Raw genomic sequence first — 230686 nt, 5'->3', positions numbered from 1 at the left:
CGATCCCGCCCGCTTCGCCGGGCGCCTCGTTGATGCGGCGCAGGCAGTCGACGACGTCGGCCGTCATCGCGTCGGAGACGTAGTACGGGTGGGGCTTGACGTACAGCACGATCCGCTCGGCATGCCGTTCCCCCAGGAGGTGATCGATGAGGATCAGGTCCGGGATCAGCTCCCTTCCGGTGTTGTCCGCCACCACGGCGACCGTGGAGCCGCCTCCGGCAGGCAGCAGCCTCCAGAGCAGCGCGCTGTCGTCGGCGACCAGGGCACTGGCAGTGTCACCGGGCGCCGTCCCGCCCTCCGTGACCCGGAAGCCGAGGTCCGCCCGGTTCCCCCACAGCGAGGCGTGGAGCAGGGCGGCTGCCCGCTCGTCGGCCGGTGCGTCGGCGAGCGTGTCCAAGGCCCCGAGTTCCTCGTCCACCGCCGGGCCGCGCAGCTCGGCCCTCTTGAAGGGGGCGAAGGGATCGACGCCCCGCCACGGCCCGGTGCCGAAGTACCCCACGGCGCCGAGGAGTCTGCGGTAGAAGTAGCTCTCCGACCAGAGGAACGGGGCGTCGAACCACGAACGCCCGAAGTACGGACGCCCCCAGACCGCCCACTGTTCGTGATCGGGGTCCGAGGGACCGAGCGGTTCGATCACGCCGTTGGTGATCTCGTCCAGCAGGGCGTCGAGCGCCTCGTGCCGGCCGGGTCCGTACGGGAAGGCGTCCCGTACCTGCCGGATCAGTGCCGGGTGGCGCTCCGCCAGAACACTCCGGGCGAAGGAGCCGGGCTCGTTGCCCAGGATGACCGGTGCGTGCCGTGCGGTGGGGCGGCCGGCACCGTCGGCACCGTCGTCCGGGCGAGGGGAGGTCTTCGCTGTCATGCCCCTAGCCTCGCGTACGCCGCGCCCTAGTTCCTGGCCCTCGGGTACGCCGACCGCGCCGCGCTGCCGGCGGGTGCCTGCCCCAGGCCGATCAGGGCCTCGAGCACGGGGAGGTGTCCACTCCGCCCCTGGCAATTCGGCTTCGTCAGCTGGGTTTCCGAAGCCGAAGAAGCAGTTTCCTCCGTTGTGGTGAGACCCTGGTCATCACCTCTGGAACAGCCCGGGAACGAGAAGGCGCCAAGCGTTCTTCTTCTCACCGGGAGCGCTGATCGGGTGGAACACACCGCTCTGCGTTTGCGGGTCTGCTGCATCAACCGAGATACGGCACTGCCGCCTCCTGTTCGCACCAGTCGCACCGGCGTCCGTATGGTTCCCGTACCCTCGGCAACCGCCCGGACAGGACACGGCAAGGGTGTTGCGGGCGCTCCGGTGAGATCGCGCTCCGTCGCGTTAGATCCGTAGTCCAGGCCCAGTTGGTCCCTGCACACGCGGGGGTGGTCCCCGAGAACGTTTACAGCAAATGCATGACGGTCTCCTGCTCCCCGCGAACGCGGGGTTTCACCTTCTTGCCGCCATGCGGCGAAAGCCTGAACCGAGAACGTTCATCAGCAGATGCAGGGCTGAGATCAAGAGAACAGGGGAATGGCTCGATCGCGCCTCTCCACAGCCACTGCGCACCTAGGCTCACGCCTGGAAAAAAAGGGTCGGGCTCCATACCCGCATCCGTTCGCCCGGATGCCTGGAGCCCGACCCCGCCCCCGCGTTCGGCACGAACCCAGAGACACGAAAAGAGTACAGATGCATGCCTTACCAACCGCGGCGCAGCCCCTGACGGGCCCCTCTGGATCCTCATCGCGGCGATGATTTCCGCTTCCCCGCAACAGCCCTGGGTCTGGGCCGCGCTCATCACCACCGGGATGGCTCTGTCCCGGCAGCGCAGACGCTGACGACGAGGGACCCCGGCAGAACGCCGGGGCCCTCTCCGTCACGGAACATCCGTACCCGGTAGCTCTGGCATCGAAGGACACACATGTCCGTACCCCCTCAAGAAGCCCGCACCGGCCGTGCCGTGCCGATCTCGGACGGGCTGTCGGATGCCGCACGGTCCGCGTGGGCCAAGCACGACCGGAAGACGGAGGGGTGGCTTCCCCTCTGGCGGCACATGGCCGACAGCGGGGCGGTGGCCGGGAGGCTGTGGGACGCGTGGCTGCCCGTGTCCGTGCGCCGGCTGCTGGCCGAGCCGTTCGGCGGGGACGAGGAGGTGGCGCGGAGGCTGGTGGTGTTCCTGGCCGCCGGACACGACGCCGGCAAGGCCAGCCCGGCCTTCGCCTGCCAGGTCGAGGAGCTGACCGGGCCGATGCGCGAGCACGGGCTGGACATGCTCACCCTCAAGCAGTACGGCCGGGACCGCAGGCTCGCCCCTCACGGGCTCGCCGGTCAACTGGTGATACAGGAGTGGATGAGGGGGCGGTTCGGGTTCGGGGCGCGCGTGGCCGGGCAGTTCGCGGTGGTGGCAGGAGGACACCACGGAGTGCCGCCCGAGAGCGGACAGATACACGACCTGCGGTTGCGGCCCCATCTCCTGCGCCATCACGGCCCGGCCGAGCGGGTCTGGCGGAGCACCCAGTACGAGCTGCTCGACTGGTGTGCCGAACTCACAGGCGTCACAGGTCTGTTGCCGACATGGGGGAGCGTGCGGCTGCCGCAGCCGGTGCAGGTGCTGCTGACCGCCGTGGTGATCCTCTCGGACTGGATCGCCAGCTCTCCCGACCTCTTCCCCTACGCTCCCCAGTCCTGGCAGGGGCCCGGGGGCGAGTCGCGGCGGCTCAGGGCGGCCTGGGAGGGGCTGGACCTGCCCGCGCCCTGGCGGCCGGAGGTCCCCGCCGCACCGGCCGCCGACTTGTTCGCGGCCCGCTTCCCCCGGCTCGGGGGCGCCGCACCTCGTCCCGTCCAGGAGGAGGCCGTACGGATAGCCCTGGACATGGAGCCCGGCGGGCTGCTCATCGTCGAGGCGCCGATGGGCGAGGGCAAGACGGAGGCCGCCCTGGCGGCGGCGGAGATCCTCGCGGCCCGGTCCGGGGCCGGCGGACTGCTGCTCGCGCTGCCCACCAGGGCCACCGGGGACGCGATGTTCGGACGGTTGCTCTCCTGGATGGAGGCCCTGCCCGGGGACGGGAACGCCGGCACGGGTCCGTGGTCCGTGGTGCTGGCGCACGCCAAGGCCGCGCTGCAGCGGGAATGGGCCGGTCTGCTGCGCCGGGGCAGCAGACCCGTCACGGCGGTCGATCCGGACGCCGACGAGGAGGTCCGGCGCCCCGGGGACCGCGCCGACGACTCGGCGGTGGACCCGTCCCGGTCCGTCGACGGGCCGTCCGGGAAGGGACGTCGGCGTCCCGCCGGGTTGCAGGCGCACCAGTGGCTGCGCGGGCGGAAGAAGCAACTGCTGGCGTCGTTCGCCGTCGGCACCGTGGATCAAGTGCTGTTCGCCGCGCTCAAGAGCAGGCACCTGGCGCTGCGGCACCTCGCGGTCGCGGGGAAGGTGGTGGTCATCGACGAAGTGCACGCCTACGACGCGTATATGAACCGCTATCTCGACCGGACTCTGGAGTGGCTGGCCGCCTACCGGGTGCCGGTGGTGCTGCTGTCCGCCACGCTGCCCGCCGGACGCCGGAGGGCGCTGGCCGCCGCCTACGCCGGTGCCGAGGCCGCGGCCGGAGTGGAGGGGGACGCCGACGCGTACCCCCTGATCACCGCCGTGGCGCCGGGCCACGGTGCACGCGGTGCCCGGCCCCCGGCGGCGGCGGGCAGGGGCACGGACGTGTCCGTGGAGCCCCTCGACGACGATCCCGCCGTGCTCGCCGACCGTCTGGAGGCCGAACTCGCCGACGGCGGCTGCGCACTCGTCGTACGGAACACCGTGGCCCGCGTTCTGGAGGCCGCCGGCGTGCTGCGCGAACGGTTCGGGGACGCCGACGTCACCGTCGCGCACTCCCGCTTCCTGGCCGCCGACCGGGCGGCCAACGACGCCCGTCTCGTCGCTCGGTTCGGCCGGGGCAGAGACCGGCCGAAGAGACATGTGGTGGTGGCCAGCCAGGTGGTGGAGCAGTCGCTGGACGTGGACTTCGACCTCCTGGTGACCGACCTGGCCCCGGTCGACCTCGTGCTCCAGCGCATGGGACGCCTCCACCGGCACCCCCTGCCCCGGCCCGCCCGCCTGGCCACCCCCCGATGCCTGATGACCGGGGTGCAGGACTGGTCCGTCTCGCTCCCGGTACCGGTGCGGGGTTCGCGCGCGGTGTACGAGGGCGACTGGACCCTGCTGCGGGCGCTGGCGGCGTTCCGCCCCCATCTCGCGGGCGCGCCGCTGCGGCTGCCGCGGGACATCGGCCCGCTGGTGCAGAGCGCCTACGGCGACGGACCGCTCGGGCCGGCAGAGTGGGCGGACGCCATGACGGCGGCCCGGGAGCGGCACGACGCCCTTCTCCAAGCCAAGCGGCTCCGTGCGGACGGCTTCCTCCTGGGCCCGGTGCAGCGGGCGGGACGTCCGGTGTTCGGGTGGCTGGAGGCCCATGCCGGGGACGCGGACGACGGCCGGGCCGGACGGGCCCAGGTGCGGGACGCGAAGGAGTCACTGGAGGTCCTGGTCGTCCAACGCACCGGCGACGGACGGCTGATCACCGTGCCGTGGCTGGACGGTGGAGCCGGTGGCGTCGAACTGCCGACGGACTTCCCGCCGTCCCGCAGAGCGGCGGAGGCGGTGGCGGCGAGCGCGCTCTCCCTGCCGGGCCGCTTCCTCCATCCCGGGATCATCGACCGCACCATCGCCGAGCTGGAGGGATTCCTGGTCCCGGCCTGGCAGGTGAAGGAGTGCCCCTGGCTGGCGGGGGAGCTTCTGCTGGTTCTGGACCCCGATTGTCAGACCCTCCTGGCAGGCTACGAACTGGGCTACAGCCGCGAGGACGGGCTGCGGCTCGCCGGTCCCGGCATGCCCGCGACCGGGGTTCGTGCACCAGGCAAGGGGAACAGCGATGGGGCTGCTACCGGAGAAGGGCCCGTGGAGGCGCCGCCCGTCGGCGTGTCCGCGGGGGAAGCGGGCGGCGGGGACCGTCTTACCGGGTCGGACGGCGGTGAGGGCGGCGCCGTGAGGACGGAACGGACCTGCGGGCCCCCCGCGTTCAATCTCGTGCGGCAGCCGTGGCTGCCGGTGCGGCGGCTGTCCGACGGCGGTGGGGAGGAGTTGTCCCTCCGGGACCTGTTCCTGCGCGCCGGTGAGCTGCGCGGGATGGGCGGTGACGTCCCCACCCAGGAACTCGCCCTGCTGCGCCTGGCGCTGGCCGTGCTCTACGACGCCCTGGAGGGGCCTGGGGACATCGACGCGTGGGTGGAGCTGTGGGAGGCTCCGGAGCCCTTCGCGGAGGCGGTCGCCTATCTGGACCGGCACGCGGACCGGTTCGAACTCTTCGACTCCAAGCGGCCGTTCTTCCAGGTGGCGGGGTTACGGACGGAGAAGGACGAGATCGCGCCGCTGAGCCGGATCGTGGCCGATGTGCCCACCGGATCGCCGCTGTTCTCGATGCGCAGGCCCGGTGTCGAGCGGCTGTCCCCCGGGGAGGCCGCCCGCTGGCTGGTGCACACGCACGCCTTCGACACCTCGGGCATCAAGCCCGCGCTGCACGGCGACGACAGGGCCAGGGCGGGCAAGGTGTATCCGCTCGGCGTGGGGTCCCTCGGCCACCTCGGAGGGGTGTTCGCGGAGGGGGACACCCTGCGCGAGACCCTGCTCCTCAACCTCGTCCCGTTCGAGAACGCCTACCGCAACGGGAGCCACGCCGAGCGGACCGAGGCCGACCTTCCGGTCTGGCGGCGCGAGGCCCCCTACGACGCCCGCCGCCGCTCCGTCGAGGCGGGCGGCCCCGAACCGGCCGGGCTTCGCGATCTGTACACCTGGCAGACGCGCCGCATCCGGCTGGCCACCGACCACACCGGCGAGGTCACGGGCGTCGTCCTCGGATACGGCGACCCCCTCGCGCAGCAGTCGCCCTGGACACTGGAGCCGATGAGCGCGTGGCGCCGCAGCGCCGCGCAGGAGAAGAAGCAGCGCAGGGACGTCGTCTACACGCCGCTGCGGCACCATCCCCGCCGGGCCGCCTGGCGGGGCATCGAGGCCCTGCTCCCCGCGCGCGGAGTCCCGGAGGAGACGGGGCAGGGCGGTGAGGCGCCCCTGCGCATCCGTTCCCGGATCGCGAAGTGGCTCACCGAGGTGAGCGGGGACTACGACCTGGACGCCGCCAGGCTGCTTCGGTTGCGGACCGTGGGCATCGTCTACGGCACCCAGCAGTCCGTCATCGACGAGATCGTCGACGACGCGGTGGTGCTCCCCCTGGTGACGTTCCTCGCCGCCAGGGAGCAGTACCGGGCGGCTGCGGAGGACGCCGTTCACGACGCGGACAACGCGGTCCTGGCGCTCGGCCGGCTCGCCTCGCACCTGGTGCTCGCCTCGGGGGGCGAAGGCACGGAAGCGGCCGTGGAATCGGTCCAGGACCGCGCCTACGGTGCGCTGGACGGGCCGTTCCGCCGCTGGCTGCGGTCGCTGGCCCGGCAGCCGGACCTCGTGGCGGCGCGTCAGAAGTGGCGTGAGGAAGTCCGCCGGCGCGTACGCCGACTGGCCCGGGAGGAGATCCGCTCGGCCGGTCCGGCCGCCACCGACGGACGACTGGTCGACCTGCCGGGGCGTCCCGGAACACTCATGGACGCCGGACGGGCCGAACTGTGGTTCGGCGCCCGGCTGAACAAGCATCTGGGACCGCCGCCGAGGCCCGGGCCCGTCCGATAGTCCGGCCCGGCGGCCGGGCGGTCCGCGAATGGTCCGCCCGCCCGGACCATCCGCTCGTTCCCCGGCGCCGTGGTCCTGCCGGCCGCTCCTCCCCGTCCGCTCCCCTCACCGCCGTCGCCCTCCGGTGTCCGCCGGAAGACGGCACGGCCGTTCCCTTCCCGTCGTCAGGAGATGAACTTCATGGCCCCCTCCACCCCGTCCCCCTCGGGCAGCGCGCCACCCGGCGGCCACCCGGGCACGGATTCGGACCCGGGACCGGGACCGGGACCGGACCGGGGTCTGCCCCGCCGGGCCGTCTCCCGGGTGGTCCCCCGCCTCCAGTCCGGCTACCAGCGTGACGACGCCTGGGCCGTGGCCACCGTGGCCCGGCTGCGCCGCGAGGCCGGGCGGGAGGCGCACACATCCGCCGGTGCCTGGGGTCTCGTCCACATGGAGACCCTGGCGGAGCTGCGCGAGCAGCGCAGGGAGGAGGAACACGAGGCGCGGGGGGCGAGGGCCGACCCGGCCGACCTCTCGTCCGCCGGCTGGGCCGACCGCGAGGCACGGGAACTGCGGGAGGACACGGCCGTCCACCTGGCGGTGACCCTGTGGGCCCTGCACCAGCAGTCGCTGCGGGACGAGCCCATGCATGGGCCCGGCTGGACGCTCGGCCGCGCGGTGCGCCGCCTGGCCCACGGGAGGACCGGCACCCGGGACGAGCCGCGACCGCGAGCGGCGGAGGACGGCGCCCCGGACAGCACGGCGGAGCCGAAGGACCACCCGCCGGTGGAGGAGGTCAGCGAGAGCGTGCGGCGCCGGTTCGTCCGGGTCGGTGGCTCCTCCGACACCGAGATGCTGGCCGCCCGGCTGCGCGACCTGGTGCTGCTGTTGCGCGCCGCCCGCATCCCCCTGGACTACGCGCTCCTCGCCGACCAGCTGGCCCGCTGGCAGCAGGAGGACCGGCGGGACGGCGTCCGCCGGACCTGGGGGCGGGACTTCCACCGCCACTACCCGTCCGCCGAGGGCGGATCCCGCGGCGGCGGAACCGGCGGGGAGCCGGGATCCGGAGCACCACCGCCGACCGACGACACCGTGATCCCGGAGGACGAGGACGCCGACGCCTGACCGCTCCCCCTCCGCCGACCGCCCCTCCCGCATCGATACGCCCGATGCACCAGATACCGAACGGAACGCCATGCCCCGCACGATCATCGACATCCACGTCCTCCAGACCGTCCCGCCCAGCAACATGAACCGGGACGACACCGGAACTCCGAAGTCCGCCTTCTACGGAGGCGTCCGCCGGGCGAGGGTCTCCAGCCAGGCGTGGAAGCGCGCCACCCGGCGGCGGTTCGAGACGCTGCTCCCGCCGGAGGAGCTCGGGGTACGGACGAAGAAGGTGGCGGAGGCGCTCGCGGAGCGCGTCATCGCCCTGGACGGCACCCTCGGGGACAACGCCCTGAAGCTGGCGGAGGCGGCCCTGCCGGTCGCCACCGGGAGCACCCTGGAGGTGCCGAAGCGCAGGAAGAAGGAGGACACCGACGACGAGGCGGCGGCAGCGGCCCAGTCGAAGTACCTGATGTTCCTCAGCAGGCGCCAGTTGGACGCCCTGGCGAAGCTGGTGGTGGAGTACAGCGAAGGCGGGGACGTCGGGACGCTGACGAAGGCGCTGAAGGAGAAGGAGAAGAAGGCCCTGGCACGCGCCGCCGTCGACACCCGGCACTCGGTGGACATCGCGCTCTTCGGACGGATGGTCGCGAACGCCGCCGACCTCAACGTGGACGCCGCGGCACAGGTCGCCCACGCGCTCGGCGTCCACCGCTCCGACATCGAGTCGGACTACTACACGGCCGTCGACGACCGCAGCGAGGACTCGGAGCCCGGCGCCGGGATGATCGGCACGGTCGACTTCAACTCCGCCACGCTGTACCGGTACGCGGCCGTCGACGCCGACGAGCTCCAGCGGAACCTGGGCACGGGACTCAGGAAGGACGAGCCGCCGACGACTCCGGCGGCCAGGGCCGTGGGGGCCTTCCTGGAGGCGTTCATCACCTCGCTGCCGACCGGGAAGATCAACACCTTCGCCAACCACACCCTCCCGTCCGCCGTCGTCGTCACGATCCGCGACCGCCGGCCGCTGAGCTTCGTCGGGGCCTTCGAGGAGCCGGTGCCGAAGACCACGCGGGGCGGCTTCCTCCGGGAGAGCTGCCGCCGGCTCACCCCCTACGTGCGGAACCTGGAGAAGCAGTACGGGATCGACGAGGACCGCACCTGGGTCTTCCGGGTCGGCGAGGAGACGGACGACCTGGCGCCCCTGGGCGCCGGGGTCACCCTCGCGGAACTGCTGGCGCAGGTCGAAGGAGCGGTCGCGGAACGGCTGGGGTCCGACGGATGACGGTGCTGCTGCTCTGTCTCGCCGGGCCGCTGCAGGCCTGGGGCTCGTCCGCGCGGTTCGTGCAGCGGACCACCGAGAACGCCCCGACCAAGAGCGGTGTGCTGGGGCTGCTGGCGGCGGCCGAGGGGCGGCCGCGCGATGCCGGCCTCTCCGACCTGGCCGGGCTGCGCTTCGGCGTACGCGTCGACCAACCGGGTTCGCGCATCAAGGACTTCCACAAGGCGGAGAACAGCGACACCGGCCGCGTCATGCCGCTGTCCGACCGCTACTACCTCGCCGACGCGGTCTTCGTCGCGGGTGTGGAGGGCGAGGAGGGGCTGATCGGGCGACTGCACACCGCCGTCGGCGCGCCGCACTTCCTGCCCTATCTGGGACGGCGCTCGTGTCCTCCCTCCCGGCCCCTGCTGTTCGACGGCACTCCTGACGGCCCGTCGCTCAGCGACCAGCCCCTGGAGGAGGCGCTGCGCGGCTTCCCCTGGCAGGCTTCGCCCTGGTACCGGCGGCAGTCGGAGCGGGCCGCGGAGGGCAAGGAACCGCGGGGCCCGGAGGAACTGGACCTGCTGCTCGACTGCCCTCCCGGCGAGGCGCCCGACTACTCCCTGCGCGACACACCGCTCACCTTCGACCCCCGCCACCGCCAGTACGCCGTGCGCGGAGTGCGGACCGGCCACACCGGGGCACCACCGGGGCACGACCCCACCGCACATCTGCGCCCGGTTCCGCCGCGAGGCGACGCAGGGCCCTCCGGCCGTGGCAGCGCCCGCCCGGCGGACCGAGCCCCGGACGGGCCACCCCCGACAGCCACGCCACGGACGCCCCCTAGGAACCCGACGATGTACCTGACCCGCTTCCGCATCAACACCGGCCGGTCCGAGGCCCGACGGCTCCTCGGCTCGCCGCACCGACTGCACGGCGCCGTGAACATGGCCTTCCCCGATCCTCCGGCCAGGGACGGCACGGGGCCCCGTGTGCTGTGGCGGCTCGACAGCGCCCCGGGCGGCAGGGTCGACCTGCTCATCTCCAGCCCCGACCGCCCCGATCTCACCCACCTCACGGAGCAGGCCGGGTGGCCGAGCCTCGGGCAGGACGGCTGGACGACCTTCGCCTACGGGGAGTTCCTGGCCGCGTTGGCCGAGGGCGACACCTGGGCCTTCCGGCTCACCGCCAACCCGGTCCACCACATCCGCCGTGCCCAGGACCCCGTCGGGGCACCGACCAAGCGAGCGGCCCATGCCACCCCGCGCCACCAGGCCCGCTGGCTGCTGCGGCAGCAGGAACGGTGCGGGTTCGCCGTACTGCGCGAGCCCGCCGCCGACTTCTTCCCGACGCCGCCCGGGAGCGGGGCGGCGGACCGCTCCCCGGTTCCCCCGGCCGAGGACCGCGACGCGTTCGACACCTGGGTCTACGAATTGGTGGTGCACGACCGCGCGCCGGTGCGGTTCGGAAGAGGACCGGGCGGGGACAGGGGGACACCCGGCACCTCCGGCCGCCGCTCGCCGCAGGTGAACGGCTCCACCGGTTCCGATGTGCGCTTCACCCGGGCCACGTTCGACGGCAGGCTGCGGATCACCGACCTCACGGCGTTCCGCCGCACCCTGACCCAGGGTGTGGGCAAGGCCAAGGCGTACGGCTGCGGTCTCATGACCCTCGCACCGGGGCGGTGAGCCGACGATGAGCACGGTCGGCAGGCGGAGCCTGTCCTCACCCCGCGAACTCACCCGGGTCGGCGACCGCGTCTCGTTCCTCTACCTGGAGCGCTGCACCGTCCACCGCGACGACAACGCGATCACCGCCACGGACGCCGACGGCGTCACCCACATCCCCTCCGCCACCATCGGCACCCTGCTGCTCGGGCCGGGCACGAGCGTCACCCACCAGGCCATGGCCCTTCTCGGGGAGAGCGGCGCGGGGGTCGCCTGGGTCGGGGAACACGGCGTGCGCTACTACGCCGGAGGGCGCGGCCTCACCCGTTCCTCCGGCCTGCTGGAGGCGCAGGCCGCGGCCTGGGCCAACCGCCGCTCACGGGTCGAGGTGGCGCGGGCGATGTACCGCATGCGGTTCCCCGGTGAGGACACCGCCGGACGCAGCCGTGACGACCTGCTGCGGATGGAGGGGCGCCGGGTGAAGGAGTGCTATCGCCGGGAGGCCGCCCGGACCGGGGTGCCATGGGTCCGGCGGGAGTTCCACCGCGACGACTTCTCGGCGGGCGACGCCCCCAACCAGGGCGTCACGGCGGCGGCCCAGTGCATGTACGGCGTGGCCCACGCCGTCGTCGCTGCGCTCGGCTGCTCGCCCGGACTCGGTTTCGTCCACTCCGGGCACGAGCGGTCGTTCGTCCTGGACATCGCCGACCTCTACAAGACCGAGATCGGCATCCCCGCCGCCTTCGACGCCGCGGCGGCCGGCGAGGACGACGTCGCGACCCGCACCCGCCGGGCGCTGCGGGACCGCATCAACGCGACGGGGCTGCTCGACCGCTGTGCGCGGGACATCAAGAGCCTCTTCTCCTACGCCTCCCCCGCCACCGGGACGGGGGAGGACGACGGGGACCGGGTGGGCCTCCTCACGGACAGCGGCCGGCTGATCGCCTCCGGCCGCAACCACGGGGACGAGCCGATCTGGTGACGGTCATCGTTCTCACCAACTGCCCTGCCGGACTGCGTGGTTTCCTCACCCGCTGGCTGCTGGAGATCTCCCCCGGCGTGTTCATCGGCTCGCCGTCCGCCCGCGTCCGGGACATCCTCTGGGACGAGGTGCGCACGTACTCGGGGCAGGGCCGGGCCCTACTCGCCCACCACACCGACACCGAACAGGGCTTCGCCTTCCGCACCCACGACCACGCGTGGCACCCCACCGACCACGAGGGCCTCACCCTCCTCCACCGCCCGTCCGCCCAACCCCCGGCCCCCGCCGCGAGCCCGCCCCGGCAGGGCTGGAGCAAGGCGGCCAAACGCCGAAAGTTCGGCCGATGAAGCACACCCGGATACCGGCGCCCGGGGACCACCACTTTGGCAAAGTGAGTAAAATCCACGGTCCCACGCGATAAACCCGCAGGTCGCGCCCTGCGGTCCCCGCGCATGCGGGGGTGGTCCCGGCGTCCGCGCTCTGCTCGGGATGAAGACCGAGCGGTCCCCGCGCATGCGGGGGTGGTCCCCATCCGGCGATCTGGCCGGGGTGGCCGGTCAGGCGGTCCCCGCGCATGCGGGGGTGGTCCCTCCCCCAGCGCGGCGGACACGGCCTGCGCCCCGCGGTCCCCGCGCATGCGGGGGTGGTCCCGGGCCCTGACCGAACTCGGTGTGGACTGGGACGCGGTCCCCGCGCATGCGGGGGTGGTCCCTTGATCGGGGGCCCGTTGAAGGGTCTCTTCGAGCGGTCCCCGCGCATGCGGGGGTGGTCCCCTGCGCGCCGGGCTCGCGTCCTGGGTGACCGGGCGGTCCCCGCGCATGCGGGGGTGGTCCCGGACCCGCCGAGCAGACCGACTGCCCCCAGAGGCGGTCCCCGCGCATGCGGGGGTGGTCCCAGCCGGCCGGGCCCGGAAGTCCAGGCGCGTCTGCGGTCCCCGCGCATGCGGGGGTGGTCCCTCGGCGGACCACCGGTGCCGGGGCGCACGGTGGCGGTCCCCGCGCATGCGGGGGTGGTCCCCGACCCAGCCCCTGTCACGGCGGCTGGGCGCCGCGGTCCCCGCGCATGCGGGGGTGGTCCCGGGCACGTGAGCCGCCGGCGCCTCCTCACCACGCGGTCCCCGCGCATGCGGGGGTGGTCCCGCCGCGCTGCCCACCATCAGGGTGCTCCGCATGCGGTCCCCGCGCATGCGGGGGTGGTCCCCCGGGCGCAACTCGGGGTGCAACCACCAAACACAAGCGGGCCGGACCCCCGCGGCGGTCCCCGCGCATGCGGGGGTGGTCCACGTCCTCACCGCGCGGCACCATCTGCTCGCGCGCGGTCCCCGCGCATGCGGGGGTGCCCGGTACGTGGCCGCGCTGGACCCGAGCGTCGGGCGGTCCCCGCGCATGCGGGGGTGGTCCCGCTCGCCGCGTCCTCGATCAGGCGCTGGACCTGCGGTCCCCGCGTATGCGGGGCTGCCGCCGCCCGAGTGGCATGACCCGGGCGCCGGTCAGCGGGCCAGCGCCCGGGGAAACATCGGCCCCGTAACCCCGGTGCCCCGGGCGTTGCGCGCCGGTGTCGGGAAGCGGCCCCCGGCCCCGGGCCCGGCTTCCGACGCCTGGGGCGGACGCCCGGCACTCGGCACCCAACACCCGGCGCACGGCGCCCGCCCCGGGCGTATCCGGGTCGCGTCAGGCGTCCAGGCCGTGGGACGCCACGAGGTTCACCGTGCCCTCGGCCAGGCGGTAGGAGAGGCCGACCACCGCGCAGCGGCCCTCGGCGACCTCGTTGGCGAGGAGGACGGAGCGGCCGACCAGGCCGTCGACCGTGCGGTGGATGTGCTCGTCGACGAACTCGCCGATCCCCGTGTGGCCCTTGGCGCGGGCCGCCAGGACGCTCGGGACCACGCGCTCCACCACGTCGCCGAGGTATCCGGGCGGTGCCGTGCCGCCGTGGGCCGCCTCGGACGCCGCCGTCACCGCGCCGCAGGAGTCGTGGCCCAGCACCACCACCAGCGGTGCGCTCAGCACCTCGATGCCGTACTCGATGCTGCCGACCACCTCCGCGCCCGCCACGTGGCCGGCCGTGCGGACCACGAACAGGTCGCCCAGCCCCCGGTCGAAGATGATCTCCGCCGCGAGCCGTGAGTCCGAGCACCCGAAGAGCACGGCGAACGGCTTCTGCCGCGGTGCCAGTTCCGAGCGCCGGTCGGCGTCCTGGTTGGGGTGGAGGCGGCCGCCGCTGACGAAGCGGGCGTTGCCCTGAAGCAGCGCGGCGTAGGCGTCGGCGGGTGAGGACGGGGCGACATCAGGCATACCGGAAACCTAGCGGACGGGGTCGCCCCGTCGGCGCTCTCCCCGGCGGAGGACGCCCCGCACGAGGGTAGACTTGAAGAGTTCTTCATTTTGTCAGTTGCTGTGCTTCACAGATGCCCTGGTGCGGAGGTGTGCGGAATGCCGGTTCCGCTGTACGAGGCCAAAGCCGAGTTCTTCCGGATGCTGGGTCACCCCGTGCGCATCCGGGTGCTGGAGCTGCTGCAGGACGGTCCGCGACCCGTCCGCGAACTGCTCGCCGCGATCGAGGTCGAGCCGTCCAACCTGTCGCAGCAGCTCGCGGTCCTGCGCCGGTCCGGCATCGTCACCGCGACCCGGACCGGCTCGACCGTGGTCTACGAGATGGCCTGCGGCGACGTGGCCGATCTGCTGGCCGCCGCCCGGAGCATCCTGTCCGGTCTGATCTCGGGGCAGCAGCGGCTGCTGGAGGAGCTGCGGACCGCGGAGGCGCCCCGTCCGGCGGGGACGGCCGGTCCGGCGGATTCCGCGGGGGCGCGGCAGTGACGGGGGACGCCCGGGCCGGGGCCGACGGGGGCCGGGGCGAGCGCTCCGAGCGGCGCCGGGACCCGCAGCGGCGCATCGAACGGGGCGTCGCCCTGCGCGCGGGCTTCTACATCTTCGGCACGCATCTCTTCGCCGGATTCGTCTGGCTGCTGTTCTACCTGGGCCGGCACGCCAAGTAGGGGGCCGCGCCCGCGTCGGGCCGCGCCCGGTGACGGGCCGTGCCGGTAGCGGTGCGACCCGCGGTGATCCGTGCCCGCCGATGCCATCGGGCCGTGCCGCCGGTGGGACCGGGCCGAGCCCGCCGACGCCGCGGGCGGCGGGCCGCGGGCCGCGTTACCCGCCCCGCCCGCTCCGCCCCGCGCGCTACTCCGGCGGCCGGGTCGGGGCGGGTCCGGCCTGGAGGTCCGCCAGGAGTTCCGCCTGCCCGGCGAGCACACCTGAGAGGATGCCGCGCGCGACCCTGAGCAGTTCGGCGATCTGCGGACTGGTCAGCGAGTAGTACACGGACGAGCCCTCCTTGCGGGAGACCACCAGATTGGCCCGGCGCAGCACCGCGAGCTGCTGGGACAGGTGGGCCGGTTCGATGGCCACCTCGGGCAGCATCTCCGCCACCGCGTGCTCCCGTTGGCTCAGCAGCTCCAGCACGCGGATGCGCGCGGGGTGGCCGAGCGTCTTGAAGAACTCGGCCTTCAGCTGGTACAGGGGCGTGCTCATCGTGCCCTCGTCTCCCCGGTTCCGTGGCGGCCCGGCCCCTCGGCCGGTACGGGGCGCGTCGCGCCTCCGCCCCGCGTCGTCGCCGTACGTCCGTCCCGGCGCCGCCCGCCGGGACGTTTCCGCCCGGGACGCACACCGCGACGGTGAGGCGTTACGCCGACCGGCTGCGGGCGGGCGGCACACGGCCGTCCGCCGGGCGATGGTGGGCGGAAGGCAAATCGTACGGCAGGGCGGCCGGCGGCGGGGGTTGCGCCCGCGGGACGGACGGGCCGCCGCCCGGGGCGCACGGCACGAGTGAGGCGGGATCGATGGCGGAGGAGCGGCGGCGGCCGGGCGAGGAGCCCCGGGACGGCGGGGGCGCCCCGGGCGGCGCCCGCACGCCCCCCGGCGGTCCCTCCGGCGGCGACGCCCCCGACGCGTCCCTCCGGCCGGACGGCGGAAACCACCTCCCCCGTGAGGGGGAGAGCCCGGGAGCGGGCACCGGCGGGAACCCGCACCCCGATCGCGCCCGGGACCCACAGGCCGGTGACCCCGCGAAACCACGCCCCGGCGACACCCATGACCTGCCGCCCGGCGACCCCCGTGACCTACGGCCCGAAGCCACCGGAGGCCATCTCCCCCGTAGCGGGGAGAGCCCGGGAGCGGGCAGCGGCGGAATCCGGCGCCCCGCTCACGCCCGGGACCCATGGACCCGTGACGCCGGGAACCCACGGGCCGATGACGCCGGGAGCCCTCGGCCCAGCAGCACCCGTGGCCTGCGGCCCGAAGCCACCGGCGGCCCGCTCCCCCGCGAAGGTGAGGACTCGGGGACCGCTGACGGCCGGGACCCGTACCCCCCTCACGCCCGGGACCGACGGGCCGGTGACGCCGGGAACCCGCACCCCGGCATCCCCCACGCCCCGCACCCCGATGGCCCCGAAGTCCCCCCGGTCACCGGCGCCGGGACCCCCCGTCCGCGCGGCCCCTCGCCCGAACCCGGCGGCGCAGGGAACCCCCGCCCCCCTGGCAACGGGGCCGCCGCACCCGACCCAGAAAGGGCCCCGGGACCCCGCACGGGCACGGACCCGGGACCCGACGCGAGAACGGACCCCCACCCCCTCGACGACGACACCGCCTACGGTGGCGGCCGGGCCGACCCGCACCCGCCGTACGGGGGCGGCGGCGGCCGCGACACCACGGGGGCCGAGGAGTCGTACACCTCCCTCCTCGGCCTCCCGCTCAGCTCCGACCTCGACCGGATCGGGGAGCAGCTGCACGCCCTGGCCCGTGCCCAGAGCACCCTCCAGGAACTCCTCCAGGCGGTCGTCAGCATCACCGGCGAGCTGGAGCTGCCCACCGTGCTCCGCCGCATCGTGCGCACCGCGATGGATCTGGTGGGCGCCCGCTACGGGGCCCTCGGGGTGCTCGACCCGGAGGGCAGGGCGCTGGAGGAGTTCGTGCCGCTGGGGCTCACCGCCCGAGAGCTGGCCGATCTGGACGGCGTGGAGCTGCCGCGCGGCCGGGGACTGCTGGGGCATCTGATCCACCACCCCGAGCCGCTGCGGGTCGAGGACATCGCGAGCCACCCCCAGTCGGCGGGCTTCCCGCCCGGGCACCCGCCCATGCGTTCCCTGCTCGGGGTGGCCATCAGCGTGCGCGGGCACGTCTACGGCAACCTGTACCTCTCCGAACGCACCGACGGGAGGCCCTTCGACCGGCACGACGAGGGCGTGATCCGGGCGCTGGCGGGCACGGCGGGCGTGGCGATCGAGAACGCCCGCCTCTACCAGCGGGTCCGGCGCAGCGGCGAGCAGTTCCAGCGGCTCCTGCTGCCCCGCCTGCCGGATCTCGGCCCGTTCGCCGCCGGGGCCGCCTACCGCCCGGCGAGCGCGCCCGCGGCCGTCGGCGGCGACTGGTACGACGCGATGCTGCTGCCCGACGGGGCGTGCGCGGCGGTGATCGGTGACGTCGCGGGGCACGATCTGCGGGCGGCGGCCGACATGGCGCAGATCCGCAACATTCTGCGCGGCCTGTACTACGACTGGACGACCCCGCCCAGCGCCTCCCTCGCCCGGCTCGACCGCATCATGGGCGCCGCCCTGGACGCGGCCCCGATCGCCACGGCGCTGCTCGCCCGGCTGGAGCCCTCCGCCGGGGGGTGGCGGCTGCGCTGGTCCACCGCCGGGCATCCGCCGCCGCTCCTGCTGCTGCCCGACGGGCGGGCCCGCTACCTGGAGGCGGAGCCCGGCGTGCCGCTGGGCGTGGCGCCCGAGCTGCCCCGGCCCGAGCACTGCCGGACGGTGCCGGCGCACAGCACCGTCGTCCTGTACACCGACGGTCTGGTGGAGGCTCCCGGGCGGCCCATCGACCAGGGGCTGGACACCCTGGCGGTCACCGCCTCGCGGCTCGCCGGGCTGCCGCCGGGCGAACTCTGCCGGGCGCTGATCTCCCACCCGCCGGACGACGGCCACGACGACCGGGCCGTGCTCGCGCTGCGCACCCCGTCCCGGCCGTCGGTCCCGCGCTGCTGACCGGGGCCCGGCGCCGGCCCCGTCCACCGCGCGGCCGAGGGGGCGGTCACAGCGCGGCCAAGGGGGCGGGTCACAGCGGCAGGGTGATCCAGATGCTCTTGCCCCGCCCGTCGCGGTCGCCGCGCACCACCGCCGTGCCGCCGAGCCCGGTGGTCAGCTCCATGACCGTCGCGAGGCCGCCGGTCCCCGCGCCCCCGCCGGTCCCCGTCCGCGCCGCGTGCAGCGGCGGCCGGTGCGGGTGGCGGTCGTGCACGGCGAAGGCCAGGCAGTCCGGTCCGGCGGCGTAGGTGACGGTCACCTGGCGGGTCGGCGGGACGGCGTGCCGGACGCTGTTGGCGACCAGTTCGCTGAGGATCAGCAGGGCGGGTCCGACGGCCGGGTGGTCCGCGCTGACGCCCCATTCGGCGAGCGCCGCCTCCGCGGTCTCCCGGGCCACCCGGACCGCCGGGGGCTGCGCGGGCAGGGTGAGCACGTGCCGGTGCGGCAGGGCTTCGAGCGGCGTGCTCATCGCGTCTCCAGGCGAGCGAGCGGGCGGCGTCCGGCCACGGCGCGGAGCGGGGCGCGGCGGTGTGCCGTCCGGCGCGTGCCGGGGGCGGCACCCGTATCCGCCCGGGACACGGAGACCTGGGTCCGCGGCTACCTGCGGACCCGGGCGTCACAGCATCTAATGAATTGCAGACTTTCGCAATTCAACAGCTCCGGCGCGCGGCGTCCTGCCGGGGACCACCCCCCTTGCCCACGGCGGCCCCGCGCCGCCCGCGGCCAGGCCCCGCCCCCGCGCCGTGTCCCCGCCGCCGCTCACCACGTCGGGCGCGCGCTCACCCCGCCGTCGACGACCAGATCGTGGCCGGTGATCCAGGAGGCCAGCCGGGAGGCGAGGAAGACGCAGGCGTCGCCCACGTCCTCGGGGCGCCCCAGCCGTCCGGCGGGCGCGGCGCCGAGCCAGCGCCGCACACCGTCGGGCCAGTCCTCGGCCAGGCCCTCGCGGTCGATCAGGCCGGGCGAGACGGTGTTGACCCGCACGCCCCAGGGCCCGTACTCCTGGGCCGCCGCGCGGGCGTGGGCCACCACCGCCGCCTTGGAGGCGCCGTAGTGGGCGTGGCCGGGGGCGGGGGCACCGGCCTCGATGGAGGCGATGTGGGTGACCGTGCCGCCGCCGTCCTGTCCCCGCATGAGCGCGGCGGCCGTACGGGTGCAGGCGAGAACGCCGGTCAGGTTGGCGTCCAGCACCTCCCGCCACGCGGCCGCCGTCATGCCGGGCAGTTCCCGCACCGGCTGGACCGCGGCGTTGTTGACCAGTGCCGTCAGGCGCCCGCCGCCCCAGTCGGCGGCCTCCTCGACCAGCCGCCGGCAGGCGTCCTCGTCGGTCAGGTCGGCGCGCAGCACCACCGCCGCGCCGCCCGCGTCCCGGATGCGCCCGGCCGTCTCCCGGGCGGCCTCGACCGAGGTGCGGCAGTGCAGGGCGACGGCCGCGCCCTCCTGGGCGAACCGCCGCGCGATGCCCCGGCCGACGCCGCCGCCCGCGCCCGTGACCAGGGCCACCTGTCCGTCCAGCAGGGTCATGGGCGGCACAGTCGCAGAATCCGCGCGGCCTCGGCGGGATAGCGCGCGGCGAGGCGGTCCGGGTCGCCGTGTTCGTAGTCCCCGTAGGTGAATCCGGGGACCGCCGTGCAGCCGAACAGGGTCCAGGCGCCGCCCTCGGCCACCCGGGCGCCCATCCAGGTCCCGGCGGGGACGGTGTGCTGCACGTGCTGCCCGCGCAGGACGTCCGGGCCGAGGACGACGGTGCGGGAGGTGCCGTCGGGGGCGAGGAGCAGCAGCCCGAGCGGGTCCCCGAGGTAGAAGTGCCAGGTCTCGTCGGCGGTCAGGCGGTGCAGGGCGGAGAAGTCGTCCGGGCCGCCGGTGAGCAGGGCGACGATGGCGGAGCCCGTCGGGCGGCCGTCGGGGCGCGCGGGCCCGGCCCAGGTCCGCCGGAAGAGGCCGCCCTCGCGGGGGATCGGCTCCAGTCCGTAGTGCGCGACGAGTTCCTCGGGTGTCACGGGCGCGGGCGTCACCCGGGTGAGGCTACCGCCCGGTGGCGCGCCGCCCGGGGGTTTCGGGCCACGCCCGCCGGGGGACCGGCCGGTCCCGCTGGTCGCCGCGGCGCACCCGTACGTCCGGATCGCCCGCGACAACGGCGACCACCCGGGCGCCGGGCGGATCCGTCCGGGGGGGGGCCGGGCGTCCCCCGGCAGCGGGTGAACGCGCCGGGCTGCCGACGGCCCTCCCGAGGACGTCCCGGGACGCCGTCGTGCGTCGGCGGGCGTCCCGGGCGCGCACGCGCGACCATCGGGGCATGGACGTCACCCTGCACCTCGCCCAGGACCCCGAGGCCGACGAACTGCTCGGCCGCAGCCCGCTCGCCGCGCTGATCGGCATGCTGCTGGACCAGCAGGTGCCCATGGAGTGGGCGTTCAAGGGGCCGTCGACCATCGCCCGGCGCATGGACGCGGAGGACCTGGACGCCCACGACATCGCCGCCCACGATCCCGCGGCCTTCGCCGCGCTGCTGTCCGAGAAGCCCGCCGTACACCGTTATCCGGGCGCGATGGCCGGGCGCGTCCAGCAGTTGTGCGCCCACCTGGCCGAGACGTACGACGGTGACGCCGAGGCCGTCTGGCGGGGCGTCGGCACCGGCCCGGAGCTGCTGAAACGGCTTCAGGACCTCCCGGGCTTCGGGCGGCAGAAGGCGCAGATCTTCCTCGCCCTGCTGGGCAAGCAGCTCGGCGTGCGCCCGGAGGGCTGGCGCGAGGCCGCCGGGGAGTACGGGGAGCCGGACTCCTTCCGCTCGGTGGCCGACATCACCGGGCCGGAGTCCCTCACCAAGGTGCGGGCGCACAAACAGGAGATGAAGGCGGCGGCCAGAGCCGCGAAGGCCGCGCGGGGGCCGGGGGGCAGGGCCCGGGACTGAGGACGGCGGCCTCCGGGGCCGGGAGCGGCCCGACGGGCCGGGGCTGCGGGCCGGGCGGCACGGCGGCGGACGGGACGGCACGGCTCACGGGCGCGGTGCGGGGGACTCGGGCAACGGCGACCGGGCCCGCGCGGACGGAGCGGCACGGCGGCGGACGGGGCCGACGGGACACGGGTACGGGGACGGGCCGACGCGGCGACGGACCGGGCCGACGGGACTGGGCACGCCGGACGGGGGCGGCACGACTCGCGGGCAGGGCCGCCGAAGGGCGGGTACGGGGGGACGGGGCGACGCGGACGGGGCGGCACGGCGACGGGCGAGGCCGGCGGGACGCGGCTACGGCGACCGGGCCGACGCCGACGGGACGGGGCGGCCAGGGACCGGGCCGGCGGGACACGCGTACGGCGGGCCGGGGCGGCGCGGGCGGGGCGGGGAACCGGTGCGAAGGGCACGGGTCCGCGCTCCCTGCCGCCGCTTCGCCCCTCGCGCCGCCCGGCGCGGAACGCGCCCCTGACGGGCGCGGGACGTACCGCCGGCGCGGGCCTCACCCCTGGGCGGGGCCGTGCCACACCGCTCCGTGACCGTGCGGCGCGCCGGGCGCGGCCCCGGATTTCGCTCCGGTGGCGGAGTCCGGGTGGCGGCGCCGACCAGAGCGTTCCCAGCATGGACCATGACCGAGCCACCGAGCGGCTCCCCCGGGGGCCCGCACTACGACGACCGGGGCGTCCACGCCCGCGGCGGCCCGCACGGAGCACCCCCGGCCGGCGGACCGCACGAGCCCGAGCCGCCCTTCGAGGGGCCCCTGCACCTGCTCGCCCGCGCGGCCTGGCAGACCGTCCTGTTCACCGGGATCGCCTCCCTGGTACTCGGGGTGCTGGTGCTGGTCTGGCCGGGGGCCTCGCTGCGTGTCGCCGGGGTGCTCTTCGGCCTCTACCTCGTGGTCAGCGGCGTACTGCAACTGGCCGCCGCGTTCGGCACGCACAGCCGGACCTCGCTGCGCGTCCTCGCCTTCATCAGCGGCGCCGTCTCCATCCTGCTGGGCCTGTTCTGCTTCCGCGGCACCCTCCAGTCGGTGCTGCTGCTCGCGCTGTGGATCGGCATCGGCTGGCTGTTCCGCGGCGTCACCCAGACCGTCGCCGCCGCGCACGACCCGGCGATGCCGGCCCGCGGCTGGCACGTCTTCCTCGGGATCGTCACGATCCTGGCCGGGATCGTGCTCATCGACTCGCCGGTCGAGTCCGTCGCCGTGCTCACGGTGGTGGGCGGCTGGTGGCTGGTGGTCGTCGGCCTCGTGGAGATCGTCACCGCCGTGCGCATCCGGGGCCGCGCCCGCCAGGTACCCCACACCGTATGAGGGGAACGCCCCGTCACGGGGCGGGACCTTCCCCTGTTTGCCCCCGTTGCGACCGATTGCGGCGGCTTTCCCGGCGCCGCGCTCGGTCACCATGGCTGCACCCGCGACGACTTGGCCGGTAGGCTTTCCGTGTGATCTTCAAGCGCATCGGAAACGGCCGGCCGTACCCCGACCACGGCCGGGAAAGCACCCGGCAGTGGGCGGACGTCGCGCCGCGCCCGGTCCGCCTCGATCAGCTCGTGACGACCAAGGGCCAGCTCGACCTGGAAACCCTGCTCGCCGAGGACTCCACCTTCTACGGCGACCTCTTCGCCCACGTGGTCAAGTGGCAGGGCGACCTGTACCTGGAGGACGGGCTGCACCGCGCGGTCCGCGCCGCCCTGCAGCAACGCCAGGTGCTGCACGCGCGCGTCCTCGAACTCGACTGACCGCCCGGCCGCACCCGCCCCCGGGGACGCCCCGACGCGCACCGGGTCCGCTCCGCCGACCGCCGGGGACGCCCGTCCGGCCGTCCGGGGCGCCCGTTCCCCATCGGCTCCCCACCGGTCCCCCGGGCCGTCCCCCCTCGCGCCTTTGACCCTTTCGGGTGGGTTTAGGGCGAAGTACGGAACACCCGCTGATCATCTAATAGGCATCGCCGTCCGGGCGCATTACGCTGCGCCCATGAGCATGCTGACTCCCCCCGGCATGGGCGGCAAGTACCGGATCACGGGGGGCAAGTACCCCCGGATGCGCCCGGCCCGAAAGCGCGGCAGGCTCGCGGTCGTCCTCGTCGCGTGCGCCACCGTCCTCGGTGTCCTCGGCTGGGGCACCCTGCAGCTCATCGACGCCTTCACCGGCGGCGACAAGGCGTCGGCGGCCGGGGCGGACTGCGCGGCGACCCCGTCCCCGTCGAGCGCGTCACCCTCCCCGGCGGTGGCCCTGCCGAAGCCCGGCCAGGTCACCGTCAACGTACTCAACGCCACCACCCGTTCGGGACTGGCCCAGAAGACCGCCGACGAGCTGAAGAAGCGCGGTTTCCGCATCGGCGAGGTGGGCAACGCGCCCGAGGAGCTGGACAAGAAGATCGACGGCGCCGGGGTGCTGCTCGGCCCCGCCGCCGCCCTGAAGACCGCGCTCCCGGTGCTCGGCACCCAGATCCCCGCCGCCGAGCGACGCACCGACGCGGCCCGCAGGGGCACCACCGTCGACCTCGTCATCGGCAAGGCCTTCAAGGGGCTGGCGCTGCGGCCGGAGGCCGACGCCGCCCTGGCCGGGCTGACCGCGCCGCAGCCGGCGCCGGTGACCGGCAAGGGCTGCTGAGGCCCGGCCCCCGCCGCGCCGTCTACTCGGCGGCGCCGTACATGCGGTCCCCCGCGTCCCCGAGGCCCGGCACGATGTAGCCGTGCTCGTTGAGGCGCTGGTCGACCGAGGCCGTCACCACCGTCACCGGGGTGCCCGCCAGCTCGCGCTCCATCAGCTCGACGCCCTCGGGCGCGGCCAGCAGCACCACCGCCGTCACGTCGTCGGCACCGCGCCCGATCAGCTCGCGGATGGAGGCGACCAGGGTGCCGCCGGTGGCCAGCATCGGGTCCAGGACGTACACCTGGCGGCCCGACAGGTCCTCCGGCATGCGCGTGGCGTAGGTGGACGCCTGGAGCGTCTCCTCGTTGCGGATCATGCCCAGGAAGCCCACCTCGGCGGTCGGCAGCAGCCGGACCATGCCGTCCAGCATGCCGAGCCCGGCCCGCAGGATCGGCACCACCAGCGGGCGCGGGTGGGAGAGCTTGACGCCGGTGGTCCGCTCGACCGGCGTGTGGAGGTCGACCTGCTCGGTCCGCACGTCCCGGGTGGCCTCGTAGGCGAGCAGGGTGACCAGCTCGTCGGCGAGGCGGCGGAAGGTCGCGGAGTCGGTGCGCCGGTCGCGCAGCGTGGTGAGCTTGTGGGCGACCAGGGGGTGGTCGACGACGTGGAGACGCATGGGCCCCACATTAACCGGACCCCCGCATACCGGCGTCCCCCGGCGCTTCACTCACTCGCTGGCGTCAAACCACTCGTCCGGGGGAAGGTGGGAGGAACGGACGCGGGGTGATGACACGGTGCCGGACGACACCTTCCACAGCGCCACGCCCCGGGAGACACCCCCGGGGACACGGCGTCCGCCCGGCCTGTCCGCCGCGCGCACCCCGCCCCGCGACGGCGCCCGGCCCCCGGGCGGGGGCGGCCCGCCGCGCCCGCCCGGCCGGGACGCCACGGCGGCGCCCGCGGACCGGGACCCGTCCCGTTCCCCGGCCCGGCCCGGCCCCCGCCCCGACGGCCGGACCGACGGTCCCCGGACCCCCCGGACGGCCACCCGGAACACCGCGGAGCCCTCCGGGAGCGGGGGCACCGGGACCCCGAGCGGCGGGACCGGGCCCGCGGGCCGGTCGGGAACGCCCACCGCCCGACGGCGCGGCGCGGGCCGCGCGGCACCGGACGACGCCCCGGCGGCGGCAGGGACCCCGGACCGCACGGACACACCCCGGGCCGAGGGCACCCCGACGGCACGGCAGGACGGCGAGGTGACCCGACGACGGGACGGCACCAACCCCGCGGCATCCGCCGGCACTCCGGCACCCGACCGGGCCCCGGCAACGGCACCGACCACGCACGACACGGACACCGCCCGGACCCGGGGCACCCCGACCCCACGGCGGAACGGCGCGGCGACCCGACGCCGGGGCGGCACGGGCGCCACCGCGCCGGGCCCGGCCCCGGACGAGGACCCGGACGAGGACCCGGACGGCCCGCGCGGCGGCGTGCCCGAGGTGCCCGGAGCCTCCGGTACTCCCGCCGGGGCTCCCGGCGTACCCGATGCCCTCGGGGCGTCCGGCGCTCCCCCCGTTCCCGGCACCCCCGGGACGTCCCCCCTTCCCGGCACCCTCGGCGCTCCCGGGGCTCCCGGGGCTCCCACGGAAGCCGGTGCCTCCGGGGCGTCCCGTCAGGACGGGGCGAACGGGGCGGACGACGCGGCGGGGGCCGACGCCGAGCGCCGTCGGCGGCGCGCCCAGTTCCTCCGCGAACTCGCCGAGGCCCGCGCCCTGCGCGACCGCGTCCAGCCCCGCCGCGCCAAGGCGGCCCGGCTGCGCCACGCCATGCGCATGCGCACGTTCCGCTGGTAGCGGGCGGTCCAGGTCCGGTCCCGGTCCGGCCCTGCCGCACGGCACGCCGCCCGGAGGCGCGCCCCGGCCTCTCCCGTACCGCCGCGGATCCCGCGCCGGGTCCACGGGCGAGCGGCTCGGCCCTGCGGGCCCTTCCTTCCGGGCCCGGGCCCTCCCCCAGGCCCCGGGCCTGCCCCGGGCTCCCGGAGGGCATCCGGGCACCCCGGCATTCCCTCGCGCCCCACGGGTCCGGCGCCCGTGACCCCCGGCAGTACCGGGCAGCCCCGCCCGCCCCGCGCCCCGCGCGCTTCACGGCTCGGTGCCCCCGGCGGCACCGGGCGCGCCTCACGCCCGCCCCGCGTCCCGCACCCCGCACTCCCGCACGCGCGCCCCCCAGGCCCCGCCCGTCGCCCCGGAGAGCGGCCCGCCGCGCCCCGCCCGGCCTCCCGGGGAGCGGGCCGGTGAACGGGCCCGGGCGTCAGACCGTCTCCCGGGGGAAGTACGGGCGGCGCGCCGGGCGCGGGGGAACGGTGTGCGCGGGGGCGGAAGGGAATCCGCGTACGATCCGGTTCGTGGTGGTGGCGATGGTGCCGGGGGCATGTTCACCCGGCGCGTTTCCCGATCCACCGGCCGAAACTGCCGGACACAGGGCGCCGAAGACGTCCCCTGTGGGCGCTGTTTCTGCCACGATTCCCCGTGGGTGGGGCTCAAGCACCGTCTCCCCGCCCGCACACCACCGCCGGGGGAACCCCCAGCCGGCACGCCTATGACCAGTGGGAGAGTCACGGTGTACTTCGCCGCACTGCTCGCGCGCACCGAAGACGGGTGGGAAGCGAGCGACACGGAGCTCGACGATGTGGAGAGCCTGTCGGATCTGGCCGATCTGGCCCGGGAAGCGTCCCCCGACGAGGACACGGTGCTCGTGCTGATCGAGCAGGAGGACGCGTGGTTCGGAGTCGTCCGGGTGGACGGCGAGGACGACCCGCGCATCTACGTGTCGGACGCCGCCGCCGCTGCCCGCAGCAGCTACGGCGAGATCCTGCTCACCGACGAACTGCTCGGCCGCGAGCCGGGTGACGGCGCCGACGACCTCGACGCCCTCGACCTCGACGGCACCGAGGACGGTGAACCCGACGACGACGGCGAGGACGCCGACGGCGGCGCGTCCGGCGCCGCCGCCGACTCCGCCGTGCCGCACGGGCCCGTCGGCGACATCGAGATCCTCGACGACCTCGGGGTCAGCGAGAAGGAACTGCGCGTCATGTCCGGGGACGCCGTCGGCGAGATCGCCGAGGCCCTGGGCGCCCTGGAAGTCCTGGAGACCGTCCGCTGAGCACACCGAACGACATGGCGGGACCCGCCGACCCGGTGCGCGGCCCCTGGCGGTCCGCGATGCGGCTCGCCCTGGCCGAGGCCGGGGCGGCCGCTCAGGGCGGCGACGTCCCCGTGGGCGCCGTCGTCCTGGCCCCCGACCGCCGCACCGTCCTGGCGGCCGGGCACAACGAGCGTGAGGCCACCGGCGATCCCACGGCCCACGCCGAGGTCCTGGCGATCCGCCGGGCCGCCGCCGCCCTGGGCGGCTGGCGGCTGACCGACTGCACCCTCGTCGTCACCCTGGAACCCTGCACGATGTGCGCGGGCGCCCTCGTCCAGTCCCGGGTGGACCGGGTCGTCTACGGCGCCCGGGACGAGAAGGCGGGCGCGGCCGGCTCCCTGTGGGACGTCGTCCGCGACCGCCGCCTCAACCACCGCCCCGAGGTGATCGAGGGCGTGCTCGCTGCGGAGTGCGCCGCCCTGCTCACGGACTTCTTCCGGACCCGCTGACCGGCCGGCCGCCCTGCCCGCCGCCCGGCCCCGGACCGGCCCGCCGAACAGCCCGCCGGAACCCGCGCCCGGGCACCCGCGGGTCCTGGTCCCGAACCCCCTCGGACCCGGCTCCCCGGCACCCCCGGACCCGCCGTCGGAGCACCCCCGGACCCGCCTCCGGAGCACCCGCGGACGTCGCCCCGGAACACCCGCGGATCTCACCCCGGAACGATTTCTGACCATGCCCCGCCGTGCTGTAAGGTCTCTCTCGGTAGCGTGTCCGAGCGGCCGAAGGAGCTCGCCTCGAAAGCGAGTGTGGCGCAAGTCACCGAGGGTTCAAATCCCTCCGCTACCGCAGGTAGAAGAGGCGCCCGGTTCGATGAACCGGGCGCCTCTCTTCACTTCCGTCTCAGTTCCCGTCTCAGTTCGTCTCCTCCCTGACTCGGGAGTGAGCGACGACCAGTCGGTGTCCGGCCCCTCGGAGGGGCCGGACACCGCGACCGCCCTACCCTCCCAGGGAGATATTCCGCAGGAGATCCCGATCTTCGATGGGGTAGCAGCGGTTCGCTCGTTCTCCGGGCTTGAAGGACCTTAGCGCCTTGAGCTGTCGAAGTTCGGCGACTGCCTTCTCGACGGTTGCCCTGCCCAAACAGAGCGCATCAGCGATGTCAGCCTGACTCGGACCCGAGACAACTAGTTCCTCAGTGGTCGTCATCACCATGACACCGTCCTCCCGGGTTTTGATCGCACTCCGCCGGGTGGGCTCGATGAGGTAGTGCAACAGCGCGGCGACCCGACTGACGGGAGCTGCCCGGCTCGCGGTGTACAGCCGTTCCGTCAGCATGTGCCGCTTAGTTGACATGCGCGCGAGCATCAGAGCAACCGCAGGATCGCTCATCGCCAGGGAGGTGAGCTTCGGGTTGGGGACCTCAACGAAGACACACCGTGACAACGTCGTCCCCGCGATCAGCTCTTTCGGGTTCCGATTCGACGTCTCCTCCTTGTACCCACCGGAGAAGGAGGCAGCGTTCGTGACGCCTTCGAAGAGCATCACTTCACGCCACAGACGGACCTTGCCGGGCTGCACGAGTTCCGCTACACGGCCGTCGACGAGGAAGTAGGCGGCCCTGGCTATCCCGAGCACCATGGACCGCCCGCGCCCCCTCCTACGCAGACGGGAGACGTAGGCAAGGGCCTCCACGGAGTCGGGTGACAGGCCATGCAGAGCGAAGAAGTCGGAGATCGTCCTGAACTCGTTCTGCCTCCGGGGGACGACTGCTGTGGAAACGGCCATCGTCACCTACCCTCAGCGAAGGAGGTATCGGGGATCGCACTCGGATCAGGGGACATGCTGGGGGAGACGATCACCGCCGGTGCCGTAGGCGCGACGACTTCGACGGGCAGGGCGGCAGCCTCCGTCAGAAGCCGTACGACAGGCACCAGCGCCCCGATAAGGAGGGCGAGTGCCGTGAGGACGGATGCGATCCGGGCGGGTCTGCCCTCCAGGCGCCGCACGGCATAGCAGGCCGCGGTCAATACGATCCCAAAGATCAGGATGACCGTGACGTAGACGTCATTGAACACACTTGTCTCTTTCGAGAGGCGGTCGAGCTTCGACCAATCGCTCGAAGCTCGACCGCGGGTTTCTTGGGAACCTCGCTCACCCAGTGACACCTGCGACCGCGGCTAACGGCCCGTCACCAGTTAGCCGTGAATGTTACGCCATGGGTGTGACCGGAGAACAATTCCTGCTCACGAGAGGGATACCCATGCGATAGGGCCCGATGGCGTGTCAGGATCCAACCGTCTAGCGGACCCAGACGGGCATTAAGCGGAATCCGACATACCGCACTGAAGGGCGCCACGGTCACGACCTGGAGCGTCCTCGGAGCCCGAACGACCCACCCCAACGTGGGGCAGAGCCATCCAGCAGAAGCCGCCAGCGAGGCGTCGCCCCGTAACCCCAGGCAGAGATCCGCGGGTCACCACAGATAGACCTGCTTGTCCGGTTATGCCACGCCTCGCGGCCCTCAGCCAAATCCTGACCAAGCCCGGCCGACCAGGCATCGGCAAGCGGTGTCTGGGGTTACAGGACATCCCTTGGGCCGTGCAAAGAGGTTGGGCCGGGGCCCTATCAGGGGAGCCACCCCCGATGGGCCACCGGCCAGCACTGAGCGAGGGCTCCCAAAAAGCCGTGTGTTCAGCGCCACCAAGCAAACACCAAGCGCGGTTGTGAAAATCCCTACTGGCAGGGATCCTCTGCCACGACAGGGCACAAACCCATACCCGTAGGGGTTTGTGCACCCTATTTTAGGGTGCACGTAGCCCTCAGAAGTCTGGGTCCCATCTTTCGACTCTCTGGTGCGCTCTGGCTTTGAAGTGGATCACTCGAATAGGTGATGGGGGCTGTTTAGCGGTGGCGCATGCACTTGGCCACCTCACTTTGGGGTGCAAGTGAGAAGCTCCACCATCGGAACAACCCAGACGGGATGCGCTCGCGAGCACGCCCAGTCCTTCCCCCCCCCCCCCCCCGGCCTACCCACTCCCTCCAGCACCCCGGTCACCGCCGTCCGATCCCTCCCCAGGTGACTTCCAGATCAGCCCGTCGACTTGCCGAGCGACATCGCTGCGGACGGAGTCGACCATGTGCTGATATCGCGCAGCCATGGCCGTGGTGGACCAACCCATAAGACCCATGACGGCCCGCTCCGAGACACCGAGGATCAGTAGCACCGTGGCAGCGGTGTGCCGGGCGTCGTGCAACCGGCCGTCCCTCACCTGGGCGTCAGTCAGCAGTTCCTTCCAGTCGTCATAGTCGGTGCGGGGTGGAGTACCGCGCCCGTCCGGAGTAGCGAACAGCCAGCCCTCATTCGTCCACTTCTCCCCCGCCGCCGCCCGCTCGGCATCCTGCTTCACCCGATGGACCCGGAGCAGGTCGACGAGCTGTGCGGGCAGACCGACCGTCCGTCGGCCCGCCCGGGACTTCGTATCGGCCGTCTCCGGGTTGGTGCGCTGCCGCTGCGGGCAGTGTCCGGCCTTCCGGCCGCAGGGGTCGCCGCACCCGTGGGCGTATCGCGGACGGCGGCGACTACGGCGGACCATCAAGACGCCACGTTCCATATCAACGTCGGCCCACTTGAGGCCCAACGCCTCGCCCTGTCGCAGGCCAAGAGCGAGCGCAACGGCCCAGCGAGCGGAGTTCCGCCGAAGCAGCCGCTTGACCTCTTCGACGGTGTACGGCTTGATCTCCTCCTCGCTGACGCGGGGCGCCTTGGCGAGCTGCACCGGGTTGCGGGTGATGTGGCCACGCCGGACGGCCTCGTTGAGCGCCGTTCGGAAAGTGCGGTGGATCTGATGGATCGTGCCCGCCCGACGGCCATCCGCCTGCATCCGCCCGTAGAAGCGCTCGATGTGCTCGGGCCCCAGCTTGTCGAGGCGGTGGGCCCCAAGCGCGGGGATGAGGTGCTTCCGGACAGCAACGCCGTACCCGACCATCGTGTTCTCGTTAACCGCCAGCGGGGCGATGGTCTTCACCCAGTGGGTCAGCCACGCCTCTACCGTCCAGGCCCGACCCGCCTTGCGTACCAACCCGCTGTCGCGCTGCTTCTCCAGTTCACGGACGGCCGCCGTGACCTCGGCTCGGGTCTTGCGTTCCACGTGGCGGCGGTCGGGCCTGCCGTCGTCGCGGATACCGACGGTGACACGCCCGTGCCACTTGCCGTCTTTGCCCTGGTAGATGGATGAGCGTCCGTTGGGCTGTCGGGTGCGCTTCTGGTCTTCCGCCACAGGCGGGACTCCTTCGGGATTGCGGTGGGTCAACAGGGAGGCCGCCTCACGATGAGGCGGCCTCCGGTGCACAGCAAGATCAAGCGGCGCGCTGCTCGGCGCGGCGGCGGGCGAGGTAGGCGGCCGGGGCGTCGGCCGGGACGCGTCGGAGTCCGCCGATGGTCAGGGACTCCAGCTCACCCGTGCGGATGAGGGCGAAGCAGGTGGTGCGGCCGACGCGCAGGCAGCGAGTGGCCTCTTCGACGGTCAGGAAGACGGGGTCCGGGTTCGCGGTGGCGATGCTCACAGAAGGCTCCTTCAGAGCTGTCCTGCCGGGGGTCCCTGAGGGCCGCTACTTCCGCTACCGCCGCTACCTCGCAGGTCAGGGGCCTGTCGGAGGTAGCGGATGAGGTAGCGGTAGCGGATGAGGTAGCGGCTGCCGGAATGGGCTGCCGCTACCGCGTTATTGCTGGTCAGGCGAGGTTTTCGGTGCCGGGTAGCGGAGGTAGCGGACTTTCCGGGGGCGGGGGGCAGTAGCGGGCCCACGCGTCGTGGAGGTCGGCGGCGTAGTAGCCCTTGAGGACGCTTCCGGCAGTCTTGATGTTGCGGGAGGCAATGGGCTCGTTGCCGGTCGTCATGTATTCCGCGAGCATCCGGGACAGGCGCCGGTTGTCGAGCGGTTTGCCGTGCAGGTCGGCCCATGGGACGTCGTCCAGGGCGTTGAGCCGGTCCAGGATGGCGACGGTGGGCAGTCGGTCGATGCCGACCATGACGTGGTCGCGCAGGTCGGTCAGCAGCCGGACTCCCAGGCTGCCTTTGTCGTTGGCCTTGGACGCGGTGACCAGGGTGACGCAGGCTTCGCGGGCCCGCTCGGGCCAGTCGCCGCCGGCGGCGTCCGCGATGGCGAGGAGGGGTTCCCATACGTCGGCGGGGCGGTCGGTGACGCCCTCGGGCATCTGCGGCCATGCCCCCATCACGGTGTCCCGGGCCTGCTCGGTCCACTGTGCGAGCCGGTCGCGGAGCTTGTGTCCCTCGGCTTCGTGGATGCGGGCGCGGAAGGCTTCCGCCTTCTCGTTGCGGGCCCGGCGGCGCATGCGGATGACGACCGAGCGGGTCATGATTGTGTCGGGGAGGTTGCCGAGTCCGGCGACCGCGACCGCGCAGTACGAGGGGAACGCCTGGACGGTCTGGTTGCCGCCGTCCCCGATGCACCGGTAGGTCACACCGGTGCGGCGGTGTCCGGCGTTGAGGAAGCCGCGCAGTTCCTCGTTGTCCCCGGCCTTGGGGCCGAAGACCGTGTCGATCTCGTCGAACAGGATCGTGGGACGGCCGTTGGGGTTGGACACGGACCGGAACAGGGCGGCGGCGGACGCGTTCACGGCGGTCATGGGGTGCGGCACGAGGGTTTCCACGACCTCCAGCGCCCGGGACTTGCCCGATCCCGCTGTCCAGGGCGGGGGTGACGGGGTCGCTGGGGCCCCAGACGGGCAGTTCCCAGCGGGCTGTGACGCTGGGTGTGACGGGGGCCGTCACGCTGGTCAGGGCCCTGCCGGTCTCCTCCCCGGAACGGGTCTCCTCCAGCGTCACCCAGGCCCGTGAGAGGGCCTGGGCGGTGGTGGCCTGGACGCGGGCGACGCGTGCGCCGGCCGCCGTCACGGCCGTCAGCGGCGTCTACGGCGTCGACTTCCCCCGCGGCGTCTTCCCCACCCTTGAGCGACCGGTCCTGGAAGACGTGGCCGTCGAGCTGCGAGCGCTCCTCAAGGCCGGACGCGATGTCGTCGTTGACCACGGCTTCTGGACACCGGAAGACCGGACGAAGTGGCGTGCCATCGCTACCGACGCCGACGCGACTCCCGTACTCGTCTATCTCTCGGCCACTCACGACGAACTATGGGCGAGGATCAGCAAGCGCAACGAGTTCCACGCCGACGACCCCAACGCGATCTTCTTCTCCGAAAGCGACCTCCAGCGGTACCGCACACGGTTCATCCCGCCCACGGCGGAGGAACCGCACGTCTTGTACGACGGCGATCCGGCGACGGTGCTCACGGCCCTGAACGCCTCCCGCCCCTGAACGCCAGGCACAAGACGCGCAGGTCAGCAGGTTCACGCCCCGTCTCAGTTTCCGTCTCATTCACCTCCGTCCAGTGCCGTTCACACCGGTTCGGGAGCGGGGCCGGAGTACGGCAATGAACGGGACTGAACATCCCCGAATGACGCCCTGATCCGCCCGTTCAGACCTCGAAAGCGAGTGTGGCGCAAGTCACCGAGGGTTCAAATCCCTCCGCTACCGCTTCCGAAGGGCCCCGTCGAAAGACGGGGCCCTTCGTGCGATCATGTCCCGCAGTCGCGTATCGACGGTACGACGGGGACAGGGGAGGCCGCGGTGACGGTGCACGCGAAGAAGATCGCCGTCTATGTGCTCGTGGTCTTCGTGCTGTACATCATCATCACGGACCCCGCCAAGGCGGCCGACTACGTCCAGATAGGTTTCCAGGGCATCTCCGACGCCGCCGGCGCCATCGGTGACTTCATGACCTGGGCCGCCAACGGAGGAAAGTGATGATCCGTCATCTCGTGCTGTTCAAGCTCAACGACGGCGTCGGGCGGGACGACCCGCGCGTCGTGGAGGGCGCCGAGGCCTTCCGGGCCCTGGGCGGCCGGATCGAGGAGCTGCGCGCCTGGGAGTGCGCCTGGAACATCAGCGACCGCCCCATCGCCTACGACTTCGCCATCAACTCCGCCGTGGACGACGCCGACGCGCTGCGGCGCTACGCCGAGCACCCGGCGCACCAGGCCTGTGTCGCCCTCTGGCGCGAGTTCTCCACCTGGGTGATCGCCGACTACGAGGTCTGACCGGCCGGGCGCCCTTCCGCGCCCCCGTCGCCGCGCCCCCTCCCGGGCCTCCGGACCCCTCCGCCACCCCTCCACGGCCTCCCCGCGCCGCCCGCGGGGCCATGCGCCCTCCCCGCGCCCCGGCGCGCCCGAGGCGCCCCTTCCGCGCGCTCCGGACGCGCCCCGCGCACCATGACGCCGCGCACCGGACGCACCCCCGTGTCGCGCCCCGCGCACGCCGTTCCGCACCCCGCCCCGCACCTCCAGTGCGGGGCATTTTCCCGTTTGAGGATTATTCGCCCCACAACACGGAGCTATACGGTGCTTGCACACAGTGCACATGTCTTGTGATGCTATGACCGCTTTTGACGGATGAGTTGACGGACAAGTCGACGGATCACGAGGTGGAGTTGACCGTGCCGGCCAGTACTGCGCCTCAAGCACCGCCCCAGGGGACGCCGTTCCGTGACGCGCCGGGCCGCGAGGCCGCGCCGCGGCGGAGCCGGGGAGCGGACACCAGGGCCCTGACCCAGGTGCTCTTCGGCCAGCTCAAGGGGCTGGAGCCGGGCTCCCGGGAGCACACCCGGGTGCGCGCGGCCCTCATCGAGGCCAACCTCCCCCTGGTGCGCTACGCCGCCGCCCGCTTCCGCTCCCGCAACGAGCCGATGGAGGACGTCGTCCAGGTCGGCACCATCGGCCTGATCAACGCCATCGACCGCTTCGACCCCGACCGGGGCGTGCAGTTCCCGACCTTCGCGATGCCGACGGTCGTCGGGGAGATCAAGCGGTACTTCCGCGACAACGTCCGCACCGTGCACGTGCCGCGGCGGCTGCACGAGCTGTGGGTGCAGGTCAACAGCGCCACCGAGGACCTGACCACCGCCTTCGGGCGCACCCCGACCACGGCCGAGATCGCGGAGCGGCTGCGGATCGGCGAGGACGAGGTGCTGTCCTGCATCGAGGCGGGCCGGTCGTACCACGCCACCTCGCTGGAGGCCGCGCAGGAGGGCGACGGGCTGCCCGGACTGCTGGACCGGCTCGGCTACGAGGACCCCGCGCTGGACGGCGTCGAACACCGCGACCTGGTGCGCCATCTGCTCGTCCAGCTCCCGGAGCGCGAGCAGCGCATCCTCCTGCTGCGCTACTACAGCAACCTCACCCAGTCGCAGATCAGCGCCGAGCTGGGCGTCTCCCAGATGCACGTCTCCCGGCTGCTGGCGCGCAGCTTCCAGCGGCTGCGGTCGGCGAACCGCATCGAGGCGTAATCGAAAGCCCGCGCCATCCCTCACCGGTGGGGGCGAATCACCGCACCCCGCCGCCACCCGCATAATTCAGCCGAAACACCGTCAGACCCCTTCATTCCAGGGCCTTTTCATGTCTCACATGTCGACATGTCGCTACAGCGCGTTGCCGACATGTGACATTCTGCCGGAAGCGCGTTTGCCGGGGCCGCGGTTCCGGTATTCAGGTGAAGGCTGCGTTCCCACCGTGGGACCGTACGCCGTGACCGTCCCGCGACCCAAAGGGGGTGGCATGTCCGCAGAACAGGGCAGCTCGAAGGTGCTCGCGCTCGCGGAGAGCGAGACCGCGCCCGACGCGCTCGACGCGCTCGGAGCCATCGACGACGTCCCGGCCCTCGATGCCGTGCCGACCCAGGCCCTCCCGGCGGAGCAGACCGCCCCGCCGACGGGCGCCATCGACACCCGCACCCTGTCCCGCTCCCTGTTCCTGCGGCTCGCCGCGCTCGACGCGGACAGCCCCGAGCGCGCCTACGTCCGGGACACCCTGATCGAGCTGAACCTCCCGCTGGTGCGCTACGCCGCCGCCCGCTTCCGCTCGCGCAACGAGCCGATGGAGGACATCGTCCAGGTCGGCACCATCGGCCTGATCAAGGCGATCGACCGCTTCGACTGCGAGCGGGGCGTGGAGTTCCCGACCTTCGCGATGCCGACGGTCGTCGGGGAGATCAAGCGGTTCTTCCGGGACACCTCCTGGTCGGTGCGGGTGCCGCGCCGGCTCCAGGAGCTGCGCCTCGCGCTGACCAAGGCCAGCGACGAGCTGTCGCAGCGGCTGGACCGCTCGCCGACCGTCGCCGAACTGGCCGTCGCGCTGGGCGTGTCCGAGGACGACGTGGTCGACGGCCTCGCGGTCGGCAACGCCTACACGGCCTCCTCGCTCGACTCCCCCGCCCCGGAGGACGACGGCGGCGAGGGCTCGCTCGCGGACCGCCTCGGCTACGAGGACACGGCGCTGGAGGGCGTGGAGTACCGCGAGTCCCTCAAGCCCCTGCTGGCCAAGCTGCCGCCCCGGGAGCGTCGGATCATCATGCTGCGCTTCTTCGCCAACATGACCCAGTCGCAGATCGGCGAGGAGGTCGGCATCTCCCAGATGCACGTCTCCCGTCTGCTCACCCGCACCCTCTCGCAGCTCCGCGAGGGGCTCATCTCCGACTGACCCCGGCCGCCGGGCCCCGCCGCACCGCGCCGGGGCCCGCACCCGTGCGCCGCGCACCGGCGCGCGGCCGGACACGTCGCCGCACCCCGCCGGTCCGCACCCCGCCGGTCCGCGCTCCGCCGGTCCGCGCTCCGCCGGTCCGCGCTCCGCCGGTCCGCGCTCCGCCGGTCCGCGCTCCGCGCCCGGCGCTGTGCCGTCAGCCGCGCCCCGGCCCGCCCCGCCGGGCAGCACGACGGCCGCCGCGGCCCCGTGGGGCACGCGGCGGTCGCCGGAAGGGTTCCGTCTACTTCAGCGCCAGCCAGGCCACCGCCGCCACGACGACCACCGCGGCCACGATGCCGAGGATCACGCCGACACGGGGGCCGGAGGAGCCGGTCTGCGCCTGCTGGGGGGTCCGCGGACCGCCCTCGTCGACGAACGCGCGGAACATCTGGGTGCTGCCTGCGGGGTCGTAATTGCCCTGGGGGCCCTGGTTGTTCGCCATGGCCCGAGACACTAGCGAATCCGCCGGGAGGGCCCAAGCTCGGGCCCCGGCCCCGGCCACCCCCGGCACACCATCTCCCACCAGGGCGTTTACATCGGCAATACCCGCCTTTGCCGACTTTTGACGACAGAAACCCCCTCTTTTGTTTGCCTGTAGCAACCATCGGCTCCTATGGTTGCCCTAAGCAACAAACGCGGGAGGTGCGCGCCATGGCCGGCCGGGCGCGGTACGAGGAACTGATCCGTCAGCTCAGCGCCTTCGGCGCCGTGAAGCGCGAGATGAGCCGGGTGATGCCGGCCGAGTGCCCCAGCGGCTCCGGCGCCGTGCTGGCCCTGCTCGGCCGCCACGGCGACATGCGGATGAGCAGGCTGGCGGAGCTGCTCGCCGTGGACATGTCGGTGACCAGCCGCCATGTCGCCCACAGCGCCGAGCGGGGGTGGGTCGAACGGTCCCCCGACCCGGCCGACAAGCGCTCGCGCATCCTGCGCCTGACCCCGGCGGGCCGGGCCCAGCTCGACGAGCTGTCCGAACGGACGACCCGGCTGCTGGCCGACCGCCTGAGCGACTGGACCGACGACGAGGTCGGCCAGCTCACCCGCCTGATGACCAGGCTCCGGGCGAGCTTCGACGACTGCCGTCCCGCGCAGTCCCGGCCCCCCGCACCACCCGCGGACGACCGGGCCACCCGTACACCGATCACCACGAAGTAAAGGAAGTCCATGGCAACGACCACACCGACCGGTGTGCGGGCTCATGCCGAACACGGGGGAGGCTCCGCCGGAGACACTCCGATGTCGCACCGGCAGATCATGGAGGCGCTGTCCGGGCTGCTGCTCGGCATGTTCTGCGCCATCCTGTCCTCGACCATCGTCACCAACGCCCTGCCCGAGATCGTCTCGGACCTCGGCGGCGGCCAGAGCGCCTACACCTGGGTCGTCACCGCCTCGCTGCTGACGATGACCGCCTCCACCCCGCTCTGGGGCAAGCTCGCCGACCTGGTCAGCAAGAAGGCCCTGGTCCAGATAGCCCTCTGCGTCTTCGTCCTCGGCTCCGTCGTGGCCGGTCTGTCGCAGAACTCCGGCATGCTGATCGGCGCCCGCGCCATCCAGGGCCTCGGCGCCGGCGGTCTGGCCGCCCTGGCGCAGATCATCATGGCCGCGATGATCTCCCCGCGCGAGCGCGGCCGCTACTCCGGCTACCTCGGCGCGACCTTCGCCGTCGCCACCGTCGGCGGCCCGCTGCTCGGCGGCGTCATCACCGACACGAGCTGGCTCGGCTGGCGCTGGTGCCTCTACGTCGGCGTGCCCTTCGCGATCATCGCCCTCGTCGTGCTGCAGAAGACCCTGCACCTGCCGGTCACCCGGCGCGCGGTCAAGGTCGACTGGGCGGGCGCCTTCTTCATCACCGCCGCGGTCTCGCTGCTGCTGGTCTGGGTGACCTTCGCCGACGACAAGTACGCCTGGATGTCCTGGCAGACCGGTGCGATGGTCGGCGGCTCGCTCCTGCTCACCCTGGTCTTCCTGCTGGTCGAGACCCGCGCCGCGGAGCCGATCATCCCGCTGCGGCTGTTCCGCAACCGCACCATCACCCTGGCCTCGCTCGCCTCGCTGTTCGTCGGCATCGCGATGTTCGCCGGGACCGTCTACTTCAGCCAGTACTTCCAGCTCGCCCGGGACAAGTCGCCGACCATGTCGGGCGTCATGACCATCCCGATGATCGGCGGCCTCTTCGTCTCCTCCACCGTCTCCGGTGTGATCATCACCCGGACCGGCCGGTGGAAGGGCTGGCTGATGGCCGGCGGCGTCCTGCTCACCGCGGGCCTCGGTCTGCTGAGCGGCATGCGCTACGACACCCCGTACTGGCACATCGGCGTCTTCATGGCGCTGATGGGCCTCGGCGTCGGCATGATGATGCAGAACCTCGTGCTCTGCACCCAGAACCAGGTGGCCCCGGAGGACCTGGGCGCCGCCTCCTCCGTGGTGACCTTCTTCCGGTCGCTCGGCGGCGCGGTCGGCGTCTCCGTGCTCGGCTCGGTCATGGCCGGCCGGATCAGCGGCTACGCCAAGGACACCATCGGACAGCTCGGCCCCGAGGACCGGGCCGCCGCCGCCCGGGCCGCGGGCAGCGGCACCATCCCCGACATGGACCTGCTGCCCCCGGCCATCCGCACCTGGCTGGAGAGCGCCTACGGGCACGGCATCGCCGACATCTTCCTGTACGTGGCGCCCGTCGCCGCCCTCGGCTTCGTCGTGACGCTGTTCATCAAGGAGGTCCCGCTGCGTACCACGGGCGCCCTCGCCCAGGCCGCCCAGGCCGCGGCGGAGGGCTCCGCCCCCGGGGCGCCGGTCCCGGCCGGGGCCGTGCGGACCGCCGGGGGCGCGCCCTCGGCCACCGCCGAGGGGTCCTCGGACAGCGGCGACACGTCGGACGCGCACTCGGTCGCGGACTCCCACTCGGCCTCGGGCGACGACGGGGCGTCCGACTAGGGTCTTTCGTTTGGATCGGGCCGGATCAGGAAGCGGGGTCCGGCGCCGTGCACCGCGAGGCGGAGGAGGGAGTCGGGGCCGAGCCCCGGCGACCGACGACAACGCGACGAGGTGCGGCGCCGGACCCCGCGAGCCCGGCATGATCCAAACGAGAGGCCCTAACGGCCTCCCCGCGGGACACCCGCCGCCGCTGCCCCCGAGCGCGGCGGCGGATCCGTGCCGTCCGGAGGCCCCGGCCCCTGCGGGACGGAACATCCGGAGGCCCCGGCCCCTGCGGGACGGACCGTCCGGGAAGCCCGGCCCCTGCGGGGCGGGCCGCCGGAGTCAGTCCCGGCGGTGCGGGCCGGCGGAGGAGGTCCGGGCCACCAGCTCGCCGCACAGGTCGCGCAGCTTGGTGTTGGAGTGCTGCGAGGCCCGGCGCAGCCGCTCCATGGCCCGGTCGGCGTCGACCCGTTCCCGGGCCATGACGATGCCCACCGCCTGGTCGATCACGCTGCGGGAGAGCAGCGCGGTGCGGGCGTCCGCCGCGGAGGAGCCGCGGCCCTCGATGCGCAGGGTCTCGTTGACCGCGTGGGCGGCCCGGGCCGCGAAGACCCGGGCCGCCTCCTGCCCGCCGCCGAGCGAACCGGGGGCGGTGCCGTAGAAGTTGAGCGCCGCGCCCGCGCCGCCCTCCACCGGCAGCGGCAGCGCCAGCACGCAGCGCACCCCGGTGCCCAGCGCGTAGCGCGTGTAGTCCGGCCAGCGCGTCTCGGTCCTCAGGTCGGGGGCGTACTGGGCGTGTCCGGTCAGGGCGGCGTCCACGCAGGGCCCCGAGCCGTTCTCGTACTGCCGCAGGTCCAGGCCGGCGGGGAGGCCGGAGCTGCCCGCGAGGGTCAGCAGCCGGTCGGCGCGGCGCACGGTGACCGAGCAGGCGGCGGCGCCGGGCACCTCCCGCACCGCGCGGTCGGTCAGGTCCCGCAGCAGGGGGTCGAGGCCCTGACCGCGCGCCAACGCCTGGTCGAGCGTCTCCGGGTTCTCAGGGGTCGAAGTGGTCATGGCCCTACGGATATCCGCTCAGCGCTCGTTGACGCCCCGGCCCCCGGCGGCGGGAGCGGGCGGGCCGACGATCCGCCGGGCCAGGTCGCGGAGTTTGACGTTCTCCCGCTGGGACGCCTTCACCAGGGACTCGAAGGCACCGGCCGCGTCGATGTCCAGGCGCTCCATGAGGATGCCGGTGGCCTGGCCGATCAGGTCCCGGGTGCGCATGGCCTCGGTGAGCTGCTCGCGCACCGTCGCGGAGTCCAGGGCGAGGCTGACGTGCGCGGTGAACAGCCGCCCGATCCGGGTGGCGTCGTCGTCGAAGGCGCGCGGCTTGCGGGCGTACGCGGTCAGGACGGTCAGGCGGCGCTTGTCGGCGCGCAGCCGCAGGGCGAGGACCGAGCGCAGCCCGAGACCCGCCAGGGCCCCGCCGTCGCCGTCGGCCGCGCTGTCCTCGATCCGCACCACGGGCGCGGTCCACAGCCGGTCCCAGTCGGCGGGGTGCCAGTCGGCGGGGTGCCGTTCGGCGCCGGGCCGGGACTCGCCCGTGAACCGCACGAGATCGTCGGACCAGGCGAGGGTGCGCAACCGTCTCCCGTGGTCGATCTCCAGGATGCCGGCGTGGTCCGCCCCGGGCATCAGCCGGACGGCCAACTCGACGGCCGTGCGCAGGGTGTTGTCCGCCGTACCGGTCTCGTGGAGCCGCCGGGCGGCGGCCGTCAGCGCCTCCGCCAGCTCGAAACCCACCGGAAAACGCGACAAATCATTGAATTCGGACGCAGCCACCACGAACCTCTTCGGCATGCGCGACCGCTCGGCCGCACGCAGGAGAGCTCCGCAGCACATTCCCGACTGCGAGCACAGGACGAACAGCACTCTAACTGCTCGGTTGCGCCGGGGTGACGCCCGGCCGACGTCCCCCGCGGGCCGCTCCCCGCGCACCCGGGCGACCCGCCGCAGGCGCCGCGCCCGCGGAGCGGCACGGCCGCCCCACGCCGACGGCACGGCACCGGACACGGCGACCAACACCCGTGTCCGGCTCGACGAGTTGCCGGACCTCGTCCGGCCCCGGCGCCGCGCGGTCCCGCTCACCCGGCGCTCCGGCGGCGGCCCCCGGGGGCTCGCCGCCGACCCCGAGCGGGCCACGACGCGCAACGCCCGCCGGGACGAGCGGGTCACGCCGATCGTCCTCAGCGACGGTTGGAACGGCCCCGGATCCGGATCGACGGCACGGCGGAGGTCGCCGACGCGCCCGACTCGGTCGAGCCGCGGGTGGGGCACTACCGCGCCATCGCCCGGGACGGTTCCTCGCCGGGGCGGCCGGTGCCGTGCGTCAGGCGGGGTCGGCCAGCGCCTCGACGCCCGCGATGAGCGGGTCGAGGGCGTACTCGAAGTCGCGGTCCAGGCGGTCCGCGCCGGTGCCGTCGGAATCGCCGGGGAGCCCCCGAGCGGGACGCGTACCGGCGGGCGATGGTGGGGCGGGGCAAGTCCCTCGTCCGGATCGCCCCCGAGCGACGGGGCCCGGGTCGCGACGGGGCTTCCCGGCGCGGACGGCGGAGCGGGACTGACCGGGCGGGACTGACCGGGCGGGACTGACGGGGCAGGGCTGACGGGGCAGGGCTGACGGGGCAGGGCTGACGGGGCAGGGCTGACGGGGCGGGACCGGGCGGTTCCTCGCCGGGTACGGTTCCTCGCCCGGGACGGTTCCTCGCCCCGGACGGCCGGTGCCGTGCGTCAGGCGGGGTCGGCCAGCGCCTCGATGCCGGCGATGAGCAGGTCGAGGGCGTACTCGAAGTCGCGGTCCAGGCGGTCCGCACCGGTGCCGTCGGAACCGTCGGTGCTGACGGTGACGTCGGAGCCGCCGAGGCGGTCGGAGCCGTCGGCCCCGGCGCCCTCGTCGTCCTCCGGAGCGTCCCCGGGGGCGTCGCCGGTGCCGCGGGCCCGCCCCGATGCCGCGCCCGGGGCGCCCCGGAGGCGCGCGCCGGGGGCGGCACCGACGCCCGCCGGGGGGTCCGTCGCGGGGTCCGCCCCGACGTCCGCCGCGCGGACGCGGCCCTCGAAGGCGCCGTACCCGTGGACGAACCGCAGGACGGCCGCCGTCGCCCCGCTCACCCCCCGCTCGGGCAGCCCGGCGCGGCGCACCACCCGCCGGACCGCGCGGGAGAACGCCCGGGCGTGGGGACCGGGGGCGGGGTGGGCGCCGATCAGGCCGGGCAGCCAGGGGTGGCGGACCAGCATCGCGCGGTTCTCCCGGGCCAGCAGGCGCAGTTGGTCCCGCCAGTCCCCCTCGGTGTCCCCGTCGTCGGCGGGAAGGCGCGGTTCCCCGTGGACCGCGTCCAGGGCGAGGGCCAGGAGGTCGTCCTTGGTGTCGACGTACCAGTAGACGGACATCGCCGTGACGTCCAGCTCGGCCGCGAGGCGGCGCATGGAGAACCCGGCCGGGCCCTCGGCGTCCAGCAGCCGTACGGCGGCGGCCGTGATCCGCTCCCGGTCCAGCCCGGCCGGGCGTCCGGCACCACGACCGGACCCCCGCGTTCCGCCGCCGGTCCCACCGGCCCGGGGTCCTTCCCGGTCCGCCCTCGCCATGCGCACCACTCCTCGGCCGATCGACCCGGGGAACAGTCTCCTCCCCGCCCCCGCGTCCCGGCCACGGGGCACCCGGTGACCGGGACGCGGGCGGGAGGCGGGCCGCGAGGGGGCCGCCGTCAGGAGGAGCCGGTGGGCCGGGTCAGGTCGTAGAAGGTGGCGGAACCGGCCGTCACCTCCTCGAAGTTGGCCTCCACCCAGGCGGTGATCCCGGAGGCGGTGCCGTCGCCGCCGCGCATGCCGCCGCCCGCGCCCCCGGCGATGAAGTAGTGCACGCGGCCGTCGGCCACGTACCGCCGGAACTGCTCCAGGGTGGGTGAGGGATCGGTGCCGTTGAAGCCTCCGACGGCCATGACCGGTGCGCCGGAGCCGAGTTGGTAGCTCGCCGCGTTCTGGGCGCCGACGGCCGCCGCGGCCCAGGTGTACCGGTCGGCGTCGGCCCGCAGCAGCTCCACGGCCTTCTCACCGACCCGGGCACCGTCCAGCAGGCCGCCCATGCCGCCACCGCCGCCCCGGGCGGAGTCCGCGCCGGAGCCGCCGATGGGCGGGGCCGCGCCGCCGGGGGCCGTTCCGCCGCCGGGGGGTGCCTGCCCGGGGCCGGTTCCCCCGGTGGGCGGTGCCTGCCCGGCGCCGGGGGCGGTGCCGCCGCCCGGCGCGGTGCCGCCGCCTGTTCCGCCGCCGCCCGTGCCGTCCCCGGGGCCGGTGCCGACGCCGCCCGGTGCGCCCCCTCCCGGGAACCCCCCGCCCCGGCCGGCCGCGCCCGGGCCACCGCCGCCCCCGGGGAAGCCGCCCCGCGCGCCGCCGGGCCCCCCGCCGCGCGGACCCGCCGTGACGATGGAGCCGGTGTGCGCCTGCCGCACGGTGCTGAGGGTGTACGCCGCCGGTCCCGCCAGCGCGGCCGCCACGGCCAGCCCCGCCACCGCCGCCGTGAGCCGCCGCCCCAGCCGCCCGGCGAACACGCACCCGAGGGCGGCCGCCAGCCCCCCGGCCAGGACCGCCCAGCGCAGCCAGGGCAGGTGGTCCGGGGTGCGGTGCAGCAGGACGTACCCCCAGACCGCGGTCGCCGTGAGGGCCGCGGCGAGGGTGACGGCGGCCCGGGTCCGCCCGCGCCGCTCCCACAGCGCCGCCGCCCCCGTGCCGACGACGGCCGCGACGTACGGGGCGAGGGCGACGGTGTAGTACTCGTGGAAGATGCCGGCCATCCAGCTGAAGACGGCCGCGGTCACCAGCAGCGAACCGCCCCAGACCAGCAGGGAGGAGCGTGTCGGGTCGGTCCGGCCCGCCCTGCGGGTCGCCACCAGGGCGCCCGCGAGCAGGATCAGCGCGGCCGGGAGCAGCCAGGAGATCTGGCCGCCGACCGCGGTGTCGAACATCCGGTACCAGCCGGTCCCGCCCCACCGCCCGCCGCCGGGGCCGCCGCCCCCGCCGACACTGCCGGTCTCCTCTCCGTTGAGACGGCCGATCCCGTTGTAGCCGAAGGTCAGTTCCAAGAAGCTGTTGTGCCGCGAGCCGCCCACGTACGGCCGGGAGGCGGCGGGCCACAGCTCCACCACCGCGACCCACCAGCCCCCGGAGACCACCAGCGCGGCCGTGGCCAGAGCCAGTTGGGCCAGCCGCCGCCGCGGCCGCACCGGGGCGCGGACGCCGTACACCAGGGCCAGGACGGGCAGGATCAGGAACGCCTGGAGGGTCTTGGTCAGGAAGGCGAGGCCGATCACGGCCCCCGCCCACACCAGCCACCGGGTCCGGCCGTCCTCCAGCGCGCGCACGACGAGGTAGCAGGCCAGGGACATCAGCAGCGCCAGCAGCGCGTCCGGGTTGTTGAAGCGGAACATCAGCGCCGCGACCGGTGTCAGCGCCAGCACCGCGCCCGCGAGCAGCCCGGCGGCGGGTCCGGACCGGCGGCGCACGGCCGCGTGCACGACGGCCACGGTGCCGACGCCCATCAGCGCCTCGGGGACGAGGATCTGCCAGGAGCCCAGCCCGAACAGCCGCACCGACAGGGCCATCGGCCAGAGCGCGGCCGGGGGCTTGTCCACGGTGATGGCGTTGCCCGCGTCGAGCGAGCCGAAGAAGAACGCCTTCCAGGACTGGCCGCCCGCCTGCGCCGCCGCCGAGTAGAAGGAGTTGGCGTAGCCGGAGGCGCTCAGCCCGTGGAGGTAGAGCAGGGCGGTGGCCAGCAGCAGCCCGGCCAGGGCGGGGCGCGCCCAGCGGGGCGGCCGGGCCTCGGGCGGTGGGGGCGGTACGGGGGGCGCGGCGGGAGCGCGGGTCCCCGACGGGGGCCGGGGGTCGGACGGGGACTGGGCGGACGGGGTCTCCCGCCCGGGTGGGGCCTGCGGGGGCCCGGTCCGCGGCCGGGGTGGGACGGGGGGGCCGGGGAGGGACGCGCGGTCGTCGCCGGGGCGGGTCGTCATCGGCCCTCCCCCGGGAGCGCGGTGCCGGGGGCCGCGGACGCGTCGGGTCCGGCCGGCGGGTCCGGGAAGACCCAGGCCCGCAGCAGCAGGAAGCGCAGCACGGTGGCCGCGAGGTTGGCGGCGACCAGCACCGCCAGCTCGGTGGAGTGCGCGGGGTGGGCCGCCGCCGTGTCCAGGGCGGCCAGCGAACCGCTGGTCAGGGCCAGGCCGATGGCGAACACCACCAGCCCCCGCGCCTGGTGCCGCACCGCACCTCCCCGGCCGCGCACCCCGAAGGTCAGCCGACGGTTGGCGGCGGTGTTGGCGACGGCGGAGACCAGCAGCGCCAGCGCGTTGGCGGTCTGCGCCCCGGCGAACGGCCGGAAGCCGCTGTAGAGCAGCAGGTAGAAGAGGGTGGACAGGACGCCCACCGCGCAGAATCCGAGGAACTGCCGGGCGAGCCCCCGGGGCACCCCGGCCAGCTCGCGGTCGCGCGGGTCGTCGCCGAAGGGCCGGGCCAGCCGGTCCAGCGGCAGCGCGCCGGTGGCCAGCGCCCGGCCGACCCGGCACACCCCCCTGAGGTCGTCGGCGGCGGTGCGCACCACGCGCACGCTGGAGTCGGGATCGTCGACCCAGTCGACCGGCACCTCGTGGATGCGGCATCCGGCGCGCTCCGCGAGCACCAGCATCTCCGTGTCGAAGAACCAGCCGGTGTCCTCCACCAGCGGCAGCAGCGCGCGGGCCACGTCCCGGCGGATCGCCTTGAAGCCGCACTGGGCGTCGGAGAAGCGGGCGCGCAGCGAGCCCCGCAGGATCAGGTTGTACGCCCGGGAGACGAACTCCCGCCGGGCACCGCGCACCACCCGGGCGCCCCGGGTCAGCCGGGAGCCGATCGCCAGGTCGGAATGGCCGGAGATCAGCGGCGCGACCAGCGGCAGCAGGGCGTTGAGGTCCGTGGACAGGTCCACGTCCATGTAGGCGAGGACGGGGGCGTCGGAGGCCGACCAGACGGCGTGCAGCGCCCGGCCTCGCCCCTTGCGCTCCAGCCGTACGGAGCGGACCTCGGCGAGGCGCTCCGCGAGACCGGCGGCGACGCGCGGGGTGGAATCGGTGGAGGCGTTGTCCGCGACGGTGATCCGGAAGGCATAGGGGAAGGTGCGGGTGAGGTGCTCGTGCAGCCGCAGGACGCACGGTGCCAGGTCCCGCTCCTCGTTGTGCACGGGGACCACCACGTCCAGGACCGGGGTGCCGGCCCCGGCGGCGGGAAGGTGCTCCCGCGCCGCCAGGGTGCCGGGGGAAGAGTCGGTTCGCATGCCCGGAGCCTTCTCAACTCCCCTGTACCGGGGGTGTGGTGAGGCTGTGGGCGGGCTGTGAGTCCGGGGACGGAACCGGCAGGGGGCGGAGGAGCCGGAGCAGCCGCTCGGCCGACGCTCCCGCCCGCCGTGCCCGCGACGGACCGCTGTCCCCTCCCCGCGCCGGGCCCCGCAACCCCGCGGCGCCGCTGCCCCGCGCCCGGCGCCCGGCGAGCGGCGAGCGGCGAGCGGCGAGCGGCGGGGCAGCGGGTGGCGGGCGGCGGACGGCAGGCGCCTCCCGGCGGGCGACAGCCGGCAGGCGGCAGGCGGCAGGCGGGGCACGGAACGGCCCTGCGGCCGGGGCCGGTTGCGACGGGCCGCCGTGCACCCCCGGATCTGCCGTGCACCCCCGCATCGCCCTACGCCCTCACCCCACCGTCCGTCCTCACCCCACCGTCCGCCCGCACTCCGCCCCCTGACCGCCGGTGCCGTACGACGCCGGAGCGGCGCCCTGCCCCGCATCCGCCTCCTCGCCCGCGCCGGCGTCGCCGTCCGCGTCCGCCTCTCTGTCCGCGTCCGCCGCCTCCGGCAGCCGTACGGTGAAGACCGTGCGCCCGGGTGCCCCCGTGACCGTGACGGCACCGCCGTGGGCGGCCGTCACCGCCCGCACGATGGCGAGCCCCAGCCCGGTCGAGCCGGTGGCGCGGGAGCGGGCGCCGTCACCGCGGGCGAACCGTTCGAAGACGTGCGGCAGCAGCGCGGGCGGGATGCCGGGCCCGTCGTCCTCCACGTCCACGCACCACGCCGTCCCGTCGCGCCGCACCCGCGCGGTGACGGTCGTGCCGGGCGGGGTGTGGGTGCGGGCGTTGGCGAGCAGGTTGACCAGCACCTGCTGGAGCCGGGCGGCGTCGGCCGCGACATGGGCGGGCCCGTCGGGCAGGCCGAGCCGCCAGACGTGGCCGGGACCGGCCGCGCGGACGTCGCCGACGGTGTCGACGAGGAGCGGCACGAGGTCGGTGCGGGCGAACCGCAGCGGCCGTCCGGCGTCCAGCCGCGCGAGCAGCAGCAGGTCCTCGACGAGCAGGGTCATCCGCGCGGCCTCGGACTCGATCCGGCCCAGCGCGTGCCGGGTGTCGGGGCCGACCGGCTCCCCGCCCCGGCGGGTCAGCTCGGCGTAGCCGCGGACCGACGCCAGGGGGGTGCGCAGTTCGTGACTGGCGTCCGCGACGAACTGCCGGACCCGGGTCTCGCTCTCCTGCCGGGCGCGCAGGGCGCCGTGGACGTGGTCGAGCATCCGGTTGAGCGCGGCGCCGACCCGGCCGACCTCGCTGTGCGGGTCGCACTCGGGACCGGGGACGCGCTCGTCGAGGTTGACCTCGCCGGTGTGCAGCGGGAGTTCGGCGACGCGGGTGGCGGTCTCGGCGACCCGGCGCAGCGGGCGGGTGGCGGCGGAGACGACGACGGTGCCCGCGAGGGAGGCGGCGATCAGACCGGCGGCGGTGACGCTGGCCTCGACCAGGACCAGGGTGGTGACGACGCCGTCGGTGTCCGCGGTCGGGAGGCCGACGTAGAAGTCCCCGGCCCGGCCGCTCTGGAACAGCACCCGGTGGCCGCCCAGTCCGGGGAGGTCGGCGGTGTGCGGGCGGCCGTCCCGGGGGACGGCGGCGAGGGCCGCGAGCCGCCGGGCGTCGAGCGCGACGGGCTCGGCGGTGCGGTACCCGTCCGCCTCCCGGGGGCGGCTGACGATGCCCTCGGTGACCTCGCCGTCCACGACGGCCGCGGCGACCGTGCCCACCGCTCGGGGGCCCTTGGCGGCGAAGGCGAGCGGGTCGCGGCCGTCCGGCGGGGCGGGCGGCGGCCCGGGGGCGTCCCGCGCCGGACCGCCCGCCACCCGCATCGCCACCTCCCGGACCTGGCCGTCCAGTTGCTCGTAGAGGTGCGAGCGCAGGGCGAGGGTGGTGACCGTGCCGATCACCGCGCAGACGACGGCGACCAGCGCCACCGACACGACGACGAGGCGGGTCCGCAGGCTCGGCGGACGCCGTCGCCGTCGCGGGATCACGAGACGGCGGGCTTGATCAGGTAGCCGGCGCCGCGCCGGGTGTGGATCATCGGCTCGCGGCCGGCGTCGATCTTCCGGCGCAGATAGGAGATGTACAGCTCCACGATGTTGGCCTGGCCCCCGAAGTCGTAGGACCAGACGCGGTCGAGGATCTGGGCCTTGCTCAGCACCCGCCGGGGGTTGCGCATCAGATACCGCAGCAGCTCGAACTCGGTCGCGGTCAGATGGATGCCGGTGCCCCCTCGGGTGACCTCGTGGCTGTCCTCGTCGAGGGTGAGGTCGCCGACGACCAGGACGGACGCGGGGCGCCGCGGGTCGGCGGCGCCGGAGCGGCGGATCAGCCCGCGCAGCCTGGCGACGACCTCCTCCAGGCTGAACGGCTTGGTGACGTAGTCGTCGCCGCCCGCGGTGAGCCCCGCGATCCGGTCCTCGACCGCGTCCTTGGCGGTCAGGAACAGCACCGGCACGTGCGGCAGTTCGCGGCGCAGTCGCCCGAGGACGCCGAGGCCGTCCATGTCCGGCAGCATCATGTCCAGGACGACGACGTCGGGACGGAACTCGCGGGCCGCGCGCAGCGCGCCGTGACCGTCGCCGGCGCTGCGGATCTGGCAGCCCTCGTAGCGCAGGGCCATGGACAGCAGTTCGGTGATGGACTGTTCGTCGTCCACCACCAGCACCCGGACGGGGCTCCCGTCCGTCCTCAGCAGCAGCTCGGTGCGCCCCTGGGGCGAGGTCGTGGTCATACCGGAACGATGTCGGCGGGCTCTGAGAGCACTCTTTCCCCAACCTGTGAATTCTCTGAGAAACGGGGGCCCGGGGCCCGGCGGGCGACCCCGCCCGTCCCAAACACCCCGACCGCCCCGGCCGCCCCTGCTGCCCCTGCTGCCCCGCCGGCCTCGGTGGCTACGCCGGCCTCGGTGGCTACGCCGCCCGCTCCGGCCCGGCCAGTCCGAACAGCCGGGCGCCGTTGTCGTGGCAGACGGCGCGCAGCCAGTCCGCGCCCAGCTCCAGCCTTTCCAGCGCGTGCAGTTGGTGGAGGTAGGGATACGGGATGCTGGGGAAGTCGGTGCCGAGCAGGACGCGGTCGCCGAGGGCCGCCAGCCGGGGCAGGGCGCGCCGGGGGAAGGGGGCGAGGCGCTCGGTGAAGTCGGTGAAGGCCATGGTGGTGTCCAGCCGCACCTCGCCGTGGCGCTCCGCGAGGTCCAGGAAGTCCTCGTACTCGGACATCCCGAGGTGGGCGACGACCAGCCGCAGCCGGGGGTGCCGGGCCAGCACCCGGGCGACGGGGCCGGGGCCGGTGTGCCTGCCGGGGGTGGGACCCGAGCCGCAGTGGATCACCACCGGGACGCCCGCCTCCGCGAGCAGCCCCCAGACGGGGTCGAGCAGCGGATCGGCCGGGTCGTACGCGCCGACCTGCACATGTGCCTTGAACACCCGGGCACCGTCCTCGACGGCCTCGCGGACGTACGCCTCGACGCCGGGTTCCGGGAAGAGGGTGGCGGTGTGCAGGCAGTCGGGGGTGCGGCGGGCGAAGTCCGCGGCCCAGCCGTTCAGCCAGGGGGCCATGCCCGGCTTGTGCGGGTAGAGCATCGACGTGAAGGCCCGCACGCCGAACCCGCGCAGCAGCGCGGTCCGTTCGGCCTCCTCGGCGCGGTAGGTGATCGGCCAGGCGACACCGCCGGTCAGGGGGCCGAGGGCGTCGAAGTAGGCCCAGACCTTGCGCAGGACGCGGTCGGGCATGAAGTGCGTGTGCACGTCGACGAGTCCGGGCAGCCCGAGCCCCTGCCAGAACCGACGGACACGGGCGGCCTCATCGGGACCGGGGTCGGGGACGGGGGTGGCGCCGGGGACGGTGTTGGCGTCGGGGCCGGGGCCGGCGCCCTCGCGGGGTGCTGGCGGAGGGGTCGGGGGCGGCGGCTGCCGGGCCGCGGGGTCCTCACGGTGATCACTCATGCCGCCCACCCTCACCCCGGCCCCCGCGCCGGGTCCACCCCGCACGGCGACACGCCCCCGATCACACGGAACCGGAGGCCCGGGACCGGGAGGCCGGAACCGGGGGCCGGAACCGGCGGGCCGAATCGGTGGACGGACCGGGCACCTGGGCCGTTGGGCGCGACCCCGATGGACGGACCCGGCACAGGCACCCGGTGGAGACGGCCCCGACGGCAGGGAGACGAAGGCGACACCACCGAATCGGCGGCCCGGACCGTCGGCGCACCCGGCCGACACGAACGCGGTCCCGAGCACGGCGGGACGACGGCACCGCACCGGCGTCGCGAACCCCACGGCTCCCACCCGACGGACGTGGCCCCGTCGTCGCGGGGACGGCGAGCGGACCAGGCGTCACGGGACCAGGGTCACGGGACCGGTGACAGGCCCGGTAGCAGGCACGGGCAGCGCGGACCGGTGACAGGCTCATGCCGCGCGGCCCCCGTACCGGGAGATCGGCGTTGCGTCATGACCCCGGTGTCAGGGAACCCCAGGGCCACCCGCTCGACCGGCCACCGCCCGGCGGGGCGGTCCGGCGGGGCGGTCCGGACCGGCCGACGCGACGTCGGACACGATCCGTCCGTCCGGCCGTCGCACTCCCCGGCGCTCCCCGGCGCTCCCCGCCCCCCATCGCCTCTCAGAACAGCCCGTCCTGCACACCGCCCGCCGCCGTCCCCAACTCCCGTACCGGGAACCCCCGGCGCGCCCCCTCGTCCCCGGCGGGCACCAGCTCCCACCCCCGCAGGAGGCGGGTGTCGAGTACCACGACCCCGCGTCCGGTCCGCAGATGCAGGTCCGGCCCGGCGACGGCCACCAGCTCACCGGCGAGCGTGCCCCCGGGCACCAGCTCGACGACGTCCGCGCCGGCGGGCTCCGCGCCGCCCAGCCCGAAGACCTCCCAGTGGTCCACCGGGCGGAACGGCTCCGGCGCGAGCGACTCGGGCCAGCCGTCCAGCGCCAGCGCCCGCGCGTGCAGCTCCGCGATCCCGGCCGCCCGCCCGGCGGCGTCGCGCGGCAGGGCCGCCCGTACGGCGCGCTTGCGCGCGTAGGGGACGCGGTCCGGTACGCCGAGCGCGGCGCGCAGCAGTTCCTCGGCACGGCGCGCGGACATCAGCGGGCCGGTGCCGAGCCAGGTGAAGCACACCGCCCCCTGCTCCAGCAGCCGGACCGCGCCCCGCTCCCGCGCGGTGATCCCGGCCTTGACCAGGCCGGGCCCGAACCAGGCCAGGTAGACCCGGTACGGGCGGGGGTCGTCGGCGAGGGTGTCGGCGGCCACGGAGTGCGCCCGGTCGAGCCGGGCGCACTCCTCGCACCGGGCCCCCGTGGCACGCCCCGGCACGGGGACCCGCCCCGGGCACGCGTGCCCCCGGGCCCCGACGCAGACGCGCGCTCCCCCGTCCGGAACCGCGAAGGCCACCCGCTTCCCCCGGGGCAGCGCCGTCACGCGCCCACCCCACCAGGCCAGCACCGGCCCATCGGCCGACCACCGCAGTCCCGAGCACTTCCACACCCGCGCCATCACTCAAGAGCGTACGAGGCACCACTGACAACGGACCGCGCCCGCGCCACGCCCGCCCGTCCGGCACCCCGCCCACCCGCGCCTCCGCGACGCGGCACCCCGGCTGGCCCGCCCCGCGCACCGAGGGCCCGGCCGCCCGACGGCCGCCGCTCCCGCCCGGAGGACCACCGCCCCCGCCCGGAGGACCACCGCCGTCGACCGGGTGCCCACCCCCGTCGACCGGGTGCCCACCCCCGTCGTACCGGCCGCACTCACCCGCGCCCGGGACGTCCACGCCCCGTGTCCCCGTCAACCCGCGGGGAGACGTCCCCCCGCGCGGCCGTACGCCGGGCCGGTCGCTTCGGCGACGGGCCGGGGCACGGCCGCGGAACCCGGGGGCATCCCACGACGGCGGCGGAGGCCGGCGCGCGGTGGTCAGAAGTCGCGCAGCGGGCCGTCCGCGGCAACACCGCCGCCGGTGCCACCGGCGCCCGGATCGAGGAGATAGGCACCCGTCGCGATGCCCCGCAGGACGCTTCCGGCGGTCTCCTCGGCGGTCAGACCGCCGGAGTCCAGGACATGGGCCTCATGGGCGCCCAGGTCGCTGAACTGCTCGTGCAGCGAGCGGACCGGCTCGGGGTCGGTCAACGCGTCCCCGCCCCGGCCCGTCGCCCGTTCCAGGGTGGTGCGCCAATCCGGCCGGAGGACGACGTAACTCAGCGGCAGGGCCCGCTCCCGGGCCCTCGCACGGAACAGGTCGAGGAACCAGGGCCCGACGATGCCGTCGCAGATCACCTGGTAGCCCCCGGCGGCGTACCCGAACGCCGCGGAGACCAGCACCTCCAGGACGACCTCGTTCTGCTGGTGCGCCTCGGGCAGGTGGGGCGCGATCCACCCCCGCTCGATGAAGTGCCAGAAGTCGTCACCGTGCAGGTGGACACCGGGACTCAGGCGATCCGCCAGCAGCCGCGCCACGGTGCTCTTCCCGGCTCCGGGCGGCCCGGTCAGAATGATCACGCGGCCGGGGTGGGGGGACGGCCGGGAGAGGATCGACGGGTTCATGCCCGCCACCGTGCCACGTCCGACCGGCGCACCGCTCCCGTACGAGTCGCCCCGGCGACCGCGGTACGCGGTGTGCCAAGGGGAACACCGGCGCGGCGGGGCGGAGTGGCCGAAGGCGGAAGCGGCGCCCCGTCCGACCGGAACCCCGTCGTGGCTGCACCTGACAGGGGCTCCATCGGCTCCTTCATCGCCTCGACCCGTTCCAAAGGGTTGATCGCGCGGCACGGCGGCCGGACAGTGGCGCTGTACGGAGCGCTGGCCTCCGCGGCGGGCAGCGCCCTCATGATCACGCCGGTGCTGGTGGTCCACGACCGGACGCTGTCACTGTGGATCATCCCCCCGATGTTCCTCACCGGTTGCGGCCTGGGACTCGTCCTGGCCCCGCTCCTGTCCACGGTGCTGGCCGGGATACGTTCGTCGGACGTCGGCGTCGCCTCGGGGCTGCTCTCCACGGGCCAGCAGGCCGGCGGGGCCGTGGGCATCGCGGTCATCGGCATGGCGGTGCTCGGCGCGATCCCCGGCGACGGCTTGCGGGAAGCGACCGCCGGACAGCTCGGCAACGGGTTCTCAGTGGGCCTGGCCGTCATGGTCGCCGTCTTCCTGCTGTCCGCGGCACTGATCGCCAGACTGCCCGGACCCCACCGGAGCACGGCCGACTGACGGGTTGGCCGCACTGGCCACCGGCGTGCCCGCGGACCGTCCGTGCGGGCGCGCCGGACGACTCGGCGATCCGCCGCGCCGTCACCATGCCGACTACTGCGATCCCGGGGCAGGCGGGAGTCCCGGCCCCCGAGCGGCGCGAGGCCGAGCCGGACGGCGGTTTGCCGCCTCCACCGTAACGGGACAATCTACGACAAGTCCTCGGGTGCGATCAGCCGAGATAGGGCCGCTCTCGGTGCTCCAGGAAGTGATGGATCCGAAGCCGCTGCGTGTGGTGCATCGGCAGCTGATCGATCTCCTCCGGCTGGACGAACCGCAGCTCCGTCGACTCGTCCGAGATCGCGAGCCAGCCCCCGACCACGCGGGCGGTGAAGCAGACGTTGAACTGCCTGCGCACCTCACCGTCCGAGTAGGCGATGACGTGGCGAGGGTCGGTGTACGTGCCCACGAGCCCAGTGATCTCTACATCCAGGCCGGTTTCTTCCTTCACCTCGCGGACGGCCGTTCCCGGGAGTGAGTCGGTCATCTCCATGCCGCCACCTGGCAGCGCCCAGAGATCGTTGTCTCGTCGGCGCTGAAGGAGAATGCGCCCGTCATCGTCGGTGACCACCGCGGACGCGGCGACCACCAGGCTGTTCGGCTCTGGTGCCGCCGGGTCGTCGTAGTACTCGGTCCGTGCCATGGTCATCCTTCTCGTACCGGCGTCGCGGTTTCCCACACCGCGTCGAAGCTGCTGGCGTAGGTGTCGAACATGCCGCCCTTCCCGCTGCGCCGGAGGTGCCACACGGGAGCACCGTAGGCGTTCACGCCCCAGACATGGGCATTGACCAGTGCCTGGTCATCCGCGCGATAGATCGAGTTGTAGAGCGTGGTGGCATGGGTTCGAACCTCGATGCCAGGTACCCCGGCAAGCGGGCGGTAGTGCATGAGGGCGAGTCGGCAACGGGACTCGATCCCGTGGCCGAACCTCTCTTCCGCGCCGCGCTGTTGGACATTCGTACTGTCCGGGTCACCGATCGCGATACGGACCGCACACCCGTCGTCCGCTCGCTCTCGCAACAAGTCGTTGAGCCGCGGGTACGCCTCGTGCAGGAAGACGGCGGCGTACACCAGCACGTCGATGTGCTCGCGCGCCTGGGTCAGCATGTCCACGAATGTGGACACGGGGATGTCCGCCCGCTGGTCGTAGAGAGCCACAAGTTCCGGACTGACAGCGCGGGCAGGGCGTGCCTGCCGGAGCGCGGGCCATAGAGCGTGCACGTCTTCTCCTAGCAATTCCGCTGCCAGCATGGCCGTGGCCCGGCGCGGCGTACGCCCCAGATTGACCCATCGTTCAACGGACTTGGGGTCGACTTCGGCCTTGTCCGCAAAGGCGGCGTAAGTCCAGCCGCCAGCCGCCATGGCAGCACGTAACCTCTCGTTCGGCATCCCAATCTCTCCTAACAGCCGGGGACGGCACCAGGGACGTTCTACCCGACGCGGGACGTCCCGAAGTGGGGTTTGTCGGAGGTTCCGACATCCTGATGGGTGGCAGGATCCTCGTCCGCATGGCGAGCAACCAGCAGACCAGACCAGGCATCGGTGAATTGGCGAAGGACACCGCCAGGGGACGTGTCGGCGTCGTCATGGGCAAGGTCGGCGGTCGTGTGCAGATACGGCCGATCCGCGGCGGCATGGAGTGGGATGCCATGCCGGACAACGTCGTGACGCCGAGTGCCCGGGAGGAACTGAGCGCACCTCTGGCCATCCGGAACGCCAACACTCGGGACGGGCTGCGATGCGCGCCATCGGCCGGTATGCGGGAATCCTGTTCATCGTCATGATCAGCGAGTCGTGCGGCCTGGTGATCGGCATGGCTCTCGCCGTCGGCCAGCAGACCGGCCGCCCCGAACGGGTGCCAGTTCCCCGGCCCCCCGTCCCCGTTCGGGGCCGGCCTTCCAAGCCCGCCTTCTGGCCGTCCTTGAGCCGTGGCTCAGCGACCGATGCGGGAGGTAAGTGCCACGCACCGCCACACACAAGGAGTAGTCACATGACGACAACGGCGAACGATCAGAGGACCGGTCGCGCGGTGGCCGGCGAGGAGTTGTCCGAAAGCCTCGCCCACTTCGTACTCGTCCACAACGGGCAGTCGCCCGAGCGTGCCCAGCGGATCGCGGACCAGGCAGTGGCCTTCTTGGTCACCGCCGCCACCGCCACCGTTCCCATGGTCCCTTCGGACGACGTGGACCTCGGGCTGCACGCGCTCATCCTGCACACAAAGGAGTACGCGGCCCTGTGCGAGCGGTACGCGGGTCGCTTCCTGCACCACAACCCGGCGCCGGGCGGCGGGGCCCGTGACCCGGAGAAGGTCGCCTCCTCCGCGCGTGCCATGAAGGCGGCCGGGTTCATGGTCCTCGACGAGCTGTGGACCGTGGACGGCACCAACCTCGCGCAGTGCGACTCGGACTGCGGCCGACCGTACGGCCAGGCGTAGCACACGACGGCAACGACGCGGCCGTCCACGAGTCGTGGCCGGCCGCGTCCGCCGGAACAGGAAGGAGAAGAGACGTTGTCCGGGTCATCCCCTGAACTGCCGATCGTGGTGCTCGACGCCCTCATGCCTACGGCTCAGCGCTTGGTGGTGAACCGCCGGGGCTCCACGGTCTGGGACGTGGAGAGCCACCGGGGTCACTACGCCGTGAAGCTCGGCCATCCGATCGAGGCCACGGCCGACCGGCCCGCCCAGCCCTGGACCGCGCTCGCACCCGCGCGCGAGGGGGCCGTGCTGCATCGCCTGGGCTTGGACGACTTGGCGTACGGCGAGTGGGAGCGCGGAACGTGGAACCTCCAGCCGTGGCACGAGGGGCCGGACCTCTACCGCCTGTCGGAACCCTGCCGCGAGAAGGACTCACCCGTCGAACCTCACACAAGCGTCGCCTTGGGCTGTGTCGAGGCGCTGGCCGAACTACACGCCAAGGGCTGGGCACACGGTGACGTACAGCCCGCCCACTTCATCATCGGGCCGGAGCGGACGCACCTCATCGACCTCGCTCTTGCCCGGGGCGGGCACGTACCCGAGGCGTACGACTTCCCGTTCCGCGGCTGCCTCGTCCACTACGAGGCTCCAGAGATCGCGCGCAGCGTGCTCGCGACCGGAGAGGCCGAACCCACACCGGAAGCCGACATCTACGGACTCGGCGCGTCTCTCCTCATCTCCGCCACTGGGTGGCGAGCCGCGGAGTATCCGGACGACGCTCCGCGCACCGTCCAGAGAGAGGCCGTGGCGAACGGCAAGCGCCGTCCGGTGAAGGCTCCCGGTCCGCTGGGCGAGCTGATCGACGCGATGCTCAGCCATGCCCCGGAGGATCGGCCAACCATCTACGAAGTGGGCAAAGCCCTGAGTTGACTCCCAACAGCCAAAGACCGGACCACCCCTCAGCCTGGACAGCATTCCGGGTGGTCCGGTCGTGGAGTTCCAGTCAGGAACCCGGTGCCGATGGCAGCGGGGTAGTTGGCGTGCTCGAATGCGGGTGCTACGTCAACCCCGCATCCACGTTGCCGAGTTGGAGAGAGGTCCGGACCTGATCCACCGAAAGTCAGCCACGACGGCGGGCTTGTCGAACGAGCACCCGTCACGTGTGCTTCCAGCAACCACATGCCGGTCTCATGAACCAATAGGCACACCACAACATCTAGTGTTCGCGACGGAGCACAACACCAGATTAACGGCACTCACTGACACCTCAGAGGGCTCAAGGAGAACAACGAGCCGGGCAGCCTCACCAACCTCCGCCTCAGCGTCGCCATCGGGCGCAGGCGCCGGCCGCGCAGTGCTTGCGCGTCGGTTCGTGGCCCGCGGCTCGCATCGCCAGACGCCCCCGCCGATCGAGAGCAGGAGCGGTTGCCGTCAGACACTGCCGTCAAGACAAAGGCCAGGGGCCCTATGGATCTCTCCACAGGGCCCCTGGCCTACTGTGCACTCGGCAGGATTCGAACCTGCAACCTTCTGATCCGTAGTCAGATGCTCTATCCGTTAAGCTACGAGTGCTTGCGTTATTCGGTTTTCCTGCCGCTTCCCGGCCCTTTCGGCCCGTTCCGGCGACAGGAAGAACATTACATGACTGCCGCCGTCATGTGAAATCCATTGGCCACACCCCTTGTGACCTGCGAAAACGCCATGTTCGAGGGGAACGGCGAAGCCCCGGCTGGGGGCCGGGGCTTCGGTGGTGCGGAGGCGGAGGGATTTGAACCCTCGATGGGGGGTAAACCCCAAACCGCATTAGCAGTGCGGCGCCATAGACCGGACTAGGCGACGCCTCCTCACACGCACCCCCGCGTGCGAGCGCGAGCGGTGTGTGCAGATGATGTCACAGACGAGCGCCGTGTCACCAATCGGCCCCCACGGTACTAGGCAGGCGGCCCGCAGGGCAAAGCCCTTCGCTCTCGGCACCGCAACGTCCCGGGGGCCGGCGCGTTAGGCAGGGCATGAAGCAGGTCACCCGCATCCTCGGCGCCGCCGCCGCGTCCGCCGCCGGACTCGCCGCGCTGTGCGCCGCGCCCCCGGCCGCCGCCGCGCCCTCGTCCGCCACCGCGCCCCCGGCCGCCGTCGCGCCCCCCGGCGGTCGCTCCGCCGCGCTCACCGCCCCCGCGGCACCCGCCGTCCTCACCGCACCCGCCCGCGTCCCCGCCCGCGCGGGCGACCGGCTCACCGTCACCGTCCGGCACGCCGGTGCCGGGGCCGACGGGACGTACGTGCTGTTCTGCCACCCCGCCCGGGGGACCCACCCGGACCCGGCGGGGGCCTGCGACGCGCTGGACCGGGGCACCCGGTGGGGGCGGGACGCCTTCGCCCCGGTCCCGGAAGGCGCCATGTGCACCATGCAGTACGGCGGACCGGCCACCGCGCGGGTCACCGGCACCTGGGCCGGGCGGCCCGTCGACGCGGTCTTCCGGCGCGGCGACGGCTGCGAGATCGATCGCTGGGACCGGATGGTGCCGCTGCTGCCCCAACCCGGTTCACCCGTACGGCCGTAGGGGGATCCGGTCACACGTTCTGCGTCATCTCCTCGTGCGACCTCCCTCTCATCGCGCACCGTCTCCCGACCCTCAGCGCTTAGACTCCCTCGCGTGACAGGCCGGGGGCCCCTTGGCAAGATGGCCGGGCGGTCGGCCGGCGCGGTAACAGGAGGGAAGCGTCTCGTGAGCAGCAGGCCATCCCGAGGCGCTGCTCGCCTCGCAGCCATACTGGACGCTCTGCCGGACGCGTTGGTCCTGGTCAACGCGAACGGCACCGTCGTCAACGCCAACAGCATCGCGCTGGAGGCGTTCGAGACGCCCGGTACGGCACTCGTCGGGCGCGGGCTGCTGGATCTGCTGCCGCAGTTCGACTCGCGGCTGATCCCCGGGTCGATGCGGCTCCCCGGCCACGCCGACCCCCGGGCGCGGACCAAGCCCACGCGGATGACGGCCCGGCGCACCGACGGCACCGAGTTCCCCGTCGAGGTGGCCAGCGCCAGCCTGGAGAACGCCCAGCAGGCCTACGACGCCCACGGCTACACCGGCGACGAGCTGCTGATGCTCGTCGTGCGGGACCTGACCGGAACCGTCGACACCGAGGCCGAGCTGGCGCGCTCGCAGCGGCAGACGGAGATGATTCTGCGGGCCGCCGCCGAGGGCGTCGTCGGCACCGACACCGACGGGCGGATCGTCCTGGTCAACCCGGCCGCCGCGCAGATCCTCGGCTACCGGGCCAGCGACCTCGGCGGCCGGGAGCTGCACACCCTCGTACTGCACTCCCGCGCCGACGGCTCCCCCTTCCCGTACGACGAGTCGCCGCTCGCCGACACCCTGCGCTCCGGGCGCAAGCACCGGGTGCGCGGGCAGGTGCTGTTCGCCAAGAACGGCGACCAGGTGTCCGTCGACCTGACCACCGCGCCCGTCCGCGACGGCGACCAGCTCGTCGGCGCCGTGATGACCTTCACCGACCGGCGGCCCTACGAGTCGCTGATCGAGGAGCGGGAGAGCGCCGAGGAGGCCCACGCCGAGGACCGGGAGCGGCTCGCGGAGGAACACGCCTCCGAGCTGACCGCCCTGCGGCAGCGGCACGTGCGCGAGCTGGAGGAGCTGGAGGAGCAGCAGGCCGAGCGGCTCGCCGCCGGCGAGGAGCGGTACGCCGCCCTCGGTGAGCGCGAGAAGGACCGCTACGAGGCGCTCGCGGCCCGGCACGAGCAGTTGCTGACGCTGCTGGGGACCTCCCTGCGCGGTCCGCTGGAGGAGCTGCGCCGCGAGCTGGCCGCGCTCGCCTCGGACGACGCCGGGCAGCTCTGGCCCGAGGCCAACCAGGTGCTCCACCATCTGACGGCCGGCTACTCGCGCATCACCACCCTCATCGACAACGTCCTCGGCTACCAGCGGCTCGACACCGGCGCGGAGGGCGTCAGCCGGACCAAGGCGATGCTCGACGCGGTCGTCACCGCCGGGGTCGACGGGGCCGTCGAGCTGATCGGGCCCGGCCGGGTGCAGTTCGCGGTGCACGCGCCGCCCATCGAGGCCGAGGTCGACCCCCGGCTGCTGGCCACCGCCCTGGCGCACCTCGTCGCGGACGTCGCGGGCGTCGACGCGACCGGCAACACGCCGCTGTCCGCGGCCGGCGGCTACCTCGACAACACGGTCGTGGTGGCGGCGGCGCAGCGCGGCGAGGTCGTGCGGATCGAGGTCCGCGGGCCGTACGCGGGCGGGGACCCGGTGCACGAGCCGATCGTGCGCGGGATCGTCCGGGCGCACGGCGGCGTGCTGCAGACGCACGAGGTGCCGGGGATGAGCGGCAGCGCGTACGTGCTGGAGGTGCCCATCGGGGGCGGGGCCGGGGCGGTTCCCGCCGCGGCCGTGGTCCCGAGTGCGGTCCCGGTCCTGGACGCTCCCGCCGGGGACGCGCCGGGCCCGGAGGCGGCTCCCGGGGACGCGGAGGACACCGGGGCCGCCGGTCCCGCCGACGCCCTCGCCGGTCACGAGGCGGACGCCGACGTCGCGGGCACCGCCCCGGACACCGTGCCGACCGCCGGGGGCGGGCGGCGGCGGGCCCGGCGCGGCTCCACCGACGCCTTCCTGGAGAGCGGCGCCGCGCCGCACCCCGGCGACGACGGCGAGGGAACCGACGGGGCCGGCGACACCGCGCCGACCGGACGCCGCAGGCGGCGCGCGGCAGCGGCGCCGGAGCCGGTCGCGCCGGTCCCCGCGCAGACCGCGCAGCCCACGCCGGCCGATCCCAGCGGCGGCACCGGGCGCAGGCGCGGCCGTCCCGCCGAGATCCCGGGCGCCGGGGAGGGCACCGCGCCGCGGGGCGCGCCCACCGGGGTGTCCGAGGGCGCCGTCGTCACGGCCGCCGAGCACGCCGCGGGGGCCGCGGCCGCCCGCACCGGCCTGGGCGCGGCCGTACCGCCGCACGGGGTGCCGGTGGCACCGCAGGGCGTCCCGGTGGCGCCGCAGGGGCTGCCCGCCGCGTCGGCGCAGCCGAGCCTTCCCCCCGCGTCACCGCAGGGCGTGTCACCGCAGGGCGCGTCCGTGCCCGGCGGGCGGCGTGCCCGGCGGGCCGACGGGGAGCAGCACGCCCTGCCCCCGGCGCTGCCCGCGCAGCCCACCGGTGAGGTCGTTCCGGACGGGTCCGGGCAGCCCACCGGGCGGCGGCGCCGCGCGCTGGCCTCCGCGAACGAGCGGGCGGCGGCGCAGGAGGCGGCGCCGCGCCAGGTGTTCGCGCTGCCGCCCGCCGAGGCGGACCGTCCGGCCGACCCGGCCGGGGCCGGGGCACCGGACGCCGGAGCGGTGGCGGCCGACGCGACCGCCGGGGCTCCCGGAGCCGCCGGTGTTGCCGGTGTTGCCGGTGTTGCCGGTGTTGCCGGTGTTGCCGGTGTTGCCGGTGTTGCCGGTGTTGCCGGTGGCCCCGCGGTTCACGGTGGCACCGGGGTTCCCACGGCCGCCGGGGCCGTGCCACCCGGGGGCCTGCCCACCGGGCGGGTCCGGCTGCCCGAGCAGCCCGCGCCGGGCGCGGCCCGTCCCGCGGGGGCCCACCCGGGCACCGCCGTGCCCCACCCCGCCGCCGGGGGCCAGGACGACGGACGGCACGACGCCGCCCCGCACGACCAGGCCGAGGACCACACCCCGCCGCAGCCGCACCCCACCGAGACGCCGACCGGACGGCGCCGCCGGGCCGTTCCCGCGCAGCCGGACGGTCAGGACGCCCCCGCCGGGGCCGCCGGGCCGCTGCCGGGCGCTCCGCTGCCGATGCCGGGGACGCCCGTACCTCCCGGGGACCCCGGGACTCCCGTGCCGCCGGGGGCTTCCGTACTGCCGGGGGCGCCCGGTGCGCCCGTGGCCGCGCAGGGCACCACCGCGCACGCCGCGGCGCAGCCGCCGCACGGGGGCGTGGCCGCGACGCCCGCGGCACCCCCCGCACCCCACGCGACCTCCGCGACCGGCGGCCCCGCCGCATCCGCCGCCCCCGGGGCCACCCCGCCCCCCGGGCACGCCGTTCCCACCGCGCTCCCCGAGGGCACCCTCCCGCCCGGGAGCACCCCGCCGCCCGCGCAGCTCCCGCCCGAGCACGGCCACGCCGAGGATCGTGCGACCTCCGGCGGCCAGGGCCTCCCGGCGCCGCAGCCGTGGCCCGGCGCCGGTGACACGGCCCCGGGCGCGGCCGTCCCCGCACCGCCCGCCGCCCCGGCCTCCGGCATGCCCCTCCCCACCCCGAGCCAGGGCACCCCGCTGCCGCCCGAGGCGCCGCGCGCGGCGCAGCCGCTGCCCGCCGAGACCGGGGCGACGGTGGACCCCGACTCGACACAGGGCCGGGCGTTCAGCGTGCGGACCCTGGGCCAGGGCGTGCCGTTCTCCCGGCAGGCCGCGCAGGTCCAGCAGCAGACGGCCCCGGCGCCGCGTCCGGCGGTCGTCCCCGCCCCCGCCCCGCAGCAGCCGAACAACGGCTCGGGCCGGCGCCGCAAGCTCGGCACCCCGCCCGATCCGGCCGCCGGACGCCCGGAGCCGGGCGCCCGCCCGCACCCGTCGGCCGAGCAGCCGCCGGTCGGCGCGCCCCCGGGAGCCCAGCCGCAGCCCCAGGCCCCGGAGCCGGGCGACGGCCAGGCCAGGCCCGTACCGGGCACCGAGGGCGTGGGCCGGTCGTACGCGATAGGCGCGCCCGACCGGAACGCGGCCGAGGGTCCCGAGCCGCTCGACGGTCCCGGCGGGGCCGTGGAGGTGGCGGACCCGCCGCGTCCGCAGCCGATGGACGACGAACTGCCGCCCGAGCCGCTGGACAACCCGCGCCGGCTGCTGGTGTGGCCCGCGCCGGACGTCTCCACGCAGCAGGCGCTCAGCGACCGCGGCTACCGGCCCGTCATCGTGCACTCGCGCGAGGAGGTGGACGCGCAGATCGCGGCGTTCCCGGCGGCGCTGTTCGTGGACCCGCTGACCGGGCCGATCACCCGTACCGCGCTGCAGTCGCTGCGCCAGGCGGCGGTCGCCGCCGAGGTGCCCGTCCTGGTCACGGCCGGGCTCGGGCAGGCGTCGCGCGACGCGGCGTACGGCGCCGACCCCGCCGTCCTGCTCAAGGCGCTGGCGCCGCGCGACAGCGAGCAGCACCCGCCCCGGGTCCTGCTGATCGAGGAGCACACGGAGATCGCTCTGGCGCTGACCGCGACGCTGGAGCGGCGCGGGATGCAGGTGGCACGGGCGGCCAGCGACGCCGACGCGGTGACGCTGGCCGGGCAGTTCCGGCCGAACCTCGTCGTCATGGATCTGATGCGGGTGCACCGGCGGCAGGCCGGGATCGTGGACTGGCTGCGCGCGAACGGACGGCTCAACCGCACCCCGCTGGTCGTCTACACCGCCGCCGTCGACCCGGCGGACCTGCCGCGGCTGGCGTCGGGCGAGACCGTGCTGTTCCTGGCGGAGCGCTCCACCAGCGGCGAGGTGCAGTCCCGGATCGTGGAACTCCTGTCGCGGATCGGCACGAACTAGGGCGGGGCGCCTTCCGGCGGGGATGCGGTGCGGATCCGGCGGGAACGCGAGGCCGGCTCCGGCGCTGCGAGGGTGCCCGTCCGGCGGGGTGCCCGCCCCAGGGGATTCCGGGTCCGGGAGGGTCTCGGTTCCGGGGCGCCGGGGAGCGTGGTCCGGTGGAGCGCCCTGGCGGTGTGCGTGCACGCGTGCGCGTCGGCGTGCCCGGGGCGTACGGCTCCGGCGGTGGACGGGTCGGTCGTACGCGGGGCCCGTACGGGGTGCGCGCGGGGGCGTGCACGGCGGGCGCGCGAGGCGTGCGGTGGACCTACGGCGTCGGTGGACGTACGGGCGCGGTGGACGTACGGGCGGGTCAGATGCCCGCGGGGCGCACCCGGGCCGTACCGGGGCGGGGATGGGCGGCACCTGACGAGGCTGCGAGCCGGGCTGCGCGGGCTCGCCCGCGGGCACCGGGGCAGGGCGTACCTCCGTGCGGTGACCGCTCAGGGGGCGGCGGCGGCGCGTGTCCTCCGGGCGGGGAGGGCGGGACGGTTCACCGCCGTCGCCTCCTCGGGGCCGGTGCCCGGCGCCGGTCCCGTCGCCGGACCAGGAACGCGGCCAGGAGCGCTCCGACTATCAGCGGTCCGGCCACCCAGCGGGCCAGGTCCGGCACACGGCCCGGTTCGCCGCCCGCCATCATGACCGCCGTCTCGGCGGTGAGGGAGATCCCCAGCACCAGATAGCCGAGTCCCCAGGCACGGACCACCCAGACCGGGCCCCGGATCACCTCCGGCAGCGCGTGCGGCCGGCGCAGGGCCGAGACGCCCAGCACGCCGCACCCCACCCCCACGACCAGGGTGAACACGTCCAAGGCCGTACCGAATGCCCCTGCCACCGCCCGAGCCCCCTCTGTCCCCGCTCCCCGGCGGCCCACCATGCCATGCGGTGCGACGCCGGCCGGGGCGGGGTGGGCGGCGCCGCCCCTCCGGGCCGCCGGGAGCGGAGACCGGCGCGGGGCGGGGCGGGCGCCACGGCCGGGTCCACGCCGGGGGCGGGTGCCCGGGCCGGGCCGGGGAGCGAGCGGGCGCCCCGAGCCGGGGCGGAGCCGGAGGGGAGTGGGCGCCTGGGCGGGGCGACGGGCGAGCGGGGCACGACGGCCCGGGGCGGGGCGGGGTCAGCGCAGCTCAGAGCCGGATCAGAGCCGGGTCACGTCCAGCTCCCCGTCCGCGTACCGCTTGCGCAGCACCTTCTTGTCGAACTTGCCGACGCTGGTCTTCGGGACCGCCTCGATGATCGTCCAGCGCTCCGGGAGCTGCCACTTGGCGATGCCGCACCGCTCCTGGAGGAAGGCGCTCAGGGAGGCGAAGCCGGCCGCGGCGCCCTCCTTGAGGACGACGGTGGCCAGCGGGCGCTCGCCCCACCTGTCGTCGGGGACGGCGACGACCGCGGCCTCGGCGACGTCCGGGTGGGACATCAGGGCGTTCTCCAGCTCCACGGAGGAGATCCACTCGCCGCCGGACTTGATGACGTCCTTGGCGCGGTCGGTGAGGGTGAGGAAGCCGTCGGGGGTGATGGTGCCGACGTCGCCGGTCTTCAGCCAGCCGTCCTCGCTGAACTTGTCGTCGGGGCGCAGCGGCGGGGCGTCGGGACCGTTGTAGTAGGAGCCGGCGATCCAGTTGCCGCGGACCTCCAGCTCGCCGGTGGACTCGCCGTCCCAGGGCAGGCGTTCGCCGCCGGGGCCGGTGAGGCGGGCCTCGACACCGGCCGGGAAGCGGCCCTGGGTGACGCGGTAGCCGAACTCCTCGTCGGTGCCCAGGGAGTGGGCGGGCGCGTGGGAGATGGTGCCGAGCGGGGAGGTCTCGGTCATGCCCCAGGCGTGGCAGACCGGGGCGCCCAGCTTGTCGAAGGCCTCCATCAGCGACGGCGGGCAGGCCGAGCCGCCGATGATCACCCGGTTCAGGGAGGAGATGTCCCGGGGGCGGGCGGTGAGTTCGGCGAGCAGGCCCTGCCAGATGGTGGGGACCGCGGCGGCGTGCGTGGGCCGCACGCTCTCGATCATCTCGGCCAGCGGCGCCGGCTGGAGGAAGCGGTCGGGCATCAGCATGTTGACGCCGGACATGAAGGTGGCGTGCGGCAGCCCCCACGCGTTGACGTGGAACTGGGGGACCACGACGAGGGAGGTGTCCCGGTCGGTGAGGCCCATCGCCTCAGCCATGACGATCTGCATGGAGTGCAGGTAGACGGAGCGGTGGCTGTAGACCACACCCTTGGGGTCGCCGGTGGTGCCGGAGGTGTAGCACATGGCGGCCGCGGCGCGCTCGTCCAGCTCGGGCCAGTCGTAGCTGGTCGGGCGGCCGGCGATCAGCTCCTCGTACTCGTGCACCCGGACTGCGGCGCCGTCGAGGAGGGAGCGGTCGCCCGGTCCCGCGACGACGACGTGCTCGACGGTGCCGAGGCGCGGCAGCAGGGGCGCGAGCAGGGGGAGCAGAGAGCCGTTGACGATGACGACGCGGTCGGCGGCGTGGTTGACGATCCAGACGAGCTGCTCGGGCGGGAGGCGCAGGTTGAGCGTGTGCAGCACGGCGCCCATCGAGGGGGCGGCGAAGTACGCCTCGACGTGTTCGGCGTTGTTCCAGGCCAGGGTTGCCACACGGTCGTCGCCGCGGACTCCGAGGGTGTCGCGCAGGGCGTGCGCCAGTTGCGCGGCGCGGGCGCCGATCTCGGCGAAGGAGCGGCGGTGCGGTTCCCCCTCGCCGGTCCAGGTGATCACCTGGGAGGTGCCGTGCACCGTGGACCCGTGGGTCAGGATTCTCGATATCAGCAGCGGTACGTCCTGCATCGTGCTCAGCACGGTGTCCTCCCGGGGCGACAATGCCTACGCGGCGGTAAGGGGTGCGCTGATTCTGCGCACATACCGGGCGGTATGTCACTAGGGGAAGAGAACGATCTTCTGGAGGAACCCCTCGGAGACCCTCCAGATATCGCCATTCTACGGATGATTACCGGACGAATCCCAGCTCGACGTCCTCGCGGAGCTTGCCGAGCGCCCGGGACACCGCCGACTTCACCGTGCCGACCGAGACGCCGAGCACCTCGGCGGTCCTGGCCTCGCTGAGATCCTCGTAGTACCGCAGCACCACCATGGCCCGCTGCCGCGTCGGCAGCTTCATCACCGCCCGCCACATCGCGTCCCGCAGGGCCTGCCGCTCCGCCGGGTCGTCCCCGGCGGCCGGGGTCTCGGGCTCCGGCAGTTCCTCGCACGCGAACTCGTCGACCTTGCGCTTGCGCCACTGCGAGGTGCGGGTGTTCAGCAGGGCCCGGCGCACATAGCCGTCGAGCGCCCGGTGGTCCTCGATCCGCTCCCAGGCGACGTAGGTCTTGGTGAGCGCGGTCTGCAGCAGGTCCTCCGCGTCGCTCGGATTCGCGGTCAGCGACCGGGCGGCACGCAGCAGCACCGGCTGACGGGCCCGGACGTACGAGGAGAACGAGGGGTAGGCGACGGTCTGCGTCACGGCCGGAGCGGCCTTCGGGGCGCTGGTGCAGACGGGTGGAGTCATGCCTCAACGCTAAGAGCGGGGGTACGGGAGCGGATCGGCCGCAGGTCCCGAAGCGGAGTCCGCCTCAGGTTGTAGGGGTGGGGTCACCCCCACCTCCTGTAGGTGGACGAGAGGGGGCGGAACTCCCGGACGACCCGGGTGCGGACACCCAGGGTTCCGGGTTCTCGGGGACGGGTGGGGGCGATGCGGAGGGTGGGGTACGGGAGGCGGAGGCGCGGGCGGGGCGAGTTCGGGCGCCGGAAGCGCGGGGCGGGCGGTACGGGCGCCGGACCAGGCGGCACGGGCACCGGAAGCGCGGGACCAGGCGGCGCGGGCACCGGAAGCGCGGGCCCGGAAGGCGCGGGCGGTGGCGGAGTGGCCGCGGCCGCCGGGCACGGCCGGGAGGGCGGGCGCGAACCCGCCACCCCGGACACGGCTCGGGCACGGCCCGGCGACGGCGCCGGAGCACCTCCGCCGGGCCGCCCGGTGACGACCCCGGGAAGCACGTGTCCGCCGGGCCGGCGGACCGGCCCTCAGCTCACCACAGCGGGGGGAAGCCGACGGACACGTTCTCGTTGCCCTGGTTGACGGACGTGAGCGCGGAGCCGTCGACCTGCGCGGTGTTGCTCTGGTTCGAGGCTCCCGAGCCGACGGCCTGCTGCTGCGTGGTCGACGCGTTGCCGTTGTTGTCCCCCGCGACGCCGCTGCCGAGGGCCCCCGCTTCGGCCTCGGTCGCCGTCGCGCTCGATCCGCCGCCCGCCGCGGCTCCGTCGTCCGCCGCCGCGACGCCGCCGAAGAGGGCGGCCGCGAGCGGCAGCGCGGCGACCGCGGCGATGACCCGGGCGGTACGGATGCTTGCCATGTGGTTCCTCCAGAAAGATGCGCCCCGGCGGACCGCCGACCGCGCGAACCGTCCATGTACGTGGGTGGACCGGCCGAACCGGCCGGTGTGCCGGGACGGTTGGCCGACCGCCCCGACGCGGTGCACGACATCGCGTGATCAGAGTTGCCCAGCGGCCGTCGGACCAACCATCCCGGACGGCATCATTCGCCCTCAAGCGTGAGCACTTGTCGATAAACCCCTTTCACCACCCATTTCCCCCGGTCAGGGGCGGACGAGACAGGGGGAACCGCACGGCCCCGGGCAGCGCAAGGGGTGAAGCGTTCCGCCACCACCCCCGGGTCCGTCCCGGACCGCTCCGGCGCGCACGCCCCGGCCGCCCACCGGACAGGGGGACGGTCGGGGCGGGCACGGGCACGGGGCAGGCGCGGCCCGGAGGCGGGCGCGGATACGGTCCGGGAGCGGGCACGGCCCGGATACGGGCACGGGCACGGCCCGGGCGGGCACAGGCACGGCACGGCCCCGGCCCCGCGCCCGGCCGGAAGCTACGAGCCGGGAGGCCGGTCGGAGTTGCCGGCCGAGGTGGCCTCGCTCCAGGCGCTCACGCCGAGCCGGCCCGTCGTGCCGAGGTCCAGGTTCGGGGCGACGATCACGGGATCGGCGCCCTCCTTGGGCCGTACCCGTACGTACGGCACGGTCACCGGCTCCCCGGCCTCGGTGGTGTTGCGCCAGGCCAGCGTCGCCTCGGCGGCCCCGCCCGGCGGCAGGGTCAGCGGCCGGGGCGGCTCGGAGTCGCCCGCCATGGGGATGTCACCGGTGCCGCGCAGGATCTCGACGCCGCCGACCGGGCGGAGCGCGTCGTCGAGCAGCCCCACCACCGGGTACCCGTACAGGGCGTAGGGGCGGCTGCCGCAGTTCTCCAGATGCAGCCCGACCACCCGCAGGCCCATGGCGGCGTTCCCGTCGTCGGCGGTGAGCCGCAGCCCGGAGGCCGGGCAGTCCCCCGAAGCGGCGGGCGCCTCGGCGGAGGGCACTTTCTTCACGTCCAGGATGCGCGTACGCGACGGCTCCCCGAGCCCGCCGCCCGTGTCCAGCGTGCGCCGCACGGTCCGCCCGGCGCCCACCCCGGCCACCGTCTCCGTGACGTTCGACAGGGCCCGTCCCTGCTCGTCCAGCAGGGAGAAGACGACGGTGTAGGTGTACGGCTCGGCGGCGTCGTTGGTCACGGAGTACCGCACGGAGCACCGCGGACCGCCCGCGGTGGGCAGCCGCTCGGCCCGCACGAGCCCCTCCGGGACGTCCGCCGACGCGCCCGCCTCCCCGGGACCGCCGGCCGCGCCCTCCCGCTCGACCGCCCCGGTGATCCGCACACCGTCCCGCGCGAGGTCCCCGGCGTCGCCCCGGACCTCCCCGCACCGTCCGGCGGACGACGACGGCCCCGCTCCCGCCCCCGTGGTCCCGGTGCCGCAGGCGGTGAGCAGCAGGGAGACCACGAGGACACCGGACCCGGCGAGCATCCTGGACGAAGTACGCATCGGCCCACCCCACCAGCCGGCCCCGCCCCCTCCTGTGACGGAGGCCACTTTCCCGGTCACAGCCCTGTCACAAGGAGCCCCGGCCCGGTCCCGGGACAGCTCCGGTGTCACCGGCCGCCGGTCCGGCACGGCGCGCACGCGAGGGCCGGGGGCGGTCGGCGCCCACCGTGACGGATGCCCTCGTCCGCGCGGCGCGCACGCGAGGGCCGGGGACCACCCGCCCGGGTGCCGGAGAGGCGGACGGCACGGTCACCGGCCTCCGCCCCCTGACTCGTCAGCACCCGGTACGGGCCCGGGGCAGCCCCCGACCTCCCGGACCCACCGGCGGATCACGTCGAAGTCCCTTCCGGTGAGGCCGACATGGGGTTCGACACGGTGCAGCAGCGCCGCTCCCGGGTGCTCCGCCGCGACCCAGAGCCGGTCCACCGCGCCGATCTCGTCGTCGACCCAGACGAACGCCCGTCCCCCGGCCCGCGCGACGAGGTGCGGCACCTTCCAGTGCAGCCCCCGCGGCACGCCCCGGGCGGCTCTCCCGTCCCCCTCGCCCCAGGTCATGACGGGCAGCGGAGGCAGACCGAGAAGCGGAGCGATGACCTCGTTGGCCTCGTCCCCCCAGGTCGTGGCCCACACGAGGACGCAGCCGAGAGCGAGCAGCCGAGCGCCCGCCCGGCGATCCAGCCGCTCCAGCAACGGGTTTCCGGCGGCTGCCGGTTCCACCCTCGGCGCCGGGCTCCCGAACGGCAGGAGGGGGCCGTCGACGTCGAGGAACAGCAGCGGACGCGGCACGGGACCGGGCGCACGACGGGCACCGGGCGCCTCAACGGTGGCGCCGCACCCCTCACCGGCGGGGCGACCGACCGCATGGGCGACGTCATCGGGCGAACCGGCTTTGCCACACGAGAAGTCCGCGATGCCGCCGGGCGACCCGGCGTCTGCGCCCGACGACTCTGCGACCTTCCCGGCCGGGCCGTACGTCCCGCCCGAACCACCCACCCCGCCGGGACCGCCCGCCCGGCCCGGACCCTCCGCCCCGCCGGGCCCGTCCGCCCCGGCGTGACCGCCCGTGCCGGTCGAACCACCCGTCCCGGCCGCCTCGTCGCCCATTCCCGCACGGTATCCGTCGCGCCCGTGCCACGATGACCGCCGACGCGGGAAACGCGGGCGAGGGACACGACGGGGGCACGTATGGGATTCGACCAGCACCTGGCCGACATGCTCGACAAGGCGATGCTCGAACGCACGCTGCCGGCCACCGCGGCGGCGCAACTGGGGAGTTGGCTGGACGACCCGCGGCGCGGCGGCCCGTACCGCAACGGAACCGGCCCCCACTCCGTCACGTACTCCCCCCACCGCTGGACGTCCGTCAAGCCCTGGCCCGACGTGTTGGCCGACCGGTCGACCACCGCCCCGGCGCAGGTGAGCCGGGAGCAAGTGGTGGCGGTGTTCCGGAACACCCGGCCGGGCGAATGGACCGGCGCCTTCACGGCGAGCCAGGTCTGGGGATACGGCCGCACGGGCTACGGCCCGCACCGCACGGCCGCGATCCTCGCCCCCGAGGCCATCCCGGTCGACGCCGAGCGGATCCTCGCGGAAGCGGTCCACCGTCTGAACACCGTCGGCCCCTCCTCCGCGTACACCACCCTGCTGGCCCTGAAGGGCCTGGGCCCGGCCTTCCTCACCAAGTTCCTCTACTTCGCCGCGAAGGCACGACCGGAGACGGCGGGCCCCGCCCCGCTGATCCTCGACAGCCAACTGGCCCGGGTCCTCCGCGCCCACGCCATCGACACGGGCGAGGAGGCCGGATACACCTGGGCCGAGCCGATCGCCGCCCACATCTGGCGCGACGCCGGCTGGACGTCCCACCGCTACGACGTCTACCTCCGGTGGATGCACACCACCACCGCCCACCTCACCGCCACGGTGCCGGGCTGGCCCCCGGAACCGGACCTCCTCGAACTGGCCCTCTTCGACGGCGCGTGGAAGCCCGGGACGTAGACGGACCCGGTACCGGACCGGTGAACGACGGCCACGGCCGCGGTGCCGGGACATTGCCACCCCCGGCACCGCGGCGGCTGCCGTTGCTGTCGCCACGGGCGTTACCGGGAAGGCGCCGGAACGGGCCCCAACGGCATCGGCCTCAACCGCCGTTGGGTCCGATCACCCCCGGGTCGTCCTCCTGCCCCGACGGCCCGGACGACCTGCCCGGCACCAGAACGGCCAGTGTGCTGCGCGCTTCGTCCCGCAGTGAACGGCGCCGGGCGAACGTCGCCGTCAGCGCGATGACCGAGACCGTGCCCCCGTAGAACACGGCGGCAATCGTGGAGATGAGCCCGACCGACATCGGGCACGCACCCTTCTTCCCCCGTTCGGCCGCCCCGGCCCCAGGCCGACGACGGCGACGATGCGATTCCCCACCACCATACGACCCACGTCAACCATCTTTCCGGCAGCGGCAGTTGGCCGCCTTCCTGCCCACCCGTGCCCGAAGAACGGGAAGCCGGCGGGCGCGACGGTACGAGACGGACAGCGCACGCAGAACGGCCCCCGACCAGAATCCCTGGTCAGGGGCCGTTCACCTGTGGTGGGTGTGGGATTTGAACCCACGGTGACATCGCTGCCACGACGGTTTTCAAGACCTTTCGGGATCACGGCTGTTGACCCCTGCGCCGCAGGTCAGACGGGTGCGAGCACCCCGGCGGAGCCATCGTCGTCGTCATCGTGCCCGCTACGTGCCCCAGGCTCGTGATCGTGCCCGCTGAGCCAGGCGTCCGCCGCCTCCGCCACCTGGGCGTCACGGCCGGCGACCGGCCGGGCGTAGTGCCGCGTCGTGACGCTCGCGTTCGAGTGGCCGAGCCGGTGTGCGGCGGTCATCACGCCGTATCGGTCGGCGACCCATGTGCCGTGTGAGGCCCGGAGGTCGTGCGGGGTGACGCCGGTCAGGCCGGCCGCCGTCACCGCGGGGTCAAAGCAGGCCTTGCGCCACTGGTTGTAGCGCAGCGGCTTGCCAGCGGGCGTCACGAAGAGAAGGGTGTCCTCACCGCCCGACAGCGTCTCCAGGTGCCCGCCGAGCCGCAGGGCGAGCGAGGGACCGATCCGCAGGACCCGCTTCTGATGGGACTTGGGGGTGTCGAAGACGAGCGTGCCGTTGGCTTCGGCAAGGTTCTCGTCGACGAGCACCAGGCCGCCGGACACGTCGATGTCCGAGCGCCGCAGCGCGAACGCCTCACCGATGCGCAGACCGCCGTACGCGAGCAGGGCGATCAGCAGGTCATGGGGAGCAGCCGCGTTCTCGACGATCCGTGACGCTTCCAGCGGGGTGAGGATGTGCGGCTCGGTCTGGGGCATCCGAGGCAGCTTCACGCCCCGGCACGGGGTCTGCCCGATCATGTCGTTGTCGACGGCCGCCCGCATGACCTGTGACAGCACCCGGTACGCCTGGCGGATCCGCGACGCGCTGAGCCCCCGGGTCTTCATGGCGCCCACCCACTCGGCGACCGTGATGGGCCGGAGGCCGGACAGCTCACGATCACCGAGCGCAGGAACGATCAGCGAGTTGATCAGCGACCGGTACGACGCCTGGGTCTTGTGCTTGAGCTGCGGGGAGACGGCGGTGAGCCAGCGGGCCGACCAGTCACGGACGGTGGTCTGTCCCTCCGCCGGGTCGAGCCAGCGCCCCTCTTCGATCTCGATGCGCTTCCGGGCGAGCCAGCGGTCCGCGTCCGTCGAGGTGGCGAACGTCCGCTCGGCAGCCCGCAGCACACCGTCAGGGCCCGGGTAGCGAGCCTGGAACCGGCCGGACGGCAGCTTGCGGACACGGCCGAAGCCGCGGCGGGTCTTGCGCTTGGCGGGCATCAGGCCGCCCTCCGGTACGCCGAGGAGGGCCGCAGGAGGATCGGCTCCACCGTGTGAGCGGTCACGTACGCCTCCACGGCGCTCTCAGGGATGCGGACGTGTCGGCCGACCTTCACGAAGGCGATGCGGCGTTCCTCGATGAGGCGGCGGGGGAAGCGGAGACCGGTGCCGAGGCGTTCGGCGACCTGGTCCACGGTGAGCAGTCGGTCCACGATCACCACTCCCCTTCGTCGGCGGCGATGCCGTTCAGCGCGTCGCGGGCGGTCTCGCGGTTGGTCCGGAGGTCGCGGGCGATGGTGGCGGCCAGGGTGGCTTCGCCGGGGGTGTGGCCGTGACCGGCGTACTGCCAGTCGGTGAGGACGAGGACGGTGTCCGGTTCGCGGTCGTCGAGGCCGAGGGTCGCGGCCTCTTGAGCGGCGCGGTAGTCGGCGCGTGTCCGGCGGAGGGCGCCGAGGGTGGTGGAGTACCGGCGGGACTTCGAGGAGAAGTGACCGCGGAAGCCGAGCATGTGGGCCCACGCCCAGAGGCGCCGGGCCGGATACAGGCGGTCCAGGTCGCGGCACGCGATGATGAGTCGGCGGGCGTGGTCCGGGATCTGGTGGCGGTCGAGTTCCGCGAGTTCGCCGATACGGCGGTCGAGCGTGCCGGTCGTCTCGGCCGCCTTGGTGGAGTACTTGGCGACGTACGAGGCGACGGCCTGTTCGGTGATGTCGGAGCCGTCGCCGAAGGCCCTCACCGGCCGGACGTCGAGCTGTGTGCCCCAGCGGAAGGAACGCGCCGGTTGGCCCCCGGCGGCCGGGACGGAGACGGACGTGTAGGAGTGCTCCGCAGCGGCATGGATCGCGTCGGTGAGGAGGCCGACCGTCGCCCAGGTGGGAGGCGGCGTTCCGGGCCCGTCCGGTCCGTCGAGCCGGATCACGGCGTGGAAGTGCAGGGCGCCGCGCTTCTGGAATTCGGCGACCTTGCCGTACGAGACGCGGAGGCGGTCGGCGAGTTCACGGCGAGTGAGGCCGGCGCGGGCGGCGAGTTCGCGGCGCAGGCGTGTGGTGAAGCGCTGCCAGAGCTGCCCGGCGTGGTTGTTGAACAGCACGGCGCCCGCGTAGTCGTACGTGGGGGGGTCGAGGGCGGTGCCCAGCTCCGGGGCATCGGGGGCGTGCTGGGCACCGCAGCGGCAGGTGCCGTGGTCGGGCCGGTTGTGGACCGGGCCGAAGGACGGCGCGGTGAGGGTGGCGAAGACGCGGGGGTGCTCCCGGATGGTGGCGGGGATGTCGCGGCGGTCGTCTCCGGCCAGCCCCGCGCGGATGAGCTGGTACGTGTCGCCCGCGTAGGTCCAGGCGCAGGAGGGGCAGCGGGAGGCCCGGCGGTTGCCGCAGGCGACTCGGAGGCGTCCGCCGGGCTCAACGGCGGTGGTGTAGTGGTGCAGGGTCCCACCGGTGGCCTTGTCCTTGTGGAGGGTCCAGCCGGTCAGGTGGACGGGGTCGGAGCAGCCACCGGTGCGGCGGATCTGGTCCTCCCAGCGGGTGTAGTCGGGGGCCGAGGCGACCCGTAGGAGGTCGCCGAGGGTGATCGGGTCGGACAGCGGGGCGGGCACGGACGAGGCGCGATGCGCCATGCTGGGTTCTACCTTCCGGTTGTGAGATCGGACGGGGACGGCGCCCGGGCGGCGGATGCTTGGCGGTATCGAGGCCGCCCGGGGGCCGGTCAGCGTCGCTTGGCTTCGGCGCGGACGAGGGAGCGGATCACCAGGGCGCAGACCGCGACCGAGGCACTGGTGACGGCGACGGCCAGGAGCATCGAGACGAGCACGGCGCCGACGACCAGGACCACGGCCGTACCGCCGCCGACGAGGGCGAGCGCGCTACCTGGGGTGAGCTGGACCGTGGGCCGGGTCGGGGCCGGGACCGGAGCCGGGGCGATCGTGGCCGACGGCGTGGTCGGTGTGGCCGTGGTGGGTTCCACGACGGCGGGCGGGGCGACCGGGCCGATGGGCCGGGGCATGGCAGGGAGCTTGGGCCGGAGCATGGGCTGATTTCCTTCCTGGGGTTACTTGACGGCGGTGTCGATGGCCGGGGACAGGAGGCTGTCGGCGAGGAGGTAGCCGCCGAGGAGGAACACGGCGATCAGCCACCAGGGCGGGCGGACGAGCTTGACGCCGAGCCAGCCGACGATGATCAGGGCGAGCCAGAGCGGGACGTCCATGGCGGTCCTCCGGTCAGTTGACGCGGCAGCGGTGGGTGCGGGCGGCGAGCTGTGCGGCGGACCGGCTGGAGTAGTCAGCGGACCAGCCGCACCGGTCGTTGGTGCACACGGCGGCGTGCTTGGTCCGGCCGCGGCGGTCGCGGTGGGTGCCGATCTGCACGGGTCCGATCCGCATCACGGAGTGGAAGAAGTCGCGGGCGGGCATGTCAGTCGGTCTCCGTTCGGGTGGTGGCCGGGTCGGGGAACGAGGCTCGGATTCCTGCGGCGGTCGCCGGGTCGGGGGTGAGGCGGGCGGCTTCCTCGGCGAGCAGGTGGGCGAGATAAGGCCGGTCGGCGGAGGTCATCTCTCGGGCGCCGTCGAGGTAGTCGGCGGCGGTCAGGTCGGCCGGGTCGTGGGTCACTGGGTGTCTGCCTTCCGGATCAGGTGAGTCGGGCGACGATGGCGTCGGCGAGCTGCGGTGGGACACCGAGGCGGGCGCGGAGGGTGTCGGTGTCGATCCGGGCGCCGGTGCGGGCGTGGTGGTCGGCGGCGACCTTGCGGGCGTGGTCGACCAGCGCGGCCGGGACCGGCACGGTCGCGGGTGGGTCCGGGGTTTCCTCGGTCTCCGGGACGGCGACGGGTTCGGGGGCCCGGCCCGGTTCAGCAGCGACGGCCGGTTCGGGCTCCGTCCCGGGCGCGGGCTCCGGATTCAGGTCGGAGGGTGCCGACGAGGCCGGGGAGGAGTCCGCGGGTGAGTGGGCGAGGAGAGTGCCGCCCATGAAGGCCAGGGCGGGCCAGGCGGCGACGAGGACGCGCAGCCAGGCCGGGACGCCGTCGAGGTCGAGGAGTCCGGCGGTGGCGACGTTGGCGCCGAGCGAGGCGACCAGGGCGATGAGGAACCAGCTCCAGGCCAGCCGGGACGGCCCGTCGGCACGCAGCCGACGCCAGGAGGCGACCAGGAGCAGGTCAACGCTGACCGGGTAGGCCCAGGCCTTCCAGCCGGTCTGTCCAGCGGCGGCGGCCAGGTCGTGCAGATGAGCGAAGGAGAGCGCCCCGGCGATGACGGCTTGTACGAGCACGGCGTCGATACGGAGGGCGGGGCGGGCCATCACGGCTCCTTCCTGTGATCAGGCATGGCGGGGGTAGGGACCTGGCGCGAGGAGTGGTCGCGCCGACCGTGGGAGTGGGTGGGTCAGCGGGTGGCAGAGGCCGTCTTGGCCAGCGGCACCCGGGCCGAGGGCAACGGAGTGACCACGGGCCGGAAGGGTGCGAGAGCGGGCACGTCAGGGGTGCGGTCGGCGTGCTTGTTGCAGACGTTCACGGCCTGACGAAGCGACGTGTGCGGGGCACGGATGCGGTACCAGCCACCGGTGGAATCCGCGGCGACCGCAATGCCGCGCGTCTCGGCGGGAATCTGGATGGCGGCGAGGACGGCGTCCGGGGCGATGTCGCCGAAGGCCATGTTCGCGGATGTCTCGTCGTTGACGCGGTGGGCGGTGCGGCCGGTGAGCTGGGCGCGGAGCATGGTGATGCCCTTGCCGAGTTCGGAGCCGAAGCGCTGCCCGCAGATCTCCAGGTGGACGCCGGCCGCGCGGCCGAGCTGGGCGAGGCGGACCAGGGCGGTGATGATCCGGTCCCGCCGCTTCTCCTCCTCCTTGCTCGCGAAGAGGGCGAGTTCGGCGACCTCGTCGACCAGGACGACGACCGGCACCGGCCGCAGATCCTCGGGCAGGTCCCAGATGTCGGCGGCGATCTCCGCATCCGGTACGGAGACGCTGATCCTCTGCTCGGCGCGGATAAGCTGGTACACGTCCCCCATGTGGGACACCAGCGCCTCCAGCAGTTCCAGCGCGGTGTCGGGGTTGTCGGCGAGCGCGGAGAACCGGCGGGCCAGCGGGAAGAGTTCGACCCCCTGCTTACAGTCGATGCCGACCAGCGCGACGTGGTGAGGGGCGAGTCCGGTGACGAGGTTTCGCTGGTAGACGGACTTGCCGGACTCTGTGGCGCCGATGGTCAGACCGTGCGGGACAGCGCGGTAGTCCCGGTAGTGAACCGAGCCGTCCTCCCGCAGCGCTACCGGGATACGCATCGGGCGGGTGTCGGTCCCGCTCGGCATCCGCACCCGCTTGAGCACGTCGTATCCGGTCATCCGGACCTCGACGACACCGGAGCGCAGTTCACGGGAGGTCACGCCGTACATCCCGAAGGAGTGGCGCAGCCGGTCCGAGGCGGCGGCGACGTCGAAGGCGTCCTGTCCCGGGCGGAGTCTGAGCCTGAGGACCAGGCCGGTCCGGGTGGGCCGCAGCCGCAGGACGCGCGGTGCGCGGGACTCCGGAGCCGGGCGGTCGGCCATCCGGGCCAGTACCAGCCGCCAGCGCGAGGGCGGGACCGTCAGTCCGCAGGCCTCCATGACCGAGCCGTAGCGGATCAGGACCCGTATGACGGCGAAGGTGCACCCGAAGGTCAGCCAGTACCAGGCGGGACGCCGCCACCGCAGGAGACCCGCGGCGGCGACGACCACCAGTAGTAAGGCCGTCGGCCACATCATGGCTCAGGCCGCCTTCGAGCCCGCGCCCGTGGTGGCCAGCGAGGTGACGGCGACCGCGCGGAAGGCGATGCCGTGCCGCTTCTGACCGTTGAACTCGCTCTCCCACGGCCGGGCGACCAGCCCGGTGAGCGCGGCCGGGGTGCCCATGGCCAGCTCACCGGAGATGCCGGGCTCCGGGACGGTGACGGAAAGGATCTCGACGTCGTCGTTCGCCGCGAACATCACGTCCACGGTCATCAGCCTGGCGCCGGTCTCGGTGTCGGTGGCGATCTCACCGGTACGGCGGTCACGAACCTTGGGCTGCGGGGCCTTGGCGACCATCACGGTCGCGCCGGAGGTGTCGACGGGGATCTGACGCACAGCGGATCACTCCTCTATAGATGCCGAACTCCGCCACTCATGTACATGAGTGGCATGAAGAAGAGTGCATCACTCCTGTACATGAGTCAACCCGCCGCGACATCGAAGTCACGACGGGTTGCCAGCAGTTGAGTGGGCGTCAGTCGTCGGCGGGGATCCGGTACTCGAAAACGAACTGGTCAGCGGCCATGAGCGTGTCGCAGACCTCGACCACGACGCCGGCCGTCGTGCGGGCCTCCCGGATGAGGTGAACCACCGGCGCACCCGGGCTGAGCGCCAGTTCGGTGGCTTCCGCCTTGGTGGCCGGCCGCGCTTGCAGCGTCTCGACGAACTCGGCGAACTCATGCCCGTGGTCTTCGAGTCGGGCGTAGATGCCACCGCCGCCGGGGTTCTCGGCGAACAGCTCCGGGATCTCCTTGACGACGTCCCACGGGAGATACGAGGAGGCGGTCTCGACCGGGGTGCCGTTGCGGAAGTAGAGGCGCCGCCGGGCGAGCACCTGACTGCCGGCGGGGACACCGAGCCGCTGGGCGGCATCCGCGGGGGCCTCCATGGGCCCGATGTAGAGGACGCTCACCGTGGCCGTGGCCCCGGACTGTGCGGACTCCGCGAGATACGCGGCCTTGCCGCCCTGGCGGAGCGAGCGCCGGAAGCGGTCGGAGGAGCGGTGGCGCACCGGCGGCCGGTCCTTCACGATTGAGCCCTTGCCGTGCCGGGTCTCGACGAGCCCGCTCGCCCGCACCTCGACCATGGCCTTCCGGATCGTGCCGCCGGAGACGCCGTAGCGGTCCACCAGCTCCGATTCACTCGGCACCATGTCGCCGGGCTTGAGCACACCAGCCCTGATCTGCCGCACGATCTCGTCCGCGATCTGCACGTACCGAGGCCCGGACCTGCCCCCTTCTACCGCAGTTCCCATAGTCCTTCCCTGTCTCCTATGCTCCTGTACATGAGTCAATCACAGGAAGCAACGTCGCCGCCCCTGCACTCCGTGTCGGTAGCCGGGGTAGTGGTGCGCGAGGACGGGCGTCTCCTGGCGATCCGCCGAGCCGACAACGGCACCTGGGAACTCCCCGGCGGCGTACTCGAACTCGACGAGACCCCGGAGGCCGGCGTCGCCCGCGAAGTCCGGGAAGAGACAGGCATCCGCGTCGAGGTCGACGAACTCACCGGCGTCTACAAGAACACGACCCGGGGCATCGTCGCCCTGGTCTTCCGCTGCAAGCCGTCCGGCGGCACCGAGCGCACGTCGAGCGAGTCGACAGCCGTCTCCTGGCTCACGCCCGACGAGGTCAGCGAACGCATGTCCGAGGTCTACGCGATCCGACTCCTGGACGCCCTGGACGGCAACGGCCCCCACGTACGAAGCCACGACGGCAAGCAACTCGCCCCAGCGGGATAAGACTTTCCCTACTTCATCAAGGCACCCGGCTGCGCTCCGCTCCGCCGGGCGCGCTTCCCGGCTCTGGCTGCGCCCGCGCTCCTGCCTTCGGCCCGCTCGGCGCTGCCGCCGCCGACGCGCGCCCGCAGTGGACAGGCCCGTGGGGCATGAGACGAGAACCAAGCCCGCAGCTTCACGACGATGCCTCCGGCGGGGGCGCTCAGACTCCGGGATGGGAGGGGCACCGTTCGCGAGTGCCGGCCGGAGCGGGGCGAGCGTCGAGGAGGCTCCCATCCCGACCACCTTCGACCCAGGCAGAGCCGAGCAGTCGCGGCCCAGGGCGTCAAGGTCGTTCGTACGGTGGCGCGCTCCACCTTGACGCCCTGAACCACGACCGCTCCACGACGTGTGGGTCGAAGGCGGACGGGATGGGAGCTGGGTGAGTGGTGGGGAATAGCGGCGTGTGCCGGAACTGCACGCGTAGGTCGGTCGTTTGCAGAGCGATTGGGATGGCCAAGCGAGACGGCTAGGGGGAACCGGTGAGCACTCCTGAGGAAGTAGTTCTCGGCCTTGCACAGGGCGTGGGGCAGAGCGTCGGAGAGACAGCCGGAAGGCGGGTCGAAGAACGAGGCAAGGAGAGAGATCGGCGCCGACGCGACGAGTACGACCGAAAGATGCGGGGCCTTGATGGCCGTGATGCAGAGGTTGAGCGAGGCACCGAAGCTTTCAACGCGGCTATCCGTGCAGGACGTACGGCGTATGCGCGTTGGTGCAAGCAAGACACCCGTGAGAGTTTTGTCGATAATGACCCGTTCGTCCAACCAGAAGAGCTAGACGCCGAGGATTGGGCGATTCAAAGCGCCCGTGCCCAACACCGACGCTTCCGCGACGCTGTGAGCCTGCTGGATGAGGAACTTGATGCCCTTGTTCCTTGGTATGCGGCTCTTCCCGAGTGGACCAATGATCAGGATCCGACCCGTGCACAGTTGACCACTCTCGTTCGCGACCTGGAGAACGCCCGCGAAGCCTGGCGTGCGGACCCGAGTCGACGTGTCAGGTGATCACCATGATCGTCCCGTCTCTTGTGGATTGTGAGTCGGACTAATTGCGTGAGACCGCAGGGCCTCTGACATCAATGCCTGACACCAACAGCCTCGTACGAACCGGGACGCGCACGACCTGTAGCGACCGCTGTTCGCCCGCTCAGCCTCTAGAAGCCAGGCTTTCCGGAACTCGGTGCCCGACCTGATAAGGATGAGGCTCTAGGTAGCCCGAATGGGGCGCCGCTCGTTTTCAGGGTGGCGCCCCATTTGGTACGACTCAGCCGTTAAGGCATTGCCGGACCGGTTGTCAGGGGCTCGTGGTGATGCCAGATGAGGTATCGGTCTTCTCGGCGCAGCTCGGCGGCGCCCCACTCCATTCTCATCACGCCGGCGTTCATGGAGCAGGCGTAGGCGACGAGGACCAGGCCGACTTCCGGAGGGAGCTGACCGAGGTCCCGGTGGGCTTCGGGTTCTTCGAGTTCCTCAAGCCCGAGGTCCAGCTCTCCCTGCATAGGTTCTGGCCCGTGGCGTCGAATGAGATCAGCACGTAGGCCCGTGGCTCGTCGGAGTCTCGCCGCGGTGACAGGTACGTCCGTCTTGGCGTAGCGGATCGGGTAGATCACGTGGTCCGCGACGATCATGACGGTTCGGGCCTGGAGGCGGACCGCGGTCGCGCCGGGGAGATGTTCGAGGCCGGCGGCGAGCTCCTCGTACTGCACGGCGTGGAGACCGTGTCCGTACGCCTCCAACGTTTGGGTGTGCACACCTTGGTGACCGTTCCGAGCCCGTTCGTGGGCCCGCGTCAGGCACGCCGGTATGGCGTCAGCCAGCACCCCCGCCACCTCGCCGAATGTCTCCTTGGCCCACGGAGTCACCACGCTCATCGCCTACCGCCCTTCCCCCGGCGTCTCGCCCGCCAAAGCAGCACCGTGCCCACCGTCCCGGCCCAGACCTCAGCGCGGTAGTGCACATAGGGGCGCATCTATGCACAGAGCCGGCGTATAGATGAGTCGCAGGTCCAAATCGGATGCGGAAATTTGACATCCGATTCGCATGCGCGCATGATTTTTACGATCACATCTCGCTCGGAGGTGCGACAGCTCTCGAAGGAGGCCCATGAGCGAGACGGCATCGGAAACCGTGGAGTGGCAGCTCAAGCCCGGCGATCAGATCGAACGCAAGGCGCTGCACAGCAAGTTCGGGGGACGGACGCAGGGAGGCATCGGGCCGTCGGCCAAGACGCCCAACGTCTTCGTCTTCACGGACCCCGTCGCCGGCGAGAAGCACGGCTACTACGACGACTGGATGCCGGACGGCCGCTTCCACTACAGCGGCGAAGGCCAGTACGGCGACCAGCGGATGATCTCCGGCAACGCCAGCATCCTCAACCACCAGGCCGAAGGACGTGCGCTCCGCGTCTTCCAGGGCGCCCGCGGAACGGTCACCTACCGCGGCGAGTTCACCGTCGACCAGCAGAACCCCTGGTACTCCGCAGATGCCCCCGAGACCAACGACGGCCCCCTCCGCAAGGTCATCGTCTTCCGGCTCAACCCGGTAGACACCGCACCCCAGGAGCCCGCCACCAAGCTCGGCCGGCTGCTCGTCTCGCACCCCAACCAGGTGGACGACCTCCCCTTGGAAAGGAACGAGAGCGAGACCACGTTCGTCAACCCGAACCAGGAGCCCTACGAGGCCGACCGCAAGGAAGCCCGCCTGGTCAAGGCGTTCGCCGACTACCTGACCAGCAACGGCCACCAGTCCGGCCGGCAGCGCATCCTGCCCCCCGGTGAAAGCCGCCCCCTCTTCACCGACCTCCACGCCAAGGGACTCGGACTCCTGATCGAGGCCAAGGGCAGCGTCACCCGCGAGAACGTCCGCATGGCCATCGGCCAGCTCGCGGACTACAGCAGGTTCGTCGACCACACCATCCGCGCCATCCTGCTCCCCTCCGAACCGCGGGAAGACCTCCTGGCCCTGGCCAAGACGCAGGACTGCGCCGTCATCTGGCCTGAGGGCAAGGGTTTCACCAGCACCAACCCCAAGGCCCTTCCGCAGTAGAGCGCTCACATCCCGAGCAACTCTTGGCGCACCCGTCTCATCCATGGAGACCGTCACAGAAGGTAACTACCAAATTACGAGCTGTCGGGTTGCTATCTGCGGTGCGACGCGTTAGCTTCTAACTACTCCTCCCCGCCGTCCGGGCCTAGCCCGCACTGGCGGGGATTATTCGTTCGTGGGGGGACCTTGAGCGATCGCGTCGTCGTCTTCTACGACTACCAAAACACCTACATGCAAGCCCGACGGCTCTACCACGAGCGCTGGGAGGGGTGGAATAAGGGGCAGTTCGACCCTGTTGCTCTCGCCCAGCACCTGGCCGCAGACAGCCCTTATGATCGCCACCTGCATCAGGTACGCATCTATCGTGGCCAGCCTGACGCAAGCAGACAGCCCGGCTCCTACGGGGCCTCGCGGCGGCAGCACGCCCAGTGGGAGCGCAACCCACTCGTCAAACTCGTCACTCGCCCTTTGCGCTACCCGTCCGCATGGCCTCAGGAACGAGCCCAGGAAAAGGGCATAGATGTCCAGCTGAGCATGGACTTTGCCGTCATGGCCACCCGGGGCGAATTTGACGTCGGCATCTTGGTGTCGGCCGACACCGATCTCAAGCCTGCGCTTGAGTATGTGGCCGAGCTCACGGCCTCCCGCGGTAGGCCACGAGCCGAGGTCGCAGCATGGTCAGTCGAAGGCCAGCACTGCCGACGCCTCGCCATCAGGGGCAGGAACCTCTACTGCCACTGGGTGGGAGAGGACATCTACAAAACGGTTCGTGACGACACGGACTACACCACTAGTGGCTAAGCCTCCGATGGACCCCGGGCATGCGGCGGGGTGAGTGTCTAACTGCGTGACAACCGCGACGCACGACCACGAACAACCGTGGACGTCAGCGGACCAACCGTGCAGGTGATGGCCGCAGCAGCCCGAGGACAGAGAGCGTTCCAAGTTGCTTCGGGACGAAGCGGTCATCACGCAAGCTCTGCCCGCCACGCTTCCGTCGGGTCGGCTGGCTCTGGTCGACGGCATGGCAGCGTGGCTGAGCCCGGTGGGGGTGGACCGAGGCACACGCGCGCCTGCTCGGTCGGCGCACCCGCCGTCGTGGCTGACTGTCGTCGGCTGGGGTTCGAGCCGCGATCCGTCGGTTGCTCTCGGCTGCATCAGGTGGCGCGTGTGCCAGGGACTCGCACGTCCGAGGGGGGAGGGAGGCCCAGGTTACGGCTGGGCCTCCCTCCCCCCTTGGAAGGGTCGTCATCCTCTAGGTGAACCGTTCAGGGCCGCCCTCACCCCTCCCGCGTCGTGCTCACCGCGAGCAGGCGACCGCGGCTGACAGCCACCCGGTGGACGTCCCGGAGGGCCCTGGTCAGCTCTTCCGCCAAACGCCGGGCTTCCGTCGGATCCGTGTCCTGGTCGGCGAGGATTTCCGACGCCTGCTCCAGCAGTTCGGCCGCTGTCCCGAGTTGCACCGCCTCGATGTTGTCCGCCAGGCGGGACATGTAGCTTCTCCGGTCTTCGGTACTGAGGTAGCAGGGCTTGCCTCCCGGGCCGGTCCACGGAAGGAGTCTCAGTTCGTTGTCCGGCGTCGTCATCCCCCGGTCTTCCTCTCCTCGGCCATGTGGTGAACGGTGAAGACGGCCTCGACGCGGTCCCCCGGGAACGCCAGCAGCGCGGCTTCAAGGACGCGGCCGGCCGGGTCGGTCGCAAGGCGTGTAACGGCGAGCACGGCCGCTTGAGAGCCGATGCGGAGGGCCGCGGCCTCGTCCGCCGTCGGGAGACGGACACTCACCGTCTCCCGGACGACGGCCGGCGACGGCCCGAGTACGGCGAAGCGTGCGATCGCCTCGCGGTGGTCGGAGTCGTCGTCGGACACCCCGGCCGGGGCCAGATCCCGCGGCAGGTAGATGTGGGCCAGCCCGCGCGGTACTTCGCCCTCCAGGCCGAGGCAGAAGAACTCGACGAGGGGACTCCCCACCGGGACCCTCAACAAGTCCGACAGGTGCGCCGAGGCCTGGACCGAGGCGCTGCGAACGGTGACGCGGAAGGACGGCCCGGCCGCGGTCGAGAGGTCCATGGTGCCCCAGCCGCCCACATACGTGATCTTCCGTAGGGGGCGGCGGACGAAGTTGCCCTTGCCGTGGACCTTCACCAGAAGCCCTTCGCCCTGGAGCAGAGCGAGGGCATGGCGCAACGTCACCGTGCTGACCTCGTACCGTCCGGCCAACGCGAGTTCGGACGGCAGGCGTTCGCCCGGCTGGACACGGCCGGCGGTGATCTGGTCCCGGAGATCCTCGGCGATCTCGTGGTAGCGGGGAGACACGAGGCCGGTCACCACCTTCTCCGTGTGCGTACGGCGATCAGCCGCGTACGCGTGTGTATGGTCAGCAGTTCGCCCGAGTCGAAGACCAGCCGCTTGCCTCCCCGGGGAAGCTGGAAGAGGTCCCGGACCCGGCAGGTCCGGCCGCCGAGCTGGATGATGTCGCCGCGTCGCACCGTGGCCGCGGTGATCTCGACGTTGGAGAACAGAGCGCCGTGGGGGAACCGTTCGATCACCCCGCCACCTCCGCCCGAACAGCCGGGCCGACCGTCGAGTGGCACGGGCAGTCGCACGCCTCATAGATCACCGGCAGGCCGACCGGCGCCGTCTCCGGGGAGGACTCCGCGCAGATGAGGTGCGCGCCGATGCGGCAGTCGGCCGAACGATAGGACGAGGCGCCCGTGAGGCGCGGCTCTTGACCGGGGGACATCAGCAGGCCCCCGCCATGGCCAGCGGCTGGGCATCGGCCGGCAAGTGCGGCGCGACGAGGACCGTCCGGCTCCGCACCCGCTTTTCCCAGGCCAGGACGTAGGGGCGGACGAGTGCGATGTCCTCGCCCGCGAGCAGGGGCGCGCCCGCGTTCTCGGCCGTTACCCGGCCCGAGACGGGCGGCAGCACGTCAACGGGGCGGGAGCGGCCGACTGAGGTCACCGGGCGCCGAGAGGGGGCCTGAGGAGGACGGCGGTGCCTGCCGCCGGAGGTCTGCCGCACTCTGGTGAAGGAGAGGGCACGGCGGATACGGTTGAGCACGCTGGTCAGCTCCTATCGCTGATGGCCCGGTCCCCCGACATCGCCCGTCGTGGGGACCGATTTGCGTACGACCGCCCAGAGGGTGCGGCCGTTCATGCGTGTGGCGAGCAGGCCGAACCGGTCGGCAGAGGCCACCGCGTCCAGCACCTCCCGCCAGGTCTCGGCGGAGAGCGAATCCGGTAACTCCGCCTCCACCGATGTGTGCCGAGGGTGTTCCTCCACTCGTGTGGTGAGCCCGAGGGCGGACAGCCGGGCGGCGAGAGCCGCCGCGCTCAAACCCGAAGCGGGCACAGGGCAGCCCTCCCTCACCGACAGTCACCTTGAGTGAAGCTAGTTAACTAGATTAGAGCTAGTGGACTAGATTTTCCATATGCCTGAGCAGCCGCCCTATCTCCGCATCGCCGACGAACTCCGGCGGCGCGTCGCGGAGCACGCGTGGGCACCGGGGGACCGTCTGCCCTCCCGCGCCCAGATCGGCCAGGAATACGGCGTCGGCGAGAACGTCGTGCGCAGGGCGCAGGAGTTGCTGATCTCCCAAGGCGTGCTGGAGGGGCGGGCCGGATCGGGCACGTACGTCGCCGAGCCCCGGCAGCGCGTGCGGATGGTCCGGTCCTCGGCGCGTGAACAGCCCGGCGGCTCGCCGTTCCGGGCGGACATGAAGGCCGTCGGCAGGCAGGGCGACTGGGAGAGCCGCACCGAGGCCAAGGTCCCGGCGCCGGCGGAGATCGCCGCGCGTCTCGGCATCGCCGAAGGTGATCTGTGCGTGCGGACCGCGTACGAGTTCCTGGCCAACGGCAGGCCCGTGCAGTTGTCGACGAGTTGGGAGCCGTACGACCTCACCGCCGGCACTCTCGTCGTCCTCCCCGAGGGAGGGCCGCACGCCGGGGCGGGCGTGGTGAACCGCATGGCCGTCATCGGAATCACCGTCAGCCATGCCGTGGAGATGCCGGAGCCCAGGCAGGCGACCGCCGAGGAGGCGTCGCTACTCGGCATCCAGAAGGCCGCGTTGGTCACGCACATCCGGCGGACGTACTACAGCGACGACGGCCGCCCCGTGGAGACGGCGGACATCGTCGTGCCCGCCGCGCACTGCGAGATCGTCTACGAGGTCCCCATCAACCGATAGGGCGGACGCGGAGCGTGTCGTCGCCCGACCGACGCGATGTCCCGCCCCGCGTGCGCGCAGTCGCTGAACTCAGGCGGCTGGTCCCGGCCGTGGGGCGTGCCCCCGGCGTGCCCCATCCGTGCCCGATCGAGCGGGAAACCGAGGGGAACAGCGGTGCCGAACGGGCTTGGAGACTGCGACGGCCCCTGACCATAGGCAATGGTCAGGGGCCGTTCTCCTGCGGTGGGTGTGGGATTTGAACCCACGGTGACTCGCGCCACGACGGTTTTCAAGACCGTTCCCTTAGGCCGCTCGGGCAACCCACCCCGGCGTCGCGCCCGCCTCCGGGCGGAGCGGGTACAGCCTACCGGGAGGCTGGGCGCTGTGAGCGGTGTGGTCCCGCGGGGTGTTCGCTCAGTCGTCGCCGGTCTTGGAGCCCAGGGTCAGGTCGGTGGTGCGCTGCTTGCCGTCGCGTTCGTAGGTGACCGTGACCTTGTCGCCCGGCTTGTGGGTCCAGATCTCGCCGATCAGGGTGGGACCGGAGTCGATCACCTGGTCGTCCAGCTTGGTGATGACGTCCCCGGGCTTCAGTCCCGCCGACGCCGCGGGGCCGCCCGGCTCGACGGGTGCCGAGCCGCTGACGCCCTGTTCGGTGATCTTCGCGCCGTTGGTGGTCTCCTCAAGGGAGACGGAGGCGCCGATCCTCGCGTAGACCGGCTTGCCGTTCTTGATCAGCTGCTTGGCGACGTACTGGGCCTGGTTGACGGGGATGGCGAAGCCCAGGCCGATCGAGCCCGCCTGGCCCGCGCCGCCGAGGCCGCCGCTGCCGGTGGACTGGATCGCCGAGTTGATCCCGATGACGTTGCCCTTGGCGTCGAGCAGCGGTCCGCCGGAGTTGCCCGGGTTGATCGAGGCGTCGGTCTGCAGGGCGCTCATGTAGGACGCCTTGCTGCCCGCGCTGCCGTCGCTGGAGGCCACGGGGCGGTTCTTGGCGCTGATGATGCCCGTGGTCACCGTGTTGGACAGGCCGAAGGGGGCGCCGATCGCGATCGTGGAGTCGCCCACGGCCACCTTGTCGGAGTTGCCGAGCGGGAGCGGCTTCAGGTCGGAGGGGGCGTTCTCCAGCTTGATGACCGCCACGTCGTAGCCCTGGGCGTGGCCGACCACCTTGGCGTTGTACTTCTTGCCGTCGGGGAAGGTCGCGGAGAGCCTGCCGCCGTCGACCGCCTCGGCCACCACGTGGTTGTTGGTGACGATGTGGCCCTGGGTGTCGAAGACGAACCCGGTGCCGGTGCCGCCCTCGCCGTTGCTGCCCTCGGCCTGGATGGTGACCGTGCTGGGCAGCGCGGTGGCGGCCACGTCGGCGACGGTGCCCGGCTCGCGCTTGACGGCGCCGCCGGTGTCGGAGGCGGCGACGGTGGTGGAGGCCCCGTCGTCGTTGTTCCTCGCCAGGGTGTAACCGATGCCGCCGCCCAGACCGCCGGCCACCAGCGCGGCGACGAGCAGCCCGGCCACCAGACCGCCCCGCCCTCGGGCGGGCTTCGGCGCCGGCGGCTGGTACGAGGCGCCCCAGGCGCCGCCGTGGCCGTCACCACCGCCACCGCCGTAGAACGGCCCGGCGGGCGGCGGGGGCGGCGGCCAGGAGGGGTCCGGGGCGGAGTGCCCGCCCTGGTGGGCCCCGTAGGGGTGGGCGGCGGGCGGCCGGAAATCGCCTCCGTACGGCTCCGGCGGCGGGAACGCCTGGTACGCGGGCTGCGCGGGAGCCTGGTGCGGCTGGTGGGGCGGCGGGGTCTGCTGGGGCGGCTGCGGCGCCCGGTACGGCTCGGACGGCTCGGGCGACTGCGGCGCCCCCTCCGACCGCACCGGTTCCGGCCGCGTCGCCCCCGGGCCCGTCGCTTCCGGCCGCGTCGCCTCCGGACCCGCCGCACCGTCGGCCGGGGGCCGGTCGGCCGGGGTGCCGTCCTGCCGCGGGGAGGCTGCGGGAGAGGCCGACGGCACGGGAGGTGCGGGCGGGGCCGGCGGTACCGCGGTGCCCTCGTTCTCGGTGCTCACAGCTTCTCTCCTCGATCCACGGCTGGTGTGTCGGTCGCGCGAGCCGCGCGCTCCGCCGTATGCGCGGGCGCCGTACCGGTCCCGGCAGCCTGCCAAGCTTTTCCCACGGGCCGTCAGAGCACCATAAGCGGTTGCTGTGGGTCCGCAGGCATCCTTTATATAGGTCATCCACGACCAAACGGGCGGGGGCCCGAGACCTCCGTCCGCACGTCCACCCTCGCACGGTGGCACCATGTCGCGGTGACCCACGCACGGCAGCACCCCATCCAGGTCGTCGCCCACCGGGGAGCCTCGGAGGAGGCCCCGGAGCACACGCTGGCCGCCTACCGCAAGGCGATCGAGGACGGCGCGGACGCCCTCGAGTGCGATGTCCGCCTGACCGCCGACGGTCACCTCGTCTGCGTCCACGACTGGCGCGTCAACCGTACGTCGAACGGCCGCGGCGCCGTCTCCGCGCTGGAGCTGGCCGATCTGGCGGCCCTCGACTTCGGGTCCTGGAAGACCCGTGAGGCCGCCCGCGCGCGCGGGGAGGAGCCCGAGTGGGAGCACCGCCCCGAGGACCGCGAGGCGACCTCGGTGCTCACCCTCGAACGCCTGCTGGAGCTGGTCTCCGACGCGGGGCGGCGGGTGGAGCTGGCCGTGGAGACCAAGCACCCCACCCGCTGGGCGGGCCAGGTGGAGGAGCGGCTGCTGGCGCTCCTGAAGCGGTTCGGGCTGGACGCCCCGGCGAGCGCCGAGGAGTCCCCGGTACGGGTGATGAGCTTCTCGGCCCGTTCGCTGCACCGCGTGCACGCCGCCGCGCCGGAGCTGCCGACGGTGTACCTGATGCAGTTCGTCTCGCCCCGGCTGCGGGACGGGCGGCTGCCCGCGGGTGTCCGGATCGCGGGTCCCTCGCTCCGGATCGCGCGGAACCACCCCGCCTACATCGAGCGCCTCAAGCGGGCCGGCCACCCGGTGCACGTGTGGACGGTGAACGACACCGTCGACGTGGACCTCTGCGCCGGGCTGGACGTCGACGCGATCATCACCAACCGGCCACGCGCCGTCCTGGACCACCTCGGGCGCTGATCCGTCCGCACCCCTTGACTCCACGGCCCCGCTGCCGCATTCTCCCCTTCCGCCGCACCGAAAGGATCCGGCCACCCGACTACGGGGAGTGCTCCGGCGCGTTCGCTCCGTGGCCCCCCGTGTCGAATGCGTCACTGGACGGGGACCGGCCGGTTTCCGGCTCAGGCCGATGGGGCATCCACACCGTGGCGTGGGGCGAAGGAGGTCTCGGGGGTGGCGTTGGTGGTGGCACAGGAAGTGCCCACGTCGTCGAGCATGGCCGTTCCCCATGGTCCTGCGGGCGTGGGGGAAGCGCGGCACCGGATGCGTGACCAACTGCGCGGCGGGGGCGTGGCGGAATCGGTCGTCGACGACGCCGTACTTGTCCTTTCGGAGCTGTTGAGCAACGCGTACAAGCACGGCCGGCCACTGGGCGACGCCCTGGCCGGGGACGGCGACGTCCGGGCGGCCTGGCGGGTGGATCCGCGCGGCCGGCTGATCGTCGAGGTCACGGACGGCGGCGGCCCGACCCGCCCCGCCCCCGCGACCCCCTCGGTCACGGCCCACGGCGGGCGCGGGCTGAGCATCATCACGGCACTGGCCGACGACTGGGGCGTGCGCGACGGGGCGCGCGGCGAGGTCACGGTCTGGGTGGTCGTGCACGCCGATGTGTACGACCCGGACGCCGGGCACCGGAGGGACGACTTCGCCACCCGGATCACGGCGCCGTCCGTGTCCCGGATGCCGGGGCTGGGCTTCGCGGACGCCCTGGACGAACGGGGCTGACCGGAGCGGGGCCGGGGTCCCGTGCCGGGGCGGGGCCGCGGAAGGACGCCGGTCCCGCGGCGCGTGACCCCACGGCGCGGTGCGCTCCGGCCTCTCGGGGTGGGGTGCGCTCCGGCCCGGCGGTGCGGTTCTCTCCGGCCCGGGCGCGGCGCGTGGGACGACACCGGCACGCGGGACGACCACCGGCGCGCGCACGGCGGCCGGGCCGGAGGGCCACGCGCGGCTCCGCCTCCACGGGCCCGTGGTGCCACGCGTACGGGCGGACGCGTGCCGGTACGGGGGGGGAGCCTCCTCCGCCGGTACGGGGACGCCGCACCGGGGTGCGCCGGGTGCCGTCGGCGCCGGGCACGCCCGCGGGCGGTGCGGCGGACACCCCGGGCACGGCGGCCGGTGCCGAGCGGGCACGGCCACCACGGGGCTCACCGCCCCCTCGCCCCGATCCCCCTCCCCCACACCCCCGTTGTCCACAAACCCCCCGTTGTCCACAGGGTCCCGTCGGCCGGAGTGGGAGCGGCTAGGCTCGCGCCCGTATCAGCAGAGCCGTAACCGGGAGACACCCACGATGGCCAAGAAGCGACCCCAGACGAAGGCCCGGCGCCCGCAGCCCGGCAAGGGAACCCCCGCCGTCGGCACCGGCGGGGAGATTCCGGTCGTCGGCGCCCGCGAACCCTGCCCGTGCGGCAGCGGCCGCCGCTACAAGGCGTGCCACGGCAGGGCAGCCGCCCAGGCCACCACCGAGCTGGTGCACCGCCCGTTCGAAGGGCTGCCCGGCGAGTGCGACTGGGTGGCCCTGCGCGAGCTGGTGCCGGCCGCGACGGCACCGCTGGCCCTCAGGGACGGTCTGCCCGAGGGCGTCCCGTCGGTCACCCTGGCCACCGTGCTGCCGATGGCCTGGCCCGCCCTGCGCCGCGACGACGGCTCGGTGCTGCTCGGCCTGCAGAACGACACGGCCTCCGGCGACATCAGCCGCGACCTCGCGGACACCCTGCTGCGGGCCCTGGAGGCCGAGCCGGGCACCCCGGTGAAGGGCCGCCGCGCCCCCGCCGACGGGCCCCGGCTGCAGGACCTGCTCGCTCCAAAGGGCCCGTTCGCGCCGGAGGTGCACGAGGGCTTCGCCTTCTGGGTCCCGGACGCGGAGAACGCCACCCCGGAGGTGGCGGCCTCCCTGGAGCGGGCCGACGCCGCGGCCATCCCGACCGTGCGGCTGACGGGCGTGGACGCCGCCTACTGGTGCGAGACCCCCGAGAAGAACCATTTGCGGTGGGTCATGCCGCACGAGGAGGAGCGGCTTCTGGACGCTCTCGCCCGGCTGCACGCGGCCGGCCGCTCCGGCCTCGGGGAGGGCACCCGGCTGGTGGGCTCCTTCCGTGCCCACGGGCTCACCGTCCCCGTGTGGGACCTGCCGGGCACGGTCACCGCGCAGGACGTGGAGAAGCCGGCGGCCGAGTTCGCGGAGCGCCTGTCCGCGGCCCTCGCCACGGACGCCCCGCTCACCCCGGACGAGCGCCGGGCCCGCGGCGGTCTGACCAACCGGCAGGTCACGCTGAGCTGAGGCCGGCGCCGTGGCCCCGGTGGTCCGGCTGACCGGTCGGTCAGCCGGACCAGTGGGGCGGGAGGTGACTCCTGTCACAACTCCCCGGAGAGACAGGCCAATCGGTGACCGGAAATCGGGAGATCGAATTTGCTAACCGCCGATCTCTTGTTACCGTTCCCGTAGCCCGGTTGCTGGTGCATCCCCCGTCGCCAGCAACCGGGTCTTCCCATGTGCCGCGCCGCGGGCACCGCGCGACCGGTCGCCGACCGCCCGCCACCGCGGGCGGATCGCTTCCCGTACGCAACCGCGAGGGTCCGTATCCGGCCCGGTCGACTCCGTCCCGACGGCATCCGCGCCCTCGTCCGCGGGCACTCCCGATCCGCTCCCGCACCGCGCGCCGCACCGCGCGCGACGTTCCCGGCCGCACTGCGCCGGCATCCCGCGTCGGCGCCCCGCACACCCGCCCCCACCGCGCCCGCCCCGCGGCGAACGGACCCGGCCCGGTGCGCGGACAGGACACGCACGAACGCGGTGGCGCGGGGTCCGGAAGGACCCCGCGCCACCGCGCTCCCGAGGGGCAGGGCCCCCCGCTCGGACAGTGTGTCCGCCCGCGTCACGCGCCGCTACAGCTCCGGCGCGCTCACCTCCGTGTCCATCAGGGCGTCGACCACCGCGTCCACCACGGCCTCGACGTCGGGCACCCACGGCCTGGCCGAGCCGGGCAGCGGCGCCCGCTCCCAGCGGATGTCGCCCTCCCCGACCCCGGAGGGGGGCAGGGCGAGATAGCCGCCCCCGCCGTGGAAGCGCAGGGAGCCGGGGACATGCTCCTTGGCGTAGAGCAGCTCGCCCAACTGCTCCATGGAGTACGGCCTGACCAGCAGCGACCAGCGGGTGGGCGAGGCGACCACCGGCCCCAGCCGCATCCCCGCGCGGTCGAGCGCGGCCAGCGCGCGGGCGGCCGGCCCGGCGGGCAGTGAGACGGCGCACGGGGCGTCGCCGCCGGTGGCCAGGACGATGGGTGCCGTCGGCCGGTTGGTCCACCACCAGCGCACCATGCGCGCGTCGGTGGTGGCCGCCAGCAGACCGGGCTCGAAGGGATGCGCGCCGGGCACCGTGCACTCCGGGTCCGGGCAGCCGCAGCGCGAGCGCGCGCGCGGGTCGGCCGCCACACCGGGAAGTACGGGCCACTGCCATCGCGTCGCATAGGTCAGGGCCGCGTCGATCAGCTCAGGCCGTCCGTCATCGCGCCGGGACAGGAGCCTGCGTCGCCTTCCGAGGATCTCGCGCATGAGCGCTCGTTCCTTTCCGTTGCACGCCTGGCAACACCGTGGTCACATCACACATGTGCAAATCACTTCGCTGTGCGTAACTGTCGGCGCATGGCACCCCCGCGGAAGGCAGGGGGAGCCCCTCTGGGGTCGTGCGTCGACTGCGCTCGCGGGCGGTGCGTCCGTACCGCTTCCCGCACCGTGTTCGTACTGTGTCCAGCAAAAGCACGGGCTGGCGCGGGGTGGCGAAGTATGGCGCTTTGCCGCTCCGCGTATTTCTCTCCGCCTCCGCAAGGGGAGGATGGGGCACGGTCGTCGGTGGATAGGACGCCCGGTTCCGTCACCAGGTTCCCAGTGGCCCCCAGCCACCCCTGGCCTTCTCCGAGCAGGTACCCGTCACGACCGTTGTAACGCTCTGTGGAGCACCCCCAGTCGACCGCAACAAGCCGTCCTCCGGGGCAGTTTCAGGCCATCCTCGCATGTCCGCAAGGGTTCGGGAAGGGAGTCGCATTCGCCCCGCGAACACCAGGAAAACCAGCAGGACAATGCTGGACATCTCCTTACGAGTGCGTGTACATGTGGAGACACTGCCGGTTGCGCAGAACGACATGGGGGTTTGCGATGCTTTTGAGCGGTAAGCACCGGTCGGAAAGCGGGAAGACATGAACGCCCCGCACCCTGCGAAAGTGGCCGGAATCGATGCGGCGGTTCCGTCCCCCGCACACACTGTCACGTCCACCGCCGTCGGCGCCTCCCCCACGGCCGCGGCGAACGACCTGCCGGGCCCCGACGCCCCGGGCGTCCTCCTCCAGGACCGGCTCGCCGGATGGGTCTTCGACCTCTCCACCCTGCACGAGCTGACCGAGCGCCTCACCCGCACCGCCTCCCTCCCCGACGCCCTCCAGGAACTGCTGCGCGCCGGATCGTCCCTGGTCGGCGCCAGGCGCGGACTCGTCGTGCTGGAACCGGCCGACGGGCTGGGCCCGGACACCACCGTCGGGCTGGGGCTCGCCCGCGCCGACCTCGGGCACATCGAGACGGTGCCGCGCGACTCCCTGGCGCACGGCAGGATCCTGGAGGGGCTGCCGGTCTCCGGCAACGGCATCGCGGAACCGGACCTGCTGTCCGGCGAGGGCCTCGACCCCCGCCACCGCGAGGTCGCCGCCCGCCTCGGCTACGCCGCGAGCTACGCGCTCCCGCTGACCGCCGCCGGCGCCGGACGCCTCGGCGCCGCGGTCTGGCTGTACGACGAGCCGGCCGAGCCGGACAAGCGCCAACGCGAGCTGGCCGGGCTCTACGCGCGCCACGCCGCCGAGCACCTGGCCCGGCTGCTGGAACTGGAGCGCGCCCGGACGGCCGTGGCGACCATGGCCGAGGAACTGCTGCCCACCCGGCTGCCGCGGGTCCCCGGCGTCCGGCTCGCCGCCCGGCACCTCACCGGACCGCACGGCGGCGGCGACTGGTACGACGCGCTGCCGCTGCCCGACGCGGCCCTCGGCCTCTCCGTCGGCTCCGTCACCGGCTCCGGGCCCAGCGCGGTCGCCGCGATGGGACGGCTGCGCGCCTCGCTGCGGGCGTACGCCGTGATGGAGGGCGAGGACCCGGTCGCCGTCCTGTCCGACCTGGAGCTGCTGCTGCGGCTCACCGAACCGGCCCGCTCGGCCACCGCCCTGTTCGGCTACTGCGAACCGGCGCTGCGCCGGATCACCCTGGCCGGCGCCGGGCACCGCCCGCCGCTGCTGATCGGCGGCCGCCGCACCCAGTACGTGGAGACGTCGGTCTCCGCGCCGCTGGGCATGCTCGCCTGCTGGGAGGCGCCGAGCGTGGAGGTCGACGCCGCGTCAGGAGAGACGGTTCTCCTCTACACGGAGGGGCTGTTGCACCGCACCGGCGACCCCGCCGACCGCGCCTTCGCCCGGCTGCACGCGGCGGCCGCCTCGGTGCCGCGCGCCGCCCGCGAGGACCCGGACGCCGTCCTGGACCACGTCCTGCGCACCGTGCTGCCGGACGGCGGCGCCGCGACGGGCGTCACGGAGGACGTGGTCCTGCTCGCGGTTCGGTTCGATTAACGGACAGTGATCTGCGAAGACATTCACATAACGGACGGTAACCCCCGGGTGTAAGAGGCCCTTCGCCTCTGGGCCCCCTTCCGCACGTCCGTACGATGGGGAGTGGTCCAGTGCCGTATCGAGGAGGATGACGTGGCGGAGGAGCTCACCCCGGAGACACCGGAGAACGAGACCGAGGAGCCCATCAAGCAGCGCAAGAACGGCCTGTACCCGGGCGTGTCCGACGAGCTGGCCGAGAGCATGCGGTCCGGCTGGGCCGACACCGAGCTGCACGGCCTGGAGCCCGTCGCGCAGGCCGCCGAGACCGCGGCCCGCCGCGCCGCCCTGTCCGCCCGCTTCCCCGGCGACCGCCTGGTGATCCCCTCGGGCAACCTGAAGGTCCGCTCCAACGACACGGAGTACCCCTTCCGTGCCTCCGTCGAGTACGCGTACCTGACCGGCAACCAGACCGAGGACGGCGTCCTGGTCCTGGAGCCGACGGCCGACGGCCACACCGCCACGATCTACCTGCTGCCCCGCTCGGACCGCGAGAACGGCGAGTTCTGGCTCGACGGCCAGGGCGAGCTGTGGGTCGGCCGCCGCCACTCCCTCGCCGAGGCGGCGGAGCTGTACGGCATCCCCGCCTCCGACGTGCGCGAGCTGGCCGGCGCCCTGCGCGAGGCCACCGGCCCGGTGCGGGTCGTGCGCGGCCACGACGCGGGCATCGAGGCGGCGCTCACCGACAAGGTGACCGCCGAGCGCGACGACGAGCTGCGCGTCTTCCTCTCCGAGGCCCGCCTGGTCAAGGACGACTTCGAGATCGGCGAGCTGCAGAAGGCCGTCGACTCGACGGTGCGCGGCTTCGAGGACGTCGTCAAGGTCCTCGACAAGGCCGAGGCGACCAGCGAGCGCTACATCGAGGGCACCTTCTTCCTGCGCGCCCGCGTGGAGGGCAACGACGTGGGCTACGGCTCCATCTGCGCCGCCGGCCCGCACGCCTGCACCCTGCACTGGGTCCGCAACGACGGCCCGGTCCGCTCCGGTGACCTGCTGCTGCTCGACGCGGGCGTGGAGACCCACACGTACTACACGGCGGACGTCACCCGCACGCTCCCCGTCAGCGGCACCTACACCGAGCTGCAGCGGAAGGTGTACGACGCGGTCTACGACGCCCAGGAGGCGGGCATCGCGGCGGTGAAGCCGGGCGCCAAGTTCCGGGACTTCCACGACGCCGCCCAGCGGGTGCTCGCCGAGCGGCTCGTCGAGTGGGGCCTCGTGGAGGGCCCGGTCGAGCGCGTGCTGGAGCTGGGCCTCCAGCGCCGCTGGACCCTGCACGGCACCGGCCACATGCTCGGCATGGACGTCCACGACTGCGCCGCCGCACGGGTGGAGGCCTACGTCGACGGCACGCTGGAGCCCGGCATGGTGCTCACCGTCGAGCCGGGCCTGTACTTCCAGGCCGACGACCTGAGCGTGCCCGAGGAGTACCGGGGCGTCGGCGTCCGCATCGAGGACGACATCCTGGTCACCGAGGACGGCAACCGGAACCTCAGCGCCGGGCTGCCGCGCCGCTCCGCCGACGTCGAGGCGTGGATGGCCTCGCTGAAGGGCTGACGGCCCCCGGCCCGCCGGCCGCTCCTCCGTCGCCCCGCCCCGTCCGGTCCGCGGCCCCCGCGGACCGGACGGACGGCGGGACACCGATGGCCGGACACCTCACGGGTGTCCGGCCATCGGCGAGTCCGGGGGCGCGCTCCGGAGGGCGCGCCCGGCCGGTACGTCCGGCGGGGGTCAGACGGCGACCAGTGGGGCGTCCTCGCGCCACTTGAGCATCTTGTCGAAGCTCACCACGGCCCCCGCCCGGCCCGGCGCGCTGCCGACGTGGACGTGGTCCGCCAGCTCCCGGATGAGACCCAGCCCGCGCCCGTGCTCGGCGTCGGCCGGCACGGAGCGGCAGGGGGCGGGCGGACGGCCGGACACGCCGGCGGGGAAGCCGGGCCCGGTGTCCTCCACCTCGATCCGGCACCGCTCCCCGTCGAGGTAGGCCGTGACCCGGTACGCCTCCGACGGGCCGCCCGGCGCGTCGCCCCCGCCGTGCTCGACGGCGTTGGCGCAGGCCTCACCGAGCGCCACCGAGAGATCGAAGGAGATGTCGGGATCGACGCCCGCGGTCTCCATGGTGCCGATCAGCAGCCGCCGGGCCAGGGGCACGCTCGCAGCCTCGCACCGCAGATGGAGTGACCACCAGATGCTCATGCTCCAGCCTCCCGGCCCGGCTCGACATACCGTTACGTATTGCCCTCCGGACCGGGAGGTAAGCACGGTCCCGACGGGAGAACGCCCGTCCGGCCGACGCGCGCGCCCCGGTCCCGGGTGTATGCGGGAGGGCGCGGGAAGGCCCGGCGGGAGCCACCGGCGGACGCCCCGGGGGACGCCCCGGATGGCGCCGCCGTGCGGGTCCGGCGGGGCCGCGGGCCCGGGGAGCGGACCGGTCCGGGAGCCCCGGGCACTCCGGGCGACGGGCGACGGAACCCTGCGCCGGCCCCGGGGCGCCCCGCTCGGCCCGCCCGGGTCCGCGGGCGCGGGAACCGGCGGGTCCGCGCGCCCGGAGGCCCCTCGGCCGTCCGGCGCGGGGCCCGTCGGGGCGGGGACATCACGGATCGTCGGCGCGGCGAGGCACGGCGGGTGGGGGACGGCGGGCGAGGCAAGGCGGGTGAGGCACGGCGGACGGGCCTCCGGGGCGCCACGGCCACCCGGGGGACGGGGCGGAGCGGGGCAAGACGGGGCGGGACGGGACGGGACCGGCCATGATCAACCGGATCGGACGGCGCCATCCGGACCTGCCGTGGGAAGCGCGGGGCACCAGTGGGATGATGGGCCCGCCATGACTGCCCCCCACCCGCCTCCGGCGCGTTCCGGAACCGGCCCCCGGTTCCTGCGGGCCGCGGTGTTCGCCGCGGTCTGCGTCGTGCTGGCCGCGGCGGGGCACAGCCTCGCCTCCTGCGCCACCGTTCCGGTGTGGTCGCTGGGCGTGGGCTTCCTCGGGGTGGCCCTGGTCGCCGCCCCGCTGGCCGGGCGGGTGCGCTCGCTGCCGGGGATCGCCGCGCTGCTGGCGGTGGGCCAGACCGCCCTGCACATGGTGTTCGGGCTGGGCCAGCACGGCACCAGCACCGCCACCGCCGCCACGAACGGCGCGCTGTCCGACGCCTCGCTGGTGCGGCAGGCCGCCCGCCTGATGTGCGGGACCGCCGTGGCGGCGATCAGCCCGGCGCAGGCGCAGCGCATCCTCACCGACGCCCGGATCCTCCCGGACGGGACGGGCGGCACGGCCTCGGGGGGCGCCCCTGCGGACGCGATGCCCGCGGCGGGTGCGCCGGCCGCGCTGCTGCCGTCGCTGCCGATGCTGCTCGGCCACGTCCTGGCCGCCGTCGCCGCCGGATGGCTGCTCCGCCACGGGGACCTGGCCCTGGCCCGGCTCGCCGGGCTGTCCGTCCAGTCCGCCCGCGCGGTGGCCGAGCGGGCGTCCGTCCGGGCGCTGCGCGCGCTGCTCGCGCTGGTCCGGGCCCTGCACGCCGGTCTCGCCGGGGCGCCCCGCACGGGCCCGCGTCCGGCGCGCACCGCGCTGCCGTCCCCGGCCCGGCCGCACACCGTGGCGCTCCAGCACACGGTGATCCGCCGGGGGCCCCCGCACCGCCTCGCCCTCGCCGCCTGACGCGACGCGACCACCGTTCCGTCTCCGCTTCCGCCTGCCTTCCTCGGGCCGGAGCGGGGGAGCCGGGGCCGCCCGTCGTGCGGCCCGCGCGCGTCCGCGCGCCCTCCCCCCATTCCCACCGGGACGCACGGCAGACCGTGCGCCCCCAGCGAAGCGGAGCACTCCTCCATGAAGCTTTCCCGTATCGCCGCCGTCGGCGCCACCGCGGGCATCGCCGCGCTGGCCCTCGCCGCCCCCGCGTCCGCGCACGTCAGCGTGCAGCCCGAGGGCACCGCCGCCAAGGGCGGCTACGCGGTCGTCGACTTCAAGGTCCCCAACGAGCGCGACGACGCCTCCACCACCAAGCTGGAGGTCACCTTCCCCGCCGACCACCCGCTGGCCTCCGTGATGCCGCAGCCGGTGCCCGGCTGGACGGCGAAGGTCACCAAGGCCAAGCTCGACAAGCCCCTGGAGATGCACGGCAAGAAGATCGCCGAGGCCGTCAGCAAGGTGACGTGGACGGCCGACGGCGCCGGCATCGAGCCCGGCTTCTTCCAGAAGTTCCCGGTCTCCGTCGGCACCCTGCCCGAGGACGCCGACGAGCTGGTGTTCAAGGCGGTCCAGACGTACTCCGACAAGGACGTCGTGCGCTGGATCGAGGTGCCGCAGGAGGGCCAGGACGAGCCCGACAACCCGGCGCCCGTGCTCACCCTGACGGCCCCCGAGGCCGACGGCCACGGCGCCTCCGGCGCGAAGGCCGACACGGACGACGCCGGGGCCGGGGACGCCGGGAAGACCGCGGAGACCGCCGCGGCACCGGCCTCCGGGGACAGCAGCGACACCACCGCCCGAGTCCTCGGCGTCGTCGGCATCGTCGTCGGCGTCGTGGGCGTCGCCTACGCCGTACTGGCCGGGCGCCGGCGCTCCACCGGGGGCCCGGCATAACCATCCCGCGGGGGCGGGCCGCCGCGGCGGCCCGCCCCTCACCGGCGCGCGCCGGACGCCCCGCCCCCTCGGGCGGGGCCCCCGGCGCGCGGCGGAGCACCTCTCACCCTGGGACATCTCTCCATGCGCAAGAAGACGTTCGCGGCCGCCGCGCTGCTCGCCGCCGCCACCCTGACCCTGACCGCCTGCGGCGGTGACTCCGGCGACGGCGCCTCCCCCGTCACCGTGGTGTCCGAGGACACCACGGAGCAGGCGGCGACCGTCCTGGACAAGCCGTTCGAGAAGCCGGACCTGATCCTGACCGACACGGGCGGCGAGAAGTACGACCTGCGCGAGCGGACGGCGGGCCGGCCCACCCTGGTCTACTTCGGCTACACCCACTGCCCCGACGTCTGCCCGCTGACCATGAGCAACATCGCCGTGGCCAAGCAGAAGCTGTCCAAGGCGGACCAGGACGCCCTCCAGGTCGTGTTCGTCACCACCGACCCCGACCGGGACACCCCCGAGGCGCTCGGCACCTGGCTCAAGGGCGTCGACCCGCAGATCATCGGGCTGACCGGGGATTTCGACACCATCCAGGCGGGCGCCCGCTCCATGGGCATCTCCATCGAGCCGTCCACCAAGGACAAGGACGGCAAGATCGTCTCCATGCACGGCACCCAGGTCATCGCCTTCTCGCCGAAGACCGACGGCGGGTACGTGCTGTACGGCGAGGACACCACCGTCGACGACTACATCAAGGACCTGCCCAAGCTCGTCAAGGGGCAGAACCCGTGAACCGCCGCTCCGCCGCCGCCGCGCTGACCGGGGCCCTGGCCCTGCTCCTCGCCGGATGCGGTTCCGACGGCGGGTCGCCGTCCCCCGCCGAGCTGTCCGCGGGCTCCGCCTACATGCCCCGGCCGGTCTCGCCGACCATGGCCGCCGGGTTCCTCGTCATCACCAACAAGGGCGGTACGGGGGACGAGCTGACCTCGGTCAGCAGCGACGCGGGCGACGTCAGCGTGCACCGGACCGTCGACGGCGCGATGGAGAAGGCGGACAGCCTGCCCGTCCCCGCGCACGGCCGGCTGGTGCTGGAGAGCGGCGGCAGCCATCTGATGTTCGAGAACCTGCGGCGACGGCCCCAGGAGGGCGAGACGGTGGCGGTCGAGCTGCGGTTCGCCCGGTCCGGCCCGCTCACGGTCGAGCTGCCGGTGAAGCCGCCCACCTACCGGCCCGCCGGGCGGACCGGGACGTCCGGGCACTGACGACGGTCCGCCACGAGCGGCGGACCCCGCGGCGGCCCGGCGGCCGTCGCCCGCCGCCCACCGGGGGATCCCCGGGGGACCGGCGGCGCACCACGAGAACCACCGAGAGACACCGAGGAACCGAGGGAGGGACCATCGTGATTCAGTCCATCGCCCCGCGCGTCCGGACCCTGGTGCTGCTGCTCCTGGCCGCGGCCTGCGCGCTGCTCGCGGGCGCCGGTCCGGCCGCCGCCCACGCGGCACTGACCACCGCCGACCCCGCGCAGGGCTCCGTGGTCGAGAAGGCACCGGCCCGGGTGACACTGAGCTTCTCCGAGTCGGTCTCCGTGGACGACGACTCGCTGCGCGTCCTCGACCCCGGGGGCGAACGCGTCGACACCGGCGGCCCCACGGGCAGCGGCAAGAGCTACACCGTGAAGCTGCGCCCGGACCTGTCCGACGGCACCTACACGGTGGCCTACCAGGTGGTGTCCGCCGACAGCCACCCCGTCGCCGGTGCCTACACCTTCTCCATCGGCGCCCCCTCCGAGACCACCGTCCAGGTCTCCGGCCAGGGCGCGGGCGGCGGCCCCGTCGGCTGGCTGTACGGCCTCGGACGCTATGTGTCCTACGCCGGGTTCATCGTGCTGGCCGGCGGCGCCGCCTTCGTGCTCGCCTGCTGGCCGGGCGGCTCCGGGGCGCGGGTCCTGCAACGGCTGGTGGTCTCCGGCTGGCTGGCGCTGACCTCGGCGACCCTGCTGCTGCTCCTGCTGCGCGGCTCCTACACCGGGTCCGGGAAGGCCGGGGACATCCTCGACCTGGAGCTGCTGGGGCAGGTCCTGGGGACCAAGGCGGGCGCGGCGCTGGTCTTCCGGCTGCTGCTGCTGGGCGGGGCGGCGCTGTTCGTCGCCGTGCTCTTCGGCGCCCATGCCAAGCGGGAGGGCGCGGAGAGACGCCGCCTGACCGTGGGTCTGGCGATCGGCGGTACGGCCGTGGCGGCCGGGTTCGCCGCGAGCTGGGCCCTGGCCGAGCACGCCTCCGTGGGGCTCCAGGCCCGGGTGGCCATGCCCGTGGACATCCTCCACCTGCTCGCCGTCGCCGCCTGGTTCGGCGGGCTCACCGCCCTGCTGACCGCCCTCTCCCGGGTGCCCTCCGACACGCCGGTGCCCGCCTCCGCCGTACGCCGGTTCTCCCGGGTGGCCTTCGGCAGCGTGGTCGTCCTGGTCGTGACGGGCGTCTACCAGTCGTGGCGGCAGCTCGGCTCCTGGACGGCGCTCATCGACACCCGCTACGGGCAGCTGCTGCTGGCCAAGCTCGGGCTCGTGGCCGTGCTGCTCGCCCTCGCCCGCCTCTCCCAGCGGTGGACGGGGCGGATCGCCGGGCCGGAGCCCGCCACCGCGGACGCCGGCGCCGCCGAGGGCGCGGCCGGGGAGGCGCGGGTACGGGAGGAGGTCGGCGCGGCCGGCGCCGGCACGGGCCCGGGCGGTTCCACCGCCGGTACGGACCCGGACGGCGCCGCCGGTACGGCCTCCCCCGGCGGGACGGGCCCGGACCCGTCCGGCGCCGCCGGGGACGCGGGCGACGCGCGACGGGCCGCCCAGCTGGGCCGGCAGCGCGCGGCCGTGGACGCCGCCCGGCGCAAGCGGCTGCGTGACGCCGATCCGCACCGCTCCGGTCTGCGCCGCTCGGTGCTGATCGAGGCCGGTGTCGCCGTCGTCCTGCTCGCCGTCACCACCGCCCTGACCCAGACCGAGCCGGGGCGCACCGAGCTGGAGGCCCGGGCAGCGGGCGGGGGCACCGTCACCGCGTCCCCCACCGTGCCCGGCATGGTCTCGCTGACCCTGCCCTTCGACACCGGCGGCGCCGACGGCAAGGGCGAGGCGAGGATCGACCTCGACCCCGGGCGCAGCGGCGGCAACGCCGTCCACCTGTACGTGCTGCGGCCGGACGGGACCGCGTACGACGTCCCCGAGGTGAAGGTCGCCTTCACCCTGAAGAGCAAGGGTGTCGGGCCGCTGCCCGTGGTGCCCGACCGCATCACCACCGGACACTGGTCGGCGAGCGGGGTGCAGATCCCGATGGCCGGTGACTGGGAGGTCGCCGTGACCGTACGCACCTCCGACGTCGACCAGGTGACCGTCTCGAAGAACGCGCAGATCGGCTGAACCGCACCATGGCTGACCAGTCCCCTTCCTCGTCCCGCGGCACCACCGGTGACCGCGCGGGCACCACGGACACCGGCGCCGGCGCCGATTCCCCGGCCACCGCCGCCGGCACCGGAGCACCCCGCGCCGGCATCTCGCGGCGGCGGCTGCTCGGCACCGCCGGTGCGAGCGGGCTCGTGCTCGGCGCGGCGGGCGGTGCCGTGGGGTACACCGCCGCGCCCTCCGGGGCCGTACCGCTCGCCTCGCTGGGCGAGGGGCGGGCGATGTTTCACGGGAAACATCAGCCCGGCATCACCACCCCGATGCAGGCCCGCGGCCATCTCGCCGCCTTCGACCTCGCGGCGGGCGCGGGGCGCCGGGAGGCCGCCGCGCTGCTGCGCCGCTGGTCGGACACGGCCCGGCGGCTGATGGAGGGCGAGCCCGCCGGGTCCGGCGACACGGATGTGGCCCGGGACGCCGGGCCGTCCTCCCTGACGCTGACGTTCGGGTTCGGGCACAGCTTCTTCGGGCGCACCGGGCTGGAGGCCCAGCGGCCGGACGCCCTCGCACCGCTGCCCGACTTCTCCTCCGACCATCTCGACAGGGCCCGCAGCGACGGTGACCTCTGGGTGCAGATCGGCGCCGACGACGCCCTGGTGGCCTTCCACGCCCTGCGCGCGATCCAGCGGGACGCCGGATCGGCCGCCCGGCTGCGCTGGCAGATGAACGGCTTCAACCGCTCGCCGGGCGCCACCGCCCGGCCCATGACGACCCGCAACCTCATGGGCCAGGTCGACGGCACCCGCAACCCCACTGGCGACGACCTCGGCCGGGTCTTCGTCCCCGGCCGCCCCGGCGACGGGAAGCCCGACTGGATGGCGAACGGCTCCTACGCGGTCGTGCGCCGCATCCGGATGCTCCTGGACGACTGGGAGCAGCTCTCCGTCAAGGCCCAGGAGGACGTCATCGGCCGCCGCAAGGCCGACGGGGCGCCGCTCTCCGGGGGCGGCGAGACCACCGAGATGGATCTGGAGAAGACGGACCCGGAGGGGAACCTCGTCGTGCCGATCAACGCGCACGCCCGGATCACCCGGCCCGACCGCAACGGCGGCGCCACCATGCTGCGCCGCCCGTTCTCCTACCACGACGGCTTCGACCCGGACGGTACCCCGGAAGCGGGGCTCCTCTTCGTCTGCTGGCAGGCCGATCCGCTGCGCGGCTTCGTGCCGGTGCAGCGGAAGCTCGACCGGGGGGACGCCCTGACGCCGTTCCTCCGGCACGAGTCCAGCGGCCTGTTCGCCGTGCCGGGCGGGGCGCGGCGGGGCGAGTACGTGGGGCAGCCACTGCTGGAGGGCTGACCCCCGGCACCGTCACGGCACCGCCCCGGCGGCCCGCCCCGCCCCGGGTCCGGCCCGCCCGCGCCCGGGGGGTGACGGGGCGCGGAAGCGTGCGCCGGGCCGGCCGGGGCCCATTAAGGTGAGCCCATGCCAGCCAGTTACGCGTATCTCGGTCCCGAAGGCACCTTCACCGAAGTGGCCCTGCGCACCCTGCCGGAGACGGCCACCCGGGAGCTGGTCCCGTACGTCTCCGTGCAGTCCGCGCTCGACGCGGTGCGCACCGGTGAGGCCGAGGCCGCGTTCGTGCCGATCGAGAACTCCGTCGAGGGCGGCATCACCACCACCCTCGACGAGCTGGTCGCCGGGCAGCCCCTGATGATCTACCGCGAGGTGCTGCTCTCCATCACCTTCGCGCTGCTGGTCCGCCCCGGTACGAGCCTCTCGGACATCAAGACGGTGACCGCCCACCCGGCGGCCCAGCCGCAGGTCCGCAACTGGATGAAGGCGCACCTGTCCGACGTCGCCTGGGAGTCGGCCGCGTCCAACGCGGACGGCGCGCGGCTGGTGCAGGAGGGCCGGTACGACGCGGCCTTCGCCGGTGAGTTCGCCGCGGCCCGGTACGGGCTGGAGGTCCTGGAGTCCGACATCCACGACGCGGAGAACGCCCAGACGCGGTTCGTGCTGGTGGGCCGCCCGGCCCGGCCGGCCGCGCCGACCGGCGCCGACAAGACGTCCGTGGTCCTCTGGCAGCGCGACGACCACCCCGGCGGGCTGCGCGATCTGCTGGGCGAGTTCGCCACCCGGGGCATCAACCTCATGCTGCTGCAGTCCCGGCCCACCGGGGCGGGGATCGGGCACTACTGCTTCTGCGTGGACGCCGAGGGGCACATCGCGGACCGCAGGGTGGCCGAGGCGCTGATGGGGCTGAAGAGGGTCTGCCGCCAGGTGCGCTTCCTCGGCTCGTACCCGCGCGCGGAGGCCGACCCGGCGAACGCGCCGGAGCTGCGGCCGGGGACCTCGGACCAGGAGTTCGCGGCGGCGGCGGACTGGGTGGCCCGGTGCCAGGACGGCCGGTTCTGATCACCGGTCCCCGGTGCGGCCCCGTCGGCGGACGGTCCGGCCGCACCGGTCTCCGGGGTCCTGCCCGCGGCGCTCACGGGAGCGGGCACGGCCGCCGAACCGGCCATATCTGTCGATAGTCGTTGTCCACAGAAGTTATCCACAGGTGCCCATCTCGACCTGGGGACAAGTCGACACCGTAGGGCGATTCAGTCGACATATCCTCCTTCGGGCACTCTTGCTCCACTCGGACCTTCCCGCCACCCCTCGTCCACCCACCCCTCGCCCTCCATCCTCCGGAGTGACGGCGAGTGTGCCGATTTCACCCGAAAGAGAAGGGGCGGGCGGTTTGGGGACATGACCCGGAAGAGGGGCGTCCAGCATCCACAGATGTTCCACACAGGCTGTGGATAACTCTGCGCATCCGTCCGGTTCTGTGGACAGGCCCCCGCCAACTCCCGCCCCCCGCAAGGCGATCCGGTCAATCGGGCATGCCGGTCCGCCTCGTTCCGGTGAAGCCGCGGGATTTCCTTGACGGGCGGAGGAGCGGCGGCGGCCCGTCCCGGGGGACGGGCCGGAGGCGGCCCGGAGACCGTCGGCGGATGGCCGGAACACGGCCGCGGACGCCTCCCCGGAAAGCGGGTCGTGGGCCGGCACCGGGCACCGGTAGCCTTGAGGCGTGATCGACCTTCGCCAGCTCCGTGAGGACCCCGACCGAGTGCGCGCCTCGCAGCGCGCCCGTGGAGAGGACGTCGCCCTCGTCGACTCCCTCCTGTCCGCCGACGAGCGCCGCCGTTCGTCCGGCGTGCGCTTCGACGAGCTGCGGGCCGAGCAGAAGGGCCTCGGCAAGCTCATCGGCCGGGCGGCCGGCGACGAGAAGGCCGAGCTGCTCAGGCGGGCCGAGCAGCTCAAGTCCGAGGTCAGGGCCGCCGACGCGGACCGTGACGCGGCCGACGCCGAGACCCAGGAGCTGCTCCAGCGGCTGGGCAACCTCGTCCACCCCGACGTCCCCGTCGGCGGCGAGGAGGACTTCGTCACCCTGGAGACGCACGGCACCCACCGCGACTTCGCCGCCGAGGGCTTCGAGCCCCGCGACCACCTGGAGCTGGGCCACCTGCTCGGCGCCATCGACGTGGAGCGCGGCGCCAAGGTCTCCGGCTCGCGCTTCTACTTCCTCACCGGCGTCGGCGCGCTCCTGGAGCTGGCCCTGGTCAACGCGGCCATCGCGCAGGCCACGGCGGCCGGCTTCACCCCGATGCTCACCCCGGCGCTGGTGCGTCCGCAGTCCATGGCCGGCACCGGCTTCCTCGGGCAGGCCGCCCAGGACGTGTACCACCTCGACAAGGACGACCTGTACCTCGTCGGCACCTCCGAGGTGCCGCTGGCGGCGTACCACATGGACGAGATCCTCGACGCCGGGCGGCTGCCGCTGCGCTACGCCGGGTTCTCGCCGTGCTTCCGCCGCGAGGCCGGCTCGCACGGCAAGGACACCCGGGGCATCTTCCGGGTGCACCAGTTCGACAAGGTCGAGATGTTCTCCTACGTCCTCCCCGAGGACTCGCAGGCCGAGCACCAGCGCCTGCTGGAGTGGGAGAAGCAGTGGCTGACCTCCCTGGAGCTGCCGTTCCGCGTGATCGACGTCGCCTCGGCCGACCTGGGCGCCTCCGCCTCGCGCAAGTTCGACTGCGAGGCGTGGATCCCGACCCAGGGCAAGTACCGCGAGCTGACGTCGACCTCGGACTGCACCGAGTTCCAGTCCCGGCGGCTGTCGATCCGCGTCCGCGAGGGCAAGAAGGTCCGCCCGCTGGCCACGCTCAACGGCACCCTGTGCGCCGTTCCGCGCACCATCGTCGCCCTCCTGGAGAACCACCAGCAGGCCGACGGCTCGGTGCGCGTGCCCGAGGTGCTCCGCCCGTACCTGGGCGGCCGGGAGATCCTGGAACCGGTGGCCAAGTGAGCCGGCCGACCGCCGGCGGGGCCCCCGGCGCCACCGCGCCCGGGGGGTTCCCGTACCCGCTGGTCGCGACGGACCTGGACGGGACGCTGCTGCGCGGCGACCACTCGGTCTCGCGGCGCACCCGGGACGCCCTGGCGGCGGTCACCGGGGCGGGCGCCGCCCACCTCGTGGTCACCGGACGATCGGTGCCCTGGACCCGGCACATACTCGACGACCTGGGCTACCGGGGGCTGGCCGTCTGCGGCCAGGGCGCGCAGGTCTACCACGCGGGCGAGCACCGGCTGCTGACCTCGGTCACCCTGGACCGGCAGCTCGCCGCCGTGGCGCTGGCCAAGATCGAGGCCGAGACCGGCCCGCTGCTGCTGGCGGCGAGCCGGGACGGGCTGGACGGCGACGTGCTGGCCGGCCCGGGCTACGAGGTCGGCGGTGACGTGCCGACGGTGCCGCTCACCGACGCGTCCCAGCTCTGGGCGGCGCCGCTGAACAAGATCTACATCCAGCACCCGGCCCTGTCCGACGACGAGCTGGCCGAGGCGGCCCGGCGGGTCGCGGGCGGCTTCGTCACCGTCACCATGGCGGGCCCCGGGGTCGTGGAGCTGCTGCCGCTGGGCCTGAGCAAGGCCACCGGCCTGTCGCTGGCGGCCCGGCGGCTCGGGCTGCGGGCCGCGGACACCATCGCCTTCGGCGACATGCCCAACGACGTGCCGATGTTCGGCTGGGCGGCCCGGGGCGTGGCGATGGCCAACGCCCACGCGGAGCTGAAGGCGGTCGCGGACGAGGTGACGGTCTCCAACGAGGAGGACGGCATCGCGGTCGTCCTGGAGCGCCTGCTCGGCTGAGAGCGGCACCGGCCCGCACGGCTGAGAGCGGCATCCGCCCGCGCGGCGCCGCCCCGGCGACCCCGGCCCGGCGGCGTACCCGCGCACGTGCCGCGGCGTCGCGCGGACCCTGCGGCCCGTCCCCCGCGACCCGCGCGGATCCGGGCCCCACGGCCCGGGCGGACCTTCCCCCGCACGGCTGCCCCGGCCCCTTCCGCGCGCTTCTCGCACCGCGCGGGCGGACCCGCCCACAAGGAGCCGCGCGTCCGGCGGACGGCAGCCGTACGGCGCCGGAGATCCCCTCCGTGACGGCCCACGCGGGATGTCCCGCGTGCTCGAAGTGGCCGCCCGGACACCGGCGCCGTCCGGCCTCGTGCCCCACCACCATGCCGGTGCCGGGAGGCCGGACGCCACCGATTAAAAGCGGACGTAAGCCACGGGCGGCAAGGCCGCCCCGCGTGGCCCGCGCCCCGGCCGGAGGGGGCCGTCACTCCTCGCCGGCGATGGTCAGCGTGCGCAGCTTGCGCCCGGCGTACCAGGTGGCCAGCACGGTGACCGCGACCAGCAGCACCGTGGCCGTGGGGAGCCCCACGTCGGAGACGACCAGTTGCCCGTCGGCGGTCCTCTGGGCGACCGCCAGCGACCACTGCTGGACGCTGAGGGTGCGGGCGCCCGGCACCAGGGAGCCGAACAGGGCCTCCCAGACCAGGGCGTAGACCAGCCCGAAGACCACCGCGTGCCGGGAGACCGTGCCCAGCAGCAGGAACAGCGCGGCGTAGGCGATGGAGGCGACCAGCGCGGCGACCGTGTAGGCGACGGCGACCTGCTGGCCGTTGCCGTTGAGGATCAGCCCGGCGATCAGGGTGGGCACGGCGGAGAAGGCCATCGTCACCGCCACGGCGACGATCAGCTTGGTGAAGATGATCGTCGGCCGCTTGACCGGCTTGGACAGCAGGTACACCACCGAGCCGTCGTCGATCTCGGGGCCGATGGCCCCGGTGCCGGCGATGACGCCGATGATCGGCACCATGGTGGCGAGCGCGAACCCGCCGAGGACGTCCGCCGCCGTCTGGTCGTCGGCCCCGGTGAGGGCGCGCACCACCACGGCGATGACGATCAGCAGCAGGGGCAGCGCGCCCAGGATGAGCGCCCGGCGGCGGCCGAGCAAGGCCCGGTAGGTGAGCCGGGCGACTGTGGGGTCGTACATGCTGGGCCTCCTACGCCGCGACGAGGTACGAGAAGACGGACTCGAGCGACTCGTCGGACGGCGAGACCGTGAGCAGCCGGATGCCGTGGTCGCGGGCGACCCTCGGCAGCAGCGCCGTGAACCGGGCGAAGTCGACGGCCTGGACGCGCAGCGCGCCCTCCGCCGGGTCGACCTCGACGCCGGAGGTGGAAGGGTCCGCGATCAGGACCGCGGCCAGGGCCCGGTCGTCGCTGGAGCGGACCAGGTAGCGGTGCGGTCGGTCGGTCATCAGGCGGCGGATGCGGCGGAAGTCGCCGCTGGCCGCGTGGCGTCCGGCGACGACGACCTCGATGTGCCGGGCGAGCTGCTCGACCTCCTCCAGGATGTGCGAGGAGAACAGGACCGTGCGGCCCTCGTCGCCCATGCGCCGCAGCAGGTCCATGAGCTGCATGCGCTGGCGCGGGTCCATGCCGTTGAACGGCTCGTCGAGGAGGAGCAGGGACGGCTGGTGGACCAGGGCGGAGGCCATCTTCACGCGCTGCCGCATGCCCTTGGAGTAGGTGGCGATCCTGCGGTCCTGGGCGTACTCCATCTCGACCGTGGCGAGCGCCTCCTGGGTGGCCCTCGCGCCCAGTCCGTGCAACTCGGCGTTGGCGAGGACGAACTCGCGGCCGGTGAGGAAGTCGTACATCGCCTCCCGCTCGGGGACGATGCCGATGTCCCGGTAGATGGCCTCGTTGCGCCAGACCGGCCGCCCGTCGAGGGTGACGGTGCCGGTGGACGGGGCGAGGAAGCCGCCCATCATGTTGATGAGGGTGGACTTCCCGGCGCCGTTGGGGCCGAGCAGGCCGGTGACCCCGGGGCCGATCGTCATGGTCACGTCGTTGACGGCGACCACGTTGCCGAACCAGCGCGAGACGTGGTCGATGCTGAGGGTGCTCACAGTCCCACCTTCTTGTAGCGGCGCGTCAGCAGTCCGTGGGCGCCGGCGATCAGGCCCAGGGTGACGAGGAGGTAGACCACGCCCTGGGCGCCGCTCGGGCCCGCCCCGCCGGGGAAGGCGGAGGCGGCGCCGAGGAACGCGGACTGCACGCCGCCGATGAGGGTGACCGGGGAGAACAGGCCGATCCAGACGACGGCGCCGGTGCTGCCCTGGACGTGGGCGATGGCCTGGAGCGTGGAGACGGCGCCGTAGCTGATGGTGAGGACGGCGATGACGGCCGCGATGCCGAAGCCGCGCCGGGGCGTGACCGAGGCGACGACCAGGCCGAGCCCGGCGAAGAGCAGGGAGAGCAGGGCCACCGAGGCGAGCCCCTGGGCGAACCCCTCGGTCTGGTCGGCGAAGTCGAGTTCGGCGAGCAGGGCGCCCGCGTAGAGCACGATCAGCGGCGCGGCGGTGAGGATGAACAGGGCCGAGGCCAGCGCGGCGTACTTGGCGCGGACGTAGTCGCCGGTCTCGATGGGCCGCGAGAAGTAGAGCGGCACGGTCTTGAAGCGGAGGTCCCGGGAGACCGCCTGGGGCGCCTGCGAGGCGGCGTAGAGGCTGATGACCGCCTGGAGGACGATCGCGTAGCGCGTGTACTCCAGGGGCAGTTCGCCGGACTTGGTGACGACGGTGACGGCGACCATGATGCCCGCGGGCAGGCACATGACGACCAGCAGCAGCATCGGCAGCACCTTGGACTTGACCGAGCGGCCGAGTCCGTAGGCGCCGCGCAGGGACTGCGAGTACAGCGAGCGGCGGGCGTAGGCGCGGCCGAGGCGGGGGCCGTCGTAGCCGCGGTAGCCGATGTCGTGGATGCGGGTCTGGTCACCGACGGGGGTGTCCGGTGTCCGCACGGGCTGCTCAGTCGCCACGGCCGGCCGCCTCCTTCCGTTCTGCGTCGCCGTCCCGGAAGACCTCCGAGATGTGGTGCCTGCGCTGTTCCATGCGGACCAGGCCGAGGCCGAGGTCCGCGATGACGTCCCGGACCAGGTCGTGGGTCCCCTCGTCGGCCCCGGGGAGCAGCAGGACGTGTCCGGCGCCCGGCAGTCCGCTGCCGTCCTGGACGGCCGCCCCGCGCGCGCCGAGCGCCTCGCGCACCGCGCGGGTGCCGTCGGGGTGCTCGTCGGTGTCGGTGACCTCGATGGCGAGGGTGGTCGTGGTCTGGGTGAAGTCCCGGGTGGAGCTGGAGCGCAGCAGCTTGCCGCCGTCCACGACGACGACGTGGTCGCAGGTGCGTTCCAGTTCGCCCAGCAGATGGGAGGTGACCAGGACCGAGATGCCGAAGTCGGTGTGGATCCGCCGGATCAGGCCGAGCATCTCGTCGCGGCCCGACGGGTCGAGCCCGTTGGTCGGCTCGTCGAGGAAGACCAGCCGGGGGTCGTGGACCAGGGCCTGGGCGAGCTTCACCCGCTGCTTCATGCCGGTGGAGTAGCCGCCGATGGGCCGGTAGCGCTCCTCGTGGAGGCCGACGTGGCGCAGGGTGTCGGCGGTGCGCTCGCGGGCGGCGGTGGGCGGCAGGCCGGACATGCGCGCCATGTGGACGACGAACTCGGTGGCCGAGACGTCGGGCGGCAGGCAGTCGTGCTCCGGCATGTAGCCGACCAGCTCGCGGATCTCGGCGCCCTTGGTGGCGACGTCGAGGCCGAGCACTTCGGCCCGGCCCTCGGTGGCGGGGGACAGACCCAGGAGGATCTTGATCAGGGTGGACTTGCCGGCGCCGTTGGCGCCGACGAGTCCGGTCACACCGGGTCCGACGTCCACGGAGAGCCGGTCGAGCGCGGTCACCCTGGGGAACCGCTTGCTCAGGCTTTCGGTCGCGATCACAGTCACCCCACCGACGGTAGTGAGCTCCGCCACGCGGGTCGTCAGTCCGGAGAGCCGTCTTGGGATCCGCCTGGAGTCGTACGTGCCCGTAGGGGATGCGGTGCCTGAGGGCTACGGCGGGGCGCTCGGGGCGGCCGTACGGGACGGTCCGGGGGCGGGGACGGCCCGGGGGGCGGGGACGGTCCGGGGCGAAGGCGGTCCTGCGGGGCGAGGCTCCAGGGTGGTGCCGGGCGGGGCGGTCCCTGCCGACGGTCCTCGCGGGCGGGGCGGGACCGCTGTTGACCGCCGGTCTAACGGCTGGGAGATTCGGCGCGTCGGGCGGCCCGGCGGCGGGCGGCACCTCACGGGGTGCGGGGTGGAGGAGGAATGACGGTGCTTCGGGGTGCGCGGGAGCGGCGGGTGCGCTCGGGCGGGATCGACCTGTGCGTCGTGGAGCTGGGTGATCCGGACCGGCCGACGGTCCTCCTGGTGCACGGCTACCCGGACAGCAAGGAGGTCTGGTCCGAGGTGGCCGTCCGCCTCGCCGACCGGTTCCACGTGGTCCTCTACGACGTGCGCGGACACGGCCGCTCCTCGGCCCCGGTGCCGCTGCGCGGCGGGTTCACCCTGGAGAAGCTGACGGACGACTTCCTGGCCGTGGCCGGGGCGGTCAGCCCCGGCCGCCCCGTGCACCTGGTGGGCCACGACTGGGGCTCGGTGCAGTCCTGGGAGTTCGTCACGGTCCGGCGCACCGAGGGGCGGATCGCCTCCTTCACCTCCCTGTCCGGCCCCTCCCTCGACCACTTCGGCCACTGGATCAACAGCCGTCTGAAGCGGCCCACGCCCCGCCGGGTGGGCCAGCTCCTCGGCCAGGGCGCCAAGTCCTGGTACGTCTACCTGCTGCACACCCCGGTCCTGCCGGAGCTGGCCTGGCGCGGTCCCCTCGGCAGGCGCTGGCCGGGCATCCTGCGGCGGATCGAGAAGGTGCCGGGCGGCGACTACCCGACCGCGTCCCTCCCCTCGGACGCCGCGCACGGGGCCTGGCTCTACCGGGACAACGTCCGCCCCCGGCTGCGCCGCCCCCGCCCCGACGCCCACGCGCATGCCCCGGTCCAGCTCATCACCCCGCTCGGGGACCCCTTCCTCTCGGAGCGGCTCCACGACGGGCTGGAGCACTGGGCGCCCCGGCTGACCCGCCGCACCCTGCCCGCCGGGCACTGGGTCCCGCGCACCCGCCCCGACCGGCTGGCGGACTGGATCACGGAGTTCGTCACCGCCGTCGAGGACGGCCGCCCGCGGGCGGTGGCGCGAGGGAGGCACGCCGACCGGTTCGCCGGGAGCCTGGTCCTGGTCACCGGGGCGGGCAGCGGCATCGGCCGGGCGACGGCGCTGGCCTTCGCCGCGTCCGGCGCGCGCGTGCTCGCCGTCGACCGGGACGCCGGCACCGCCGCCCGCACCGCGGAGCTGTGCCGTCGCAAAGGCGCCCCGGCGGCCTGGGCCGAGACCGTCGACGTGTCCGACGCGCGGGCCATGGAGCGGCTCGCTGCCAGGGTCGCCGCCGACCACGGGGTGGTCGACATCCTGGTGAACAACGCCGGGATCGGTCTGTCGGGCGCCTTCCTCGACACCACCCCCGAGGACTGGCACCAGGTCCTCGGCGTCAATCTGTGGGGCGTCATCCACGGCTGCCGCCTCTTCGGCCGGCAGATGGCCGAGCGCGGGCAGGGCGGGCACATCGTCAACACCGCGTCGGCCGCCGCCTTCCAGCCGTCGCGGGTGCTGCCCGCCTACAGCACCTCCAAGGCCGCGGTGCTGATGCTGAGCGAGTGCCTGCGCGCCGAACTGGCCGACCGGGGTATCGGCGTCACCGCGGTCTGCCCCGGCATCGTCAACACCAACATCGCCTCGACCGCCCGGTTCGCCGGGGTCGACGCCGAGGAGGAGAAGCGGCGCCAGGAGCGTGGCGCACGGCTCTACCGGATGCGCGACTACCCGCCGGAGAAGGTCGCGGACGCGATCCTGGACGCCGTGGCGCACGACCGCGCCGTGGTCCCGGTGACCCCCGAGGCCCGGGGCGCGCATCTGCTGTCCCGGTTCCTGCCGGGCGCGCTGCGCCGACTGGCACGGGTACGGCCGCCGCTGTAGGCGCCGCCGCAGTCCCGGGGCGGGCGCCATGAGACCGCTCCCGGGACCGGCGGGACCCCGACCCCGCCGTCCGGCCCGCCTCCTCCGCCGGAGGACAAGCCGCGTGTTTCACGTGAAACGCACGAAGACGCCGCCCGAGGACACTCGCGCTCTCCGTATGAGCCTGCGTCTGAGCACCGTGCTCCTGCCGTACCGCGGCCGGCGCGAAGGGGGCCGGCCGCGGTACGGGCCCGCGCGGAGCGGGCTCGGCTTCCACGCCGCCCGCGCCCACGTCCACCCGTCCTGGCGCGCCTTCCGGGACGGCCCCTGGTTCGGCGCGCTGCCCACCCCGACCGCCGCGGTCTCCGTCACCGAGGGGCTGCGGCTGTGGCTGGGCACGCCGGTGACCTCGGTCGAGCCTCGTTCGCCCCTCGCGGGACGAACCCATCCGCGAAGGCATACGCCGGGGGCCCGGTGCCGGCCGAAGCGGCTCGGAGCGCGATGAGACGGACGGGGCCACCACACGGCTCGGCCATGTCGTCGAGGTCCGACGCGAGCGGCCCCGTCCAGCGGCCCGTGCCGCCGCGGCAGCACCCCCCACCGCGGCAGCGACGCGGCTTTCCGAATCCGTTCCGTCGGCGCCTCCGTGGCGGCGGGAGGCCCGCGTATCGTCGGGGGCATGCTTCTGAGCACGGTGATCCTCCCCATCCACCGATGGGCCAAAGGACAGAAGACCTGGCAGCAGGCCGAAGACCTCGGGTTCCATGCCGCGTACACCTACGACCACCTGTCGTGGCGGTCGTTCCGGGACGGGCCGTGGTTCGGGGCGGTCCCCACACTGACGGCGGCAGCGGCGGTGACGCGGAGCATGCGGTTGGGCACGCTCGTGACCTCGCCGAACTTCCGGCACCCCGTGACGCTCGCCAAGGAAATGATCACCCTCGACGACCTCTCCGCCGGGCGGGTCACCCTCGGGATAGGGGCGGGCGGCACCGGCTTCGACGCCACCGCGCTCGGGCAGGAGCCCTGGACCCCGCGTGAGCGGGCCGACCGGTTCGCGGAGTTCCTCGGGCTGCTCGACCGCCTGCTGACCGAGGACGCCGTCTCCTGCACGGGCGACTTCTACTCGGCGCACGAGGCGCGCAACATCCCCGGCTGTGCGCAGCGCCCCCGGCTCCCCTTCGCGGTGGCCGCCACGGGACCGCGCGGCATGGGGCTCGCCGCGCGGTACGGCCAGGCGTGGGTGACCACGGGTGACCCGTCGCTGTACGAGGAGGGGACCCCGGAGCAGTCCGTCGCTGCGCTGCGCGGGCAGACCGAGCGGCTGGCCGACGCCTGCGCCGGGATCGGGCGGGACCCGCAGGAGCTGGACCGGATCCTGCTCACCGGATTCACCCCGGACCGGGGCAGGCCGCTGGAGTCCGTGGACGCCTTCGTCGACTTCGCGGGGCGCCACCGGGAGCTGGGCTTCACCGAGATCGTGGTGCACTGGCCGATCCCCGACTCGGACTTCGCCGCGGACGAGAAGGTCTTCGAGCGCATCGCCCTGGAGGCGCCGCCCCAGTTGGAGGGCTGAGCCCGGCGCGGCCGGCGGCGGGCCCGGGGAGCCGTCGCTCACATATGCGCGCGGAGGACCGCGAGTACGGGCATATGCGGGACAATGGCGGGGTGACCTCAGCGACCCGCCTCCCCGGAGCCCCGGCCGCCGCCACGCGCCCGCGGCTGATCGCCACCGACCTCGACGGCACGCTCCTCCGCGACGACCGCTCGGTCTCCCCGCGGACCGTCGCCGCGCTGGAGGCCGCCGAGCGAGCCGGCATCGAGGTCTTCTTCGTCACCGGCCGCCCCGCCCGCTGGATGGACGTCGTCAGCAAGCACGTCGACGGCCACGGCCTGGCCATCTGCGGCAACGGCGCCGCCGTCGTCGACCTGCACGGCGGCCCCGGCGCCCACCGCTTCGTGAAGGTCCGCGAGCTGCCCCGGCAGAACGCCCTGGAGGCGGTGCGGCTGCTGCGCGAGGCGGCGCCCGGCACCCTGTGCGCGGTGGAGCGGACGTACGGCTTCCACCAGGAGCCCGGGTATCCGCGGCTGCACCTGGAGACCCCCGACAGCCTCGCTCCCGCCGAGGAGCTGCTCGCCCCGGACGGCCCGGCCGGCGACCAGCCGATCCTCAAGATCCTCGCCTTCCATCCCACGCTCGACCCCGACGCCTTCCTCACCCTGGCCCGCCTCGCCGTCGGTGCCCGGTCCAACGTCACCCGGTCCAGCCCCAGCGCCCTGCTGGAGCTGAGCGGCCCGGAGGTCTCCAAGGCCAGCACCCTCGCCCTGTGCTGTGCCGAGCGCGGCATCTCCCACGAGGAGGTCGTCGCCTTCGGCGACATGCCGAACGACATCGAGATGCTCACCTGGGCGGGCCGGTCCTACGCGATGGGCAACGCGCACCCGGACGTGATCGCCGCCGCCTCGGGGCGCACGGTCGCCAACAACGAGGACGGGGTCGCGGTCGTGATCGAGCGCCTGCTGGCGGAGGCGCCCTGACGGCCGCCCGCCGACGGAACCGCCCCGGCGGGCTCCCCGGCCGTCACCCGGTGATGGCCCCACTCGGTGAGGGCCCCGCCCGGCACGGCTCTCCGGCCGCCGGCCGACGACGCGTCCCCAGGGGCGGGGGCCGACCGACCGGGGGCGCCCCGTGCCACCCGGGCCGCTCACACCGTCACCCCGTGCCGCGCCAGCCACGGCACCGGATCGAGCGCGGAGCCCATCTGCGGCGTCACCCGCACCTCGAAGTGCAGGTGCGGCCCCGTGGAGTTGCCGGTGGTCCCCGACTGCCCGATCCACTGCCCGGGTTCGACCCGGTCGCCCTGGTCGACGGCGACGGCGGAGAGATGGGCGTACTGCGTGTAGTAGCCCTCCGGGTGCTGGAGCACGATCTGGATGCCGAAGGCGCCGCCGCAGGTCACCGTCACCACCCGGCCCCTGCCGACCGACCGCACCGGGGTGCCGGTGGGCACGGCGAAGTCCTGCCCCGTGTGCCGGTCGGCCCACCGCGTCCCGCCGCTGCCGAAGGACGCCGACAGGTCGTAGCTCCGCACCGGGGCGACCCACGGGGCGTCGCCGCGGTCCCCGTCCGGCTGGTCCAGCCGCACCGCGCCGGGGCACGAGCCCGCCGAAACCGAGGCGTCGGCCTCGCTCTCCATGCGGGCCCGCGCCGTCTCCAGCTTCGCCTCGATGTCCTTCCTCAGCTTCACCAGCCCGGCGTTGCGCCGCTCCAGCGCCTTCCACGCCGCCGTGGCCCTGGCCTCGTCGGCGGTCAGCCGCGCCTCGGCCCGGCGGCTCCGGGTGACCGCGCGGTCGACGGCCCGGCCCTCCCGGGCCACGACCCGCTGATTGCGCATCAACTGCTCGGGATCGTGCGCGAGGATCACCCGGGCGGTGAGCGTCAGCCCCCCGCCGGTGCGGTACTGGGCGCGGGCGAGACGGCCCAGCTCCTCGCGCAGGGCCGCCCTGCGCCGCCGCTCCCGGTCCAGCCGCTCCTCGTACTCCTGGGCCTTCGCCCGCTGGGTCCCGGCCTCCCGGCGGCCCTTCTCGTACTCCTGGGTGGCGCGGGCCGCCGCCTCGTACAGCCGCGCCACCTCGGCCGCCCCGGGCGCGCCCCCGGCCTCCCGGTCCCCGTCCGAGCCGCCGGAGGGCCGGGCCGCGAGCACCGCCAGCGCGCACAGCAGCACCGGAACGAGCAGCGGACGTCGGCGAGGTGAGCGCATGTCAGTGATGGTGTCCCGGGTACGGGGGCCCGGTCTCGTCCACGTCGTACGGGCGGGGTAACCATTGCTGCACACGGCCCAGCGGGACTGCTGCACACGGGGCAACCGGGCCGGCGCCGCCGGGCGGGCGCACGGGCGGACGGATGGGCGGACGGGCGGACGGATGGGCGGACGGGCGGACGGGCGAGGGGGGAACACCGCCTCGGCCGGGCCGGGGCGCTGTCCCTCCGAGCGGGGCGCGCGGCTCGCCCGGCCCGCGCGCGACCGCCTCCCGGCCACGGCCGCCCGGGTGCTCAGTGCGGCGCCTCCCAGCGCACCGTGGTCCCGGCGCCGTCCGCCCCGAGGCCCGGGCCGATGCTCAGGGTGCCGCCGAGCGCCTCGGCCCGGTGCCGCAGATTGCGCAGTCCGCTGCGCCGGCCGCCCCCGGGGACGCCGACGCCGTCGTCCGCGACGGTCAGCCGCACCGCGGGCGTCCCGTCCGGCAGGGCCGCCGCCGCGTCGACGGCGACCTCGATCCGGGTGGCGCGGGCGTGCCGGAAGGCGTTGGACAGCGCCTCGCGCAGGGCGGCGATGAGGTTCTTCCCCGTCGGATCGCCCACGGCCGTGTCGACCGGCCCGGTGAAGCGGTGCGCGGGGGTGAAGCCGAGCGGTACGGCGGCCAGGGCGATCTCGCGCAGCACGCACGCGGTCAGGGGGGCCGGGGCCTCGGCGGGACGGCGCAGGGCGAAGACCGCCGAGCGGATCTCCTGGATGGTGGTCTCCAGCTCGTCCGCGGCCCGGCCGATACCGTCGCGGACGTCGGGGGCGGAGGCGGCGCGCCGCGCGCCCTCCAGCAGCGCCCCGGTGGCGAACAGCCGCTGGACGACGAGATCGTGCAGATCGCGCGCGATGCGGTCGCGGTCCTCGTAGACCGCCAGCCGCTCCCGGTCCCGCCGGGCCTCGGCCACCACCAGCGCCGGGGCCGCCTGCGCCGCGAACCGGTCACCGAGGGCCCGCTCCTCCGGGGTGAAGGGACGCCCGCCCCGGGCCCGGGTCATGACGAGACCGCCGAGGACCCGTCCCTCGCTGCGCAGGGGCAGCAGCATGATCGGCCCGTAGGCGCGCACCGGTCCGTCCCGCAGGCGCGGATCGGTGGCGGCGTCGTCCACGAACACGGCTCGCCCGGCCGTCAGTTCGGCCACGATGCCGCTCTCCGGCGGGATGACCCTGCCCAGGACGGCGGCCCCGGAGGTGCGCGGCTCGGCGACGGCGGCGATCTCCAGGCCGCCCCCGTCGGCGGGCAGCAGGACGATCCCGACGGCGGCCCCGGAGACCCGGCGGGCCTGCTCGGCGACCACCTGCAGCGCCTCGTCGGCGTCGTCGCCGGACAGCAGGGCGGTGGTGACGGCGACCGAGCCGTCGATCCAGCGCTCCCGCCGCCGGGCGGCCTCCTGCGTCCGCGCGTTGTCGAGGGCGATCCCGGCCTCGGCGGCCAGTACCCGCACCATGGCGGTGTCGAAGGCGCCGAACGCCCCGCCGTCCCGCCCGCCGCCCAGATGCAGGGTGCCGAAGACCTCGCCCCGGACCAGGACCGGCACCCGCAGGGTGGCGCGCGGCGGCGGGCCTGGACCGGAGGCACGGGACGGGGCCGGTCCGCCGGTCGGTGACGCCTCGTCGGCGGGGCCCGGCGCATGAGCGCGCGGCGCGTCAGCGCGCGGCGCGTCAGCGCGCGGCGCGTCGGAGGGGCCCGGCTCGGTGGCGGGGGCTCGTCCGCTCACGGCGCCCCGTCCGCCGACGGAGGTGGTGCGAGCGGACCGCGCCGGACCGGGGTGCCCGGCCGGTGGCCGTTCGGCCGCCGGGGTGCCCTCCGCCTCCTCACCGCCGCCGGACCGGCGCACGATCCGCCGGGCGGCGGCCTCGTCCACTCCGTGGTGGACGAGGCCGCCGGGGTCCTCGCCGTCCGCCGCGACGACGTCCAGGACCGCGTACCGGGCGCCGGTCAGTTCGGCCGCCGCCTCGCAGATCCGGCGCAGCGTGGAGCGCGTCTCCAGGCCGCCGCCGACCGACCGCATCGCGTCCAGCAGCTTCGGCACCCGGGCCGGCAGTCCGTCCGGGACGCCCCGAAGCGGCGGCGGACCGGGAGGCGGTACGGCGGACATGCGCCGAGCCTAACCAGGCACATATGTCCGGGAAAGCCGGGTTCGCCGATCAGTGGCTCGGTCGGGCCGCCCGACGAGGACGGAGAGCACCGGCCAAGCGGGCGGAGCCCGGGGCGGAGCGGCAGGGAGAGCGGGGCGGCAGGGAGAGCGGGGCGGAGCGGCCGGGAGCCCGGCCCCTCGCTCCCCCGTCCCGGCGCACCCTCCCCCGTCCCGACGCCTTCGTCCGTCCGTCAACCCTGCCCGGCCGGGCAGTGCCCTCCGGCAGCACGAGTGCGCGGGCCCGTGCGGCGCGGCACATACGGCCGGACCGGTCCGGCCGGGCGACGGTCGCGTCCCGCCCCGGTCACGCCCGACCGCCCGTCTCCGCCGACCACCTGTCACCGTCCGACGCCGCCGGACGCCGGTCACCGGGGAACTCCCGGCCCCCGGAAGACCCCGGTGATCGGGGGACTCGCCGCCCCCGGAAGGCCCGGTCACCAGGCCTGTCATCGAGCGACCACGGCTCCTCGGGCCGCCGCCCGCCGGGCCGTCCCGGCCTGCGGGGTACGCGTCCGGGCGCCCCGCGGGCCGGGCCCCGGTCACCGTGCCGCGCCCACCAGTCGCTCCACCGCCGTCTCCCGCTCCAGCATCGTCCGCAGCGGCCCCTCCTCGGCGGCGAGTTCCGTGTACGTCCCGCGCTGCGCCACCCGGCCGCCGTCCAGCACGACCACCTCGTCGACCGCGTGCAGACCCGCCAGCCGGTGGGTGATCAGCAGCGTGGTGCGGCCCTCCGTGGCGGCCAGCAGATCGGCGGTGAGCGCGTCGGCGGTCGGCAGGTCCAGGTGCTCGGCGGGTTCGTCGAGGACGAGGACGGGGAAGTCCGCCAGCAGTGCCCGCGCCAGCGCCAGCCGCTGCCGCTGGCCCCCCGAGAGCCGGGCACCGTGCTCCCCGACCAGGGTGTCGAGGCCGTCGGGCAGCCCGTCGGCCCACTCCAGCAGCCGGACACGGGCCAGCACGTCGCGCAGGTCCTCCTCGGTGGCGTCCTTCCGGGCCAGCAGCAGGTTCTCCCGCACCGAGCTGTCGAAGAGGTGCGCGTCCTGGGCGCACAGCCCGACCATCCGCCGCACGTCGTCCCCGGCCAGGGCGCGGGCGTCCACACCGGCCAAGGTGTAGGAACCGGCGTCCGGGTCCAGGAACCGGAGCATGACCTGGGCCAGGGTGGTCTTCCCCGATCCGGACGGCCCGACCACGGCGACGCGGCGGCCCTCGGCCAGGGTCAGCCCGAGTCCCGTCAGCGCGTCCCGGTCCTGCCCGGGGTGGCGCGCGGTCAGCCCCTCGACGACCAGCGGGAACGGCGAGGCGGGCGCCTGCCGCGGCCGGGCGAGCTCCGCCACCGGTTCCGGCGTGTCCAGGACCTCGTGGACGCGCTCGGCGCTCCTGCGCACCCGCTGCCGGTACTGCACCGCCAGCGGCAGGCCGAGGACGGCCTCGAAGGCGGCCAGCGGGGTGAGGATCACGACGGCCAGGGCCACCCCGGCGAGCCGCCCGTCGGCGACCGCCGCAGCGCCGACGAGCGCGGCGCCCGCGACGGTCAGTCCGGAGACCAGTGCGGTGAGCCCGTCGCCCAGGGCGGTGGCGGCGGCGGTGCGCGAGGCGATCCGGGTGAGGGTGCCGTCGGCGCGCCGGGCCTCGGCCGCCCGGGCCGGCAGGGCCCCGGCGACGGTCAGTTCGGCGGTGCCGGTGAGCAGATCGGTCACCCGGGTGGCGAGCACGCCGCGGGCGGGGGCCAGCCTGCGCTCGGCCCGCCGGGCCACGGCGGCGGTCACCAGCGGCACACCGGCCCCGGCTGCCAGCAGCCCGGCGGCGAGCACGGCACCGGCCGACGGGAGCAGCCAGGCCGTGAAGCCGACGGTCATGGCCGAGACGGCCACCGCGGCCCCGGCCGGGAGCAGCCAGCGCAGCCAGTAGTCCTGGAGGGCGTCCACGTCGGTGACCAGCCGGGAGAGCAGATCACCCCGGCGGCTGCGGCGCAGTCCGGCGGGGGCCAGCCGCTCCAGCCGCCGGTGGACGGCGACGCGGGTGTCGGCCAGCATCCGCAGCACGGCGTCGTGCGAGACGAGCCGCTCGGCGTAGCGGAACACGGAGCGCCCGATACCGAAGGCCCGGGTCGCGGTCACGGCCACCATCAGGTACAGCACCGGCGGCTGCTCGGAGGCCCGCGAGATCAGCCAGCCCGACGTGGCCATCAGCCCGACGGCGCTGCCGAGGGCGAGGCCGCCGAGCAGCAGGGCGAGGGCGAGCCGTCCGCGCCGGGCACCCGACATCGCCCGTACCCGGGCCAGCGTCCCGGCCCGGACCGTTCCGTCGGGCTCCGGAACCGGCGGGACGTCCTGGGCGACCTGGGCGGCGGGAGCGTCAACGGGAAGGGAGCCGGCGGAGGGCACCCGCGGCGCTCCGGCGGGGAAAGTCTCGGGTTCCGGTGCGGCGGTACGCGGGGCCGGTGCCGGGTCCGGCGTCTCCAGCCGGACCACCCGGTCGGCCACCTCCAGCAGGGCCGGGCGGTGCACCACGAGCAGCACCGTCCGCCCCGCCGCCAGCCTGCGCACGGCGGCCACGACCTCCGCCTCGGTGGCGCCGTCCAGGGCGGCGGTCGGCTCGTCCAGCAGGAGGACCGGCCGGTCCGCGAGGAAGGCCCGGGCCAGCGCCAGCCGCTGCCGCTGGCCGGCGGACAGTCCGGCGCCGTCCTCCCCCAGCATCGTGGCCTCGCCGTCGGGCAGGGCGTCCACGAACCCGAGCGCGCCGGCGTCCCGCAGCGCCCTCCGTACGGCGGTGTCGTCCGCGTCCGGCCGGGCCAGCCGGACGTTCTCCGCGATGGTCCCGGCGTACAGATGCGGACGCTGCGGCACCCAGGCGATCCGGGCGTGCCACTGCTCGGGGTCGAGATCGGCGAGATCGGTACCGCCGACACGGACCCGCCCGGCCGTGGGACGGACGAAGCCCAGCAGGGCGGCGAGCAGGGTCGACTTGCCCGCGCCGCTGGGCCCGACCAGGGCGACCGTCTCCCCGGGGGCGACGGTCAGGCTCAGCTCCGTCACGGCGTCCGCGGCGCGGCCGGGATAGCGGACCGTCAGCCCCTCGACGGACAGGGCGCCGTGCGCCGGTACCGGGCGGGTGCCGGGCTCGGGCGCGGGCGTCTCCAGGACCTCGAAGATCTCCTCGGCGGCCGCCAGCCCCTCGGCCGCCGCGTGGTACTGGGCCCCCACCTGGCGCAGCGGCAGATAGGCCTCGGGGGCCAGCACCAGCACCACCAACCCGTCGTACAGGTCCATGTCGCCGTGGACCAGGCGCATGCCGATGGTGACGGCGACCAGGGCCACGGAGAGCGTGGCGAGCAGTTCGAGGGCGAAGGAGGAGAGGAAGGCGATCCGGAGGGTCCGCATGGTCGCCCTGCGGTACTCGTCGGTGATGCGCTTGATCGACTCGGCCTGCGCCTTGGCCCGGCCGAACACCTTCAGCGTCGGCAGACCGGCGACGACGTCCAGGAAGTGCCCCGACAGCCGGGAGAGCAGCCGCCACTGCCGGTCCATGTGGGACTGGGTGGCCCAGCCGATCAGCATCATGAAGACCGGGATGAGCGGCAGGGTGGCGACGATGATCGCGGCGGAGACCCAGTCCTCGGTGACGATCCGGGACAGCACCGCCACCGGGACGACCACCGCGAGCCCCAGTTGGGGCAGATAGCGGGAGAAGTAGTCGTCGAGGGCGTCGATGCCCCGGGTGGCCAGGGCGACCAGCGAGCCGGTCCGCCGCCCGCTCAGCCAGCCGGGGCCGAGCGCGGTCGCCCGCTCCAGCAGACGGCCGCGCAGCTCCGACTTCACGGCCGCGCTCGCCCGGTGGGCGGCCAGCTCGGTGAGCCAGCCGACCAGTCCCCGGCCGCAGGCGACCGCCACCAGCAGCAGCAGAGGGGTGCGGAGGCCGCCGGCGGTGGTGCCGTGCTGGAAGGCACCCACCACCACCTCGGCGATGAGCATCGCCTGGGCGACGACCAGCCCGGCCCCGACCGCGCCCAGGGCGACGATCGCCACCAGGAACAGCCGGGTGGCACGGGCGTGGCGCAGCAGACGGGGATCGATCGGTTTCACGTGAAACAGGCCCTCAGTGTGCGGGTTCCGCGAGGTGCTGGGTGCCGATCCGCTTGCGGAACACCCAGTAGGTCCACCCCTGGTAGAGCAGGACGACCGGCGTGGCGATCACGGCCAGCCAGGTCATGATCTTCAACGTGTACGGACTGGACGAGGCGTTGGTGACCGTGAGGCTCCAGGCCGGGTTCAGCGTCGACGGCATGACGTTCGGGAAGAGCGACAGGAAGAGCATCGTCACGGCGGCCACGATGGTGACGCCGGAGAGGGCGAAGGACCATCCCTCGCGCCCGGCCCGGTTCGCCACCAGGGCGGCGACCAGGGCGACGACGGCCACGACCATCGCGACCAGGCTCTTGGCGTTGCCGTTGTCGGCCTGGGTCCAGATCAGGAAGACCAGGGCCAGGACGGCCGTGACCAGTCCGGTGCGCTGGGCCAGCGTCCGCGCCCGCTCCCGGATGTCGCCGACGGTCTTGAGCGCGGTGAACACCGTTCCGTGGAAGGTGAACAGCGTCAGCGTGACCAGGCCGCCGAGCAGGGCGTACGGGTTCAGCAGGTCCCAGACGTCACCGACGTACTCCAGATCGCGGTCGATCTTCACACCGCGCACGATGTTGCCGAAGGCGACGCCCCAGAGGAAGGCCGGGATCAGGGAGGTCCAGAAGATCGCGCTCTCCCAGTTGCGCTGCCAGCGCTCCTCGGGCCGCTTGGCCCGGTACTCGAAGGCGACGCCCCGGACGATCAGACAGAGCAGGATGACCAGCAGGGGCAGGTAGAAGCCGGAGAAGAGGGTGGCGTACCACTCGGGGAAGGCGGCGAAGGTCGCGCCGCCTGCCGTGAGCAGCCACACCTCGTTGCCGTCCCACACGGGGCCGATGGTGTTGATCAGCACCCGCTTCTCGGCCCGGTCCCGGGCGAGCAGCCGGGTGAGCACACCGACCCCGAAGTCGAAGCCCTCCAGGAAGAAGTAGCCGATCCACAGGACGGCGATCAGGACGAACCAGACGTCGTGCAGTTCCATGACTGTGCAGCTCCCTCGGCCTAGTACGAGAAGGCCATCGGCTTGTCGGCGTCACGGGAGTCGCCGCCGATCTTCGTGGGCGGGTTGAGGTCGGCCTCGGTCAGTTCGGGCGGGCCCGCCTTGACGTACTTGACGAGGAGCTTGACCTCGATGACGGCCAGGACGGCGTACAGCAGGGTGAAGGCGGACATCGAGGCGATGACCTCGGCCTGCGAGACACCGGGGGAGACCGCGTCCTTGGTCTGCATCACCCCGAAGACGACCCAGGGCTGCCGGCCCATCTCGGTGAAGATCCAGCCCCAGGAGTTGGCGATCAGGGGGAAGGCGATCGTCCAGACCGCGAGCAGCCAGTACAGGCGGGTGAGCCTCGACCCGAGCGGCTTCTTGAAGAGCACCAGGTGCGGGACCTCGTCCTCGCCGGTGCGCTGGGCGGCCGGCAGCAGGAACCGCTTCCGGGTGAGCCACAGGCCCAGCAGCCCGATCGAGAAGGACGCCATGCCGAAGCCGATCATCCAGCGGAAGCCCCAGTAGGCGACCGGAATGATGGGCTTGTAGTCGCCGGGGCCGAACTTCTCCTGGAGCGCCTTGTTGGTGTCGTTGATGCCGGGCACGTACGAGGAGAAGTCGCTGTGGGCGAGGAAGGACAGCAGCCCCGGGATCTCCAGGGCGACCTCGTTGTGCCCCTTGTCGACGTCGCCGTAGGCGAAGACGGAGAAGGGTGCCGGCTTCTCGCCGTCCCAGAGGGCCTCGGCGGCGGCCATCTTCATGGGCTGCTGCTCGTACATGACCTTGCCGAGGGTGTCGCCGCTCACCGCGGTCAGCAGGCCGCCGACGGCGAGCGTGACCAGGCCGAGCCGGAGGGAGGTGCGCATCACCGGGATGTGCTTCTTGCGCATCAGGTGGAAGGCGGCGATGCCCACCATGAAGGCACCGCCCGTCAGGAAGGCCGCCGAGAAGCTGTGGAAGACCTGGTTCAGCGTGGTGTTCTGGGTGAGGACCAGCCAGAAGTCGGTGAGTTCGGCACGGCCCTTCTCCGCGTTGATGCGGTAGCCGACCGGGTGCTGCATCCAGGAGTTGGCCGCGAGGATGAAGTACGCCGACAGCAGGGTGCCGACCGAGACGATCCAGATGCAGGCGAGGTGGATCCGCTTCGGCAGCTTGTCCCAGCCGAAGATCCAGAGGCCGATGAAGGTCGACTCGAAGAAGAAGGCGAGCAGCGCCTCGAAGGCGAGCGGGGCGCCGAAGATGTCACCGACGAAGCGGGAGTAGTCGGACCAGTTCATGCCGAACTGGAACTCCTGCACGATGCCGGTGACGACACCCATGGCGATGTTGATCAGGAAGAGCTTCCCCCAGAACTTGGTGGCCCTGAGGTACTTCTCCTTCCCGGTGCGGACCCAGGCGGTCTGGAGGCCGGCCGTGAGGGCCGACAGCGAGATCGTCAACGGGACGAAGAGGAAGTGGTAGACGGTGGTGATGCCGAACTGCCATCGAGCCAGCGTCTCTGGTGCCAAGGCCATGTCCACGTCGTCGGTCTCCTTACATCGCCGTGGTCGCGGCAGTTCTACGCGTGTACGTCCCTACCCATCTCGGAGCAAACACGACACGCTTGTGAACGCGTTCACATTCACAAGCAATTATGACCTACTGCTTTTCGCCATCGTCAGGGGGGTCCCCCGTGACGTCGACCCCTTCGTACGGGGAGATCCACCGCGTCCTCCGCGACCGGCGCCGCGCACCCCGCCCGGCCCCGTGGGACGGGAAGAACACCCTTGCGGGCGCAGCGCGGGCGGCCCCGGAGGGACCTCGCCGCCGACCCCGCCCGGGCCCGGCCGGATCCTCGCGGGCGGGGGGCCTCCCGATCGGCGGACCCCGGCGGACGTGACGGACCTCACCCGCGCGGCCGAATCCGGCCGCGACGGCATCCCGGACACGACGAAGCCCGGGGCCGTGGCGGACGCCACGCACCCCGGGCCCGATCTGATCCGGTCCGGTCCGGTCCGGTCCGAGCTGAAGCGGTCCGGTCTCGCCGGGGTCACGCCTCCCGGGGGAACTCCGCCGTCACCTTGAGGAAGATGTCGTTGGCCTCGGTCTCCCCGATGGTCACCCGCACTCCCTCGCCCGCGAACGGCCGCACGACGACCCCGGCCCGCTCGCACGCCTCCGCGAAGGCGACCGTGCGCTCGCCCAGCCGCAGCCACACGAAGTTCGCCTGGCTCTCCGGCACGGTCCAGCCCTGCGCGCGCAGCGCGTCGGCCACCCGGGCACGCTCGCCCACCAGGGTGCCGACCCGGCCGATCAGCTCGTCCTCGGCGCGCAGCGAGGCGATCGCCGCCTCCTGGGCGATGTGGCTCACGCCGAAGGGCACCGCCGTCTTGCGCAGCGCCGCCGCCACCGGCTCGTGCGCGATCGCGAATCCGACCCGCAGCCCGGCGAGCCCGTACGCCTTGGAGAAGGTGCGCAGCACGCAGACGTTGGGGCGGTCGCGGTAGAGCTCCACGCCGTCCGGCACCTCGGGATCGCGGATGAACTCCCGGTAGGCCTCGTCCAGGACCACGAGCACATCGGCCGGCACCCGGTCGAGGAACCGCTCCAGCTCGGCCCGCCGCACGACCGTTCCGGTCGGGTTGTTGGGGTTGCAGACGAAGATCAGGCGGGTGCGCTCGGTGATCGCCGCCGCCATCGCGTCCAGGTCGTGCACGTCCTCCGGGGTCAGCGGCACCTGGACCGAGGTCGCGCCACTGATCCGGGTGATGATCGGGTACGCCTCGAAGGACCGCCAGGCGTAGATCACCTCGTCGCCGGGTCCGGCGGTGGCCTGGATGAGCTGCTGGGCCACGCCGACCGAGCCGGTGCCGGTGGCCAGGTGGGAGACGGGGACGCCGAACCGTTCCGCCAGCTCGTTCATCAGCCCCGTACAGGCCATGTCCGGGTAGCGGTTGAAGGCCGCGGCCGCCGCCGTCACCTTCTCCATCACGCCGGGAAGCGGCGGGTAGGGGTTCTCGTTGGAGGACAGCTTGTAGGCCACCGGCCCGTCGGCCGCGGCGGGCTTGCCCGGCTTGTAGGTGGGAACGCCTTCCAGCTCGGCACGCAGCTTGGGGCTCGTCTCGCTCACCGCAGTCCTCCTCATGAACCACCACCGGCATCGAATACTGCTCACCTTATGAGGATTCGGCGCCGCTGCGTAGGGCCGCGGAGCGGGGAGAGCGGGCCGCGTCCGTCACACGGGCATCACGGTCATCGACGGACAAGGCGCACGATTTGGGGGGCGCGTCGTACATATATCTACGCGCCGGTGGCTTGCGCCGTGGCGCGCGTCCCCCGTGAAGGTGAGTTGAGACCTCTTCGCAACATCGTCCCCTTGGCAGGCGCGCGGACGCCGACACGTAACGTCCTGGGGTATAGATGGTCAACAAGCTTGTTTTCGAAGGGAGTTAATAAGAAATGACCATGCAGAAACGTGCCTCTCGCCGGGCGCATATGCGTCCGCCCTACCCCACCTCATGAGCCCTACTATCGGCACGCCATGACAGCAGCAGGGAAGCACCAGGTGAGCCGCACGGAAACCTCACGCCGAGGCAGCCGGCCGGGCCGGGCGGGCATCAGGGACGTGGCCGCCGCCGCCGGAGTCTCCATCACCACCGTCTCCGACGCCCTCAACGGCAAGGGCAGGCTCCCGGACGCCACCCGCCGCCACGTCCGCGAGGTCGCCGACCGACTGGGCTACCGGCCCTCGGCCGCCGCCCGCACACTCCGCACCGGCAAGTCGGGACTCATCGGCCTGACCGTGACGACGTACGGGGATGAACCTTTCACCTTCACCGAGTTCGCGTACTTCGCAGAGATGGCGCGCGCCGCCACCTCCGCCGCGCTCGCCCGCGGCTACGCCCTCGTGATCCTCCCGGCCACCTCCCGGCACGACGTGTGGTCCAACGTCGCGCTGGACGGCACCGTCGTCATCGATCCCTCGGACCAGGACCCGGTCGTCGGCGAACTGGTCCGCCAGGGCTTACCGGTGGTCTCGGACGGCCGGCCCGCCGGCAGCCTGCCGGTCACCGCCTGGGTCGACAACGACCACGAGGCCGCGGTGCTCGGCATCCTCGACCACCTGGCCGACGCGGGCGCCCGCCGCATCGGCCTGCTCACCGGCACCACCACGGACACGTACACCCACCTGTCGACCACCGCGTACCTGCGCTGGTGCGAGCGGGTCGGCCAGGACCCCGTCTACGAGGCCTACCCGGCGCACGACCCGTGCGCGGGCGCCGTCGCCGCCGACCGGCTGCTGGCCCGCCCCGACCGGCCCGACGCCGTCTACGGCCTGTTCGACCCGAACGGCACCGACCTGCTCGCCGCCGCCCGCCGCTACGGACTGCGCGTCCCCGAGGACCTGCTGCTGGTCTGCTGCAGCGAGTCCATGGTCTACGCCAACACCGAGCCGGCCATCACCACCCTGTCGCTCAAGCCGCGCCGGATCGGCACGGCGGTGGTGCAGCTCCTCATCGACGCCATCGAGGGCCTGGAGTCCGACCAGCCGGTCGAGCAGGTGATACCGACCGAGCTGATCGTGCGCACCTCTTCGCAGCGCCGCTCCCCGCGCACGACGGTCAGCCCCCCTCGCTCCCCCGAGGGCCAGTAGGGGGTGGGCGGCCGGACCGCCCGCGGGAGCGCCGGAGCGGTGGCCCCCGCGGGGCCGCCGGGGCGCACCGCGGGTGGCACGGCGCCCCCGCGCCTCCCCGGCGCGCCGGGCGGCACCCGGGGCGGACCGGCACCCGGGTCCACCGGCCCCCGGCCGACCGGCGTCCGGGGCGGAACACCCCGGGTCGTGCCGCGGGGCCCGGCGGCACGCGGCCTCCGGGCGGCGTCGCCGGGGCCGGGCGGGCCGTCCGGACGACGCGGGACGCACGGCCCCGCGCCGTGTCCGGCACCGCCCGCCGCGCCCCGGGGCGCCCGATGGGCGCACGGCGGCATTGCCCGGAGCGGGCGAAAAAGCAAGGCCACGACCGAGGGAAAAAGAACGGGCCAATCGGGGCGAAAGCCACGGTGAACCGGAGCGCCGCCCCGATTCACCACCCCAGGGTCATCACACAGCGCGATTCGCATTCCTATGATGGGCCCACGACACCGCGGGCCGCTGCGACCAGGCAGTCCGAACCGGTGCAGACGCGGCGCAATGGTGGAGGGGTCGATGACTCAGGGGGCCGGTCAGGGACCCGAGGTGGAACGCACGGCGACCGTGCGCGACTTCCGGGTACCCGCGTACGTCCACGACAGCGCTCCGTACGCCTCCGCCGGCACCCCCCCGGCCGAGCCCGCCCCGCCCGCCGCGGACGCCTACCCGGAGGGGTACACCCCGACCCAGCGCGACCTGCCCGTCATCCGCCGGGGCGACACGGTCCAGGTGACCATCGAGCCCGAGCCCGCCCCGGCCGCCCCGCCCGCCACCGGCCAGGGCCCGCTGTACGTCGTCGGTGACGTGCACGGCTACCTCGACGAGCTGGTCGCCGCCCTGCGGGAGCAGAATCTCGTCGACGCCTCGGGCACCTGGTGCGCGGGCACCGCCCGGCTCTGGTTCCTCGGGGACTTCACCGACCGCGGGCCCGACGGCATCGGCGTCATCGACCTCGTGATGCGGCTCTCCGCCGAGGCCGCCGCCGCCGGCGGCTACTGCAAGGCCCTGATGGGCAACCACGAGCTGCTGCTGCTCGGCGCCAAGCGCTTCGGCGACACGCCGGTCAGCTCCGGCGCGGGCACCGCCACCTTCCAGGCGGCCTGGCTGCTCAACGGCGGCCAGAAGACCGACATGGACCGCCTCCAGGACCACCACCTGCAGTGGATGGCCCGCCTCGACGCCCTGGAGGAGGTCGACGACCACCTCCTGGTGCACTCCGACACCCTCACCTACCTCGACTACGGGCGCTCCATCGAAGAGGTCAACGACACCGTGCGGGAGACCCTGACCCGCAATGACGTGGAAGAGGTCTGGGACCTGTTCCGCAAGCTGACCAAGCGCTTCTCCTTCCGCGACGAGGGCGGCGCCGACGCCGTCCGCTCACTGCTGGACACCTACGGCGGCACCCGCATCGTCCACGGGCACAGCCCGATCCCGTACCTGCTGGGCGAGGTCGGCTCCGAGGACGGCGAGGACGACAACCGCACCGTGGTCGAGGGCCCCCACGTCTACGCGGACGGGCTGGCCATCGCGATGGACGGCGGCGTGACGATGGCGGGGAAACTGCTGGTCCAGCAACTGCCGCTGGACGACTGAGGGTTCACGGCGCCGCCCGGCCCGCCGACGCGTCCGTGCGGGACGGCACCCAATTTCGGTAAACCCCCTGTCACCGCGCACCGTCACCGCTCTACCATCGGATTATCCGTAGCAGGCTCCCCTCCGTTTCTGCCCGACGGCTCGTTCCCATGCGAGCCCCAAGCCCTACGGAGCATCGGGGGATGCAGATGAACAGCGTTCCGCAGCACCTGTCGCGCGAGGACCGCCAGGAGTACGAGCGGGTCCTCGACGAGGCGCTGCGCTCCGCACCACACCGTCCGGAGCTGTCCGGGATCGGACAGCGGTACACCAGCCAGCAACTGCGCACCCTGGCCCTCGCCGCCACAGTGGCCATCACGGAGGCGGCGGCCGTCGAGTACCAGCACTACGTGAAGGTCCGCGAGGCCCTGCGCCCATCGGGGCCGCAGGACCTCTCGCCGTCCGGGCCCACCGCGTCCGGCCCGGAGGGGCGGGGCGCGGACGCGGCGGGGCTCGCCGCCTCCGTGGGCGAGGCCGCCGGAGCGGGCGCCGTCGCCATGGTCGCCGTCCTGGCGCCCGTCCTGGCCGGCACCGCCGCCGCGATCTTCCTGCTCGTCGGCTTCCTGCTGAAGGCGTTCGCCCCGGAGCAGGCCTTCGCGCGGACCATGCTCACCATGGGGTGGTTCTTCGGCGCGGTCACCGTGGTCGCGATCCTGGTCGCCGCCGTCGGCCTGCTGATCACCGCGCTGCGCAACCGTCCCTCCGCCGAGTCCGGCCGGGGCGGGCCCGACGAGGAGGTGGCGCTGGCACGGGAGGCCTGGCACGACGCCCTGCTCCACCGGGGCATCCTGCCGTTCCTGCGGGACAAGCTGGCCGGTGCGGGGGCACCGGCCGTGCCCCGCACGGGCCCGGCGGCGCCGGCGGGCCGCATGCCGCACCTGGGGTACGGGAGGCCGGGGTTCAGCAGCCCGGGGGACGGCCCGGCGACCGGGTCCCGCCCCAGCTACTCCAGTCCGGACTACTCCAGCCCGGACTTCGGCGGGCCGGAGCACCAGCCGGAATAGCCACCGGCCGGGGCGGGCGGCATCACAGGATGCCCGCCCGGCCGGCGGCGGCGATCCAGGAGGGGAACTCGGACAGCAGCCGGTCGTACAGCTCCGGGTCGGGGACGGTCCCGATGTCGTCGACGGCGAAGAAGCCGACGTTGTCGACGCGTCGGCCGGGCAGGGTGTCAAAGCGCTCCAGCACCCCGTACCCGGCCCGGCCCAGGCCCACGAACTGCCAGAAGACCGGTTCCTCCACGGCCTCGCGCAGTTCCCGCTCGATCTCGCCGTCGCGGTAGACGCCGCCGTCGGAGAAGAACAGGACCAGGGTGGGCACCGCCGCCGGGTGGTCCCGGACGAAGGCGCGCACCTCGGCGATCACCTTCTGCTCCTCGTTCTGGATGCCGACGTCCCGCATGTCGACCTGCCCCTCCAGCAGCGACTTCCTGCGCCCGCGGCGACGGAACAGACCGATCTCCCCCACCCGCACGTGCAGGCGCAGCCAGTCCGGCAGCCCGCCCAGACGGAGGTCGGGCAGCCGGGCCGGGTTCGAGGCGAAGGTCCACGCCTGCATCTCGCCGTCGTCGTCCAGTTGCGCGGCCACGGCGGCCATCCGCTCGACCACGTCGGCCACGACGCCCTTGGAGTAGAGGGAGGCCATGGACCCGGAGGCGTCGAGGACCAGTACGACCCGGGCGGTGACGTCGGCCGCGCCGTGCTTGCGCAGGCTGACGGCGACCTGCTCCTTGCGCAGGGACAGCCGCTTGCGCATGTCCACGGGCAGGCGCTCCTCCCCCTTGGTGAGCCGGGGGCCGGAGCCGGGCGCGGCCGCGGCGGGAGCGGTGGGGACCGGGGGCCCGGACCTCGGGGGTCCCGGGGAGTACGGCGAAGCCGGTGGGGGCGCCGGGGCGGGCGGGGAAGCCGATGGGGGCGCCGGGGCGGCCGGGGACGCGGACGGGGCGAAGCCCGGGGGTGCGGGTGGCGGGGGAGGAGCCGGAGGAGCGGTGGGTGCGGGGGAGGCCGTCGCGGAGGGAACGGCCACCGTGGGTGCCGGGGGCGCCGGAGGTGCCGGGGGCGCGGAGTGCGGGGCGGACGGGACGGCGGGCGGGGGAGCGTCGTCGACCGTGATCCCGAAGTCGGTGGCCAGTCCCGCGAGTCCACTGGCGTAGCCCTGTCCCACCGCGCGGAACTTCCACCGGCCCTGGCGCCGGTACAGCTCGCCGGCCACCAGCGCGGTCTCCGTCGCGGCGGCGATGTCGAAGCGGGCCAGCTCGGCCCCGGTGCCCGCGTCCCTCAGCCGCAGCGACAGCAGGGGCACCTGCCCGAAGGTCCCGCCGTCGGCCGAGGCGCACAGCAGCACCCGCTCGACGGCCGGTTCCAGGGCACCCAGATCCACCTCGACGGTGTCGGCGCAGGTGCCGGGCCCGTCCTGGCGGCCCAAGTGGCGCACCGCCCCGGAGGTGTGGCGCGGCTGGTTGTAGAAGACGAAGTCGCCGTCGTCCCGCACCCGTCCCGCCGAGGTGAGCAGCAGCGCCGACGCGTCGGCCTCGGGAACGCCCGGCCCGGCCGAACGGACCAGTTCGGCCCGCACGGCGGGGGAGTCGACGGCGAGATTGGCGCCCTTGCTCAGGGAATTGGCTGTCATGCGCCCAGTCTGCCGAGCCGGACCCGGGCGGACCAGGGACGGGACCGCGCCCGGCGGCCGACCCACGGCCCCAGGTCACCGGTGACGAAGGAGCCCGGCGACCGGCCGTGCCGCCCCCTCCGGTGGAAGGGGGCGGCACGGCGGACGGCCGTCACCGGTGGCGGCACACGCCGCGCGTCACGGGCAACCCGCCATGAGCGGTCCGGCAGCCCGGCGGAGCGGTGACGGCAGGGCGCCGACGGCTGATCCGGAGCGCGGGCCCGAAGCGTCGGGCGGCCGGTGCGCGGGCCCGGACCATCGGCCGGCCGGTGTGGGCCGGAGCGTCAGTCGGCCAGCGGGAGGTACACGCGGTTGCCGCCCGCGGCGAACTCCTTCGACTTCCGCAGCATCCCCTCGGCGACCTCCTCGGCCGAGGCGCCTTCGGCCGACGCACCGCCGAACCGCTCCGTGATGCTCTGGCTGATCTTCATCGAGCAGAACTTCGGCCCGCACATCGAGCAGAAGTGGGCGGTCTTGGCGGGCTCCGCGGGCAGCGTCTCGTCGTGGAACTCCCGTGCCGTGTCCGGGTCGAGGGCCAGGTTGAACTGGTCCTCCCACCGGAACTCGAACCGCGCGTCCGACAGCGCGTCGTCCCACTCCTGCGCGCCCGGATGCCCCTTGGCCAGGTCGGCGGCGTGCGCGGCGATCTTGTAGGTGATCACACCGGTCTTGACGTCGTCGCGGTTGGGCAGGCCCAGATGCTCCTTGGGCGTGACGTAGCAGAGCATGGCGGTGCCCCACCACGCGATCATCGCGGCCCCGATGCCGGAGGTGATGTGGTCGTACGCCGGTGCGATGTCCGTGGTCAGCGGGCCCAGCGTGTAGAACGGCGCCTCCTCGCAGATCTCCTGCTGGAGGTCGATGTTCTCCTTGATCTTGTGCATCGGGACGTGTCCCGGGCCCTCGATCATGGTCTGCACCTGATGGCGCTTGGCGACGGTGTTGAGCTCACCGAGCGTGCGCAGCTCGGCGAACTGCGCCTCGTCGTTGGCGTCGGCGATGGAGCCGGGCCGCAGGCCGTCGCCGAGGGAGTACGTCACGTCGTAGGAGGCGAGGATCTCGCACAGCTCCTCGAAGTGCTCGTAGAGGAAGGACTCCTTGTGGTGCGCCAGACACCAGGCCGCCATGATCGAGCCGCCGCGCGAGACGATGCCGGTCTTGCGGTTCGCCGTCAGCGGCACATACGCCAGGCGGACGCCCGCGTGGACGGTCATGTAGTCCACGCCCTGCTCAGCCTGCTCGATGACGGTGTCCTTGTAGATCTCCCAGCTCAGCTCCTCGGCCCGGCCGTCGACCTTCTCCAGGGCCTGGTAGAGCGGCACGGTGCCGATGGGGACGGGGGAGTTGCGCAGCACCCACTCACGGGTGGTGTGGATGTTGCGGCCGGTGGAGAGGTCCATGACCGTGTCGGCGCCCCAGCGGGTCGCCCAGGTCATCTTCTCCACCTCCTCCTCGATGGAGGAGGTCACCGCCGAGTTGCCGATGTTGGCGTTGACCTTCACCAGGAACCGCTTGCCGATGATCATCGGCTCGATCTCCGGGTGGTTGACGTTGGCCGGCAGCACGGCACGGCCCGCCGCGATCTCCTCCCGGACCACTTCGGGTGCCACGTTCTCCCGGACGGCCACGTACTCCATCTCGGGCGTGATCTCGCCCCGGCGGGCGTACGCGAGCTGCGTCACCGCCCGTCCGTCGCGGCCCCGGCGCGGCTGGCGGGGGCGGCCCGGGAAGACCGCGTCCAGGTTGCGCAGTCCCCCGCGCGGGGAGGTGTGCTTGATCCCGTCGTCCTCGGGGCGGACCGGGCGGCCCGCGTACTCCTCGGTGTCGCCGCGGGCGGTGATCCAGTTCTCCCGCAGCGGCTCCAGGCCCCGGCGGACATCCGTCTCGACGAGCGGGTCGGTGTACGGGCCCGAGGTGTCGTACAGCGTGACCGACTTCCCGTTGGTGAGGTGCACCTGACGGACCGGCACCCGCAGATCGGGGCGCGAGCCCTCGACATACGCCTTGTGCCAGCCGATGGACTTCCCGTTCTCCGCGGTGGTCTCCCGAGCGGAAGGCCCCTGCTGGGCGGCTTCCCGCGTGGAGTCCTGCGTGGAGGCAGGCGTGCGCGCGTCCTTGATGGTCATGAGACCTATCTCCCTACGCCGGCATTACCCGGTAACAGGTTCGGCGGTCGACGCAGCGGTGTCCGTCCGTCGACGTTTCATGTGAAACATCGCTGGGACGGAGGTCAGCGCCCTCTCAGCCCGGTGCTCCGAGCTCCCGCGTGTACAAAGGTGCCTCCACGCTAGCGCCCCTTCGGGCGCGGTGACCAGAGGGGCCCCTTCGCTCTTGCGATGATCGGTCGGTGACCAGGACGCGACACCCCTCAGAGCCGGGCCGCACGGCGACCGCCGACGACACGGCGGACCACGGACACGCACCGGGGCGGGCAGACGCCCCCGGCCACGTGCCCGCCCGGGACCACAGACACGGGCAGACGCACGGCACCGGTCACGGCCATGGGCACAGCCATGGCCCGGCGGCACCCGTCTCCCGGCATCTGCGCAAGGTCATCGCGGCGGTGCTCATCCCGTTCACCGCCGCGGTGCTCGTCGGACTCGTGGCGCTCTGGCCGGCCGGGACGCCCGCGCACCAGCACACCGGCGTCGGCTTCGACCGGCAGACGCAGCAGGCCACGGTGACCGCCCTGGAGAGCCTGAGCTGCGCCTCCGTCGGCACCCCGGGTGCCGCCCCGGCCGGTGGCACCGCCGCCGCGCCGGACCCCTCCCCCGCCCGGAAGGAGAAGGGCCTCTGCAAACGGGCCACGATCCGTGTCGACACCGGCGGGGACAAGGGCCGTACGTTCACCGAGACCGTACGGCCGGACCAGACCCGGCAGTTGCACCAGGGCCAGCACGTGGTCGTCGCCTACGTGCCCACCGCACCGCACGACCTGCAGTACTCGGTGATCGACGTCGACCGGCGGCTGCCCCTGTCCCTGCTCGCCGGGATCTTCGCGCTGGCCGTGGTGGTGGTCGGCCGGCTCCGGGGGCTGATGGCACTGGTCTCCCTGGCCATCAGCTTCCTGCTGCTGAACTTCTTCATCCTGCCCGCGATCCTCCAGGGGTCGAACCCCTTGCTGGTCGCGGTGATCGGGTCCAGCGCCATCATGCTGATCGCGCTGTACCTGTGCCACGGCCTGTCGGCCCGCACCTCGGTCGCGGTCCTGGGCACGCTGGCCTCACTGCTGCTGATCGGGGTGCTGGGCTCCCTGTTCATCGGCTGGGCCGCCCTCACGGGCAACACCGACGACGGCACCGGTCTCATCCACGGGCTGTATCCGGCGATCGACATGAGCGGTCTGCTGCTCGCCGGGGTCATCATCGGATCGCTCGGCGTCCTCGACGATGTGACGGTGACCCAGACCTCGGCGGTGTGGGAACTGCACGAGGCCAATCCCGCGCTGGGCTGGCGGGGGCTGTACCGGGCGGGCATCCGCATCGGCCGCGACCACATCGCGTCGGTCGTCAACACCCTCGTCCTCGCCTACGCGGGTGCCGCGCTGCCCCTGCTGCTGCTGTTCTCGATCGCGCAGAGCAGTGTGGGGGTGGTCGCCAACAGCGAACTGGTCGCGGAGGAGATCGTCCGCACGCTGGTCGGATCGATCGGCCTCGTGGCCTCGGTGCCGGTGACCACGGCCCTCGCGGCCCTGGTCGTCTCGGCCGACCGGACGGGCCCCGGGCCCGCCGCGGGCGTCCGCGCGGCGGGGCGGGGCCGGAGCGGGCGGGGCCGGCGCCGCAAGCGCTGATCCCCGGCCACCGCACCGGGTGCCGCCCGCGGGCGGCGTCGTCGCGCCCCGGGCGGCACGGCGGCAGCCGTAACGGTTCAGCCGGCGCTCTGCTCCTCGGCCAGGATGCGGTCCAGGGCCTCGTCGAGGTGCGTGTCCAGATTGGCGAGCGCCCCTTCCTGCCCCAGGGGAACCAGCTTGTCCGTGCGGTCGAGGAAGGCCACCAGAGGTGCCGCCGACGAACGGAACAGCGCCTGGTCGCTGCCGACCTGAAGCCGGATCATCACCTCGGCAAGCGGCTCCGGATCGACGGGCGCGATCCGCACGTCCCCGTCACCGCACGGCATGCCCACACCGTCCACCAGCAGCTCCCGGCCGAAGGCCCAGGTCACCGGGGCGTCCCCGGGAAGGTGGAAGGTCAGCCGTACGGCATACGGATCACGGGTCTCATAGCGCAGTTCCACCGGGATGCGGAACGAGAGCTCCTCGGACACGAGAAAACTCATCATGACCTCTGCCTGTACCGACTCGCCCATTGCCTACCCCGTCATTCGCCGTCGACTGGCCGGGAATCAAACCTCTTACACAACCTCTTACACTGGAGGCATCTTGCTGAACGTACACACCAGATCACAAGGAGTTAGTTTTCACATAGTGATAGAGAGTGCGAGCGACCCCAGCAGTCGGCTCAGTTCATGCTGCAGTCGCTGCGCCGTGGGCAGCAGCCGGTCGGCCTGGTGCACGGGCAGGGAGATGGCCACCGAGGCGATCGTGGCCCCCACGGTGACCGGGAGGGCCGCGCAGACCGTGCCCAGGGCGTACTCCTGCCGCTCCGTCACCGTCGCCGCCCCTTCGAGGCGTTCCAGCCGGTCCAGCAGGGCGCGGTCGTCACGCACCGTGTACGGGGTCAGGGGGTGCACCGGATGCCGGGCGAGGTGATCGCGCCGCGCGTCCCGGTCCAGCCGCGACAGGAGGCACTGCCCGATGGCGTGCGCGTGTCCGGTCTCACGGAAGTCGGCCCGCTCCGCGACCGCGGGACGGGCGGGGGTCTCCGAGACGCAGACGACGTCGATCTCACCGTCGCGGTACACGGCGTAGTACACCGGCACACCGATGGCATCACGCCAGCGGGCGAGCATCTCGGCGATCGTGCCGCGACGTTTCTGCACCGCTCCGCCGCTGCTCAGCCGCTCGACGGCGTCCCCCAGGAAGAACAGGCCCTTGTCGCGCCGCAGATACCCTTCGTGCACCAGGGTGCGCAGCAGGTGGTAGGCGGTGGGCAGCGCCAGCCCCGTCTCCCGGGCGAGCTGTTTGGCGGGGGCCCCGTAGGGATGGCCGGCGACGCATTCCAGGAGGCGCATGGCGCGCTGCACGGAGCCGATGAGGGTCGCCGGCGGCGGGGAGGGTGCCCCGGGCTTCGGCGGTGACATCTGGGGCTGCACAGGGAGCGTGTGCACCGGAACGCCTGCTGTGTCGGCCGTGACCAAGGGTGACTCCCGGAACGCGAGGTGGGCAGCCCGTGCTCAGCGCACGGGACGGAGTACGCCGCTCGCGGGGTCGCCCCCGCGTGGAGTTCCGGACTCTAACCTTCGGTCACCGTTTGCGTACCCCCTGTCGGAGAAACTTCCCCCTCGCGAGGGAACCGGTGGTGGTCACTTCCACCGGTGTCCCCCGGGGTTCACCAGCCGCCACCCGATGAGCTCGACATGAAGCGGCGGACGAGGTAGACCAGACCGCCGACCAGGGCGACGAAGATCAGCACCTTGAAGAGCAGCCCGACCACGAAGCCGACCACGCTGGCGATCAGCCCACCGAACACGACCAGGGCGATGACCGGCACCGCGACCCACTTCACCCACCACGGCAGTCCCGTGAAGATCTCTCGCATCGCCCTCGTCCTTACCTCTCCGCCCGCGCGCGTGCCGGGTCCGTCGGTGTCCCGGCGGCCCTATGGGCCCGGGATGCCGGGAATCCTCTGATTCCCCGCACCATCGATGCTATGGCCAAGGGCGCCCCGGTGGGGCTCCCGCACCCCTTGTCTCCCCCTGACCCGTCCCCTAGGGGGCGTCCGGTGACACGGTGGGCGGATGCGCGGGACGGGTGCGCGGGACGGGCGGGGCGCCGCCGTGAACCGGTGCGGAAGACCTCTCCCGGGGGATCCCCGGGTCCGGCGGGGATCCCCCGGACCGCCCTCAGCCCTCGGGCGGCGAGAACACCACCAGCACCTTCAGGTCCTCGCTGATGTGGCGGAACTTGTGCGGCACCCCGGCCGGCACGTACACCACGCTGCCCCTGGCCACCTCGGTGGTCTCCATCCCGACGGTGATCGCGGCCCGGCCGCTCACCACGAAGTACACCTCGTCCTGCTGGTGCGGCTGCTGCGGGTCGGCCGTGCCCGCGTCCAGGGCGTAGAGACCGACCGACATGTTCCGCTCCCGCAGGAACTGCAGATAGGCGCCGTCGTTGGCGGCACGCTCCGCCTCCAGTTCGTCCAGCCGGAATGCCTTCATCGCCTTGTCCGTCCCTGCCTCACGGTTCATTTCCGATCGTGTCTGCCACGATCAGACACATGAAGAATTTCGTAGTCAAGACGATCGCCAACGCGGGGGCCCTCGCCGTCGCCGTATGGCTGCTGGACAAGATCACCCTGACCGGCGGCAGCACCGGGAAGAAGGCGGGCACGCTGATCCTGGTCGCCGTGGTCTTCGGCCTGGTGAACCTCCTGGTGAAGCCCCTCGTCCAGGTGCTGACCTTCCCGCTGTTCATCCTGACCCTCGGTCTGTTCACACTGATCGTCAACGCCCTCATGCTGCTGCTCACCTCCTGGCTGGCCGGCAAGCTCGACCTGAGCTTCCACGTGGAGGGCTTCTGGACCGCCGTGCTGGGCGGTCTGATCATCTCGATCGTCTCCTGGGCCCTGAACGCGTTCCTGCCCGACGAGGACTGAGGACGATGACCTACCGCGTCTGTTTCGTGTGCACGGGCAACATCTGCCGCTCCCCGATGGCCGAGGCCGTCTTCCGCGCGCGGGTCGAGGAGGCCGGGCTGGAGGACCTGATCACCGCCGACAGCGCCGGAACGGGCGGCTGGCACGAGGGCGAGGGCGCCGACCCGCGCACCGTGGCCGTCCTGGAGGAGAACGGCTACCGCCCGGAGCACACGGCCCGGCAGTTCCAGCCGTCCTGGTTCTCCCGCCTCGACCTGGTCCTCGCACTCGACGCGAGCCATCTCGAGGCCCTGCGGCGGCTCGCCCCCACGGAGCGGGACGCGGCCAAGATCCGGCTGCTGCGCTCCTACGACCCCGACGCCGGTGATCCCGACGTACCGGACCCGTACTACGGCGGCACGGAAGGCTTCGAGGAGTGCCTCACGATGGTGGAGGCGGCGAGCATCCCGCTGCTCGCCGCCGTACGCGAACAGATGGAAGGACGAGCGGCATGAACGATTCGGCCGCCGGTGGCGGACCCGTCCCGGCAGCGGGCCCCGTGGCCTCCGGACCCGGTGAGGGCACCCGCGCGGTGCGCGCGGGACTGCCCGAGCCCGTCGCCTACGAACCGACCCTGCCCGGACCGGTGTTCGCCGCCCACTTCCACCTCCCGGGCGAGCCCACCGGCCCGTACACCTACGGACGGCACGAGAACCCGACGTGGACCCGGCTGGAGGACGCCATCGGCGAGCTGGAGGCGCCCGGACGGGACGACGTCACCGCGCTCGTGTTCCCCTCGGGCATGGCGGCGATCACCTCCGTCCTGTTCTCCCAGGTGCGCGCCGGTGACGCGGTCGTCCTGCCCGACGACGGCTACCAGGCGCTCCCCCAGGTGCGGGCCCGGCTGGAGGCGTACGGAGTCGAGGTCCGCACCGCGCCGACCGGCGGGGACGCCCAGCTCGGCGTCCTGGAGGGGGCGAAGCTGCTCTGGATCGAGACGCCGTCCAACCCCGGGCTCGACGTCTGCGACATCCGGCGGCTCGCCGACGCGGCCCACGCGGGGGGCGCCCTGGTCGCCGTCGACAACACGCTGGCCACGCCTCTCGGCCAGCGTCCGCTGGAGCTGGGCGCGGACTTCGTCGTCGCCAGCGGCACCAAGCAGCTCACCGGCCACGGTGACGTCCTGCTGGGCTACGTCGCCGGGTCCCGGAGTGGCGCCATGCAGGCCGTGGCGGACTGGCGCAAGGTCATGGGCACCATTCCGGGTCCCATGGAGGCATGGCTCGCCCACCGGTCGATCGCCACGCTCCAGATGCGGGTGGAGCGGCAGAACGCCACCGCGCTGAGCGTCGCGGAGACACTGCGCCGGCACCCCGACGTGACGGGACTGCGCTACCCGGGACTGCCCGGCGACGCCTCCCACGAGGTCGCCTCCCGCCAGATGCGCGGCTACGGCTGCGTCGTGTCGTTCACGCTGCCCTCCCGGGCGCGGGCCGAGCGGTTCCTCGGCGCGCTGCGGCTCGTGGACGAGGCGACGAGCTTCGGCGGGCTGCGCTCCACGGCCGAGCGGCGCGGACGCTGGGGCGGTGACGCGGTGCCCGAGGGCTTCGTCCGCCTCTCGGTGGGTGCCGAGGACCCCGGGGACCTGGTGGCCGATCTGCTGCGCGCCCTGGAGGAGTCGGCGCGCTGATCCCTCCGTCCCCTCCGCCACGGCCGGCTCCCGAGCACCACGGACAGGCGCCTCGCGGGGAACGGTTCGAGCCTGTTCCCCAGGGCTGGGACCGCCCCCGCGAGACCCGGGTGAACAACGGCTCGGACACGCCCGGTTGACCGGGTGTCAACGACTGTCGCCCCTCCGGACAGCGGTCGGCGGCGGACCCGGGGACCGGCACGGTGAGCGGCCGGGCGGCGCCCGGAGAGAAGGCGCGCCCCATGGCCCCGACCCCACCGCGACCTCCGGTGATCGGGACCGATGACGGCGCCCGATGTTTCACGTGGAACCAGCCGGGCCACATTCCCACCATGACCGTCCGACCCGTGGTCAAGCGCACCGCCCGCGCCGTACTCCTGGCCGGTGACGACCTCATCCTGATCAAGCGCACCAAGCCCGGCGTCGACCCCTACTGGGTCACTCCCGGAGGCGGGGTCGAGCGCGGGGACGGCACCGTCGTCGACGCCCTGCACCGCGAGGTGTACGAGGAACTCGGCGCCAAGATCACCGGCGTGGTCCCCTGCTTCGTCGACACGGTGGAGCACATCGGGGACGACGGCGGCGCGACCGGGGTGAAGGTGCAGCACTTCTTCGTCTGCCGTCTGGAGTCCATGGACACCGCCCTGCGGCACGGCCCCGAGATCGACGAACCGCTCGGTGAGTACGAGATCGTCCGGGTGCCGTTCACCCGGGTGGGGATCGCCTCCGTGCATCTCGTGCCGCTGTCGCTGCGCCATTACCTGGACGGCAACATCGAGGGAGTGCGCGCCCTGCACGCCCCCGACCTCGGCTGACCCCGCGCCGCCGGGATGTGGCCAAGAGCTCTCGCGTACTTGGGGAATGAGGTGGACGCGGGCTGTCTCCTTCGGACAGCCTGACCTGCGTGCCGACTCTTTCGCTCGCTTCCCTGCCGATCCGCCGTCTGACCCTCCGCGACCTGGCCCTCTGCGCCGACCTGTCCGAGAACCGGGGGTGGCCGCGTGAGGAACACAAATGGGCCTTCCTCCTCACCGCGGCCCAGGGCTACGGCATCGACGACCCCGAGGGCGGACTCGTGGCCGCCTGCACCGTCACCGAGTACGGCACCCCCGGGCGCCCCGACCTCGCGGCCATCGGCATGGTCCTGGTCGCCGAGCGCCATGCCCGCCAGGGTGTCGGACGGCGGCTGATGCACCATGTCATGGCGGAGCTGGGCACCACTCCCCTGACCCTGCACGCGACTCCGAAGGGCCGTCCCCTCTACGAGGAACTGGGTTTCAAGACCACCGGCCGGGCGGAGATGGTCCGCGGACGCTTCGTCCCGGACCCCGTCGGCACCCGGGTCTGCACGCGCCCCGCCACCGCGGAGGACATCGCGGCGGTCCTCCGGCTCGACGGGGAGGTGTTCGGCTCCGACCGCACCCATGTCATCACCCGGCTCCCCGCCTTCGCCGACCATCTGCACGTCGCCGAGGAGGGCGGCCGGATCACCGGCTACGCCGCCGCCTGGCCCAACATGGACACCCATGTCGTGGGGCCGCTGATCGCCCGCGACACCGGGACCGCCAAGGCACTGACGGCCTCCCTCGCGGCGCGCGTCGACCGGCCGCTGCGCACCGACATCGATGTACGGCACGAGGACCTGCTGGCCTGGGTCAAGGAGCGCGGACTCACGACCGTCGCCGTCAACTCGGTCATGGCGTACGGGACCACCCGGTTGCCCGGGGACGCGGCGCGGCGCTTCGCTCCGGTGACGGTGGCGGCGGGCTGACCAGTTCCGGCACCGCGACGGCCCGCCCACCGGCCGGATCTTCGGCACGGTGGGCGGGCCCACGCGTGCTCAGTGGTGGGTGGTCGCCGCCCGGGGCCGCACCGGAGGGGCGCCCGCGGTCACCGTGCCGCGTGCGCCGTCGCGGCGTTCGAGGGCGGCGGAGACGACCGCGACGGCCAGGGCCGCGGCGGCCAGACCGGCACCGACCCAGTTGGGCGCGGTGTAGCCGTGGCCGGCCGCGATGACGAGGCCGCCGAGCCAGGCCGCCAGGGCGTTGCCCAGGTTGAAGGCGCCGATGTTCAGGGCCGAGGCCAGCGTCGGCGCACCGTGCGCGTGGTCCAGGACACGCTTCTGCAGCGGCGGGACCGTGGCGAAGCCGAAGGCACCGATCAGGAAGACCGTCACGGCCGCCGCGATCCTGTCATGCGCGGTGAGCGTGAAGAGCGCGAGGACGACGGAGAGCGCGCCCAGGGAGACGTACAGCATCGGCATCAGCGCCCGGTCGGCGAATCGGCCGCCGACGAGGTTGCCGCCGACCATGCCGAGGCCGAAGAGGACCAGCAGCCAGGTCACCGAGGAACCGGCGAAGCCCGCGACATCCGTCATCATCGGCGCGATGTAGGTGATGGCCGCGAAGACACCGCCGAAACCGAGGACGGTCATCGCCATCGCGAGCAGGACCTGGACGTTGCCGAGGGCCGCCAGTTCGTGCCGCAGCCGCACGCCCTCCGGCCGGGGCAGGTCGGGCACCAGCTTGGCGACCCCGACCAGCCCGACCACGCCGAGCGCGGCGACGAGGCCGAAGGTGACGCGCCAGCCGGCCGACTGCCCCAGGAACGTGCCGAGCGGAACCCCGATGACATTGGCCGTGGTCAGACCGGTGAACATCATCGCGATCGCGCCGGCCTTCCGCTCCGGGGCGACCAGATCGGCCGCGACCACCGATCCGATGCCGAAGAAGGCCCCGTGGGCCAGCGAGGCGACGATCCGGCCGGCCAGCATGACGCCGAAGGCGGGCGCCAGCGCGGAGAGCAGATTGCCGACGATGAACAGGCCCATCAGCAGCATCAGCATCCGCTTGCGCGGCACTCTGGTGCCGAGCGCGGTCATCAGCGGGGCTCCGAACATCACGCCGAGCGCGTAGCCCGTCACCAGCAGACCCGCGGTGGGGATGGAGACCCCGTAGCTGTTCGCGACCTCGGGCAGCAGGCCCATGATCACGAACTCGGTCGTCCCGATCCCGAAGGCCCCGATCGCGAGGGCCAGAAGCGCCAGAGGCATGGGTGTGCACCTTCTCAAAAGATTGCCGTAGCTCATTGCTCGCACCGACAATAATTGCAGACGCGCTCTATGTGCAATCGCGGGCACTTGTGGAGCTGGTCTATCCTGGACGCAGCGACCCGGGAACGGAGGATCGGACCATGACGGCGACGGACCCCGCGCTCACTGCCCTGTCCCAGGGCTGGTGCGCCCTCTCCCTGCTCCACGGGAGGATCGAGGGCCACGTCGAGCGCGCCCTCCAGAGCGGACACGACCTGAGCGTGCGGGAGTACTCCCTGCTCGACGTGCTCAGCAGGCAGTACGACGGAGACGGGGGACATCTGCAGATGAAGCAGGTCGCCGACGCCGTGGTCCTCAGCCAGAGCGCCACCACACGTCTGGTCACCCGGCTGGAGGACCGCGGGCTGCTGGAGCGCTATCTGTGCCCCACCGACCGGCGCGGCATCTACACCAACGTCACCCCGGCGGGCCTGACCCTCCTGGAGCAGGCGCGGCCCACCAACGACTCCGCCCTGCGCCGGGCCCTGGACGAAGCGGCCGAGGACCCCGAACTGGCCCCGCTCGTCCGGGCAGTGGAAACCCTCAAGGCCCCCGTTCCGGGCCAGCCGACCCCGGCATAGGCCGAGGCACCCCGCGCCGTCGTCCCGAGGCCTCCACCCGGATCGTGCCGCGGGGCCGGGCAGGTGCGCACCACCCTGTGCGGGGTGGAGGACGCCCTAGGGTGCCGTCATGGCAGATTTCGAGATACGGCCCGCCGCCAGGGACGACATCCCCGCCGTCGTCGCCCTGCTCGCCGACGATCCGCTGGGCGCGCAGCGCGAGTCACCGGACGACCTCGCCCCCTATCTGACCGCGTTCGAGCGGCTCAGCGGCGACCCGAACCAGCTCCTCCCGGTCGTGGTCCGCGACGGGCGCGTCGTGGGCACGCTCCAGCTGACGATCATCCCCGGGCTCTCCCGCCGCGGCACCGTCCGGTCGGTCATCGAGGCCGTGCGCGTCCACGCCGACGAACGGGGCAACGGTCTGGGCACCCTGCTCATCGAATGGGCGATCGCCGAGTCTCGCCGCCAGGGATGCCAACTGGTGCAACTGACCTCCGACCGGACCCGCGCCGACGCCCACCGCTTCTACGAGCGGCTCGGCTTCACGGCCTCGCACACCGGTTTCAAGCTGGGGCTCTGAAGGCGCTGGACATGCGCCCGGGGTGTCCCGTTTCACGTGAAACGGGACACCCCGGGCTACGGGCTACGGGCTACGGGCTAGGGCCTGTCCGGCGGATCATTTCGGGCCGGTGCAGGGCACGCCTAGTACGGCTGAGTCGTCGTGGGCCGCAGCGGTCACGCGAACGAGGGCCACCGGTCGGCGGCCCACTTCCGCCAGTCGACCCACCCGGGCGGCGGGCCGGCGACCCTGGGGCTTTCCAGCTCCGCTGCGTCGGGCTCTTCGAAATGCGCGCGCCCGTGCAGGATGTCGGCCTCGGACACCGGCAGTGTCTCTTCGGGGGTGGTCGCCCAGCGGTGGGCGATACGGGCGCGTTGGGTCTCCTCGTCCACCGGCAGGTAGACCATGCGGAAGCATGCCTTCTCGGCCTCCACCAGCCAGCGGATCGCAGAGCGTTCGTCCCGTGACCAGCAGCCGTAGTCCACGACGACGTTGGTGCCCAGTCTGACCGCCTCCAGGGCGAGCCAGAGCATGCGCCCCTCCAGCACGTCGCGCTTCCCGTCGGCCTCCGCCTCGCCGAACAGGGGAATCATCCAGTCGTCGGGCGTCAGACGCAGCGCGCCGTGCTCCACGGCGAGCTGTCGGGCCCGCGTGGTCTTCCCGGCCCCTGGCAGGCCGACCATCAGGAACAACGTGGTCACACCCAGATCGTGGCAGGGAAGCCAATCAGGTAGCCACCGTTTTTCTGCCCGATCACGAGCGGAGCCACAGGCGGACGGAAGCCACGGTGACAGTGCCGTGGAAGACGAAGACGCGCTTGTCGTAGCGCGTAGCCACGGCGCGGGATTGCTTGAGCCGGTTGATCGTGCGCTCGACCTCGTTGCGGCGCTTGTATCTCTCCTTGTCGAAGCCTGCTGGCCGGCCTCCTCGGCTTCCTCGGCGCCTGCGGTTGGCCCGCTGGTCCTTCGGTTCCGGGATGGTGTGTTTGATCTGGCGTCTGCGCAGGTAGCGGCGATTTCGGCGGGAGCTGTATGCCTTATCGCCGCCCAAGTGGTCGGGACGGGTCCGTGGATGCCCGCCGCCGAGGCGCTTGACCCGGATGCGTTCGAGGACAGGGATCAGCTGTGGGCTGTCGCCCCACTGACCAGGAGTGACCAGCAGCGCCAGAGGGCGGAGGCCGCCTTCCCCGGCAAGGTGGATCTTGGATGTCAGACCGCCCCGTGAACGGCCGAGCCCTTCGTCGGAGCGGTGTTGCCGAGGTGTTGATCTCCGCTTCGGAACTCGCGGCGTCCTGCGCGAAGCCCCGGCAGCGTGCTGATGGGCTCGGCACGAGGTGGAGTCCACGCTCACCATGCTCCAGTCGATCCGGCCCCGGGCATCGGCATCTGCCTGGACGGCTTGCAGGATCCGATCCCAGGTGCCGTCCGCCGACCAGCGGCGATGACGCTCATAGACCGTCTTCCAGTTCCCGAACCAGTTCGGCAGATCCCGCCACGGGAGTCCCGTGCGGACCCGGAACAGGATCCCGTTGATCACTGTTCGGTGGTCGTTCCAACGCCCACCCCGGCCGCCCGTCTTCGGTAGATGGGGCGCAAGTCGCGCCCACTCGTCATTCGTCAGATCACCCCGCCCCACGAACCGAAGAATGGTCCCGACGCGAGGCGACCGTCACATGATCCGCCGGACAGGCCCTAGCGGACTCCTCGCCAGCCCTCGGTGTCCACGCCGCCCGGCACCGAGGTCCCGTCGTCGTACGGCTGACGGGTGAACACGAAGGACCCGAGGTCCAGATGGCTCACGGAACCGTCCTGGCGCCGCACGGGCCGCAGCGTCTCCCCGGCGTAGTAACCCTCCAGCCCGGTCCAGGTGCCGTCCCCGGCGGCCCGGAAGCGCGAGCGGCGGCCGGTGCCCGACAGGGGCTCCAGGGCGACGGCCCCGTCGGGCAGCAGGCGCAGCGCGAAGGCCTGCGTTCCCCAGTACCACTGCCCCGCCAGCTCCAGCACCGCCGTATCGACCTCCGGCAGGGGACTCCACGGTTCGGGGATGCGCGGCTCCGCCTCGGCGACGATCCTCACCAGTTCGGCGCCCACCGCGGCGGGCAGCGGCCCCGAGGTGCAGTTGGCCAGCACCACCGCCGCCACGTCGTCCTCGATCCCGATGCTCAGGTTGGCGACGAAGCCGGGCAGGGAACCCGAGTGGCCCACGAGCAGCCGTCCGCTCCAGGCGTGGATCTGGAGGCCGAGCCCGTACGACGAGGTGTCCACGAGATCGCCGATCTCGGCGGGGGCCGCCGGGGTCCGCATCTCCCGGACGCTCTCCGCGCTCAGCACCCCGTCGTCCCCGTGTGCCAGGAAGACGGCGAATCGGGCGAGGTCGGCGGTGGTGGACCAGAGCTGGCCCGCCGGGGCCATCCGTCCCAGGTCCTCGACGGGCTCGGCCAGCAGCGCGTCGGCCCAGGGGTGCACCGCCCAGCCGTCGGCATACGGCGCCGACGGCTTCCCGGCCGTACGGTCCAGGCCCAGCGGAATCAGTACCTCCTGCCGCAGCACGTCCTCCCAGGGCGCACCGCGCAGCTTCTCGATCAGCGCGCCGAGCAGGGTGTAGCCGGGGTTGGAGTAGTGGTGCCGACGGCCCACCGGGTGCAGCAGGGGGCGTTCGCCGAGCACGTCCGCCAGTTCGGGACGGAGGGTTCCGGGCGTGCGCTCCCACCAGGGCCCGGGCGACTCCGCGGCGAGCCCTCCGGTGTGCGCGAGCAGGTCGGCGACGGTGGCGCGGCCGACGCCGGTGCCGGGCAGGTGCTTCTCCAGCGGGTCACCGAGGTCGAGCAGGCCCTCGTCACGCAGCCGCAGCACCTGGACGGCGGTGAAGGTCTTGGTGATGGAGCCGATCCGGTACTGCGTGTTCTCGTCCGGGGCCGGCCCGCCCATCGCGCTCCGCGCACCGCGCCACACGGTCCGCCCGCCCCGGACGACCGCCGCGGCCAGCGAGGGGGCCCGTCCTTCGGCCTGGGCGACGGCGATCCGGTGCAGCAGCGCCCGTCGGGTGCCGGGGAGCAGCTCTTCCTGAGGTGAGGTCATGCCCTCAGTCCACCTGGAGCGGTCCCGCCCTGTCGAGCGCATTCACCCGCATTGGCCGGTTCCCCGGGCCGCCCCGGAAAGGCGCCCCGCAGCGGCACACGACCTGCCGGCCCGGTCCGTGACACGGTCCGCCGACCGGCGGCCCACGATGCGCCTCGCCACCTCCGGTACCGGAGAAGGCCCGGACCACCGCGTTCGAGCCGACGGAAACACGACCGGGCAGCAGGACCACCGCGGACCGCGCGAGCTGTGGTTCTCGCTTTCGGTGTCATAACGCGACGCTGTGATCTGCAGGTCTTAGCGGTGTCTCACGCGGGTTGGCCGGCGTTCTGTCCCACGGCCGTGTCATTTCCTCGCAGCCACCGCGGCTCGCAGCCGAGGTCTCCCCAAGGTCACCCAAAGAGCAGTTCAACGTTCGAGTCGACGCAGACCTTCAATACGATCACAAGCTGTCGGGCATCCTCGATGTGCCGCCAGAGAGTGGGGTCACCTTCCCCGGCCTCCCATTCCGTGATGATCTCGGCCAGCCGGGGCAGGACCCTGGTGCAGTCGGCAGCAGATGGATCACCATCATCGTCAGGATGGTCAAGCAGGGGCTCAAGCGTCGATGTGATCTCGCTCCTTTGCCTGTCCCCACCGAAACCCCACATGTCCGGCAGTGTGAACCCCTCGGCCTGCGCCAAGCGTCGGCGGAAGGCCTTGAAGCCGGAGTAGGACCGGCTGACGTCCGGGCTGGTGAGGTCACCGTCGCCGGGAAACCGGCACAACCCCACGAAGCCTCCTCGGTCAAGACTTCCATGATCGAGCGGTCGGGGCGGGAGCGGCAAACGACTGTCCGCGCCCAGCGAATGATCACGACGGCCGAGCTGCGATCTGTCGACGCGCGGAGTCCCAGACCTCCTCGAACTCGACGGAGGTCAGCTCCTCCGGATCGTGGCCTTCCCACTCAGAGACGGGGAGTTCTGCTGTGATCCCGTACCTGCTGTCGTACTCGTCGAGTCGGCCTGCGTCGCGGGCTTGCTGCAATTCGGCAAGGGAGGCGGCTGCCATCGGGGTCAGCCCAGACCCTTCGAGCTCGATCTGCCGGGTCACCCAACCCTCAGCGTCGACCTCGAAGGAGAACCAGACGTCTTCCTCGTCCCAGTAGCAGCGCATCCATGTCTTCACGAGCCCATGATGGCGGCTATCTGCGCGCCAGCCGCTGCGGTGTCCAATTCTTGTGGATCGTCATCCGGACCACTGGGATGCTCCTGCTGTGACCACCACGACGAGCGAACTGCAGACCGGCGCCGGATGGGAAGGTCCCTATTACCGTGTCCTCGCCGAAGGGTTCGAGGCTCTGTTCCTCCCGAGCCCTGACGAGGTGCTCGATGAGGTCTGCAAGGTGGATGTCGAGGTTCACCTTCCCGATGGCTCTCGCTGGAGTACGACGATCTTCACCCTCGCCGAGGTGGACCGGCTGATGAGGAAGTGGGAGGGGACCGGAGAGGCGGCAGGGGGCCGGTGCGGGACTGGACCGAGGCCGGTGTCCGGCCACGCCTGCACGCCGCTCTGCTGACCGAACTGCGCCGTGGACGGCTCGCACGTCCGAGCGCTCAAAGACATCTCAGGGGGCAAGGAGTCAAGCTGGTGGATGGAGCCGAGTTACCAGGGTCGGCCTGCCGCGCCACGGCGGCGTCCACTTGCGCGATCGACCAGGGTGAAGATGGACAGGGCGACCGTCGACGCGGCCCCCGTGGCCAGGGCATCCGCCACGTACCGGCCCAGGCCCGGCCGCAGGATGTCCACGAGCCCGAACAGCACGACGAACCCCGCGAGGCACGCCGCGACACCGGCACGCCAGCAGCGGTGATACGCAAAGAACCATTGGGCCAGGCCCATGCCAATCAGGGGTGCAGCGGACAGCTGCGGCTCGTCGAGGGCGGCGAGTACTCCGTATCCCAGCCCGCTGACCGTCCAGCAGACGGCGCTCACGAGTGCCGCCTCACTCCAGGACACGGGCCGCTTCACTTGTGCCGTCCATGCCGTCCGCTGACGGCGCCACCGGCCCGACGGCGCGCTCGCCACTGGGACACGCCTGCCGCGGTCACCGAGAAGAGCAGGAGCGGTCCGGCAGCCCAGTGGAGCACGGCCATCGGCCAAGCCTGGTCCTTGCCGGCCAGCATGGTCGTCATCTTGCCAGCCATACCGATGCCCAGCAGCACATAGGCGAGACCCCAGGCGCGGGCCACCCATACGGGGCCCCCGATCGGCTGCGGCGGCCGGTGCGGACGGAGCACGGCCCGCCCGCCCAACCACGTACAGCCCAGGGCCACGGCCGTCATGAACACTCCCCCAGCCGTGTCCAACGCATCGGTCTGGATCCCGAGCATTCGCGCCACACTCTTCTCACGTCATGCGGTTCCCAGCGCCAAGGCCGCCCCTGGTCAGCATCATGGCAGTCCGGGTCCGGCACCTCATCTGCAGGGCACGGCAGATGGCTGGAGCGGCTGCCTTCCGGAATCCGGCAATGTGGGAGGCCCGGACCACAGTCGCGCAGGCGCCTGGCGGAGCGATGCGAAGGCGCGTTGTTCGTCGAAGAACTGCCGAGTCTTGAGGCGGTGATGGAACTGGCCGAGGAAGCGGTTCAGCAAGTGCCGTTGCGCGGCGGCGTGCCAGTCTCCGTGGTCGCGTCGAGGCCGGTAGTGCGCGTTGGCTCCGGGTGAAGCGGTGAGGGCGGCAAAGGCCCAGTGGGAGCCGGCGTTGATGAGGCGGTTGTTCTTGACGAACCGGCGGCCGACGAAGCGCTTCTTTCCGGAGGCCCGGGTGACGGGCGCGGATCCGGCGTACGGCTTCAGCGCCCGGGCGTCGGCGAACCGTGCCCGGTCATCGCCCAGCTCGGCGAGTACACGAGCCCCGAGCATGGCCCCGAGGCCCGGGAAGCTGAGCAGGATCTCACTGTCGGCGTGCTGGTGAAACGCTGCTGGGCCGCCTCCGCGAGATCATCCGCGGCCTCGCGGGCGGCGTCCAACTGCTTGAGCAGGGCCAGGAGCTGATGGCCGAGACCTACACGAGCGTCCGCTCACGTCTGGGCCATGTCCACGAAGCGGGAGTAGTGGCCCTGGAAAGCCACCGTGATCGTGGCCGTCGGGCCGTTACGGTGCTTGGCGACGATCAGGTCCGCCTCGCCCGCGCGGGGGGACTCCTTCTCGTACGCGTCCTCGCGGTGGAGCAGGATGACCATGTCGGCGTCCTGCTCGATGGAGCCGGACTCACGCAGGTCGGAGACCATCGGCTTCTTGTCGGTGCGCTGCTCGGGGCCACGGTTGAGCTGGGAGAGCGCGATGACCGGGACCTCCAGTTCCTTGGCCAGGAGCTTGAGGTTGCGGGACATGTCCGAGACCTCCTGCTGGCGGCTCTCGGCGCGCTTGGAACCGCCGGACTGCATGAGCTGGAGGTAGTCGATGACGACCAGCTTGAGGTCGTTGCGCTGTTTGAGACGGCGGCACTTGGCGCGGATCTCCATCATCGACAGGTTCGGGGAGTCGTCGATGTAGAGCGGGGCGGCCGAGACGTCCGGCATGCGGCGGGCCAGCCGGGTCCAGTCGTCGTCGGTCATGGTCCCGGACCGCATGTGGTGGAGGGCGACCCGCGCCTCGGCGGACAGCAGCCGCATCGCGATCTCGTTGCGGCCCATCTCCAGCGAGAAGATGACGCTGGGCAGGTTGTTCTTGATCGAGGCCGCCCGCGCGAAGTCCAGCGCGAGCGTCGACTTGCCCATCGCGGGACGGGCGGCGATGACGATCATCTGACCGGGGTGCAGACCGTTGGTGAGGGAGTCGAAGTCGGTGAAGCCGGTCGGCACGCCGGTCATCTCGCCGCTGCGCGAGCCGATGGCCTCGATCTCGTCGAGCGCGCCCTCCATGATGTCGCCGAGCGGCAGGTAGTCCTCGCTGGTGCGCTGCTCGGTGACGGCGTAGATCTCGGCCTGGGCCCGGTTGACGATCTCGTCGACGTCGTCGTCGCCCGCGTATCCCATCTGCGTGATCCGGGTGCCGGCCTCGACCAGGCGGCGCAGCACGGCCCGCTCGTGCACGATCTCCGCGTAGTAGGCCGCGTTCGCGGCCGTCGGCACGGTCTGGACAAGGGTGTGCAGGTAGGAGGCGCCGCCGACCTTGTTGATCTCGCCGCGCTTGGTGAGTTCCGCGGCGATGGTGATGGGGTCGGCCGGCTCGCCCTTGGCGTAGACGTCCAGGACGGCCTGGTAGATCGTCTCGTGGGCCGGCTTGTAGAAGTCGTGGCCCTTGAGGATCTCGACGACGTCGGCGATGGCGTCCTTCGACAGCAGCATGCCGCCGAGGACGGACTGCTCGGCCTCCAGGTCCTGCGGCGGAACCCGCTCGAAGGAGGAGCCCCCGTCGTCCCAGGCCCCGGTGTCCCGGCCGTGCTCCTGCCGCTCGTCGCGGCCCCGGCCGCTGTCGCCGCGGCGGCGGGAGGCGGGCAGACGATCACTGGGACCGCTGTCGGCCCACGGGTCGTCCAAGGGCTCGGAAATGCTCACCGAGCCACCTCCTCCCGTCCGCCGAGCGGACCTCGCCGTGCCCCTCAGTTCTACGGCACGGCACTGACAAGTAAGACGCCCAACTCCGGTTCTGGTGCGTCGGTTTTATGACGGTTTCACCAACCGGCGGACGGAGCGGGCGCCGCACCACCGTAGGCCCGTGGGCAGCGTCAGCCAATCTGGTTATCCACAGGCCATGTGGACGACGGGCCAGATGCTGTGGAGAACCCCGCGAAACCTGTGCACGAGCCGGTGGACAGCCCTGTGAACAAGCACTCGACCCCCTTAAGAGAACCATCCTGACCTGCACGTTTTCGATCCACGGGCTGTGCAGAAGAAAAACTTTCCCGAGCGGATCAAGATCATGTCGAACGGTGCGCGGCGCGGAGCGCGATGAGTCGAAAAGTAAGGGGCTCTATTCCTTTGCATCTCTTACCTGTGGACGATTAGATTGGTGCGCATGACCCAGGCCCCCGCGCACCCCCGGTCCGCCCGGCGCCGGCACGACCGAGAGATCGTCGCGCTGGCCGTGCCCGCCTTCGGCGCACTCGTCGCCGAGCCCCTCTTCGTCATGGCCGACAGCGCGATCGTCGGCCATCTCGGCACCGCCCAGCTCGCCGGGCTCGGCATCGCCTCCGCGCTCCTGATGACCGCCGTCAGCGTCTTCGTCTTCCTCGCCTACGCCACCACCGCGGCCGTCGCCCGGCGGGTCGGCGCGGGCGACCTGCCGTCCGCCATCCGCCAGGGCATGGACGGGATCTGGCTGGCCCTGCTGCTCGGCGCCGCCGTCATCGCCGCCGTCCTGCCCACCGCCCCGTTGCTCGTGGCCCTCTTCGGCGCCTCCGACACCGCGGCCCCCTACGCCATCACCTACCTCAGGATCTCGGCCCTCGGCATCCCGGCCATGCTGGTCGTGCTCGCCGCGACCGGTGTCCTGCGCGGCCTGCAGAACACCAGGACCCCGCTCTACGTGGCCATCGCCGGGTTCATCGCCAACGCCGTCCTCAATGTCGCCCTGGTCTACGGCGCCGGTCTCGGCATCGCCGGTTCCGCCTGGGGCACGGTCATCGCCCAGTGCGGCATGGCCGCCGTCTACCTCGGAGTGGTCATCCGCGGGGCGCGCAGACACGGCGCCTCGTTGCGCCCGGACGCCGCCGGCATCAGGGCCTCCGCACAGGCGGGTGTTCCCCTGCTGGTCCGCACCCTCTCGCTCCGCGCGATCCTGATGATCACCACGGCCATGGCCGCCCGCCTGGGCGACGCCGACATCGCGGCGCACCAGATCGTCCTCTCCCTGTGGAGCCTGCTCGCCTTCGCCCTGGACGCCATCGCCATCGCCGGGCAGGCCATCATCGGGCGCCATCTGGGCGCCGGTGACGCCCGGGGGGCTCGCGATGTGTGCCGAAGGATGGTCGAGTGGGGCATCGCGGTCGGCATCGCGCTCGGAGTGCTCGTCGTGCTCTCCCGCCCCGCCCTGCTGCCCCTGTTCACGGGCGATTCCACGGTCAGGGACGCCGCCCTGCCCGCCCTGGTGATCGTCGCACTCACCCAGCCGGTCTGCGGAGTGGTCTTCGTCCTGGACGGCGTGCTGATGGGTGCGGGCGACGGCCCCTACCTCGCCTGGGCAATGCTGCTCACCCTGGCCGTCTTCACCCCCGTGGCGCTGCTGATACCGACCCTGGGCGGCGGGCTGACCGCCCTGTGGGCCGCCATGACGCTGATGATGACCGTGCGGATGCTGACCTTGTGGCTGCGCACCCGTTCGGGCCGCTGGCTCGTCACCGGCGCCTCCCGCTGACCGGCCCACCACCCTCCGGCGCCGTACGGCCGCCGGGGTGCGGGCTCATCCCGTAGGGTCACGGCGTCGTTTCCCACCGTACGTTTCACGTGAAACACGGCTCCACGCGAAGGGGGCCGCACCCCGGCAGGGATGCGGCCCCCTTTTTTCCGCGTCAGCCCTCTCGCATCAGCGAGAGCACGGCTCAGGCGGAGACGACCTCGATGCTGACCTTGGCGTCAACCTCGGGGTGCAGACGGACGAACGTCTCGTAGGCACCCAGGGTCTTGATCGGCGAGCCCAGCTCGATGCGGCGCTTGTCGACCTCGGGACCACCGGCAGCCTTGATCGCCGAAGCGACGTCGGCCGGGGTGACGGAACCGAAGAGACGACCGGCGTCGCCGGAGCGGACGGCCAGACGGACCTTCACACCCTCGAGCTGGGCCTTCACCTGGTTGGCCTGCTCGATGGTCTGGATCTCGTGGATCTTGCGGGCGCGGCGGATCTGCGCCACGTCCTTCTCGCCACCCTTGGTCCAGCGGATCGCGAACTTCCGCGGGATCAGGTAGTTGCGCGCGTAGCCGTCCTTGACGTCGACGACGTCGCCGGCGGCACCGAGGCCAGAGACCTCGTGGGTGAGGATGATCTTCATGATTCGGTCACCCTTCCCTTATCGCGCGGTGGACGTGTAGGGCAGCAGCGCCATCTCACGGCTGTTCTTGACGGCCGTGGCGACGTCACGCTGGTGCTGCGTGCAGTTGCCGGTCACGCGGCGGGCACGGATCTTGCCGCGGTCGGAAATGAACTTCCGCAGCATGTTCGTGTCCTTGTAGTCCACGTACGTGACCTTGTCCTTGCAGAAAGCGCAGACCTTCTTCTTCGGCTTGCGCACAGGCGGCTTCGCCATGGTGTATCTCCTGTGTGATCAAGAAGTGTGGGGTACGGCCCGCCTAGAAGGGGGGCTCGTCCGAGTAGCCGCCGCCACCGCCGCCGCCGCCGGAGTTTCCACCCCAGCCGCCACCGCCCTGGTTGCCACCGGCGGGAGCGCCGGTCGCCCACGGGTCGTCGGCCGGTGCGCCGCCGCCCTGCTGGCCGCCACCGGGGCCGCCGCCCCAGCCACCGCCACCCTGGCCGCCGCCGCCACCGCCGCCGTAGCCGCCCTGGCCTCCCTGGCCACCGCGACCCGAGGTCTTGGTGACCTTGGCCGTGGCGTTGCGGAGGCTGGCGCCGACCTCGTCGACGTCCAGCTCGTAGACCGTGCGCTTGACGCCCTCACGGTCCTCGTAGGACCGCTGCTTCAGCCGGCCCTGCACGATGACGCGCATGCCTCGCTGGAGCGACTCGGCGACGTTCTCCGCCGCCTGGCGCCAGACCGAGCAGGTCAGGAAGAGGCTCTCGCCGTCCTTCCACTCGTTCGTCTGGCGGTCGAAGGTGCGGGGGGTCGACGCGACACGGAACTTCGCGACGGCCGCACCGGACGGGGTGAAGCGCAGCTCGGGGTCGTCGACAAGATTGCCGACGACCGTGATGACGGTCTCGCCTGCCATAGGGGAACCTCTCGGCGGGTTTGCTGCTGGCTGCTGGTACTGCTACTCGGATCCCGGGACCGACCGAGCCAGGAGGCTCAGTGGTTCTCGGGACGGAGGACCTTGGTCCGGAGGACCGACTCGTTCAGGTTCATCTGGCGGTCGAGCTCCTTGACGACCGCAGGCTCGGCCTGCAGGTCGATGACCGAGTAGATGCCCTCGGGCTTCTTCTTGATCTCGTACGAGAGACGACGACGGCCCCAGGTGTCGACCTTCTCGACCTTTCCGCCGCCGTCACGGACGACAGAGAGGAAGTTCTCGATCAGCGGGGAGACAGCACGCTCCTCGAGATCGGGGTCGAGGATGACCATCACCTCGTAGTGACGCATGTGGAACCCACCTCCTTTGGACTCAGCGGCCACGGTCGTTCCGTGGCAGGAGGGTTGCGATGCGTAGCACCGGTATCTGCGATTGAACCAGGCCCCACTGACAACGGGCCCTCTCCGAGGAGCGGCCCGGTCGCGAGCTGGAAGCAGACACCAGTGCAGAAGGTACAGAGTACCCGCCCACCGCCCTCCGGTTGAAATCAGCCGGTGAGGGGGCGCAATCTGTACAGACCGGATGTGAAGGGCCACGACGCACTGCCCTCGGCAGGAGGTTCCCCATGGCACAGATCATGCGACCCGCCAGGCCCCGGACCGGGATCCTGGCCACCGACGGCAAGCCGCACCCGCTCCAGGACACCCTGCTGGCCGTGACCCTGGTCCTCGGCGTGCTCTCCCTGGTGACCGCCGGATTCGACAACCTGCACCTCATCACCTCCTGGGCCGGGCTCGTCGGCATCCTGACCGGCGGATACGGACAGTTCGTCTCCGCGACGACAAGGGAACGCTTCGGCCTGGTGGTGGGCCTCGGGGCCTGTGCGCTCGGCTTCTACTTCGGCATGGCGCACGGCGGGCTGTTCGGCGGTGTCATCGGCGGCTGACCGCGGCCCTCCCTTTCCCACGGGAACGGCGGCCGTCCCTCCCCCGGGAGGCGGCCGCCGTTCCCGTGGGAAAGGGACTATCCCCCCGCACCCGGACGGGGCGCTCAAGGGGCGCAGTAGGCTTCGCGCGTGAGCCGGAGCCCCTGACCCCATGGGGACACACCAGCCCGAGGAGCGCCCCGCATGACCCTGACCCTGAGGACCATCAGCCGCGAGCAGCATCTGGCCCATATCCAGAGCCTGCCGGCCGCGAGTCACATGCAGGTTCCGGCATGGGCCGACGTCAAGGCGGAATGGCGCTCGGAGAACCTCGGCTGGTTCGACGACCGCACCGGCGAGCTGGTCGGCACGGGTCTGGTCCTCTACCGGCAGCTCCCCAAGATCAAGCGGTACCTCGCGTACCTGCCCGAGGGCCCGGTCATCAACTGGTTCGCACCGAACCTCCAGGACTGGATCGAGCCCATGCTCGCGCACCTGAAGCAGCAGGGCGCCTTCTCGGTGAAGATGGGCCCGCCGGTGATCATCCGGCGCTGGGACGCCGTGTCCATCAAGAAGGGCATCCAGGACCCGGACGTCAAGCGCCTGCGGGACATCGAGGCGGACCACATCGAACCGCGGGCCTTCGAGGTCGCCGACAAGCTGCGCCGCATGGGCTGGCAGCAGGGCGAGGACGGCGGCGCGGGCTTCGGTGACGTGCAGCCCCGCTACATCTTCCAGGTCCCGCTGGCCAACCGTTCCCTGGAAGAGGTCCACAAGAACTTCAACCAGCTCTGGCGCCGCAACATCAAGAAGGCGGAGAAGGCCGGGGTCGAGGTCGTCCAGGGCGGCTACCACGATCTGGAGGAGTGGCAGCGCCTCTACGAGATCACCGCGGTGCGCGACCGCTTCCGCCCGCGCCCGCTGTCGTACTTCCAGCGCATGTGGTCGGCGCTCAACAGCGAGGACCCCAACCGGATGCGGCTGTACTTCGCGCGCCACAACGGGGTGAACCTGTCGGCGGCGACCATGCTGGTCGTCGGCGGGCACGTCTGGTACTCCTACGGCGCCTCGGACAACATCGGCCGCGAGGTCCGCCCCTCGAACGCCATGCAGTGGGCGATGCTCCGCGACTCCTACGCCCTCGGTGCCACCGTCTACGACCTGCGCGGCATCTCCGACTCGCTGGACGAGAACGACCACCTCTTCGGTCTGATCCAGTTCAAGGTCGGCACCGGCGGCCAGGCGGCCGAGTACCTCGGCGAGTGGGACTTCCCGCTGAACAAGCTGCTCCACAAGGCCCTCGACATCTATATGTCGCGGCGCTGACCCGCGCCCCGGGCCGCGGGCTCCAGTACCGTCGGAACGGCTGTCGCGGTTCCGCCCCGTTCCTCCCCTCCCCGTTCTCCGACACACCTCAGCCACGAGAAAGGTCTCAGGTCCGGCCATGGCGCTCACGCTCTACGTCGACACCGCGCGCTGGCGTGCGCACCACAAGCACGTGCAGGAGCAGTTCCCCGGGCTGGTCCCGGTCTGCAAGGGCAACGGTTACGGCTTCGGGCACGAACGCCTGGCGGAGGAGGCCACGCGGCTGGGCTCCGACATCCTCGCCGTCGGCACGACGTACGAGGCCGCGCGGATCAAGGACTTCTTCAGCGGCGACCTGCTGGTGCTGACGCCGTACCGGCGCGGTGAGGAGCCGGTGCCGCTGCCCGACCGCGTCGTCCGCTCGGTGTCGTCGGTGGACGGGGTGTACGGCCTGGTGGGTGCGCGCGTGGTCATCGAGGTGATGTCCTCGATGAAGCGGCACGGGGTCGGCGAGCAGGACCTGCCGCAGTTGCACGCCGCCATAGAGAACATCCGCCTGGAGGGCTTCGCCATCCACCTCCCGCTGGACCGCACCGACGGCTCGGACGCCGTCGAGGAGGTCATCGGCTGGATGGACCGGCTGCGCGCGGCCCGGCTGCCGCTGCACACGATGTTCGTCAGCCATCTCAGGGCAGAGGAACTGACCCGGTTGCAGCAGCAGTTCCCGCAGACCCGTTTCCGCGCCCGCATCGGCACCCGGCTGTGGCTGGGGGACCACGAGGCCACCGAGTACCGCGGGGCCGTCCTGGACGTCACGCGGGTGGCGAAGGGCGAGCGCTTCGGCTACCGCCAGCAGAAGGCTGCCTCCGACGGCTTCCTGGTGGTCGCGGCGGGCGGCACCTCCCACGGGGTGGGCCTGGAGGCGCCGAAGGCGCTGCACGGCGTGATGCCGCGGGCCAAGGGGGTCGCCCGGGCCGGTCTGGCCACGGTCAACCGGAACCTCTCGCCGTTCGTCTGGGGCGGCAAGCAGCGCTGGTTCGCGGAACCGCCGCACATGCAGGTCTCGATCCTGTTCGTGCCCGCGGACGCCCCCGAGCCGAAGGTGGGGGACGAACTGGTGGCCCATCTGAGGCACACCACCACGCAGTTCGACCGCCTCGTCGACCGCTGATCACGGGCGGGGCGCCGGCCGCCCCGCCCGTCCCGTACGACCACCCGCCGGCGGTTCGCTCAGAGCGAACCGCCGGTTCGTTGTTCCGTGCCCCACTTCACCTGGGGCGTCTCGGGCTCGGCCGCGGACCGGGAGCCACGGGCGAGCGGCCCCAGGACGAACACGTCCTCGGCCCGGTCGAGGACCCCGCCGGAGGGGTCGTCGTCCCCCGACCTGCGGACCGGGTCCCGGTCCGGCAGGAGGATGTCGCGCACGACCATGGCGCACAGGTACAGCGTGCCCAGCAGATGGACGGCGATGGCCCAGTGGTAGCCGTCCGTCGGCAGGCCCTTGTGGGCGTCTCCGCTGGTCGTGTACGCGAGGTACATCCAGATGCCCAGGAAGTAGAGGACCTCGCAGGCCTGCCAGATCAGGAAGTCCCGCCACTTCGGCCGGGCCAGCACCGCCAGCGGCACCAGCCACAGGACGTACTGCGGCGAGTAGACCTTGTTGGTGAGGATGAAGGCCGCGACGATGAGGAAGGCGAGCTGGGCGAAGCGCGGGCGCCGGGGCGCGGTCAGCGTGAGCGCGGCGATTCCCCCGCAGCCCGCCAGCATCAGGACGATGGCGAGGGTGTTCACGGACTCGGTGGTGGGCGGGTTGGGCGAGTTCTGCACCAGGATCAGCCAGAAGGATCCGAAGTCGACGCCCCGCTCCTGGCTGAAGGTGTAGAACTTCGACCAGCCCTCGAAGGCGAAGATCATCACCGGCAGGTTCACCACCAGCCAGGAGAGGACCGCGCCGCCCAGGGCCGCCCCGTACTCCCGCCATCGGCCCGCCCGCCAGCACAGCACGAGCAGCGGGCCGAGCAGCAGGAAGGGGTAGAGCTTGGCGGCCGTGGCCAGACCCAGCAGCACGCCGAAGGCGAAGGCGTGCCGCCGGGCCCACATCAGCAGGGCGGCGCTCGTCAGGGCCACCGCCAGCAGGTCCCAGTTGATGGTCGCCGTCAGGGCGAGCGCGGGCGCGAGGGCGACCAGCAGGCCGTCCCAGGGCCGTCGGGCATGGGTGCGGGTCACACAGACGGCGATGACGGCGGCGCACGCCATGAGCATTCCGGCGTTGACCATCCAGTACCACTGTTCCTGGTGCTGGATGGTGCCGCTGCCGGTGGTGAGCCAGGCGGCGACCTCCATGAACACACCGGTGAGCACCGGGTACTCGAGGTAGTCCATGTCGCCGGGGAGCTTGTCGAAGTACGGCACCAGCCCGTCGGCGAAGCCGCGTCCCTGGTAGAGGTGCGGGATGTCCGAGTAGCACGCGTGCGTGTACTGGGTACCGGCGCCGAAGAACCAGCCGCCGTTGTAGCAGGGGGCCTTCTGGACCAGACCGAGGACGAACATGCCGATCGCCACGAGCACGATGATCCGCACCGGGGTCCACCAGGACGTCCCGAGCAGGGCCCGGCGTCCGAGAGGACCGCCGATCAGCTCACTGCCGGCCATGGCGACCGGGTCCTCCTGGGTCGGGCGCACCGTGTCCGGCTCGTGCACGCTCGCTGGCGTCGCTTCTGCACTGGGCATGGCCCACATCCTGCCGTACGCACCCGGATATACGGCGGGGCCGTCGCACCCCGGCGGGTGCGACGGCCCCGTTTCACGTGAAACATGCGGGCGTTTCACGTGAAACGCCCATGGCGGGAGAACAGTGGCTATCCGTTGGGTCCGGCGAAGATTGCGCCGCCACCGCCTCCGTTGTGTCCGCCCCTGACGTCGTCGTCCTCACCCGTCGGGGTCGGGGTGGGCGAGGACGACTGGCCGCCGTCCCAGCCCCCGTTGTCGTTCCCGGTGCTGTCATTGCCACCGTTCCCGTTGTTCCCCCCGTTCCCGTTGTTGCCGCCGTTCCCGTTGTCACCGCCGTCGGTGCCGTTGCCGCCGTTGGACCCGTTGTGGATGCAGTCCCAGTCCCACTCGACACAGGTGCTGGTCGGGGTGGGGGAGGGCGTGGTCTCGGTCTGGGTCGGCGTCGGGGTGGGCGTCGGGCTGGGCTCCTCCTGCGTCGGGGTGGGGGTGGGCGTCGGGCTCGGGGGCGGGGTGTCGTTGAGGATCTCGCCGATGGGCTCGGGCTTCGGGAACTGCTTCTTCGGCTGCCCCTTCAGCGCGTCGTCCATGTAGTCGTGCCAGATCTGGGCCGGGAACGACGCACCGTGGATCTTCTCCTCGCCGCCCGTTCCGTACATCTCCAGGAACCTGCGGTTCTTGATCTTCTCGTCGTCCGGGTAGCGGAACATGCTGATCGCCGTCGACAGCTGCGGGGTGTAGCCGACGAACCAGGCGGACTTGTTGCCGTCCGTGGTGCCCGTCTTGCCCGCCACGTCACGGCCGGGCAGCTGGGCGTTGGTGCCCGTGCCCTCGTCGACCACGGTCTTCAGCACATCGGTGACGTTGTCCGCGACCTTGGAGGTGAAGGCCTGCTCGGTGATGACCTTGTGCGCGTAGATCGTCCCCTCCTTGCTGGTCACCTTGGTGACGGAGTAGGGGGCACGCTGCTTGCCGCTGGCGGCGAAGGTCGCGTACGCGCCCGCCATGCGGATCGCGCTCGGCTCCGAGACGCCGATGGAGAAGGAGGGGTATCCGGCGCCCGCCAGGCTGCTCTCCAGCAGGCCCGCCTCGACGGCGGTCTGCTTCACCTTGTCCAGGCCGACGTCCATGCCGAGCTGCACGAAGGCGGAGTTCACCGACAGCCGCATCGCCTCGCGGAGGTCGACCTTGTAGTCCGGCGGATCTCCGACCGACTCCTTGCCGTCGTTCTCCTGGAACAGCTCCTTGCCCTTCTCGTCCTTCCAGACCGACCCGTCGTAGTTCTTGATCTGCAGGTCGTTCTTGCCGTTGTAGAAGCTCTTGGGCGAGACGAGGGTGCGCTCGTCCAGTCCCTGGGCATCCCCGAGATCCGGATCGCGCACTCCCCACTTCATCGCCGCGGCCAGCACGAACGGCTTGAACGTCGAACCGACCTGGGCACCCGTCACATCGGCGTTGTTGGTGAAGTGCTTGGTCGCGTCGGCGCCGCCGTAGACGGCCTCGATGGCCCCGGTCTCGGGGTTCACCGAGGCTCCGCCGAACTGGACGTGCGTGTCCAGGTCGGGGCGCTTCCCGGGGTCGATCTTCTCCTTGTAGACGCGCTGGACCGCGGCCTCGAGCTGGTCGACCTTCTTCTTGTCGAAGGTCGTGTAGATCGAGTAACCGCCCTTCTCCAGCTGGTCCCGGGTGACGAGGTCGTTCTTGATCAACGTCGAGTTGGCCAGGTCGACCAGATAGCCGACCTGCCCGCTGAGCTGGGTGTTCGACCGCGGACGCTGCCAGCGCGGCATCTGCGTGTACTTCGCCCGCTCCTCGGAGCTCAGGGCGTCGTACTCGACCATCTTGTCCAGCGTGTCCTGCATCTGCCGGAAGGCGCGGCCCGAGTTGGCCTCGGGGGTGGCTGCCGGATCGATCGAGGTGGCGCCGGCCGGGTCGTAGTACGTCGCGCCCTTGACCATGGCGGCCAGGAAGGCGCACTGGCCGGGGTTCAGGTCGACGGCGTCCGTGTTGAAGTACGCGCGGGCGGCGGCCTGGATCCCGTAGGCACCGCGGCCGTAGTACGTCGAGTTCAGATAGCCCTCGAGGATCTCGTCCTTCTCGACCTCCGCGCCCACCTTGATCGAGACCAGTACCTCCGTGGCCTTGCGGGAGAGGGTCTGCGACTGGTCGTTGAGCATCGCGTTCTTCACGTACTGCTGGGTGATGGTCGAGCCACCCTGCGTGTTGCCGCCCTTGGCCATGTTCACCACGGCGCGGGCGATGCCCTTGGGGTCGATGCCGCTGTCGGTGTAGAAGGTCTTGTTCTCCTGGGCGATGACGGCGTTGCGCATCTCCTTGGGGATCTGGGCGAGGTCGACGATCTGCCGGTTGCGCTCACCGCCCGTGGCGACCATCTGGCTGCCGTCGGCCCAGTAGTAGACGTTGTTCTGGGCCTGCGCGATCTTCTGGACGTCGGGGATGCCCACCATGGCGTAGGCGAGGCCCGCGGCGCCCAGCAGTCCGGCCATGAAGCCGATGCACAGGCCGGAGACGAGCTTCCAGGACGGCACCCAGCGCTGCCAGCCGTACCTCTCCTGGCGGGGATAGTCGATCAGCCGCTTCCGGCCGGAGGCGGCGGCGCGGCCGCGGCCGGCCCCGGAGGGACCGCCGGGCGCTCTGCGCCGACTGCCTCCAGCGCGCTGCGCTGCGCGCCGGGCCTCCGCGCGACCGCCGTAGGGGCGGCCACCGTCCTCCGGACCGTGCGAACCGGACGGAGACCCTGTGGCGCCTCGCGGAGCCGCGCGGCGGCCGGAAGCCGGGCCGGACGGACCGCGTCGGGCAGCGGCGCGTCCGCCTTCCTGCGGCTGCGGCGGTTTGCGACGGTGCTCGCTCATCGGACGACTACTCCTCGGGCAGGCGCACCCCTGCGCGCCTGCAAGCGGCGACTGGTTTCCGGTCCCCCCGACGTACGGATGCGGCCCCTTCCGCACTCACCCGTACCGCGCCGGGGACAAGGACGTTCCCAGACGTCTCCTGCCTCCCGGTGCTCTGCATGGCGCACAGACTACGCATCGCCAAAACCCCCGAGCTCCGAAGTTCACCTCAAATCAGGCAACTTGCTCACGATGAATCCAGGATGTGATCCCGTTCACTCGTCCTGCCCTTGTCGCATGCGGAAGGTGGTTCTATCGTCGTGATGTATCGAGTCGATACATCAGAGCGGTATAAGGACGAGAGGAGGCGACGTTGAGCCGGCGTTCCGGCATCCTCGAGTTCGCCGTACTCGGCCTGCTCCGCGAATCCCCGATGCACGGCTATGAGCTGCGCAAACGGCTCAATACATCACTGGGTGTCTTCCGTGCGTTCAGCTACGGGACGCTGTACCCCTGCCTCAAGACGCTGGTCACCAACGGCTGGTTGATCGAGGAGCCGGGGAACATCGGCGAGGCCGCCGCCTCCCTCACGGGGCGACGCGCCAAGATCGTCTACCGGCTGACGGCCGAGGGGAAGGAGCACTTCGAACAGCTCCTCTCCCAGACCGGCCCCGACGCCTACGAGGACGAGACCTTCGCCGCCCGCTTCGCCTTCTTCGGGCAGACCTCCCGCGACGTGCGCATGCGCGTCCTGGAAGGCCGGCGCAGCCGGCTGGAGGAACGCCTGGAGAAGATGCACGCCTCCCTGGCCCGCACCCGCGAGCGTCTCGACGACTACACGCTTGAGCTGCAGCGCCACGGAATGGAGTCCGTGGAGCGTGAAGTGCGCTGGCTGAACGAGCTCATCGAGAGCGAGCGGGCGGGACGGGACCTGCGCGGTTCCGCCTCCGAGGGGACCGCTCGGGAGGACACCACATCAGGAGCGACGGGCGTCCTGCCCCGGCCCGGGGACGAGCCCCGGCCGGATACGCCCGGCGACACCGCCACGTGAGCGCCCAGTCGGGGCCTCACTCGTACACACAGGGAGCAACCGGAATGGGTTCGGTTCGCGTAGCCATCGTCGGTGTGGGCAACTGCGCCGCATCGCTGGTGCAGGGCGTCGAGTACTACAAGGACGCCGACCCGGCGTCCAGGGTCCCCGGTCTGATGCACGTTCAGTTCGGCGAGTACCACGTCCGTGACGTCGAGTTCGTCGCCGCCTTCGACGTGGACTCCAAGAAGGTCGGCCTGGACCTCGCGGACGCCATCGGCGCCTCCGAGAACAACACCATCAAGATCTGCGACGTCCCGAACACCGGCGTCGAGGTCCAGCGCGGCCACACCCTCGACGGCCTCGGCAAGTACTACCGCGAGACCATCGAGGAGTCCGCCGAGGCCCCGGTCGACGTCGTCCAGATCCTCAAGGACCGTCAGGTCGACGTCCTGGTCTGCTACCTGCCCGTCGGCTCCGAGGCCGCGGCGAAGTACTACGCCCAGTGCGCCATCGACGCCAAGGTCGCCTTCGTCAACGCCCTCCCGGTCTTCATCGCCGGCACCAAGGAGTGGGCGGACAAGTTCACCGAGGCGGGCGTCCCGATCGTCGGTGACGACATCAAGTCCCAGGTCGGCGCCACCATCACGCACCGCGTCATGGCGAAGCTGTTCGAGGACCGGGGCGTCGTCCTGGACCGCACGATGCAGCTCAACGTCGGCGGCAACATGGACTTCAAGAACATGCTGGAGCGCGACCGCCTGGAGTCCAAGAAGATCTCCAAGACCCAGGCCGTCACCTCGCAGATCCCCGACCGGGACCTCGGCGAGAACAACGTCCACATCGGCCCGTCCGACTACGTCGCCTGGCTGGACGACCGCAAGTGGGCGTACGTCCGCCTCGAGGGCCGCGCCTTCGGTGACGTCCCGCTGAACCTGGAGTACAAGCTCGAGGTCTGGGACTCGCCGAACTCGGCCGGCGTCATCATCGACGCGCTGCGCGCCGCGAAGATCGCCAAGGACCGCGGTGTCGGCGGCCCGATCCTGTCGGCGTCGAGCTACTTCATGAAGTCCCCGCCGGTCCAGTACTTCGACGACCAGGCCCGCGAGAACGTCGAGAAGTTCATCAAGGGCGAAGTCGAGCGCTGACCGTCCGGCCGTTCCGGCCGTGCGTGAACTCCGCTGAAGGTCCCTGGGTCGAACGGCCCGGGGACCTTGCGGTATGTGAGGCTGTGCCCCATGGCCGTCGTCCGTGACCTGCGCGTCCTGCTGCGCCTGAAGGGATTCCGGCGCCTGCTCGCCGTCCGCCTGCTCTCCCAGGGAGCCGACGGCGTCTACCAGGTCGCGCTCGCCACTTATGTGGTCTTCTCACCGGAGAAGCAGACCTCGGCCGGCGCCATCGCCTCCGCGATGGCGGTCCTGCTCCTGCCCTACTCCCTGGTGGGCCCGTTCGCCGGTGTCCTCCTGGACCGCTGGCGCCGCCGCCAGGTCTTCCTCCACGGCAACCTGCTGCGCGCCGTGCTGGCCTCGGTGACGGCCGCCCTGATGGTGAGCGACGTCCCGGTCTGGCTCTTCTACGTCTCCGCCCTCTGCGTCACCGCCGTCAACCGCTTCGTCCTCGCGGGACTCTCCGCCGCCCTGCCGCGCGTGGTGGACACCGAGCGCCTGGTGATCGCCAACTCCCTCTCCCCGACCGCCGGGACCCTGGCGGCAACCGCGGGCGGCGGCCTGGCCTTCCTCGTGCGCCTGCTGGTCTCGGACTCCGACGCCGCCGTGGTGCTCCTGGGCGCCCTGCTGTATCTGTGCGGGGCGCTGGCGGCGCTGCGCATCGCGGTGGACCTGCTGGGTCCCGACCGGCCGCTCGTGCGGCCCCGGCTGGCCTCGTCCCTCGCCGACACCGCACGGGGGCTGGCGGCGGGGGTGCGCCATCTGGCGGAGCCAGCCCGCCGCGAGGCGGCCCGCTCGCTCGCGGCCATGACCCTGATGCGGTTCTGCTACGGCGCCCTGCTGGTGATGCTGCTGATGCTCTGCCGGTACGCCCTGAGCTCCAGTGCCAGGGACGGGCTGACGCTGCTGGGGCTGGCGCTGGGGGTCTCGGGGGCCGGCTTCTTCACGGCCGCGGTGATCACCCCCTGGGCGGCGGGACGGCGTGGACCGGGCCACTGGATCATCGTGTGCGCGGCAGCGGCGGCGGTGCTGGTACCGGTGCTCGGCCTGCCGTTCGCCACCGCTCCCCTGCTCGCCGCGGCGTTCGTCCTGGGAGTGGCCACCCAGGGCGCGAAGATCTCCACCGACACGATCGTGCAGTCCTCGGTCGACGACGCCTTCCGTGGCCGGATCTTCTCCGTTTACGACGTGCTGTTCAATGTCGCCTTCGTCGGCGCGGCCGGCGTCGCCGCCCTGATGCTGCCGCCGGACGGCCGGTCCGTCCCCCTGATCGTGACCGTCGCGCTGATCTACGGAGCGGTCGCGGTGTGTTTGATGCGTTTTGAGCGCAAGTAAGTGTCACATCAGTGCCACAGAGTGGCCTCGGACCGCGGAGATGTCAGTGGGGACCGATAGTTTACGTGCGTCGTACTCACGCCATGTTCGCGTCATGCACCACAGTTCGAGGGGGACCCCCAGTGACCACTCCGCCCCAGGGCAATCCATTCGCGCAGGGAGAGCCGCAGGCTCAGCAGCAGCCCCATGGGCAGAACCCCTTCACCCAGGGCCAGCCCGGTTTCCCCCAGCAGCCCGGTCAGCCCGGTCAGCCCGGCTTCCCCCAGCAGGGCGCACCCTTCGGGCCGACCCCGCCGCAGCCGGCCCGGCGCAAGCTCAGCTTCAAGACGATCAAGAACATCGTCATCGTCGTGATCGTCGTCGGAGTCGCCATCGGCGGCTACATAGCCAGCCGCGACGACGCGGACACCGCGAGCGTGGGTGACTGCATGCACCGCGGCAGCACCAACGACAACGATCCTGACCTCGAGGTCGTCGACTGCAGCAGCTCGAAGGCCGAGTACGAGGTGATGGCCAAGATCAAGGGCTCCTACAAGACCCAGCTCACCGCCTCCACCAAGTGCGAGCAGGAGGCCCCCGGCTTCCAGTACACCTACAGCCAGACCGGGAGCGGCGACTTCCTGCTCTGCCTGAAGGACCACAAGTAGGAGGACGGGACCTCGGGCACTGGTTCTCACGCGCCGAAGGGGCGCTGTTTCACGTGAAACACCGTGAAGCGGCGCCCCTTCGTCCGTAGCGTGGAGGGTGTGTGTTTCACGTGAAACACACACCCTCCACGACGTCCACCGCTCCGGGGACTCAGCCCTCCTGCTCGGCCCACCACTCCTTGAGGGCCGCCACCGCCGCCTCGTGCCCCATGGGCCCGTTCTCCAGGCGCAGCTCCAGCAGGTGCTTGTACGCCTGGCCCACGGCCGGACCGGGCCGGATGCCGAGAATGCCCATGATCTCGTTGCCGTCGAGGTCGGGGCGGATCGAGTCCAGCTCCTCCTGCGTCTGAAGGGTGGTGATCCGGTCCTCCAGCCCGTCGTACGCGCGGGAGAGAGCGGCGGCCTTGCGCTTGTTGCGGGTCGTGCAGTCCGAGCGGGTCAGCTTGTGCAGCCGGCCGAGCAGGGGACCCGCGTCGCGGACGTACCGGCGGACCGCGGAATCGGTCCACTCGCCCGTGCCGTAGCCGTGGAACCGCAGATGCAGTTCGACCAGCCGCGAGACGTCCTTCACCAGCTCATTGGAGTACTTCAGCGCGGTCATGCGCTTCTTCGTCATCTTCGCCCCGACCATCTCGTGGTGGTGGAACGAGACCCTGCCGTCCTTCTCGAAGCGACGTGTGCGCGGTTTGCCGACGTCGTGCAGCAGGGCGGCCAGACGCAGTACCAGATCCGGCCCCTCGCTCTCCAGGGCCATGGCCTGCTCCAGGACGATGAGCGTGTGGTCGTAGACGTCCTTGTGCCGGTGGTGCTCGTCCCGCTCCAGTCGCAGGGCCGGCAGCTCGGGCAGAACACGGTCGGCGAGGCCGGTGTCCACCAGCAGCGTCAGACCCTTGCGCGGATGGGCGGAGAGGACGAGCTTGTTCAGCTCGTCCCGGACCCGCTCGGCCGAGACGATCTCGATGCGCCCCGCCATGTCCGTCATGGCCGCCACCACCTCGGGCGCGACGTCGAAATCGAGCTGCGCGGCGAAGCGCGCGGCCCGCATCATCCGCAGCGGGTCGTCCGAGAAGGACTGCTCGGGTGTGCCCGGGGTCCGCAGCACGCGGGCCGCGAGGTCGTGCAGTCCCCCGTGCGGATCGATGAACTCCTTCTCCGGAAGCGCGACCGCCATGGCGTTCACCGTGAAGTCGCGCCGGACCAGATCCTCCTCGATCGAGTCGCCGTAGGAGACCTCCGGCTTGCGCGACGTACGGTCGTACGCCTCGGAGCGGTAGGTGGTGACCTCGATCTCAAAGACGCGCTCGGCGTCACCCACGCGGGCGTTCTTCTGTGCCCCGACCGTGCCGAAGGCGATGCCGACGTCCCAGAGGGCGTCCGCCCAGGGCCGCATGATCTCCAGTACGTCCTGCGGACGGGCGTCGGTGGTGAAGTCCAGGTCGTTGCCGAGCCGGCCGAGCAACGCGTCCCGGACCGAGCCGCCGACCAGGGCGAGGCTGAACCCGGCCGCCCGGAAGCGGCGGGCGAGGTCGTCGGCGACAGGGGCGACCCGCAGCAGTTCACTCACCGCGCGGTGCTGCACCTGGCTGAGGGCATGGGGCGTGACTTCGTTGGCGTTCGGCACAACAGAACAGGGTACGTGGCCCGGGCGGGCACGGCTTCCGTCCATAGCGCACATAGAGGACGGCAGGGCGGATCACCGGAAGCGGCGGACAGCCCCGGATGATCTCCGGCCGCACTCCGTGGCACTTCGGCCCGGCGCACCTCGTTACCATGCGTGGACGCACATTCCGACGACCACTGACGACGACGAGGGACGGGCGAGCGCGTGGCCGAGGCGGCAGTACCCCAGGGGACCAGTCCCTCACCTGCCCTCCGGCTGCTGCGGCGCGGTACGGCACTGCTCGCCGGAGCGCCCCTGCTGGCCGGTCTGCTCCAGTTGCCCGTCGCCGGCGCGGCGCAGGCCGGGCCGCGGGAGGCGGCGGCCGACGCGCGCGGGGTGTCCGTCGCCATCGACTCCCTGACGCCCGCCGTCCCCACCGACGGGGACACCGTGACCGTCTCCGGCACCGTCACCAACCACGGCAGGCGGCAGATCACCGACGCCCATGTGGGGCTGCGGGTGGGGCCCGGCGTCGACACCCGGTCCGGCGTCGACGCGGCGGCCAGGAACAGCACCGACCTCCAGGGCGCCGTCCCGCCGGAGATCGACGACAAGTACACGGAGAAGTTCTCCAAGCTGGTGCCGGGCGTCGCGGAGCACTTCAACATCTCCGTACCGGTCGACGAGCTGAACCTCGACAGGGACGGCGTCTACCAGTTCGCCGTCTCCCTCTCCGGCCAGACCTCGGAACAGCCCTGGGAGCGGATCCTCGGCATCCAGCGGACCTTCCTCCCCTGGCAGCCCGACGCGGCTGCCCCCAGGACGAGGACGACGTTCCTCTGGCCGCTGGTCTCCACCGTCCACATGGCGGCCCAGACGGGCCCGAACGAGGAGCAGACCCCGGTCTTCCTCGACGACGGCCTGGCCCAGGAGATCTCCCCGGGCGGCCGTCTGAACCAGATGGTTGCCCTGGGCAGGAACCTCGACGTCACCTGGGTCGTCGATCCCGACCTGCTGGCCTCCGTCGACGCGATGACGGGCACCTATCAGGTCCGCCAGGGCGACGAGACCGTCGAGGGCACGCAGCAGGAGGTCGCCAAGCAGTGGCTCGCCGACCTCCAGACCGCGGTGGCGTACAAGGAGGTCGTCGCACTCCCCTTCGCCGACCCGGACCTGGCCTCCCTCGCCCACGAGGGCACGGACATCACCGGCTCGCTGAGCCAGCTCAAGGACGCCACGGACGTCGTCGCCAACACGGTCGAACCGATCCTCCACGTCACGCCGAACACCGACTTCGCCTGGCCCGTGAACGGCGCCGTCGACGGATCGATCGTCAAGGTCGCCACCTCGGCCGGCGCCGACAAGGTGATCGCCCGCAGCGACAGCCTCCAGGAGACCAACGACCTGCCCTACACCCCGTCCGCGGCCCGTCCCATCGGCGGCGGCACCACCGCGGTCGTCGCGGACGCCCGGCTCTCCACGGCGTTCGAGGGCGACCTGACCAAGGCGTCCGCGTCCACACTCGCCGTCCAGCGGTTCCTCGCCCAGAGCCTGGCCCTGAACGTGCAGACCGACAAGCAGCGCAGCATCGTCGTCGCCCCGCAGCGGATGCCGACCGGAAGCCAGGCCCGCGCCATGGCCGAGGCGGTCACGGCCCTCCAGGGCAGCACCTGGTCCACACCGCAGAAGCTGACGGGCGCCGCCGCGGCCAAGCCCGACCCGGAGGCCACCACCAGGGTCCCGGGCGGCTCCGCCTACCCCAACCCGCTGCGCAAGCGGGAACTCCCGCGCGCGGCGTTCCAGCAGATCGCGCGGACCCAGGGCAAGCTCGACAACTTCGCGGTCGTCCTCTCCCAGGAGTCCCGGGTCGTGACGCCCTTCGGGCGCGCCCTCAACCGCGGCACCTCCGTCTCCTGGCGCGGACGGCCCACCGAGGCGGCCTCCTTCCGTATCGGCGTGGAGACCTACCTCGACGGGCTGACCGGCCGGGTCCGGCTCATCGACAAGTCGGAGACCAAGCTCTCCGGCCGCAGCGCCACGATCCCCGTGACCGTGCAGAACAACCTGGTGCAGGACGTCGGCCCGCTGGTACTGCGGCTCACCTCGACCAACCCGACCCGGCTGGAGATCGGCGGCGCCGCCTTCCAGGAGCAGCGGGTCGCCGTCTCCGGCGGCCACAGCCAGTCGGTGAAGTTCACCACCTCGGCCAACGCCAACGGCCGGGCCACGGTGATCGCCCAGCTCTACACGCTGGACGGACAGGTGTACGGGGAAGCGGTCACCTTCGACGTGAAGGTCACCGAGATCACGGCCACGGTGATGCTCGTCATCGGCGGCGGCGTCCTGCTGCTCGTCCTCGCCGGCTTCCGGATGTACACCCAGCGCAAGCGGGCCGCAGCCCGTGAGGCCGAGCAGGACGGCGACGACGACGGCACCGGCGCCTCCGACGACGGCGACGACGCCCCGGCCGAGGCAACCGGCGCCCCTGAACCGTCGCCCGCGGCCGAGGAGGCCGACGCCATCGGCGACGACCGCGACAGCCGCGGAACGGAGGACGCGCGGGACACCGCGGAGAACCCCGAGGGCCCCGGCGGACGTCTCCGGAAGGAGTCCGGCGCCCGTGTCCGGGCGGGCGACCACGAGCAGCCGAGTGACCCGGCACCGGACACCGCAGCGGAAAACACCGGCCCGTCCGGCACGGGTGAGAGAGTGGACCGTTGAGGATGTCGTGGCCGGTCGGCCCGGGACGATGAGGTGGGGTAACCATGAACGCGCCGTACGACGGTGACCGCGGTCGGGCCGTGGACGGCACGGGCCGCCCCGGGGGCCCGCCGCCGCCCGACCACGGCCCCGCGCCGCAGCAGCCCGCGGACACGTACCTCCAGGACGCCTACGCCCAGGACCCCTACCGGTCGCAGGACCTCTCCGCCCAGGACCCGGTCTCCGAGGCCCTCTACGACCGCGCCGCGCATCCCCCGCCGCCCCCGGGCACCTACGCCCCCCAGGAGCCCCTGTACGGCCACCCGGCGCCGTCGCCGCACGCCCCCGACCCCAGGGTCTGGGCCCGTACGCCGCCGCCGGAGCCCGAGGGCCCCACGCAGAACCTGCCGTACGGCGACGACCCGCGCACGACCCGCTTCGTCGGTGTGGACGACCTCGTCACCGGGGCCGGCGAGGAGCACCACGAGCCGGACGCCTTCGCCCATCTCTTCCGCGACCAGCAGCAGGGCGGCGGCCACCCCGCCTACGGGAACCACGCCCCGGTCCCCGCCCCGGCCGCGGCACCCGCGCCGCACTACGGGGGCGCCCCGAGCCCGTACGGCGGCGCTCCGGGCCCGGGCCCGTACGGCGGCCCCGCCGCCCCGGGCGGCTACGCGACACCCGGGCAGGGCGAGTACGCCGCTCCCGCGCAGGGGGAGTACGCGGCCCCCGCGCAGGGCGAGTACGCGGCGCCGGCCCCGGGCGGCTACGCGGCACCCCCACCGGGGGAGTACGCGGTGGCCGCCGCCCCCGAGGCGGCCGAGCCCGTCGAGGAACCGCTGCCCGCTCCCGCGGCCCCCAAGGGAGGGCGCGCGGGAGGACTGCTCAAGTCCAGCGCGCTGATGGCGGCGGGCACCATGGTCTCCCGGCTGACCGGGTTCATCCGCTCGGCGCTCATCGTCTCCGCCCTCGGCGTCGGCCTGCTCGGCGACACCTTCCAGGTGGCCTACCAGCTGCCGACGATGATCTACATCCTGACCGTCGGCGGCGGCCTCAACTCGGTGTTCGTCCCCCAGCTCGTGCGCGCCATGAAGGAGGACGACGACGGCGGCGAGGCCTTCGCCAACCGGCTGCTGACGCTCGTCATGGTGGCACTCGGCCTGCTCACCGCCCTGACGATCGTCACGGCGCCGGTGCTGATCAAGCTGCTCTCCGCCCCCGTCGCGAACGATCCGGCCGCCAACGAGGTGGGCATCACCTTCGTCCGCTACTTCCTGCCGTCGATCTTCTTCATGGGCCTCCACGTGGTCATGGGCCAGGTGCTCAACGCCCGCGGCAGGTTCGGCGCGATGATGTGGACACCGGTCCTCAACAACATCGTCATCATCGTCACCCTCGGCGCGTTCATCTGGGTGTACGGCACCGCGGAGAACTCCGGGATGAAGGTGACCAGCATCCCGCCCGAGGGCGAGCGGCTGCTCGGCCTCGGCGTGCTGCTCGGCCTCGTCGTCCAGTCCCTGGCGATGATCCCCTACCTGCGCGAGACCGGCTTCCGGCTGCGGCCGCGCTTCGACTGGAAGGGCCACGGACTCGGCAAGGCGATGACCCTCGCCAAGTGGACGGTCTTCTTCGTGCTCGCCAACCAGGCGGGCGCCATGATCGTCATCCAGCTCTCCACCGCCGCGGGCAAGGCATCCCCCGTCGACGGCACCGGCTTCGCCGCCTACGCCAACGCCCAGCTCATCTGGGGACTGCCGCAGGCCATCATCACCGTCTCCCTGATGGCCGCCCTGCTGCCCCGCATCTCGCGCTCCGCAGCCGAGGAGGACGGCGGCGCGGTCCGGGACGACATCTCCCAGGGGCTGCGCACCACGGCCGTCGCCATCGTGCCGGTCTCCTTCGGCTTCGTCGCCCTCGGCATCCCGATGTGCACGCTGATGTTCGGCTCGTCGGGCACCGGCGAGGCCACCAACATGGGCTTCATGCTGATGGCCTTCGGCCTCGGCCTCATCCCCTACTCGGTGCAGTACGTCGTCCTGCGCGCCTTCTACGCCTACGAGGACACCCGCACCCCCTTCTACAACACGGTCATCGTGGCCACCGTCAACGCGGGCGCCGCGGCCCTCTGCTTCCTGCTCCTCCCGGCCCGCTGGGCCGTGGTCGGCATGGCCGCCGCCTACGGCCTGGCCTACATGACCGGTGTCGGCGTCGCCTGGCGGAGGCTGCGCAAGCGGCTCGGCGGCGACCTGGACGGCTCCCGGGTGCTGCGCACCTACGCCCGGCTCTGCATCGCCTCCGTCCCGGCAGCTCTGATCAGCGGCGCCGCCTGCTACGGCATCACCCGCGTGCTCGGCCAGGGCGCCCTCGGATCGCTCGCCGCCCTGCTGGCCGGCGGGGCGCTCCTGATCGGCGTCTTCTTCGCCGCCGCCCGCCGCATGCGCATCGAGGAGGTCAACTCCCTGGTCGGTATGGTCCGCGGACGCCTGGGACGCTGAAACCGCGGGTAGGCGCACAACCATCGTCCACCCCCGTGTGTCGTGCATAGCGGTGGACTGTGGGCACAATTGGATCGGCGTCGGACCGCGTGCCGCGCAGGTGGAACCGGCGCGCATCGAATGGGGAGGCAGGAACGACGGTGGCGGAACGGAGCACAGCTGCCGTCGACGTGGCAGACAACAGCGGTGAGAAGCCGCTGACCGCACAGGCGGACCAGTCCACGGCCGACGGGGTGGCCAGCAACCGGGAGCGGGACACGGACAGCGACGAGGCACAGCGGAGCACCACCGGCGAGGAGGCCGTCCCGCCCTCGCCCCCCGAGCTGCACAGCGGGCACAAGCTCGCCGGACGCTACCGCCTGGAGGAATGCGTCACCCGCCTGGACGGCTTCAGCAGTTGGCGGGCGGTCGACGAGAAGCTGCGCCGTGCCGTCGGGGTCCACGTCCTCCCGGCCGACCACGCCCGCGCCCGCTCGGTGCTGGCCGCGGCCCGCTCCGCCGCGCTCCTCGGCGACCCGCGCTTCGTCCAGGTCCTCGACGCGGTCGAGGAGAACGACCTCGTCTACGTCGTCCACGAGTGGCTCCCCGACGCCACCGAACTGACCGCCCTCCTCGCCGCCGGCCCGCTGGAGGTGTACGACGCCTACCAGATGGTCAGCCAGGTCTCCTCCGCCATGGCCGCCGCCCACCGCGAGGGCCTCGCACATCTGCGCCTGAGCCCCAACGCCGTGCTGCGCACCTCGACCGGCCAGTGGCGCATCCGGGGTCTCGCCGTCAACGCCGCACTCCGCGGGATCGCCTCGGACACCCCCCAGCGCGCCGACACCGAGGCCGTCGGCGCCCTGCTGTACGCCTCCCTCACCCAGCGCTGGCCGTACGAGAACGACGCCTACGGCCTGTCCGGCCTGCCCAAGGACCTCGGTCTGATCCCGCCCGACCAGGTGCGGGCCGGCGTCCACCGCGGGCTGTCCGAGCTGGCCACGCGCGCGCTCGCCAACGACGGCGCCACCGCCTCGCGCCACGAGTCCCCGTGCACCACGCCGGAGGAGCTGGTGAAGGCGATCGGCGAGATGCCCCGCATCCGCCCGCCGGAGCCCACCTTCACCGCCCCGCCGGAGTACCAGCGCACGACCTACCAGCAGGGCCCGTACGGCCGCCCGGCACCGCACCCGGGGATCACCCAGCCGGTGCCGGCCCCGCCGCCCCCGTTGCAGAGCCGCACCGGCAAGGCCCTCAAGTGGGCCGTGTCCGCGCTGCTGATCGCCGCCCTGGGCCTGGGAAGCTGGCAGCTCGCCGACGCGCTCATGGAACGCGGCGGCAAGACCGACGACCAGAACCGGACCCAGACGACCGAGGGCGGCAACAAGGGCGGCGAGAAGCCCAAGCCGGTCAGGCCGCACGAGATCCACGACGCCGTCGAGTACTACCCCGACGGCAAGCCCCAGCACCCCAACGACGTGGGGCTCAGCTACGACGGCGACCCCGCCACGTACTGGCGCACCTACTCCTACAACGAGGGGCCCGAGCTGGCGCCCTACAAGCAGGGCGTGGGCATCATGTACGACCTGGGCACCGCCCGGAACGTCTCGTCCGCCTCGATAGGGCTGTACTACGGCGGTGCCCGCACCACGGCCCACCTGTACGCGGCCGACTCGCTCTCCTCCTCCGCCCCGCTCGGCTCCATGAAGGAGATCGGGCAGGTCTCGACGACCGGACAGAACCTGGAGTTCTCCGCCGAGCGCGCGGTGAAGACCCGCTACGTACTGGTGTGGATCACCTCCGCGCCGTACTCGGGGCGGGACGAGTACAGCGGGGCCGGATACAAGCAGGCGATCACCGAAGTGCGGTTCAAGGGCTGACGACGCGACGGGGGGTGGGGCGGCCCGATGGCAGAGAAACCCGGGGATCCCGCGGCATCGGACGAGACTCTGCTGGAGCGGCACGTCGCCGGTGATCCGGACGCCTTCGGCGAACTGGTACGGCGCCACCGCGACCGGCTCTGGGCCGTCGCCCTGCGGACGCTGGGGGACCGCGAGGAGGCCGCCGACGCCGTGCAGGACGCCCTTGTCTCGGCGTACCGGGCCGCGGGCACCTTCCGCGGCCAGGCGGCCGTCACCACCTGGCTGCACAGGATCACGGTGAACGCCTGCCTGGACCGTGCCCGCAAGGCCGCCTCCCGGAGGACGGCGCCGGTCGACGACGCCGAGCGGCTGGACCGGCTGCTGGAGCCCCATGAGTCCGCCTCGGCGCCCGCCGAGCGCAAGGACCTCCACCGCGAGCTGCTGGAAGCGCTGGACACCCTGCCGCCCGACCAGCGGGCCGCGCTGGTCCTGGTCGACATGCAGGCCTATCCGGTGGCGGAGGCCGCCCGCATCCTCGACGCCCCGGTCGGCACCATCAAAAGCCGCTGCGCCCGAGGCAGAGCCCGCCTCCTGCCCCTGCTCACCCATCTCCGCCCAGGCCGTCGCAACGACGGCGGGGCGGACAAGCAGGACGGGAAGACCGGCACCGGACGGAACCGGACCCGAGGGCCATCCGTCCCACCGGCAGCGGGACCCAGCGATCCAGCCACGGTGAAGGGCGGAGGTGGACGAGCGTGACATCGTCGACGGCGGACATGACCGGGCACCCGGACATCACCGAGATCTCCGATCTCACCGAGGGACTGCTCCCTCCGGCGAGGAGCACCGACATCCGGCGGCATCTGGAGGAATGCGCGTCCTGTGCCGATCTCCACGCCTCGCTGGAGGAGATCCGGGAGCTGATGGGAACCCTCCCGGCCCCCTCCCCGATGCCGGACGACGTGGCCGACCGGATCGATGCCGCTCTCGCCGCGGAGGCGGACACCCCCTCCGGGGACACCCATGACCACGTCCACGTTTCACGTGAAACATCGCCCGCCTCCGACCGGCCCTCGGGAGGCGCGCGCTCCTCGACCACGGGACCGGGCCGCAAGGGCGGCGGAAGCCCCCGGACCCGCGGGCGGGGCGGACGCCGCCGGATCGCGGTCCTGGGGGCGGTGGCCGCCGTCGCGGCCCTGGGGCTGGGCTCCGTGGTCGTGGCCTCCCTCACCGGCAGTGACGACCCCGGCACCACGGCCCACGCCAAGCAGGCCGCCGCCGTCGAGAGCTTCTCCGAGGACGGGCTCGAGGAACAGGTCACCGCGCTGCTGGCAGGGACCACGGGCACATCCGCCACGCCGCGCACCTTCGGTGCCGAGTCCGGGGCCGGCGAGAAGAACCGTGTCCTGAGGGAGCCGACGCTCCCCGGGTGCGTACAGCAGGGGATCGGCCGTGACGACGCGGTGCTGGCGACCGAGGATGGCGTCTACCAGGGAAGGCGTGCCATGCTCGTGGTACTGCCCGACCGCACCGACGACCGCAGGGTCACCGCCTATGTCGTCGAGTCGACGTGTGTGGACCAGCCGTCCATGAACAGGGCAAAGGTGCTGTTCACGCGCTCCTACGCCCGCTCCTGAGCCACCGCTCTCATCCCTTCGCACGATGCGCCCCGGCACAGCGGGAATGCGCGCCCCTTAGTATCCGTTGGGTCGGATGGGAGCAGAGGAATCAAGCCCCGCCCGGCCTTGTAAGACGCTGTCCAGAGACGAGGAATGAAGCCGTGAGTGACGTCCGAAACGTGATCATCATCGGCTCCGGCCCCGCCGGCTACACGGCGGCGCTGTACACCGCGCGCGCGTCGCTGAAGCCGCTGGTGTTCGAGGGCGCCGTCACCGCAGGCGGTGCGCTGATGAACACCACCGATGTGGAGAACTTCCCGGGCTTCCAGAACGGCATCATGGGCCCGGAGCTCATGGACAACATGCGCGCCCAGTCGGAGCGCTTCGGCGCCGAGCTCATCCCGGACGACATCGTCTCCGTCGACCTGTCCGGTGAGATCAAGACCGTCACCGACACCGCCGGTACGGTTCACCGGGCCAAGGCGGTCATCGTCGCCACCGGCTCCCAGCACCGCAAGCTCGGCCTGCCGAACGAGGACGCCCTCTCCGGTCGTGGCGTCTCCTGGTGCGCGACCTGCGACGGCTTCTTCTTCAAGGACCAGGACATCGCCGTGATCGGCGGTGGCGACACCGCGATGGAGGAGGCGACCTTCCTCTCCCGCTTCGCCAAGTCCGTCACGATCGTCCACCGCCGCGACACCCTGCGCGCCTCCAAGGCGATGCAGGAGCGCGCCTTCGCCGACCCGAAGATCTCCTTCGCCTGGGACAGCGAGGTCGCCGAGGTCGTCGGTGACCAGAAGCTGGCCGGGCTGAAGCTGCGCAACATCAAGACCGGCGAACTCTCCGACCTGGCCGTGACCGGCCTCTTCATCGCCATCGGTCACGACCCCCGCACCGAGCTCTTCAAGGGCCAGCTCGACCTGGACCCGGAGGGCTACCTCAAGGTCGACGCCCCGTCGACCCGCACCAGTGTGACCGGTGTCTTCGGCGCCGGCGACGTGGTCGACCACACGTACCGCCAGGCGATCACCGCAGCCGGTACCGGCTGTTCCGCGGCCCTCGACGCCGAGCGCTTCCTTGCCGCGCTCAGCGACGAGGACCAGGCCGAGCCCGAGAAGACTGCGGTCTGACCCCTATCCACGCATCCATGAGTGAGGAGCCCGTTGTGGCCGGCACCCTGAAGAACGTCACCGACGACACATTCGATGAGGATGTTCTCAAGAGCGACAAGCCCGTTCTCGTGGACTTCTGGGCCGCGTGGTGCGGTCCGTGCCGTCAGATCGCGCCGTCGCTGGAGGCCATCGCGGCCGAGTACGGCGAGAAGATCGAGATCGTCAAGCTGAACATCGATGAGAACCCGGCCACGGCTGCCAAGTACGGCGTCATGTCCATCCCGACCCTGAACGTCTACCAGGGCGGCGAGGTCGCCAAGACCATCGTCGGCGCCAAGCCGAAGGCCGCGATCGTCCGCGACCTTGAGGACTTCATCGCCGACTGATGTTTCACGTGAAACACGCATGGGCCGTCCCGGAAGGGGCGGCCCATACGGCGCTACCGGGTGGCTCCCGGCATCACAGCGGCCGCAGCACCGGATCCTTCTGAACGGCGCCGAGAAGCCGGTCCAGTGCCATCTCCACGTCTTCCTTCCAGGACAGCGTGGACCGGAGCTCCAGCCGGAGCCGGGGATGGTGCGGATGGGGCCGCACCGTCTTGAAGCCCACGGCCAGCAGATGATCCGCCGGCAGCATGCAGGCGGGTTCCTTCCAGCGGGTGTCCCCGAATGCCTCGATGGCCTTGACACCCCGCCGCAGCAGATCCTTGGCGACGGTCTGCACCATCACCCGGCCGAGCCCCTGTCCCCGGTAGGCGGGCAGGAGGAAGGCCGTGATCAGTTGCACCGCGTCGGACGCTACCGGGCTCGTGGAAAAGGCCACCGAACGGGGAACGTAGGCGGGCGGCGCGTAGAGCACGAAGCCCACGGGCACGTCGTCGACCCGCACCACCCGGCCGCAGGAGCCCCAGTCCAGCAGCACGGCCGAGATCCAGGACTCCTTCTCCCGGGCCGCCCTGTTCTCTCTCACCGCGGCTTCGCCCCTGACCGGGTCCAGCTCCCAGAAGACGCATGAGCGGCAGCGCTGGGGGAGGTCCTGAAGGTTGTCCAGCGTGAGCGGTACGAGCCGACGCCCCATGAAGGCTGTTCCTCGCTTCCTTCGCCCGCGGATTCGCGGGCCACTGTCAGAGCGCGCCGTTCCCTGAGCAGGCTGCCGATGAACCCGCCGAGCGCGCCCAGTCCCAAACCCCCGCCGATCAGAGCGATACGGCTCATGGTCCGCATGTCCCCTGTCTCCTTCTCAGAGGTGCCCGCTTCTCAGAGGTACGGCCGGATGATGGCGCCACCTTCCAGCATCGTAACCACGCCGGGATGACGTCGACACCGGCCCAAAGCAAAGGGCGGACCGTGTTCCGGTCATCACCGGTACGGTCTGCCCTCAGCGTGTGGGTCGGTCTCGGGTCAGTCGTCGGAGCCGTCCTCCGGGACGTCCGGCAGACCCTTCTGGAGCACCGGTCCCTCACCGGGGGCGAGGCTGCCGAGGATCCTCTCCAGATCCTCCATGGAGGCGAACTCCACGGTGATCTTGCCCTTCTTCTGTCCGAGGTCGACCTTCACCCGGGTCTCGAAGCGGTCCGAGAGCCGCGTCGCCAGATCGGACAGCGCCGGGGAGACCAGGGAGCCGGCCCGGGGCCCCTTGGACCGCTGCGGCTTCGGGGAACGGGAGCCCATCAGGGTCACGATCTCCTCGACCGCTCGCACCGAGAGCCCCTCGGCCACGATCCGGTGAGCCAGCCGGTCCTGCTCCTCCGAGTCATCGACCGAGAGCAGCGCCCGCGCGTGCCCGGCGGAGAGAACACCGGCGGCGACGCGGTTCTGCACCTTCGGGGACAGCTTCAGCAGACGCAGGGTGTTGGAGACCTGAGGGCGGGAACGGCCGATGCGGTCCGCGAGCTGGTCATGGGTGCAGTTGAAGTCCCTCAGCAACTGGTCGTAGGCAGCTGCCTCTTCCAGCGGGTTGAGCTGTGCGCGGTGCAGGTTCTCCAGCAGCGCGTCGAGGAGGAGCTTCTCGTCCTCGGTGGCCCGGACGATCGCCGGGATCGCCTCCAGCCCTGCCTGCCGGCTCGCCCGCAGACGGCGCTCACCCATGATGAGTTCGTAGTGGGCCGGGCCCACCTGACGCACGACGACCGGCTGGAGAAGGCCGACCTCCTTGATGGAGGTGACCAGTTCGGCCAGGGCGTCATCGTCGAACACCACACGCGGCTGCCGCGGGTTCGGCCTGATGGCGTCGAGCGGGATCTCGGCGAAGTGGGCGCCCAGCGGAGCCGCTGGTGCCCCGGCTCCGGCTCCCTCTGTTTCACGTGAAACAGAGGGCAGCGTCGTCACCTTCGCGGCGGCCACTCCCCGGTCATGCGGAAGCACGGGCACTCCGGTGGCGGATCCCGCGTTCCCCAGCGCGGCCGAGGCCACGGACTTCTCGGTCGGGGCGGCAGGGATCAGTGCGCCAAGACCTCGGCCCAGCCCCCTTCGTCGCTCACTCACTGGATCCCCTCCACCGTGTTCGGGTCGTTCTGGGCGTGGGCCGGATCATAGGCGACCGCGACGCCCCTCAGCGCGATCTCGCGTGCCGCCTCCAGATAGGAGAGGGCTCCGCTCGATCCTGGATCGTAGGTCAGTACCGTCTGCCCATAGCTCGGCGCCTCGGAGATGCGGACCGAGCGGGGAATGCTCGTCCTCAGCACCTCCTCGCCGAAGTGGGTGCGGACCTCCTCGGCGACCTGGGAGGCCAGCCGGGTCCGGCCGTCATACATGGTGAGCAGGATCGTCGACACATGCAGCGTGGGGTTGAGGTGCCCCCGGACCAGATCGACGTTGCGCAGAAGCTGGCCGAGACCCTCCAGCGCGTAGTACTCGCACTGGATCGGGATCAGCACCTCCTCTCCGGCGACCAGGGCGTTGACGGTCAGCAGACCGAGGGAGGGCGGGCAGTCGATGAGGATGTAGTCCAGCGGCTGCTCATACGCCTGGATCGCCCTCTGCAGCCGGCTCTCGCGCGCGACCAGGGAGACCAGCTCGATCTCGGCACCGGCGAGGTCGATGGTGGCCGGGGCGCAGAAGAGGCCCTCCACATCGGGGACCGGCTGGACAACCTCGGAGAGCGGCCTGCTCTCGACCAGGACGTCGTAGATGGAGGGGACCTCGGCATGGTGGTCGATACCCAGTGCCGTGGAGGCATTGCCCTGCGGGTCGAGGTCGACGACCAGAACGCGGGCGCCATGAAGGGCCAGTGAAGCGGCGAGGTTGACGGTGGTCGTGGTCTTGCCCACGCCGCCCTTCTGGTTGGCGACGATGATCACGCGGGTCTGCTCGGGCCGTGGCAGGCCCTCACCGGCGCGGCCCATCGCCTCCACCGCGAGTTGGGCAGCACGACCGATCGGGGTGTCGTCCATGGGCGGCGGTGTTTCACGTGAAACATCCGCTCCCATGGACTCGGTACGGGGACCGGGGACCGGGTCGGTCATCGGTCCCGCGATGTTGGCGTCGGACCGCAAGGATTCACTCTCCTCGACTTCAGGCTCGCAATGAACAGAGCCTCCCATGCCCCCAGGGTCATGAACCAGCGAGGCCCGATCTTCTGTGGAGAAATCCACCTCTGTGGACAACTTCGTGCCCCGCGCGGATGACAAGGGGCCGAAGGAACGGGGTTTCTCTTCGAGGGAGCCGAGAGGCTTTCGGTCACGCGGTTCGGCCGCAGCCCGGCCGCGACCGATGATGCCGTGCAGCAGTGAGCGACGTTTCACGTGAAACACGATGCACAGCCGCTCACCCTGGATCGCCGCGACACTCCGGCACACAGGGGCGGGGGAGCTGGGGTGGAGTACGTCCGCCGGGCGAGGGACGGCGCCCCCACCGGGACCGCACGGGTCCGCCACCGACACGGCGCGGACCCTTCAGCAGGGCGGCTCGGCGCTTCCGCGCCCCCTCCGACGGCGGCGTACGGCGCGCTATCCGCGACGGCGGCGCACCCGTCCCGTACGGGCCGCCTTGGCGCGCTTGGCCGCGAAGCGCACACCTCCGGGGCTCTCCCCGACCTCGACCCGCACCACGGTGGACCGGGGATCCACGACCCCCTCACCGACGTGCAGGATGGAGGTCTCGACGGCACCCAGCTTGCTGAGGGCGCTGGACGCGGCCTTCAGCTCCTCCTCGGCCGTGTCCCCCTTGAGCGCCAGCATCTCCCCGTAGGGGCGGAGCAGGGGGATGCCCCAGGTGGCCAGGCGGTCCAGCGGGGCCACCGCGCGGGCCGTCACCACATGGACGGGCGGGATCTTGCCCATAACCTCCTCGGCCCGGCCGCGCACCACCGTGACATGGTCCAGGCCGAGCAGCTCCACGACCTCGGTCAGGAAGGTGGTGCGCCGCAGCAGGGGCTCCAGGAGCGTGATCTTCAGATCACCGCGGACGAGCGCGAGAGGGATGCCGGGCAGTCCGGCGCCCGAGCCCACGTCGCAGACCATGACGCCCTCGGGAACGACTTCGGAGAGCACCGCGCAGTTCAGCAGGTGCCGCTCCCACAGGCGGGGGACCTCGCGCGGCCCGATCAGGCCGCGCTGCACTCCCGCCTCGGCGAGCAGCTCCGCGTAGCGGACCGCGTCCGCGTAGCGATCGCCGAACACCTCGCGTGCTTGCTCGGGCGCGGGGGGGAGCTCCGCTGCCTCCGTCACGGGGACCGTCCTTCCGTTGCGCACCGGCGCGCCGGGCGTTGATGCCAGAGCCACCAGAACTGTCGGGCTGAGAAAAATCCGGCCCCGCCTGCTCTACAGACGGGGCCGGTCGTGTGCGGGGACCGCGGTCAGGCGGGGAGTACGACGACGAAGCGCTGCGGCTCCTCGCCCTCGGACTCGCTGCGCAGGCCCGCGGCCTTGACCGCGTCGTGCACGACCTTGCGCTCGAACGGGGTCATCGGGTCGAGCCGCACGGCCTCGCCGGCGCTCTTCGCCTCGGCGGCGGCCTTGGCGCCCAGCTCGGAGAGCTCGGCCCGCTTCTCGGCCCGGTATCCGGCGATGTCGAGCATCAGCCGGCTGCGGTCCCCGGTCTCGCGATGCACGGCCAGGCGCGTCAGCTCCTGCAGCGCCTCCAGCACCTCGCCCTCGTGGCCGACCAGCTTGTTCAGGTCGCGGCCGCCGGAGTCGCTGATGATGGAGACCGAGGCGCGGTCGGCCTCGACGTCCATGTCGATGTCACCGTCGAGGTCGGCGATGTCGAGCAGACCCTCCAGGTAGTCCGCGGCGATCTCGCCCTCCTGCTCCAGGCGGGTCAGGGTGTCTGCGCCCTCGGCAGCGGCGGAGGTGGTGCCTTCCGTCACGGGATGGACTCCTTCTTACTTCTTCGACGGGGACTTGGGCCGCTGCGGGCCCTTGCGCTGCCCGGACTGGGCCTTGCTGCGGCCGCCGGCACCGGGCTTCTTGGCCCCGGCGGGCTTGGCGCCCTCCTGGGCGTCGTCCGGCTCGCCGGACTTGGTGAGCGAGGTCTTCGGCTCCGACTCGCCGGGCTTGGCGGACTGGCGCTGGGACTTGCTCTGCCGCTTGGGCTGCTGCCGCTTCTGGGTGCCCGCGGTGACGGTGGTGCCGTCCTCGGTCTCCACCACGGTGCTCGCGTCGCTCTTCACCACGGTGCCGTCGGCCTGGGCCGCGAGGCCCGCCTTGCTGAGACCGTTGATGAACTTGCGCTCGAACTCGTTGCGGTCCCGGCCCTTGGCGACGATGGCCTTCACGATGGCCTTCTCGCCGCGGCTGCGGGTCCTGCCGTGCTCGGTGACGTGCTTGTGCAGGCGCTCCAGGTAGGAGGCCTGGGCCTTGGAACCCGGGGTCGGGTTGTTGTGGATGACGTACATCTGCTGGCCCATGGTCCACACGTTGGTGGTCAGCCAGTAGACGAGGACACCGACGGGGAAGTTGACGCCGAAGACGGCGAACATGACCGGGAAGACGTACATCAGCAGCTTCTGCTGCTGCATGAACGGCGTCTTCACGGTGGTGTCGACGTTCTTCGTCATGAGCTGGCGCTGGGTGAAGAACTGCGACGCCGACATCATGATGATCATGATCGCGGTGACGACCCGGACATCGGTCAGCGAGGCGCTGAGCGCGGTGACGTCGGCCTCGCTGCTGAAGAACTTCGAGGCCAACGGGGCACCGAAGATGTGCGCCTTCTGCGCGCTCTCCAGCAGGGGCTGGTCGATCCGGCCGATGGTGTCGTTCGAGGCGATGCCGTTGAGCACGTGGTACAGCGCGAAGAAGAACGGGGACTGCGCCAGGATGGGAAGGCACGAGGAGAGCGGGTTGGTGCCCGTCTCCTTGTACAGCTTCATCATCTCTTCGGACTGACGCTGCTTGTCGTTCTTGTAGCGCTCCTGGATCTTCTTCATCTCCGGCTGGAGCGTCTGCATCGCCCGTGTGGCCTTGATCTGCTTCACGAAGAGCGGGATCAGGCAGATGCGGATCAGGATCACCAGGGACACGATGGACAGGCCCCAGGCCCAGCCGGTGTCAGGTCCGAAGATCGCCCCGTACACCGTGTGGAACTGGACGATGACCCAGGAGACGGGCCAGGTGATGAAACTGAAGAGACTGGCAATCGTGTCCACTAATCATGCTCCTTGGGCATGGGGCGAGGTCTCTGCGGCCGGGCTCGCCGGGTGTTCCCCGTCGGTGGCCGGTTCGGCGGCGGAGGGCCCGCCCCTGCGTGCGCGCCATGCGTCACGCAGCATTTCGTGCCACCGCGGCCGCTTGCGCGGCGGGACGTGGTCCACGCCGCCCAGCGACCACGGATTGCACCGCAGGATGCGCCAGGCGGTGAGTGCCGTGCCCTTGATGGCACCGTGCCGGTCGATGGCCGTGTAGCCGTAGTGGGAACACGACGGGTAGTACTTGCAGACCGGCCCGAGCAGCGGACTGATCGTCCACTGGTACAGCTTGATCAGGGCCAGCAGCGGGTACTTCATCGTGCGCCCCCTCCCAGTAGCCGCTCCAGGGCGGCGTCCAGGTCTCGGGCCAGCAGTGTGTGGTCGGCGTCGCCCGCACCGGGCAGCGCTCGTACGACTACCAGGCTACCGGGGGGCAACCGGTCGACCCGGTCGCGCATCAGATGGCGAAGCCGACGCTTCACCGTGTTGCGCGTCACCGCTCCACCCACGGCTTTGCTCACGACGAAACCCGCACGTGTCGGGGGAGCGCTCTCCCCAGGCGCGTGCGGGTCCGTTGTACCGCTTCGTAGGTGGACGACGAGGGTCGGGCGGCCGGCCCGACGGCCCCGTCGTACCGCGGTCGCGAAGTCCTCGCGCCGCCTCAGCCGGTTCTCGGTGGGCAGCACGATGTCATGACCTGACCGGGATCAGGCGGACAGGCGGGCGCGACCCTTGCTGCGGCGGGACGCGAGGATCGCGCGACCGGCACGGGTACGCATACGCAGCCGGAAGCCGTGGGTCTTCGCGCGGCGACGGTTGTTCGGCTGGAAGGTGCGCTTGCTCACTCGGGGGCTCCAGAAAGATTCGTGGTTGGCGGGGTGCCGTCCTGGCTGTCACCGTGCGCCCACGAGTAGCTCGCGTTACGCCCGAGTGCACCGCTTTCCCGATCACCTTGGAACGCGATCTGTGCCCATCGGAGGCAGGCGGCAGCAGCCATCGACAACTCGACCTCGTTACGGTACGTGCGACTGCGCCATCAGGTCAAACCAGTGGTCGCCGGGAGACACTTGTCCACAGGCTGGGGACAACAACTTGAACCCTACCCGCCGCGCTGACTACCGTGGCTGGACTCCGATTCGTTCCTTTCTCCCTGCACCACCCGAGCTTCACCCCGACCCGTCCCCGGATCACACCTTCGAGGGACTCACTGAGAGAGCGTGTTCCGTGGCCGACGTACCTGCCGATCTTGCCGCAGTGTGGCCACGCGTTCTGGAGCAGCTTCTGGGGGAGGGTCGCGGCCAGGGGGTGGAGTCCAAGGACGAGCACTGGATCCGGCGCTGCCAGCCGCTCGCGCTGGTGGCGGACACCGCCCTGCTCGCCGTGCCGAACGAGTTCGCGAAGAACGTGCTGGAGGGCCGGCTGGCCCCGGTGGTCAGCGAGACGCTGAGCCGGGAGTGCGGCCGCCCGATCCGCATCGCGATCACCGTCGACGAGTCCGCCGGGGAGCTCCCGGCCGCCCCCGCCACGCCGGTGGGACCGGCGCGTCCCCAGCCGCAGCCCCGCTACGAGGAGCCCGAGCTCCCGGCGCCGGGCCGCGACGAGTACCGGGACGACTACGAGGGGTACGGCCGCCACCGCGGCGACCAGCTCCCCACGGCCCGGCCCGCCTATCCGCAGGAGTACCAGCGGCCGGAGCCCGGCTCCTGGCCCCGCCCGGGGCAGCAGGAGGACTACGGCTGGCAGCAGCAGCGGCTCGGCTTCCCCGAGCGCGACCCGTACGCCTCGCCGTCCTCGCAGCAGGACCAGTACGGCGGGCCGCCCCCGGACGCCTACGGCGGCGGTCCGTACGCCCAGGAGTACGGACCGCGGCACCAGGAGCGCCCCCCGTACGACGGGCCGCGCGACTACGACCGCGGGCGCGGCGACTACGACCAGCGCGGCCGGCGGGAGCCGCCCGAGCCGGCGCCGCCCGGCGCGGGCCACGTGCACCGGGGCGGCCCGGTCGGCCCGGGTCCCGCCACCGGCGCCCCGGGGCCCCTGGCGGCGCAGCCCGCGCCGGCCACCGGCCCGGGCGAGCCGACCGCCCGGCTGAACCCGAAGTACCTCTTCGACACCTTCGTGATCGGCGCCTCCAACCGCTTCGCGCACGCCGCGGCGGTGGCCGTCGCCGAGGCGCCGGCCAAGGCGTACAACCCCCTGTTCATCTACGGGGAGTCGGGGCTCGGCAAGACGCACCTGCTGCACGCCATCGGGCACTACGCCCGCAGCCTCTACCCGGGCACACGGGTGCGCTACGTCAGCTCCGAGGAGTTCACCAACGAGTTCATCAACTCCATCCGCGACGGCAAGGGCGACAGCTTCCGCAAGCGCTACCGCGAGATGGACATCCTGCTCGTCGACGACATCCAGTTCCTGGCGGACAAGGAGTCGACGCAGGAGGAGTTCTTCCACACCTTCAACACGCTCCACAACGCGAACAAGCAGATCGTGCTCTCCAGCGACCGGCCGCCGAAGCAGCTCGTGACGCTGGAGGACCGGCTGCGCAACCGGTTCGAGTGGGGTCTGATCACGGACGTCCAGCCGCCGGAGCTGGAGACGCGCATCGCGATCCTGCGCAAGAAGGCGGTCCAGGAGCAGCTCAACGCCCCGCCGGAGGTGCTGGAGTTCATCGCCTCCCGGATCTCGCGCAACATCCGCGAGCTGGAGGGCGCGCTGATCCGGGTGACGGCGTTCGCCTCGCTCAACCGGCAGCCGGTGGACCTGGGGCTGACCGAGATCGTCCTGAAGGACCTGATCCCCGGCGGTGAGGACTCGACGCCGGAGATCACCTCGACGGCCATCATGAGCGCGACCGCCGACTACTTCGGGCTCACGGTCGAGGACCTGTGCGGCAGCTCGCGCGGCCGCCAGCTCGTGACGGCCCGGCAGATCGCCATGTACCTGTGCCGGGAGCTGACGGACCTGTCGCTGCCGAAGATCGGCGCGCTGTTCGGCGGCCGGGACCACACCACGGTCATGCACGCCGACCGCAAGATCCGCAACCTCATGGCGGAGCGGCGCTCCATCTACAACCAGGTGACCGAGCTGACCAACCGCATCAAGAACGGCTGACGCGCTCCGTCCACACGGTGTGGAGGCGCTCCCGGGAGATCCGGGGGCGCCTTTCGCGTGCCGGGGGCCGGGCCCGGGGCCCGGCCCTTCCTCGCGGCCCTTCCGCCCGGACCGGCGGTCCCGGGCACCCGCCGCCGCGCCGCTCCGGAGCCGCCGAGGCGCAGAGCACCGGCGGGGCCGTGCGGCTCGGCGGGGATCCCATACTCCCGTCACGCCGCGCGCCCGGGCGCCCCGGCCGTGTCCGGGGCCGCGCACTCCCGCTCCGGGCGGCCGGAACCACGCCCCGCGTCCTCCCACCCGTCCCGGCGTGCCCGCGCCCCCCGCAGGCACGCACCGCCGCTCCCCGGTCGCCGCGCAGGGCGCCCGTCCGCCCCGAGCGGCCCCCCGCCCCTCCCGGGGCGCTCCGGCGCCCCCGAGGCCCCACGCGGCCCCTCCCGGCGTCCGCAGGACGGTGTGAACCCGCATGAACGACCACCGGAGCCGCTCACGGAGCCCCCTCAGCGGTCCGCGGCGATCCCGCGGCGCACCCCGGACGATCCCGCCGCGGTGCCCTCCCAGCGGTCCTGCGGCGCCCCCACGGGCCCTCTCACGACGCCCCCGCAGCCGGCCGACGCCGTGGATCCGCCCCACCCGCCGGTAACCACTGTTCGAATCGGGCCGGGGTTACGGCTGCTCTCCACAGATTCGGCGACTTTTTTCCGTCCACACCTTGGGGATCGCGAAGTTGTCCCGATCTTGTCCACAGGCCAGGCTGATGAGGGACCATCAAGCCAGGTCACTGGCATGTGGATTCGTGGAAAAAAGATCTCCACAGGCTGTGGACAACGAAACGGTCCACAGCCTGTGCGCCAGGTTGTCCACGGGCAACTCACAGGTCGAGGCCGGTTGTCCCCAGTGATCCCCTGCTTCTCCACATGGCTGTCCACTGTTCGGCAACCCGACGCGGCAGATCACCGCGTCGAGTGAAAGGCGTCACATCGAGCTGCCTGATTGGGCTGTGGGAAAGGTGGGTAAACCTGGGGACGCACCTGGGGAGAAGTAGCCGCTGCCTGTGCACGGTGTGTGCAGAACTTTCTGTTCTCCACAGAGACACCGAGTTGTCCACCGTCTTCGCCCACAGGGCCCGTGGACAAAATTTCCGCTCTGACCTGCGCAAACGAGGTTATCCACGGTATCCACAGGCCCTACTACTACTCCCAACCAGAGAGAGAGTGGAATCCGTTTCGAAGCGGGTCCTGTGCACAACTCGCCCTCTCGAGCCCGACCGCCCCTCGTCGCCGCTTGACCCCGAAGGGCACCTACTGTCAGTGGGGTGCGTCAGACTGGTCCCCGGTGTCCTGCCCCCGACAGGGGCCCACGACACCGGGTCAGACGACGAAGGCGAAGCAGGGCGAGAAGCGCCGGCAACAGCAGGAGGCGGCTTACGGTGAAGATCCGGGTGGAACGCGACGTACTCGCGGAGGCAGTGGCCTGGGCGGCACGCAGCCTCCCGGCCCGTCCGCCGGCTCCGGTCCTCGCGGGCCTGCTGCTGAAGGCGGAGGAAGGGCAGCTCAGCCTGTCCAGCTTCGACTACGAGGTCTCCGCGAGGGTGTCGGTCGACGCGGAGACGGAGGAGGAGGGCACCGTCCTGGTCTCCGGCCGCCTCCTCGCCGACATCTCCCGCGCCCTGCCCAACCGGCCGGTGGAGATCTCCACCGACGGCGTCCGGGCGACGGTGGTCTGCGGCTCCTCGCGGTTCACCCTCCACACCCTGCCCGTGGAGGAGTACCCGGCGCTCCCGCAGATGCCCAACGCCACCGGCACGGTGCCCGGAGAGGTGTTCTCCGCCGCCGTGCAGCAGGTGGCCATCGCCGCCGGGCGCGACGACACGCTGCCCGTCCTCACCGGTGTGCGCATCGAGATCGAGGGCGACACCGTCACGCTGGCCTCCACCGACCGCTACCGCTTCGCGGTCCGCGAGTTCCTGTGGAAGCCGGAGAACCCGGAGGCGTCCGCCGTCGCCCTGGTGCCCGCCAAGACGCTGCTGGACACCGCCAAGGCCCTGACCAGCGGCGACCAGGTGATCCTGGCGCTGTCCGGCTCGGGCGCCGGCGAGGGCCTGATCGGTTTCGAGGGCGCCGGCCGCCGCACCACGACCCGGCTCCTGGAGGGCGACCTCCCGAAGTACAAGACGCTGTTCCCGACCGAGTTCAACAGCGTCGCCGTGATCGAGACCGCCCCCTTCGTCGAGGCCGTCAAGCGCGTGGCCCTGGTCGCCGAGCGCAACACCCCGGTGCGGCTGAGCTTCGAGCAGGGCGTGCTCATCCTGGAGGCCGGCTCCAGCGACGACGCACAGGCCGTGGAGCGGGTCGACGCGCAGCTGGAGGGCGACGACATCTCGATCGCCTTCAACCCGACGTTCCTGCTGGACGGGCTGAGCGCCATCGACTCCCCCGTGGCCCAGCTCTCCTTCACGACGTCCACCAAGCCCGCGCTGCTCAGCGGCAGGCCCGCGCTGGACGCCGAGTCGGACGACGCGTACAAGTACCTGATCATGCCGGTGCGGCTGAGCGGCTGAGCCCGCCGCGGCACCGCGGGACCGCCGTCGGTTGTCCACAAGCTGAGGACAAAGGTGCAGGTGGGGGCGTACGACTGAGCGCGTATGCCCACAACTGTGCATGGGCGCACGGGTCTAGGCTCGGACGCGGGTACGAAAGTGCCGCGGCGCGTACCCCACAGGGTGGGCACCGCCACGTGACCTCGCAGACCTAAGGAACACAACTGATGGAGCTCGGTCTCGTCGGACTCGGCAAGATGGGCGGCAACATGCGCGAGCGGATCCGCCGCGCCGGCCACACCGTCATCGGGTACGACCGCAACCCCGACCTCGCCGACGTCCACAGCCTGGAAGAACTGGTGGACAGGCTGGAGGGGCCGCGGGCGGTCTGGGTGATGGTCCCGGCCGGCGAGCCCACCCAGGCGACCGTCGACCGCCTCGCCGAACTGCTGGCGCCCGGTGACGTCGTCGTCGACGGCGGCAACTCCCGCTGGACCGACGACGAGCGGCACGCCGATCAGCTCGCGGCCAAGGGCATCGGCTTCGTCGACTGCGGCGTCTCCGGCGGCGTATGGGGCCTGGAGAACGGCTACGCGCTGATGTACGGCGGGACCGCGGAGGACGTCGCCAAGGTGCGGCCGGTCTTCGACGCGCTCAAGCCGGAGGGCGATCTCGGCGCGGTGCACGCCGGGAAGGTCGGCGCGGGCCACTTCGCCAAGATGGTCCACAACGGCATCGAGTACGCCATGATGCAGGCCTACGCCGAGGGCTGGGAACTGCTGGAGAAGGTCGACTCCGTGGACAACGTCCGCGAGGTCTTCCGCTCCTGGCAGGAGGGCACGGTCATCCGCTCCTGGCTGCTCGACCTCGCCGTGAACGCCCTGGACGGCGACGAGCACCTGGCTGACCTGCGCGGTTACGCCCAGGACTCCGGCGAGGGACGCTGGACGGTGGAGGCCGCCATCGACCACGCGGTGCCGCTGCCGGCGATCACCGCGTCGCTGTTCGCGCGGTTCGCGTCCCGGCAGGACGACTCGCCGCAGATGAAGATGATCGCCGCGCTGCGCAACCAGTTCGGCGGCCACGCGGTGGAGAAGAAGTAGGCACAACCCGAACGTTGGGAGGTCGGCGAACGACCATGCACGTCACGCATCTGTCGCTGGCCGACTTCCGTTCGTACGCCCGGGCCGAGGTGGAGCTGGACCCGGGCGTCACCGCCTTCGTCGGCCCCAACGGCCAGGGCAAGACCAACCTCGTCGAGGCCGTCGGCTACCTCGCCACCCTCGGCAGCCACCGGGTCTCCTCCGACGCGCCCCTGGTCCGCCTGGGCGCCGACCGCGCCGTGATCCGCGCGCGGGTCCGGCAGGGCGAGCGCGAGCAGCTCGTCGAGCTGGAGCTGAACCCGGGCCGTGCCAACCGGGCCAGGATCAACCGGTCCTCGCAGGTCAGGCCGCGCGACGTCCTGGGCATCGTGCGCACCGTGCTGTTCGCGCCCGAGGACCTCGCGCTGATCAAGGGCGACCCCGGGGAGCGCCGCCGCTTCCTCGACGAGCTGATCACCGCCCGCTCCCCGCGGATGGCCGGGGTCCGCTCCGACTACGACCGGGTGCTCAAGCAGCGCAACACCCTGCTGAAGTCGGCGGCGCTCGCCCGCCGCCACGGCGGCCGGACGATGGACCTGTCCACCCTGGACGTCTGGGACCAGCACCTGGCACGGGCCGGTGCCGAGCTGCTCGCCCGGCGCCTGGAGCTGATCGCCGCGCTTGAGCCGCTGGCCGACAAGGCGTACGAGCAGCTCGCCCCCGGCGGCGGCCCGGTCGCCCTGGAGTACCGGCCCTCGGCGCCCGGTGAGGCGCACACCCGCGAGGACCTCTACGAGCAGATGTCGGCCGCGCTCGGCGAGGCGCGCAAGCAGGAGATCGAGCGGGGCGTGACCCTGGTCGGTCCGCACCGCGACGACCTGCTGCTCCGGCTCGGCCGGATGCCCGCCAAGGGGTACGCCTCGCACGGCGAGTCCTGGTCGTACGCGCTGGCGCTGCGGCTGGCCTCGTACGAGCTGCTGCGGGCGGAGGGCAACGAGCCGGTCCTGGTGCTCGACGACGTCTTCGCGGAGCTGGACGCCCGCCGCCGTGCGCGGCTGGCGGAGCTGGTGGCCCCCGGCGAGCAGGTGCTGGTCACCGCGGCGGTCGACGACGACGTGCCGAAGGCGCTGGCCGGGGCGCGGTACGCGGTGGCGGAGGGAACGGTGGAGCGGGTATGAGCGGCGACGGGACGGGCCCCGCGGGGCGGACGGCCGGGAGGGCGGCCCCGGGCACCCGCCCGGCGGCCGGCGGCGAACGGCCCGGTGGCCTCCCCGACGGCGCCGCCGGGACCCAGGGGAACGCTCCGGCGCACTCCGGTGTGGACCTCGCGCGGGTGGCGCTGCGGGCGGCGCGCGAGGCGGCCCGCGCGCGGGGCGACGCGGCGCAGCAGCGCACCGCCCGGCGCGGGGGCCTGCGCTCCGGCGCGCGTGCCGACGGACGCGATCCCATGGCGCTGGGACCGGCGATCAACCGGCTGATCACGGAGCGCGGCTGGGAGACCCCGGCCGCCGTGGGCGGGGTGATGGGCCGCTGGCCGCAGATCGTGGGCGAGGACGTGGCCAAGCACTGTGTGCCGGAGCGGTACGACGAGGACGAGCGGGTGCTGCTGGTGCGGTGCGACTCGACGGCCTGGGCGACCAATCTGCGGCTGCTGGCGCCGACGCTGGTCGCCCGGCTCAACGAGGACCTGGGGCACGGGGCGGTGCGGGTGATCAAGGTGCAGGGTCCCGGGGGGCGCTCCCGCCACTACGGTCCCCTGCGCGCGCCGGGGAGCACGGGGCCGGGCGACACCTACGGCTGAGGCTCCGTCCTCCCACTGAGGCCGCGCGCCCGCTTCGGCCGGGCTGCGCTCCTTCGCCGGGGGCCGTGCGCCCGGGCCGGGGCTCCGCGCTTAGGCGGGGCCCGGCGCTTCGGGGCGGTTCCGCCGTGGGCCCGGACGCGGGCGGAGGGCGTCCGGCGGTGACGTCGAGGCCCGTTGGCCGGGTCCGTCGCCGCTCAGGCATGCCGCCGCGGTCGCTGTGCGGTGCCGTTCGCCGCCGCTCCGGCGGTGTGGTGCCGTGCGGGGCCGGTGCTCCGGGCGTTTCCGGCGCTGTCGCCGTCCGTCCGGACCTTGTCCTTCTCTCCCGCCGCTGCCGGGTCAGGCGATGGACCGAAGCCGCACCGGCCGACCAGCCCCCCGGTTCGAACGCCGGACCGGCCGGCCATCGCCGGGTTCGAACGCCGGACCGGCCGGCCGCCGCCCGTTGGTTCCGAGGACGCCGCCGTGCTCTCGGGAGAACGCCGATCCGCCCGCGGCCCGTCCCGGGCGCCCGGTCGGACCCGCACGGTTGGGGGCCGGGCGGGTTCGGTTCCGACCGGGCCCGTACCCGGGCGGACACTCCGGGCCTTCGGCCGCTCCAGCCCCCGGGCGCCGGATCCCCGGTGGCCGACCCGTGCACCGTGCCTCCGCCGCCCGGGCCGCGCCGCCCGGGCCGCGCCGCCCCGACGCCGCCGCCCGTCTCTCGGCGGCCCCGCCGCCCGGGCCGCGCCTGTCCCGGCGCCACCGCCCGGCTCGCGGCGACCCCGACCCCGACCCCACCCCTGACCCCGGCCGCCTCCGCTCCCCCCCGTTGACCCGGCGCCCGACCCGCCCGCCCGCTCCCCTGCACACAACCCCCACACGCCCCGCGACCGCCCCCTGCCCCCGGGTCCGCTCCCGGAGCGCCCCACGGGCCGCCGGGGCCCCGTGGCGTCGTCCCAGGAGTCCCGCGGCCCTCCTGGACGGCGTGACATGCATCACGTGGACCAGCGCGGATGCGGCTCCCGGAGCCCCCGCGCGGCCCCCGCCGACGCCCCGCGCGACCGGGCGGACCGGCGGTCGGCTCCCCGGTAGCCAAGGGTTGACGCCCCGAAGCGCTGGGTGGCGGTGTGAGCCTCTTGGGGCCCCCATCCATATATCGGGAGTCGGACAAGGCCGGTTCAGGGCGGCACATGCGGACTCAGGTACCGGCAAACCCTTATCAGTGTCAGTGCTACCGGTAGAATGAAAGCGAATCCCGCCCCGAACGTGGGGACCGTCCGGGACAAGCTGAGCAACGCTGATCAAGGCTTACCAACGCAACATGCCGCAGCCGCTCCGGCAACCCTCCCCCAGGGGGCACCCCGAGGAGCCCGGCTCGTGCTGTGCCAGAAAGGGCGCTTCGTGGCCGATTCCGGCAACCCCAACGAGAACAACCCGTCCACCGACACCGGCGTGAACGATCCGGTGAGCAGCGACGGCGACGCGGCATCCGCGTCGTACGACGCGAGTGCCATCACCGTTCTTGAGGGTCTGGACGCGGTCCGCAAGCGACCCGGCATGTACATCGGTTCGACCGGTGAGCGGGGCCTGCACCACCTGGTGCAGGAGGTCGTGGACAACTCCGTGGACGAGGCCCTGGCCGGTCACGCGGACACCATCGACGTCACCATCCTCGCCGACGGCGGCGTCCGGGTCGTGGACAACGGCCGCGGCATCCCCGTCGACATGCACCCGGTGGAGAAGAAGCCGGCCGTCGAGGTCGTGCTGACGGTGCTGCACGCGGGCGGCAAGTTCGGGGGCGGCGGCTACGCGGTCTCCGGCGGTCTGCACGGCGTCGGCGTCTCCGTGGTGAACGCGCTGTCGACCCGGATCTCCGTGGAGATCAAGCGGGACGGCTACCGCTGGACCCAGGACTTCAAGACGGGCGTCCCCACGGCGCCCCTCGCCCAGCACGAGCGGGTCGAGGACTCCGGCACGACGGTCACCTTCTGGGCCGACCCGGACATCTTCGAGACCACGGAGTACTCCTTCGAGACGCTGGCGCGGCGCTTCCAGGAGATGGCCTTCCTCAACAAGGGCCTCACGATCAGGCTCACCGACGAGCGCGAGTCGGCGAAGGCCGTCACGGGCGCGGACGAGGCCGGCGCGGACGCCAGGGACGAGGTCAAGTCCGTCACGTACTACTACGAGGGCGGCATCGTCGACTTCGTGAAGTACCTGAACTCGCGCAAGGGCGAGCTGGTGCATCCCTCCGTGATCGACATCGAGGCCGAGGACAGGGAACGCCTCCTGTCCGTCGAGGTCGCGATGCAGTGGAACAACGGCTACAGCGAGGGCGTGTACTCCTTCGCCAACACCATCCACACGCACGAGGGCGGCACGCACGAGGAGGGCTTCCGCTCGGCGCTGACGAACCTCGTCAACAAGTACGCGCGCGAGAAGAAGCTGCTGCGCGAGAAGGACGACAACCTCACGGGCGACGACATCCGCGAGGGCCTGACGGCGATCATCTCGGTGAAGCTGGGCGAGCCCCAGTTCGAGGGCCAGACCAAGACCAAGCTGGGCAACACCGAGGCGAAGACCTTCGTCCAGAAGGTCGTCTACGAGCACCTCAACGACTGGCTGGACCGCAACCCCAACGAGGCCGCGGACATCGTCCGCAAGGGCATCGCGGCGGCCACCGCGCGGGTGGCGGCCCGCAAGGCGCGCGACCTGACCCGCCGCAAGGGCCTGCTGGAGTCGGCGTCGCTGCCGGGCAAGCTGTCCGACTGCCAGTCGAACGACCCCACCAAGTGCGAGATCTTCATCGTCGAGGGCGACTCCGCCGGCGGCTCGGCCAAGTCCGGCCGGAACCCGCAGTACCAGGCGATCCTCCCGATCCGCGGCAAGATCCTCAACGTGGAGAAGGCGCGCATCGACCGGATCCTGCAGAACCAGGAGATCCAGGCGATGATCTCCGCGTTCGGCACGGGCGTGCACGAGGACTTCGACATCGAGAAGCTCCGCTATCACAAGATCATTCTGATGGCGGACGCCGACGTCGACGGCCAGCACATCAACACCCTGCTGCTGACCTTCCTCTTCCGCTTCATGCGGCCGCTGGTCGAGGCCGGGCACGTGTACCTCTCCCGCCCGCCGCTGTACAAGATCAAGTGGGGCCGGGACGACTTCGAGTACGCGTACTCCGACCGGGAGCGCGACGCGCTGATCGAGCTGGGCCGCGGCGCCGGCAAGCGGATCCGCGAGGACTCCGTGCAGCGCTTCAAGGGCCTCGGCGAGATGAACGCCGAGGAACTGCGCGTCACGACCATGGACCAGGAGCACCGCGTCCTCGGGCAGGTCACCCTCGACGACGCCGCCCAGGCCGACGACCTGTTCTCGGTGCTGATGGGCGAGGACGTCGAGGCGCGGCGCCTGTTCATCCAGCGCAACGCCAAGGACGTCCGCTTCCTCGACATCTGAGTCGGTCCGAGCTGACCGCACCAGGAAGGACCTTCACCAGCAATGACCGACGAGAACACTCCTGTGACGAACCCCGAGGGCGACGCACTGGCCATGCGCGTCGAGCCCGTCGGGCTCGAGACGGAGATGCAGCGCTCCTACCTCGACTACGCGATGTCCGTCATCGTCTCGCGTGCGCTGCCCGACGTCCGTGACGGCCTCAAGCCCGTCCACCGCCGTGTGCTGTACGCCATGTACGACGGCGGCTACCGGCCCGAGCGCGGCTTCTACAAGTGCGCCCGCGTCGTCGGCGACGTCATGGGCAACTACCACCCGCACGGCGACTCCTCGATCTACGACGCGCTGGTCCGTCTGGCCCAGCCGTGGTCGATGCGGATGCCGCTCGTCGACTCCAACGGCAACTTCGGTTCCCCGGGCAACGACCCGGCCGCCGCCATGCGGTACACCGAGTGCAAGATGGCGCCGCTGTCGATGGAGATGGTCCGCGACATCGACGAGGAGACCGTCGACTTCACGGACAACTACGACGGCCGCTCCCAGGAGCCGACCGTCCTGCCCGCCCGCTTCCCCAACCTGCTGATCAACGGCTCGGCCGGGATCGCGGTCGGCATGGCGACCAACATCCCGCCGCACAACCTGCGCGAGGTCGCCGCCGGTGCCCAGTGGTACCTGGAGAACTACGAGGCGAGCCCCGACGAGCTGCTGGACGCGCTGATCGAGCGGATCAAGGGCCCGGACTTCCCGACCGGCGCCCTGGTGGTGGGCCGCAAGGGCATCGAGGAGGCGTACCGGACCGGCCGCGGGTCGATCACCATGCGGGCGGTCGTCGAGGTCGAGGAGATCCAGAACCGCCAGTGCCTGGTGGTCACGGAGCTGCCGTACCAGACCAACCCCGACAACCTCGCGCAGAAGATCGCCGACCTGGTCAAGGACGGGAAGATCGGCGGCATCGCGGACGTCCGCGACGAGACCTCCTCGCGCACCGGCCAGCGCCTGGTCATCGTGCTGAAGCGGGACGCGGTCGCCAAGGTCGTGCTGAACAACCTGTACAAGCACACCGATCTGCAGAGCAACTTCGGCGCCAACATGCTGGCCCTGGTCGACGGCGTGCCGCGGACCCTGTCGCTGGACGCGTTCATCCGGCACTGGGTGAACCACCAGATCGAGGTCATCGTCCGGCGGACCCGGTTCCGGCTGCGCAAGGCCGAGGAGCGCGCCCACATCCTGCGCGGCCTGCTGAAGGCGCTGGACGCCATCGACGAGGTCATCGCCCTCATCCGGCGCAGCGACACCGTCGAGATCGCGCGCGGCGGCCTGATGGACCTGCTGACGATCGACGAGATCCAGGCCAACGCGATCCTGGAGATGCAGCTCCGCCGGCTGGCGGCCCTGGAGCGGCAGAAGATCGTCCAGGAGCACGACGAACTCCAGGCGAAGATCAACGAGTACAACCGGATCCTCGCCTCGCCGGTGCGCCAGCGGGGGATCGTCAGCGAGGAACTGGCGGCGCTCGTCGAGAAGTACGGCGACGACCGCAAGACCAAGCTGATCCCCTACGAGGGCGACATGTCCATCGAGGACCTGATCGCCGAGGAGGACATCGTCGTCACGGTCACCCGGGGCGGCTACATCAAGCGCACCAAGACCGACGACTACCGGGCGCAGAAGCGCGGCGGAAAGGGGGTGCGCGGCGCGAAGCTGAAGGAGGACGACATCGTCAACCACTTCTTCGTGTCCACCACGCACCACTGGCTGCTGTTCTTCACCAACAAGGGCCGGGTCTACCGGGCCAAGGCCTACGAGCTGCCGGACGCCGGCCGGGACGCGCGCGGCCAGCACGTGGCGAACCTGCTGGCCTTCCAGCCGGACGAGTCCATCGCGGAGATCCTCGCGATCCGCGACTACGAGGCGGTGCCCTACCTGGTCCTGGCGACCAAGGCGGGTCTGGTGAAGAAGACGCCGCTCAAGGACTACGACTCCCCGCGCTCGGGCGGCGTCATCGCCATCAACCTCCGGCACAAGGACGACGGCACCGACGACGAACTGATCGGTGCCGAGCTGGTGTCGGCCGACGACGACCTCCTGCTGATCAGCAAGAAGGCGCAGTCGATCAGGTTCACCGCCACGGACGACACATTGCGTCCGATGGGCCGCGCCACATCGGGCGTAAAGGGCATGAGTTTCCGCGAAGGGGACGAGCTGCTCTCGATGAATGTTGTTCGACCCGGTACGTTCGTGTTCACTGCCACTGACGGCGGGTACGCGAAGCGGACCCCCGTCGACGAGTACCGTGTCCAGGGCCGTGGCGGGCTGGGTATCAAGGCTGCCAAAATCGTCGAGGACCGCGGCACACTCGTGGGCGCGTTGGTGGTCGAGGAGACCGACGAGATCCTCGCCATCACGCTCTCGGGCGGTGTGATTCGCACGCGAGTCAGCGGGGTCAGGGAGACCGGCCGTGACACCATGGGCGTCCAACTGATCAACCTGGGCAAGCGCGATGCCGTCGTCGGCATCGCACGCAACGCCGAGGCGGGGCACGAGGCGGAGGAGATCGACGGCGACGAGACCGTCGACGAGACCGCCGAGGGTGCCGTGACCACCGGCACGGACGAGGGTGAGGCGCCCCCGGCCGAGTAGTACGAGGAGAGAGTCATCGTGAGCGGAGCCACGGGCGCCGGATCTGCCGGTACCTCCAGGGGTACGGAGACGAACGGCGGCGGCCGTGGCTCCGTCGCGCGTGCGACCGATTCGCACACGACGCAGCTCCGCAGGATCGAGGACGGCGCGACCGGTTCGCGTACGCCCGACACTCATGGGATCTCCCAGGGGGGAACTGTGACGGACACCCGAGGCCAGCAGATCCAGCAATCGGCCTCGCCGCTGCCGGGAGAACGGCAGCCCCAGCCGAACGGCGGGCCCTACCACCCGCCGCAGGCGTACCAGACGCCGGGCGCCGGGGCGGGGGGCCCCGCACCCGACGCCGTGCGCCGGCCGCGCACCGGCGCGCGCACCACTCCCCGCGTCCGCAAGGCGCGGCTGCGGGTGGCCAAGGCCGACCCGTGGTCGGTGATGAAGGTCAGCTTCCTGCTCTCCATCGCCCTGGGCATCTGCACGATCGTCGCGTCCGCCGTGCTGTGGATGGTCATGGACGCCATGGGCGTCTTCTCGTCGGTCGGCGGCACGATCTCCGAGGCCACCGGCTCCAACGAGTCCAACGGCTTCGACCTGCAGTCGTTCCTGTCGCTGCCCAACGTGCTGATGTTCACGACCATCATCGCGGTCATCGACGTGGTCCTCGCGACGGCGCTGGCGACGCTCGGGGCGTTCATCTACAACCTGTCGGCGGGCTTCGTCGGCGGTGTCGAGCTGACGCTCGCCGAGGACGAGTGAGCGGCGCTCCCCGCTCCCGCGACAACCGATTTTGGGACTGCCCGCCTCGTGCGCTAATCTTCAGGAGTCAGCGCGCGGGACATACACCGCAGAGCGCGGCGGGGCTATAGCTCAGTTGGTTAGAGCGCATCCCTGATAAGGATGAGGCCACAGGTTCAAATCCTGTTAGCCCCACCAGCGAAGAAGAAGCCCCAACCTCCGTGGTTGGGGCTTCTTGTCATGTGCTCAGGGGTCTTTCGCCGGGGTGCGCGGGGTGGTGGGCCCGTGCGGTGCCACCCGCCGGCGCGGGCCCGTGGACGGGCGTGCGGGGAGCCGGTGCGGAGCCGCGGTCCTGGGGCGCTGAGCCGCCGCCCGGGGGCCCTGACAGCCCCGGGGGCCGGGGAGGGCCCCGCCGTGCCCGGGGCGGGCGGTGCGGGTGAACGGAGGCCCGCAGAGGGCGCGTTGGCCCGCCTGCGGGAGCCGTCGGCCCTGGAGCGGGGCACGGGGGCCGTGCGTGCGGGGGCCGTGGCCGCGGGATCCGTTCTCCCGGGCCCGGTGCCCGCCGGCGCTGCGGGCGTGGCGGGCGGGGGCGCGTTGCGCGTGGTGCGTGCGGGGCGGGAGGACGCCCGGGGCGCGCCGTCGGCGGGCACGGCTGTGGCCCGGGGCTCCGAGGGAGCCGCCGGGCCGGTCGCGTGCGGTGATGTACGCAATCGCCGTTACGTCGGGAGGGTCACAGGGCCTCGGGGGCCGGGGCCCGGAGGGGCCGGGAGCGCGGGGCGCTCAGCGTTGCAGCGGGATGGTGTGCCGGTCGGGGGCTGCGGCGGTGGCGCTGTCGGTGGCGGCGGTCCCGGTGGCGGGGAGGAGGTCCGCGGCCCGGTCGGCCGTCGCGGTGTCGGCGAGCGGATGGTGCCGGCAGCGGGGGGCCTTGCCGTGCGCTTCGGCGCGGATGCGCTGCTTCATCGTGGGCGGCAGCGATCCTGTCTGATGGGACCAGGACCAGGGAGCGGCTTCCGGCGCCGCGGGGAGGGCGGCGTTCCGGCCGCCGCTCCCGCTGTCGCCACGTGCTCCGGTCTGCGGCGCGGCGGCCGAGGCGGCCGCGGCGGTCGTGGTGATGAGTCCGAGCGCTGTGCACAGCGCGAGGAAGGCGGTGACGACGGCGGTCCACAGCGTCATGACCTTGTTCCTGGCCATGGCCCCTCACTTTCGGGTCGGGCTATTTGCGTACTTTCCTCATGATGTGTACGGGGCTCGCGATGTGGTGGACCGACGCCCGTGGCGCGTCGATGTTCAGATGAACACCACTCGGATGGAGGCAAGGGGGAGGAAAAGCTGCCCGGGCGGGAGGAGGGCGGGCAAAGTCACCGTCCGTGGGGACGCCGTCACCCTCCGGGCGGAGTGGCCGGAACCGGCTCCCACCGGGCCCGGCGGAGGGTCCGCCCCCGGTCGACGCAGGTCACCGAACGGTATCGGCCGGTGTGTATAGTCGGGCGCCAGAGGTCCCCTACGTCAACGAAGGACGAGGTCGCGCGGTGAAGAAGCTTCTCCTGGTCGCACTGGCCGCCATCGGCGGGCTCCTCGTGTACCGCCAGATTCAGGCGGATCGCGCCGAGCAGGACCTGTGGACGGAGGCCACCGACTCCGTGCCCACGGGCTCCTGAGTACGACCGACGAACGGTCCTGCGACCGCCCACCGGTCCCGAGACCACCCAACGGTTCAGAACAGACCCCGGCCGTCCTCGCGGTCGGGGTTTTGTGTTGTCCTGATGCGGCCGCCCGGAGAAGGGTGTAGGGCGGCAGGATGGGCGGGCCCGGTGCGCGCAGGCCGCCGGGGCGAACGGGAGGGGTGGCGGAGGATGGGGCGGTGGTGTAGGGAGCGGTGGCACGCGGGTGCCGTGGCGCGGCGGGCCGCCGCGGCGGTGCTGCTGGTCACGGCGGCCTTACTGCCCGGCGGTACGGCCGCGGCCGCCGGAACGCCGGGCGGGTACGGCTTCGCGCCGGGCGCCCGGCCGGTCGAGGGCGCGGACGGCGCCCCGGACGCCCGGCCGCTGGAGGCGGGCGGGACGTACCGGAGCTCGCTGCCGCGCCACGACACCGTGTACTACCGCGTCGGCCTCGACGCCGGGTCCACGGCCTACGTCTCCGTCACCGCCGTGCCGGGGGCGGGCGACGAGGTGACCGCCGCCGACGGCCTCCGGGTCGCGCTGCGGGACGCCGACGGCGGCTCCTGCTCGCTGAACACCGTGATCTTCGGCGCCGCCCGCAGCGCCCGCCCCCTCACCGCCCAGGTCGTGCGCGAGGTGCGGGACCGGGGGAAGCGGTGCCAGGAGGCCGGTACCTACTACGTCACCGTCGAGCGGACCCGGCCCCAGGACTCGCCGCAGGGCGCCTGGGCGCTGGAGCTGACCGTGGCCACCGAGCCCGCGCCGGCGGAGGCCGGCCCCACCGCCGCCCCCGAGGGCTGGGACTCCGCCACCCCCGCCCCTCCGGCGGGCGCGCCCGGACGTCTCCGGGGCGCCGACGGTTTCGCCGGGGCCACCCTCGCCGGACCGGGGGTGTGGCGCGACGCCATCCGTCCCGGGCAGACCCTCTACTACAAGGTGCCCGTCGACTGGGGCCGCCGCCCGTACGCCTCCGTCGACCTGGAGGGCGCCACCGGCGGCTCCGGTTACACGGACGGCGCGCTGCGCCTGGCGCTGTACACCCCCGTGCGCGGAGAGGTCCACGGCGCGGCCCGCGGGTACTCCGGCCGCCGGACGACGGTGGGGCTCGCCGCGCTGCCGCCCGCCGCTCACGCCAACCGCCACTCCGCCGACAGCCGGGTCTCCGGGATGCGGTTCGCCGGTGACTACTACCTCGTGGTGCACCTCTCGGCGAAGGTGGCCGACGGCTTCGGCGACGGCCCGTTCGGGCTGACGCTGCGGGTGCGGCTCGACGGCACGGTGCGCCCCGGGCCCGGGTACGACGGGACGCCGCGGCCGGACGGCGTCTTCGACGTGTCCACGTGGAACCCGGCGGTCGCCGCCGTCGGCGGCGGCGGCGCGGACGGCGGCGGTGCCACGAGCGACGGCCCCGTGATGCGGGCCCTCGCCGTGGGCGGCATCGGCATCGGCACCGCGCTGCTGCTGGGGCTCGGGGTGTGGACGGCGGTGGCCCGGCGCGGTGCGGGCGCCGCCGCTCAGCCCCGGAACAGGGCCCAGAAGCCGACGGCGTAGCAGAGCAGGGCGAGCAGCACGACGGGGACGGCGATCCCCGGGGGCGGTCCGGGCCTGGGCCGCCGCCGGGCGCCCCGGGGCACCGGCCGCGGGCCCGGCGCGGAGCCGGGCTCCGCCCGGGCCAGGGACGGCCGTGGGGCGCCGTGCTCCGGCGGGGTCGGCCGGGGTCCCGGGCCGGGCGGGTCGTCCCGCGGTCCGTGCGGCCGGTCGTCGGGCGTCGGCGCGGGGTGGCCGGCCGCGGAGCCGTCGGCGTGCTGCCGGGGGGCGGGCGCGGTCGCGTACGCCGGGTACGCGCCGGGCGGTGTCGGCCGCGGGGCCTCGGTGTCCCGCGGGGGCGGCAGAGGGAAGCTCCCGGTGTCCGAAGGGGCGGCGGGCGGGCCGTCGCCGCCCGGCGGCGGGACGGGGGTGCCGAGGAAGGGCCGGGAGGGCGTGCCGGGGCCGGGCTGCCCGGGGCCGCCGAGGTCGGCGGGAGCGGGACGGCTGCCGGGCACGGCGGCGGGCGGGCGGCCGGTGCCCGGGGCGTGGCCGGGCGGTGGCGGGGGCGCGGTGCCGTCCGGGGCGGGCCGGGGCGGAGTACCGCCGGGGAGGTCCGGTGGCGTCGGGGGCGTGGGGGCGTGCGTGTACGGGGTCGTGGGCGGCGTGGGGCCGTCGGCGCCCGGCGGGTACGGGGCGTGGTGGCCGGGGCCGCCGCGCGGCCGGGCGTGGCCCCGGGGGGCGTGCGGTGTGGACGGCGGGGCGGGGGTGGACGTGCCGGGGGTGCCGGGGACGGCTTGGGCGCCGGGGACGGCTTGGGGGTCGTGTGCGCCGGGCACGTTCCGTGCGCCGGGCCGGCCGGGTGCACCGTACTCGCCGGGTGCGCCGGGTGCGGGGTGCGGGGGCGTCGTGCCGGGGCCCGGGGCCGGCCACCACGGGGCGCCGGAGTCCGGCTGAGGCCGGGGCGGGGTGGCGTCGGGGGGGAAGGCGGGCGTCGGAGGGGCCGCCGGGCCGGGGCGCGGGGCCGCGCCGGGCGCTTCCGGCGGCGGGGGCGGAGTGCCGGTGCCCGTGGGCGGCCGGGGCGGCGCGCTGGAGGGGCGGCTGGGCGGGGGCGCGCCCGTGCCGGGACCGCTGGACGGGGGGCCGCCCGGGCCCGGCCCGTGGGGCACGGGCGTGCCCGTGCCCGTACCCGCGTCGGGCCCGTCGGGGAAGGGCGCCGCCGCACCCGTGGGGAAGGGCACCGCCGTACCCGTACCGGAGCCGTCGTACCGGGGTGTCCCCGTGCCGTCCGGCCCGGCCGCACCGCTGTCGTCCGTACCCGGCGGGGACGGGTACGGAGGGGAGGCGTCCGGCGGGGCCCGGTGCGGGGCGGGTGCGTCGGGCGGGGGCGTGCCCGGGGCCGGCGGGGCGCCGGCGGGTCCGCCGGGGGCGGGGTGCCGAGGGTCGGGACCGGCACCGGCACCGGGGCCGGGGCCGGCGGTGGCGCGGGGGCAGCGAGGGGGGCCCTCGGGGGTGTACCCGGGGGGTAAGGGGCCTATCTGGTCGAAGATCTCGATGATCTCGTCGTCGGGGCCCGGCTCCGGGAGCAGTTCCACGGCCGCCGCCAGGGCCTTGCGCGCCCCCGTGGCCGTGCGGAAGCGGGCGTCGGGGTCCGGCTGCAGCAGCGTCGCCACGACCTCCCACAGCGGCGCGGGCACCCCCCGCGGGGCACCGGGCGTCCTGTGCTCCGCGAAGTACTGGACGAGTGCCTTGGTGTCCGGCCTGGCGCCCTCCAGGAGGTACAGGGCGACCAGCCCGGCCGCGAACAGGTCCGCCGGGAAGTCCGGGTCCTCCCCGAGCATCTGCTCCGGCGCGAGGTAGCCCGGCGTGCCCACCACGAGGTCGGCCTCGGTCAGCCGGGGCTCGCCCAGCCGCATCGCGATGCCGAAGTCGGACAGCCGCAGCCGGGGGCGCCCGGTGCCGGTGGCCTCCAGCAGGATGTTGGCCGGTTTGACGTCGCGGTGGATGACGCCCTCCGTGTGCACCGCGGCCAGCCCGGACAGCAGTTGGTCCAGGAGGGTGCACACGAACCCGGGGGGCAGCGGGCCGTAGTCCCCGACCAGGTGGACGAGGGAGCCGCCGGTCACCAGGTCCATGGTGAACAGGACCTTGTCGTCGTCGGCGGCCCAGCTCGCCGGGGCCACGACGTGCGGGTGGTCGATCCGCAGCGCCTGCTCCCTGACGAAGCGCAGCAACGAGTGGGCGTCCCGCTGCTGGAGCACCTTCGCGGCCACGTAGCGCCCGCGCCGCTGGTCCCAGGCGCGCCAGACGGCGCCGACGCCCCCGCGGCCGATCGGGTCGACCAGTTCGTACCGGCCGGCGAAGACCTCACCCATGACTGTGTGCCGCTCCTCCCCCGTGCCGCTCCTCCCGGGCGGTCAGTTCTGGTGGGACTGGTAATGCGCGACCGCGTCCGAGGTGCGGCCGGCACCGTACACCCGCAGGAACTCGGCGAGTTCGGGGTGGGACGGGGAGAGGGAGTCCGCCGCCTCGATTATGTCGCCGGCCGCCGCGACGGAGCGCAGCAGCGACTGGATCTCGCGGACCACGCGCTTGACCGTGGGCGCGCCGGAACCGCCCGTCGACTGCGTGGTGTTGCTGAGCACGGAGCCCCCCTGGGACTTCTTGATCTCGTCCATGCGCTCGGCGGCCTCACCGGCGCTCACGCTGCCGTCCGCGACCTGGCCCGCCAGATCCTGCAGCAGTTGCACGCGCTGGACCACCGCCGGGTTGCCGATCTTGGCCCGCTGGCCGCTCATGAGCTGCGACAGCATCGGCGCCGACAGCCCCAGGACCCCCGCGAGCCGGGCCTGGTTGAGGCCCAGATCGTCGATGAGCCTGCGGAAGAGCGCCCCCAACGGCTCCCCGTACCAGTTCCGCTGCAGTTCCCGCGCTCTCGCGGTGGCTTCCTGCTGTGCGGCGTCCATTGCGTCTCCCCATCGCTTCCCCAAGAACCGCAGTTCGCTCCAGCGAACCACGCCGAGCATCTTACGGAGCGTGGTCGTGCTGGGGGAGCCCCCGTCATTTGTGAGATCCCGGGGCCGACCCGGTACTCTTGTCGCGGCGCCCGCCATCAGGCGGAACCGCCGTCCGGACGCCGCTCGCGGCGGGGTCCGAGGGGCCTTAGCTCAGTTGGTAGAGCGCTGTCTTTGCATGGCAGATGTCAGGGGTTCGACTCCCCTAGGCTCCACCTGACGACACCCCCCTGACCTGTGGAAACGTGGGTCAGGGGGGTCTTTTGCGCCCCCGGCTCGGCGCCCGGCACCACGGGCGGCGTCGTCGCGAGGAACGGGGGCCAGTCCCAGCGGATCGCCGCGTCGAAGGGCTGGACGCCCGCCGACCCGACCCGGACGCGCACCTTTCCGGGGCGCGCGGTGCCGCCGGGGCCGTGGCCGGGCCGGGGCCCGGGTCTCAGCCCCTGGCCTTGCGGGGCAGCCGGAGGGCGAGCGCGAAGGGCACCAGGAGCAGCCCGGTCATCCACCAGAACGTGACGGTGAACGCGGATCCGTCGGCCGTGCGGCCCGGCTCGGACATGAGCTGCAGGCTCACCGCGGCCATGGCCCCGCCGAGCGCGCCGCCGACCCGCTGGCCGACGGCGCTGATCGTGGTGATGTGGGGGATCGCCTCCTGCGGCAGCCTGCTCTGGTAGAGCGAGGCCGACAGCGGGATCGAGATGGAGGCGAGGCCCATGCCGCGCAGCGCCAGCGCCGCGCCGAGGAGCAGGTCGTCGGGGTGCGCGCCGGAGAAGGCGAAGGGAACGGTGCCCGCGGTGGTGAGCAGCAGACCGCACAGCACGATCGGCCGGGCGCCGAACCGGTCGTTCAGCGAGCCGATGAATACCGCTGCTATTCCCATTCCTGCGCCCTGCGGCGCGAGGAGCGCTCCGGCGGCCGTCGCACTGAGGCCGACGACCTGCTGGTAATAGAGCGGAATCAGGAACAGCAGGCCGTACAGCAGGAATCCTACTACGAAGAGCAGTACGACGGTGACGGAAAATCCCTTGTTCCCGAAAAGGCTCAGGTCGATCAGTGGATTCCCGCGGGTCCGCAGCGCGCGCCGGGCGAAAAGGACCGTCAGCAGGATGCCGGCGACGACGAACGCCACGTTCCTGACGACGGGGAGGACCCCGCCGGAGCCGGTCATGTCGGTGCCGGCCACCTCCGACAGGCCGTACACCAGGCCCGCCAGCCCGGGGGTGATGAGCAGCAGGCCCTTCCAGTCGAGGCGCGCGGTGCGGTCGGCGCCGTCGCGCGGCAGCACGACCAGGGCCGCGCCCAGCGCGATGACCAGCAGCGGGAGCTGCCCGTAGAACAACCACCGCCAACTGGCCGAGTCGATGACGGCGCCGGCCGCGATGGGGCCCAGGACCGGCGCCAGGGTGGAGGGCACGGCGACCGCGCTGAACGCGCGGCCGGCCCGTTCGGGACCGGCCGCGCGGGTCAGCACCACGGTGGCGACCATGCCGATGAGGCCGCCGGAGAACCCCTGGAGCACCCGGAAGAGGATCAGGCTCGCCGACGACCAGGCGGCCCCGCACAGCACCACGGAGGCCAGGAAGGCCACCAGGGAGAGCAGCCACACGGTCCGCGCGCCGAAGCGGTCGACCATGTACCCGGAGACCGGAATGGCCGCGCAGGTGGCGAGCAGATAGGCGCCGGTGACCCATTGGACGGCCTGGGTCGACGCCGAGAAATCCTTTCCGATCGCGTCGATCGCCACCACCATGACCGTGCCGTCGATCGCGGCCACGATGGTGCCCAGAATCACAACGCAGCCGAGCGTTATCAGACTGGTTTCCTTCTGCGCCTTTCCGGCGCCCGCCTCCGTGATTTCTGACGCCACGGTGTCCTGGATTCCCTTCCGTTCTTTTCTGCCGTGCGGGGCGGTGGCGGCTCAGTCGACGGTGAGGACCAGCTTTCCGCGCCCGTGGCCGGTCTCCAGCTCGCGGTGCGCCTCGGCGGCCCGGGCGAGCGGGTGGGCGTTGCGGATGTGGATGCGGATGCTGCCCTGCTCGTAGAGCCGGATCAGCTCCAGCAGCCGCTCGACCGACCGGCCGGGCCCCAGCGCGGGCACGCCCAGCTCCTCCGCGGCCTCGTCGGAGATCATGGTCCTGATGCGGTTCTTGTCCTTGACCAGTTCGACGGAGGCCCGCAGCGCGTCGGGGCCCGCGTTGTCCATGGCGGCGTCCACGCCGTTCGGCGCCACCGCCCTGACCCGTTCGACCAGTCCCTCGCCGTAGGTCACCGGCACGGCGCCGATCGAGCGCAGGTAGTCGTGGTTGGCCTCGCTCGCCGTGCCGATGACGGTGGTGGCGCCCCAGGCCCTGGCGAGCTGGACCGAGAAGGTGCCGAGGGCCCCGGCCGCCGCGTGGATGAGGACCGTGTCGCCCGGTCCCACCTTCATCTCGCCCAGGCACAGGTGCGCGCCCTGGCCGTTGGCGGAGAAGCCGCCCGCGACGTCCCAGGGCATGCTCGCGGGCTTGTGCGCGATCTGGTCGGCGGGCGCCACGACGTACTCGGCGTAGCTGCCCAGCGTGGTGTAGCCGAGGACCTCGGCGCCCTCGGCGAAGCCGGTGACGCCCTCGCCGACCTGGTCGACGACGCCGGCGAACTCGTTGCCGGGCACGACCGGGAAGCCGAGGTCGATGGAGGGGGGCGCCCAGCCCTGCCGGATGCCGGTGTCGAAGTGCTGGACACCGGCCGCCCGGACACGGACGCGCACCTGGCCCGGACCGGCCTGGGGCTCGGGGACGTCGGCCAGGGTCAGGACCTCGGGCCCGCCGAACGAGAACAACGCTGCAGCCTTCATCGCCATCACTTCGCATTCACTGGTACGTGGAACTGGGACACTTCGGTTGTCCTCACGGCGCCGCTCCCCGGCGCTGCGAGATTCACGCAACGGTCTTGAGGTTGCCTCGACTGCTGCTCGATACCAGGTGGCAGGGGCCGTCGGCGGTCCGTGCGCCCGTCCGTGGGAGGCGCGGTCGCCGGTCACTTCCGCCTCCTTCCGACGGAGCGTCAAGTACCGTGCGGATCAGACAGGTTGGGCGTGCATCGTGGGCGCCGAGGGGAAGTCTTCGACCTCAACAGCGATTGAGGTCAAGTCCCGATCCCGGGAATTCCCGCGCCGCCCGGCTCCTGTCCCCGCCGGCCCCTGCCGCCGCCCCCGGCTCTCCCGCCCGCGGTCGTGCCACCGCCCGCCACCGTGCCCTCCGCCCGCACCCCGCCGTCTCTCCCGCCTCCGCCTTCCGCCGCCTCCCCTCCCCTTCAGCTCCGTCTTCCGCCGCCTCCGCCGTCGACCGCCATGCGCCGCCCCGCTCCCGCCGGTCCGCCCCGGCCGGGGACAGGGTGTGAGCGGCCCGCGCGCGGCGCTCGCGCGGGGAGTCCCCTCGTTCTCCTTCGAGTTCTTCCCGCCGAGCACCGCGAAGGGCGCCGCCGCGCTGTGGCGGGCCGTCCGCAGGATCGAGGCGTGCGGCCCGTCCTTCGTCTCGGTCACCTACGGCGCGGGCGGCACCTCCCGGGACCGGACGGTCGAGCTGACCCGGCGGATCGCCGCGGAGACCACCCTGCGCCCCGTCGCGCACCTCACCGCCGTCGGGCACTCGGTGGCCGAGCTGCGGAACATCATCGGCCGGTACGCGGACGCCGGGGTCCGCGACGTGCTGGCGCTGCGCGGCGACCCGCCGGGCGACCCCGGCGGCGAATGGGTGCCCCACCCGGACGGTCTCACGCACGCCCGCGAGCTGGTCGAACTCGTCAAGGAGTCCGGGGACTTCGGGGTGGGGGTGGCGGCGTTCCCGGAGCGCCATCCGCGCTCCCCGGACTGGGAGAGCGACATCCGGCACTTCGTCGCCAAGTGCCGGGCGGGCGCCGACTACGCCATCACCCAGATGTTCTTCGACGCGGAGGACTACCTCCGGCTGCGCGACCGCCTCGGCGCCGCGGGCTGCGACACCCCGGTCATCCCCGAGATCATGCCCGCCACCGACGTCCGCCGGATCCGCCGCTTCGCCGAGCTGAGCAACGCGGGCTTCCCCGCGGAGCTGGCCCGGCGGCTGGAGGCGGCCCGCGACGACCCCGCCGAGGGGCACCGCATCGGGGTCGCCCACGCCACGGACATGGCGCGGCGGCTCCTGGCCGAGGGCGCTCCGGGGCTGCACTACATCACCCTGAACCGGCCCTCGGCGGTGCTGGAGATCCACCGCGGGGTCGTGGGCTCCCGTTCCCCCCTTGACCTCGTCCGGGGTTGAGGTCGGATCGTGGAGGCGCACGGGCCGTCCGGTCCCCGCCCGGGCCGTCCGCCGTGCCGTGCGGTAGCGGGCCGGCCGCCGCACACCCAGGTCCGTCCGACCGCCACTCACCTTCCAGGAGACAGAGATGTCCAACGCCCCCCTCCGCCTCGCCGTGATCATCGGCAGCAACCGCGAAGGCCGCTTCGGCGGCACGGTCGCCGAGTGGTTCGCGGGTGTCGCGCGCCGGAACGCCGGAGTGGAGGTGGAGATGATCGACCTCGCCGAGCACCACCTGCCCACGGTCATCTCCATGGAGCCCGCCCCCGAGGTGCGGCGGGTCCTCGACGAGGTGACCGGGCGGCTGGAGCGGGCCGACGCGTTCGCCGTGGTCACCCCGGAGTACAACCACAGCTATCCGGCGTCGCTGAAGAACCTGCTCGACTGGACCGGCACCCAGTGGCACGCCAAGCCGGTCGGCTTCGTGTCGTACGGCGGGGTGGCGGGCGGTTCCCGGGCCGTGGAGCACCTGCGCACCGTCTGCGCCGAGCTGCACGCCACGACCGTGCGCGACGTGGTCACGCTCAGCAACGTCTGGGAGCAGTTCGGCGAGGACGGCCGGGTCACCAACGACACCGCCCCCGCTGCGGCCAAGACCCTGCTCGACCAGCTCATCTGGTGGGGCAACGCCCTGCGGGACGCCCGCGCGAAGACCCCGTACCGCGGCTGACCGGCACGGCGCCCGGCTTCCGGCGCCCGCGCCGCGGCGTCTCCGCCCCCGCCCGCGCCGCGGCGCCTCCGCCCCCGCCCGCCGCGGCGGGCGTCCCGCACCCGGCCGGTGACCCGGCCGGTGACCCGGCCGGTGACCCGGCCGGGCGTGCGGGAGCCCCCCGGCCGCGGGAGAGGCGGCCGGGGGGCTCGTTCCGTGCCGGGGGGTCAGGCTCCGTAGCAGTGCTCGGGGTCGCCGTAGCCCTTTCCGGACTCGTCGTGGTCCTTGCCGGGCTCGCCGTGGTCCTTCTCGCCGTAGCCCTTCTCGCCGTAGCCCTTCTCGCCGTGGTCCTTCCCGGGGCATTCGCCGTGCTCGCCGCCGCCGACCGTGATGGTGGCCTCGGCGCGCTCGCTGGCGACCTGGTTGCCCTGCGGGTCGGTGCCCGCGGCGATGGCCACGTTGGTCAGCGGGCAGCCCGTGCCGCCGTCGCCGTATCCGGTGCCGGAGTCCGGGCAGTCCGCGACGTCGGCGTCCCGGATCGTGTAGGTGCCGGTGCAGGTGGTGCTCGCGCCGGGCGCCAGGGTCGTCGACCGGCAGGTCACGTCGGCCACCAGGTCGTCGCTGACCAGGACGTCGTGCAGGACGGTGCTGCCGGTGTTGCGGACGGTGTACGCGTAGGTGACCTCGTCGCCGACCGCGTACGGGCCGGGCGTGACGACCCGCTTCTCCAGGGTGAGGTGGGGGGCGCCGACGGGCACCGTCTGCTCGGTCGGCGGGGAGGTGATGGTGCGGCCCTCGGACGTGCCGCCGGCCGTGGCCGTGTTGGTGACGGAACCGGCGGTGCCGTCGCTCGCGGTGATGGTGTAGGTGCCGGTGCAGGTGGTGCTGTCACCGGGGCTGCCGAGCGGCGCCAGCGTCGTCGACCCGCAGGTGACGCCGGTGACCCGGTCGTCCTGGACCGCGACCCCGGTCAGCTCCGTGCCGCCCGTGTTGCGGACGGTGTACGTGTAGGTGATCTCGTCGCCGACGTTGTACGGGCCGGGGGTCGTCACCCGCTTCTCGATGGAGATGCCCGCCGGCAGTTCGATCGGCACCGTCTCCGAGGACGGCGGCGAGGCGACCGGCTCCCCGTCCGACGTGCCCCGCGCGACGGCGGTGTTCTCGATGGTGCCCTGCGCCACGTCGGCGGCGGTCACGGTGTAGGTGGCGGTACAGGTGACCGTCTCACCGGGCGCGAGCGTCGTCGTCGGGCAGGAGACCGGGCCGACCTTCGGGTCGTCGACGGTGAGGCCCTCGATGTCCGTCTCGCCGGAGTTGGTCACCACGAACTCGTACGGCACCTCGGACCCGACGGTCAGGTCGCCCGGCAGGGGCTCCTTGACCTGCTTGACCAGGTCGAGCTGCGGCAGCGGCACCTGGGTGCTGATGGCCACGTTGCGGATCAGGTGCACGTCGGTGAAGAGGCCGGTGGAGGCCGCGAAGCCGAACTTGTAGGTGGACGGCACCGGTTGCGGGGCCGGCGTGGTCAGCACCTGCTGGAAGCCGGCTCCGTCGTTGAAGTCGATCGACACGGTGAGGACCGGGTCCGGCGCCGGGGTGATCTCCACGTGCACCCGGCGGCGCGAGGGCTCCAGCGCCGTCTCGGCCTCGACCGGCGTGGCGTCCGGGGGCAGCGCGGTCAGCGGGCCCTGGAGCAGGCCGGGCAGGGTCGACGGCCAGGGGCCGGTGGTGCTGAAGTTGCTGGTGGTGGCGGTGAGGAAGCAGTAGCCCTCGATCCCGTCGCCCGGTCCGCGCACGGTCACCATGTTGGGGCCGGGCGCGGGGACGTGGAAGGCGGTCCCGGCCGGCGAGCGGGTGTCGCAGCCGTTGCCGCGGTGCTCCCAGTCGCCGAAGTAGTTGCCGAGGACGTCCAGGCCGATGCCCAGGTAGCCGCGGTCCACGCCGGGCAGGAACTCGGCGGTGGGGTCGTCGTCCGGGAGTTTCTGCGCGTAGCCGAGGCTGCCGCCGAAGGCGCCCGGGTGGTTCAGGTCGGTGTCCCCGTCGACGAGGAAGAAGGAGATGCCGTCGGCCGGGGTGGCGGGCGTCGTGCTCCCGTACTGCCACTGGTCGAAGGTGACGTCGAGGCCCTGCGTGGCGGGCAGCGCGTGGTTGTAGAGGACGGCGCCGGACTGGTCGTGGGAGGCGTCGGTCAGCCGCAGGTAGCCGTTCGGCGCGGCGTCCGGGGGCGGGACCGGGCCGACACCCTCGGGGCAGCCGCCCAGCGGGTGGTTGCCGTCGCCCGGAGGGGCGGCGGCCGGGGCGCCGGTGAGGCAGGCCGACCCCACTCCGGTGAAGTCGGGGGCGGTGGCCTCGGTGAAGGTCTCCTGGACGAGGGAGCTGGCGCGGACCCTGGCCTGGGCCTGGGCCTGGTTCTCGGCCCGGGTCTGGGTCTGGCTCTGCGGCCGGGCCTGGGCGGAGTCCGTGGCGCCCAGCAGGAGGGAGGAGCCGGTGGCCAGCGCCAGGGCGAGGGCTGAGGCAGCGATGCGGGACGGCCATGCGCGCCGTCCTGGCATGAGGGGGCGTTGCCTAGGTGTCATGCGAAGCATAGATAGCAGTCACGGTGTGTGATCAAAGCCAGGGCGGAGCGTGGCGGACCGTCAGGAACCCGCTTAGGGCAACCGCCTTCCCCCGCCTTGCCCTACGGAGCCGTCCCGCCACCCGTCGCCCGGGCCGCCCCGCGGGCCGCCGCCCCGCCTCCCCCGCGCTGCGCCGTCCGGCGCCCCCATGCCCTGCCCCACCCGGTGCCCCGGGCCCGGCGCCGCCCCGTCCCTGCCCCCTGCCCCCTGCCCCCTGCCCCCTGCCCCCTGCCCCCTGTCCGCGCCGTCCCGCACCGCACCGCACCGCACCGCGCCGTCCCGCGCCGTCCCGCACCGCGCCGTGGGCATCGCCCCGGCTGCCCAAGGCCCCCGCCGACGCCCCGACGATATGATGTCGGCCAGGTGTGGATCATGGTTTCGGCCGATGTGGGAGACCGGTTCCGCCGCCGCCCCGGCCCCCGTGGGCCCGCGGACCGCCCCGCCGTCCGCCGCCGCGGTGTCCGCGGGCGGCTCCGCGCCGGGGGAGGGGCCCGGCGGCGGCCGGTCCGGGCCGACGGCTCCGCGCCGGGCCGCACGGGCGGGCAGCCCCCCTCCACGGGGCGGGAGTTACCGGAGAAACACCTGTTCGGAGACGGTCCCTCTGGAAAATGACCCTCCCCGGGGAGCGGTTCCCCGCGCCCCGCGGACGGCCCGGTCCGGTGCCGGGGCTCCGTTCCGCACCGTGGAACGTGCCACACCGGCACCACCCGTCACACCCTTCCCAAGGGCCCCCGGACCGTCCCCCGTGCGGGTCCGCGCGGCCCGTGGAGCCCCGGGGAAGCGCTGTCTGCTCTTGATATCGTCACCCCAGAGGGCGCCGGCACCACACCCCCAGGGGACGCTGCCGGGTGGCTCATCGCCGTCGGGGCCGTTCCGTTGCCGCCGACGAGCCGGAAGGGGTAGACCATGCGGGCGAAGGTACGGGCCGCTCTCGACGCGCTGTACATGCGGCGCCTGGTCAGAGAGTTGGATGGACTCCCACGCCCCCAGCACATCGGGATCATGCTCGACGGCAACCGCCGCTGGGCCAAGATGTCCGGGATCGAGGACCCGCGCGAGGGCTACCGCGCGGGCGGCGCCAAGGTCATGGACTTCCTGCGCTGGTGCGACTCCGCGCAGATCGAGCACGTCACCCTGTTCATGCTCTCCGACGACAATCTGCACCGGCCCGAGGACCAGCTCGAACCGCTCATCGACATCATCGCGGAGGTCGTCGAGCACCTCGCGGCGCCGGGCAACCCCTGGCGGGTGGAAGTGGTCGGCGCGCTGGACCTGCTGCCCGCCGAGTCCGCGAACCGGCTGAAGAGCGCCACCGCCGCGACCGAGGGCCGCACCCGGGGCACCAAGGTCGATGTCGCGGTGGGCTACGGCGGACGGCGGGAGATCGTCGACGCCGTGCGCTCGGCGCTGACCGAGCACAGTGCCCGGGGCGGTGACATCGACGAGTTCATCGAGACGTTCACCATGGAGCACATCTCGAAGCACCTGTACTCCAAGGCGCGTTCGGAGTCGGACCTCATCATCCGCACCTCCGGGGAGCAGCGCCTCTCCGGCTTCCTGCTCTGGCAGTCCGCCTACGCCGAGGTGTACTTCTGCGAGTGCTACTGGCCGGACTTCCGCGAGATCGACTTCCTGCGCGCGCTGCGCTCCTACTCCCTGAGGGAACGCCGCTACGGCCGCTGAGCCGGGGCTCCCTCCGGAATCCGCCGCGCGGCGGACCGCGGTCCACCGCGCCCTTCGCGGCACCACCACCGCCCACGGCACGGGGCACCATCCCGCACCGGGCACCATCCCCGCCATCGCCCCGGCACCGGTATGCCCCTGCCCGGCGCACTGCCGGACGGGCTCCCGTCGTTCCACGTGAAACGTCGCCGTGGGGCGGAAGGGACCGTCCTCCTCCACACCACGGCGACGGGGCGACAGGGGCGGGGGGAGACGGAGCCGTGCGGGTCCGGCGCCCCGGGGGTCTACCCCCGCGGGGGAACCGGCGCGCCGAGGGGTCGCCGCGCCGGTTCCCCCGCGGGGGAACCGGCGCGCCGAGGGGTCGCCGCGCCGGGGGGTTCAGCGCGGCTCGTCGCCCTCCGCGGCCTCGTCCTGGGCCCGCTTGGCCTGGACCTCGGGTTCGAGGATGGCCTCGCCGTCGCCCTCACCCTCGCCGGAACCGTCCACCGACGTCAGCCGTCCCCCGGACTGGGGCACCTCCGTCGCCGCGGGCGGCTCCACCAGCCACTCCGGGTTCGCCTGGCGGTCCCACCACTTCCACGCGGCGAAGGCCCCGCCGGCGGCGATGCCGACCAGCGCCAGGACCTTCACGAAGCGGCCGGTCCTCGCCCGCCGCTCGTTCCTGCGGGCCAGCTGCCGGATCTCGTCGGCCGAGACACTGCCCCGCAGCGCGGCCAGGGCGGCGGCGCCGCGCGCGGCGGCCTCGTCCCGGACGGGACCGGCGGCGGCCACCGCCTGCTCGACCCTCGGCCGGGAGTACTCGGCGGCCTGCCGGGCGGCCACCCGGGCCCGGAGCGCGGCCTCCTGGGCGGCCTGGTCCACCTTGGGCGGCACATGGGTACGGGCCTGCTCCAGCCGGGGCGCGACATGCGTGCCGTACTGGAGGCGGGCCTGGCAGGCGGCCTGGGACACCTTGGGCGCCAGCCGCACACGGGCCTCGTGCGCGTAGTGGGCGGCCCGGTCCTTGGCCGTGTCGGCGTAGGGCGCCACCGCGTCCGCGGCGTGCAGGACGCTGTCCTTCGCCGAACCGGTCGCGGCGCGCACGCTGTCGATGCGGGTCACGGGTTCCTCCTCCTCGGTGGCGTACGGTCATTCGACTTTCCACCCCTGTGCGGATCATGCCTGCGGTCGGGGCGCCGGGCATGCGAGAGCGGGCATCCGGGGCACGGGCGGTGACTCCGGAACCCGCCGGACAACCCCGGGGAAACCATCGCCGTCAGGGGTGATGCGGAGCGGGAGTGGACGAACGGGGATCAACGCGAACCCGTCGACGACAATGCCACGAAACGGCGCCCCGCGCTCGCCCCCGGCCCGCCCGTGCCGCGCCCCGGCCCCGTCCCGGCCCCCGTCCCGGCGGTGGCGGCGGGTCCCGGCGGCCGGGGCGGTGCGCGGACCGGAACGGGTTCCGGCGGCTGCACGACGCACGGCGCCGGGCGTGCGAGGATCGGGGGGCACGACAGGACGACGGAAGGCACCTCGTGGCCGAGCAGCTCCACGCCACCCTGAAGACCAACCACGGCGACATCCAGGTCCGGCTCCTGCCGAACCACGCCCCCAAGACGGTCCGGAACTTCGTCGAACTCGCCGGGGGCGAGCGGGAGTGGACCCACCCCGCGACCGGGAAGAAGTCCACGGACCGCTTCTACGACGGCACCGTCTTCCACCGGGTGATCAGCGGCTTCATGATCCAGGGCGGTGACCCGCTGGGCAACGGCACCGGCGGTCCCGGCTACGAGTTCGGGGACGAGTTCCACCCGGACCTCTCCTTCAACCGCCCCTATCTGCTGGCCATGGCCAACGCCGGTCCGGGCACCAACGGCTCGCAGTTCTTCCTCACCGTCTCCCCGACGACCTGGCTGAACCGCAAGCACACGATCTTCGGCGAGGTGACCGACACGGCGAGCCAGAAGGTCATCGACGCCATCGCGGCCCTGCCGACCAACCCGCGCACCGACCGTCCGGTGAACGACGTGGTGATCGAGTCGGTCGTGGTCGAGACCGTCGAGGGCTGACAGCCACCGCCCCCGGCCCCGCGGGAGCGGGCCCCGGGGGAACCAAACGCCCCGCCCGTCCGTAAGGATGTGCGGGGCGGGGTGTGTCCCGCCCCGGACGGACGAGCGAGGGGAACCCATGGACGGACAGGCACCCGGCAGCCCGCAGGGCCCGTGGGGACCCGGCGGCCAGGAGCCCCCGCCCGACCAGGGGCTCCCCGGCTGCTACCGGCATCCCGGCCGCGAGACCGGCATCAGCTGCACCCGGTGCGAGCGGCCGATCTGCCCGGAGTGCATGGTCGACGCCTCCGTCGGCTTCCACTGCCCCGACTGCGCCCGGGGTCCGTCGGGCGGAGCGCGCCTGGCTCCCCCGGCGTGGCAGCCCCGGACCCTGGCCGGCGGTGTCGTCTCCGCGGACCCCCGGCTGGTCACCAAGATCCTGATCGGGATCAATCTGGTGTTCTTCCTGGTCCAGTTCGCGGTCGGGGACCGGTTCACCGAGCGCTTCGAGCTGATCGGGCAGGCCTACGTGCCGGGCCTCGGCTCGGTGGAGGGGATCGCGGAGGGCCAGTGGTACCGGCTGCTGACCGCGATGTTCCTGCACGGCAGCGTGATGCACATCGCCTTCAACATGCTCAGCCTGTGGTGGCTCGGCGGTCCGCTGGAGGCGGCGCTCGGCCGGGCCCGCTACCTCGCCCTGTACTTCTGCTCCGGGCTGGCCGGCAGCGCGCTGAGCTATCTGATCGCGGCGCCCAACCAGCCCTCGCTCGGTGCCTCCGGCGCGATCTTCGGCCTCTTCGGCGCGACGGCCGCCCTGGTGCGGCGGCTCAACGCCGACATGCGCCCGGTCGTCGTCCTGCTGGCGATCAACCTGGTCTTCACGTTCAGTCCGGGCTTCAACATCGCCTGGCAGGCGCACATCGGCGGTCTCGTCGCCGGTGTCCTGATCGGCTACGCGATGCTGCACGCCCCGCGCGAACGGCGGGCCGCCGTGCAGTACGGGGCCTGTGCGCTGGTCCTGGTGGCCGTGGTCGTCCTCACCCTGGTGAGAACCGCCCAGCTCACCTGAGCACTCCTGGTTGTCCACAGCGGGTGCCGGATCTTGTGCATATGGTGCGGGAACAGGTGTGCCCCCTGTCGCTGACCTGTGTTTCCGCAGGTCAGGCAGGGGGCGAACGTGTTTTCGGGAGCTGGTACTTCCGTCACACCGGCGTCAACACTCCGGTGGTTATCCACAGATCGTCGTTTCTTTTCCCCATGTGGACAACCTGTGGATAACTCGCCGGGGAAGACCGGTCCGAACCCGGGAAACACCGCGCGCGAGGCGCTACTTCCATTGCGTGGAAACACCGAAACCGGCGGCGATGAAGCCGAAGCCGACCACGATGTTCCAGTTGCCCAGGGTGTCCCACGGCAGCGAACCGTCCGTGACGTAGAAGACCACGATCCAGGCGAGACCGATGACGAACAGGGCCAGCATCACGGGTGCGACCCAGGACCGATTGGTCAACTTGATCGCTGCCGCCTGCTTCGCGGGCGGCGGCGTGTAGTCGGCCTTCTTGCGGATACGTGACTTCGGCACGAGGGTCTCTCCTGTCGATGCAAGGGGCTCTGAACGCTCCCCCGGGCGTCCGTTAGCGTAGTGCTTCCGTGGCGCCGAAGGAGATAAGGGTACGTTGAGCAATTCTGCCGACTCCCCCGGGAAGGTATCCACCCCTGTCCGCGGACCAGGATTCCGGCGGGGATTCCGCCCCGTGCGGATCCTCACCGCCGCCGTCTTCGCCCTGGCCGGTCTCCTTTTCTTCACCAGCTTCAATACCGCCAAGGGCACCAATATCCGTACGGACGCCTCTTTGCTGAAGTTGTCCGATCTGATCCACGAACGCAGCCGCAAGAACGGGGAACTGGACGAGTCCAACGCCGCCCTGCGCGGGGACATCGAGTCCCTCGCCGACCGCGACGGCGGCACCACCCCGGCCGAGGAGCGCAGGCTCTCCGGGCTGGAGGAGCGGGCCGGCACCCGCGAGCTGAAGGGCGAGGCCCTCACCGTCACGCTCGACGACGCCCCGCCCGACGCCACCGCCAGGCTGCCCGGCTACCCCGAGCCGCAGCCCGACTACCTCGTCATCCACCAGCAGGACCTCCAGGCCGTGGTGAACGCCCTCTGGGAGGGCGGCGCCGAGGGCATCAAGGTCATGGACCAGCGGCTGATCTCCACCAGCGCCGTGCGCTGCGTCGGCAACACCCTGATCCTCCAGGGCCGGGTCTACTCGCCGCCGTACCGGATCCAGGCCGTGGGCCGTCCCGAGCGGCTGCGGAAGGCGCTCGCCGCCTCGCCCGCCATCCAGAACTACATGGTGTACGTCAACGTCTACGGCCTGGGCTGGAAGGTCGAGGAGAACGGCGTCACGACCCTGCCCGGCTACTCGGGCACGGCCGACCTGCGCTACGCGCGGCCTGTGGCGTGACGCCCTTCCACGGGAGCCCGCGCGGCTAGTCTGGTGGGGTACGGCGTGGTCTGGTGCCGTGGCACGACGGAAGGGGCGGCATGTACGGCTGGATCTGGCGGCATCTGCCGGGCAACGCGTGGGTGAAGGCGCTGATCTCGCTCGTGCTGGTCCTGGGGGCGGTCTACGGCCTGTTCCAGTACGTGTTCCCCTGGGCCGAACCGCTGATTCCCTTCAACGATGTGACGGTGGACAACCAGTGAGCGCGCGCATCCTCGTCGTCGACAACTACGACAGCTTCGTCTTCAACCTGGTGCAGTACCTCTACCAGCTCGGCGCCGAGTGCGACGTGGTGCGCAACGACGTGGTGACCCCGGAGCACGCCGACGACGGCTACGACGGCGTGCTGATCTCCCCCGGCCCGGGGACCCCGGAGGGGGCCGGCGTGAGCATCGGCATGGTCCGGCACTGCGCCGCGGCCGGCGTCCCCGTCTTCGGCGTCTGCCTCGGCATGCAGGCGATGCAGGTCGCGTACGGCGGCGTGGTCGACCGGGCGCCGGAGCTGCTGCACGGGAAGACCTCCCCCGTCGAGCACGGCGGCAGGGGCGTCTTCGCGGGCCTGCCCTCGCCGTTCACGGCGACGCGCTACCACTCGCTGGCCGCCGAACCGGCCACGGTGCCCGCCGAGCTGGAGGTCACCGCCCGCACCCGGGACGGCATCGTGATGGGCCTGCGCCACCGGGAACTGCCCGTCGAGGGGGTCCAGTTCCACCCCGAGTCGGTACTGACCGAGTACGGGCACCGCATGCTGGCCAACTGGCTGGTGGAGTGCGGCGACCGGGACGCGGTGGCGAGGTCGGCGGGGCTCGCCCCGGTGGTGGGCAGGGCCACGGCGTGACCGCCCTGCGCCCCGAGCGCGAATCCGGCTCCGCCGGTGAGCAGGGGGGTTCGTACGGATGGCCGCCGTACGAGGACCCCCGGGCGTTCGGGAGCGGACCCCGCGGACCGTACGGCGACGACCCCGGGCACCACGGGCACGACCCGTACGGGGCGGACCCCGGCACCCCGGGCCCGCCGTACGGCGACCCCGGGGCCTTCGGCGGCGAGCGGTACGGGAACGGGCGGTACGACGCGGACCCGTACGGCGCCGCGCCCCACGGCGCCGCGCCCCACGGCGACGAGCGGTACGGGGACCAGGGGTACGAGGGCCAGGGGTACGGGGACGGGCCGTACGACGACGGGGCGTACGGGGGCGGGCCGTACGACGACGGGGCCCACCGGGGCGCGCCGTACGAGCGGGGTCCCGCCGGGGGCGGCTACGGGCCGCCCGGCGACGACGAGACGATGGCGCTGCGCGTCCCCGTCCCCCCGCCCGGACACCCCGCCGACCCGCCCTTCCCCGGGGACGGGGGCCGCGCGGCGCGCAGGAGGGCCGCCAGGAGCCGCCAAGGCCGCCGTGGGGAGCCTTCGGAGGAGCTCCCGGACCAGGAGGCCGGGGAGGACGCGGAAGCGCCCCTGTCGCGCGTGGAGGCCCGCCGCCGGGCCCGGGCCCGCAAGCCGGGTCCCGCCGTGATCGTCAGCCGGGTGATGGGCGAACTGTTCATCACCACAGGTGTGATGATGCTGCTGTTCGTCACCTACCAACTCTGGTGGACCAATGTCCGGGCCCACGCCCAGGCGGACCGCGCGGCCAGCGCCCTCCAGGACGACTGGGCCAGCGGGCGCGCCCCGGACGCCTTCGAGCCGGGCCAGGGCTTCGCCCTGCTGTACATGCCCACGCTGGACGTGGTGGTGCCGATCGCGGAGGGCACCGACACCAAGAAGGTGCTCGACCGCGGGATGGTCGGGCACTACGCGGACAAGCCCCTGAAGACGGCGATGCCGCAGGACGCGTCCGGCAACTTCGGGCTGGCCGGCCACCGCAACACCCACGGCGAGCCCTTCCGGTACATCAACCGGCTGAAACCCGGCGACCCGATCGTGGTGGAGACCCGGGACACCTACTTCGTGTACAAGATGGCCTCCGTCCTGCCGGTCACCGCGCCGAGCAACGTCGGCGTCCTCGACCCGGTCCCGCGGCAGGCGGGCTTCAGGAGTCCCGGCCGCTACATCACGCTCACCACCTGCACGCCGGAGTTCACCAGCAAGTACCGGCTCATCGTGTGGGGCAAGATGGTGGAGGAACGGCCGCGCAGCAAGGGCAAGCCGGATGCGCTCGTGAGCTAGGGGCGGATGACACCAGTGGCATCGATCACCGAATCGGATCACGCGGACCGCGCGGGGGGCCGCGCGTCCGGCCCGTCACCGTCCCGGGGACGGCGCCGCCGGCGCCGGGGCGGCCGGACCGTCGCCCTGGCCGTCAGCTTCCTGGGCGAACTCCTCATCACGGCGGGCCTGGTGCTGGGCCTGTTCGTCGCCTACTCGCTCTGGTGGACGAACGTGGTCGCCGACCGCGCGGCGGACCGCCAGGCCGACCGGGTCCGCGACGGCTGGGCCCGGCAGGAGGAGTCCGGCCCCGGCGCCCTGGACACCGGCGCAGGCATCGGCTTCCTGCACGTGCCCGCGATGGGCGGCGGCGAGATCCTGGTGGAGAAGGGCACGTCGGCGGAGGTCCTCAACGACGGCGTGGCCGGCTACTACACCGACCCGGTGAAGGCGACGCTGCCCACGTCCGGGAAGAAGGGCAACTTCTCGCTGGCCGCCCACCGCGACGGGCACGGCGCCAAGTTCCACAACATCCACAAGATCGGCGAGGGCGATCCCATCGTCTTCGAGACGAAGGACACCTGGTACGTCTACAAGACGTACAGCGTCCTGCCGGAGACCTCGAAGTACAACGTGGCGGCGCTGGCGCCGGTCCCGGAGGAGTCCGGGCGGAAGAGGGCCGGCCACTTCATCACGCTGACCACCTGCACCCCGCTGTACACCAGCAAGTACCGGTACGTGGTCTGGGGCGAGCTGGTGCGCACCGAGAAGGTCGACGCCGACCGGACGCCGCCGAAGGAACTGGGCTGAGCCGCGCCCGCTGAGCGCCACGGCGGCCGGAGCCGCTGACCCGCAGGCCGCAGGCCGCTGACCGCTGGCCGCAGGCCGCGATCGTCGGGGCGGGGTGGCGGGGGCCCGCGCCGCGATGACGGGGTCCGGGACGGCACCGGAGCCCGGGCCCGGGCGGCACCGGGCGGGCGCGGCATGCCGCCCCGTCCCGCGCCGTGTTCGCCCCGCCGGTCCCACGCCTTCGTTCCCTGCCCTCGTCCCCCGCCCCCCGGCCCCCGGAGCCGTCCCCGCCGCCGCGCCGCGCATCCTCCCCGCGCCGCCCTCCCCCCTCCGTTCCCGACGCCCCGCACGGCGGAGCCCCGGCCCCCTCACCGAGGGGACCGGGGCTCTCGTCACGCGCGGGCGCGGGTGCGGTGGGGTGCCGGGTCAGTGGCCCCGGCCGAGGCCCCCGAGGAAGCCGCCCCCGTTGTTGCCCCCGCCGTTGTTCCCGTTGCCGTTGTCGCCGCCCTGCTGCGGGGCCGCGACCAGGAAGACCTTGTCGCCCTTCTTGACCTCCTGGCCCTCGGCGGGATTGCTGCCGGTGACCATGGCGTTGTCGTCGTCGGCCCCGATGATCCGCTCCAGCTCCAGCCCGTGCTGGGCGAGGACCTGCTTGGCCTGGCCGACGGTCATCTGGGTGACCCTCGGCATCTGGATCTTCTCCTCCTCGGGCGGCGGCGCCTTGGCGATCTTGATGTCGACCGTGCTGCCGCGGTCCACGTCGGTGCCGGGGGCGAAGCTCTGCTCGAAGACGGTGCCCTCCGCCTGGGCGGCGGACTCCTCCTGGGTCTGCGAGCCGAGCACCAGGCCCTTGGAGTCCAGGAGCTGCTTGGCCACGTCCGGGGTCTTGCCGCTCAGGTCGGGCACGGTGACCTTGGCGGTCTCCCGGGCCACGGTGAGGGTGACGGTGGAGCCCTTCTTGAGCTCCGTGCCGCCGGCCGGGTCCTGGGAGAGCACCGTGTCCGGGGTCGCGGTGGACTCCTCGGACCGCTTGTCCACCTCGAAGCCCTTGTCCTTCAGGGCGCGTTCGGCGTCGGCGTAGGTCTGGCCCTTGACGTCGGGGACGTCGGCCTTGGGGGCGCCGGTGGAGATCACCAGGTTGACGACGGAGTCCTTGTCGACCTCGGTGCCCTGCTTGGGGTCCTGCTCGCAGACGGTGCCGGCCTCCTGGTCCTCGCACGGCTTCTTCTCGATCGTGCCCATCTTCAGATCGCTGTTGATCAGCAGCTTCCCGGCCTCCTTCTGCGTCTGGCCGACGAGGAGGGGCACGGCCACGGTGGAGTCGGTGGCGCCGTCCCCGCCGAAGGCGTACTTGCCGATCAGGATGGCGCCGGTGAGGACGACCAGGCCGGACAGGATCAGCAGGACCGTGGAGAGGTTCGACTTGCGCGGCTGCTGGCGCCGCCGGTCGGGGCGGTCGTCGTAGCCGTAGCCGCCGTCGTCCGGGTTCATCGGCGGCAGCATGGTGGTGGCGCCGCCGGGGCCCGCGTCGGCGCGCAGCGCGGTGGTCGGCTGGTCGTCGGGGTAGCCGCCGTAGCCGACGGCGCCCAGGGCGGCGGTGGCGGCGACGGGCTGGCCGTCGAGGCAGGCCTCGATGTCGGCGCGCATCTCGTCGGCCGACTGGTAGCGGTAGTCGGGGTCCTTGACCAGGGCCTTGAGGACGATGGCGTCCATCTCGGGCGTGATCTCGGGGTCGAAGACGCTGGGCGCCTGCGGCTCCTCGCGCACGTGCTGGTAGGCGACGGCCACGGGGGAGTCGCCGACGAACGGCGGGCGGACGGTGAGCAGCTCGTAGAGCAGACAGCCGGTGGAGTACAGGTCGGAGCGGGCGTCGACCTGCTCGCCCTTGGCCTGCTCCGGGGAGAGGTACTGCGCGGTGCCGATCACCGCCGAGGTCTGGGTCATCGTCATGCCGGAGTCGCCCATGGCGCGGGCGATGCCGAAGTCCATGACCTTGACCTGGCCGTTGCGGGTGAGCATGACGTTGGCGGGCTTGATGTCGCGGTGGACGATCCCGGCCCGGTGCGAGTACTCCAGGGCCTGGAGGATCCCGATGGTCATCTCCAGCGTCCGCTCGGGCAGCAGCTTGCGGCCCGAGTGGAGCAGTTCGCGCAGGGTGGACCCGTCGACGTACTCCATGACGATGTAGGGGATGGAGACCCCGTCGATGTAGTCCTCGCCCGTGTCGTAGACCGCCACGATCGCGGGATGGTTGAGCGAGGCGGCCGACTGGGCCTCCCGGCGGAACCGGGCCTGGAAGGACGGGTCGCGCGCGAGGTCCGCGCGGAGCGTCTTCACCGCCACGGTGCGACCGAGCCGCGTGTCATGCGCGAGGTAGACCTCTGCCATGCCACCACGACCGAGCACCTGGCCCAGTTCGTACCGGCCGCCGAGGCGACGCGGCTCTTCCATGGTTCCTACCAGCCCTCTCCGTCGGTCCCGACCGGCGCGCTTGTACGGTCGGGTGGCTGCCGTCCGCGGCCTACCGTACCCGGCCCGCCCCGGGTGACCTGGCCAAGCCGGTTACCCGATACAGGACCGGTATCGCAGCGTGCGTCTATGTGAAGGGGACGTGACGGGAGTCACGCCCCGTTCGGTCCGTCGTCACTTCTTGCTGTCCAGAACCGCCTGCATCACGTTCCGGGCGATCGGCGCCGCGAGACCGCCGCCGGAGATGTCGTCGCGGACGGCGTCCTCGTCCTCGATCACCACGGCCACGGCGACCGGCGAGCTGCCGTCGCTCTGCTTGGCGTACGAGATGAACCAGGCGTAGGGGTTCTCGCTGTTGTCGACGCCGTGCTGGGCGGTACCGGTCTTGCCGCCCACGGTGACGCCGCCGATGCGGGCGTTGGAGCCGGTGCCCTCGTTGACGACGGTCTCCATCATCGACTGCAGGATCTGGGCGTTCTTCGCGGAGAGCGGCCGGCTCTGCTCGGTCGGGCTGGTCTTCTCGATGGTGTCCACGTTCGGCGCCTGCAGCTCGTCCACCATGTACGGCTTCATCAGCACGCCGTTGTTGGCGATGGCCGCGGTGACCATGGCCATCTGGAGCGGGGTGGCGGCGGTGTTGAACTGGCCGATGGAGGAGAGCGCGACCTGGGAGGGCTCCATGTCGTCGGAGAAGACCGAGGCGTTGGCGCGGACCGGGATGAACTGCTCCTCGGTGAAGCCGAACTTCTTGGCCTGCTCCAGCATCTTCTCGTTGCCGAGGTCGGCGCCGATCTTGCCGAAGACGGTGTTGCAGGAGATCCGCAGCGCCTCGCGCATCGGGACGTCCTTGCACTGGATGCTGCCCTCGTTCTTCAGCTCCGTCTGGGTGCCGGTCATGGTCCAGGGCTGGGGCGAGTCGGTCTTCTCGTCCGCCGAGTCGTACAGCCCGTTCTCCAGGGCGGCGGCGGCGGTGAGCACCTTGAAGGTCGAGCCGGGCGGGTAGACCTCGCGCAGCGCGCGGTTGAGCATCGGGTCGGCCGGGTTGTTCTTCTTCTGGAGCCGGTTCCACGCCTCGCCGTCGGCCTGGCCGCCGCCCGCGATGGAGGTGGGGTCGTACGAGGGGAAGGAGGCGAGGGCCAGGACCTTGCCCGTGGAGGGCTCCAGGGCGACGACTGAGCCCTTGCCGTTCTGCTTCTTCAGCCCCTCGTAGGCGGCCTTCTGCGCGGCCCCGTTGAGGGTGGTGACGACGTTGCCGCCCTCGCGCTTCTTGCCGGTGATCATGTCGAGGGTGTTGCGGAAGAACAGCCGGTCGTCGTTGCCGGTGAGGATGCCGTCGTCGAGGGCCTCGATCTGGGTGGCGCCGTACGCCTGGGAGACGTAGCCGG

The 230686-nt window shown here is 72.8% G+C and carries 201 protein-coding genes, 6 tRNA genes, 6 pseudogenes and 1 CRISPR repeat array (2 of these 214 cut by a window edge); of the genes and pseudogenes, 105 read left to right on the top strand and 108 right to left on the bottom strand.

Translation table 11 applies throughout. The features are described 5' to 3' along the window. Positions 1-862, bottom strand: the 5' portion of a protein-coding gene (locus ACZ7LB_RS06115; protein ID WP_471465587.1) for a damage-control phosphatase ARMT1 family protein. Its footprint begins 362 nt before the window's first position; 862 of the gene's 1224 nt are visible here — the first part of the coding sequence; its start codon is at positions 860-862; its stop codon lies off the left edge, out of view. A gap of 1030 nt (positions 863-1892) precedes the next feature. Here ACZ7LB_RS06115 and casA point away from each other — a divergent pair. The 7 genes and pseudogenes from casA (at position 1893) to cas2e (ending at position 12041) form a co-directional block, all read left to right on the top strand. Continuing rightward, positions 1893-6695: a type I-E CRISPR-associated protein Cse1/CasA gene (gene casA, locus ACZ7LB_RS06110; protein ID WP_471465586.1), complete on the top strand. Its 4803-nt coding sequence runs from the start codon at positions 1893-1895 to the stop codon at positions 6693-6695. Between the two features lie 180 nt (positions 6696-6875). Next, positions 6876-7799: a type I-E CRISPR-associated protein Cse2/CasB gene (gene casB / locus ACZ7LB_RS06105; protein ID WP_471465585.1), complete on the top strand. Its 924-nt coding sequence runs from the start codon at positions 6876-6878 to the stop codon at positions 7797-7799. A 70-nt stretch (positions 7800-7869) separates the two neighbouring features. Then, complete coding sequence (cas7e, locus tag ACZ7LB_RS06100) at positions 7870-9069, top strand: type I-E CRISPR-associated protein Cas7/Cse4/CasC (protein ID WP_471465584.1); 1200 nt, start codon at positions 7870-7872, stop codon at positions 9067-9069. Then, positions 9066-9719: pseudogene (cas5e, locus tag ACZ7LB_RS06095) on the top strand (type I-E CRISPR-associated protein Cas5/CasD); the annotation flags it as partial. The gene cas7e and the pseudogene cas5e, both read left to right, overlap by 4 nt. 183 nt (positions 9720-9902) lie before the next feature. Further along, complete coding sequence (cas6e, locus tag ACZ7LB_RS06090; RefSeq protein ID WP_471465625.1) at positions 9903-10733, top strand: type I-E CRISPR-associated protein Cas6/Cse3/CasE; 831 nt, start codon at positions 9903-9905, stop codon at positions 10731-10733. Positions 10734-10740: 7 nt separating this feature from the next. After that, on the top strand, positions 10741-11694 hold the full coding sequence (gene cas1e / locus ACZ7LB_RS06085; RefSeq protein WP_471465583.1) for a type I-E CRISPR-associated endonuclease Cas1e: 954 nt from the start codon (positions 10741-10743) through the stop codon (positions 11692-11694). Continuing rightward, positions 11691-12041 carry a type I-E CRISPR-associated endoribonuclease Cas2e gene (gene cas2e, locus ACZ7LB_RS06080; protein ID WP_471465582.1) on the top strand — a complete coding sequence of 117 codons (351 nt, stop codon included), beginning with the start codon at positions 11691-11693 and terminating at the stop codon, positions 12039-12041. The genes cas1e and cas2e overlap by 4 nt, the downstream gene beginning before the upstream one ends. Positions 12042-12133: 92 nt before the next feature. Beyond that, positions 12134-13156: direct repeats of the CRISPR family, unit length 29 nt; unit sequence GCGGTCCCCGCGCATGCGGGGGTGGTCCC. 208 nt (positions 13157-13364) lie between these two features. Here cas2e and ACZ7LB_RS06075 read toward each other — a convergent pair. Beyond that, positions 13365-13988: a carbonic anhydrase gene (locus ACZ7LB_RS06075; protein WP_161228766.1), complete on the bottom strand. Its 624-nt coding sequence runs from the start codon at positions 13986-13988 to the stop codon at positions 13365-13367. A 138-nt stretch (positions 13989-14126) separates the two neighbouring features. On the opposite strand from ACZ7LB_RS06075, the gene ACZ7LB_RS06070 reads away from it, so the two are divergent. Further along, positions 14127-14510, top strand: a complete 384-nt coding sequence (locus ACZ7LB_RS06070; RefSeq protein WP_471465581.1) for an ArsR/SmtB family transcription factor — start codon at positions 14127-14129, stop codon at positions 14508-14510. Further along, the gene (locus ACZ7LB_RS06065; protein WP_471465580.1) at positions 14507-14689 is read left to right on the top strand and encodes a DUF6126 family protein; all 183 of its coding nucleotides are present in this window, start codon (positions 14507-14509) and stop codon (positions 14687-14689) included. Before ACZ7LB_RS06070 ends, ACZ7LB_RS06065 begins: the two co-directional genes overlap by 4 nt. Positions 14690-14873: 184 nt before the next feature. On the opposite strand, the gene ACZ7LB_RS06060 is transcribed toward ACZ7LB_RS06065, so the two are convergent. Next, positions 14874-15224, bottom strand: coding sequence for an ArsR/SmtB family transcription factor (locus tag ACZ7LB_RS06060; protein ID WP_471465579.1), 351 nt, complete (start codon positions 15222-15224; stop codon positions 14874-14876). Positions 15225-16462: 1238 nt separating this feature from the next. Here ACZ7LB_RS06060 and ACZ7LB_RS06055 point away from each other — a divergent pair. Further along, positions 16463-17734: a PP2C family protein-serine/threonine phosphatase gene (locus ACZ7LB_RS06055; RefSeq protein WP_471465624.1), complete on the top strand. Its 1272-nt coding sequence runs from the start codon at positions 16463-16465 to the stop codon at positions 17732-17734. Positions 17735-17804: 70 nt separating this feature from the next. On the opposite strand, the gene ACZ7LB_RS06050 is transcribed toward ACZ7LB_RS06055, so the two are convergent. The 3 genes from ACZ7LB_RS06050 to ACZ7LB_RS06040 all read right to left on the bottom strand — a co-directional run bounded on the left by ACZ7LB_RS06050 (position 17805) and on the right by ACZ7LB_RS06040 (position 19788). Beyond that, positions 17805-18242: an ATP-binding protein gene (locus tag ACZ7LB_RS06050; RefSeq protein ID WP_471465578.1), complete on the bottom strand. Its 438-nt coding sequence runs from the start codon at positions 18240-18242 to the stop codon at positions 17805-17807. Positions 18243-18532: 290 nt separating this feature from the next. Further along, positions 18533-19297: an SDR family NAD(P)-dependent oxidoreductase gene (locus tag ACZ7LB_RS06045; protein WP_471465577.1), complete on the bottom strand. Its 765-nt coding sequence runs from the start codon at positions 19295-19297 to the stop codon at positions 18533-18535. After that, entirely contained in the window at positions 19294-19788 is a 495-nt protein-coding gene (locus tag ACZ7LB_RS06040) for a cupin domain-containing protein (protein ID WP_471465576.1), read from the bottom strand. Before ACZ7LB_RS06040 ends, ACZ7LB_RS06045 begins: the two co-directional genes overlap by 4 nt. A gap of 281 nt (positions 19789-20069) precedes the next feature. Between ACZ7LB_RS06040 and ACZ7LB_RS06035 the strand changes: the two genes are divergently transcribed. From ACZ7LB_RS06035 to ACZ7LB_RS06020, 4 genes are all read left to right on the top strand, one after another. Then, a complete protein-coding gene (locus ACZ7LB_RS06035; RefSeq protein WP_471465575.1) occupies positions 20070-20684 on the top strand; it encodes an HhH-GPD-type base excision DNA repair protein in 615 nt (204 codons plus the stop codon). Between the two features lie 670 nt (positions 20685-21354). Continuing rightward, complete coding sequence (locus ACZ7LB_RS06030) at positions 21355-22038, top strand: HdeD family acid-resistance protein (protein ID WP_471465574.1); 684 nt, start codon at positions 21355-21357, stop codon at positions 22036-22038. Between the two features lie 131 nt (positions 22039-22169). Next, the gene (locus ACZ7LB_RS06025) at positions 22170-22466 is read left to right on the top strand and encodes a type II toxin-antitoxin system VapB family antitoxin (protein WP_003999914.1); all 297 of its coding nucleotides are present in this window, start codon (positions 22170-22172) and stop codon (positions 22464-22466) included. A gap of 259 nt (positions 22467-22725) precedes the next feature. After that, the gene (locus ACZ7LB_RS06020) at positions 22726-23340 is read left to right on the top strand and encodes a LytR C-terminal domain-containing protein (RefSeq protein WP_471465623.1); all 615 of its coding nucleotides are present in this window, start codon (positions 22726-22728) and stop codon (positions 23338-23340) included. 22 nt (positions 23341-23362) lie between these two features. Here ACZ7LB_RS06020 and upp read toward each other — a convergent pair whose 3' ends face one another. Continuing rightward, positions 23363-23998 carry a uracil phosphoribosyltransferase gene (upp, locus tag ACZ7LB_RS06015; RefSeq protein ID WP_471465573.1) on the bottom strand — a complete coding sequence of 212 codons (636 nt, stop codon included), beginning with the start codon at positions 23996-23998 and terminating at the stop codon, positions 23363-23365. A gap of 580 nt (positions 23999-24578) precedes the next feature. On the opposite strand from upp, the gene ACZ7LB_RS06010 reads away from it, so the two are divergent. The 4 genes from ACZ7LB_RS06010 (at position 24579) to ACZ7LB_RS05995 (ending at position 27318) form a co-directional block, all read left to right on the top strand. Beyond that, on the top strand, positions 24579-25178 hold the full coding sequence (locus ACZ7LB_RS06010; protein WP_471465627.1) for a response regulator: 600 nt from the start codon (positions 24579-24581) through the stop codon (positions 25176-25178). Between the two features lie 766 nt (positions 25179-25944). Further along, complete coding sequence (locus ACZ7LB_RS06005) at positions 25945-26490, top strand: tRNA adenosine deaminase-associated protein (protein WP_471465622.1); 546 nt, start codon at positions 25945-25947, stop codon at positions 26488-26490. Between the two features lie 14 nt (positions 26491-26504). After that, the gene (gene tadA, locus ACZ7LB_RS06000) at positions 26505-26981 is read left to right on the top strand and encodes a tRNA adenosine(34) deaminase TadA (protein WP_471465572.1); all 477 of its coding nucleotides are present in this window, start codon (positions 26505-26507) and stop codon (positions 26979-26981) included. 252 nt (positions 26982-27233) lie between these two features. After that, positions 27234-27318 (top strand) — tRNA-Ser (locus ACZ7LB_RS05995). Between the two features lie 150 nt (positions 27319-27468). Here ACZ7LB_RS05995 and ACZ7LB_RS05990 read toward each other — a convergent pair. The 6 genes and pseudogenes from ACZ7LB_RS05990 to ACZ7LB_RS05965 all read right to left on the bottom strand — a co-directional run. Continuing rightward, positions 27469-28263 (bottom strand): cyclic nucleotide-binding domain-containing protein, encoded by a 795-nt coding sequence (locus ACZ7LB_RS05990; RefSeq protein WP_471465571.1) that lies wholly within the window; start codon positions 28261-28263, stop codon positions 27469-27471. Then, entirely contained in the window at positions 28260-28547 is a 288-nt protein-coding gene (locus ACZ7LB_RS05985) for a hypothetical protein (RefSeq protein WP_471465570.1), read from the bottom strand. The genes ACZ7LB_RS05990 and ACZ7LB_RS05985 overlap by 4 nt, the downstream gene beginning before the upstream one ends. Before the next feature lie 951 nt (positions 28548-29498). Next, positions 29499-30749: a tyrosine-type recombinase/integrase gene (locus ACZ7LB_RS05980; protein ID WP_471465569.1), complete on the bottom strand. Its 1251-nt coding sequence runs from the start codon at positions 30747-30749 to the stop codon at positions 29499-29501. Positions 30750-30828: 79 nt separating this feature from the next. Beyond that, positions 30829-31035: an excisionase family DNA-binding protein gene (locus tag ACZ7LB_RS05975; RefSeq protein WP_471465568.1), complete on the bottom strand. Its 207-nt coding sequence runs from the start codon at positions 31033-31035 to the stop codon at positions 30829-30831. Between the two features lie 166 nt (positions 31036-31201). After that, positions 31202-32191: pseudogene (locus ACZ7LB_RS05970) on the bottom strand (DUF3631 domain-containing protein); the annotation flags it as partial. Further along, positions 32190-32399 (bottom strand): annotated as a pseudogene (locus ACZ7LB_RS05965) (protein spdB); the annotation flags it as partial. The pseudogenes ACZ7LB_RS05965 and ACZ7LB_RS05970, both read right to left, overlap by 2 nt. Here ACZ7LB_RS05965 and ACZ7LB_RS05960 point away from each other — a divergent pair. The 5 genes from ACZ7LB_RS05960 (at position 32341) to ACZ7LB_RS05940 (ending at position 36017) form a co-directional block, all read left to right on the top strand. Further along, positions 32341-32802 (top strand): P-loop nucleotide/nucleoside kinase family protein, encoded by a 462-nt coding sequence (locus tag ACZ7LB_RS05960; RefSeq protein WP_471465621.1) that lies wholly within the window; start codon positions 32341-32343, stop codon positions 32800-32802. The pseudogene ACZ7LB_RS05965 and the gene ACZ7LB_RS05960 sit on opposite strands and share 59 nt — an antisense overlap. 312 nt (positions 32803-33114) lie before the next feature. Continuing rightward, a complete protein-coding gene (locus tag ACZ7LB_RS05955) occupies positions 33115-33291 on the top strand; it encodes a hypothetical protein (RefSeq protein WP_202551745.1) in 177 nt (58 codons plus the stop codon). Then, the gene (locus tag ACZ7LB_RS05950) at positions 33291-33584 is read left to right on the top strand and encodes a Dabb family protein (RefSeq protein WP_471465567.1); all 294 of its coding nucleotides are present in this window, start codon (positions 33291-33293) and stop codon (positions 33582-33584) included. Before ACZ7LB_RS05955 ends, ACZ7LB_RS05950 begins: the two co-directional genes overlap by 1 nt. Before the next feature lie 395 nt (positions 33585-33979). After that, positions 33980-34828, top strand: coding sequence for an RNA polymerase sigma factor SigF (locus tag ACZ7LB_RS05945; protein WP_414930558.1), 849 nt, complete (start codon positions 33980-33982; stop codon positions 34826-34828). A gap of 268 nt (positions 34829-35096) precedes the next feature. After that, positions 35097-36017 (top strand): RNA polymerase sigma factor SigF, encoded by a 921-nt coding sequence (locus tag ACZ7LB_RS05940; protein ID WP_471465566.1) that lies wholly within the window; start codon positions 35097-35099, stop codon positions 36015-36017. A gap of 283 nt (positions 36018-36300) precedes the next feature. Here ACZ7LB_RS05940 and ACZ7LB_RS05935 read toward each other — a convergent pair whose 3' ends face one another. Next, positions 36301-36501 (bottom strand): hypothetical protein, encoded by a 201-nt coding sequence (locus ACZ7LB_RS05935; RefSeq protein WP_161228776.1) that lies wholly within the window; start codon positions 36499-36501, stop codon positions 36301-36303. 209 nt (positions 36502-36710) lie between these two features. Here ACZ7LB_RS05935 and ACZ7LB_RS05930 point away from each other — a divergent pair, with 209 nt between their 5' ends. Continuing rightward, on the top strand, positions 36711-37211 hold the full coding sequence (locus ACZ7LB_RS05930; RefSeq protein WP_471465620.1) for a MarR family winged helix-turn-helix transcriptional regulator: 501 nt from the start codon (positions 36711-36713) through the stop codon (positions 37209-37211). An 81-nt stretch (positions 37212-37292) separates the two neighbouring features. Further along, positions 37293-38862: pseudogene (locus tag ACZ7LB_RS05925) on the top strand (MDR family MFS transporter); the annotation flags it as partial. A 449-nt stretch (positions 38863-39311) separates the two neighbouring features. On the opposite strand, the gene ACZ7LB_RS05920 reads toward ACZ7LB_RS05925, so the two are convergent. Both ACZ7LB_RS05920 and ACZ7LB_RS05915 read right to left on the bottom strand, forming a co-directional pair. After that, positions 39312-40022 carry an ANTAR domain-containing protein gene (locus ACZ7LB_RS05920; protein WP_471465565.1) on the bottom strand — a complete coding sequence of 237 codons (711 nt, stop codon included), beginning with the start codon at positions 40020-40022 and terminating at the stop codon, positions 39312-39314. An 18-nt stretch (positions 40023-40040) separates the two neighbouring features. Then, positions 40041-40808, bottom strand: coding sequence for a GAF and ANTAR domain-containing protein (locus ACZ7LB_RS05915; protein ID WP_471465564.1), 768 nt, complete (start codon positions 40806-40808; stop codon positions 40041-40043). Between the two features lie 244 nt (positions 40809-41052). Between ACZ7LB_RS05915 and ACZ7LB_RS05910 the strand changes: the two are divergent. After that, positions 41053-41300: pseudogene (locus ACZ7LB_RS05910) on the top strand (pyridoxamine 5'-phosphate oxidase family protein); the annotation flags it as partial. A 438-nt stretch (positions 41301-41738) separates the two neighbouring features. Here ACZ7LB_RS05910 and ACZ7LB_RS05905 read toward each other — a convergent pair. The 8 genes from ACZ7LB_RS05905 to ACZ7LB_RS05870 form a co-directional block, all read right to left on the bottom strand. After that, positions 41739-42590, bottom strand: coding sequence for a TetR/AcrR family transcriptional regulator (locus ACZ7LB_RS05905; RefSeq protein WP_471465563.1), 852 nt, complete (start codon positions 42588-42590; stop codon positions 41739-41741). 119 nt (positions 42591-42709) lie between these two features. Then, complete coding sequence (locus ACZ7LB_RS05900) at positions 42710-45004, bottom strand: glycosyltransferase family 39 protein (RefSeq protein WP_471465562.1); 2295 nt, start codon at positions 45002-45004, stop codon at positions 42710-42712. Next, complete coding sequence (locus ACZ7LB_RS05895) at positions 45001-46296, bottom strand: bifunctional glycosyltransferase family 2/GtrA family protein (RefSeq protein ID WP_471465561.1); 1296 nt, start codon at positions 46294-46296, stop codon at positions 45001-45003. Before ACZ7LB_RS05895 ends, ACZ7LB_RS05900 begins: the two co-directional genes overlap by 4 nt. Positions 46297-46720: 424 nt before the next feature. Next, a complete protein-coding gene (locus ACZ7LB_RS05890) occupies positions 46721-48337 on the bottom strand; it encodes a sensor histidine kinase (RefSeq protein WP_471465560.1) in 1617 nt (538 codons plus the stop codon). Further along, entirely contained in the window at positions 48334-49080 is a 747-nt protein-coding gene (locus ACZ7LB_RS05885; protein WP_471465559.1) for a response regulator transcription factor, read from the bottom strand. The genes ACZ7LB_RS05890 and ACZ7LB_RS05885 overlap by 4 nt, the downstream gene beginning before the upstream one ends. A gap of 178 nt (positions 49081-49258) precedes the next feature. Next, complete coding sequence (locus ACZ7LB_RS05880; protein ID WP_471465558.1) at positions 49259-50290, bottom strand: amidohydrolase family protein; 1032 nt, start codon at positions 50288-50290, stop codon at positions 49259-49261. A gap of 673 nt (positions 50291-50963) precedes the next feature. Beyond that, positions 50964-51845, bottom strand: coding sequence for a DUF2797 domain-containing protein (locus tag ACZ7LB_RS05875; protein ID WP_471465557.1), 882 nt, complete (start codon positions 51843-51845; stop codon positions 50964-50966). Between the two features lie 414 nt (positions 51846-52259). Further along, on the bottom strand, positions 52260-52886 hold the full coding sequence (locus ACZ7LB_RS05870) for an AAA family ATPase (protein ID WP_471465556.1): 627 nt from the start codon (positions 52884-52886) through the stop codon (positions 52260-52262). 150 nt (positions 52887-53036) lie between these two features. Between ACZ7LB_RS05870 and ACZ7LB_RS05865 the strand changes: the two genes are divergently transcribed. After that, entirely contained in the window at positions 53037-53546 is a 510-nt protein-coding gene (locus ACZ7LB_RS05865) for an MFS transporter (RefSeq protein WP_471465555.1), read from the top strand. Between the two features lie 211 nt (positions 53547-53757). Here ACZ7LB_RS05865 and ACZ7LB_RS05860 read toward each other — a convergent pair whose 3' ends face one another. Further along, entirely contained in the window at positions 53758-54228 is a 471-nt protein-coding gene (locus ACZ7LB_RS05860; RefSeq protein WP_471465554.1) for an NUDIX domain-containing protein, read from the bottom strand. A gap of 2 nt (positions 54229-54230) precedes the next feature. Further along, positions 54231-54974 (bottom strand): XRE family transcriptional regulator, encoded by a 744-nt coding sequence (locus ACZ7LB_RS05855; protein WP_471465553.1) that lies wholly within the window; start codon positions 54972-54974, stop codon positions 54231-54233. Between the two features lie 119 nt (positions 54975-55093). On the opposite strand from ACZ7LB_RS05855, the gene ACZ7LB_RS05850 reads away from it, so the two are divergent. From ACZ7LB_RS05850 to ACZ7LB_RS05840, 3 genes are all read left to right on the top strand, one after another. After that, the gene (locus tag ACZ7LB_RS05850) at positions 55094-55369 is read left to right on the top strand and encodes a hypothetical protein (RefSeq protein ID WP_471465552.1); all 276 of its coding nucleotides are present in this window, start codon (positions 55094-55096) and stop codon (positions 55367-55369) included. Positions 55370-55575: 206 nt separating this feature from the next. Next, positions 55576-56019 (top strand): glycine-rich domain-containing protein, encoded by a 444-nt coding sequence (locus tag ACZ7LB_RS05845; RefSeq protein ID WP_471465551.1) that lies wholly within the window; start codon positions 55576-55578, stop codon positions 56017-56019. Between the two features lie 75 nt (positions 56020-56094). Continuing rightward, positions 56095-56931: a protein kinase family protein gene (locus tag ACZ7LB_RS05840; protein ID WP_471465550.1), complete on the top strand. Its 837-nt coding sequence runs from the start codon at positions 56095-56097 to the stop codon at positions 56929-56931. 569 nt (positions 56932-57500) lie between these two features. On the opposite strand, the gene ACZ7LB_RS05835 is transcribed toward ACZ7LB_RS05840, so the two are convergent. Then, positions 57501-57573, bottom strand: a tRNA-Arg gene (locus tag ACZ7LB_RS05835). A gap of 181 nt (positions 57574-57754) precedes the next feature. After that, positions 57755-57845: transfer RNA gene (locus ACZ7LB_RS05830), tRNA-Ser, on the bottom strand. Positions 57846-58010: 165 nt separating this feature from the next. Here ACZ7LB_RS05830 and ACZ7LB_RS05825 point away from each other — a divergent pair. Next, the gene (locus tag ACZ7LB_RS05825) at positions 58011-58559 is read left to right on the top strand and encodes an SSI family serine proteinase inhibitor (RefSeq protein ID WP_471465549.1); all 549 of its coding nucleotides are present in this window, start codon (positions 58011-58013) and stop codon (positions 58557-58559) included. A gap of 165 nt (positions 58560-58724) precedes the next feature. Further along, positions 58725-63530, top strand: a complete 4806-nt coding sequence (locus ACZ7LB_RS05820) for a PAS domain-containing protein (protein ID WP_471465548.1) — start codon at positions 58725-58727, stop codon at positions 63528-63530. 529 nt (positions 63531-64059) lie between these two features. Here the strand turns inward: ACZ7LB_RS05820 and ACZ7LB_RS05815 are convergent. The 6 genes from ACZ7LB_RS05815 to ACZ7LB_RS05790 all read right to left on the bottom strand — a co-directional run bounded on the left by ACZ7LB_RS05815 (position 64060) and on the right by ACZ7LB_RS05790 (position 70204). Next, complete coding sequence (locus ACZ7LB_RS05815; protein WP_471465619.1) at positions 64060-64371, bottom strand: hypothetical protein; 312 nt, start codon at positions 64369-64371, stop codon at positions 64060-64062. 330 nt (positions 64372-64701) lie between these two features. Beyond that, on the bottom strand, positions 64702-66378 hold the full coding sequence (locus tag ACZ7LB_RS05810) for a long-chain fatty acid--CoA ligase (RefSeq protein WP_471465547.1): 1677 nt from the start codon (positions 66376-66378) through the stop codon (positions 64702-64704). A gap of 127 nt (positions 66379-66505) precedes the next feature. Next, positions 66506-67063, bottom strand: coding sequence for a SigE family RNA polymerase sigma factor (locus ACZ7LB_RS05805; RefSeq protein WP_471465546.1), 558 nt, complete (start codon positions 67061-67063; stop codon positions 66506-66508). 517 nt (positions 67064-67580) lie between these two features. Then, the gene (locus tag ACZ7LB_RS05800) at positions 67581-67904 is read right to left on the bottom strand and encodes a hypothetical protein (protein WP_471465545.1); all 324 of its coding nucleotides are present in this window, start codon (positions 67902-67904) and stop codon (positions 67581-67583) included. Between the two features lie 524 nt (positions 67905-68428). Continuing rightward, on the bottom strand, positions 68429-69418 hold the full coding sequence (locus ACZ7LB_RS05795; RefSeq protein ID WP_471465544.1) for a DUF4232 domain-containing protein: 990 nt from the start codon (positions 69416-69418) through the stop codon (positions 68429-68431). Positions 69419-69667: 249 nt separating this feature from the next. Further along, on the bottom strand, positions 69668-70204 hold the full coding sequence (locus ACZ7LB_RS05790; RefSeq protein WP_471465543.1) for an HAD domain-containing protein: 537 nt from the start codon (positions 70202-70204) through the stop codon (positions 69668-69670). 399 nt (positions 70205-70603) lie between these two features. On the opposite strand from ACZ7LB_RS05790, the gene ACZ7LB_RS05785 reads away from it, so the two are divergent. Further along, positions 70604-71413 carry an 8-oxoguanine DNA glycosylase OGG fold protein gene (locus ACZ7LB_RS05785; RefSeq protein WP_471465542.1) on the top strand — a complete coding sequence of 270 codons (810 nt, stop codon included), beginning with the start codon at positions 70604-70606 and terminating at the stop codon, positions 71411-71413. A 142-nt stretch (positions 71414-71555) separates the two neighbouring features. Here the strand turns inward: ACZ7LB_RS05785 and ACZ7LB_RS05780 are convergent, their stop codons facing one another. The 12 genes from ACZ7LB_RS05780 to ACZ7LB_RS05725 all read right to left on the bottom strand — a co-directional run bounded on the left by ACZ7LB_RS05780 (position 71556) and on the right by ACZ7LB_RS05725 (position 79276). Further along, positions 71556-71759 carry a hypothetical protein gene (locus tag ACZ7LB_RS05780; RefSeq protein ID WP_471465541.1) on the bottom strand — a complete coding sequence of 68 codons (204 nt, stop codon included), beginning with the start codon at positions 71757-71759 and terminating at the stop codon, positions 71556-71558. Between the two features lie 332 nt (positions 71760-72091). Beyond that, positions 72092-73270: a tyrosine-type recombinase/integrase gene (locus ACZ7LB_RS05775; RefSeq protein WP_471465540.1), complete on the bottom strand. Its 1179-nt coding sequence runs from the start codon at positions 73268-73270 to the stop codon at positions 72092-72094. Then, positions 73270-73485 (bottom strand): helix-turn-helix domain-containing protein, encoded by a 216-nt coding sequence (locus ACZ7LB_RS05770; protein WP_265292265.1) that lies wholly within the window; start codon positions 73483-73485, stop codon positions 73270-73272. Before ACZ7LB_RS05770 ends, ACZ7LB_RS05775 begins: the two co-directional genes overlap by 1 nt. Continuing rightward, the gene (gene repSA / locus ACZ7LB_RS05765) at positions 73485-74861 is read right to left on the bottom strand and encodes a replication initiator protein RepSA (protein ID WP_471465618.1); all 1377 of its coding nucleotides are present in this window, start codon (positions 74859-74861) and stop codon (positions 73485-73487) included. The genes ACZ7LB_RS05770 and repSA overlap by 1 nt, the downstream gene beginning before the upstream one ends. A 110-nt stretch (positions 74862-74971) precedes the next feature. After that, positions 74972-75292, bottom strand: coding sequence for a SpdD-like protein (locus ACZ7LB_RS05760; RefSeq protein ID WP_471465539.1), 321 nt, complete (start codon positions 75290-75292; stop codon positions 74972-74974). Between the two features lie 21 nt (positions 75293-75313). Continuing rightward, entirely contained in the window at positions 75314-75469 is a 156-nt protein-coding gene (locus tag ACZ7LB_RS05755) for a hypothetical protein (RefSeq protein ID WP_471465538.1), read from the bottom strand. A 13-nt stretch (positions 75470-75482) separates the two neighbouring features. Further along, positions 75483-75674 carry a mobile element transfer protein gene (locus tag ACZ7LB_RS05750; RefSeq protein WP_471465537.1) on the bottom strand — a complete coding sequence of 64 codons (192 nt, stop codon included), beginning with the start codon at positions 75672-75674 and terminating at the stop codon, positions 75483-75485. Position 75675: 1 nt separating this feature from the next. Continuing rightward, the gene (locus tag ACZ7LB_RS05745; protein WP_471465536.1) at positions 75676-75870 is read right to left on the bottom strand and encodes a hypothetical protein; all 195 of its coding nucleotides are present in this window, start codon (positions 75868-75870) and stop codon (positions 75676-75678) included. 19 nt (positions 75871-75889) lie between these two features. Further along, complete coding sequence (locus tag ACZ7LB_RS05740; RefSeq protein ID WP_471465535.1) at positions 75890-76558, bottom strand: DUF2637 domain-containing protein; 669 nt, start codon at positions 76556-76558, stop codon at positions 75890-75892. An 83-nt stretch (positions 76559-76641) separates the two neighbouring features. Next, positions 76642-77997 carry an FtsK/SpoIIIE domain-containing protein gene (locus ACZ7LB_RS05735; protein ID WP_471465534.1) on the bottom strand — a complete coding sequence of 452 codons (1356 nt, stop codon included), beginning with the start codon at positions 77995-77997 and terminating at the stop codon, positions 76642-76644. A gap of 3 nt (positions 77998-78000) precedes the next feature. After that, positions 78001-78357, bottom strand: coding sequence for an SCO3933 family regulatory protein (locus ACZ7LB_RS05730; RefSeq protein WP_471465533.1), 357 nt, complete (start codon positions 78355-78357; stop codon positions 78001-78003). Between the two features lie 139 nt (positions 78358-78496). Beyond that, the gene (locus ACZ7LB_RS05725; RefSeq protein ID WP_471465532.1) at positions 78497-79276 is read right to left on the bottom strand and encodes a GntR family transcriptional regulator; all 780 of its coding nucleotides are present in this window, start codon (positions 79274-79276) and stop codon (positions 78497-78499) included. Positions 79277-79294: 18 nt separating this feature from the next. Between ACZ7LB_RS05725 and ACZ7LB_RS05720 the strand changes: the two genes are divergently transcribed. Then, positions 79295-79759 carry an NUDIX hydrolase gene (locus ACZ7LB_RS05720; RefSeq protein ID WP_471465531.1) on the top strand — a complete coding sequence of 155 codons (465 nt, stop codon included), beginning with the start codon at positions 79295-79297 and terminating at the stop codon, positions 79757-79759. A 518-nt stretch (positions 79760-80277) separates the two neighbouring features. Next, a complete protein-coding gene (locus ACZ7LB_RS05715) occupies positions 80278-80799 on the top strand; it encodes a hypothetical protein (RefSeq protein ID WP_337962370.1) in 522 nt (173 codons plus the stop codon). A 266-nt stretch (positions 80800-81065) separates the two neighbouring features. On the opposite strand, the gene ACZ7LB_RS05710 is transcribed toward ACZ7LB_RS05715, so the two are convergent. Further along, positions 81066-81665, bottom strand: coding sequence for a hypothetical protein (locus ACZ7LB_RS05710; protein WP_471465530.1), 600 nt, complete (start codon positions 81663-81665; stop codon positions 81066-81068). 232 nt (positions 81666-81897) lie between these two features. Here ACZ7LB_RS05710 and ACZ7LB_RS05705 point away from each other — a divergent pair, with 232 nt between their 5' ends. Both ACZ7LB_RS05705 and ACZ7LB_RS05700 read left to right on the top strand, forming a co-directional pair. Next, positions 81898-82839, top strand: coding sequence for an SRA domain-containing endonuclease (locus ACZ7LB_RS05705; protein ID WP_129264424.1), 942 nt, complete (start codon positions 81898-81900; stop codon positions 82837-82839). A 186-nt stretch (positions 82840-83025) separates the two neighbouring features. Further along, positions 83026-83640 (top strand): NYN domain-containing protein, encoded by a 615-nt coding sequence (locus tag ACZ7LB_RS05700; protein ID WP_471465529.1) that lies wholly within the window; start codon positions 83026-83028, stop codon positions 83638-83640. A gap of 479 nt (positions 83641-84119) precedes the next feature. On the opposite strand, the gene ACZ7LB_RS05695 is transcribed toward ACZ7LB_RS05700, so the two are convergent. From ACZ7LB_RS05695 to ACZ7LB_RS05675, 5 genes are all read right to left on the bottom strand, one after another. Beyond that, on the bottom strand, positions 84120-84425 hold the full coding sequence (locus ACZ7LB_RS05695) for a hypothetical protein (protein WP_471465528.1): 306 nt from the start codon (positions 84423-84425) through the stop codon (positions 84120-84122). Continuing rightward, entirely contained in the window at positions 84422-85165 is a 744-nt protein-coding gene (locus tag ACZ7LB_RS05690) for a GntR family transcriptional regulator (RefSeq protein ID WP_471465527.1), read from the bottom strand. Before ACZ7LB_RS05690 ends, ACZ7LB_RS05695 begins: the two co-directional genes overlap by 4 nt. Then, the gene (locus ACZ7LB_RS05685) at positions 85162-85386 is read right to left on the bottom strand and encodes a hypothetical protein (protein WP_161229016.1); all 225 of its coding nucleotides are present in this window, start codon (positions 85384-85386) and stop codon (positions 85162-85164) included. Before ACZ7LB_RS05685 ends, ACZ7LB_RS05690 begins: the two co-directional genes overlap by 4 nt. A 193-nt stretch (positions 85387-85579) precedes the next feature. Continuing rightward, positions 85580-85801 (bottom strand): hypothetical protein, encoded by a 222-nt coding sequence (locus tag ACZ7LB_RS05680; RefSeq protein ID WP_471465526.1) that lies wholly within the window; start codon positions 85799-85801, stop codon positions 85580-85582. A 111-nt stretch (positions 85802-85912) separates the two neighbouring features. After that, on the bottom strand, positions 85913-86191 hold the full coding sequence (locus ACZ7LB_RS05675; RefSeq protein ID WP_365214763.1) for a hypothetical protein: 279 nt from the start codon (positions 86189-86191) through the stop codon (positions 85913-85915). Positions 86192-86270: 79 nt separating this feature from the next. Here ACZ7LB_RS05675 and ACZ7LB_RS05670 point away from each other — a divergent pair, with 79 nt between their 5' ends. Further along, on the top strand, positions 86271-87026 hold the full coding sequence (locus ACZ7LB_RS05670) for a GntR family transcriptional regulator (protein ID WP_471465525.1): 756 nt from the start codon (positions 86271-86273) through the stop codon (positions 87024-87026). Between the two features lie 220 nt (positions 87027-87246). On the opposite strand, the gene ACZ7LB_RS05665 is transcribed toward ACZ7LB_RS05670, so the two are convergent. Both ACZ7LB_RS05665 and ACZ7LB_RS05660 read right to left on the bottom strand, forming a co-directional pair. After that, positions 87247-87331 (bottom strand) — tRNA-Ser (locus ACZ7LB_RS05665). A gap of 88 nt (positions 87332-87419) precedes the next feature. Continuing rightward, positions 87420-89057, bottom strand: coding sequence for a S1C family serine protease (locus tag ACZ7LB_RS05660; RefSeq protein WP_471465524.1), 1638 nt, complete (start codon positions 89055-89057; stop codon positions 87420-87422). Between the two features lie 240 nt (positions 89058-89297). Here ACZ7LB_RS05660 and ACZ7LB_RS05655 point away from each other — a divergent pair, with 240 nt between their 5' ends. The 3 genes from ACZ7LB_RS05655 (at position 89298) to ACZ7LB_RS05645 (ending at position 92442) form a co-directional block, all read left to right on the top strand. Beyond that, on the top strand, positions 89298-90125 hold the full coding sequence (locus ACZ7LB_RS05655; RefSeq protein WP_471465523.1) for a glycerophosphodiester phosphodiesterase: 828 nt from the start codon (positions 89298-89300) through the stop codon (positions 90123-90125). Positions 90126-90251: 126 nt separating this feature from the next. Continuing rightward, positions 90252-90890, top strand: a complete 639-nt coding sequence (locus ACZ7LB_RS05650; RefSeq protein WP_265292141.1) for an ATP-binding protein — start codon at positions 90252-90254, stop codon at positions 90888-90890. 562 nt (positions 90891-91452) lie between these two features. Continuing rightward, complete coding sequence (locus ACZ7LB_RS05645; protein ID WP_471465522.1) at positions 91453-92442, top strand: DUF5926 family protein; 990 nt, start codon at positions 91453-91455, stop codon at positions 92440-92442. Positions 92443-93047: 605 nt separating this feature from the next. Here the strand turns inward: ACZ7LB_RS05645 and ACZ7LB_RS05640 are convergent. Further along, on the bottom strand, positions 93048-93713 hold the full coding sequence (locus ACZ7LB_RS05640; RefSeq protein WP_471465521.1) for a bifunctional DNA primase/polymerase: 666 nt from the start codon (positions 93711-93713) through the stop codon (positions 93048-93050). A gap of 641 nt (positions 93714-94354) precedes the next feature. Between ACZ7LB_RS05640 and ACZ7LB_RS05635 the strand changes: the two genes are divergently transcribed. After that, entirely contained in the window at positions 94355-95761 is a 1407-nt protein-coding gene (locus ACZ7LB_RS05635; RefSeq protein WP_471465520.1) for a PP2C family protein-serine/threonine phosphatase, read from the top strand. Positions 95762-95893: 132 nt separating this feature from the next. After that, positions 95894-97354: an aminopeptidase P family protein gene (locus ACZ7LB_RS05630; RefSeq protein ID WP_471465519.1), complete on the top strand. Its 1461-nt coding sequence runs from the start codon at positions 95894-95896 to the stop codon at positions 97352-97354. A gap of 174 nt (positions 97355-97528) precedes the next feature. Here ACZ7LB_RS05630 and ACZ7LB_RS05625 read toward each other — a convergent pair whose 3' ends face one another. Beyond that, positions 97529-97993, bottom strand: coding sequence for an ATP-binding protein (locus ACZ7LB_RS05625; protein WP_471465518.1), 465 nt, complete (start codon positions 97991-97993; stop codon positions 97529-97531). Between the two features lie 628 nt (positions 97994-98621). Between ACZ7LB_RS05625 and ACZ7LB_RS05620 the strand changes: the two genes are divergently transcribed. The 9 genes from ACZ7LB_RS05620 (at position 98622) to ACZ7LB_RS05580 (ending at position 108935) form a co-directional block, all read left to right on the top strand. Then, entirely contained in the window at positions 98622-99449 is an 828-nt protein-coding gene (locus ACZ7LB_RS05620) for a hypothetical protein (protein ID WP_471465517.1), read from the top strand. Positions 99450-99617: 168 nt separating this feature from the next. Then, positions 99618-100373, top strand: a complete 756-nt coding sequence (locus ACZ7LB_RS05615) for a YcnI family copper-binding membrane protein (RefSeq protein ID WP_471465516.1) — start codon at positions 99618-99620, stop codon at positions 100371-100373. A gap of 123 nt (positions 100374-100496) precedes the next feature. Then, positions 100497-101150, top strand: a complete 654-nt coding sequence (locus ACZ7LB_RS05610) for an SCO family protein (RefSeq protein WP_471465515.1) — start codon at positions 100497-100499, stop codon at positions 101148-101150. Next, positions 101147-101620 (top strand): copper chaperone PCu(A)C, encoded by a 474-nt coding sequence (locus ACZ7LB_RS05605; protein WP_471465514.1) that lies wholly within the window; start codon positions 101147-101149, stop codon positions 101618-101620. Before ACZ7LB_RS05610 ends, ACZ7LB_RS05605 begins: the two co-directional genes overlap by 4 nt. Positions 101621-101757: 137 nt before the next feature. Further along, positions 101758-103764, top strand: coding sequence for a copper resistance CopC/CopD family protein (locus ACZ7LB_RS05600; RefSeq protein ID WP_471465513.1), 2007 nt, complete (start codon positions 101758-101760; stop codon positions 103762-103764). An 8-nt stretch (positions 103765-103772) separates the two neighbouring features. Then, positions 103773-105101 carry an iron uptake transporter deferrochelatase/peroxidase subunit gene (gene efeB, locus ACZ7LB_RS05595; protein ID WP_471465512.1) on the top strand — a complete coding sequence of 443 codons (1329 nt, stop codon included), beginning with the start codon at positions 103773-103775 and terminating at the stop codon, positions 105099-105101. A 126-nt stretch (positions 105102-105227) separates the two neighbouring features. Then, positions 105228-106160 (top strand): prephenate dehydratase, encoded by a 933-nt coding sequence (gene pheA, locus ACZ7LB_RS05590; RefSeq protein ID WP_471465511.1) that lies wholly within the window; start codon positions 105228-105230, stop codon positions 106158-106160. A 658-nt stretch (positions 106161-106818) separates the two neighbouring features. Further along, positions 106819-108096, top strand: a complete 1278-nt coding sequence (gene serS, locus ACZ7LB_RS05585; protein WP_471465510.1) for a serine--tRNA ligase — start codon at positions 106819-106821, stop codon at positions 108094-108096. Further along, entirely contained in the window at positions 108093-108935 is an 843-nt protein-coding gene (locus tag ACZ7LB_RS05580) for an HAD family hydrolase (protein ID WP_471465509.1), read from the top strand. The genes serS and ACZ7LB_RS05580 overlap by 4 nt, the downstream gene beginning before the upstream one ends. Positions 108936-109401: 466 nt before the next feature. On the opposite strand, the gene ACZ7LB_RS05575 is transcribed toward ACZ7LB_RS05580, so the two are convergent. Genes ACZ7LB_RS05575 through ACZ7LB_RS05560 form a run of 4 tightly spaced genes read right to left on the bottom strand, consistent with a single transcriptional unit; the run spans position 109402 to position 112909 of the window. Beyond that, positions 109402-110121, bottom strand: a complete 720-nt coding sequence (locus tag ACZ7LB_RS05575; RefSeq protein WP_471465508.1) for an ABC transporter permease subunit — start codon at positions 110119-110121, stop codon at positions 109402-109404. A 10-nt stretch (positions 110122-110131) separates the two neighbouring features. Then, positions 110132-111043, bottom strand: coding sequence for an ABC transporter ATP-binding protein (locus tag ACZ7LB_RS05570; RefSeq protein WP_471465507.1), 912 nt, complete (start codon positions 111041-111043; stop codon positions 110132-110134). After that, positions 111040-111957: an ABC transporter permease gene (locus ACZ7LB_RS05565; RefSeq protein ID WP_471465506.1), complete on the bottom strand. Its 918-nt coding sequence runs from the start codon at positions 111955-111957 to the stop codon at positions 111040-111042. Before ACZ7LB_RS05565 ends, ACZ7LB_RS05570 begins: the two co-directional genes overlap by 4 nt. Then, a complete protein-coding gene (locus tag ACZ7LB_RS05560; RefSeq protein WP_471465617.1) occupies positions 111947-112909 on the bottom strand; it encodes an ABC transporter ATP-binding protein in 963 nt (320 codons plus the stop codon). The genes ACZ7LB_RS05565 and ACZ7LB_RS05560 overlap by 11 nt, the downstream gene beginning before the upstream one ends. 366 nt (positions 112910-113275) lie before the next feature. Between ACZ7LB_RS05560 and ACZ7LB_RS05555 the strand changes: the two genes are divergently transcribed. The 4 genes from ACZ7LB_RS05555 (at position 113276) to ACZ7LB_RS05540 (ending at position 117550) form a co-directional block, all read left to right on the top strand. Continuing rightward, positions 113276-115033 carry an SDR family oxidoreductase gene (locus ACZ7LB_RS05555; RefSeq protein ID WP_471465505.1) on the top strand — a complete coding sequence of 586 codons (1758 nt, stop codon included), beginning with the start codon at positions 113276-113278 and terminating at the stop codon, positions 115031-115033. A 157-nt stretch (positions 115034-115190) separates the two neighbouring features. Then, on the top strand, positions 115191-115517 hold the full coding sequence (locus ACZ7LB_RS05550) for an LLM class flavin-dependent oxidoreductase (protein ID WP_471465504.1): 327 nt from the start codon (positions 115191-115193) through the stop codon (positions 115515-115517). 174 nt (positions 115518-115691) lie between these two features. Then, positions 115692-116588, top strand: coding sequence for an LLM class flavin-dependent oxidoreductase (locus ACZ7LB_RS05545; RefSeq protein ID WP_471465503.1), 897 nt, complete (start codon positions 115692-115694; stop codon positions 116586-116588). A 74-nt stretch (positions 116589-116662) separates the two neighbouring features. Next, positions 116663-117550 (top strand): HAD family hydrolase, encoded by an 888-nt coding sequence (locus ACZ7LB_RS05540; protein ID WP_471465616.1) that lies wholly within the window; start codon positions 116663-116665, stop codon positions 117548-117550. Between the two features lie 167 nt (positions 117551-117717). Here the strand turns inward: ACZ7LB_RS05540 and ACZ7LB_RS05535 are convergent, their stop codons facing one another. From ACZ7LB_RS05535 to hisC, 6 genes are all read right to left on the bottom strand, one after another. Next, positions 117718-118773: a M23 family metallopeptidase gene (locus ACZ7LB_RS05535; protein ID WP_471465502.1), complete on the bottom strand. Its 1056-nt coding sequence runs from the start codon at positions 118771-118773 to the stop codon at positions 117718-117720. A gap of 293 nt (positions 118774-119066) precedes the next feature. Continuing rightward, the gene (locus ACZ7LB_RS05530; protein WP_471465615.1) at positions 119067-120824 is read right to left on the bottom strand and encodes a sensor histidine kinase; all 1758 of its coding nucleotides are present in this window, start codon (positions 120822-120824) and stop codon (positions 119067-119069) included. 665 nt (positions 120825-121489) lie between these two features. Then, positions 121490-125032, bottom strand: a complete 3543-nt coding sequence (gene cydD, locus ACZ7LB_RS05525) for a thiol reductant ABC exporter subunit CydD (protein ID WP_471465501.1) — start codon at positions 125030-125032, stop codon at positions 121490-121492. A gap of 13 nt (positions 125033-125045) precedes the next feature. Beyond that, positions 125046-126050, bottom strand: a complete 1005-nt coding sequence (gene cydB / locus ACZ7LB_RS05520; RefSeq protein WP_471465500.1) for a cytochrome d ubiquinol oxidase subunit II — start codon at positions 126048-126050, stop codon at positions 125046-125048. A gap of 20 nt (positions 126051-126070) precedes the next feature. Then, a complete protein-coding gene (locus tag ACZ7LB_RS05515; RefSeq protein ID WP_471465499.1) occupies positions 126071-127576 on the bottom strand; it encodes a cytochrome ubiquinol oxidase subunit I in 1506 nt (501 codons plus the stop codon). A 509-nt stretch (positions 127577-128085) separates the two neighbouring features. Further along, positions 128086-129165: a histidinol-phosphate transaminase gene (hisC, locus tag ACZ7LB_RS05510; protein ID WP_471465498.1), complete on the bottom strand. Its 1080-nt coding sequence runs from the start codon at positions 129163-129165 to the stop codon at positions 128086-128088. Positions 129166-129576: 411 nt separating this feature from the next. Here hisC and ACZ7LB_RS05505 point away from each other — a divergent pair, with 411 nt between their 5' ends. The 3 genes from ACZ7LB_RS05505 (at position 129577) to ACZ7LB_RS05495 (ending at position 133361) form a co-directional block, all read left to right on the top strand. Next, positions 129577-130689 (top strand): LacI family DNA-binding transcriptional regulator, encoded by a 1113-nt coding sequence (locus ACZ7LB_RS05505; protein ID WP_161229067.1) that lies wholly within the window; start codon positions 129577-129579, stop codon positions 130687-130689. A 534-nt stretch (positions 130690-131223) separates the two neighbouring features. Next, entirely contained in the window at positions 131224-132318 is a 1095-nt protein-coding gene (locus ACZ7LB_RS05500; RefSeq protein WP_471465497.1) for a metallophosphoesterase, read from the top strand. A gap of 182 nt (positions 132319-132500) precedes the next feature. Further along, a complete protein-coding gene (locus ACZ7LB_RS05495) occupies positions 132501-133361 on the top strand; it encodes a hypothetical protein (protein ID WP_471465496.1) in 861 nt (286 codons plus the stop codon). A 22-nt stretch (positions 133362-133383) separates the two neighbouring features. Here the strand turns inward: ACZ7LB_RS05495 and ACZ7LB_RS05490 are convergent, their stop codons facing one another. Together ACZ7LB_RS05490 and thiC are read right to left on the bottom strand one after the other, a co-directional pair. Continuing rightward, complete coding sequence (locus ACZ7LB_RS05490) at positions 133384-134985, bottom strand: VWA domain-containing protein (RefSeq protein ID WP_471465495.1); 1602 nt, start codon at positions 134983-134985, stop codon at positions 133384-133386. A 323-nt stretch (positions 134986-135308) separates the two neighbouring features. Further along, entirely contained in the window at positions 135309-137150 is a 1842-nt protein-coding gene (gene thiC, locus ACZ7LB_RS05485) for a phosphomethylpyrimidine synthase ThiC (RefSeq protein ID WP_471465494.1), read from the bottom strand. Positions 137151-137371: 221 nt separating this feature from the next. Here thiC and ACZ7LB_RS05480 point away from each other — a divergent pair, with 221 nt between their 5' ends. Beyond that, positions 137372-138814, top strand: a complete 1443-nt coding sequence (locus ACZ7LB_RS05480; protein ID WP_471465493.1) for a YibE/F family protein — start codon at positions 137372-137374, stop codon at positions 138812-138814. Positions 138815-138891: 77 nt separating this feature from the next. Here the strand turns inward: ACZ7LB_RS05480 and ACZ7LB_RS05475 are convergent, their stop codons facing one another. The 4 genes from ACZ7LB_RS05475 to ACZ7LB_RS05460 all read right to left on the bottom strand — a co-directional run bounded on the left by ACZ7LB_RS05475 (position 138892) and on the right by ACZ7LB_RS05460 (position 141303). Then, on the bottom strand, positions 138892-139329 hold the full coding sequence (locus ACZ7LB_RS05475) for an SsgA family sporulation/cell division regulator (RefSeq protein ID WP_161229073.1): 438 nt from the start codon (positions 139327-139329) through the stop codon (positions 138892-138894). Positions 139330-139440: 111 nt separating this feature from the next. Then, a complete protein-coding gene (locus ACZ7LB_RS05470; RefSeq protein WP_471465614.1) occupies positions 139441-140223 on the bottom strand; it encodes an IclR family transcriptional regulator in 783 nt (260 codons plus the stop codon). A 248-nt stretch (positions 140224-140471) separates the two neighbouring features. Beyond that, entirely contained in the window at positions 140472-140681 is a 210-nt protein-coding gene (locus tag ACZ7LB_RS05465) for a DUF5326 family protein (protein WP_471465492.1), read from the bottom strand. A 304-nt stretch (positions 140682-140985) separates the two neighbouring features. Further along, the gene (locus ACZ7LB_RS05460) at positions 140986-141303 is read right to left on the bottom strand and encodes a cupin domain-containing protein (RefSeq protein WP_471465613.1); all 318 of its coding nucleotides are present in this window, start codon (positions 141301-141303) and stop codon (positions 140986-140988) included. Between the two features lie 59 nt (positions 141304-141362). On the opposite strand from ACZ7LB_RS05460, the gene ACZ7LB_RS05455 reads away from it, so the two are divergent. The 5 genes from ACZ7LB_RS05455 (at position 141363) to ACZ7LB_RS05435 (ending at position 145180) form a co-directional block, all read left to right on the top strand. Next, positions 141363-141740 carry a phage holin family protein gene (locus ACZ7LB_RS05455; protein WP_471465491.1) on the top strand — a complete coding sequence of 126 codons (378 nt, stop codon included), beginning with the start codon at positions 141363-141365 and terminating at the stop codon, positions 141738-141740. A gap of 5 nt (positions 141741-141745) precedes the next feature. Continuing rightward, positions 141746-142234: a low molecular weight protein-tyrosine-phosphatase gene (locus ACZ7LB_RS05450; protein WP_471465490.1), complete on the top strand. Its 489-nt coding sequence runs from the start codon at positions 141746-141748 to the stop codon at positions 142232-142234. Next, complete coding sequence (locus tag ACZ7LB_RS05445; protein ID WP_471465489.1) at positions 142231-143409, top strand: cystathionine gamma-lyase; 1179 nt, start codon at positions 142231-142233, stop codon at positions 143407-143409. The genes ACZ7LB_RS05450 and ACZ7LB_RS05445 overlap by 4 nt, the downstream gene beginning before the upstream one ends. Positions 143410-143741: 332 nt before the next feature. Further along, positions 143742-144224 carry an NUDIX domain-containing protein gene (locus tag ACZ7LB_RS05440; RefSeq protein ID WP_471465488.1) on the top strand — a complete coding sequence of 161 codons (483 nt, stop codon included), beginning with the start codon at positions 143742-143744 and terminating at the stop codon, positions 144222-144224. 89 nt (positions 144225-144313) lie between these two features. Then, positions 144314-145180, top strand: a complete 867-nt coding sequence (locus tag ACZ7LB_RS05435) for a GNAT family N-acetyltransferase (RefSeq protein ID WP_471465487.1) — start codon at positions 144314-144316, stop codon at positions 145178-145180. Between the two features lie 69 nt (positions 145181-145249). Here the strand turns inward: ACZ7LB_RS05435 and ACZ7LB_RS05430 are convergent, their stop codons facing one another. Further along, the gene (locus ACZ7LB_RS05430; protein WP_471465486.1) at positions 145250-146461 is read right to left on the bottom strand and encodes an MFS transporter; all 1212 of its coding nucleotides are present in this window, start codon (positions 146459-146461) and stop codon (positions 145250-145252) included. A 140-nt stretch (positions 146462-146601) separates the two neighbouring features. Here ACZ7LB_RS05430 and ACZ7LB_RS05425 point away from each other — a divergent pair, with 140 nt between their 5' ends. After that, entirely contained in the window at positions 146602-147081 is a 480-nt protein-coding gene (locus ACZ7LB_RS05425) for a MarR family winged helix-turn-helix transcriptional regulator (RefSeq protein ID WP_471465485.1), read from the top strand. 109 nt (positions 147082-147190) lie between these two features. After that, a complete protein-coding gene (locus ACZ7LB_RS05420) occupies positions 147191-147643 on the top strand; it encodes a GNAT family N-acetyltransferase (protein WP_471465484.1) in 453 nt (150 codons plus the stop codon). Positions 147644-147798: 155 nt separating this feature from the next. Here the strand turns inward: ACZ7LB_RS05420 and ACZ7LB_RS05415 are convergent, their stop codons facing one another. The 5 genes from ACZ7LB_RS05415 to ACZ7LB_RS05395 form a co-directional block, all read right to left on the bottom strand. Further along, positions 147799-148323 carry a P-loop nucleotide/nucleoside kinase family protein gene (locus ACZ7LB_RS05415; protein WP_471465483.1) on the bottom strand — a complete coding sequence of 175 codons (525 nt, stop codon included), beginning with the start codon at positions 148321-148323 and terminating at the stop codon, positions 147799-147801. Positions 148324-148375: 52 nt separating this feature from the next. Then, complete coding sequence (locus tag ACZ7LB_RS05410; RefSeq protein ID WP_471465482.1) at positions 148376-149257, bottom strand: IS5 family transposase; 882 nt, start codon at positions 149255-149257, stop codon at positions 148376-148378. Between the two features lie 56 nt (positions 149258-149313). Next, the gene (locus ACZ7LB_RS05405; protein ID WP_471465481.1) at positions 149314-150699 is read right to left on the bottom strand and encodes a serine hydrolase domain-containing protein; all 1386 of its coding nucleotides are present in this window, start codon (positions 150697-150699) and stop codon (positions 149314-149316) included. A 392-nt stretch (positions 150700-151091) separates the two neighbouring features. Then, complete coding sequence (locus ACZ7LB_RS05400) at positions 151092-151472, bottom strand: hypothetical protein (RefSeq protein WP_471465480.1); 381 nt, start codon at positions 151470-151472, stop codon at positions 151092-151094. A gap of 79 nt (positions 151473-151551) precedes the next feature. Next, positions 151552-151854, bottom strand: coding sequence for a hypothetical protein (locus ACZ7LB_RS05395; RefSeq protein WP_471465612.1), 303 nt, complete (start codon positions 151852-151854; stop codon positions 151552-151554). 100 nt (positions 151855-151954) lie between these two features. Between ACZ7LB_RS05395 and ACZ7LB_RS05390 the strand changes: the two genes are divergently transcribed. Continuing rightward, positions 151955-152257 carry a hypothetical protein gene (locus tag ACZ7LB_RS05390; protein ID WP_471465479.1) on the top strand — a complete coding sequence of 101 codons (303 nt, stop codon included), beginning with the start codon at positions 151955-151957 and terminating at the stop codon, positions 152255-152257. Positions 152258-152343: 86 nt separating this feature from the next. On the opposite strand, the gene ACZ7LB_RS05385 is transcribed toward ACZ7LB_RS05390, so the two are convergent. The 4 genes and pseudogenes from ACZ7LB_RS05385 to dnaB form a co-directional block, all read right to left on the bottom strand. Beyond that, entirely contained in the window at positions 152344-152673 is a 330-nt protein-coding gene (locus ACZ7LB_RS05385; protein ID WP_471465478.1) for a hypothetical protein, read from the bottom strand. Positions 152674-152705: 32 nt separating this feature from the next. Beyond that, on the bottom strand, positions 152706-153071 hold the full coding sequence (locus tag ACZ7LB_RS05380) for a hypothetical protein (protein WP_471465477.1): 366 nt from the start codon (positions 153069-153071) through the stop codon (positions 152706-152708). A 162-nt stretch (positions 153072-153233) separates the two neighbouring features. Continuing rightward, positions 153234-153739, bottom strand: a pseudogene (locus tag ACZ7LB_RS05375) (transposase); the annotation flags it as partial. Positions 153740-153760: 21 nt separating this feature from the next. After that, positions 153761-155239: a replicative DNA helicase gene (dnaB, locus tag ACZ7LB_RS05370; RefSeq protein WP_471465476.1), complete on the bottom strand. Its 1479-nt coding sequence runs from the start codon at positions 155237-155239 to the stop codon at positions 153761-153763. A 460-nt stretch (positions 155240-155699) separates the two neighbouring features. Here dnaB and ACZ7LB_RS05365 point away from each other — a divergent pair, with 460 nt between their 5' ends. Continuing rightward, a complete protein-coding gene (locus ACZ7LB_RS05365) occupies positions 155700-157037 on the top strand; it encodes an MATE family efflux transporter (protein ID WP_471465475.1) in 1338 nt (445 codons plus the stop codon). Between the two features lie 184 nt (positions 157038-157221). Here ACZ7LB_RS05365 and rplI read toward each other — a convergent pair whose 3' ends face one another. The 4 genes from rplI to rpsF form a co-directional block, all read right to left on the bottom strand. Next, positions 157222-157668, bottom strand: coding sequence for a 50S ribosomal protein L9 (gene rplI / locus ACZ7LB_RS05360; protein ID WP_161229086.1), 447 nt, complete (start codon positions 157666-157668; stop codon positions 157222-157224). A gap of 18 nt (positions 157669-157686) precedes the next feature. Next, positions 157687-157923, bottom strand: coding sequence for a 30S ribosomal protein S18 (gene rpsR / locus ACZ7LB_RS05355; protein ID WP_003949403.1), 237 nt, complete (start codon positions 157921-157923; stop codon positions 157687-157689). A 43-nt stretch (positions 157924-157966) separates the two neighbouring features. Then, the gene (locus tag ACZ7LB_RS05350; RefSeq protein ID WP_471465474.1) at positions 157967-158563 is read right to left on the bottom strand and encodes a single-stranded DNA-binding protein; all 597 of its coding nucleotides are present in this window, start codon (positions 158561-158563) and stop codon (positions 157967-157969) included. Between the two features lie 77 nt (positions 158564-158640). After that, complete coding sequence (gene rpsF, locus ACZ7LB_RS05345) at positions 158641-158931, bottom strand: 30S ribosomal protein S6 (protein ID WP_062188887.1); 291 nt, start codon at positions 158929-158931, stop codon at positions 158641-158643. A gap of 275 nt (positions 158932-159206) precedes the next feature. Between rpsF and ACZ7LB_RS05340 the strand changes: the two genes are divergently transcribed. The 3 genes from ACZ7LB_RS05340 to ACZ7LB_RS05330 all read left to right on the top strand — a co-directional run bounded on the left by ACZ7LB_RS05340 (position 159207) and on the right by ACZ7LB_RS05330 (position 161982). After that, positions 159207-159527 carry a hypothetical protein gene (locus tag ACZ7LB_RS05340; RefSeq protein WP_471465473.1) on the top strand — a complete coding sequence of 107 codons (321 nt, stop codon included), beginning with the start codon at positions 159207-159209 and terminating at the stop codon, positions 159525-159527. A gap of 183 nt (positions 159528-159710) precedes the next feature. Continuing rightward, on the top strand, positions 159711-160832 hold the full coding sequence (gene femX, locus ACZ7LB_RS05335) for a peptidoglycan bridge formation glycyltransferase FemX (protein WP_161229089.1): 1122 nt from the start codon (positions 159711-159713) through the stop codon (positions 160830-160832). A gap of 118 nt (positions 160833-160950) precedes the next feature. After that, on the top strand, positions 160951-161982 hold the full coding sequence (locus tag ACZ7LB_RS05330; RefSeq protein WP_161229090.1) for an alanine racemase: 1032 nt from the start codon (positions 160951-160953) through the stop codon (positions 161980-161982). 59 nt (positions 161983-162041) lie between these two features. On the opposite strand, the gene ACZ7LB_RS05325 is transcribed toward ACZ7LB_RS05330, so the two are convergent. Further along, positions 162042-163550 (bottom strand): glycosyltransferase family 87 protein, encoded by a 1509-nt coding sequence (locus ACZ7LB_RS05325; RefSeq protein WP_471465472.1) that lies wholly within the window; start codon positions 163548-163550, stop codon positions 162042-162044. Between the two features lie 119 nt (positions 163551-163669). Next, positions 163670-166411: a transglycosylase domain-containing protein gene (locus tag ACZ7LB_RS05320; protein WP_471465471.1), complete on the bottom strand. Its 2742-nt coding sequence runs from the start codon at positions 166409-166411 to the stop codon at positions 163670-163672. 352 nt (positions 166412-166763) lie between these two features. On the opposite strand from ACZ7LB_RS05320, the gene ACZ7LB_RS05315 reads away from it, so the two are divergent. The 4 genes from ACZ7LB_RS05315 to ACZ7LB_RS05300 all read left to right on the top strand — a co-directional run bounded on the left by ACZ7LB_RS05315 (position 166764) and on the right by ACZ7LB_RS05300 (position 170568). Then, entirely contained in the window at positions 166764-167441 is a 678-nt protein-coding gene (locus ACZ7LB_RS05315) for a PadR family transcriptional regulator (RefSeq protein WP_161229092.1), read from the top strand. Positions 167442-167485: 44 nt separating this feature from the next. After that, complete coding sequence (locus tag ACZ7LB_RS05310; RefSeq protein ID WP_471465470.1) at positions 167486-168568, top strand: inositol-3-phosphate synthase; 1083 nt, start codon at positions 167486-167488, stop codon at positions 168566-168568. Positions 168569-168658: 90 nt separating this feature from the next. Then, entirely contained in the window at positions 168659-169921 is a 1263-nt protein-coding gene (locus ACZ7LB_RS05305) for an MFS transporter (RefSeq protein WP_471465469.1), read from the top strand. Between the two features lie 83 nt (positions 169922-170004). Next, on the top strand, positions 170005-170568 hold the full coding sequence (locus ACZ7LB_RS05300) for an LppU/SCO3897 family protein (RefSeq protein WP_471465468.1): 564 nt from the start codon (positions 170005-170007) through the stop codon (positions 170566-170568). A 151-nt stretch (positions 170569-170719) separates the two neighbouring features. Here the strand turns inward: ACZ7LB_RS05300 and ACZ7LB_RS05295 are convergent, their stop codons facing one another. After that, positions 170720-172189 carry a CCA tRNA nucleotidyltransferase gene (locus ACZ7LB_RS05295; RefSeq protein ID WP_471465467.1) on the bottom strand — a complete coding sequence of 490 codons (1470 nt, stop codon included), beginning with the start codon at positions 172187-172189 and terminating at the stop codon, positions 170720-170722. A 204-nt stretch (positions 172190-172393) separates the two neighbouring features. Between ACZ7LB_RS05295 and ACZ7LB_RS05290 the strand changes: the two genes are divergently transcribed. From ACZ7LB_RS05290 to trxA, 7 genes are all read left to right on the top strand, one after another. After that, the gene (locus ACZ7LB_RS05290) at positions 172394-174889 is read left to right on the top strand and encodes a DUF6049 family protein (RefSeq protein ID WP_471465466.1); all 2496 of its coding nucleotides are present in this window, start codon (positions 172394-172396) and stop codon (positions 174887-174889) included. 44 nt (positions 174890-174933) lie between these two features. After that, entirely contained in the window at positions 174934-177363 is a 2430-nt protein-coding gene (murJ, locus tag ACZ7LB_RS05285; protein WP_471465465.1) for a murein biosynthesis integral membrane protein MurJ, read from the top strand. Positions 177364-177503: 140 nt separating this feature from the next. Beyond that, a complete protein-coding gene (locus tag ACZ7LB_RS05280) occupies positions 177504-179222 on the top strand; it encodes a protein kinase family protein (protein WP_471465464.1) in 1719 nt (572 codons plus the stop codon). A 27-nt stretch (positions 179223-179249) separates the two neighbouring features. Next, entirely contained in the window at positions 179250-179963 is a 714-nt protein-coding gene (sigM, locus tag ACZ7LB_RS05275) for an RNA polymerase sigma factor SigM (RefSeq protein ID WP_471465463.1), read from the top strand. A gap of 17 nt (positions 179964-179980) precedes the next feature. Then, complete coding sequence (locus ACZ7LB_RS05270; RefSeq protein ID WP_471465611.1) at positions 179981-180841, top strand: anti-sigma factor family protein; 861 nt, start codon at positions 179981-179983, stop codon at positions 180839-180841. A 143-nt stretch (positions 180842-180984) separates the two neighbouring features. Continuing rightward, positions 180985-181953, top strand: coding sequence for a thioredoxin-disulfide reductase (gene trxB, locus ACZ7LB_RS05265; RefSeq protein WP_471465462.1), 969 nt, complete (start codon positions 180985-180987; stop codon positions 181951-181953). 35 nt (positions 181954-181988) lie between these two features. Then, positions 181989-182321, top strand: a complete 333-nt coding sequence (trxA, locus tag ACZ7LB_RS05260; protein WP_161229100.1) for a thioredoxin — start codon at positions 181989-181991, stop codon at positions 182319-182321. A gap of 73 nt (positions 182322-182394) precedes the next feature. On the opposite strand, the gene ACZ7LB_RS05255 is transcribed toward trxA, so the two are convergent. The 9 genes from ACZ7LB_RS05255 to rpmH all read right to left on the bottom strand — a co-directional run bounded on the left by ACZ7LB_RS05255 (position 182395) and on the right by rpmH (position 189407). Further along, entirely contained in the window at positions 182395-183012 is a 618-nt protein-coding gene (locus tag ACZ7LB_RS05255) for a GNAT family N-acetyltransferase (RefSeq protein ID WP_471465461.1), read from the bottom strand. A gap of 323 nt (positions 183013-183335) precedes the next feature. After that, the gene (locus ACZ7LB_RS05250; RefSeq protein WP_471465460.1) at positions 183336-184418 is read right to left on the bottom strand and encodes a ParB/RepB/Spo0J family partition protein; all 1083 of its coding nucleotides are present in this window, start codon (positions 184416-184418) and stop codon (positions 183336-183338) included. Beyond that, positions 184415-185476: a ParA family protein gene (locus tag ACZ7LB_RS05245; protein ID WP_161229103.1), complete on the bottom strand. Its 1062-nt coding sequence runs from the start codon at positions 185474-185476 to the stop codon at positions 184415-184417. Before ACZ7LB_RS05245 ends, ACZ7LB_RS05250 begins: the two co-directional genes overlap by 4 nt. Positions 185477-185881: 405 nt before the next feature. Further along, on the bottom strand, positions 185882-186601 hold the full coding sequence (gene rsmG, locus ACZ7LB_RS05240) for a 16S rRNA (guanine(527)-N(7))-methyltransferase RsmG (protein ID WP_161229104.1): 720 nt from the start codon (positions 186599-186601) through the stop codon (positions 185882-185884). A gap of 128 nt (positions 186602-186729) precedes the next feature. Then, positions 186730-187242 (bottom strand): Jag family protein, encoded by a 513-nt coding sequence (locus tag ACZ7LB_RS05235; protein ID WP_471465459.1) that lies wholly within the window; start codon positions 187240-187242, stop codon positions 186730-186732. 15 nt (positions 187243-187257) lie between these two features. Then, positions 187258-188523 carry a membrane protein insertase YidC gene (gene yidC, locus ACZ7LB_RS05230; protein WP_471465458.1) on the bottom strand — a complete coding sequence of 422 codons (1266 nt, stop codon included), beginning with the start codon at positions 188521-188523 and terminating at the stop codon, positions 187258-187260. 3 nt (positions 188524-188526) lie between these two features. Next, complete coding sequence (gene yidD / locus ACZ7LB_RS05225; RefSeq protein ID WP_161229107.1) at positions 188527-188880, bottom strand: membrane protein insertion efficiency factor YidD; 354 nt, start codon at positions 188878-188880, stop codon at positions 188527-188529. Continuing rightward, entirely contained in the window at positions 188877-189248 is a 372-nt protein-coding gene (gene rnpA, locus ACZ7LB_RS05220; protein ID WP_161229108.1) for a ribonuclease P protein component, read from the bottom strand. The genes yidD and rnpA overlap by 4 nt, the downstream gene beginning before the upstream one ends. A gap of 21 nt (positions 189249-189269) precedes the next feature. After that, on the bottom strand, positions 189270-189407 hold the full coding sequence (gene rpmH, locus ACZ7LB_RS05215; protein WP_003956500.1) for a 50S ribosomal protein L34: 138 nt from the start codon (positions 189405-189407) through the stop codon (positions 189270-189272). Between the two features lie 379 nt (positions 189408-189786). Between rpmH and dnaA the strand changes: the two genes are divergently transcribed. The 9 genes from dnaA to ACZ7LB_RS05170 all read left to right on the top strand — a co-directional run bounded on the left by dnaA (position 189787) and on the right by ACZ7LB_RS05170 (position 204100). Next, positions 189787-191673 (top strand): chromosomal replication initiator protein DnaA, encoded by a 1887-nt coding sequence (dnaA, locus tag ACZ7LB_RS05210; RefSeq protein ID WP_471465457.1) that lies wholly within the window; start codon positions 189787-189789, stop codon positions 191671-191673. Positions 191674-193099: 1426 nt separating this feature from the next. Continuing rightward, positions 193100-194230, top strand: a complete 1131-nt coding sequence (gene dnaN / locus ACZ7LB_RS05205; RefSeq protein ID WP_161229110.1) for a DNA polymerase III subunit beta — start codon at positions 193100-193102, stop codon at positions 194228-194230. Between the two features lie 206 nt (positions 194231-194436). Next, entirely contained in the window at positions 194437-195312 is an 876-nt protein-coding gene (gene gnd, locus ACZ7LB_RS05200) for a phosphogluconate dehydrogenase (NAD(+)-dependent, decarboxylating) (RefSeq protein WP_471465456.1), read from the top strand. A gap of 35 nt (positions 195313-195347) precedes the next feature. Next, positions 195348-196469, top strand: a complete 1122-nt coding sequence (gene recF, locus ACZ7LB_RS05195; protein WP_471465455.1) for a DNA replication/repair protein RecF — start codon at positions 195348-195350, stop codon at positions 196467-196469. Continuing rightward, on the top strand, positions 196466-197092 hold the full coding sequence (locus ACZ7LB_RS05190; RefSeq protein ID WP_471465454.1) for a DciA family protein: 627 nt from the start codon (positions 196466-196468) through the stop codon (positions 197090-197092). Before recF ends, ACZ7LB_RS05190 begins: the two co-directional genes overlap by 4 nt. Positions 197093-198472: 1380 nt before the next feature. Then, positions 198473-200533, top strand: coding sequence for a DNA topoisomerase (ATP-hydrolyzing) subunit B (gene gyrB / locus ACZ7LB_RS05185; RefSeq protein WP_471465610.1), 2061 nt, complete (start codon positions 198473-198475; stop codon positions 200531-200533). A gap of 42 nt (positions 200534-200575) precedes the next feature. Next, positions 200576-203170, top strand: a complete 2595-nt coding sequence (gene gyrA, locus ACZ7LB_RS05180; protein WP_471465453.1) for a DNA gyrase subunit A — start codon at positions 200576-200578, stop codon at positions 203168-203170. Between the two features lie 18 nt (positions 203171-203188). Continuing rightward, complete coding sequence (locus ACZ7LB_RS05175) at positions 203189-203923, top strand: DUF3566 domain-containing protein (RefSeq protein ID WP_471465452.1); 735 nt, start codon at positions 203189-203191, stop codon at positions 203921-203923. Positions 203924-204023: 100 nt separating this feature from the next. Continuing rightward, a tRNA-Ile gene (locus tag ACZ7LB_RS05170) sits at positions 204024-204100 on the top strand. 582 nt (positions 204101-204682) lie between these two features. Here the strand turns inward: ACZ7LB_RS05170 and ACZ7LB_RS05165 are convergent. Continuing rightward, on the bottom strand, positions 204683-205093 hold the full coding sequence (locus tag ACZ7LB_RS05165; RefSeq protein WP_471465451.1) for a DUF6344 domain-containing protein: 411 nt from the start codon (positions 205091-205093) through the stop codon (positions 204683-204685). A 338-nt stretch (positions 205094-205431) separates the two neighbouring features. Between ACZ7LB_RS05165 and ACZ7LB_RS05160 the strand changes: the two genes are divergently transcribed. Both ACZ7LB_RS05160 and ACZ7LB_RS05155 read left to right on the top strand, forming a co-directional pair. After that, on the top strand, positions 205432-205560 hold the full coding sequence (locus ACZ7LB_RS05160; RefSeq protein WP_003999697.1) for a DLW-39 family protein: 129 nt from the start codon (positions 205432-205434) through the stop codon (positions 205558-205560). A 195-nt stretch (positions 205561-205755) separates the two neighbouring features. Beyond that, the gene (locus ACZ7LB_RS05155; RefSeq protein ID WP_471465450.1) at positions 205756-207114 is read left to right on the top strand and encodes a hypothetical protein; all 1359 of its coding nucleotides are present in this window, start codon (positions 205756-205758) and stop codon (positions 207112-207114) included. On the opposite strand, the gene ACZ7LB_RS05150 is transcribed toward ACZ7LB_RS05155, so the two are convergent. Further along, positions 207078-209462: a serine/threonine-protein kinase gene (locus ACZ7LB_RS05150; RefSeq protein WP_471465449.1), complete on the bottom strand. Its 2385-nt coding sequence runs from the start codon at positions 209460-209462 to the stop codon at positions 207078-207080. The two genes, ACZ7LB_RS05155 and ACZ7LB_RS05150, sit on opposite strands and share 37 nt — an antisense overlap. Before the next feature lie 42 nt (positions 209463-209504). Further along, positions 209505-210053 (bottom strand): helix-turn-helix domain-containing protein, encoded by a 549-nt coding sequence (locus tag ACZ7LB_RS05145; protein WP_161229118.1) that lies wholly within the window; start codon positions 210051-210053, stop codon positions 209505-209507. A 190-nt stretch (positions 210054-210243) separates the two neighbouring features. On the opposite strand from ACZ7LB_RS05145, the gene ACZ7LB_RS05140 reads away from it, so the two are divergent. Then, positions 210244-210316, top strand: a tRNA-Ala gene (locus ACZ7LB_RS05140). A 221-nt stretch (positions 210317-210537) separates the two neighbouring features. Here ACZ7LB_RS05140 and ACZ7LB_RS05135 read toward each other — a convergent pair. Together ACZ7LB_RS05135 and ACZ7LB_RS05130 are read right to left on the bottom strand one after the other, a co-directional pair. After that, a complete protein-coding gene (locus tag ACZ7LB_RS05135; RefSeq protein ID WP_471465448.1) occupies positions 210538-211968 on the bottom strand; it encodes a DHA2 family efflux MFS transporter permease subunit in 1431 nt (476 codons plus the stop codon). 51 nt (positions 211969-212019) lie between these two features. Continuing rightward, positions 212020-212934 (bottom strand): NADP-dependent oxidoreductase, encoded by a 915-nt coding sequence (locus ACZ7LB_RS05130; RefSeq protein WP_471465447.1) that lies wholly within the window; start codon positions 212932-212934, stop codon positions 212020-212022. 541 nt (positions 212935-213475) lie between these two features. Between ACZ7LB_RS05130 and metF the strand changes: the two genes are divergently transcribed. Beyond that, the gene (metF, locus tag ACZ7LB_RS05125; RefSeq protein WP_471465446.1) at positions 213476-214375 is read left to right on the top strand and encodes a methylenetetrahydrofolate reductase [NAD(P)H]; all 900 of its coding nucleotides are present in this window, start codon (positions 213476-213478) and stop codon (positions 214373-214375) included. Positions 214376-214502: 127 nt separating this feature from the next. Then, positions 214503-215084, top strand: a complete 582-nt coding sequence (locus tag ACZ7LB_RS05120) for an NADPH-dependent FMN reductase (RefSeq protein WP_471465445.1) — start codon at positions 214503-214505, stop codon at positions 215082-215084. Positions 215085-215290: 206 nt separating this feature from the next. Here ACZ7LB_RS05120 and ACZ7LB_RS05115 read toward each other — a convergent pair whose 3' ends face one another. Next, on the bottom strand, positions 215291-217615 hold the full coding sequence (locus ACZ7LB_RS05115) for a DUF7507 domain-containing protein (RefSeq protein ID WP_471465444.1): 2325 nt from the start codon (positions 217613-217615) through the stop codon (positions 215291-215293). Between the two features lie 969 nt (positions 217616-218584). Between ACZ7LB_RS05115 and ACZ7LB_RS05110 the strand changes: the two genes are divergently transcribed. Next, positions 218585-219361 carry an isoprenyl transferase gene (locus ACZ7LB_RS05110; RefSeq protein ID WP_471465443.1) on the top strand — a complete coding sequence of 259 codons (777 nt, stop codon included), beginning with the start codon at positions 218585-218587 and terminating at the stop codon, positions 219359-219361. Positions 219362-219739: 378 nt separating this feature from the next. Here ACZ7LB_RS05110 and ACZ7LB_RS05105 read toward each other — a convergent pair whose 3' ends face one another. After that, positions 219740-220462, bottom strand: a complete 723-nt coding sequence (locus ACZ7LB_RS05105) for a DUF5324 family protein (protein ID WP_471465442.1) — start codon at positions 220460-220462, stop codon at positions 219740-219742. A gap of 416 nt (positions 220463-220878) precedes the next feature. On the opposite strand from ACZ7LB_RS05105, the gene ACZ7LB_RS05100 reads away from it, so the two are divergent. Next, positions 220879-221412, top strand: a complete 534-nt coding sequence (locus ACZ7LB_RS05100) for a peptidylprolyl isomerase (protein WP_471465441.1) — start codon at positions 220879-220881, stop codon at positions 221410-221412. A gap of 118 nt (positions 221413-221530) precedes the next feature. After that, positions 221531-222460: a rhomboid family intramembrane serine protease gene (locus ACZ7LB_RS05095; RefSeq protein WP_471465440.1), complete on the top strand. Its 930-nt coding sequence runs from the start codon at positions 221531-221533 to the stop codon at positions 222458-222460. A 258-nt stretch (positions 222461-222718) separates the two neighbouring features. Here ACZ7LB_RS05095 and crgA read toward each other — a convergent pair whose 3' ends face one another. Further along, entirely contained in the window at positions 222719-222973 is a 255-nt protein-coding gene (crgA, locus tag ACZ7LB_RS05090) for a cell division protein CrgA (protein ID WP_161226549.1), read from the bottom strand. A gap of 94 nt (positions 222974-223067) precedes the next feature. Here crgA and ACZ7LB_RS05085 point away from each other — a divergent pair, with 94 nt between their 5' ends. The 5 genes from ACZ7LB_RS05085 to ACZ7LB_RS05065 all read left to right on the top strand — a co-directional run bounded on the left by ACZ7LB_RS05085 (position 223068) and on the right by ACZ7LB_RS05065 (position 226853). Beyond that, entirely contained in the window at positions 223068-223859 is a 792-nt protein-coding gene (locus tag ACZ7LB_RS05085; protein ID WP_471465439.1) for a DUF881 domain-containing protein, read from the top strand. Between the two features lie 80 nt (positions 223860-223939). After that, on the top strand, positions 223940-224101 hold the full coding sequence (locus tag ACZ7LB_RS05080; RefSeq protein WP_471465438.1) for a hypothetical protein: 162 nt from the start codon (positions 223940-223942) through the stop codon (positions 224099-224101). After that, positions 224098-224736, top strand: coding sequence for an aminodeoxychorismate/anthranilate synthase component II (locus ACZ7LB_RS05075; RefSeq protein WP_265292076.1), 639 nt, complete (start codon positions 224098-224100; stop codon positions 224734-224736). Before ACZ7LB_RS05080 ends, ACZ7LB_RS05075 begins: the two co-directional genes overlap by 4 nt. Continuing rightward, positions 224733-226064 (top strand): class E sortase, encoded by a 1332-nt coding sequence (locus ACZ7LB_RS05070; protein ID WP_471465437.1) that lies wholly within the window; start codon positions 224733-224735, stop codon positions 226062-226064. Before ACZ7LB_RS05075 ends, ACZ7LB_RS05070 begins: the two co-directional genes overlap by 4 nt. Before the next feature lie 15 nt (positions 226065-226079). Further along, on the top strand, positions 226080-226853 hold the full coding sequence (locus ACZ7LB_RS05065) for a class E sortase (RefSeq protein ID WP_471465436.1): 774 nt from the start codon (positions 226080-226082) through the stop codon (positions 226851-226853). A 405-nt stretch (positions 226854-227258) separates the two neighbouring features. On the opposite strand, the gene pknB is transcribed toward ACZ7LB_RS05065, so the two are convergent. After that, positions 227259-229283 carry a Stk1 family PASTA domain-containing Ser/Thr kinase gene (gene pknB / locus ACZ7LB_RS05060; RefSeq protein ID WP_471465435.1) on the bottom strand — a complete coding sequence of 675 codons (2025 nt, stop codon included), beginning with the start codon at positions 229281-229283 and terminating at the stop codon, positions 227259-227261. A 192-nt stretch (positions 229284-229475) separates the two neighbouring features. Next, positions 229476-230686: the 3' portion of a penicillin-binding transpeptidase domain-containing protein gene (locus ACZ7LB_RS05055; RefSeq protein WP_471465434.1), read on the bottom strand. It continues 262 nt past the right edge of the window; the window shows 1211 of its 1473 coding nt (coding positions 263-1473); its start codon lies beyond the right edge, outside the window; its stop codon occupies positions 229476-229478.

It is taken from the genome of Streptomyces sp. NPDC107521 (assembly GCF_055598485.1).
This window is presented reverse-complemented; position numbering and strand designations above follow the sequence as displayed.

Coding starts and splice junctions, on each gene's coding strand:
- ACZ7LB_RS05495 (WP_471465496.1), top strand. CDS start 132,501: ATGCAGATGAACAGCGTTCCGCAGCACCTGTCGCGCGAGGACCGCCAG.
- ACZ7LB_RS05610 (WP_471465515.1), top strand. CDS start 100,497: ATGCGCAAGAAGACGTTCGCGGCCGCCGCGCTGCTCGCCGCCGCCACC.
- ACZ7LB_RS05555 (WP_471465505.1), top strand. CDS start 113,276: ATGACGGTGCTTCGGGGTGCGCGGGAGCGGCGGGTGCGCTCGGGCGGG.
- ACZ7LB_RS05270 (WP_471465611.1), top strand. CDS start 179,981: ATGACCGGGCACCCGGACATCACCGAGATCTCCGATCTCACCGAGGGA.
- ACZ7LB_RS05330 (WP_161229090.1), top strand. CDS start 160,951: ATGGCGCTCACGCTCTACGTCGACACCGCGCGCTGGCGTGCGCACCAC.
- ACZ7LB_RS05310 (WP_471465470.1), top strand. CDS start 167,486: ATGGGTTCGGTTCGCGTAGCCATCGTCGGTGTGGGCAACTGCGCCGCA.
- ACZ7LB_RS05625 (WP_471465518.1), bottom strand. CDS start 97,993: ATGAGCATCTGGTGGTCACTCCATCTGCGGTGCGAGGCTGCGAGCGTG.
- ACZ7LB_RS05800 (WP_471465545.1), bottom strand. CDS start 67,904: ATGGCAAGCATCCGTACCGCCCGGGTCATCGCCGCGGTCGCCGCGCTG.
- ACZ7LB_RS05750 (WP_471465537.1), bottom strand. CDS start 75,674: ATGCCCGCCCGCGACTTCTTCCACTCCGTGATGCGGATCGGACCCGTG.
- ACZ7LB_RS05880 (WP_471465558.1), bottom strand. CDS start 50,290: ATGAGTGATCACCGTGAGGACCCCGCGGCCCGGCAGCCGCCGCCCCCG.
- ACZ7LB_RS05300 (WP_471465468.1), top strand. CDS start 170,005: ATGTTCGCGTCATGCACCACAGTTCGAGGGGGACCCCCAGTGACCACT.
- ACZ7LB_RS05365 (WP_471465475.1), top strand. CDS start 155,700: ATGACCCAGGCCCCCGCGCACCCCCGGTCCGCCCGGCGCCGGCACGAC.
- ACZ7LB_RS05455 (WP_471465491.1), top strand. CDS start 141,363: ATGAAGAATTTCGTAGTCAAGACGATCGCCAACGCGGGGGCCCTCGCC.
- ACZ7LB_RS05120 (WP_471465445.1), top strand. CDS start 214,503: ATGTCCAACGCCCCCCTCCGCCTCGCCGTGATCATCGGCAGCAACCGC.
- murJ (WP_471465465.1), top strand. CDS start 174,934: ATGAACGCGCCGTACGACGGTGACCGCGGTCGGGCCGTGGACGGCACG.
- ACZ7LB_RS05460 (WP_471465613.1), bottom strand. CDS start 141,303: ATGAAGGCATTCCGGCTGGACGAACTGGAGGCGGAGCGTGCCGCCAAC.
- ACZ7LB_RS05850 (WP_471465552.1), top strand. CDS start 55,094: ATGGCGAGCAACCAGCAGACCAGACCAGGCATCGGTGAATTGGCGAAG.
- ACZ7LB_RS05695 (WP_471465528.1), bottom strand. CDS start 84,425: ATGACGACGCCGGACAACGAACTGAGACTCCTTCCGTGGACCGGCCCG.
- ACZ7LB_RS05305 (WP_471465469.1), top strand. CDS start 168,659: ATGGCCGTCGTCCGTGACCTGCGCGTCCTGCTGCGCCTGAAGGGATTC.
- ACZ7LB_RS05875 (WP_471465557.1), bottom strand. CDS start 51,845: ATGGCGCGGGTGTGGAAGTGCTCGGGACTGCGGTGGTCGGCCGATGGG.
- ACZ7LB_RS06045 (WP_471465577.1), bottom strand. CDS start 19,297: ATGACCCTGCTGGACGGACAGGTGGCCCTGGTCACGGGCGCGGGCGGC.
- ACZ7LB_RS05445 (WP_471465489.1), top strand. CDS start 142,231: ATGAACGATTCGGCCGCCGGTGGCGGACCCGTCCCGGCAGCGGGCCCC.
- ACZ7LB_RS05440 (WP_471465488.1), top strand. CDS start 143,742: ATGACCGTCCGACCCGTGGTCAAGCGCACCGCCCGCGCCGTACTCCTG.
- pknB (WP_471465435.1), bottom strand. CDS start 229,283: ATGGAAGAGCCGCGTCGCCTCGGCGGCCGGTACGAACTGGGCCAGGTG.
- ACZ7LB_RS05920 (WP_471465565.1), bottom strand. CDS start 40,022: ATGACCACTTCGACCCCTGAGAACCCGGAGACGCTCGACCAGGCGTTG.
- recF (WP_471465455.1), top strand. CDS start 195,348: ATGCACGTCACGCATCTGTCGCTGGCCGACTTCCGTTCGTACGCCCGG.
- ACZ7LB_RS06050 (WP_471465578.1), bottom strand. CDS start 18,242: ATGAGCACGCCGCTCGAAGCCCTGCCGCACCGGCACGTGCTCACCCTG.
- ACZ7LB_RS05340 (WP_471465473.1), top strand. CDS start 159,207: ATGGCACAGATCATGCGACCCGCCAGGCCCCGGACCGGGATCCTGGCC.
- ACZ7LB_RS05130 (WP_471465447.1), bottom strand. CDS start 212,934: ATGAAGGCTGCAGCGTTGTTCTCGTTCGGCGGGCCCGAGGTCCTGACC.
- ACZ7LB_RS05760 (WP_471465539.1), bottom strand. CDS start 75,292: ATGCTCCGGCCCAAGCTCCCTGCCATGCCCCGGCCCATCGGCCCGGTC.
- cydB (WP_471465500.1), bottom strand. CDS start 126,050: ATGGAACTGCACGACGTCTGGTTCGTCCTGATCGCCGTCCTGTGGATC.
- ACZ7LB_RS05530 (WP_471465615.1), bottom strand. CDS start 120,824: ATGCGGTCGGTCGGCGGCGGCCTGGAGACGCGCTCCACGCTGCGCCGG.
- ACZ7LB_RS05705 (WP_129264424.1), top strand. CDS start 81,898: ATGAGCGAGACGGCATCGGAAACCGTGGAGTGGCAGCTCAAGCCCGGC.
- ACZ7LB_RS05380 (WP_471465477.1), bottom strand. CDS start 153,071: ATGCTCGGGATCCAGACCGATGCGTTGGACACGGCTGGGGGAGTGTTC.
- pheA (WP_471465511.1), top strand. CDS start 105,228: ATGCCAGCCAGTTACGCGTATCTCGGTCCCGAAGGCACCTTCACCGAA.
- ACZ7LB_RS05795 (WP_471465544.1), bottom strand. CDS start 69,418: ATGCGTACTTCGTCCAGGATGCTCGCCGGGTCCGGTGTCCTCGTGGTC.
- ACZ7LB_RS05320 (WP_471465471.1), bottom strand. CDS start 166,411: ATGAGCGAGCACCGTCGCAAACCGCCGCAGCCGCAGGAAGGCGGACGC.
- ACZ7LB_RS05825 (WP_471465549.1), top strand. CDS start 58,011: ATGAAGCAGGTCACCCGCATCCTCGGCGCCGCCGCCGCGTCCGCCGCC.
- ACZ7LB_RS05405 (WP_471465481.1), bottom strand. CDS start 150,699: ATGACCTCACCTCAGGAAGAGCTGCTCCCCGGCACCCGACGGGCGCTG.
- ACZ7LB_RS05710 (WP_471465530.1), bottom strand. CDS start 81,665: ATGAGCGTGGTGACTCCGTGGGCCAAGGAGACATTCGGCGAGGTGGCG.
- cas6e (WP_471465625.1), top strand. CDS start 9,903: ATGTACCTGACCCGCTTCCGCATCAACACCGGCCGGTCCGAGGCCCGA.
- ACZ7LB_RS05490 (WP_471465495.1), bottom strand. CDS start 134,985: ATGACAGCCAATTCCCTGAGCAAGGGCGCCAATCTCGCCGTCGACTCC.
- ACZ7LB_RS05115 (WP_471465444.1), bottom strand. CDS start 217,615: ATGCCAGGACGGCGCGCATGGCCGTCCCGCATCGCTGCCTCAGCCCTC.
- tadA (WP_471465572.1), top strand. CDS start 26,505: ATGGCGGGACCCGCCGACCCGGTGCGCGGCCCCTGGCGGTCCGCGATG.
- rpsR (WP_003949403.1), bottom strand. CDS start 157,923: ATGGCGAAGCCGCCTGTGCGCAAGCCGAAGAAGAAGGTCTGCGCTTTC.
- ACZ7LB_RS05150 (WP_471465449.1), bottom strand. CDS start 209,462: ATGGGTGAGGTCTTCGCCGGCCGGTACGAACTGGTCGACCCGATCGGC.
- thiC (WP_471465494.1), bottom strand. CDS start 137,150: ATGACCATCAAGGACGCGCGCACGCCTGCCTCCACGCAGGACTCCACG.
- rplI (WP_161229086.1), bottom strand. CDS start 157,668: ATGAAGATCATCCTCACCCACGAGGTCTCTGGCCTCGGTGCCGCCGGC.
- ACZ7LB_RS05155 (WP_471465450.1), top strand. CDS start 205,756: ATGGGGCGGTGGTGTAGGGAGCGGTGGCACGCGGGTGCCGTGGCGCGG.
- ACZ7LB_RS05350 (WP_471465474.1), bottom strand. CDS start 158,563: ATGGCAGGCGAGACCGTCATCACGGTCGTCGGCAATCTTGTCGACGAC.
- ACZ7LB_RS05110 (WP_471465443.1), top strand. CDS start 218,585: ATGCGGGCGAAGGTACGGGCCGCTCTCGACGCGCTGTACATGCGGCGC.
- ACZ7LB_RS06020 (WP_471465623.1), top strand. CDS start 22,726: ATGGGCGGCAAGTACCGGATCACGGGGGGCAAGTACCCCCGGATGCGC.
- ACZ7LB_RS05395 (WP_471465612.1), bottom strand. CDS start 151,854: ATGCGCTGCTACTGGGACGAGGAAGACGTCTGGTTCTCCTTCGAGGTC.
- ACZ7LB_RS05080 (WP_471465438.1), top strand. CDS start 223,940: ATGTACGGCTGGATCTGGCGGCATCTGCCGGGCAACGCGTGGGTGAAG.
- ACZ7LB_RS05755 (WP_471465538.1), bottom strand. CDS start 75,469: ATGGACGTCCCGCTCTGGCTCGCCCTGATCATCGTCGGCTGGCTCGGC.
- ACZ7LB_RS05670 (WP_471465525.1), top strand. CDS start 86,271: ATGCCTGAGCAGCCGCCCTATCTCCGCATCGCCGACGAACTCCGGCGG.
- ACZ7LB_RS05915 (WP_471465564.1), bottom strand. CDS start 40,808: ATGCCGAAGAGGTTCGTGGTGGCTGCGTCCGAATTCAATGATTTGTCG.
- casB (WP_471465585.1), top strand. CDS start 6,876: ATGGCCCCCTCCACCCCGTCCCCCTCGGGCAGCGCGCCACCCGGCGGC.
- gnd (WP_471465456.1), top strand. CDS start 194,437: ATGGAGCTCGGTCTCGTCGGACTCGGCAAGATGGGCGGCAACATGCGC.
- ACZ7LB_RS05640 (WP_471465521.1), bottom strand. CDS start 93,713: ATGCGCGAGATCCTCGGAAGGCGACGCAGGCTCCTGTCCCGGCGCGAT.
- ACZ7LB_RS05615 (WP_471465516.1), top strand. CDS start 99,618: ATGAAGCTTTCCCGTATCGCCGCCGTCGGCGCCACCGCGGGCATCGCC.
- ACZ7LB_RS05505 (WP_161229067.1), top strand. CDS start 129,577: ATGACAGCAGCAGGGAAGCACCAGGTGAGCCGCACGGAAACCTCACGC.
- ACZ7LB_RS05870 (WP_471465556.1), bottom strand. CDS start 52,886: ATGAACCCGTCGATCCTCTCCCGGCCGTCCCCCCACCCCGGCCGCGTG.
- ACZ7LB_RS05780 (WP_471465541.1), bottom strand. CDS start 71,759: ATGTCGGTCGGGCTCATCTCCACGATTGCCGCCGTGTTCTACGGGGGC.
- ACZ7LB_RS05735 (WP_471465534.1), bottom strand. CDS start 77,997: ATGATGTGGCCGACGGCCTTACTACTGGTGGTCGTCGCCGCCGCGGGT.
- ACZ7LB_RS06030 (WP_471465574.1), top strand. CDS start 21,355: ATGACCGAGCCACCGAGCGGCTCCCCCGGGGGCCCGCACTACGACGAC.
- ACZ7LB_RS05950 (WP_471465567.1), top strand. CDS start 33,291: ATGATCCGTCATCTCGTGCTGTTCAAGCTCAACGACGGCGTCGGGCGG.
- ACZ7LB_RS05535 (WP_471465502.1), bottom strand. CDS start 118,773: ATGCGCTCACCTCGCCGACGTCCGCTGCTCGTTCCGGTGCTGCTGTGC.
- ACZ7LB_RS05190 (WP_471465454.1), top strand. CDS start 196,466: ATGAGCGGCGACGGGACGGGCCCCGCGGGGCGGACGGCCGGGAGGGCG.
- ACZ7LB_RS05255 (WP_471465461.1), bottom strand. CDS start 183,012: ATGGGGCGTCGGCTCGTACCGCTCACGCTGGACAACCTTCAGGACCTC.
- ACZ7LB_RS05540 (WP_471465616.1), top strand. CDS start 116,663: ATGCGGGACAATGGCGGGGTGACCTCAGCGACCCGCCTCCCCGGAGCC.
- gyrA (WP_471465453.1), top strand. CDS start 200,576: ATGACCGACGAGAACACTCCTGTGACGAACCCCGAGGGCGACGCACTG.
- ACZ7LB_RS05475 (WP_161229073.1), bottom strand. CDS start 139,329: ATGGGCGAGTCGGTACAGGCAGAGGTCATGATGAGTTTTCTCGTGTCC.
- ACZ7LB_RS05635 (WP_471465520.1), top strand. CDS start 94,355: ATGAACGCCCCGCACCCTGCGAAAGTGGCCGGAATCGATGCGGCGGTT.
- ACZ7LB_RS05940 (WP_471465566.1), top strand. CDS start 35,097: ATGTCCGCAGAACAGGGCAGCTCGAAGGTGCTCGCGCTCGCGGAGAGC.
- ACZ7LB_RS05775 (WP_471465540.1), bottom strand. CDS start 73,270: ATGCCCGCCAAGCGCAAGACCCGCCGCGGCTTCGGCCGTGTCCGCAAG.
- rpsF (WP_062188887.1), bottom strand. CDS start 158,931: ATGCGTCACTACGAGGTGATGGTCATCCTCGACCCCGATCTCGAGGAG.
- cas7e (WP_471465584.1), top strand. CDS start 7,870: ATGCCCCGCACGATCATCGACATCCACGTCCTCCAGACCGTCCCGCCC.
- ACZ7LB_RS05720 (WP_471465531.1), top strand. CDS start 79,295: ATGCTCCTGTACATGAGTCAATCACAGGAAGCAACGTCGCCGCCCCTG.
- ACZ7LB_RS05860 (WP_471465554.1), bottom strand. CDS start 54,228: ATGGCACGGACCGAGTACTACGACGACCCGGCGGCACCAGAGCCGAAC.
- ACZ7LB_RS05805 (WP_471465546.1), bottom strand. CDS start 67,063: ATGACTCCACCCGTCTGCACCAGCGCCCCGAAGGCCGCTCCGGCCGTG.
- cas1e (WP_471465583.1), top strand. CDS start 10,741: ATGAGCACGGTCGGCAGGCGGAGCCTGTCCTCACCCCGCGAACTCACC.
- ACZ7LB_RS05500 (WP_471465497.1), top strand. CDS start 131,224: ATGGTGGAGGGGTCGATGACTCAGGGGGCCGGTCAGGGACCCGAGGTG.
- ACZ7LB_RS05845 (WP_471465551.1), top strand. CDS start 55,576: ATGACGACAACGGCGAACGATCAGAGGACCGGTCGCGCGGTGGCCGGC.
- ACZ7LB_RS06035 (WP_471465575.1), top strand. CDS start 20,070: ATGGACGTCACCCTGCACCTCGCCCAGGACCCCGAGGCCGACGAACTG.
- ACZ7LB_RS06060 (WP_471465579.1), bottom strand. CDS start 15,224: ATGAGCACGCCCCTGTACCAGCTGAAGGCCGAGTTCTTCAAGACGCTC.
- ACZ7LB_RS06075 (WP_161228766.1), bottom strand. CDS start 13,988: ATGCCTGATGTCGCCCCGTCCTCACCCGCCGACGCCTACGCCGCGCTG.
- ACZ7LB_RS05725 (WP_471465532.1), bottom strand. CDS start 79,276: ATGGGAACTGCGGTAGAAGGGGGCAGGTCCGGGCCTCGGTACGTGCAG.
- ACZ7LB_RS05650 (WP_265292141.1), top strand. CDS start 90,252: ATGCGTCACTGGACGGGGACCGGCCGGTTTCCGGCTCAGGCCGATGGG.
- ACZ7LB_RS05550 (WP_471465504.1), top strand. CDS start 115,191: ATGAGCCTGCGTCTGAGCACCGTGCTCCTGCCGTACCGCGGCCGGCGC.
- sigM (WP_471465463.1), top strand. CDS start 179,250: ATGGCAGAGAAACCCGGGGATCCCGCGGCATCGGACGAGACTCTGCTG.
- ACZ7LB_RS05575 (WP_471465508.1), bottom strand. CDS start 110,121: ATGTACGACCCCACAGTCGCCCGGCTCACCTACCGGGCCTTGCTCGGC.
- ACZ7LB_RS05785 (WP_471465542.1), top strand. CDS start 70,604: ATGGGATTCGACCAGCACCTGGCCGACATGCTCGACAAGGCGATGCTC.
- ACZ7LB_RS05620 (WP_471465517.1), top strand. CDS start 98,622: ATGACTGCCCCCCACCCGCCTCCGGCGCGTTCCGGAACCGGCCCCCGG.
- ACZ7LB_RS05095 (WP_471465440.1), top strand. CDS start 221,531: ATGGACGGACAGGCACCCGGCAGCCCGCAGGGCCCGTGGGGACCCGGC.
- casA (WP_471465586.1), top strand. CDS start 1,893: ATGTCCGTACCCCCTCAAGAAGCCCGCACCGGCCGTGCCGTGCCGATC.
- ACZ7LB_RS06070 (WP_471465581.1), top strand. CDS start 14,127: ATGCCGGTTCCGCTGTACGAGGCCAAAGCCGAGTTCTTCCGGATGCTG.
- ACZ7LB_RS05465 (WP_471465492.1), bottom strand. CDS start 140,681: ATGCGAGAGATCTTCACGGGACTGCCGTGGTGGGTGAAGTGGGTCGCG.
- ACZ7LB_RS05905 (WP_471465563.1), bottom strand. CDS start 42,590: ATGGCGAGGGCGGACCGGGAAGGACCCCGGGCCGGTGGGACCGGCGGC.
- ACZ7LB_RS05245 (WP_161229103.1), bottom strand. CDS start 185,476: ATGGGAGGCTCTGTTCATTGCGAGCCTGAAGTCGAGGAGAGTGAATCC.
- ACZ7LB_RS05145 (WP_161229118.1), bottom strand. CDS start 210,053: ATGGACGCCGCACAGCAGGAAGCCACCGCGAGAGCGCGGGAACTGCAG.
- ACZ7LB_RS05165 (WP_471465451.1), bottom strand. CDS start 205,093: ATGGCCAGGAACAAGGTCATGACGCTGTGGACCGCCGTCGTCACCGCC.
- ACZ7LB_RS05935 (WP_161228776.1), bottom strand. CDS start 36,501: ATGGCGAACAACCAGGGCCCCCAGGGCAATTACGACCCCGCAGGCAGC.
- ACZ7LB_RS05645 (WP_471465522.1), top strand. CDS start 91,453: ATGGCCAAGAAGCGACCCCAGACGAAGGCCCGGCGCCCGCAGCCCGGC.
- yidD (WP_161229107.1), bottom strand. CDS start 188,880: ATGAAGTACCCGCTGCTGGCCCTGATCAAGCTGTACCAGTGGACGATC.
- ACZ7LB_RS05885 (WP_471465559.1), bottom strand. CDS start 49,080: ATGACCACGACCTCGCCCCAGGGGCGCACCGAGCTGCTGCTGAGGACG.
- ACZ7LB_RS05420 (WP_471465484.1), top strand. CDS start 147,191: ATGGCAGATTTCGAGATACGGCCCGCCGCCAGGGACGACATCCCCGCC.
- ACZ7LB_RS05740 (WP_471465535.1), bottom strand. CDS start 76,558: ATGGCCCGCCCCGCCCTCCGTATCGACGCCGTGCTCGTACAAGCCGTC.
- efeB (WP_471465512.1), top strand. CDS start 103,773: ATGGCTGACCAGTCCCCTTCCTCGTCCCGCGGCACCACCGGTGACCGC.
- upp (WP_471465573.1), bottom strand. CDS start 23,998: ATGCGTCTCCACGTCGTCGACCACCCCCTGGTCGCCCACAAGCTCACC.
- ACZ7LB_RS05855 (WP_471465553.1), bottom strand. CDS start 54,974: ATGCCGAACGAGAGGTTACGTGCTGCCATGGCGGCTGGCGGCTGGACT.
- femX (WP_161229089.1), top strand. CDS start 159,711: ATGACCCTGACCCTGAGGACCATCAGCCGCGAGCAGCATCTGGCCCAT.
- ACZ7LB_RS05325 (WP_471465472.1), bottom strand. CDS start 163,550: ATGTGGGCCATGCCCAGTGCAGAAGCGACGCCAGCGAGCGTGCACGAG.
- ACZ7LB_RS05430 (WP_471465486.1), bottom strand. CDS start 146,461: ATGCCTCTGGCGCTTCTGGCCCTCGCGATCGGGGCCTTCGGGATCGGG.
- ACZ7LB_RS05930 (WP_471465620.1), top strand. CDS start 36,711: ATGGCCGGCCGGGCGCGGTACGAGGAACTGATCCGTCAGCTCAGCGCC.
- ACZ7LB_RS05895 (WP_471465561.1), bottom strand. CDS start 46,296: ATGCGAACCGACTCTTCCCCCGGCACCCTGGCGGCGCGGGAGCACCTT.
- ACZ7LB_RS05450 (WP_471465490.1), top strand. CDS start 141,746: ATGACCTACCGCGTCTGTTTCGTGTGCACGGGCAACATCTGCCGCTCC.
- ACZ7LB_RS05900 (WP_471465562.1), bottom strand. CDS start 45,004: ATGACGACCCGCCCCGGCGACGACCGCGCGTCCCTCCCCGGCCCCCCC.
- ACZ7LB_RS05470 (WP_471465614.1), bottom strand. CDS start 140,223: ATGTCACCGCCGAAGCCCGGGGCACCCTCCCCGCCGCCGGCGACCCTC.
- ACZ7LB_RS05425 (WP_471465485.1), top strand. CDS start 146,602: ATGACGGCGACGGACCCCGCGCTCACTGCCCTGTCCCAGGGCTGGTGC.
- ACZ7LB_RS05545 (WP_471465503.1), top strand. CDS start 115,692: ATGCTTCTGAGCACGGTGATCCTCCCCATCCACCGATGGGCCAAAGGA.